The 230686-nt window shown below is 46.1% G+C and carries 209 protein-coding genes, 2 pseudogenes and 1 riboswitch (2 of these 212 running past the window's edge); of the genes and pseudogenes, 34 read left to right on the top strand and 177 right to left on the bottom strand.

Going from position 1 to position 230686, the window contains the following annotated elements:
* From CRO25_RS01720 to CRO25_RS33160, 13 genes are all read right to left on the bottom strand, one after another.
* A protein-coding gene (locus tag CRO25_RS01720; protein ID WP_079694072.1) for a hypothetical protein crosses the window boundary here: on the bottom strand, positions 1-908 show its 5' portion. 1048 nt of this gene lie to the left of the window's left edge; 908 of the gene's 1956 nt are visible here — the first part of the coding sequence; its start codon is at positions 906-908; its stop codon lies beyond the left edge, outside the window.
* Between the two features lie 11 nt (positions 909-919).
* Complete coding sequence (locus tag CRO25_RS01715) at positions 920-1330, bottom strand: hypothetical protein (RefSeq protein WP_079694073.1); 411 nt, start codon at positions 1328-1330, stop codon at positions 920-922.
* Positions 1331-1348: 18 nt separating this feature from the next.
* A complete protein-coding gene (locus tag CRO25_RS01710; RefSeq protein ID WP_079694074.1) occupies positions 1349-1765 on the bottom strand; it encodes a hypothetical protein in 417 nt (138 codons plus the stop codon).
* On the bottom strand, positions 1765-4890 hold the full coding sequence (locus CRO25_RS01705) for a M23 family metallopeptidase (protein WP_079694075.1): 3126 nt from the start codon (positions 4888-4890) through the stop codon (positions 1765-1767). The genes CRO25_RS01710 and CRO25_RS01705 overlap by 1 nt, the downstream gene beginning before the upstream one ends.
* A 13-nt stretch (positions 4891-4903) precedes the next feature.
* Positions 4904-6268 carry a hypothetical protein gene (locus tag CRO25_RS01700; protein WP_072735267.1) on the bottom strand — a complete coding sequence of 455 codons (1365 nt, stop codon included), beginning with the start codon at positions 6266-6268 and terminating at the stop codon, positions 4904-4906.
* Positions 6269-6368: 100 nt separating this feature from the next.
* On the bottom strand, positions 6369-7019 hold the full coding sequence (locus CRO25_RS01695; RefSeq protein WP_072735268.1) for an S-layer homology domain-containing protein: 651 nt from the start codon (positions 7017-7019) through the stop codon (positions 6369-6371).
* Between the two features lie 14 nt (positions 7020-7033).
* Complete coding sequence (locus CRO25_RS01690; RefSeq protein ID WP_079694077.1) at positions 7034-10876, bottom strand: hypothetical protein; 3843 nt, start codon at positions 10874-10876, stop codon at positions 7034-7036.
* Positions 10877-10943: 67 nt separating this feature from the next.
* Positions 10944-11099, bottom strand: a complete 156-nt coding sequence (locus CRO25_RS33750) for a hypothetical protein (RefSeq protein WP_256863568.1) — start codon at positions 11097-11099, stop codon at positions 10944-10946.
* A gap of 200 nt (positions 11100-11299) precedes the next feature.
* The gene (locus tag CRO25_RS01680) at positions 11300-11782 is read right to left on the bottom strand and encodes a hypothetical protein (RefSeq protein ID WP_072735271.1); all 483 of its coding nucleotides are present in this window, start codon (positions 11780-11782) and stop codon (positions 11300-11302) included.
* 129 nt (positions 11783-11911) lie between these two features.
* Entirely contained in the window at positions 11912-12733 is an 822-nt protein-coding gene (locus tag CRO25_RS01675; protein WP_079694079.1) for a hypothetical protein, read from the bottom strand.
* Between the two features lie 254 nt (positions 12734-12987).
* Positions 12988-13626, bottom strand: a complete 639-nt coding sequence (locus CRO25_RS01670) for a hypothetical protein (RefSeq protein WP_079694080.1) — start codon at positions 13624-13626, stop codon at positions 12988-12990.
* Positions 13595-14641, bottom strand: a complete 1047-nt coding sequence (locus CRO25_RS01665; protein ID WP_179132081.1) for a glycosyltransferase — start codon at positions 14639-14641, stop codon at positions 13595-13597. Before CRO25_RS01665 ends, CRO25_RS01670 begins: the two co-directional genes overlap by 32 nt.
* Before the next feature lie 37 nt (positions 14642-14678).
* Entirely contained in the window at positions 14679-15338 is a 660-nt protein-coding gene (locus CRO25_RS33160) for a glycosyltransferase family 2 protein (protein WP_179132082.1), read from the bottom strand.
* A 188-nt stretch (positions 15339-15526) separates the two neighbouring features.
* Between CRO25_RS33160 and CRO25_RS01660 the strand changes: the two genes are divergently transcribed.
* The 3 genes from CRO25_RS01660 to CRO25_RS01650 all read left to right on the top strand — a co-directional run bounded on the left by CRO25_RS01660 (position 15527) and on the right by CRO25_RS01650 (position 17155).
* Positions 15527-16267, top strand: a complete 741-nt coding sequence (locus CRO25_RS01660) for a GT-D fold domain-containing glycosyltransferase (protein WP_079694082.1) — start codon at positions 15527-15529, stop codon at positions 16265-16267.
* 183 nt (positions 16268-16450) lie between these two features.
* Positions 16451-16720 carry a hypothetical protein gene (locus CRO25_RS01655; protein WP_072735277.1) on the top strand — a complete coding sequence of 90 codons (270 nt, stop codon included), beginning with the start codon at positions 16451-16453 and terminating at the stop codon, positions 16718-16720.
* Positions 16721-16918: 198 nt separating this feature from the next.
* Positions 16919-17155, top strand: a complete 237-nt coding sequence (locus CRO25_RS01650; RefSeq protein WP_143806507.1) for a hypothetical protein — start codon at positions 16919-16921, stop codon at positions 17153-17155.
* A 440-nt stretch (positions 17156-17595) separates the two neighbouring features.
* On the opposite strand, the gene CRO25_RS01645 is transcribed toward CRO25_RS01650, so the two are convergent.
* The 17 genes from CRO25_RS01645 to CRO25_RS01565 form a co-directional block, all read right to left on the bottom strand.
* Positions 17596-18354, bottom strand: a complete 759-nt coding sequence (locus CRO25_RS01645; protein ID WP_079694084.1) for an N-acetylmuramoyl-L-alanine amidase family protein — start codon at positions 18352-18354, stop codon at positions 17596-17598.
* Positions 18354-18809 carry a holin family protein gene (locus CRO25_RS01640; protein ID WP_257018513.1) on the bottom strand — a complete coding sequence of 152 codons (456 nt, stop codon included), beginning with the start codon at positions 18807-18809 and terminating at the stop codon, positions 18354-18356. The genes CRO25_RS01645 and CRO25_RS01640 overlap by 1 nt, the downstream gene beginning before the upstream one ends.
* 138 nt (positions 18810-18947) lie before the next feature.
* The gene (ytfJ, locus tag CRO25_RS01635; protein ID WP_063565747.1) at positions 18948-19442 is read right to left on the bottom strand and encodes a GerW family sporulation protein; all 495 of its coding nucleotides are present in this window, start codon (positions 19440-19442) and stop codon (positions 18948-18950) included.
* 283 nt (positions 19443-19725) lie between these two features.
* On the bottom strand, positions 19726-20457 hold the full coding sequence (locus CRO25_RS01630) for a DUF2953 domain-containing protein (RefSeq protein ID WP_079694085.1): 732 nt from the start codon (positions 20455-20457) through the stop codon (positions 19726-19728).
* Between the two features lie 188 nt (positions 20458-20645).
* Entirely contained in the window at positions 20646-21308 is a 663-nt protein-coding gene (scpB, locus tag CRO25_RS01625) for an SMC-Scp complex subunit ScpB (RefSeq protein WP_079694086.1), read from the bottom strand.
* Positions 21277-22077: a ScpA family protein gene (locus tag CRO25_RS01620; protein ID WP_079694087.1), complete on the bottom strand. Its 801-nt coding sequence runs from the start codon at positions 22075-22077 to the stop codon at positions 21277-21279. Before CRO25_RS01620 ends, scpB begins: the two co-directional genes overlap by 32 nt.
* 99 nt (positions 22078-22176) lie before the next feature.
* A complete protein-coding gene (gene ribE, locus CRO25_RS01615; protein WP_063565743.1) occupies positions 22177-22644 on the bottom strand; it encodes a 6,7-dimethyl-8-ribityllumazine synthase in 468 nt (155 codons plus the stop codon).
* An 86-nt stretch (positions 22645-22730) separates the two neighbouring features.
* Entirely contained in the window at positions 22731-23969 is a 1239-nt protein-coding gene (locus CRO25_RS01610) for a bifunctional 3,4-dihydroxy-2-butanone-4-phosphate synthase/GTP cyclohydrolase II (protein WP_079694088.1), read from the bottom strand.
* A 57-nt stretch (positions 23970-24026) separates the two neighbouring features.
* The gene (ribE, locus tag CRO25_RS01605) at positions 24027-24695 is read right to left on the bottom strand and encodes a riboflavin synthase (RefSeq protein ID WP_064636805.1); all 669 of its coding nucleotides are present in this window, start codon (positions 24693-24695) and stop codon (positions 24027-24029) included.
* Between the two features lie 40 nt (positions 24696-24735).
* Positions 24736-25839: a bifunctional diaminohydroxyphosphoribosylaminopyrimidine deaminase/5-amino-6-(5-phosphoribosylamino)uracil reductase RibD gene (gene ribD / locus CRO25_RS01600; RefSeq protein ID WP_179132083.1), complete on the bottom strand. Its 1104-nt coding sequence runs from the start codon at positions 25837-25839 to the stop codon at positions 24736-24738.
* A gap of 469 nt (positions 25840-26308) precedes the next feature.
* A riboswitch (FMN riboswitch) is annotated at positions 26309-26472 on the bottom strand.
* Between the two features lie 146 nt (positions 26473-26618).
* Positions 26619-27050, bottom strand: coding sequence for a peptidylprolyl isomerase (locus CRO25_RS01595; RefSeq protein WP_024630947.1), 432 nt, complete (start codon positions 27048-27050; stop codon positions 26619-26621).
* 222 nt (positions 27051-27272) lie between these two features.
* Positions 27273-28604 carry a diaminopimelate decarboxylase gene (gene lysA, locus CRO25_RS01590; RefSeq protein WP_079694089.1) on the bottom strand — a complete coding sequence of 444 codons (1332 nt, stop codon included), beginning with the start codon at positions 28602-28604 and terminating at the stop codon, positions 27273-27275.
* 104 nt (positions 28605-28708) lie between these two features.
* Complete coding sequence (locus CRO25_RS01585; RefSeq protein WP_091000378.1) at positions 28709-30319, bottom strand: spore germination protein; 1611 nt, start codon at positions 30317-30319, stop codon at positions 28709-28711.
* An 83-nt stretch (positions 30320-30402) separates the two neighbouring features.
* Complete coding sequence (locus tag CRO25_RS01580; protein ID WP_179132084.1) at positions 30403-30831, bottom strand: stage V sporulation protein AB; 429 nt, start codon at positions 30829-30831, stop codon at positions 30403-30405.
* Positions 30812-31468 carry a stage V sporulation protein AA gene (locus CRO25_RS01575; RefSeq protein WP_079694092.1) on the bottom strand — a complete coding sequence of 219 codons (657 nt, stop codon included), beginning with the start codon at positions 31466-31468 and terminating at the stop codon, positions 30812-30814. The genes CRO25_RS01580 and CRO25_RS01575 overlap by 20 nt, the downstream gene beginning before the upstream one ends.
* 634 nt (positions 31469-32102) lie before the next feature.
* Positions 32103-32324 (bottom strand): hypothetical protein, encoded by a 222-nt coding sequence (locus CRO25_RS01570; protein ID WP_079694093.1) that lies wholly within the window; start codon positions 32322-32324, stop codon positions 32103-32105.
* Positions 32321-32638 carry an AraC family transcriptional regulator gene (locus CRO25_RS01565; RefSeq protein WP_256863570.1) on the bottom strand — a complete coding sequence of 106 codons (318 nt, stop codon included), beginning with the start codon at positions 32636-32638 and terminating at the stop codon, positions 32321-32323. Before CRO25_RS01565 ends, CRO25_RS01570 begins: the two co-directional genes overlap by 4 nt.
* Positions 32639-33027: 389 nt before the next feature.
* Between CRO25_RS01565 and CRO25_RS01560 the strand changes: the two genes are divergently transcribed.
* Positions 33028-33960 carry a DMT family transporter gene (locus tag CRO25_RS01560; protein WP_079694094.1) on the top strand — a complete coding sequence of 311 codons (933 nt, stop codon included), beginning with the start codon at positions 33028-33030 and terminating at the stop codon, positions 33958-33960.
* Between the two features lie 88 nt (positions 33961-34048).
* Here the strand turns inward: CRO25_RS01560 and sigF are convergent, their stop codons facing one another.
* The 11 genes from sigF to CRO25_RS01505 all read right to left on the bottom strand — a co-directional run bounded on the left by sigF (position 34049) and on the right by CRO25_RS01505 (position 42746).
* Positions 34049-34804: an RNA polymerase sporulation sigma factor SigF gene (sigF, locus tag CRO25_RS01555; protein WP_024630954.1), complete on the bottom strand. Its 756-nt coding sequence runs from the start codon at positions 34802-34804 to the stop codon at positions 34049-34051.
* Positions 34805-34818: 14 nt separating this feature from the next.
* A complete protein-coding gene (gene spoIIAB, locus CRO25_RS01550) occupies positions 34819-35274 on the bottom strand; it encodes an anti-sigma F factor (RefSeq protein WP_053784445.1) in 456 nt (151 codons plus the stop codon).
* A complete protein-coding gene (gene spoIIAA / locus CRO25_RS01545; protein ID WP_036663380.1) occupies positions 35271-35624 on the bottom strand; it encodes an anti-sigma F factor antagonist in 354 nt (117 codons plus the stop codon). Before spoIIAA ends, spoIIAB begins: the two co-directional genes overlap by 4 nt.
* A 143-nt stretch (positions 35625-35767) precedes the next feature.
* Positions 35768-36889, bottom strand: a complete 1122-nt coding sequence (locus CRO25_RS01540; protein ID WP_256863585.1) for a D-alanyl-D-alanine carboxypeptidase family protein — start codon at positions 36887-36889, stop codon at positions 35768-35770.
* Between the two features lie 301 nt (positions 36890-37190).
* A complete protein-coding gene (locus CRO25_RS01535; protein WP_063565732.1) occupies positions 37191-38015 on the bottom strand; it encodes a purine-nucleoside phosphorylase in 825 nt (274 codons plus the stop codon).
* A gap of 179 nt (positions 38016-38194) precedes the next feature.
* Positions 38195-39085 carry a tyrosine recombinase gene (locus CRO25_RS01530; RefSeq protein WP_079694096.1) on the bottom strand — a complete coding sequence of 297 codons (891 nt, stop codon included), beginning with the start codon at positions 39083-39085 and terminating at the stop codon, positions 38195-38197.
* Between the two features lie 73 nt (positions 39086-39158).
* Positions 39159-39401, bottom strand: coding sequence for a DUF4227 family protein (locus CRO25_RS01525; RefSeq protein ID WP_024630960.1), 243 nt, complete (start codon positions 39399-39401; stop codon positions 39159-39161).
* A 157-nt stretch (positions 39402-39558) separates the two neighbouring features.
* Positions 39559-40026, bottom strand: coding sequence for a Fur family transcriptional regulator (locus CRO25_RS01520; protein ID WP_063565729.1), 468 nt, complete (start codon positions 40024-40026; stop codon positions 39559-39561).
* Positions 40027-40134: 108 nt separating this feature from the next.
* Entirely contained in the window at positions 40135-40764 is a 630-nt protein-coding gene (gene spoIIM, locus CRO25_RS01515; protein ID WP_079694097.1) for a stage II sporulation protein M, read from the bottom strand.
* A gap of 186 nt (positions 40765-40950) precedes the next feature.
* Complete coding sequence (locus CRO25_RS01510) at positions 40951-42171, bottom strand: endonuclease Q family protein (protein ID WP_079694098.1); 1221 nt, start codon at positions 42169-42171, stop codon at positions 40951-40953.
* The gene (locus CRO25_RS01505; protein WP_063565726.1) at positions 42171-42746 is read right to left on the bottom strand and encodes an NUDIX domain-containing protein; all 576 of its coding nucleotides are present in this window, start codon (positions 42744-42746) and stop codon (positions 42171-42173) included. The genes CRO25_RS01510 and CRO25_RS01505 overlap by 1 nt, the downstream gene beginning before the upstream one ends.
* Before the next feature lie 121 nt (positions 42747-42867).
* On the opposite strand from CRO25_RS01505, the gene CRO25_RS01500 reads away from it, so the two are divergent.
* Positions 42868-43002 carry a Z-ring formation inhibitor MciZ gene (locus CRO25_RS01500; RefSeq protein ID WP_090810664.1) on the top strand — a complete coding sequence of 45 codons (135 nt, stop codon included), beginning with the start codon at positions 42868-42870 and terminating at the stop codon, positions 43000-43002.
* A 126-nt stretch (positions 43003-43128) separates the two neighbouring features.
* Here the strand turns inward: CRO25_RS01500 and CRO25_RS01495 are convergent, their stop codons facing one another.
* Positions 43129-44262 carry a M20/M25/M40 family metallo-hydrolase gene (locus CRO25_RS01495; protein ID WP_079694099.1) on the bottom strand — a complete coding sequence of 378 codons (1134 nt, stop codon included), beginning with the start codon at positions 44260-44262 and terminating at the stop codon, positions 43129-43131.
* Positions 44263-44345: 83 nt separating this feature from the next.
* Here CRO25_RS01495 and prli42 point away from each other — a divergent pair, with 83 nt between their 5' ends.
* A complete protein-coding gene (prli42, locus tag CRO25_RS01490) occupies positions 44346-44447 on the top strand; it encodes a stressosome-associated protein Prli42 (RefSeq protein WP_090810668.1) in 102 nt (33 codons plus the stop codon).
* A gap of 27 nt (positions 44448-44474) precedes the next feature.
* On the opposite strand, the gene lipB is transcribed toward prli42, so the two are convergent.
* The 5 genes from lipB to lpdA all read right to left on the bottom strand — a co-directional run bounded on the left by lipB (position 44475) and on the right by lpdA (position 50433).
* On the bottom strand, positions 44475-45182 hold the full coding sequence (gene lipB, locus CRO25_RS01485; protein WP_079694100.1) for a lipoyl(octanoyl) transferase LipB: 708 nt from the start codon (positions 45180-45182) through the stop codon (positions 44475-44477).
* A gap of 166 nt (positions 45183-45348) precedes the next feature.
* Entirely contained in the window at positions 45349-46803 is a 1455-nt protein-coding gene (locus CRO25_RS01480) for a dihydrolipoamide acetyltransferase family protein (RefSeq protein ID WP_079694101.1), read from the bottom strand.
* Between the two features lie 48 nt (positions 46804-46851).
* The gene (locus CRO25_RS01475) at positions 46852-47838 is read right to left on the bottom strand and encodes an alpha-ketoacid dehydrogenase subunit beta (protein WP_024630968.1); all 987 of its coding nucleotides are present in this window, start codon (positions 47836-47838) and stop codon (positions 46852-46854) included.
* Positions 47839-47840: 2 nt separating this feature from the next.
* Positions 47841-48869: a thiamine pyrophosphate-dependent dehydrogenase E1 component subunit alpha gene (locus tag CRO25_RS01470; protein WP_063565722.1), complete on the bottom strand. Its 1029-nt coding sequence runs from the start codon at positions 48867-48869 to the stop codon at positions 47841-47843.
* Between the two features lie 139 nt (positions 48870-49008).
* Complete coding sequence (gene lpdA, locus CRO25_RS01465) at positions 49009-50433, bottom strand: dihydrolipoyl dehydrogenase (RefSeq protein ID WP_079694102.1); 1425 nt, start codon at positions 50431-50433, stop codon at positions 49009-49011.
* Between the two features lie 244 nt (positions 50434-50677).
* Between lpdA and CRO25_RS01460 the strand changes: the two genes are divergently transcribed.
* Positions 50678-51001, top strand: a complete 324-nt coding sequence (locus CRO25_RS01460; RefSeq protein ID WP_063565720.1) for a DUF2627 domain-containing protein — start codon at positions 50678-50680, stop codon at positions 50999-51001.
* A gap of 186 nt (positions 51002-51187) precedes the next feature.
* Entirely contained in the window at positions 51188-51535 is a 348-nt protein-coding gene (locus CRO25_RS01455) for a potassium channel family protein (protein ID WP_024630972.1), read from the top strand.
* Between the two features lie 8 nt (positions 51536-51543).
* On the opposite strand, the gene CRO25_RS01450 is transcribed toward CRO25_RS01455, so the two are convergent.
* A complete protein-coding gene (locus CRO25_RS01450; RefSeq protein WP_064636776.1) occupies positions 51544-51756 on the bottom strand; it encodes a hypothetical protein in 213 nt (70 codons plus the stop codon).
* A 184-nt stretch (positions 51757-51940) separates the two neighbouring features.
* On the opposite strand from CRO25_RS01450, the gene CRO25_RS01445 reads away from it, so the two are divergent.
* Entirely contained in the window at positions 51941-52534 is a 594-nt protein-coding gene (locus CRO25_RS01445; RefSeq protein WP_079694103.1) for a thymidine kinase, read from the top strand.
* 223 nt (positions 52535-52757) lie between these two features.
* Here the strand turns inward: CRO25_RS01445 and CRO25_RS01440 are convergent, their stop codons facing one another.
* The 5 genes from CRO25_RS01440 to CRO25_RS01420 all read right to left on the bottom strand — a co-directional run bounded on the left by CRO25_RS01440 (position 52758) and on the right by CRO25_RS01420 (position 59962).
* Entirely contained in the window at positions 52758-53234 is a 477-nt protein-coding gene (locus tag CRO25_RS01440) for a hypothetical protein (RefSeq protein WP_024630975.1), read from the bottom strand.
* A 538-nt stretch (positions 53235-53772) separates the two neighbouring features.
* A complete protein-coding gene (locus CRO25_RS01435) occupies positions 53773-54417 on the bottom strand; it encodes a hypothetical protein (RefSeq protein WP_079694104.1) in 645 nt (214 codons plus the stop codon).
* A 227-nt stretch (positions 54418-54644) separates the two neighbouring features.
* Positions 54645-55682, bottom strand: coding sequence for an NAD(P)/FAD-dependent oxidoreductase (locus tag CRO25_RS01430; protein WP_079694105.1), 1038 nt, complete (start codon positions 55680-55682; stop codon positions 54645-54647).
* A 155-nt stretch (positions 55683-55837) separates the two neighbouring features.
* Positions 55838-57817: an AraC family transcriptional regulator gene (locus CRO25_RS01425; RefSeq protein WP_079694106.1), complete on the bottom strand. Its 1980-nt coding sequence runs from the start codon at positions 57815-57817 to the stop codon at positions 55838-55840.
* A gap of 186 nt (positions 57818-58003) precedes the next feature.
* Positions 58004-59962, bottom strand: coding sequence for an AraC family transcriptional regulator (locus CRO25_RS01420; protein WP_079694107.1), 1959 nt, complete (start codon positions 59960-59962; stop codon positions 58004-58006).
* Positions 59963-60156: 194 nt separating this feature from the next.
* Between CRO25_RS01420 and CRO25_RS01415 the strand changes: the two genes are divergently transcribed.
* On the top strand, positions 60157-60957 hold the full coding sequence (locus CRO25_RS01415; RefSeq protein ID WP_079694108.1) for a FlxA-like family protein: 801 nt from the start codon (positions 60157-60159) through the stop codon (positions 60955-60957).
* A 33-nt stretch (positions 60958-60990) separates the two neighbouring features.
* Here the strand turns inward: CRO25_RS01415 and CRO25_RS01410 are convergent, their stop codons facing one another.
* The 26 genes from CRO25_RS01410 to spoIIIAA form a co-directional block, all read right to left on the bottom strand.
* A complete protein-coding gene (locus CRO25_RS01410) occupies positions 60991-61491 on the bottom strand; it encodes a hypothetical protein (RefSeq protein ID WP_079694109.1) in 501 nt (166 codons plus the stop codon).
* Positions 61492-61705: 214 nt separating this feature from the next.
* On the bottom strand, positions 61706-62521 hold the full coding sequence (spo0A, locus tag CRO25_RS01405) for a sporulation transcription factor Spo0A (protein ID WP_063565711.1): 816 nt from the start codon (positions 62519-62521) through the stop codon (positions 61706-61708).
* A 192-nt stretch (positions 62522-62713) separates the two neighbouring features.
* Positions 62714-64045, bottom strand: coding sequence for a SpoIVB peptidase (gene spoIVB, locus CRO25_RS01400; RefSeq protein ID WP_063565710.1), 1332 nt, complete (start codon positions 64043-64045; stop codon positions 62714-62716).
* Between the two features lie 120 nt (positions 64046-64165).
* Positions 64166-65884 carry a DNA repair protein RecN gene (gene recN, locus CRO25_RS01395; RefSeq protein ID WP_079694110.1) on the bottom strand — a complete coding sequence of 573 codons (1719 nt, stop codon included), beginning with the start codon at positions 65882-65884 and terminating at the stop codon, positions 64166-64168.
* Between the two features lie 57 nt (positions 65885-65941).
* Entirely contained in the window at positions 65942-66391 is a 450-nt protein-coding gene (ahrC, locus tag CRO25_RS01390; RefSeq protein WP_063565708.1) for a transcriptional regulator AhrC/ArgR, read from the bottom strand.
* 130 nt (positions 66392-66521) lie between these two features.
* A complete protein-coding gene (locus tag CRO25_RS01385) occupies positions 66522-67007 on the bottom strand; it encodes a hypothetical protein (RefSeq protein WP_079694111.1) in 486 nt (161 codons plus the stop codon).
* An 84-nt stretch (positions 67008-67091) separates the two neighbouring features.
* Positions 67092-67937 (bottom strand): TlyA family RNA methyltransferase, encoded by an 846-nt coding sequence (locus tag CRO25_RS01380; protein WP_079694112.1) that lies wholly within the window; start codon positions 67935-67937, stop codon positions 67092-67094.
* Between the two features lie 67 nt (positions 67938-68004).
* Positions 68005-69912: a 1-deoxy-D-xylulose-5-phosphate synthase gene (gene dxs, locus CRO25_RS01375; RefSeq protein ID WP_064636751.1), complete on the bottom strand. Its 1908-nt coding sequence runs from the start codon at positions 69910-69912 to the stop codon at positions 68005-68007.
* Positions 69913-70194: 282 nt separating this feature from the next.
* A complete protein-coding gene (locus CRO25_RS01370) occupies positions 70195-71100 on the bottom strand; it encodes a polyprenyl synthetase family protein (protein ID WP_079694113.1) in 906 nt (301 codons plus the stop codon).
* A complete protein-coding gene (gene xseB / locus CRO25_RS01365; protein WP_063565703.1) occupies positions 71093-71350 on the bottom strand; it encodes an exodeoxyribonuclease VII small subunit in 258 nt (85 codons plus the stop codon). The genes CRO25_RS01370 and xseB overlap by 8 nt, the downstream gene beginning before the upstream one ends.
* Positions 71340-72704, bottom strand: a complete 1365-nt coding sequence (xseA, locus tag CRO25_RS01360) for an exodeoxyribonuclease VII large subunit (RefSeq protein ID WP_079694114.1) — start codon at positions 72702-72704, stop codon at positions 71340-71342. The genes xseB and xseA overlap by 11 nt, the downstream gene beginning before the upstream one ends.
* Positions 72705-72713: 9 nt before the next feature.
* Positions 72714-73571 (bottom strand): bifunctional methylenetetrahydrofolate dehydrogenase/methenyltetrahydrofolate cyclohydrolase FolD, encoded by an 858-nt coding sequence (folD, locus tag CRO25_RS01355; RefSeq protein WP_053784414.1) that lies wholly within the window; start codon positions 73569-73571, stop codon positions 72714-72716.
* A 50-nt stretch (positions 73572-73621) separates the two neighbouring features.
* On the bottom strand, positions 73622-74074 hold the full coding sequence (nusB, locus tag CRO25_RS01350) for a transcription antitermination factor NusB (protein WP_063565701.1): 453 nt from the start codon (positions 74072-74074) through the stop codon (positions 73622-73624).
* 195 nt (positions 74075-74269) lie between these two features.
* A complete protein-coding gene (locus CRO25_RS01345) occupies positions 74270-74503 on the bottom strand; it encodes a DUF2273 domain-containing protein (protein ID WP_053784412.1) in 234 nt (77 codons plus the stop codon).
* A gap of 14 nt (positions 74504-74517) precedes the next feature.
* Positions 74518-75057 (bottom strand): alkaline shock response membrane anchor protein AmaP, encoded by a 540-nt coding sequence (amaP, locus tag CRO25_RS01340; protein ID WP_064636741.1) that lies wholly within the window; start codon positions 75055-75057, stop codon positions 74518-74520.
* A gap of 148 nt (positions 75058-75205) precedes the next feature.
* Positions 75206-75616, bottom strand: a complete 411-nt coding sequence (locus CRO25_RS01335) for an Asp23/Gls24 family envelope stress response protein (RefSeq protein ID WP_024630996.1) — start codon at positions 75614-75616, stop codon at positions 75206-75208.
* Positions 75617-75843: 227 nt separating this feature from the next.
* A complete protein-coding gene (gene accC / locus CRO25_RS01330) occupies positions 75844-77187 on the bottom strand; it encodes an acetyl-CoA carboxylase biotin carboxylase subunit (protein ID WP_063565699.1) in 1344 nt (447 codons plus the stop codon).
* Between the two features lie 56 nt (positions 77188-77243).
* Positions 77244-77708, bottom strand: coding sequence for an acetyl-CoA carboxylase biotin carboxyl carrier protein (accB, locus tag CRO25_RS01325; protein ID WP_063565765.1), 465 nt, complete (start codon positions 77706-77708; stop codon positions 77244-77246).
* A gap of 139 nt (positions 77709-77847) precedes the next feature.
* Complete coding sequence (locus CRO25_RS01320; protein ID WP_063565698.1) at positions 77848-78687, bottom strand: SpoIIIAH-like family protein; 840 nt, start codon at positions 78685-78687, stop codon at positions 77848-77850.
* Positions 78688-78752: 65 nt separating this feature from the next.
* The gene (gene spoIIIAG / locus CRO25_RS01315; RefSeq protein WP_063565697.1) at positions 78753-79391 is read right to left on the bottom strand and encodes a stage III sporulation protein AG; all 639 of its coding nucleotides are present in this window, start codon (positions 79389-79391) and stop codon (positions 78753-78755) included.
* A gap of 15 nt (positions 79392-79406) precedes the next feature.
* Entirely contained in the window at positions 79407-80285 is an 879-nt protein-coding gene (gene spoIIIAF, locus CRO25_RS01310) for a stage III sporulation protein AF (RefSeq protein ID WP_079694115.1), read from the bottom strand.
* A 30-nt stretch (positions 80286-80315) separates the two neighbouring features.
* Complete coding sequence (spoIIIAE, locus tag CRO25_RS01305; RefSeq protein ID WP_079694116.1) at positions 80316-81506, bottom strand: stage III sporulation protein AE; 1191 nt, start codon at positions 81504-81506, stop codon at positions 80316-80318.
* A 21-nt stretch (positions 81507-81527) separates the two neighbouring features.
* Positions 81528-81917: a stage III sporulation protein AD gene (gene spoIIIAD / locus CRO25_RS01300; RefSeq protein WP_017687586.1), complete on the bottom strand. Its 390-nt coding sequence runs from the start codon at positions 81915-81917 to the stop codon at positions 81528-81530.
* Between the two features lie 32 nt (positions 81918-81949).
* Positions 81950-82153: a stage III sporulation protein AC gene (gene spoIIIAC / locus CRO25_RS01295; protein WP_017687585.1), complete on the bottom strand. Its 204-nt coding sequence runs from the start codon at positions 82151-82153 to the stop codon at positions 81950-81952.
* Between the two features lie 29 nt (positions 82154-82182).
* The gene (gene spoIIIAB / locus CRO25_RS01290) at positions 82183-82701 is read right to left on the bottom strand and encodes a stage III sporulation protein SpoIIIAB (RefSeq protein WP_063565694.1); all 519 of its coding nucleotides are present in this window, start codon (positions 82699-82701) and stop codon (positions 82183-82185) included.
* Positions 82694-83698, bottom strand: coding sequence for a stage III sporulation protein AA (gene spoIIIAA / locus CRO25_RS01285; RefSeq protein ID WP_079694117.1), 1005 nt, complete (start codon positions 83696-83698; stop codon positions 82694-82696). The genes spoIIIAB and spoIIIAA overlap by 8 nt, the downstream gene beginning before the upstream one ends.
* A 276-nt stretch (positions 83699-83974) precedes the next feature.
* On the opposite strand from spoIIIAA, the gene CRO25_RS01280 reads away from it, so the two are divergent.
* The gene (locus CRO25_RS01280) at positions 83975-84724 is read left to right on the top strand and encodes a 2-phosphosulfolactate phosphatase (RefSeq protein ID WP_079694118.1); all 750 of its coding nucleotides are present in this window, start codon (positions 83975-83977) and stop codon (positions 84722-84724) included.
* Between the two features lie 78 nt (positions 84725-84802).
* Here the strand turns inward: CRO25_RS01280 and CRO25_RS01275 are convergent, their stop codons facing one another.
* The 5 genes from CRO25_RS01275 to CRO25_RS01255 all read right to left on the bottom strand — a co-directional run bounded on the left by CRO25_RS01275 (position 84803) and on the right by CRO25_RS01255 (position 89314).
* On the bottom strand, positions 84803-86056 hold the full coding sequence (locus CRO25_RS01275) for an aspartate kinase (protein WP_063565691.1): 1254 nt from the start codon (positions 86054-86056) through the stop codon (positions 84803-84805).
* Between the two features lie 191 nt (positions 86057-86247).
* On the bottom strand, positions 86248-86805 hold the full coding sequence (gene efp / locus CRO25_RS01270; RefSeq protein ID WP_053784402.1) for an elongation factor P: 558 nt from the start codon (positions 86803-86805) through the stop codon (positions 86248-86250).
* Positions 86806-87101: 296 nt separating this feature from the next.
* Positions 87102-88175, bottom strand: a complete 1074-nt coding sequence (locus CRO25_RS01265) for a Xaa-Pro peptidase family protein (protein WP_063565690.1) — start codon at positions 88173-88175, stop codon at positions 87102-87104.
* A 39-nt stretch (positions 88176-88214) separates the two neighbouring features.
* Positions 88215-88658 carry a type II 3-dehydroquinate dehydratase gene (gene aroQ, locus CRO25_RS01260; protein ID WP_063565689.1) on the bottom strand — a complete coding sequence of 148 codons (444 nt, stop codon included), beginning with the start codon at positions 88656-88658 and terminating at the stop codon, positions 88215-88217.
* 77 nt (positions 88659-88735) lie between these two features.
* A complete protein-coding gene (locus CRO25_RS01255) occupies positions 88736-89314 on the bottom strand; it encodes a YqhR family membrane protein (protein WP_063565688.1) in 579 nt (192 codons plus the stop codon).
* 215 nt (positions 89315-89529) lie between these two features.
* Between CRO25_RS01255 and CRO25_RS01250 the strand changes: the two genes are divergently transcribed.
* Entirely contained in the window at positions 89530-90522 is a 993-nt protein-coding gene (locus CRO25_RS01250) for a DUF1385 domain-containing protein (protein WP_063565687.1), read from the top strand.
* Between the two features lie 5 nt (positions 90523-90527).
* Positions 90528-90860: a hypothetical protein gene (locus tag CRO25_RS01245; RefSeq protein ID WP_079694119.1), complete on the top strand. Its 333-nt coding sequence runs from the start codon at positions 90528-90530 to the stop codon at positions 90858-90860.
* A gap of 68 nt (positions 90861-90928) precedes the next feature.
* Here CRO25_RS01245 and CRO25_RS01240 read toward each other — a convergent pair whose 3' ends face one another.
* From CRO25_RS01240 to mntR, 3 genes are all read right to left on the bottom strand, one after another.
* The gene (locus CRO25_RS01240) at positions 90929-91930 is read right to left on the bottom strand and encodes a patatin-like phospholipase family protein (protein WP_079694120.1); all 1002 of its coding nucleotides are present in this window, start codon (positions 91928-91930) and stop codon (positions 90929-90931) included.
* An 84-nt stretch (positions 91931-92014) separates the two neighbouring features.
* Positions 92015-93613 carry a family 10 glycosylhydrolase gene (locus CRO25_RS01235; RefSeq protein ID WP_079694121.1) on the bottom strand — a complete coding sequence of 533 codons (1599 nt, stop codon included), beginning with the start codon at positions 93611-93613 and terminating at the stop codon, positions 92015-92017.
* A gap of 208 nt (positions 93614-93821) precedes the next feature.
* Entirely contained in the window at positions 93822-94250 is a 429-nt protein-coding gene (mntR, locus tag CRO25_RS01230; RefSeq protein ID WP_063565683.1) for a transcriptional regulator MntR, read from the bottom strand.
* 232 nt (positions 94251-94482) lie between these two features.
* Here mntR and splB point away from each other — a divergent pair, with 232 nt between their 5' ends.
* Complete coding sequence (splB, locus tag CRO25_RS01225; protein WP_079694122.1) at positions 94483-95553, top strand: spore photoproduct lyase; 1071 nt, start codon at positions 94483-94485, stop codon at positions 95551-95553.
* 142 nt (positions 95554-95695) lie between these two features.
* Here splB and CRO25_RS01220 read toward each other — a convergent pair whose 3' ends face one another.
* The 17 genes from CRO25_RS01220 to adhE form a co-directional block, all read right to left on the bottom strand.
* Entirely contained in the window at positions 95696-96409 is a 714-nt protein-coding gene (locus tag CRO25_RS01220) for a cytochrome c biogenesis CcdA family protein (RefSeq protein WP_024631017.1), read from the bottom strand.
* A 48-nt stretch (positions 96410-96457) separates the two neighbouring features.
* Positions 96458-97261 carry a metal ABC transporter permease gene (locus CRO25_RS01215; RefSeq protein ID WP_063565681.1) on the bottom strand — a complete coding sequence of 268 codons (804 nt, stop codon included), beginning with the start codon at positions 97259-97261 and terminating at the stop codon, positions 96458-96460.
* 48 nt (positions 97262-97309) lie between these two features.
* Complete coding sequence (locus CRO25_RS01210; RefSeq protein ID WP_063565680.1) at positions 97310-98068, bottom strand: metal ABC transporter ATP-binding protein; 759 nt, start codon at positions 98066-98068, stop codon at positions 97310-97312.
* A gap of 55 nt (positions 98069-98123) precedes the next feature.
* Positions 98124-99113 (bottom strand): metal ABC transporter solute-binding protein, Zn/Mn family, encoded by a 990-nt coding sequence (locus CRO25_RS01205; protein ID WP_079694123.1) that lies wholly within the window; start codon positions 99111-99113, stop codon positions 98124-98126.
* A 312-nt stretch (positions 99114-99425) separates the two neighbouring features.
* Positions 99426-101495 (bottom strand): methionine--tRNA ligase, encoded by a 2070-nt coding sequence (gene metG, locus CRO25_RS01200; protein ID WP_256863571.1) that lies wholly within the window; start codon positions 101493-101495, stop codon positions 99426-99428.
* Positions 101496-101887: 392 nt separating this feature from the next.
* Positions 101888-102139, bottom strand: a complete 252-nt coding sequence (gene yidD, locus CRO25_RS01195; RefSeq protein ID WP_024631022.1) for a membrane protein insertion efficiency factor YidD — start codon at positions 102137-102139, stop codon at positions 101888-101890.
* A gap of 2 nt (positions 102140-102141) precedes the next feature.
* Positions 102142-102606: a Fur family transcriptional regulator gene (locus CRO25_RS01190; RefSeq protein ID WP_063565677.1), complete on the bottom strand. Its 465-nt coding sequence runs from the start codon at positions 102604-102606 to the stop codon at positions 102142-102144.
* A gap of 389 nt (positions 102607-102995) precedes the next feature.
* Positions 102996-105254: a stalk domain-containing protein gene (locus CRO25_RS01185; protein ID WP_079694124.1), complete on the bottom strand. Its 2259-nt coding sequence runs from the start codon at positions 105252-105254 to the stop codon at positions 102996-102998.
* Positions 105255-105530: 276 nt separating this feature from the next.
* Positions 105531-107192, bottom strand: a complete 1662-nt coding sequence (gene nagZ / locus CRO25_RS01180; RefSeq protein WP_079694125.1) for a beta-N-acetylhexosaminidase — start codon at positions 107190-107192, stop codon at positions 105531-105533.
* Between the two features lie 13 nt (positions 107193-107205).
* On the bottom strand, positions 107206-108840 hold the full coding sequence (locus tag CRO25_RS01175; protein WP_079694126.1) for a response regulator: 1635 nt from the start codon (positions 108838-108840) through the stop codon (positions 107206-107208).
* On the bottom strand, positions 108837-110678 hold the full coding sequence (locus CRO25_RS01170; protein ID WP_079694127.1) for a sensor histidine kinase: 1842 nt from the start codon (positions 110676-110678) through the stop codon (positions 108837-108839). The genes CRO25_RS01175 and CRO25_RS01170 overlap by 4 nt, the downstream gene beginning before the upstream one ends.
* Positions 110679-110709: 31 nt before the next feature.
* Positions 110710-111540 (bottom strand): carbohydrate ABC transporter permease, encoded by an 831-nt coding sequence (locus CRO25_RS01165; protein WP_063565672.1) that lies wholly within the window; start codon positions 111538-111540, stop codon positions 110710-110712.
* Entirely contained in the window at positions 111540-112424 is an 885-nt protein-coding gene (locus CRO25_RS01160; RefSeq protein ID WP_063565671.1) for a carbohydrate ABC transporter permease, read from the bottom strand. Before CRO25_RS01160 ends, CRO25_RS01165 begins: the two co-directional genes overlap by 1 nt.
* Positions 112425-112588: 164 nt before the next feature.
* Positions 112589-113953 (bottom strand): extracellular solute-binding protein, encoded by a 1365-nt coding sequence (locus CRO25_RS01155; RefSeq protein WP_063565670.1) that lies wholly within the window; start codon positions 113951-113953, stop codon positions 112589-112591.
* 215 nt (positions 113954-114168) lie between these two features.
* Entirely contained in the window at positions 114169-114921 is a 753-nt protein-coding gene (gene pflA, locus CRO25_RS01150; RefSeq protein WP_079694128.1) for a pyruvate formate-lyase-activating protein, read from the bottom strand.
* An 83-nt stretch (positions 114922-115004) separates the two neighbouring features.
* The gene (pflB, locus tag CRO25_RS01145; protein ID WP_079694129.1) at positions 115005-117263 is read right to left on the bottom strand and encodes a formate C-acetyltransferase; all 2259 of its coding nucleotides are present in this window, start codon (positions 117261-117263) and stop codon (positions 115005-115007) included.
* Positions 117264-118033: 770 nt separating this feature from the next.
* The gene (adhE, locus tag CRO25_RS01140) at positions 118034-120646 is read right to left on the bottom strand and encodes a bifunctional acetaldehyde-CoA/alcohol dehydrogenase (RefSeq protein WP_063565667.1); all 2613 of its coding nucleotides are present in this window, start codon (positions 120644-120646) and stop codon (positions 118034-118036) included.
* A gap of 430 nt (positions 120647-121076) precedes the next feature.
* Here adhE and CRO25_RS01135 point away from each other — a divergent pair, with 430 nt between their 5' ends.
* Positions 121077-121793, top strand: coding sequence for a Crp/Fnr family transcriptional regulator (locus CRO25_RS01135; RefSeq protein WP_063565666.1), 717 nt, complete (start codon positions 121077-121079; stop codon positions 121791-121793).
* 82 nt (positions 121794-121875) lie between these two features.
* Here CRO25_RS01135 and CRO25_RS01130 read toward each other — a convergent pair whose 3' ends face one another.
* The 8 genes from CRO25_RS01130 to CRO25_RS01095 all read right to left on the bottom strand — a co-directional run bounded on the left by CRO25_RS01130 (position 121876) and on the right by CRO25_RS01095 (position 129186).
* Complete coding sequence (locus CRO25_RS01130) at positions 121876-122589, bottom strand: hypothetical protein (RefSeq protein WP_063565665.1); 714 nt, start codon at positions 122587-122589, stop codon at positions 121876-121878.
* 197 nt (positions 122590-122786) lie between these two features.
* Positions 122787-123518: a hypothetical protein gene (locus CRO25_RS01125; protein ID WP_063565664.1), complete on the bottom strand. Its 732-nt coding sequence runs from the start codon at positions 123516-123518 to the stop codon at positions 122787-122789.
* Positions 123519-123685: 167 nt separating this feature from the next.
* Positions 123686-123982: a helix-turn-helix domain-containing protein gene (locus CRO25_RS01120; RefSeq protein WP_148661829.1), complete on the bottom strand. Its 297-nt coding sequence runs from the start codon at positions 123980-123982 to the stop codon at positions 123686-123688.
* 322 nt (positions 123983-124304) lie between these two features.
* Entirely contained in the window at positions 124305-125033 is a 729-nt protein-coding gene (locus CRO25_RS01115; protein WP_063565663.1) for a ThuA domain-containing protein, read from the bottom strand.
* A gap of 24 nt (positions 125034-125057) precedes the next feature.
* Complete coding sequence (locus CRO25_RS01110; RefSeq protein ID WP_024631039.1) at positions 125058-126026, bottom strand: sugar phosphate isomerase/epimerase; 969 nt, start codon at positions 126024-126026, stop codon at positions 125058-125060.
* A 180-nt stretch (positions 126027-126206) separates the two neighbouring features.
* Positions 126207-127289, bottom strand: a complete 1083-nt coding sequence (locus CRO25_RS01105; RefSeq protein ID WP_079694130.1) for a Gfo/Idh/MocA family protein — start codon at positions 127287-127289, stop codon at positions 126207-126209.
* A complete protein-coding gene (locus CRO25_RS01100; RefSeq protein ID WP_063565661.1) occupies positions 127282-128046 on the bottom strand; it encodes a sugar phosphate isomerase/epimerase in 765 nt (254 codons plus the stop codon). The genes CRO25_RS01105 and CRO25_RS01100 overlap by 8 nt, the downstream gene beginning before the upstream one ends.
* A gap of 27 nt (positions 128047-128073) precedes the next feature.
* Positions 128074-129186 carry a Gfo/Idh/MocA family protein gene (locus tag CRO25_RS01095; protein WP_079694131.1) on the bottom strand — a complete coding sequence of 371 codons (1113 nt, stop codon included), beginning with the start codon at positions 129184-129186 and terminating at the stop codon, positions 128074-128076.
* 189 nt (positions 129187-129375) lie between these two features.
* Here CRO25_RS01095 and CRO25_RS01090 point away from each other — a divergent pair, with 189 nt between their 5' ends.
* Positions 129376-130194 carry an AraC family transcriptional regulator gene (locus CRO25_RS01090; RefSeq protein ID WP_063565659.1) on the top strand — a complete coding sequence of 273 codons (819 nt, stop codon included), beginning with the start codon at positions 129376-129378 and terminating at the stop codon, positions 130192-130194.
* A 41-nt stretch (positions 130195-130235) separates the two neighbouring features.
* Here the strand turns inward: CRO25_RS01090 and CRO25_RS01085 are convergent, their stop codons facing one another.
* Both CRO25_RS01085 and CRO25_RS01080 read right to left on the bottom strand, forming a co-directional pair.
* Positions 130236-130550 (bottom strand): hypothetical protein, encoded by a 315-nt coding sequence (locus CRO25_RS01085; RefSeq protein WP_079694132.1) that lies wholly within the window; start codon positions 130548-130550, stop codon positions 130236-130238.
* 83 nt (positions 130551-130633) lie between these two features.
* Complete coding sequence (locus CRO25_RS01080) at positions 130634-131572, bottom strand: Gfo/Idh/MocA family protein (RefSeq protein ID WP_079694133.1); 939 nt, start codon at positions 131570-131572, stop codon at positions 130634-130636.
* Positions 131573-131772: 200 nt separating this feature from the next.
* Between CRO25_RS01080 and CRO25_RS01075 the strand changes: the two genes are divergently transcribed.
* The gene (locus tag CRO25_RS01075) at positions 131773-132384 is read left to right on the top strand and encodes a TVP38/TMEM64 family protein (RefSeq protein ID WP_063565657.1); all 612 of its coding nucleotides are present in this window, start codon (positions 131773-131775) and stop codon (positions 132382-132384) included.
* 128 nt (positions 132385-132512) lie between these two features.
* The gene (gene msrA, locus CRO25_RS01070) at positions 132513-133475 is read left to right on the top strand and encodes a peptide-methionine (S)-S-oxide reductase MsrA (protein ID WP_079694134.1); all 963 of its coding nucleotides are present in this window, start codon (positions 132513-132515) and stop codon (positions 133473-133475) included.
* A gap of 193 nt (positions 133476-133668) precedes the next feature.
* On the opposite strand, the gene CRO25_RS01065 is transcribed toward msrA, so the two are convergent.
* Positions 133669-134469: a lipid II flippase Amj family protein gene (locus tag CRO25_RS01065; protein WP_079694135.1), complete on the bottom strand. Its 801-nt coding sequence runs from the start codon at positions 134467-134469 to the stop codon at positions 133669-133671.
* 223 nt (positions 134470-134692) lie between these two features.
* On the opposite strand from CRO25_RS01065, the gene CRO25_RS01060 reads away from it, so the two are divergent.
* Positions 134693-135166 (top strand): DUF2188 domain-containing protein, encoded by a 474-nt coding sequence (locus tag CRO25_RS01060; RefSeq protein WP_063565654.1) that lies wholly within the window; start codon positions 134693-134695, stop codon positions 135164-135166.
* Positions 135167-135356: 190 nt separating this feature from the next.
* On the opposite strand, the gene CRO25_RS01055 is transcribed toward CRO25_RS01060, so the two are convergent.
* A complete protein-coding gene (locus tag CRO25_RS01055; protein WP_063565653.1) occupies positions 135357-136079 on the bottom strand; it encodes a YitT family protein in 723 nt (240 codons plus the stop codon).
* A gap of 916 nt (positions 136080-136995) precedes the next feature.
* Between CRO25_RS01055 and CRO25_RS01045 the strand changes: the two genes are divergently transcribed.
* The 4 genes from CRO25_RS01045 (at position 136996) to cysK (ending at position 140284) form a co-directional block, all read left to right on the top strand.
* Positions 136996-138033 (top strand): nucleotide-binding protein, encoded by a 1038-nt coding sequence (locus CRO25_RS01045; RefSeq protein ID WP_079694137.1) that lies wholly within the window; start codon positions 136996-136998, stop codon positions 138031-138033.
* The gene (locus CRO25_RS01040; RefSeq protein WP_063565650.1) at positions 138030-138263 is read left to right on the top strand and encodes a hypothetical protein; all 234 of its coding nucleotides are present in this window, start codon (positions 138030-138032) and stop codon (positions 138261-138263) included. The genes CRO25_RS01045 and CRO25_RS01040 overlap by 4 nt, the downstream gene beginning before the upstream one ends.
* A 393-nt stretch (positions 138264-138656) precedes the next feature.
* Complete coding sequence (locus CRO25_RS01035) at positions 138657-139043, top strand: hypothetical protein (RefSeq protein WP_064636668.1); 387 nt, start codon at positions 138657-138659, stop codon at positions 139041-139043.
* A gap of 281 nt (positions 139044-139324) precedes the next feature.
* Positions 139325-140284: a cysteine synthase A gene (cysK, locus tag CRO25_RS01030; RefSeq protein ID WP_218670771.1), complete on the top strand. Its 960-nt coding sequence runs from the start codon at positions 139325-139327 to the stop codon at positions 140282-140284.
* Positions 140285-140424: 140 nt separating this feature from the next.
* On the opposite strand, the gene CRO25_RS01025 is transcribed toward cysK, so the two are convergent.
* Complete coding sequence (locus tag CRO25_RS01025) at positions 140425-142407, bottom strand: ATP-dependent DNA helicase (RefSeq protein WP_079694138.1); 1983 nt, start codon at positions 142405-142407, stop codon at positions 140425-140427.
* Positions 142408-142579: 172 nt separating this feature from the next.
* Between CRO25_RS01025 and CRO25_RS01020 the strand changes: the two are divergent.
* Both CRO25_RS01020 and CRO25_RS01015 read left to right on the top strand, forming a co-directional pair.
* Positions 142580-144079: pseudogene (locus CRO25_RS01020) on the top strand (catalase); the annotation flags it as partial.
* A 561-nt stretch (positions 144080-144640) separates the two neighbouring features.
* A complete protein-coding gene (locus CRO25_RS01015) occupies positions 144641-145996 on the top strand; it encodes a right-handed parallel beta-helix repeat-containing protein (RefSeq protein WP_240321470.1) in 1356 nt (451 codons plus the stop codon).
* Between the two features lie 167 nt (positions 145997-146163).
* Here the strand turns inward: CRO25_RS01015 and CRO25_RS01010 are convergent, their stop codons facing one another.
* The 16 genes and pseudogenes from CRO25_RS01010 to CRO25_RS00930 all read right to left on the bottom strand — a co-directional run bounded on the left by CRO25_RS01010 (position 146164) and on the right by CRO25_RS00930 (position 170012).
* Positions 146164-146448 (bottom strand): DUF6809 family protein, encoded by a 285-nt coding sequence (locus tag CRO25_RS01010; RefSeq protein ID WP_256863572.1) that lies wholly within the window; start codon positions 146446-146448, stop codon positions 146164-146166.
* Positions 146449-146890: 442 nt separating this feature from the next.
* Positions 146891-149134, bottom strand: a complete 2244-nt coding sequence (locus CRO25_RS01005) for a protein kinase (protein WP_079694299.1) — start codon at positions 149132-149134, stop codon at positions 146891-146893.
* 184 nt (positions 149135-149318) lie between these two features.
* Positions 149319-149594: a hypothetical protein gene (locus CRO25_RS01000; protein ID WP_079694140.1), complete on the bottom strand. Its 276-nt coding sequence runs from the start codon at positions 149592-149594 to the stop codon at positions 149319-149321.
* A 307-nt stretch (positions 149595-149901) separates the two neighbouring features.
* A pseudogene (locus CRO25_RS34230) lies at positions 149902-150056 on the bottom strand (DUF255 domain-containing protein); the annotation flags it as partial.
* Between the two features lie 90 nt (positions 150057-150146).
* A complete protein-coding gene (locus CRO25_RS00990; protein WP_079694141.1) occupies positions 150147-152273 on the bottom strand; it encodes a protein kinase in 2127 nt (708 codons plus the stop codon).
* Between the two features lie 196 nt (positions 152274-152469).
* Positions 152470-156657 (bottom strand): TIGR02680 family protein, encoded by a 4188-nt coding sequence (locus tag CRO25_RS00985; protein WP_179132086.1) that lies wholly within the window; start codon positions 156655-156657, stop codon positions 152470-152472.
* 2 nt (positions 156658-156659) lie between these two features.
* Positions 156660-157853, bottom strand: coding sequence for a TIGR02678 family protein (locus tag CRO25_RS00980; RefSeq protein ID WP_079694143.1), 1194 nt, complete (start codon positions 157851-157853; stop codon positions 156660-156662).
* Entirely contained in the window at positions 157825-159369 is a 1545-nt protein-coding gene (locus CRO25_RS00975; protein WP_179132087.1) for a TIGR02677 family protein, read from the bottom strand. The genes CRO25_RS00980 and CRO25_RS00975 overlap by 29 nt, the downstream gene beginning before the upstream one ends.
* Positions 159370-160516: 1147 nt before the next feature.
* Complete coding sequence (gene yaaA, locus CRO25_RS00970) at positions 160517-161269, bottom strand: peroxide stress protein YaaA (RefSeq protein ID WP_079694300.1); 753 nt, start codon at positions 161267-161269, stop codon at positions 160517-160519.
* 216 nt (positions 161270-161485) lie between these two features.
* Positions 161486-162364 carry a prohibitin family protein gene (locus CRO25_RS00965; RefSeq protein ID WP_079694145.1) on the bottom strand — a complete coding sequence of 293 codons (879 nt, stop codon included), beginning with the start codon at positions 162362-162364 and terminating at the stop codon, positions 161486-161488.
* Between the two features lie 433 nt (positions 162365-162797).
* Entirely contained in the window at positions 162798-163859 is a 1062-nt protein-coding gene (locus CRO25_RS00955; RefSeq protein ID WP_256863574.1) for a cell wall hydrolase, read from the bottom strand.
* Between the two features lie 278 nt (positions 163860-164137).
* Complete coding sequence (locus CRO25_RS00950; RefSeq protein WP_063565627.1) at positions 164138-165355, bottom strand: MFS transporter; 1218 nt, start codon at positions 165353-165355, stop codon at positions 164138-164140.
* Between the two features lie 114 nt (positions 165356-165469).
* Positions 165470-166285 carry a carbohydrate ABC transporter permease gene (locus CRO25_RS00945; RefSeq protein ID WP_063565626.1) on the bottom strand — a complete coding sequence of 272 codons (816 nt, stop codon included), beginning with the start codon at positions 166283-166285 and terminating at the stop codon, positions 165470-165472.
* A 181-nt stretch (positions 166286-166466) separates the two neighbouring features.
* Positions 166467-167339, bottom strand: coding sequence for a carbohydrate ABC transporter permease (locus CRO25_RS00940; protein ID WP_175480658.1), 873 nt, complete (start codon positions 167337-167339; stop codon positions 166467-166469).
* 3 nt (positions 167340-167342) lie between these two features.
* Positions 167343-168617, bottom strand: coding sequence for an ABC transporter substrate-binding protein (locus CRO25_RS00935; protein WP_072735338.1), 1275 nt, complete (start codon positions 168615-168617; stop codon positions 167343-167345).
* A gap of 213 nt (positions 168618-168830) precedes the next feature.
* A complete protein-coding gene (locus CRO25_RS00930; protein WP_079694303.1) occupies positions 168831-170012 on the bottom strand; it encodes an LLM class flavin-dependent oxidoreductase in 1182 nt (393 codons plus the stop codon).
* A gap of 465 nt (positions 170013-170477) precedes the next feature.
* Between CRO25_RS00930 and CRO25_RS00925 the strand changes: the two genes are divergently transcribed.
* Complete coding sequence (locus tag CRO25_RS00925) at positions 170478-171350, top strand: AraC family transcriptional regulator (RefSeq protein ID WP_063565624.1); 873 nt, start codon at positions 170478-170480, stop codon at positions 171348-171350.
* A gap of 126 nt (positions 171351-171476) precedes the next feature.
* Here CRO25_RS00925 and CRO25_RS00920 read toward each other — a convergent pair whose 3' ends face one another.
* From CRO25_RS00920 to CRO25_RS00895, 6 genes are all read right to left on the bottom strand, one after another.
* Positions 171477-172376, bottom strand: a complete 900-nt coding sequence (locus CRO25_RS00920) for a hypothetical protein (protein ID WP_240321456.1) — start codon at positions 172374-172376, stop codon at positions 171477-171479.
* A gap of 32 nt (positions 172377-172408) precedes the next feature.
* Positions 172409-173776 (bottom strand): nucleotide sugar dehydrogenase, encoded by a 1368-nt coding sequence (locus CRO25_RS00915; protein ID WP_063565622.1) that lies wholly within the window; start codon positions 173774-173776, stop codon positions 172409-172411.
* Positions 173777-173913: 137 nt separating this feature from the next.
* On the bottom strand, positions 173914-174717 hold the full coding sequence (locus CRO25_RS00910; RefSeq protein ID WP_063565621.1) for a PleD family two-component system response regulator: 804 nt from the start codon (positions 174715-174717) through the stop codon (positions 173914-173916).
* Positions 174718-174785: 68 nt separating this feature from the next.
* The gene (locus tag CRO25_RS00905) at positions 174786-176183 is read right to left on the bottom strand and encodes a glycosyltransferase (RefSeq protein WP_170867934.1); all 1398 of its coding nucleotides are present in this window, start codon (positions 176181-176183) and stop codon (positions 174786-174788) included.
* A gap of 22 nt (positions 176184-176205) precedes the next feature.
* On the bottom strand, positions 176206-177417 hold the full coding sequence (locus tag CRO25_RS00900; protein WP_079694147.1) for a HEAT repeat domain-containing protein: 1212 nt from the start codon (positions 177415-177417) through the stop codon (positions 176206-176208).
* Positions 177418-177443: 26 nt separating this feature from the next.
* Complete coding sequence (locus CRO25_RS00895; RefSeq protein ID WP_079694148.1) at positions 177444-179669, bottom strand: hypothetical protein; 2226 nt, start codon at positions 179667-179669, stop codon at positions 177444-177446.
* A gap of 861 nt (positions 179670-180530) precedes the next feature.
* Here CRO25_RS00895 and CRO25_RS00890 point away from each other — a divergent pair.
* Both CRO25_RS00890 and CRO25_RS00885 read left to right on the top strand, forming a co-directional pair.
* A complete protein-coding gene (locus CRO25_RS00890) occupies positions 180531-181775 on the top strand; it encodes a DNA polymerase IV (RefSeq protein WP_063565618.1) in 1245 nt (414 codons plus the stop codon).
* On the top strand, positions 181772-182113 hold the full coding sequence (locus tag CRO25_RS00885; RefSeq protein ID WP_064636634.1) for a YolD-like family protein: 342 nt from the start codon (positions 181772-181774) through the stop codon (positions 182111-182113). The genes CRO25_RS00890 and CRO25_RS00885 overlap by 4 nt, the downstream gene beginning before the upstream one ends.
* Before the next feature lie 343 nt (positions 182114-182456).
* On the opposite strand, the gene glsA is transcribed toward CRO25_RS00885, so the two are convergent.
* The 5 genes from glsA to CRO25_RS00860 all read right to left on the bottom strand — a co-directional run bounded on the left by glsA (position 182457) and on the right by CRO25_RS00860 (position 188084).
* Positions 182457-183398, bottom strand: a complete 942-nt coding sequence (gene glsA, locus CRO25_RS00880; RefSeq protein ID WP_063565616.1) for a glutaminase A — start codon at positions 183396-183398, stop codon at positions 182457-182459.
* Positions 183399-183512: 114 nt separating this feature from the next.
* Positions 183513-183995, bottom strand: coding sequence for a GNAT family N-acetyltransferase (locus CRO25_RS00875; protein WP_063565615.1), 483 nt, complete (start codon positions 183993-183995; stop codon positions 183513-183515).
* A 203-nt stretch (positions 183996-184198) separates the two neighbouring features.
* Positions 184199-185488 carry an OFA family MFS transporter gene (locus CRO25_RS00870; protein WP_179132088.1) on the bottom strand — a complete coding sequence of 430 codons (1290 nt, stop codon included), beginning with the start codon at positions 185486-185488 and terminating at the stop codon, positions 184199-184201.
* A 120-nt stretch (positions 185489-185608) separates the two neighbouring features.
* Entirely contained in the window at positions 185609-186421 is an 813-nt protein-coding gene (locus tag CRO25_RS00865; RefSeq protein WP_079694149.1) for a LytTR family DNA-binding domain-containing protein, read from the bottom strand.
* Between the two features lie 10 nt (positions 186422-186431).
* On the bottom strand, positions 186432-188084 hold the full coding sequence (locus tag CRO25_RS00860; protein WP_079694304.1) for a sensor histidine kinase: 1653 nt from the start codon (positions 188082-188084) through the stop codon (positions 186432-186434).
* A 688-nt stretch (positions 188085-188772) separates the two neighbouring features.
* On the opposite strand from CRO25_RS00860, the gene CRO25_RS00850 reads away from it, so the two are divergent.
* Entirely contained in the window at positions 188773-189255 is a 483-nt protein-coding gene (locus CRO25_RS00850) for a hypothetical protein (RefSeq protein WP_079694151.1), read from the top strand.
* A 140-nt stretch (positions 189256-189395) separates the two neighbouring features.
* Here the strand turns inward: CRO25_RS00850 and CRO25_RS00845 are convergent, their stop codons facing one another.
* The 5 genes from CRO25_RS00845 to CRO25_RS00825 all read right to left on the bottom strand — a co-directional run bounded on the left by CRO25_RS00845 (position 189396) and on the right by CRO25_RS00825 (position 195663).
* Complete coding sequence (locus CRO25_RS00845) at positions 189396-189932, bottom strand: nucleotidyltransferase domain-containing protein (protein ID WP_079694152.1); 537 nt, start codon at positions 189930-189932, stop codon at positions 189396-189398.
* Between the two features lie 573 nt (positions 189933-190505).
* Positions 190506-190793 (bottom strand): stage VI sporulation protein F, encoded by a 288-nt coding sequence (locus tag CRO25_RS00840; RefSeq protein ID WP_063565612.1) that lies wholly within the window; start codon positions 190791-190793, stop codon positions 190506-190508.
* Positions 190794-190906: 113 nt separating this feature from the next.
* On the bottom strand, positions 190907-192952 hold the full coding sequence (gene recG, locus CRO25_RS00835; protein ID WP_079694153.1) for an ATP-dependent DNA helicase RecG: 2046 nt from the start codon (positions 192950-192952) through the stop codon (positions 190907-190909).
* A gap of 10 nt (positions 192953-192962) precedes the next feature.
* Complete coding sequence (locus CRO25_RS00830) at positions 192963-193826, bottom strand: DegV family protein (RefSeq protein ID WP_064636623.1); 864 nt, start codon at positions 193824-193826, stop codon at positions 192963-192965.
* Between the two features lie 28 nt (positions 193827-193854).
* A complete protein-coding gene (locus CRO25_RS00825; RefSeq protein WP_063565609.1) occupies positions 193855-195663 on the bottom strand; it encodes a DAK2 domain-containing protein in 1809 nt (602 codons plus the stop codon).
* 644 nt (positions 195664-196307) lie between these two features.
* On the opposite strand from CRO25_RS00825, the gene rpmB reads away from it, so the two are divergent.
* Positions 196308-196496: a 50S ribosomal protein L28 gene (rpmB, locus tag CRO25_RS00820; RefSeq protein ID WP_024631107.1), complete on the top strand. Its 189-nt coding sequence runs from the start codon at positions 196308-196310 to the stop codon at positions 196494-196496.
* On the opposite strand, the gene CRO25_RS00815 is transcribed toward rpmB, so the two are convergent.
* The 20 genes from CRO25_RS00815 to CRO25_RS00720 all read right to left on the bottom strand — a co-directional run bounded on the left by CRO25_RS00815 (position 196497) and on the right by CRO25_RS00720 (position 218299).
* Positions 196497-196697, bottom strand: a complete 201-nt coding sequence (locus CRO25_RS00815; RefSeq protein WP_079694154.1) for a hypothetical protein — start codon at positions 196695-196697, stop codon at positions 196497-196499.
* 1 nt (position 196698) lies between these two features.
* A complete protein-coding gene (gene spoVM, locus CRO25_RS00810; RefSeq protein ID WP_019424875.1) occupies positions 196699-196779 on the bottom strand; it encodes a stage V sporulation protein SpoVM in 81 nt (26 codons plus the stop codon).
* Positions 196780-196946: 167 nt separating this feature from the next.
* Complete coding sequence (locus tag CRO25_RS00805; protein WP_063565607.1) at positions 196947-197198, bottom strand: hypothetical protein; 252 nt, start codon at positions 197196-197198, stop codon at positions 196947-196949.
* A 2-nt stretch (positions 197199-197200) separates the two neighbouring features.
* The gene (gene rpe / locus CRO25_RS00800) at positions 197201-197860 is read right to left on the bottom strand and encodes a ribulose-phosphate 3-epimerase (protein ID WP_053784310.1); all 660 of its coding nucleotides are present in this window, start codon (positions 197858-197860) and stop codon (positions 197201-197203) included.
* 1 nt (position 197861) lies between these two features.
* Positions 197862-198779: a ribosome small subunit-dependent GTPase A gene (rsgA, locus tag CRO25_RS00795; RefSeq protein ID WP_079694155.1), complete on the bottom strand. Its 918-nt coding sequence runs from the start codon at positions 198777-198779 to the stop codon at positions 197862-197864.
* A 62-nt stretch (positions 198780-198841) separates the two neighbouring features.
* Complete coding sequence (pknB, locus tag CRO25_RS00790) at positions 198842-201052, bottom strand: Stk1 family PASTA domain-containing Ser/Thr kinase (RefSeq protein WP_079694156.1); 2211 nt, start codon at positions 201050-201052, stop codon at positions 198842-198844.
* Positions 201049-201825, bottom strand: a complete 777-nt coding sequence (locus CRO25_RS00785; protein ID WP_064636613.1) for a Stp1/IreP family PP2C-type Ser/Thr phosphatase — start codon at positions 201823-201825, stop codon at positions 201049-201051. Before CRO25_RS00785 ends, pknB begins: the two co-directional genes overlap by 4 nt.
* A gap of 7 nt (positions 201826-201832) precedes the next feature.
* Positions 201833-202873 (bottom strand): 23S rRNA (adenine(2503)-C(2))-methyltransferase RlmN, encoded by a 1041-nt coding sequence (gene rlmN, locus CRO25_RS00780; protein ID WP_063565754.1) that lies wholly within the window; start codon positions 202871-202873, stop codon positions 201833-201835.
* Between the two features lie 230 nt (positions 202874-203103).
* A complete protein-coding gene (gene rsmB / locus CRO25_RS00775; RefSeq protein ID WP_079694157.1) occupies positions 203104-204624 on the bottom strand; it encodes a 16S rRNA (cytosine(967)-C(5))-methyltransferase RsmB in 1521 nt (506 codons plus the stop codon).
* A complete protein-coding gene (fmt, locus tag CRO25_RS00770; protein WP_063565603.1) occupies positions 204621-205574 on the bottom strand; it encodes a methionyl-tRNA formyltransferase in 954 nt (317 codons plus the stop codon). Before fmt ends, rsmB begins: the two co-directional genes overlap by 4 nt.
* A 12-nt stretch (positions 205575-205586) precedes the next feature.
* Positions 205587-206075 carry a peptide deformylase gene (gene def, locus CRO25_RS00765; RefSeq protein ID WP_024631117.1) on the bottom strand — a complete coding sequence of 163 codons (489 nt, stop codon included), beginning with the start codon at positions 206073-206075 and terminating at the stop codon, positions 205587-205589.
* A gap of 181 nt (positions 206076-206256) precedes the next feature.
* Complete coding sequence (gene priA / locus CRO25_RS00760) at positions 206257-208806, bottom strand: primosomal protein N' (RefSeq protein ID WP_079694158.1); 2550 nt, start codon at positions 208804-208806, stop codon at positions 206257-206259.
* A 1-nt stretch (position 208807) separates the two neighbouring features.
* On the bottom strand, positions 208808-210043 hold the full coding sequence (coaBC, locus tag CRO25_RS00755) for a bifunctional phosphopantothenoylcysteine decarboxylase/phosphopantothenate--cysteine ligase CoaBC (RefSeq protein ID WP_079694159.1): 1236 nt from the start codon (positions 210041-210043) through the stop codon (positions 208808-208810).
* Between the two features lie 120 nt (positions 210044-210163).
* Entirely contained in the window at positions 210164-210379 is a 216-nt protein-coding gene (rpoZ, locus tag CRO25_RS00750) for a DNA-directed RNA polymerase subunit omega (RefSeq protein WP_024631120.1), read from the bottom strand.
* 154 nt (positions 210380-210533) lie between these two features.
* Complete coding sequence (gmk, locus tag CRO25_RS00745; RefSeq protein WP_024631121.1) at positions 210534-211106, bottom strand: guanylate kinase; 573 nt, start codon at positions 211104-211106, stop codon at positions 210534-210536.
* A gap of 13 nt (positions 211107-211119) precedes the next feature.
* Complete coding sequence (gene remA, locus CRO25_RS00740) at positions 211120-211380, bottom strand: extracellular matrix/biofilm regulator RemA (protein WP_006209218.1); 261 nt, start codon at positions 211378-211380, stop codon at positions 211120-211122.
* Positions 211381-211431: 51 nt separating this feature from the next.
* Positions 211432-212331 carry a YicC/YloC family endoribonuclease gene (locus CRO25_RS00735; protein WP_064636609.1) on the bottom strand — a complete coding sequence of 300 codons (900 nt, stop codon included), beginning with the start codon at positions 212329-212331 and terminating at the stop codon, positions 211432-211434.
* A 19-nt stretch (positions 212332-212350) separates the two neighbouring features.
* Positions 212351-214240: a bifunctional homocysteine S-methyltransferase/methylenetetrahydrofolate reductase gene (locus CRO25_RS00730; protein WP_079694160.1), complete on the bottom strand. Its 1890-nt coding sequence runs from the start codon at positions 214238-214240 to the stop codon at positions 212351-212353.
* A gap of 176 nt (positions 214241-214416) precedes the next feature.
* On the bottom strand, positions 214417-215250 hold the full coding sequence (dapF, locus tag CRO25_RS00725; RefSeq protein ID WP_079694161.1) for a diaminopimelate epimerase: 834 nt from the start codon (positions 215248-215250) through the stop codon (positions 214417-214419).
* A gap of 184 nt (positions 215251-215434) precedes the next feature.
* Positions 215435-218299 (bottom strand): cation-translocating P-type ATPase, encoded by a 2865-nt coding sequence (locus CRO25_RS00720; RefSeq protein ID WP_079694162.1) that lies wholly within the window; start codon positions 218297-218299, stop codon positions 215435-215437.
* Between the two features lie 314 nt (positions 218300-218613).
* Here CRO25_RS00720 and CRO25_RS00715 point away from each other — a divergent pair, with 314 nt between their 5' ends.
* Both CRO25_RS00715 and CRO25_RS00710 read left to right on the top strand, forming a co-directional pair.
* The gene (locus tag CRO25_RS00715) at positions 218614-220380 is read left to right on the top strand and encodes an NFACT family protein (RefSeq protein WP_079694163.1); all 1767 of its coding nucleotides are present in this window, start codon (positions 218614-218616) and stop codon (positions 220378-220380) included.
* 197 nt (positions 220381-220577) lie between these two features.
* On the top strand, positions 220578-221024 hold the full coding sequence (locus CRO25_RS00710) for a GNAT family N-acetyltransferase (RefSeq protein ID WP_063565595.1): 447 nt from the start codon (positions 220578-220580) through the stop codon (positions 221022-221024).
* A 158-nt stretch (positions 221025-221182) separates the two neighbouring features.
* On the opposite strand, the gene CRO25_RS00705 is transcribed toward CRO25_RS00710, so the two are convergent.
* The 8 genes from CRO25_RS00705 to CRO25_RS00670 all read right to left on the bottom strand — a co-directional run bounded on the left by CRO25_RS00705 (position 221183) and on the right by CRO25_RS00670 (position 229742).
* Positions 221183-222043 (bottom strand): PHP domain-containing protein, encoded by an 861-nt coding sequence (locus tag CRO25_RS00705; RefSeq protein ID WP_072735356.1) that lies wholly within the window; start codon positions 222041-222043, stop codon positions 221183-221185.
* A 63-nt stretch (positions 222044-222106) separates the two neighbouring features.
* Positions 222107-223024 carry a selenium metabolism-associated LysR family transcriptional regulator gene (locus CRO25_RS00700; RefSeq protein WP_063565593.1) on the bottom strand — a complete coding sequence of 306 codons (918 nt, stop codon included), beginning with the start codon at positions 223022-223024 and terminating at the stop codon, positions 222107-222109.
* Between the two features lie 131 nt (positions 223025-223155).
* Positions 223156-223593: a hypothetical protein gene (locus CRO25_RS00695; protein ID WP_063565592.1), complete on the bottom strand. Its 438-nt coding sequence runs from the start codon at positions 223591-223593 to the stop codon at positions 223156-223158.
* 218 nt (positions 223594-223811) lie between these two features.
* The gene (locus CRO25_RS00690) at positions 223812-224075 is read right to left on the bottom strand and encodes a YlbG family protein (protein WP_063565591.1); all 264 of its coding nucleotides are present in this window, start codon (positions 224073-224075) and stop codon (positions 223812-223814) included.
* Between the two features lie 80 nt (positions 224076-224155).
* Positions 224156-224593, bottom strand: coding sequence for a YlbF family regulator (locus tag CRO25_RS00685; RefSeq protein WP_063565590.1), 438 nt, complete (start codon positions 224591-224593; stop codon positions 224156-224158).
* 141 nt (positions 224594-224734) lie between these two features.
* Positions 224735-226534 carry a helicase-associated domain-containing protein gene (locus CRO25_RS00680; protein WP_179800927.1) on the bottom strand — a complete coding sequence of 600 codons (1800 nt, stop codon included), beginning with the start codon at positions 226532-226534 and terminating at the stop codon, positions 224735-224737.
* Between the two features lie 161 nt (positions 226535-226695).
* Complete coding sequence (locus CRO25_RS00675) at positions 226696-228372, bottom strand: DNA repair helicase XPB (protein WP_079694165.1); 1677 nt, start codon at positions 228370-228372, stop codon at positions 226696-226698.
* 200 nt (positions 228373-228572) lie between these two features.
* Entirely contained in the window at positions 228573-229742 is a 1170-nt protein-coding gene (locus CRO25_RS00670) for a M20 family metallopeptidase (RefSeq protein ID WP_063565587.1), read from the bottom strand.
* Positions 229743-229954: 212 nt separating this feature from the next.
* Between CRO25_RS00670 and CRO25_RS00665 the strand changes: the two genes are divergently transcribed.
* Both CRO25_RS00665 and ftsW read left to right on the top strand, forming a co-directional pair.
* Complete coding sequence (locus CRO25_RS00665; RefSeq protein WP_079694166.1) at positions 229955-230302, top strand: YugN family protein; 348 nt, start codon at positions 229955-229957, stop codon at positions 230300-230302.
* Positions 230303-230315: 13 nt separating this feature from the next.
* Positions 230316-230686, top strand: partial view of a putative lipid II flippase FtsW gene (gene ftsW, locus CRO25_RS00660; RefSeq protein ID WP_063565585.1) — the start only. It continues 916 nt past the right edge of the window; only the first 371 of its 1287 coding nucleotides appear in the window; it begins with the start codon at positions 230316-230318; its stop codon lies beyond the right edge, outside the window.

The raw sequence follows: 230686 nt of genomic DNA, 5'->3' as shown, positions 1-230686 counted from the left end.
TCAAACATGACGTAATAATCTCGAACCTGAATTCCAGCGGGTACAGTAGGGGTCCCTTTAATAACTACCTTCGCAGGTACATAGTTCAGTACATCTGCCACATAGAATAGTTCATCAAACTTGTAAAGTTGCTTCACAGGTTCATAGAAACTGTCAACAATGCTTGCCCAGTTCCAGTAGGGGGACGAAGACTGTGAATTTACTTTTCTAGAAAAGTTATACTGAAACTTCCCTTTTGGTGATAATTTGATTGCGTATGCCCAATCCGTAGGCATCTCGGTAACAATCTCAAACTGATTCCATTCTTTCGATGGTTTTGTTGTTCCATCAAGGTTTCCAATCACCTGTCGTACCAAATATGCTCTGTACCCATCTGGAACTGAATTATCAACAACTACGGTAACCAAACATCCAGGAACATCAACATATTTTGTTTCATTGGTTTGAGCATCCTGATAACTGAACTGCACGACCTGAATTTTACGCTCTGTCTTGTAGTTACCGTAAGTGGTCCCAATATTAGATGAATTTGGTCCTGTCTTTCCTTCCACGACTTCATCAAAGTAAGTTTGCCTTACTTCCCAAAGGCAGCCATTAGCATCCAAGGCAGAATCACCCGAATGGCTTTTCGCTTCGGTCCAATCCGGAATTTTGTAAACTTCGTACTGATTCCCGTCAGAATGCGCGTACATTCCGATAATGCTCTTGTTATAACTTTTGCTGTAGGTTACCCATTCAGCTCCATCAGATTCATAGACTTTTTCCCAACGATTTGCATCAATTCCGCCTTCTACTCTGGGAATGTCAGCACTCACAATCTCATCGGCCAACGTGTTGATCAGATTTTGTGCTTCCGACTCTCCGTCAATAAAGGCGGCAAAGTTCGTCTGCGGTTTTTGCAGTGCCATCGTCACCCTCCTTATCTCAAAAATTTGATGTTGTACCAGACCGACTTGGCTTCAGCCACCGCGTTGAAGAAGTCAAACTTAATGGTCGTTCCCGCCGGAATCGGGTAGACAATTCCGAAACTATTACCCATGGATACCGACTCGGGAAGCTCCTTCGCATAAATGGTGCGGCACACCTTTTCAGTCCCGATCGTCAGTTCCCAGTAATCGCCGACACAGTAGTGACTCGCAGCAAACGCAATGCTCAGGAACTCCGTGTCATACGCCAGGGTGAACGTATCGGACTTGATGGTCTTGGCCGCCGGAATGTCCAACATCTGTCCCCGTATGAATGGGATCGTCTTTTTACTGAAGTGTGGGTACGGCAGCTCGCGCACTTTGTCGATGACGCCACCCGCGATGTAAGAAACATTAAATGCCATGGAACCACCTCCTAAATGCTATATACGATTTACGCTCGTTCCAGTTAAGCGTCCTTCGTCATCATAATTTAGACCAATATTGTAGGTGAACATCGACTCTCCACTTGGATCAAATGTGCGGGCGGTCACCTGTGTTAACCTGAAATACTTGTAGTATTCATAATCCGGGTGGGAATAGCCCACCCCGGAAGGAAAGTCTTCTTCTTCCTCTGTGCCGAACTTCATCCAGATCGAAACCTTCCATTCGGATTCATAGAAGAGGTCTGCTCCCGTCACTCTATCCGGGTCCTGCATATGTTCCCGATATAATGTTACGGAAGGTTCACCCTCAAGAGGAGAACTGTTCGAATTTGAAGTACTGCTATACTTGCGTAATTCCCGGTGGATCAAATCCAGCACAGGAAAAACAATATTTTCATTCACAATACCGGCCATTACACCATCACTCCCTTTCTTGCCCACATCATATCAATGACCTGAAGCATACCCCGATCCACAGAATAGCTTGTTTTGATACTTTTAATCGTGTATACGGCGCGGGTGGTAGTCGTTTTATCCGTCACGATAACGTTGTCAAGCAGATCAAGAGCAGGATTCGCAGGAATGGATACCTGCAGCGTACGGCACATACGTTTCATATCAAAAAAAGCTCGCTCTGCAACCTGTCTCTTGGCTTCAACCGTCTTGGCCCAAGGAACCGCAAGCACCATGGTTCGGATCTCTCCTTTGAGTTCCAGCAAGATCTCCTTGTCCACAAAACTGCTTTGTTTTTGATTCGAGTCTATAACAACGATGTGACTTCTTCCTCTGGACCAATCCGTGGATTTGGTAATGGAGATCAGATTGTCGTTCTCGGAAAACTCCGCAACGACCGATTTGTCATAATTCAAGCGCTCCAATCGGTATGTACCATAACGGTCACAGTAGCTTCGATACGGAATCTCCGAGATAATTTCCTGAACGGCTTCTGTAACTTTGGCGGACCATTGCTCAAACGTTTTTCCATACTCCTCGATGAATGGATTAAGCCATCCATTGGGCGTAAGCACCGTACTTGCATCCTTGACTTCAAACTCACCCTCCTGCCCCGGTACCGGAACAATGACTCTGCCCGTCTTCTGATTCACCTCAATCAGATAGGTCTCGTCGATCACATAGTCAGGATAAGAGCGATCCTCACTGGTTGCCCTCCAACCCACCATACCTGCATGTTTAACCAGATCTAGGACAACCGTGGATTTGACCCAGGCCGGCTTTTCAAGTTCCACTGGCTGAGCTGGTGTAGGTGTAACTGCCGGAGTGGAGGTTGCTGTAATGGTCCAGCTTGCCGGGTCTGCGAGCATCTCCTGATAAAAGGTCCATACCTTGTTCACCCAATTATCCCGATCTTCACTCCAGGTCATTGGAGCAATGTCTCCTCCATTATGAAAATAAAGTACATCGGCCTTTGAAGTCACTTTCTTTCCCCTGGAAGCCAGTGCTTTGGACATCCGTTCCGCTCCGCGCTTCATCTGCTCCTGAATGCCTTCGTATTCCTTTTTAGGGATTCCGTATCCAAGAATAAAGCTGCCGTTCTCCTCCCTGCCCATACCTTGTGTGCCAAGTACGGTCTCATGCTTGCATATCGCAAGCAAAAATTTGTGATCCGGTACGCCATAGGCTGCAGCTTGAGCTTGGGCAGCCTGAATAATGGATGATGTCCGGTCCGTCCCTACTGCTGCAGGGGGCACCGGATCTGGCACATTATCAATCTCATCTACCTCCGGATAAGCTTTTTTCTCCGAAATGACTTTCTCGATAATGCGCTTATACATATCTCGAGCTGTGATCTCCAGCGTGGAACCCTCACCATTGATGTCCACCTTGTCAATCAGTCCTGTAAATACCCGCATCATATGCTGACCATAGCCCATGTAGATACGTATCGGTGTGTTTTCACTCAGAACCCCAACATGGAATCCGTTGGCAAAATAAGACCATGGAGATGGCACGCCCCCAAGCTCGGGAAAATGGGCAGGATTATAATCCGGGGAGAAGAATCCTCTGGGATTAGAGATGGTCAGCCGTGCTTCCCTGGCTTCAGAGTCAAACTGATCATCGATTTCGGCACTAATGATATTGGGAAGAACCTGCGTATCCATATAGACAAAAGATCCAACCTGAATAACATCCGACTCTGGCCTATTGTTCATGACAAAACCTTCATAGCTGTTCGTTTGATAATAGCCTTTGGACGGATCAAGTCCTTCTTCACTCTTTTGATTCTTCAATGGAGCAGGCAACAACTCTTGTATACGAATATAATCAATGGCGAATTTTTTATATTTCACCTTCGAAGCAGGAACCGATCCGGGTGGAACAGTGGTATTTTGTTTACCCCCATAAGTCACCTTAATTTTGATGCTTTTGGCTTTTGCGGGGATTACAATATTGTTCAATTCCGTTAGTTTGGTCAGGTCATATGCCCCGTTGAACTTATTGACATAGGCATACGTTTTACCATCAATCACCACAGCGAAAGAATCCCCTTCCGCTTCACTAAAATTAGTTCCCATTCCAATACTAAGAAGTCCTTGAGTAGGCATGCTCAGTTTAGTCACGTTAATCTCAAATTCGACTACGGCGGCTTTGCCATCAAACGTATACAGCAACTTGCCTCCCGAATCAAACAAAGTCCAACCCGATTCAATCTTGGCATACTCCGAAAACTTCAAACCGGTTGTATAAACGCTTTTTTCATGCCAGTTGCGTTTGTCGAACTTCTCATTCAGTTTAATTTCTCCTGGATATCCTTCGACCTGAACCGGCTCTACATCAGTAAACTTTGTTTTCGCATTTCCGTGCAGTTTGCGCTGCCCACTCAGATATAATCTGGGATTAACTGCCTCACCACCTTCTCCAGTTTTCGATGTCGGATTAACCCCTTCCCAAATTTCAAAGTGTAGATGTCGCCCTTTACCCACTGCACGTTCAGCAGCAGAAACCTTATGGCCATTGGTATATACGCCACCCGTATTGCCTAGTGTTCCAATGACAGCTCCTTGAGCTACTTCATCATCCACCGAACAGAGAATTTCTTTCAGATGAAAATATTTGGTAATCACACCATTATCATGTCTTATATTTACGGCATTACCGGCACCTTCTGTTTTATTCTGGGATATGCGGACTACTTTACCCGCCCATGCAGCCAGAATTGGCGTTCCGATCTGCTCCCATAAATCGATGCCTCGGTGAATTTTTGACGCGCTTTTACGAGGAGCACCAAATTCATCTGTAACCTCAGTGGTAATCAACGTTTTACCCTTGATCGGAAAACAAATGTCTTGGGCGGTAGCTTCGGTCGAACCATTATATATTCCGTTACTCGACTCATCCACCCAAACGGATTGTGTACTGATGATGGGTACTTGCTCGGAAACCATATGCCTGAACTCTTCTGTCCGTCCCGGGATAAATGCCAGCCTGTCAACTTCGACCCGAATATTGGGAAGTGCTCCTTCCCCCAGCTTCAGACGCTGAGAGAGCACATTCATAACCTCATCCGAAATTGGAATCATATTGTATCTCCCCCTACTTAAATCGCTCGATGGTCCACTTCATGAATCGGTCCAAGAAAGCTACGGCTTCAGCCCGTGTCATAGCAGAGTTACCCAAAAACCATGTCTCATCCGGTTCTGTACCCCCTACAGGTCTGCCCATATTAGTTACCACAGCTGCACCATCCAGCTTTTTCTTGATATTGATGCCTGCAATCAGCGGGTCATTATTGGCAAATGTTTCATCTTCCATCTCCGAAACAGCTATTTTCCAGAAAGCATCCTTGGACTGTTCTACCCGCTCACCCTTGGTTTGATAATAAATGGCCGAATCTTTTCCGACGTCTGCGAACCTCTCGCTCACATCTTTGAGATAATAGAAAGTCACTTCGTCGCCTTCTGAGAAAGGTTGATTGAAGACAACCGTATGGTTGTCAATTTCTGAATAAGGCGGAGTTTCTTGGACTTTATCTTTTTTCTCTTCTTTGAATTTCACTGTAACTTTAAGTTTATTTTTACCTGCTGGATAATTGCCGTTAAGTCTAAACACCCGTTGTCCCTGAAATGCCTTAATAGGCTCATTAATCCCCGTCGTTGGCGCTTCCTTGTCCGTAAATCTGGCATAGAACACCTTGCGTAGCTTGTTAATCAGATGAAAGGCTTCTCCCCGCTGTATAATCGCATTAGGAAAAAAACAGTTGTTGTATGCCGGTTTGAGTGTTGTTGCTTTGATGTCTTCACTCTTGAATTTGAATGCTCCACCGTTATTCTTCGTCCAATAGTTGAACTTGCAAGTGACACCGTTCAGATTAAAGGGAAGAAACACTGATCCCCCAGGACTGACACAATATACATCTGTCCGGTAACCAATTGCCTTTGTTGCAATTTTGGTTACCGCTGCCGCATCTCCCATGGTGTCTGCCCATACCTCGGAAGGAATACTGAGTCTGCGAAGCGGTTGGCCTGCTGCATACAAATATTCTTGATGATTACGACTGAATGGATCGTAGAAATAGGTCGTCGCTGCACTAAGTGCAGCTCTGGGCAGATCTCCAGTCCAGGACACGGGTGGCCTTTTCCAATCACTATCCAGCAACGGTTCTCCATAACTACAGAAGGACACCACCTGACCTGCTTTCACACCGGTATACAACTCTACATCGGTTAACCCCTTGCTATTGGTTTCAGCCGTTTCGTAGATCGTTTGAACCCCATCAATAAACACATACAGTGGATTGTTATCTGTCGGCTTAATCAGAAGAGGCAGACTAAATGAGGTTTGCCCCGCTTGCCCCTTGATTTCCTCATATACAAAAGGCTTGCCTTCCTCAAACTTGTTATAGTTGATCCCGGCAACAAAGACTTCACCATCTTCCAGAACCATATTTGTGGCTTCCATAACATCGTTATAGAACCAGTCCCCTTCGTTTACATCAACCCATTTTCGTATGATAAACACCCCCTATATTTAGAATAGACAGAAAAGAGAGTAGGTCACCCTACTCTCGAATTGTTCGTTCCAGCAGACGTTTGGTGCGCATCAGGAAAGTAACAAACTCTGCTCTAGTTATAAAATCTTCCGGCCTGAAGTATAGAATTGGTGTACCATCCAATTCTGTTACAACAGTAAGTCCCAAATCAGCCATGCGTTCAATGGAATCTCTTGCCCAGTGATTCTTACCTTCCGTCGTCTGTAAATCCTGGAACTGTACTGCACTCTTGCGGTCATATCCATCTTTCTTGATTAGGGTCATAGTCAATTCGACCTTGTAGCCCTTCTGATCTTTATCCATAGTATCCTGATGATAGAAAATAGGGTCTACTTTGATGGACTCTACAACACCAACATAAATATTGCCCTTCTCATCATAAAATTTGTGCGTCCAGCCTACGTACATGGCGTAGTCATGATAGGATTGCTTGTCTTTAAACAGGATGTTAATGATGGACTTGTACGAAGACACGCCCATCTGATGAAAATGCGAGGGAGCATTAATCATTTTGATCTCCCTCACTTGCGGATTGGGGGAAGGTGAAGAGTAGGGATCAATAATCCGACCCATCACAGGCTCAAACTTCATGCCTGTATCCACATACAACTTTCTTTTATACCGGTCATTAACTGAGCCAAACGGGTCTTGCTGAGACATATCAGAAGCCCTCCTTACCTAATAAAAGATACGGGGTAATTACTCCCCATTCTTGCACCGACATTGCTCGCCATCCTGTTTACAAGACCCGGATTGTTCTGCCGTAGTGTCTTATCCAGTGACGACGTCAGTTTCTCCACATCTTTTGTGCTGCCTGTCATATTGTCGATATTCACATGCACCGTGACATCGCCCGCCCCAACCATCACACTTTTATGTGTATTGTTTGTCGTCATATAATCAAAGTAATCCATGACTTTAAGTCCTGCTGGAATGTTGAATGTAGATATGGGTTTATCCATTTTTTTGCTGATTTCGGCCAAATTTTTGGACTGTTCCACACCCAATGATTGGATTTGTTTAAAAATATCCATATATTCATCCGAGCCCGGTTTAAATAATCCACTATTCAGCAAATTCTTCCAATCTTGCTTGATCGAACTCATTTTTGAGTTCAGCTCAGATGCACGGGATTTGTTCAATGCAATCAATTCTGGTGCATCTTCCTTACCCCCATTGGCCGCCAAGAGATCGTACATTCGTTTGTCATAGTCCAACTGTGTCAGCTCAAGTTGATCGTTCATCTTGCGTCTGAGTTCGTCAATTTTACTGTTTTTAACACCGTTCAGTTCAAGCTCTGATTGTGCCTTTTGCTGCTTCTTCTCGTTAATCTCCAGACCGAGTTCATCTTTTTCCTTGCCCTCAGCCATCTTGTCGTACGTTTTCTGCAAACTAGCAATCGCCTTATCAAAGAACTTGATATTTTCTTGCAAATATTTCTCCATCAAAGCGCGCATCTGGCCAGAATCCTCGCGGACACCGCTAATCAACAGACGGGATCGAGCGACTTGGTAATTCGTTTCGTTGTCACTTGTCGATTTGTTAAGCTGCCGATTAATCTTGGCGATCATTTCATCAATACCATTGCTTTGTGGCTGAGGTGTATATCCGTTTGCAACGGTACCCATTCCGGCAGCACCAGGGACGTACTGAATCTGAGGCTGCACATATTGTACTTGTGGCTGAGTGTTCTCCTCGGGCGTCTTGCCGGACTCCTTGTCCATTCGAAGCTGGGACTCTTTTTTCTCTTGCTCATAGTTATACTCTTTGGCCAGCTTTTTCTCGACCGCATCTCCGCCATCTTCGGACCACACCGCTTTAAAACCCTTCCAATAATCGCCAAACTTATTATTGGTGGCATTGTTACCGAACAGGGAACTTATACCACCTTTTACCACAGCATCCATTCCCAGATTGACGCCTTTCCAAACTTTACCCACAAATGAGGATTGCTCCATATCTTTGAAATCCTTAGCCAGCTCCTCTTTGTTTGCAGCACGAATACTCTGTTTTTCTGCTTCCGACTTGCCCATGTTGCTCAGTGGATCAACTACACCGGATACTATATCCATAGCAGTCATAGCCATGCCCAGATAAGGGACGGCTTTTAGCGGTTTCAGTATCGACTTACCGAATTTGCCGAGCTTTGCTAGCTTGCCTGGAATATCTCCTTTTTTCTTACGCTCGCTAGTAACATCTCGCTGGGTAATGATATCTCCAAGGGTACCATCAGGTTTATCCGGAGCTCTGAGTACCTTGCCGTCCTTGTCACGAATAGGCGCATGACCATTAAAAAATGCTTTTTTATTACCAGTTTCTTTTATATCTTCGAATCTCTGTTTTATCCCTCGTCGCTTGGGTTTATCCTTTTTCTTACCTGAACCAAAATCCATAACTTCTTCAATCTTTGATTGCGCCATATCCTTGATTGCGTCATTGATAAACTCTTGATGTCTCTCGAGAAACGGCTTGTTTGCCGAGTCATCCTTTTCTTTATCATCTTTTGCAGCTGATCCGGCACCGGCACTACCTGTCCCTGGAACCACCAAGAATCCTCCAGAAGAGTTCATCATTGTAGCCAATTGTGCCTGTTCAAGCTCCTTCAATTTGGAGATGTATGCTGCGGCATCGATTGAACCCTGTCTGAATGAGGAATTCAGAGCATTCACTTCACTCCTTAATTTGGCTAGCACATCATTTAACAGAATCGATTGTTTGCGCAATTTCTGAATCTCGGATTCGTAACGCTGAACATCGGTTGAGCCATAAAGGAACTCGGCATTCAGAAAATACAACTTATTTCGAAGCTCCACTGCATCCAGATCCATATCATCCATCGCCAACATCAATATTCTCGCTTGATGCTCAAGCTGCATGATCGCTTTTCCGTTCTCATCCAACTCACGGTTTAGAAATTCAAGACTCCGTTTAGTCTTCGCCATCTGTTCATCGAGTGAATCCAATTCCTCACGCAACAGACGAAGTTCCCTGCTTTTGGCCTTGGCTTCCTTCTCCGCTTGGTCACGTTCTCCTGCGTGAAAGGAGGAAGCTGCTGAATTACCATCCTGGATTGCCTGCTCATAGAGTGATTGTTGTTCACCTCGTCTAGTATGTAGCTTGAGCACTTCTTCTTGCTTGGCAGTTGCCCTTGTCTGTGTCTCTGCTTTACGGGTACCTTGAGCACGAAGACGGTTTTGCTGTCTTGCCCTTTCCTGGGTTACACCTGCACGGTGCACATCAGCAAATCCGATTGAGTTAGAAGTGTTTCCACCTGAGCTTTCGCCCTTGCCTGTACCTGTATCACCCTTACCATAACGTGTCTGTTCTCCGTCGTTCATCACATCGGCGAACTTGTCCCAGGCTACTTGAACTCCTGCTTCTTCCATAATCCGATTAATCAGTTCCATATGATCTGCAATTCCGCTGGATTGGTCTCCAATTAATCGCAAGAATGAAATAAGATAGGTCTGGAGTCCAGAAAACTCCTCTTTTAACCCTTTCATGGCTTCATATGTAGAGATTTGGAACGCAGTACGGAACTGGCTTTGACGAAATTGCAAGTTGTCTCTTGAGTCTGTCCGCGGAACCACGGAAGCTGTATTCTCGCCAACTGTCTTAAGTTGATCCACAAGAGTGCCAACTGACGCCTGATCCTGGGTTAAACCACCACTCAGGCCTGAATGTCCTTTCTCCTGAAGAAACAATGAAGACGTAGCCATGAGACGGGCAAGTGCATCTTCTTTTGTTGCTTCATCCTCACGCTCAGTCGATGCAGGCACGGTTCGTTGCATGGACTTGATCAGATCGTGAATGCTTACCTGTGAGATAGTTGCAGCCTTAAGCATCATGTCCGTCACTTTGGATAGATCATAACCACTCACTCCCCAAGCAGAAGAAACACCTTCCAAGCCCGTAGCAGTCTGCTCTACATCCACATTGTCAAACGAACGCAACTTGGCGACTTCTTTAGCAAAAGCTGTGGCTTCCTGAGGATTATCATAGGAGCGGGAACCAATGCGATATGCGAGACCCACATCCTCCTGGTCCATACCATGTTGCAATGCAATCCGTTGTAGTTCCTTGACGTTCCCGTCTGTTTGACCTGTTTGACCTGATGATCTGATCTCGAAATTGTGATTTGCCCTGGTCATCTGGTCATCCATTTGACGTGACGACTCAAGTGATTCCTTCAGCATAGTAGGTGAGTACCCTCTGGCTTCGCCTGAGGAGATATATTTCATCATGTTGCTCATAGAGTCCACTAACTCCTGTGAACCGGCTTCCGGCAGATCTTGCATTGCGTTGAAGGCCCCACGATAAAATGTCTCCAAATCCTTGGTTAACGTTGCAATCATTTGGGACTGCATTTCGTCCCTCATCTCTTCAAGACGGTTAACGAGCGATTGAAAGCCTGATTGGTTCCCCCCTTTCAAGTCGGGGGTTGGGATACCAGACTGCTCTACCTCCGTTAATATCTCTTTCGTTAAAGAGTGTTTTTGTTCTTCTGTGTCAGCCAAATTCATCACCACCTTTATACATAAATCCCGTTCTACCTTAGTGTAGGCAAAACGGGACGTCTCTCACTTATCCTCCAAGCGCTTGTGCAAGCAAACCGATGTCTTCCTCGGATATTTCTGTATAGTCCGCGTCATCAAAAGTCCGTTTACGTCTAATACTTCCATCTTCCCCGACTTCTTCTTCCCCTCTGCCGCCACCGAACATGCGAAGAGGTGCTGTCATTAATTCAACCTCAAACTGAATATATTTCTCGGCTGACTTGCACAGCTCCGCGACCTGAGGGAGCGTGTACTCCCAGATCTCCCACTTGTTCAGCCCACAGTGCTTGTGAAGGGTAAAGAAGATTTCTCCCCAGTGAATTGGCTCTTGCGTTTCCTCATCACGGATTTCGGTTCCCTCCAGAGGCTCACCCTCGGCGCGTTCTACTTTTTTAGACCATTTAGACCAATGAGCATATCAATGACTTTACGAGCTGTATTTAAATCAAGGTACTCATCCAGATATTCTCGATTGATGATATACTCACCCTGTTCATCTTTGGTCACAATGTGCGGATAGTTTTTAAACGCCATAGCCAACACATCAAATAAATCCTGTTGTCGTTTTGCATCCAGTTCATCATTCTCTGTTGGAATAAAGTTAAGAATAATGGCGTCGATATTCACCGTTTTTAGCAGTTTCATTAATCGACGTGCATCCTTCAGGTTACATGGTGGGATGCGGTATTTCCGCCGATCACGAAGTGTTATAATCTCATCATCTTCGAAGAATGCCCGTTCAGCAGCTTCGGCTTCCTCCGGGGTTACCCGTTTATTAGCCGGATCATTTTTGATTCGTTCGGCAGCTTCCTCGTTCAATTTTTCCGCCAGCTCACGCTCAGCCTTTTCCTGTTCTGTTTCCACCATCAGTAGAGCCTCCCCTGAACATTCTCTCCCCTGTAAAATAAAGAACCTGGCAAGGCAAGGGTCTGTGCAGGGGAGGACACAGACGCCGTAAAATACCTTGCCAGGAGCAATGGAACATCGTATGAGATCTTAGATTTTGCTTGGTGCACTAAAGCGTTTGATGCTTCCCAATTTGCCGTCTGCACGTTCAGGATCAAGAATCTGCAAGGAAATCGCAGATGCCGATGCTGCAGCACGCTGAGCATTGATACTGAAAGTGCCTTTGGCACGGCACATGTACAGTTCGGTTTCAACTCCTGCGAAAGAGCCATCTTTTTGCTGGAATGTACCATGATGAATTACAGAGATTGGGAAAGGCACTTCGTCAACTAGCAAATCAACCATATCTACCAATTCTTCGCGTTTGTAGTTGAGCACAATTTCCTTGCTGATATGTGCAGCGTTCAGTACAACAACATCATTGGCTTCATCATAGAAGAATTCATCTGGTGCCACAGCTGCAGCCTTCGAACTGAGTTGTTTCAGCAACTTGTTGGAATCTTTGAGACGAACCGTAATATCTCCGTTATTTCCATAGATCTTACTTGCGAATTTTGGTTTCACTTCAGCAAATCCGGAATTAGCTGCACCAGTAGCGGCAGTATCCTGCTCATTCAAAACCCATACGTAGGACTTCACTTGTTCCTGTACGGTTGAACCCATCATCAGCTGAATCGCATCCAGATCGAATTTGGCATCTGTAGCAGATACCTCAATGGACTTCGACTTCACCAGTACATCGATGGCAAACAGGCCATCACCACCAAAGATGTCCTCCAGCTCTACATTGAGGTCAATTTTCAGATCTTGCAGGGTACCCAGTGTAATTACTTCAATTGCACCCAGCGGGTCTGTAGGATAACGCTTCGCCATGAATGTACCTACACCTTTGATAATCATTTTTTTAGCCATTGAACAGTCCACTCCTTAGATTTGTAATATCATTATTTAGCTACCGAGACTTACATGAGCCTGCTGCAGGTCGAAGGATTGAAAAGATCAGAATTTCATTCCTCCAAGCTGCTTGGCTGGTGGCTGTCTCTGCTTTTCATAGTGTAGAACGCTAATCTTATTCCCTAACACATATCACTGAATACGTTGAACGAAAGTTTAAACGGGATTTCTCTGCAAGCTGAACAGCTTCTAATAAGGGTAAAAAAAGACCCCTACATAAGAGGGGCCGGTCTATTGGGCAATTCATCTATAATTTGGGCGACCTGTTCTGCTCGTTCCTTTATTTCATATTCATCGGCAGTTATCAGATGAACATGAGAGCAGTATTTTCCATGCTCATAAATTCGCTCTGGTGTAATAAACACAACGTCAGCAACAGCTTCCATCCTGTGTTTGTCTTTTTCAAATAGGTCGGGATCTGTAAGTGAATCGAATACAACCAAGTTAGGATATGCTGTCTCGACCGAATTTGCCAATCGGCTGTCATTCACCCAATAGATGACTCTTTCCCCCTGAAACAACGGACGAACGTTCTGACCAACACGAGCCACGACAAAATTCGGAAGCTCAGGGTGAGGATACTCCAACGCATCCACCTGATAAAACTCATCACTGGAATTTATATAAATCACATGATAACCAATCTCCGCAAGTTCTCTTAACAATCGTTGTGGTCGACGCCCAAATCGTTCACTATGAAAATCTATAGCAGGCAGATATACAATGGTTGTGTTGGTTTTGGGCACATATTTTTCAAAATTGAACTCACTCATTTGGACCTCTATTTTTTCAACTTCCATTGGCGGCTTGGCCACCTGGCTACCGAAAATTCGTTTGAATATCTGTTTCATCCACGTTGCCTCCCATCACCTGATTTATCATTTTGACAGCATCCATGGCCCTACTGTCCCAGCTATTAGCTCTAGCAACCATTGCACGGGCTGCGATTTTGGCCTCGTTGTTCTCACTGATTGCTTTCTGAAGCACCTGCCCACAATTATGACGATCCATAAAGTAGGTCACGTTACTGTATTTATTGACGATTTCCTCCATACGAGTCGTTATAACAGGCTTACCCGCAGACAAATATTCGTAATATTTAATCGGATCACATCCACGGATCATTTCTGTCAGTTTGAATGGCACGATGCAAACATCGAATTGGGCAATATAGGCTGGAAGAACTCTATAATCCTTATGTGGAAGACAAGTTATATTGGGATGCACAATGTTTTTTTGATACAGGGCATTGTTTCCAATCAGAACTACACGATACCCTTTATCTGCAATGTCGGTAATAAGTGAATAGTCCACCCAGGAAGCCATAGCCCCATGGAATCCCACAACCTTTTGTCCCTCCTTAACATCGGGGAAGTCAGCCGGTACTGGGAGAGATACACGTGCTTTCTTAAAGTGATCATAGTCCGCCCCATTCGGGCACATAAAGATCGGTTTGCCGTCATTTTTATGAGCTTCGTACATCACCTTAGCCGTTGTAGCAATAAGATCTGCTCGTTCAAAACATTTCGGAATGTAATCCTTCCAAACCGCAAATTCATCGGCCGAATTGTCCAAGTAGTCAAATACGGTAAAATCAAAATTACGACCATCCCCATAGTTATACTGACCCGGACTGGAGAACCAGAGAACCTTTTTTCCTTTGACCAGATGGTCATAGTTAATCCCCTTTTGCACAAGGAAGAGGTCGTCATTCAACTTCTCGATCGGACGGCTCTGTTTCTTATACGTTTCTTCGTTAATAAAAATAGCACGGACCCCTGGAATCTTGGAGAATGCGGTCATTAATTGCTGTGGACGTTGAAACAACAAATTCCAATCGAGTGCAGGTGGATATATGATCGTCATTTCAATGCTTTCAAAACATCCTTTTTTCCGCCTACTTCTATCTACCAGCCAATTTAGCAACCAACTCCACTCCTTCCTCATAGGCATGAACCGGACGAAGCCGTGTATCCACATACAGTTCATAACCAAGTTGCTGAGCCTGCTCACAGAAGGGGGCATCTTCACCAATCGGATGTGAACTATATCGAACTCCAGCTTCAATGACTTCACGTTTAATGAGATACACTGCACCTGTCAAATCCACAGGGATTACACCCTCGCTGAATTCTGGAACGTGCTTTCCACCAATCATTGCATTATGAGCCTTAATTCTTGGGTGATTTCGAATCAGCATGGCACAGATGTCCTTATCATTTTCAATAAGCTGTTCCAGGCTATGTTCAGGAATAATGATATCTGTATCAATGGAGAACAGATAATCACAATCGGATTTTAGAAACTCATCTACAAGTATATTTCTTAGTAGCGCCAGATTGTGATAGGCGTATTGACCACGCAAATGACCGAATGTCTTGCCCAAGTTATGAGTCAAGTACGAAATCTGATGATCATTCAAAATTTGTTCTGTCTGATCTTCGCTATCGTTCAAAATGTAAAAAAAATGCTTGTTTACTGTCTGTTGTTTGAGCGACTGCAAGTGCCGCTCCATAATCCATGCCCGGTTTCTCACAGGAGCACCTATGAATACGTTAGCCACCGTTCATCCCTCCCCTTTCACATAGTGTAGACCGATCTTCGCCAATCTTCAGCGTGTCCAACAAAAAAGATCTTTTCACTGGAAAGAGGAGAGAGAATGAATCGTTTCTTCTATTCTATAAAAGAAGGAGATGATGCAGATGTACAACAAGGACTTAAATTATTTCAATCCGAAAGAGGGTGGAGAGCGTGCTTGGCAGTGTTGAATTAATTCATAACTGGTTCCAAAAGGCTACGGATGGAGAAGCACATGCTTCCGTTCGATTCGGGGATGCTTCCAATACAATTCTGGCCCATGGAACCGTCCTAACAATGGACTTCATCAAATCCCATTACGGGTGGGTGAATGATCCCACATACTGTGGCATTACATTACCCAATGCAGGTGCGAGAGAAATCATTGTACACTGCCTGAGAAAAGCCGATTATGTTGGTCACTTGACCCAGACGGATCACTGGTATTTCAGACCCTTGTTTGATATGTGTCTCTCGTATTACAAGATTAAGCCCAAGAAGACATTCTACGCGTTTGAAAATAATTACATTGCCCGGTTCAAACTGTTCTATGAAACGTTCAAGACCATGCCCATACTGATCTGTGGAGCCAAAGCCGAACAATATAAAGAAGTGCTGGAACGCCGTTACGGTTGGACAGGCATCGTGGCAACAGTGGACTGCCCCTCTTGGTCTCATGTGAGCGCAGCCTCTAAAGAAATAGAAAATATCTACAAAAAAACACCATGGAAACTGGCTCTCGTATGTGCAGGGGCACCTGGCAAGGTATTAGCCATTAAAGCAAAAGAACTTGGCTCTGTAGGTGTTGATTTTGGCTCAGGAGCAGATGTTGCCATTCAGGCGGACAACGAAAACCTATATGCTTGGGATTACGAGGGATTTCCGGATTATTGGGAAGGAAGACCAAAAAAATGACCCGTCCAGGGTCTTTTTTGTTGAGTAAAGACGGGATTCAAGTGAAATTTCATTGCTGTAGTAGTTATTGATAATTTGAACTAACTGACTTATTATTGTTAAGATAACTCCTAATCTAACCTGGTTTAGACTTGCATAAAAGAGGAGCACTACTTAGATTATTCAATCGTTGGAGGGAATGTAATGGCGTACTCGCAGTCAAAGACCGAAGCAGTCGCAACTCACTTAAGAAATAGATTCATGGAAGGCAATGTAGAAGGCCACGAGATCGTTGTTGCTCTGATTAGTATGGTTAAAGCCCAGAAAATTAATATAGACGACGTCGCTCCCGTCCTGTTTAACGTTTTTTTTGATAATCCAGAAGGCATTTTATCCGCTCTTGAAAAAGCGAGTACATTAGTTGATGATGAGTTAATTGATTCAATTATCAATGAAGTGAACGAGAACGCTTAATCTTACATACTAGGGGAGTTTCATTGAAGATCTTATACTGTTTTTTCACGTCTTTGTTCTCCCCTCATTTCAGATTTATTTAGTTTATATGGGGTCACTTATGTGCTTCGCGTTATTTTCCATCTCACCCTGCTTATTCTAAGAATGTACCTTGGCAGAATGACAGGAGAAAAGGAAATAACGAAGGGAGCAACACGTATGGATCAAGTAAATAAAGCAATTCTATTTTTAGCAGTCATTGAAACCATGCTTGAAGCACTGCACCATATCGAAGTGGACCAGACAGAACTTGTGGATTCACTAGTTATGCTAGGTTTCGATCCCATCAACATTTTATACGAGACCAATACCATTAGATCCTTCCAGAAAGTGTGCAGGGCCTTCGCAGAACTCGACCTTGCAGATGATGCCCTCTCCACTTTTTCACAAGAGTAGCTACACCGTTTTAGTAATTACGAATTAGATTGACCGGATACATGTTTCTTTGGCAAAGGAAGTGCAAAAAAAGTAGAGCCTCAAGTCCTTGGACTTGGGGCTCTACTTTTTTCAATTTTAATATCTGACTCCTTAACACCTTTTATCTGAAATCGTATAGAACATGTAGGAGACATCAAGAATTTCTCCTTCTTCAACATGACCCATTTAACGAAAGGACAGTTATATGAGCCAAGAAATTTCAGAACATGTTATAGTCGACTTACATCACCCTGTAATTGGAACCGTGGATTCATCCTTGTTTCACTCACAATATGAGCATGAACATCCTAACAAAATTGTGATCATACAAAATTATTATTTTTTGAAAGACGCAGCTCATTTTAATGATTGGTTAAAAAGACGTACCGAATAGCCCCTTTTTCAGTTCGTGGCTTATCTCATCCTTTTTTGCGTCTTCGTTCATCAATCAGAACCTTCAACATGAGCAATTCCCCGTAGGTCAGCTTCTTCTTGCGTACTTTCTCCACCCATGCCCATTCGTCAATGATTTTGTCGTTATAGGCATCTCCTATGTATTTATCAAGTTCATTCCATGTCCATTGAGCATAATCCAGCACTTTATTCATATCATCTTCATCCTCCGTGACCACTTCTTCCTTCAGTGGATTCAATTTAGAATTGACTGCTTGCTTAAACCTTTCATATTCCCCAGGGGTTTTGATCCAAGGTAGTGGGCATTCCTTCCACCCGACAACTTCTTTATGCGTAAAAAACACATTGGGAAAGCCACGTTCTCTAATCAGATATACTGCCAGGTCTACAACGTTATTAAATGTATCCTCATGAATGCTACCATCCTTCTCAATGCACATTTCAATACCCACCGTACTATTGTTGGGATACGTTCCAAGACGGGCCACAGCTTCCTTTGTGTAAGTCTCGCTACCGCAATGGTATGCAAGTTCATCATCTGGCAGACTGTTATAAATGGAGGTTCGATCTACAGAGTAATGTGCACTTGCATAACGACCTTTTCCACCTTGCTGTGCTAAACTTGCGAAATATGTACTGATGTTTTTGGCTGAGGCTCCTGGGGAAGCGGTATAATGCATAACAATTCCTCGTTTAGCTTTCAGTTTCATTCCCGCTCGACTGTACTTATTAACAGGTATGTAGTCCGTTGTGATTGGAAGCATTATATCTTCTCCTTGCTTTCAGCTTGATTATCTTCCTCACCCCGAAGCTTGAAAAGAGCAGAAGTGATAAATTTCGGGACGGGAAGTCCCAATTTCCCCATATTCTCAAGAATGCTTATTCCTTCAGTACCGATGATAAACATCAGCATGGCATCTCTCATAAAGTCATTCGAATTGCCAGCAACAATATCCAGTTGATGAGCAATAATAACGAATACAAATGTTAATGACTTACGGGCAAGTCCCCACCATCCGACCCTGCTGGAAAGTTCTTTTTTGTACCATGCAGATAACACACCTGTGATGTAATCGAGCCCGACAAAAATCGTTACTGCAATAAACAGGTGATCCATCCCTCCAACCAAGTACACCATGGCAGACAATAGCCATCCACATAAAACGGTAAAAATCGTATCTCTTTGCAATTTACCTTCCCCCTTCAACATCTTTTTCATGTTTAGGTTAGGCGGAACAAGGAGATAAGTCTCATTAGATATTGATCCCTTTGGATATACTCCCCCTGCATTCCACAAAGCAAACAGCAAAAATCCCTCTCGCACATGCTGCGGAAGGGATCTTAACCGAATCATTATTTAGCTGTACGTAGAAGGATCAGGTGTGACAGGAATGCCGGACTCTGCCGGTTGTGCTGTATTACGATTGCGGAACATGTCCTGGATTCTATCCATCACATATGGTGTGGAATCGATCAATTTCTCGAACAGATGCGTTGAGTTGTCAAGCGGCACGATGTGTACGCCCTGTTTGCCAACTACTAGGAACGCGATAGGACGAATGGATACGCCACCCCCGCTTCCGCCTCCAAAAGGTGAGGCAACCGATGCGGAGCTGGCATGTTCAGTGGTACTACTTCCGCTGCTCCCGCCGCTTCCACCTTTGCTGTTTCCATCATTTACATGAAAATCACTGCCACCCGCAGCGAATCCAAATCCTACTTTACTGATCGGCAAAATTACGGTACCATCAGGTGTTTCGACCGCATCGCCCACGATTGTATTGACATCCACCATGGCCTTGATATTTTCCATTGCGGTTTCCATTAAGCCTTGAATTGGATGATCTGACATTTCAATTCCCTCCAGTTTCAATTTAAGCTAGGTTTGATCTAACCATATCATCCCCAAACTTGAAGGGACTTATGTAAGCCAGCCATTTAACTAAACCTCAATACTACAAACCGCTGACTGGGCAAAATAAAACCCGGCAGTTGCAAGCAAACTATAGGAAATTTTCTCATACTCGGTTTCTTCTTAACTACCGAATAGACCCAGCCAAGACGCATAGTTCCACCCCCGCCACCCCGCAATCATTTTAAATGAAAGCTGTATAACACAGGAACAGTACATACACTTAAATTTGCGATTTACTGTGTTGTTTCTTCAGCTTCAGCTTGCGTCTGCGCCGTTGTTCTTGTAAGAGTTTGAACCACATCCGCCATCCTCCCTCTACTTGAAGCACTCGGGTTAAGAGCGTAAGTCCTGCGATCATGACTGCTGAAATCCGGATCTTTAGTTTCCAATCCAGCTCGGTTTGGAACTCCATCTCGTCTTCCCACACCGGCACAACTTGTAACTTTGGCGTTTTTTCAAAACGGATTTGATAAGAGAGGTATCCAATGATGATCGACTTGATACTCCACACCCAACCGATGAGAACAGCCGTATATGCTGCATCGCCGACGCCAATGCGAGTGGACCAGGACAAATGAGTCATATGTACACGAGTGAGCGTTTGCTTGATCCAGAGCTTTAATGCTTCCGTTGCCCTGAGCATGATTTTTACATCCTTAGCCCATTTTTTGACTTTACGTTTGTTAACACGCTCGCTGCTCTGGGCTTCCCCCCTCGAATGATTCATTCGCTGCTCCGTCTTCACCAGAAAACCTTCCTTCATATTACGAAAGACAATACTAGGAATTTCATAGTTAATACGCACAATGCCATATAACAGACGAACCGTAATCTTGGCATAATCATCATGATTGTGTTTCCTGAATGTAAAATGCACATGAACATACGAGATGAGGACTGCGACAAGAAGCAGTGCGATCAACAAGCCGATTCCTCCAAGCCAAATCCACACAGGCCTTACCTCCAAGCCCTCAATTCTTTTCTCGTCTAGTATGACACTCTATATAGGAAAAAATTCACGTCTGACCTGAAAATTCCATTTAATCTTTGGACGCTACCTTACAATTCATTCCACATACCACGCCAAAAAAACCGGCACCCCGAAAGGGCACCGGTTTTGGATCGATCCAGACTGCAAAGTTATGAGTTCGAAGGATCATCTTCGTTATTAATATCGTTTGCATTTGGATCATCTTCGAAATTTGCACTATCCAGGTCCAGGTCCACATGCTGCACATCCAATTTTTCAAAAAGCAGCTGTGTTTCTTCCTCCAGGTTCTCGGAATCTTCAAACAACCCTGGCTCCGGTAGATCTTTGAGCGAAGCCAAACCAAAGTAGTCCAGGAAAGACTTGGTAGTACCATATAGAATTGGGCGTCCAATTGCCTCAGCCCGTCCCACTTCCTGAATGAGATCCTTGTTCACAAGTGTATGGATAGCACGTTCGGATTTCACCCCACGGATCTCCTCAATCTCTACCCGTGTGATAGGCTGACGGTACGCCACAATAGCGAGCGTCTCCAACGCCGCCTGGGATAAAGAGGTACGTGCAGGTGAATAAGCCAATTTCTCAAAATAAGCCGCATGTTCCGGCAAGGTACCCAGTTGGACTACCCCTGCAATTTTAAGAATTTGTACGCCTCGTCCCTGCTTGGAAAATTCAGCGATCATTTCCTCAATCGCATCCGACACCAGTTCGGTTCGCTGATCTACGATTTCGGCGATTTGTTTGATGCTCAGACCTTCTTCTCCGGACAAAAACAGCAGGCCTTCAATAATCGATTTCAATTTCGGAAAATCCATGATTCTTTGTTTCCCCTCTCCACTCCATAACGATATCCTCAAACATCCGCTCCTGATAACAGACGATCTGCTTCATCTTCATCAGTTCCAGCACCGCCAGAAAAGTTACGACAATCTCGTGCCGATAAATTTGGTTATCCAGCAACTTGGAGAATAACAGCCTGCCTCCCGGTCCCATACTTTCCAACGCACCGATGACATCGCGAATACGATCCTTAACCGAGATTTCATCCCGATGGATCCGAGTTACGGTTGTCCGCTTCTCCGCCTTGCGCAGCGCCTTCTGGAAGGCCGCAATCAGATCCGAGGGATGCAAACCCTCGACCGGATTCGATTGTGCTTCTACAGGCATATACGGTCGCAAATCCTCAGGCTCTTTGGAGAAAATAAGGCTGCGTTCCCACTCCCGTTCGTGCAAGTGACGCGCAATTCCCTTGTATTTGCGATATTCAATCAGACGCGCAATCAGTTCTGCACGTGGATCATAATCTTCATCTTCCATATATGCATAATCCTCAAAGTCCTCGATTACCGGTGGTTTGGGCAATAATAGTTTGCTCTTGATCGACAGCAGTGTTGCCGCCATTACCAGAAATTCACTCGTAATATCCAGCTCCAGCTCCTGCATCGAATGCAGATACGCCATATATTGATCGGTAATATCGCTGATGGGAATATCCTGGATATGAATCTCTGCCTTATCGATCAGATGAAGCAGCAGATCCAAAGGCCCTTCAAAAGTCTCCAGTTTGTATGTAACTACCGTCACTAGACGAATCCTCCCGCCAGAAAATAAAAACCCCGCTAGCCGCCGAATCCGGTCTCCCGTTTTCGTCTGCGCAGAGCAGGGCACTATATTAAATAAGCACTATTTTAGCTGTTTCGTCAAGTTCGCCATTTCAATAGCGGCAGTAGCTGAATCCCAGCCTTTGTTTCCTGCCTTTGTTCCAGCACGCTCAATGGCCTGTTCAATATTCTCTGTTGTAACCAAGCCGAAGATTGTAGGTACGCCTGTTTTCAGGTTAATTGCGGCTACACCCTTAGCCATCTCATTGCACACATAATCATAATGTGTTGTTGAACCACGGATAACCGTCCCCAACGTAATGACAGCATCATATTTGCCACTTTCGGCCATTTTTTGGGCAATCAACGGGATTTCAAAGGCTCCTGGAACCCAAGCTACATCCACTTCATCATCTTGTACACCGTGACGTTTGAACGCATCCAGTGCTCCACTAAGCAATTTGCTTGTAATGAACTCGTTAAAACGTCCTACGACCACTCCATATTTTAATCCTTCTGATACCAAATGTCCTTCAAAAAAGTGTGGCATTCAAGTCATCTCCCTAATTGTATTATATGATGTACGCAGCTGATCTTTGGAAACTAGTTCACCCTGTTTAACCTCAGAAAAGCTACTCAGTTTTTTTCTTCATTCTGCTCGATATCGTCGAACTTTAGCATATGGCCGAGCTTCGCCTGCTTCGTGTGCAAGTAGACCGTATTGTCCTCGTTCTCTTCCATCTGAATGGCAACACGTTCCAGCACTTCAAGTCCGTACCCTTCAAGCCCTTTAATTTTGCGTGGATTGTTAGTTAACAACCGAATTTGACGAACCCCTAGATCTTTGAGAATTTGGGCACCAATGCCGTAATCTCGAAGATCGGCAGCAAACCCAAGCTTCAGATTGGCATCCACGGTGTCCAAACCTTCCTCTTGCAGTTTGTAGGCTTTGAGCTTGTTGATCAGTCCAATGCCTCGTCCTTCCTGTCTCATATAGAGCAGGACGCCATTGCCTTCGTCATGGATCTGTTTCAATGCTGCATCGAATTGTGGACCACAGTCGCATCGATGAGAATGGAATACATCCCCTGTGAGACATTCGGAGTGTACGCGGACCAATACAGGCTTCGATCCGTCAATTTCGCCTTTAACCAAAGCGACATGCTCCTTATTGTCCACCGCATTGGTGTACGCCACCGCCTGGAATTCACCAAAGTCTGTTGGCATGCGTACAGCTACTTCGCGTTTAACCAACTGTTCCTTCTCATTCCGGTACCGAATCATGTCCTGAATGCTGATTAGCTTCAGATCATGCTTGCGGGCAATCTCCTGCAGATCCGGAAGTCTGGCCATCGTGCCATCTTCCTTAATCACTTCACAGATTACACCTGCCGGATAAGAACCGCACATAATGGCGAGATCTACAGCCGCTTCCGTGTGTCCAGCGCGTCGTAGCACACCGCCATCTTTGGCGATAAGTGGGAACATGTGGCCCGGCTTGCGGAAATCTCCGCTTTTCGCTTCGGGATCGATTAGACCCTTAACTGTAATGGAGCGTTCATGAGCCGAGATGCCCGTTGTGGTATCTTTATGATCTACAGAGACGGTGAAAGCCGTCCCATGAAAGTCTGTATTTTGCTGAACCATAGGCTTTAGGTTGAGTTCATCGGCACGTTGCTGCGTAATGGGAACACACACCAAACCTCTGCCTTCGGTAATCATGAAATTGATCACTTCAGGTGTAGCCTTTTCCGCCAAAGCGATAAAGTCGCCTTCATTCTCCCGATCCTCATCATCCACCACAATAACCGGTTTACCCTGCATGAGATCGTAGATGGCTTCCTCAATAGAATTCAGAATGGATTTCTCTGACATAGGTCCCCCTCCAGTTTCTATTTCAATTTATATTTGTAGTTAATCAATTACGATTTGTTAAGCAAAGCCGTGATTAGCCAGGAAATCCTCACTGATACTTCGCGGCTTGCCAGCACCGGTCTCCTGATGTCCCTTACCATAGTGCAGCAGATGATCCACATATTTGCCCAAAATATCACACTCAATATTGATGGTATCTCCCGTCTTTTTCACATTCAATACAGTCTCACCAATGGTATGTGGAATAATGGATACAGTGAATGCGGTCTGTGAAGTATGCACAACGGTCAGACTAATTCCGTCCAGGGTTACAGACCCTTTGGGTATCAGATATTTGAACAGCTGCGTATCATCAGGTTTGATCTCGAAAACAATTGCATTCTGGTCACGTGTAATGCTGCCAATGACCCCAGTGCCATCGACATGGCCCTGAACGATATGCCCGCCAAAACGTCCACCTGACAGCATGGCTCGCTCCAGATTAACTTTGCTGCCTGATTGCAATTGACTAAGATTGGTATGTCGATATGTCTCGGGCATCACATCGGCAGTAAATCCGCCACCCTCCAGGGTTGTCGCAGTTAAGCATACCCCGTTTACAGCTACACTATCGCCAATCTTCAAGTCATTCATGATGGCGGAAGCTCCGATATTCAGGACCATCGCTTCGCCTTTCCGACCTATCCGCCGGATCTGACCGACTTCTTCCACCAAACCGGTAAACATGCTACCGCCTCCTTTATTTATTTCGTTATCGTTAATTCATTTATTCAGGCCAAACCGGAATTCCGCCAATGCTGATATTATCTCCAACTTGCTCAACTTCCAGCTGATGTAATTGAATCGCCTGACTCATGCGCTCTACACCCTCAAAGCGGAAACTGCCTGGTGTTTCGTATCCTCCGACAATTTTCGGAGCAATGAACATGAGCAGTCGATCTACCAACCGTGCTTCCAGCATGGACCCATTCAGTGTGCCCCCGCCTTCAAGCAGAATCGAACCAATCTCACGCTCACCGAGCTTGCTGAGTGCACTCAGCAGATCAACACGTGGTCCTGGACCACAACGTATAATCTCCACCCCATAGGCTTCCAGCCGCTCAGCCGATTCAGGGCTCGCCTCATCTGTTGTAAGCACCCAGGTTGGTGCAAGGCCATCCTTGACCATTTTGGAGCCTACAGGCAGACGTAACTTGGAATCGACCACGATTCGTACCGGGCTGATCCCTTCCACTTGCAAGCGAGTCGTTAGTTCGGGATTGTCTGCAATGACCGTTTCCACACCAACCATAATTCCTTGATGGCGATGGCGAAGCGCGTGTACAATCTCGCGAGCTGACTCGTTAGAGATCCATTTGCTGTCACCGCTACGCGTAGCAATTTTGCCATCCAGTGTAGAGGCCGTCTTCAAAGTTACAAAGGGGAGACCTGTTGTAATGTATTTGATAAATTTCTCGTTCATACGTCTTCCGCGCTCACGCAGCACTCCAACTTCAACTTCGATCCCTTGTTGACGCAGCATGCTGATCCCTCTGCCGGAGACTTGCGGATTCGGATCTTCGCAGCATACAACGACACGTTTCACTTTCTCATGAATGAGACGTTCGCTGCATGGTGGAGTCTTGCCATAATGGCTACAGGGTTCGAGCGTAACGTACACTGTACTGCCTTCAGCATCACTGCCCGCCATGTTCAGCGCATGAACCTCTGCATGACCCGTTCCCCGTTTGAGATGACTTCCGAGGCCCACGATACGTCCTTCTTTTACCACGACACAACCTACTACCGGATTGATTCCGGTCTGTCCTTGTGCCCGCTCTGCCATATCCAGCGCCAGCGCCATATAAAATTCATCATTAATCATTTCCAAGTCCGTTCACCCCACGGTTAAAATCTTAAGTTTAGACCTCCCTTCCAACAGAGAGGCATGTTCCATATCCAATAAGAAAAACGTCTATCGAAGTACTTCAAGGAAGCCAGACCGCGTTTAGCGGAAATTTTTCTTGCAATATCAGGAACATCATGCTTCGAAGTTTTTACTTTACTGATATTATAAAAAATCCCCGTCGAACAAACCGTTCGATGGGGATGATGAGAGACATGTGTCACCAGCAGTACTATTGATACATTGCCAACTACACATCGCCCAAAACTTCATTTTAGGCAAGTGAAAGCAGACACATACCTTAATGAACTTCAATTACAGGTAAAGAGCTTCTATGATGTGGCATATGTATGAAGATTGCCGGAAATAACCGGATTTCTCCCTGCACAGGAAATGAATTCGTCAAAAACTGTACAGCAACACTCCTGCGGAATGCGGCCCCTAAGGACTGCACCCTCTCCTTCTCCCATCCAGACTATACTGTCGGTTCTGGAATTACACCAGATCAGCCATCTGCCACAGGCAGACGGGTCACGGACTTTGCATCAATGCTGGATAGATATCCTCACATACTGCATCACCGCCGGTAGGGAATTACACCCTGCCCTGAAGGATTCGTTGCGTTATTAATTGGATGTTAGCACTTTAACGCCAAAAAATCAATTGTTTTTTGTTCCTTTTTGTCACATACTAACTTTTAATAAGCTTAAGTGTAAACAAAAACCGCTTCGCTCATTGCGAAACGGTTTACATACGTTTATTGATTAAGCTTCTACTACTTCAACTGTTTCCATTTTGTCGCGACCTTCGAAAGCGTCCACGAATTCCATACCTTTGGTTACTTTACCAAATACAGTATGTTGTCCATCCAAATGTGGTTGCGGTTGGTAGCAGATGTAGAACTGGCTTCCCCCTGTGTTACGGCCTGCATGAGCCATAGCCAAAGTTCCACGCTCATGTTTGTTCGGGTTGATTTCACAGTTAATTGTGTAACCTGGGCCGCCTGCACCGGAACCGTTAGGGCATCCGCCTTGAGCTACAAAGCCCGGAATAACACGGTGGAATACAAGACCGTTGTAGAAACCGGAGTTAGCCAGTTTCTCAAAGTTTGCTACTGTGTTTGGAGCTTCTTGATCGAACAAATCGATTACAACTTCTCCGCCGTTTGCCATTTTGATTTTCGCTTGTTTCGCCATATGTAAATGACTCCTTTCGTATTGACCATCGTTAATGGTGCCAGAACGCATGACCCTGGGCCAAGCTTTATAGCACTTTTCTTAGTGTACACCGAAAATGGATTGATCGCAAAATAATAAGCAAGATTTTTTCGGAATTTAGCCCTAAAGATGCAAAAGAAGACAAAAAAGGAGTGTCCTTTTTTGCCTTCTTCATATAGCGCTCCGCTATTTCTTCTTTAATTAACGGGTAACGGGCTGTTTTGCAATACGCTCAGGTACCAGATCATTCTGGATGATGTCTTGATACGTCTCACGGCGTACGACAACATCCCCTTGACCGTCTTTGACAAACACAACTGCCGGACGACGAATCCGGTTATAGTTGCTTGCCATAGAGTAGTTGTACGCGCCTGTGCAAGCTACTGCCAGCAGATCGCCGCTTTGCACTTTAGGCAGGTCCAGATCCCAGATCAGCATATCGCCGCTCTCACAGCATTTACCAGCAACAGATACCGTTTCCTGAGAAGCCTCATTTGCACGGTTTGCCAATACAGCTTCATATTTGGACTCATACAGCGCTGGACGTGGGTTGTCTGTCATTCCACCATCCACAGCTACGTATTTACGGACTCCTGGAATATCTTTGCTTGTTCCAACGGTGTAGAGTGTTGTTCCCGCTTCACCTACAATGCTGCGGCCTGGTTCAACCCAGATCTCAGGCACGGCATAGCCGATTTGAGCAAAATAATTTTTCACCGCATCCGTGATAGCTTTCACGTATTGTGAAACTTCAAGCGGTGTGTCTCCATCAATATAGCGGATACCGAAGCCACCGCCCAGATTAACCACTTTGAATGCCACGTTAAGACGCTCATACACATCTGCTGCAAACTCAGCAACGCGTTGAACGGCCATTTGGAAGCCTTCAACTTCGAAAATTTGGGATCCGATGTGTGAATGCACACCGAGCAATACCAGATTTGACTGCTTGGAAGCCAATTCAATGGCTTCAAATGCCGTTCCGTTCCCGATATCGAATCCAAATTTGGAATCCGTTTGTCCTGTCGAGATATATTCATGCGTATGCGCTTCAACACCAGGCGTCACACGCAGCAAAATGTTAACTTTGCGATTTTTGTCTGCGGCTACAGCTTGCAGCAAGTGCAGTTCATTGAAGTTATCCACAACGAAGCAGCCAATCTCTGCATCAAGCGCCATTTCGATCTCTTCCAACGTTTTGTTGTTACCGTGGAAATGAATGCGCTCTGCCGGGAAACCGGCTTGCAGTGCCGTGAACAATTCACCATCGGATACTACATCCAAGGAAAGTCCTTCTTCCGCAGCAAGGGCACACATGGCCATTACGCAGAATGCTTTACTTGCATAAGCAACTTGGAAACCCAGGCCTGAAGCACGGAACGCTTCCATGTACTCTCTGCAACGCTCACGAACTAATTGCTCGTCCACAACATACAGGGGAGTTCCAAATTGTTCTTTCAAGTCGGTTGTATCGACTCCACCAATTTCCAGATGTCCCTGTGCATTTATTTTACTTGTACCATGTAAATACATAATCTGCATTCCTCACTTTTTTATATACTGGAACAGCTGTTATTCCAATGATTTTACATCAGTATATCAAATTAGAAAATGAGAAGAATGGATTTTTCGGCAGATCATTTGTGTTTTTTACTTTTTTGCAGTTCCCCGTCTGGATCACTGTCCATTTTGGTATTGTCACGCGTTTTGTTGATCGAAGGACGTTTTTTATTTTCCAACAGCGGCAAACGGAACAAAAAGTTACCCAAAGCCTTTGCATTAAACGGTATGAACGGCCAGAGATAAGAAGAGTTGTAGGAGCGATGCAAAGTGAGCGCCACGATAATGAACGTCGTCCCGACAACGAATCCGGGAACCTTGAATATCGCCACAGCAACGAGCAAAAACAATCTGACCAACCGGTTTGCCAAACCAAGCTCATAACTGGGTGTTGCAAACATACCAATCGCGGCAATCGCCATGTAAAGTACCACTTCATTGACAAAATATCCTGTTTTTACGGCGATATCCCCGACTAAAATGGCCGCAATCAAACCCATGGCCGAAGCGAGTGGCGTCGGGGTATGGACTGCTGCCATCCGTAATAAATCCACCCCGAATTCAATAAGCAGGAACTGCAGAATCAGCGGGAGCTGGGCATTTTCATGAGGACCGATGAACTCCATTCCTGCTGGCTTAATGGCAGGGTCAATAACCATCAACAGCCATAGCGGCAACAGGAAAAGCGAAATCAGAATACCCCCAAATCGTACCCAGCGCAGATAGGTTCCCATAAAGGCGGTCTGTCTGTTCTCTTCCGCATGCTCACACAGGTCAAAAAAGGTCGTGGGCAGAATCATCACACTGGGTGAAGTATCTACAAAAACAACAACTCTTCCGTCCATCAAATGAGAAGCTGTCACATCCGGTCGTTCCGAATACCGAACTAACGGATACGGGTGCCAACCCTTGTTAATAATCGCTTCTTCAAGCTGTTTATCGGCAGCAGGGATGCCGTCGATATTCACTCGTTTGATTTTTTCACGAACGGAATCCACCTGAACCTTGTCCACGATATCGTCAATATATACAACACAGACATCCGTTTGCGATCTTCGTCCGACCTGCATAATTTCAAATTTTAATCCTGGGTCCCGTATTCTTCGGCGCACTAACGCCACGTTGGTCAGAAGTGTCTCCGTGAATCCGTCTCTTGAACCCCGCACCACTCTCTCCAGCGAAGGTTCCTCTGGTGAACGTACCGGATAGCTACGGGTATCCATAATAATAACGGAACGGTCCCCTTCGACAAACATGGCACTCATGCCTGTGAGGACCTTGTTGATAACGGCACTCATTTTCTCCACTCGCTCAACTTGAATATGAGGAATGTAACATTCGAAATACGACTTCAGCGCATGTCCGGACACTTGCTCCGGTGTAAGATAGGTTAGCCTTTTTAACACTTCAAGCAGAATCTCATCCTTCGCAAATCCAGTCAGCAGCAACAATCCAACGTGTTTGCCGCCTAAGACCATTTCCCTCATATTCACATCAAAGGACTCCCCAAGTCCCAACACTTGCTGAAGCGTGTATTTGTTATCACTCATGCGAGGGGATATATCGTCGTTTTCCTGCCAATATTCTACCGATTCCTCGATACTGTCAGACATTTCATTTTGCTTCTTCTTTTCGTAAGCCTTCTTTTCTTCTTCCTCCTGAATCTCATAAGGAGATTTATGCATCATCTCTTCGGATGTTGCTTCGCTGGATTCATGCCCGTCGTTGTCCGATCTTACGTCCATTTCCCATCCTCCTTAGGCCTAACGTTTTAACGCTGGTATACAAAAAAGTCAAACAGGGAGCCCGTCATCTTCCCCAAAATCATAGCAAGCAACAATCCAAACAAATACGATTTCATGCCCAGTCGTTTTGCCAGCACTGGCAGTACATTCAGCACTTCAGTCAGTGCCGCAGCAAGCAGACCGATGAACACACCGCAAAACAGTCCGATGATCGGGCTCAGCAACAGCGCTCCGTGTACCTTCCAGTGCCAAAAATCCGCAACAGTACCGAGCAGCGAACCTCCGATCAAGGCCCCTTCATACCAATGGGTTTTGTCATAGGATCGCGTAAGCTGAGCTAGTCTGGGGATCATATCAAGCACGAGAATAAGCGCAATCACACCGCTTCCTACCGCGATTCCCCCCGCAATGCCCAGTACAATGCTGATTGCTCCGTTAAGAACGCTCATCCGCATTCATCTCCCTGCGTTCCTCTTCATGCATACGTTCGGTTTCTTCAATCACAACATACTTGTCTACATTTTGCTGATATAGGAACATTTCCACTTCCAAAGGGGTAGGTTCTTCATTCCACTTTTTCTTGAATAAATGATTGAAGAACACAGCCATACCAAACCCGATCCCGAGGGAATACGCCACCTGAAACAGATATGGATGCTCATCCCGGCGGCCCGTAATCATCTCTACAATTCGAATTTGGACTTCCTGCATGTTTACGTCCGCATGAAAATTCATAATGGTCAATGCTGATCCAAAGAAAAGCAGCAGCCACACCAGGATGAACAGAGATTTGGAAGGTTTGCCACTTCCCACAACCACCTCAACAAGGGTATGACCCGATCCGATTAATTCAACGGTGACATCTGGCAAGGCACGACGGATCTCGGGGATGATCTGCAATATATCAATGAGGATCAGATTGCCGTCCTCCGGTCCGGGGCGCAGCAATTCAAGCTCAAGCAGCCTTCCTTCCTGTTCTTCGGGAGAGGTGAGCAAGTGAGCTACATCTCCAAGCTTGACACTTCGGCCCCTTTGGATGCGAATACGGCTGCGCAAACGAACATAGACCGTTGGAGTGGGTGTCAGGGACATCCGGAACACTCCTTTACTGCGTAATTTAGGTTAGTATTTGAAGAATGTGCAAATTTATTACATTCTGGTTGGAAAAAGGTTGGTTGGACCCTGCGGGCGCTTCGGGATGGATCGGCCATCGGTCGCTGTTATCCCCGGATTTCTTGAATCTCCTTTATCAAGGAGGAAATCCGGTGCTAAAGGCGAACGCTTCGCTCCTTTGTCCGATTCCATCCCTCCGCTGCTTGGGTCCCTTTTTTCCAAAGGCTGCAATAAACTCTCAGGGGTGAGGTATGAGGAGAAGCATCCAGACACTCCCACGTCAGACTAACCTTCCGATCTCTGTTGTCTCCAAATTTTCTTGATTGATTTCTACTAGTGTAGAAATTCAGAGACAAAGGCGAACGCTTCGCTTCTTCAGGTTTATTCTGCCGCTTCCGTTGCTAGTGTATTAAAATATACCTTCGAGGCTTCGCTCCTTTTGTCCGATTCCATCCCTCCGCTGCACGGGTCCCTTTTTTCCAAAGGCCTGCAATAAATGTGCAGTGAGGCGGTAATAGGAGATTTAATAGCTGGCTTAATTACAGCTTTTTCTCTATTACATTTCTTTTGTGGCTAATGCCACAAAAACAAAAAAAGCCGCTAATATAGCGACTTATTTAGAAGAGAAAATCTTATGGATTGTCTGATCAGGTATCTTTGGGAAAGCCTTACGCATCGTTGTTAGGACTTCCTGTGAAGATGTTATATTTGAAGAAGGAGTGATTTGGATTACTTCAATATCTTTGGGGAACGGATGGAAATAGCGCATGTACACAAAAACAAGAGCTGTGATCATCAGCAGGACGGATAACAATACTTTCATTTTTTTGTTCAATGTTCAATACCCTCCTTAATTCTCAACTCCACTTCTCTTCTGAACTTTAACGGGGTGATTTGCATGGTTTTGCGAAACTGATTGATAAAATAGCTCGTGCTATTAAAACCCACTTCATAAGCAATCTCGGTATGCTGTGTTCCTGGAGTTGCAACAACTCCACACTCTTTTGGTTGCGATAATCGATAACATACTGCACGGGTGTTGTCTTCAACATTTGTTTGAAATAACGACATGTTTCCGAGCGGCTTAACTGACCGGCCCTCGCAATGTCCTCCAATTGGATTGGTTCGGCGAAGTGCAGGTGAATCCATTCGACCATATCCTTCATTCGCCTGCTTCTGATGATTTCGGATGGATCATATTCCAGCGCGTATCCACTTGTAATCAGATGTTTCCATATCGTCAAAAGGCTTGAAGCCACATTCATTTCGTAAAATGGAGGCTGCTCATCCAAATCCTTTTTAACATGCCGGATGGCGTCGAGGACTTGAGCTCCCCAGGAAATTTCCCTTTTGATATGAAGATAAGGTAAATTGGTTGCTGAGATATAAGGATGAACATACTTCAAATATAACTCGGATGGCACAACAAAATGCGGAGATACATTATAATGATATTTATCTGTGCGATATTGATATTATTATAGGCTATTTCATTTGAATATAGCACTATTCTTATATTTAAGGTGAAGGTGCTTTCCATGAAAATATCTATTCAAAGATCTAGAAAATCAGGCCTATTCTTCGTTCTTACAGGTGCGATATGCTGGGGCATTGGCGGAACAGTTTCACAAAAACTGTTTCAACAATACGGAATTGAAGTCAACTGGTTTGTAACGGTTCGACTGCTGATTGCGGGTATACTGCTTCTGACGGTTCAATCCTTTACAACAAGGCGCTCGCAAATTTTCGATATGTGGAAGCAGAAAAAAACAGCCTTGCAGCTAATCATTTTCGGATTATTCGGGATGCTCGCTGTTCAATATACGTACATGGCGTCTATTCAACATGGCAACTCCGCAGTGGCGACACTACTTCAATATCTATCACCAGTCATGATCATAGTCTATATGATCTGGCGAAAACAGGCTGCTCTAAGCAGAAAGGATGTTGCATCAGCGATTCTGGCTCTGAGCGGGTGTTTTCTCCTGCTCACCAATGGTTCTCTCTCCCAATTGTCTGTGCCTTTACCCGCAGTATTGTGGGGGTTGTTATCCGGAGTTGCCGCTGCCTTCTATACCCTCTACGCCGTGAAACTGATTGAAAAGTTTGATTCACTCGTTGTGGTAGGCTGGGCAATGATTATCGGAGGCGCTGCACTAAGTCTCATCCACCCACCATGGAAAATGGACTTTGCCAGCTTGCGTTTGGAAACCTACGGATATTTGGCCTTTACCATTATTTTAGGGACGATGATTGCATTCTGGTTCTATATCGAAAGTTTAAAAAGCCTGACAGCCAAAGAAACAAGTCTTATAGGAAGCGCGGAGCCGCTTGCTGCCGTTGGCACCACTGTTATCTGGTTGCATGTACCCTTTGGGTTATTTCAATGGCTGGGAACCGTATGTATCATTGGATTAATATTATTGTTGCAGTCGAATCGCCCCAAACCCATTCAGGTCAACGACAAATAACCTTCTTCGCATATTAACGCGCGATAGAAGGTTGTTAGTTGTCGCATATTGGTAGTTTAACACCCATATTGTTGTCAGCAATCCAAAATCACTGTGCGATCTGGTCGCGGATGGATTGAAGTATTTTTTTCTCCAGTCGTGACACTTGCACCTGGGATATACCCAGCCTGCTAGCGACCTCGGACTGGGTCTGATCCCGGTAATACCGGAGGTATACAATCAGCCGTTCCCTTTCGCTGAGACCGCCAATCGCTTCGTTTAGCGCAAGTTTGTCAAACCACCGTTCCTGAGACTCATCGGCAATCTGGTCCATTAGTGTAATCGGATCGCCGTCATTCTCAAACACCGTCTCATGTATGGAGGTCGGCGGTTTGTTGGCTTCCTGAGCAAATACAACTTCCTCTGGGGTTACCCCCAACTCCGCGGCTACTTCCTTAATCGTTGGAAGACGGTCGAGGTGTTTGGAGAGTTCATCCCTTTTTTTGCGGACTTTATTCGCCATTTCCTTGAGCGAACGACTGACCTTAAGCGTGCCGTCATCCCGCAGGAAGCGCTGAATTTCTCCGATAATCATCGGGACAGCATAGGTGGAGAATTTCACATCATAACTGAGATCGAATTTATCCACCGATTTGAGCAGCCCGATACAACCAATCTGGAACAGATCTTCCGGCTCATATCCCCTGTTCATAAAACGTTGTACGACGGACCAGACGAGTCTGATGTTGCAGTTCACCAGCGTATCCCGTGCGACATGGTCACCCGACTGACTGAGCGCAATCAGCCGTTTGACCTCGGCATCGTCCAAATAGGTCTGTGAAGACTGTTTCACTTCAGCATCCATAAGACTACCAACCCCTAATTATACAATGCTTTCTTGGATTCAATCCTTTTCTTCATCTTGATGGAGGTGCCTCTGCCGGGCTCACTGCTGACTTCGAATTCATCCATGAAGTTTTCCATAATGGTGAAGCCCATGCCCGAGCGCTCAAGTTCGGGTTTGGACGTATACAGCGGCTGTTTGGCCAGTTCAAGATCTTCGATGCCTTCACCACGGTCTTCCACAATGATGGTAATCATGTCATCCCGAATCTCGGCTTGAATGGACACGACACCTTCCGCATTGTTGTTGTATCCGTGGATGATGCTATTCGTTACGGCTTCCGAAATGACCGTCTTCAGATCGCTAAGCTCGTCCATCGTAGGATCAAGCTGGGAGATGAAGGCAGCAACCGTCACCCGTGCGAACGATTCGTTCTCCGACTTGGCCGCGAATTGCAGATTCATGAAATTTGTCCCCGTTCCTTCATTCATGAGACGACCTCCAGACCCGAGAGAGCAGTTCCCTCATTTTCGTAAATCGGCATAATCTTGAACAAACCTGACATTTCCAGCAAACGATACACTGGCGGATTGACATCACAGACAACCATCTTGCCGCCTTTATTCTTAATGAGCTTGTATCTTCCCAAAATGACACCCAGACCCGAACTATCCATGAATTGCAGATCTTTCAGGCTAAGTACCAGATGCTCGCATTGTCTGCGCTGGATAGCTTCATCCATCTGCATCCGTACCATGTCAGCTGTATGGTGATCCAGCTCCCCGGATAATCGCACAATCAGAATCCCGCGGTGATGTTCCATTTCCACATGCAAGTTCACGTTTGCTCACTCTCCTCCCTGTCTTGAACAAGGATTTCTACGTTCCCGAAGGCTTTTCCTGCCCCCCGACAAAACTAGAAGAAAACCCCTAATTAACTACAAAATACGTTCAAAGGATGCACGCATCCTGCATAAATCGCCGTTTAATCGAACAGTTTGGAGGTTGTGCGTTTGAACAGCTTCCACCAGCCAGCCTTGTCCACATCCTGCGGAGCCTGAATGTCGAACTCCTTGATGACTTCATTGCCCTGGTAGACAACTAGCTTACCTACACTCTGACCCGCTTTGACCGGAGCTTTCACTTCTTTTGCCATCAGCAATTCATGACGGATCTCATCCGATTTCGCACCTTTGCGCATCAGCACACTATAATTTTGTGTTGCATTCAGCGGCAATTCGGCAACTTCACCTTTTTCAATTTTCAGACTACCCAGCAGGTCCCCTGACTTGTACAGGGCTTTCATCGTGTATTGCCCAAAAGCATAGTCAAACATCGAGGAAACTTCACTGTTCCGTGTTTTGGTATTGGGTTCTCCGAGCACTACCGCGACCGTACGCAGCCCATCCTTCATCGCTGTAGCCGAGAGACAAAACTTGGCTTCGGAAGTGTATCCTGTTTTCAACCCATCGGCACCGGAGTAGAAACGAACCAACTTGTTCGTATTCACCAGCCAGAATGGCTTCTCGCTATCTTTACGAAGGTAGTCCTGGTATGCACCGGTATATTTCGTAATCCCCGGATGCTTCAGCAGTTCACGGCTCATGACCGCAATGTCATGGGCCGAAGAATAATGGTTATCCACCGGCAGGCCGTTACAGTTGGAAAAATGAGTATCCTTCATTCCGAGTTCCTTCGCCCGCTCATTCATCAGTTGTACAAAGGCTTCCTCCGAACCGGCAATTTTCTCAGCCATCGCTACAGAGGCATCATTACCGGAAGCCATAGCAATACCTTTTAACATATCGTCGACCGTCATCTCTTCCCCAGGTTCCAGAAAAATCTGTGATCCACCCATGGATGCGGCATATTCACTCGTTCTAACTTTATCCGTCAGCTTCAGCTTGCCAGAGTCGACCGCTTCAATGGTGAGTAGCATGGTCATAATCTTCGTAATGCTCGCCGGAGGCAGCTGATCATGACTGTTTTTTTCAAAAATGACAGTGCCCGTATCAGCATCCATCAAAATGGCGGAGCGTGCCGACGGGGCCAAATCTGTTCCCCCCGCTGCTTTGGGAGTTTCTTCAGCCAGCGCGGTTGATGCCATCAGGGGCAGCAGGATACAAAGGGTCATGAACGATGCCATTATTCGTTTCTTCACTAGGGTTACCTCCTCAAATGACTTGCTTACTGCATGTTCCATGCATGTACTGCTAATCATTGTCGGCCCGATTGAAGTAAATTATTCCATGTAAAGAATGATTTCCCGAACTTTTTATGTAATCCGTGTGAAACACAAAAAACGAGCCTGACACTCAATGGATGAGAAAGCTGCCCGTTAAGGAAATAAAAAAAGACAATCTGCCCCAATGAATCACATTAGGGTAGATCGTCTTCTTATTGATCAGTTACATTTGTGGAATAACAGCCAGCACAAGGGCCAGGAACGATTCACGAACACGTTCTGTCGTCTCCATAACCTCATCATGCGACAACGGCTGGTCCAGAATGCCGGCAGCCATGTTGCTGATACAGGAGATGCCGAGTACTTCTATGCCGGCGTGGCGTGCCACGATGACTTCAGAAACGGTAGACATGCCGACAGCATCCGCACCCAGCGTACGCAGCATCACGATCTCAGCTGGTGTCTCATAGTTTGGACCAAGCATACCTGCGTATACACCTTCACGTACATCAAAACCTTGTGACGCGGCTGTATCCTTCGCCAGCGCACGCAGACGGCGGCTGTACGCTTCGGACAGATCCGGGAAGCGCACACCCAGTGCGGAGTCATTCGGTCCGATTAATGGATTCTTGCCTGTGAGATTCAGATGATCCGAGATCAGCATCAGGTCACCCGCCTCATAAGAGGTATTCACGCCACCTGCAGCGTTCGTTACGAGCAGCGAAGTTACGCCCAGTTCTTTCATAACACGTACCGGGAAGGCAGTCAGTTCCGGACCATATCCTTCGTACATGTGGAAACGACCTTTCATCATAACGACCGGACGGCCTTTGATGGTTCCCACCAGCAATTCGCCCTCGTGTCCCTCTACTGTGGACACCGGAAAATGCGGAATATCCTGATAGGCGATGCTTACGCCATCTTCAATCAATTCTGCCAAAATGCCAAGTCCTGAACCTAAAATCAAACCGACTTCCGGTTTAATGGAACTTTTGCTTTGGATGTAAGATGCCGCTTCCAAAATCATCTGTTGGTTTAATGCTGTCATAAGATGTTCCCCCTTGAGTTGAAACGATCCGTCTGTATCCGCAAATGACATCAATGGAAACTACACGCTGAAATGATGCATTCGCTTATGTATAACGGCGTTTAAATGTGTTCAATTTATTTTATCCTAGTTCGGACTATTGTTCCGCATTTTTTTGCAAATTTGTATCCAAGTACAAACTATTTTGCCCGCGGATGATGAGATTCATATATCTCTTTCATCGTTTTGCGACCATGATGCCCATACTGTTGCCCAGGCTGCTCCACATGACCGAGCATGTCCTGTACCGCACGGGTATCTGCCCCACTGGCAATCAGGTGAGCAGCAAAGGAATGACGCAGCGTATGTGGTGTGATTTCACCCGAGATTCCTGCATCCATCGCTGCTTTTTTGAGCAGCTTCCAGAAGCCTTGCCGGGTTAATCGTCTACCGGATACGTTGACAAAGAGAGCCTGCTCGTCCGTCTCATTTTTGATTAGCAGGTTACGGTACTCGTTCACATAAACACTTGCCCACTCTGCTGCAGGCGCACCGATTGGCAAAATTCGTTCTTTACCGGCACCTCCACAGCGGATAAAGCGCATGCCTGGCTGTACGTCCCGCACATCCAGTGCAATCAGTTCGGATACACGAATGCCTGTCGCATATAATAACTCCAGCATGGCCCGGTCACGCACCCCTTGCGGTGACCGGGTATCGGGGGACGCGAGCAGCAATTCGATCTCTTGGATGGTTAACACCTGCGGTGGTGTCTTGTCTGCTTTTGGAGCCTCCACATCAAACGTGGGGTCCTGTAATATCTCACCACGCCGCATCAAAAAATGAAAATAGGAGCGCAGGGATACAACGCTGCGGGCAATGGTTGCATTCGCACGTCCTGCCTGTTTCTGCTGACCTACAAACAGGATAACATGCGTCCGGCGCACCTGCTCCGCTTCCCGGATACCGTATTCTTTATCCGCAAATTCGATGAACTTGTCCACGTCCCGAAGATACGATTCCAGCGTGCTGCTCGACATCCCTTTATCCTCTTCCAAGTATAAGGCATAGGCGTGTATCGTCTGCTTCATGCACAACGCTCCTCATCTGACAGGACTGCCACACGGGCAACCTGCTTCCGTATTTGCATCCCTGGCTGTCCAGCTACTCTCCGTACCAATAGAATAAACGGAGACGCTCTGCCATTGTAGGACGTCCTTCCCCGTTACTTGGCCAAACCGTTTCCTGAAATACTTTAACCGCATTTCCTGTTGGCATCTGATATTGGTCCACAGGTGAGATCCATCCGTTGAACAAATCCAGGACATGATAGAACAGATAAACTAATGCAGCAAAAAATACGATAAATCGAATAAAACGGAGCCCTCTCCGCAGCGATATAATCATGGGTTGTACCCCTTTCTGGTTCGAATCCGACTCGTCTAGAATCAGGGTATGTTAACGAACACAGGAATATGACATTCAGGGTAAACCTCACATCACACGCTGGACCAAAAAAGCTCTCCCGTCAAAACCGCCGGTGAGAGCTTGAAGATATGCTATGTTATTCTTCATCTTTGGGCTTCTGGTCATTTTTAGCTTTGCAACGGTAACAAATCCCATGGAAATCCAGTCGGTGATCTACTACCGAAAAGTTAAATTCCCGCTCCAGTCGCTCTTCAAGCGGTCCAAGCCAGTCTTCACGTATTTCATCCATACTTCCGCATTGAACACAGATTAAGTGATGATGGTGATGCTTGGATGTATCTCCGCGTAGATCATAACGCGCTACACCGTCGCCGAAGTTGATTTTCTCTACAACATGCAGCTCACTCAGCAGTTCGAGGGTACGGTACACGGTTGCGAGACCGATTTCGGGAGCCTTTTCTTTCACGAGCATGAATACGTCTTCTGCGCTCAGATGATCTTCTTCATTCTCAAGAAGTACTCTTAAGGTGGCTTCCCGCTGGGGCGTTAATTTATATCCTTGGGACTGTAGTTGCTGCTTAATTTTATCGATCCGTGCTTCCATTTTCTCCCTCCCCCTAGGAAATCACTGCACACTGCAACTTAACCCACTTCTTTCATTATAGGGGGAGTACATAATTAAAGTCAACATTTTACACTATCACGCGCAAAGCTAAGCGGGTAGTAGCATCGGTGTGACCCAGCGCATCATCGCAGGTGTAACCCATGTTTCAAATGACGCAACCCCTAACAGCAGCGCTGCCATAACGAGAGTTAACACCATATATGAAGCAAAAGGCTTCTGACGGCCTGGCGTCCGCTGCATCAGAACACGGTTCCGAATAATATATAAGGAAAAGGTCATGGCTGACACACTGCAAATGAGCAGTACCGGAATCACGAATAAATTATGAGGCGCAACGGAAACCAGGGCAAATAACAGCCCTTTCCATGAATACTGTCCGACAAGGTAACCCACTGTAAAACCAATGAGCACCCCTTTCAGAAAATCTAGAACCAATATGCCCGGCAGGCCGATGACCGATAAACCCAGAATGAAGATCAGGCCAACCCACTTTAGATGAAGCATAGCAATGTCCCAATAGGTTCCGGTCTCAGTCACCTGTCCGCTGTGCTGTACCGTCATGAAGAAGTTACCGAGGTAGCCCTCCAGATCCTGGCGTTGTTCAAGGGATAGGGCATTAACCATCAGGGCGCCAAAAATGACACCCACCAGAAACAAGACAGCCACGAATACATATAAAGAGGTTTGGCCTTTGAATGTGAAGTAGGCAGAACGCATACAGGTACAAGTCCCCTTTCCGGTTATCATGCTGCAAGGATGTCAAGTGAAATCCTCATAGTCATTCTTATGAACCGGAATGCACACGTATGACTTCTTGTCCAGATTCAGATCTCTTCTCCATGACAAAATGTCATTCCCGTACCAATGATGCTAACTCACTTTATTCGCATACCGCAAACTGATCTACTCTGATCTTTCCTTGCTGGACACCTTTCCGTAAGTGCCCCCACCACCAGATGACAATTCGAGTTGACCATCCCGCGCTGCAACGATAAGACCTGCTAGAACCGGTCCAACAACCTCTGAAAGTTCATCCTCGCTTGTACGATGTAATACGTTCATTTCCGTACCAAAGCGGTCCAGCAGCTGGCGCAGTTTGGCTTTCCCCAAACCCGGGATGAATTCCAACGGTACCTGATAGTGATAAGCAGGTCGGTTTGCTGGAACATGCGGACTCTCTCGGTCAGCGATTGCCAGTATACGATCCAGTACACCCTGTACAAGCTTCACACTGCCACAGTGTGGACAGCGTTCTGCCGACATCGCATGCTCGTCCATAATGCTCCCACAGGAGGCACAGTAGGTACGGTGGTATTTGCCAAGTTTTGGATCCAAACCGTAGTTGGCTGAAATGCTTCTGCCTGCCTGTCCTTTAAGTGCCAAGCTGAATTCGTCAAAAGAAGGCTTCGCGAGTTGCAACTCGTTGTACTCTCGTCCAATCTTGCCCAGAGAATGAGCATCCGAATTGGTCAGAAAGGGAACCTGATCCAGTTCCCGAATATAACTGGCCATGGATGAATCAGAGCTTAGTCCAAGCTCAACCGCATCGATCAGGCTAGTATCCAGCACATCAGCCATACGAGGGGCTGTGCTGCCATATATGCCTTTATGCGGGGTAAACGCATGCGCTGGCACAATAAGCCCGCCACGTGCCTTTATCTCGGCCTGCATCTCAAACGCGGGTACATATACCCGCTGTGAACTCAAGTTCACATTTTTCATATAACGTTTCATCCAGTCCGTGAAAGACTTCATGGTTTTCAGATCACGGAAGTAGGCCAGCATATGGAACTCCCGCATCCCTGGCTCGCGCAGCTCCAATTCCGTACCCAGCAGGATGGTTGTGTCCTGATACGCAATGCCCCCTCCCTCAAGCTCGGACATCGTGCCGTTCTCAAGCAGCTGTTCGATGTCCATCTGTACAACCGGAGAGTGACAATCAATGACACCGAGTAGATGGATTCCTTTGCGATCCGAGGCTTCTCTAGCAATGTTCTCGAATGTCAGATCACGGCTGCCACTGATTTTAACAGCTTCACCGCGCGAAGTTCGTCCAATGTGAATATGGAGGTCTGCATAACAAGGCTCCCACCCTGCAGACGCTGCCTGTTGCTCATTCATCATTAAAACCGTCCTGTCGTTCTGTAAAGATCCCATGCATATACAGCCATCATCGTTTTGGCATCACTGATGCGATTCTGATCCATCAACTGATAAGCCTCTTCAATTGTAATCTCGGACACTTCAAGAAATTCATCTTCGTCCAAAGCCATGTCACCTGCTTCGAGCTCCTCGGCGATGTACAGATGGATGATCTCATCCGCAAATCCTGGCGAAGTATAAAACGAACGCAGATGCCGCAATGATTTAGCTACATAACCAGTCTCTTCGCGCAATTCACGCGCTGCTGCCACTTCAGGTTCTTCTCCCGGGTCCAGTTTGCCTGCTGGAATCTCGACTTCCGTACGTCCCATGGCCTGACGATACTGATCAACGACCAGCATACGATCGCCATTCAGAGCGAGGACAGCTACTGCTCCAGGGTGACGGATGATCTCACGTGTAGCAGTCTGACCGTTAGGCAGCTTGACCGTGTCGACCTGAAGAGAAATGACTTTGCCCTCGAAGATGGGCTTTGTCGATATCGTCTCTTCGTCAAGTTTTGGATTGGCAGAATGCTTATGATTGGTTGGGTTCATCTGTTCTTCAACTCCACTTCTTCGAATTTTGGTTCTCTTTATACGTATAAACCTCTGTTTTTTGGCATATGGTGAGCTTATAGCGATTTCAAACAAATATAGCAAATCAGGGGGACAACCAATGAACAGTTATTTAACACCGCAATCCGTACACGTGGTCGGACAAGCCAGACAAGTCCAGCTCATACTCAAACAATGGGTGCGTGAGTGGGGTCCAGATGCCAAATTAATCGATATGCTCGCTGGACGTAAATGATACTGTTCTTGGTCTGCAATACCCATGAAATATAACATGGTTTTGCCAAAAAGTCCGAACTCGGTTTGTACCGGATTCGGACTTTTCAGTTGAAGCACGGGGGGTTTCACCCTCAGTCTCTTTGGATTACTTTTTATTTGCAGCCGTTTCCTGAATAATAGCCACAACCACTTCAGATAGTTTCACAATATCCTCGGCGCGGATGCGTTCTTTCGTCGTATGGATGTCCTCATAGCCTACAGCCAGGTTGACCGTGGGTATGTTTAACCCATTGAAGATGTTGGCATCACTGCCACCCCCGGATGCAAACGTGCTAGTCTCCAGCCCCAGGCTCCGAATGGCACGCTGTGCAAGCTGAACAACCTCGTGTTCATCATGGAAGCCAAAAGCAGGATACAGGATCTCACTGCGGAACTCAGCGGTTGCACCATATTTGCGGCATGTCGTTTCCAGTGCTTCACGCATCTGGGCCACTTGAAGTTCTACCTTCTCCTGCACAATACTGCGGGCCTCAGCCTCAATCTGCACAAAATCGCAAACGACATTCAGTGCTGATCCGCCCTGGAATTTGCCGATGTTCGCCGTAGTCTCATCATCAATTCGTCCCAGCTTCATCGCTGCAATTGCTTTGGCCGCCACTTGGATGGCACTGATGCCGTCTTCCGGATTCACGCCCGCATGTGCGGATTTCCCATAGATCTTCATCTGAATTTCCGCTCTGGCCGGAGCAGCCACACAGATTGTGCCCACAGCTCCGTTGGAATCCAGGGCATAACCGAACTCGGCTTCAATATCCTTCGGATTCATTGCACGTGCACCAACCAGACCCGACTCTTCACCTACGGTAATCACGAATTGAATTTTCCCATGAGGTATATTGTTCTCTTGAATAGCTCGAATCGCTTCAAACAAAGCGGCAATCCCCGCCTTGTCATCTGCACCCAGAATTGTCGTGCCATCACTTCGAATCCAACCGTCTTCACCCAGCTCAGGTTTAATTCCTTGTCCAGGCGTTACGGTATCCATATGACATGTGAAAAAGATTGGGGCTGCTTCTTCCGCACCCTCCGCTTCCCAGGTAATCACGAGATTACCAGCGCCATGTCCGGTTTTCTCCATGGTGTCGTCCTCATACACGCTGAGGCCCAGCTGAGTAAACTGTTCTTTTAACACTTTTGATATATTCTGTTCATGAGTTGTTTCACTATCAATCTGCACTAGTTCCATAAAATGATCAATAACACGCTGCTGTTTTATCATAGGACTTTCCTACCTTTCTTCGATACGGTACAATACAATTACTATGGTCTGTTTATTCTTTTGTTGAAAGGAGTTCTCTCATCATGCAAAAAAAGAAATGGTTCCGCATCATTATCTATCTCATGCTGCTCGCCATGATTGGGTCCACCCTTTTCATTGCGCTCGAACCTTTATTGTTCGGATAGAAACCTGAAGCCTTTTGACTGTCTGATTTACAGACGGGGAAGGGCTTCTTTTTCTGTAATCCAGGTAATCTCATACGGGAAAATCCGATTAAAGTATGGAACGATCTCCTGCGCAACCTGTTCCACAGTATAGGTCTTGCCTGTAATATCCTCCAACGAGGTCACACCATACTGCTCAATCCCGCAAGGAACAATACCCTGAAAGCCTGCGTGCTGAATGCCGGAGGTGATATTAAAAGCAAATCCGTGACTCGTCACGAAGCCACGCCGATGTTTACAGCGATTGAACTTTACGCCGATGGCGGCAATTTTCAAATCTCCGATCCATACACCTGTGTAAGCCTCTTTACGCCCTGCTTCAATACCCTGATCAGCCAGGTAATCAATAATCATCTGCTCTAGGCGACGTAAATAGCCATGTAAATCCAAGGCTTCATCCCGTCCAAGAACAAGTAACGGGTAACCTACCAACTGCCCAGGGCCATGATAAGTAATATCACCGCCGCGGTCAATTTGAAACAAGGAGATACCTTGCTCCCGCAGTTCGTCTTCACTGAGAAGCAGGTGCTCCGGGTGATTCTGTGAACCGATCGTATACGTCGGCGGATGCTGGAGCAACAGCATCTGCTCCGCGCCTTCTCCCTCATCCAGTTGCTGCACAATCGCTTTCTGGCGGTTCCAAGCCTCTTCATAATCAAGCATCGGTATGTACATAACATCCAGCGGCTTGCTCATGATTCCCCCACACCCTTCTGTTTCAATGTTCATTGTATAATGATGAGCATTCTATTGAAGAAAACGGGAAAAGTGCACGGCCATTGGCACATACACTTTCCCATTATCCATCTATTCAGCGCTTGGCATCATTAGTAACTCATTGAAATGATGCACTTGCTCTCTCTTAATACACTTTCGATTCCATCGTGTATCCTTCAAGATTCTCTTTTACACGTTGCAGGAAACGTCCGCTGATGACTCCATCCAGAATACGATGATCCAGGGAAAGACAGAGGTTCGCCATGGAACGGACAGCAATCATGTCATTGATGACCACGGGTTTCTTAACGATCGACTCAAATGTAAGAATTGCCGCCTGCGGGTAGTTAATAATAGGTTGCGACAGAATCGAACCAAATGATCCGGTATTGTTAACCGTGAACGTACCGCCCTGCATATGGTCCAGCTTCAGAGTGCCTTCACGTGTTTTACGTGCCAGCTCATCAATTTCACGAGCTAGGCCAGCGATGTTGCGCTGATCCGCATGTTTAATTACCGGTGTCAGTACAGAGTCTTCTGTACCCACTGCCATCGACAGGTTGATATCCCGTTTGACAATAATTTTGTCAACAGCCCAGACGGAGTTCATGATCGGGTAGTCTTTAATGGCATTGACGACACCCTTCATCATGAAGGAAAGGTACGTCAGGTTGATGCCTTCTTTGCGCTTGAACTCATCCTTGAGTTTGTTACGCAGCATCACCAGATTCGTCACGTCCACTTCAATCATCGTCCACGCGTGCGGGATTTCTGATACGCTTTGACGCATATTACGAGCAATGGCATTACGAACTGGAGTAACGTCGATGAAGTATTCGGATCTTCCCTGTCCGCCACCCTCTACTTCGATTTGCGGGATTTTCGGACTTTCGGTCAGATGTATGCCAGAATGTCTTACAGGAACGCCTGCGTCGGCTGCTGGAACTGTTTCTCCCGTAGATGCGACCAAGTCTACATTCCCCCGATTCAATCCGCTGAAAGGAGAACCTGAAGGTACTCCCGAAGAGGCCTGCTGTCCAGCTACAGTAGAAGACTGTGCAGACGTTACACCCGCGTTTCCCCCCTGTGCAATGACTGCCAGTACATCCTTACGTGTAATCCGTCCACCTGCTCCAGTGCCCTGAATGCTCTGCAAGTTCAGACCATGTTCGGCTGCAAGGGATTGAACTGCAGGAGAATAGCGGTTACGCATCGGCTGATTGGGATCATGGCCTGTTGTACTCGCTGCACCAGCGGTAGGTACGTAATTCCCACTTTGTTGTACATGAACATGATCACCATTCTGTTGCTGCGAAGCATGCGTTACTTGCTCTGCTGCTTCTTCATCAGAAGCAGCTACCTGCATGCGGCAGATGGCTTCGCCAACCGCAATGGTCGTACCTTCTTCGACAAACAGATCACCCATAATTCCATCAACGGTTGATGGAATCTCTGCGTTGACTTTATCCGTAATTACTTCACAGATCGGTTCGTATTGTTCAACCCGGTCACCCGGTTTTTTCAACCATTTGGCAATGGTAGCCGAGACCAGCGATTCCGCCAGCTGCGGCATAATGACCTCGATCCATTTCATACTCATTGGTTATATCACTCCAAACTTTGCTTTTAAACTATCTCACTACACGAATTAATACTCGGCGAGCGTACGCATCGCTTCCTTGGCTTTATCCTTGCTCAGCATATAGAATTTCTCCAATGTTGGGCTAATTGGCATTGCCGGTACATCCGGTCCACAGAGACGCTGAATCGGCGCATCCAGTTCGAACAGACACTCTTCACTGATGATAGCCGCCACTTCGGCTCCTACACCACCGGTTTTATTGTCTTCATGCACGATCAGCACTTTGCCTGTCAGACGAGCGGATGCAATGATGGCTTCGCGATCAAGTGGCTGCAATGTGCGCAGATCCAATACGTGGGCAGTAATGCCTTCCTCACGCTCCAGCTCTTCGGCAGCCTGCATGACAAAATGAAGTGGTTGGCTATAGCCGATAACGGTAATATCTGCTCCTTCACGAAGCACGTTAGCTTTACCGATTGGAACGATGTAATCATCCTCTGGCACATCTTCCTTGATCAGCTTGTAGCATTTTTTGTTTTCAAAAAAGAGAACCGGGTCCGGGTCGCGAATAGCTGCTTTGAGCAGTCCCTTTGCATCGTATGCCGAGTACGGAGCTATAATTTTCAGACCTGGTGTACCAAAAAAGATCGATTCCGGACATTGGGAGTGATACAGCCCACCAAAAATACCGCCGCCAATCGGCGCACGAATAACAATCGGGCAACTCCAGTCATTGTTGGAGCGATAGCGAATTTTGGCCGCTTCACTAATAATCTGATTTGTTGCAGGCAACATAAAATCCGAATATTGCATCTCGGCAATAGGTTTCATGCCATACATCGCTGCACCAATGGCTACACCTGCAATGGCTGATTCGGACAATGGTGTGTCCATGACACGCATTTCGCCGAACTGATCCTGCAATCCTTTGGTTGTAGTAAACACGCCGCCTTTGACCCCGACATCTTCACCAAGGATAAAGACATTTTCATCCCGCTCCATCTCTTCTTTCATCGCGAGACGGATTGCATCAATATATTCCATAACCGCCATACTTACCGTCCCCCTTCTTCGCTGTCCGCATAAACGTGCGTCAGAGTGTCCTCAGGTTTCGGATATGGCGCGTTGTCTGCGTATTCAGTCGCTTCTTTCATTTCCAGCGCAAGCTGGGAAGCCAGATCCGCATCCCGGGCTTCATCCCAGATGCCGCAATCGATCAGATAGTTCTTCATGCGAAGCACGCCGTCCTTCTTCCAGTTCTCTTCAACCTCTTCCTTGGTCCGGTATGCCAGATCATTGTCAGAAGTGGAGTGTGGAGATAAACGATACATCATTGCTTCAATAAGTGTTGGTCCTTCACCAGCAATTGCGCGGCGACGAGCTTCTTTGACTGCACCGTATACTTCCAGCGCATCGTTTCCATCTACACGTAGTCCAGGGAATCCATACCCAAGTGCACGATCCGATATTTTACCACTCAGCTGCTTATGAATTGGCACCGAGATGGCATACTGATTGTTCTCACACATAATGATCACAGGAAGTTTATGAACACCTGCGAAATTGGCACCTTCGTGGAAATCTCCCTGGTTGCTTGACCCTTCACCAAAAGTTACAAAAGAAACGAATTCTTGCTTCTTCATTTTGGCAGCCAGCGCAAACCCTACAGCGTGCGGAACCTGTGTGGTAACCGGACTGGAGCCCGTTACAATCCGCAGCTTTTTGTGACCGAAGTGACCCGGCATTTGCCGTCCGCCACTATTCGGATCTTCCGCCTTCGCAAAAGCAGACAGCATCAGCTCACGTGGAGTCATGCCAACTGCCAGTACAAAGCCATAATCGCGGTAATACGGTAAATAATAATCGTGATCCCGGTCCAGACCGAATGCAGCGCCTACTTGCGCAGCTTCCTGTCCTACACCAGATACGTGAAAGTTAATTTTGCCGGCCCGCTGTAAGAGCAAGCAACGCTCGTCAAACTTACGTGCGAGCAGCATGTATTTGTACATATCCAATACTTCACCATCGCTAAGTCCCAGCTGTTCATGCCGATGGACCGCGTCTGCAGTACCTTTTGAACTCATATGAGGTACCTCCTTTTAATCAGAGCCTTTGCCTGTCTTACTACCCGATCTTATAACCTGGTACTAAGACTTGGCTTAACCTTATTATAATCCCATTTGCCCAAAAAAGGAAAGGACCTTTCTCATAAGCCTGTCTGGCTTACATTCCAATCGATTTTCCGTCTACTGCCAACATGGCTTCACCCATGATTTCCGATAATGTTGGGTGAGGATGGATCGTCTGTCCCACTTCCCAAGGTGTGGCATCCAGCATCTGAGCCAAAGAGGCCTCTGCGATCAGTTCCGTCACATGGGTACCGATCATATGTACACCCAATATATCATTCGTCTTGGCATCCGCGATTACCTTCACGAATCCATCCCGACTTCCATGAACCAAAGATTTTCCAATCGCCTGGAACGGGAACTTGCCTGTCTTCACTTCATAACCACGCTCTTTGGCCTCACGCTCCGTGAATCCGATACTCGCTGCTTCCGGACGAGTATAGACACAGCGCGGGATTCGATGTGATTCAACGGCATGTACCGTTTCACCCGCCAGATGATTCACTGCCAAAATGCCTTCATGACTCGCTGCATGCGCCAGCTGCAATCCGCCGATGACATCGCCGATTGCATAAATATGTCCCTCACCCGTTTGCAGATGTTGATTCACAGCAATAAATCCGCGTTCGAGTTTGATATCCGTATTTTCGAGTCCGATATTTTCGACATTGGCCTGACGACCAACCGACACCAGCATCTTGTCCGCTTTCAGAGTCTCTTGCTTCTCATCCCCCAGCTTGACATCAATCTGAATACCGTCTTCCTGTATGCTATATGTCTCTGTCAGAACGCTAGCGCCTGTTAGGAAGCGAACACCACGTTTCCCAAGCAATCTCTGCATTTCCTTGGCTACATCTTCGTCCTCTGCTGGCAATACATGAGTAGCGGCTTCAACAACTGTAATTTCAACGCCAAAATCATTCAGCATCGAGGCCCATTCGAGGCCAATCACCCCACCACCAACAATGATCAGGGATGCAGGTAATTCGTCCATTCGCAAAGCCTCATCACTGCTCATGATGTACCGGCCGTCTGGCTCAAGACCTGGCAGCACCCGTGGACGAGACCCGGTAGCAACAATGAGGTTGGTTGGCACAACCGTATCCATCTCGCCATCTTCAAACTCGACAGCCACTGCACCGCTCTGAGGGGAGAAAATGGAAGGTCCGATCACGCGCCCTTTGGCGTGTACGACCTGAATTTTATTTTTTTTCATTAAATACTGCACACCTTGATGAAGCTGCTCCACAATTGCATCCTTGCGCGCCTGAACCTTCGGAAATACAAGTGTTGCTCCAGCTGTTTCAATCCCATACATTTCGCTCTCTTGTATCTCAGCGTACACTTCCGCACTTCGCAGCAATGCCTTGCTCGGAATACAGCCACGATGCAGACAAGTGCCCCCCAACTTATCCTTCTCGATAATAACAACCTGTTTTCCTAACTGTGCGGCACGGATGGCAGCAACGTACCCTCCCGTTCCTCCTCCAAGAATGGCAACATCACATGTAATTGGCATCTTTTCTGTTCTCCTCTATCCATATAATTTCAATACAATTTCAATATATTTGTAAGATGTTGATTCGAATGATTCTCTTTTTCATAGACGTTATCTATATTCCATTGTACTCCCCTTGAGCAGTCAACTCAAAATTTGACCCTGAAACGCATGGACAGCTTCTGAAAACCAAGCTATGATGGAATCAGGTATGACCTGTAAGCGCAACCTTTATTTTACGTCAACCTCAGGCAGAAGGAGTTTAATGGTGATGAATACTAGACTGGTCTTTGCACGATTCGTGGCGATTATTGTTCTGGTCATTCCCGGGTTAATGGCAATGAAGGGTTTTCTAATGATGAAGGACGCCCTTTTCCTGTATTATGCCGAGCATGGTAACGAGCAGATCTCACCAGGTTTTCAATGGCTCTCCTTTGGTGGAGGACTTGTCCTGTTCGCCGCAGGCATGAGTTTTCTGGGAGGCTGGATTCTGTTCCGTGACCGCAAGCGTAATTATGTAGGACCCCGTTTTCGTTCAAAAAGCGCACCCTCAGCCGACAAAGCAGAGACGCCCGGTACGACTTCCTGAGTCCGGGCTTTTTGTCATTTTTTCTGGCTCCGCAACATTTCAACATCCCAACCTTACATATGCCTTTATATGCGTTACTTGATCAGGTATAATGCTTATTTATTCAAACAGGTGTTTTGCATAAATTCAGTGTTAGCATCTTGAATATGCACAATGCCCACTCTTCTATAGACAGGATGGTTCAAGATGGTCTCGTTTATCATTACGCTAAAAAGATTGCTTAAAGGCATTTTCCATGCCTTCAAGGACCAGAAGTTCCTGGCTCTGTTTGTATTAACTGCGGCGACACTTCTCTCGGGCACGTTATTCTATACTCGCGTTGAAGGTCTGCACTGGATTGATGCCCTCTATTTCTGCGCAGTAACTCTAACGACGGTGGGACATCCGGATTTTGTACCATCGACCGGATTCGGCAAGGCTTTTACCGTCATCTATATGTTCGCAGGTATCGGCCTCACCTTCGCCATGATTGCCAGAATTACAGCAGGTATTCTATTTCCCCGCAAATTGCAGACAGAAGAGAACCCGGAGTAGTCTCCGGGTTATTCGTATAATGCATCCCGCAGCTTGGTAGACATGCGCGACTCTTTGGAAGAGGACTTCAGAATCGTTCTGCGCAACGTCAGATTACTGGCTTGCAGCCGCTCCGCTTCAGCGAACAAGTCTGCAAACAACGCCTGCGCAGCTTCGTCAAGGACTGACTGTCCTTTCAAACGTTCATATCGCTCTTGTAATTCGGATAATGCTTCACTCATCGTTAACACCTCTTTTAAATCGATCCTGGCTTACGCGTTACACTACCGTAACCAACAGCTTAACAATCCATATAGTAACACAAAGCTGCTCAGATTAGTTCTGGCTCTTACTAAAGATTTTGTGGTACTCTGTAATGGTCGCTTTTTTTTGTTGAATCCCGTATGTGAGAGGAGTAGCAGAACTGTGCAAACAGGACGAATTACCGTAATTACAGGACCTATGTTTAGTGAAAAATCCGGTGAACTCATTCGCCGTTGTCAGAAATTAATTCAATTTGGCCGTAAAAAGGTCGTTGCTTACAAACCTGCCGAAGATGATCGGTTTGCTCAAGACGAGATCGTTAGCCGTATCGGCTATCGTCTGCCTGCCCATTCCATTCCCCGGCAATTGACCCCGGAATCCGTAGAGATGATCCTGACTCAGACCAAAGATGCTGATGTTGTTGCATTTGATGAAGTACAATTCTTCAGCAGTTCCATCATGGAACTGGTCTCCGAGCTTGCCTACTGTGGCAAACACGTCATTGTGGATGGACTAAATATGGATTATCGTGGCAAGGAATTTGGATATGTAGGCGGTCTGCTCGCTATGGCGGATGATATTGAGAAACTGTCAGCATTCTGTGCCGTATGCGGAAGCCCGGATGCGGCTTTCACCCAGCGTATCGTTAATGGAGAGCCTGTAACGCTTGGACCTGTCGTCATGATTGGCGATTCTGAAGCTTATGAGCCGCGCTGTCGCTGCTGCTTCATTCCTCCTCACAAAGTTGAATGCTGAGCTGACTCAGCTTTTCCATGATCAATCTATAGGTTCTGATCGGCGGTATCTGCTGCTACAGGTTTCCTGAGATTTCAAAAAAAGCCCCCGAGGGCTTTTTTTATTATAACTCCTTTTTACCAGCATACCCTTAATATACCTCTGCTTAACTCGGTCATTTGCTCTTTCTTTGCACACAAAAAAGCACCGCCTCACAGCGATGCTTCCCATTCGTCATCTCCCGCTAGTCCCGGGAAACAAAATATTTGTTGGTCATGTAGTAAGCGTCGCCACGCGACGTTTCTACCATTCCTTTTTTGGCATCCAAAAATACAATCTCTTTGCACTTGGTGCAGTACCATTTGGTGCGCTTATATGGAGACTCCGTAACATATGCCGTGCCACATTTACAATCAATCTTCATTAATAACTCGGTTGATTTATATGCGCTGGACAAACGTTCCATGTTATCCTGCTGCTGTGTAGGCATAATTGTCTGCTGATAATCCGATAAATGATTCTGAACTTTAAAATCTGCTACCAATCCTGCATTCAATCCAAAAAACTCCTTGCCGATTTCGGTCACGAAGCGCTTCTCATTTCTGTAGCAATCCAGCCACTCAATAATCTGCTTATTTGACAGTGGAACCGTACCCTTGATACCGCTGTTTAAGGTGTAGGTCATGATGTATAAAGTATCGTCTTGTCTACCTGAGTACATTAGAATCCTCCTTCGAATACATTTGCTAATGTACTACAAAAACGCTCATAAATCAAAGCAATGTTATTTCCTGAGCGTATCTCTTCCTTATTAAATGGGTAACATTCCTCGATGTTCCGCCACTGATTTACAAGAACTGCATACACCTGCAACATTTCCCTGGGAAGTCGCATAATACACGATGGACTTCACTTTTTTACTACAGATGGAACAATATTGCCTCCTTTCCTTCCTGGGAGTGTAATCGGATAGGTTTACTACGTTTGAGTTTGATTTGAACCTGCGCACAAAGTTCAGCCATTTCATCTCTTTCTCTCTCTTCCTTGTTTGCCTTCTAAGGGGTGAATTGCTTATGCTTGGGCAAAAATTGATCCTGCATTGGTTATGTATACGATTCCAAGTTGTGCATGCCTATCTCATAATCTATTCGACGTTTTGAGCCTTTTTCCTGTTTTTGATCTCTACGCATACAAAAAAAACCGACAGAACCTGCCCCACCCTCTTGTATGAGAAAGGAACTTCCATCGGTTAACTTGCCTTATTTATAAAACGTTCCAAGAACCTCAAGCGCGGGTGAGCGCTCAATTCGAAACGGATAGATGTATCCCTGATTCAGCTTCACAAACTTGCGACTCCACAGATCAAGTCCAGTTGTAAATTGGTACGCCTGATATATAAATTTGGAACAATAGTTCCGTTCAATGCTGCGCAGATTCGTCTGCAATCGATAGAATTTTACCTGCTTGTAATGATCCTGTACCCACTGCGCTGCCTTCACACCAGCCTGATTCAGACGGGAACGAAATACAATGAAACGATCCCCCTCATAAAAGCGAGTAATGTACCAATCCAAGGAATCGGCAAACACAGGTCCATAAGGGTGTACGTGGTACACTTTACCGTCGAGTCCAATAATCCCCATATGCCCGGCGTAATAAGTCGATTCCGAACTTGGCGTATATAAAATATCTCCTGGCTCCAGGTTCATTTGGCCCAAAGCGGTAATAGGCAAATCCTGATGCAGCCTTCTGGACGCTGAACGTGCGCGCCGGCCTTCCACCAGTAGTCGATGCATTTTTCCAGCAACAGCGAGATAGACTTCCGACCATTTGATGCGTTTTTTCTCACGGCCTTTGAACCACCGATGAATGAATGTGGATATACGTTGAAATTTTTTTTCCATATTGTGCACTCCACTCTAATCTGTTTGACGTTTCTTGCTGTTATTCCTAACTTCTAAGGCTCATTATAGACAGTTGGTGATGTATGTTCAATTCCGGTGCCTGTTCTATGTTGTGCAGTTCGTGGAGGTTCATACCGAAAATGGAAACAAAAAAAAGCAGTTCTGGCATTAGCCAGAACTACTTCGTTTGATTTGATCTATTGGAGTTGAAGTTATATAAAGAGATTCTATTCTTCCACAACACCAAGTTCTTTATTTTTCTCCTTAAAACGGCTGTTATGGGAAGACACATAGGCAACTTTCTCCGCCTCAGGGTCCATATACAGTTTTGCACTGTTTACTGCGAGAGCCGCATCCGTAAATGTACCGGCAATCAGATACAGTTTACTTCCATAATCTACAAAGTCTCCTGCAGCGAAGACGCCTGGAATATTCGTTTGCAGCTTCTCTGTTGTTTTGACATGCCATTCACCAAGATCAAGTCCCCAATCCCGGAGCGGGCCAAAATCACTCTTCATGCCGTGGTTGACGATAATCGCATCCACATCAAGGACTTCACTCTCACCAGTTTCAACATGGGATATCGTCACTTGTTCGATGATCTCCCCACTTTGACTATGTAGGGTATCAACGGCGTATGGTGTACGAATATCCACTGAGGATTCTCTCATCCGCAGTACATTGCGCTCCAAACCGCCAAAGCGGTCACGACGATGGACAACCGTCACTTGCTCTGCCAGTGCTTCAAGCTCATTGGCCCAATCCACCGCGGAGTCACCTCCACCAGAGATCAGTACCCGTTTACCACGGAAAGGCTCCAGCTCCTGTACTGTATAGTGAAGATTGGTAACCTCATAACGGTCAGCACCTTCAAGCTCCAGCTTGGCCATTTTATATATACCATACCCGATCGCCAATATGACGGTACGTGTCCAGTGTTGTTCTCCTGTATTCGATGTCAGCAGAATCGTGCCATCAGGCTGACGCTCAAATCCTTCAATTTGCTGTTCAAACACAATCGTTGGCTCAAATGTTCTAGCCTGTTCTTCCAGCTGTTTAATCAAATTTTCACATAGAATCGGGGTGACGCCGCCCACGTCCCAGATCATTTTTTCTGGATAAAAGAGCATGCGACCACCCAATTTATCCCGCGCCTCAATCAACTTGGTCTTCATATCACGCATCCCGCTGTAAAATGCAGAATACATGCCGGCAGGTCCCCCGCCGATAATTGTTACATCATATAATTCCAAATGCTGATCCATGTAGTTACCTCCATCAGTTCGATCCAAAGCGCTCGACTATTTGATATCGATTCTCATTATCACTCTTTCCCTAGTCTAATGGGAAACTTATCAAATTACAATGGCTAAAATTCAAACATTTCTTATACAAAACTACATCGTTATTTATTTGTTGATTACTTAACTTTGGGAGCTGCCAGTAGATGCTCGACAACGAAATCGATTTGCTTGTTGATGGAATAGATATCCGAGTAATAGAAGAAATCAAAATCAATCTCGATTAGACGGCCTTCTTTGATAGCAGGTATGCTATTCCAAATTGGATTATCGTTAAGGTTATCTGCCCCTTCATATACCGAACGAAACACGTAGTCTCCCATATACTCAGGAAGAACTTCCATGGACAAGGTCGAACCTGCCGCGTCGGAAACTACGTCAATTTTTTTCTGGACCGCTTCAGGTGCTTTCATTTCCAAGTACTCGTATATAGCCTGAGATCCACGGCCGTATTGCTTACTTTCTACAATGACCATCTCTTTCAGCCCACCCTCGACGATGGAGGCCGTTTTGTCCAGTATGCCTGCATCAGCAAGTTTTTTCTTGCTCTCTTCGACTTTGCTGTTAAGATTGTCGATTAAAACGTCTGCTTCCTGTTCTTTGCCGAAAATGCTAGCTATGCTATGAAGTCTTTCTTCCGTTGTCAATTTCTCATATGGGACATAAACAGTTGGTGCAATATCTTTCAATAACGTGTAAGTCTCTTCTGAAGGAACAATGATCAAATCCGGGTCAAGATCAATAACAGCCTCAGGATTTGGTTCAAACCAGGTGCCCAGTGAATTTACACCTTCAAGCTCATTCTTATATGCAGCCCCATCAAATACGTCAGACGTCGCAATAGGCTTAATTCCAAGCGCTACAACATCTCCTTGAAGATAAAGTACAACAACCCGTTTAGGATTTGCCGGGACAACAACATCACCTTTAACCGTGGAAACCGTGCGTGTTCCATTTTCGTTGTTCGTTTGACTACCTGCATCTGATGATGAAGATCCGGCTGTGCTCGTAGATGAGTTCGTATTCGTGCCTTCCCCCGTAACTGTTGTTGTTGCAGAGCCAGCGGAGCATGCCGATAAAAGCATTGTGATGCTTAAAAGTGCAACCAAAATCATGCTGGAACTTGTTTTTCTTCTTTTCATTGATGTAGACCCTCCGTCTATATATTGATAATGATTCTCATAATCAATATATCCTCGCTTCCATCTCCAGCCAATGGACGATTCGGAGAATTGTAATGGACGATCCTCTGCCAGGGTCTGGTTCCTTATTTTCTGCTGATAGAGTGTGGGGGACAGGCCCACATGTTTTTTAAAAATACGGCTGAAATAATACACATCCGTGTATCCCACTTCTGCCGCGATTTCGCGCAGGGTGGCATCGGATCGCACAAGCAGATTCCGGGCCTTGGTCAGTCTCGTTTGAATGAGATAATCAATCGGACTGTGTCCTGTCTTTCTTTTAAATTGCATAGATAAATGACGGGAGCTGTAGTTGAATTGTTCAGCCAGAAAATCCAGAGTCACCTGTTCCCTATAATGCTCCTGTATGTAGCGAAGTGTTTGCTCAATAGGGTCTGGAAGCACTGTTCTGACTTCCTGCTCTGCCAATTGAAATAACAGCTCATGAATAAATTGGTAGAACAAACTTTTTACTTGTAGCAAGTCCAGTCTGCTCGCCTGATCCCACGCTTTCTCCAGTTCATCAAAATAGCGCAATATAGCAAGAGGATTGCTCGGCGTAAATCCATATTGCAAAGAGAACGGAGCAACCTGAGGAGGTTGTGACAACCGCCATGTTTTACGACGAGTTGGGAACGCGAGAAATGCCCTGTAGAACAGCAAGTAATATTCAAACTTTTCGCTCACCCGAATATCCAGTGATGATCCTTTACCACCATGCAGAATACAGAATCGCTGTGCTTCGTGTGTTTTCCCATCCAATTTAAGTTGAGCTGCACCCCGAATGCTGTATATAAAAGCGTTTGCCGGAAGCAAATAGGATTCCTGTATCTCCCCTACCTCCATAACGATCCGGCGTATATCCAGAATTTTAACAGCCGCGTGATTCCAGCATTGCATTTGTTCGTTTAATTGCATCGATTACTCTCCAATCCCAGTCTCACCAGGAACAAGACCTTGTGCAGGTCATTATTCTTCAAACCATCCTCTAACCGAAGCGTTATAGTGGTTCACTATTATTCCTTCATTATAGATGATAATAATTTTCATTATCAACTGAATTTTGACCAGGATTCAATTTCATCAACCAATGATCCGAAAGATTTACTTTTGATCCGCTGTCTTCGTGAACCAAGCTGCCAATTCCTCGGTCTGATCTAACGTTGCAATAGGGTCAAAGTACCATGAACGATCCGGACTCCAGATAAACACACGATCATTCTTGACGGCATCAAGCGAACTCCATACTGGCTTGGATTTCAATTCCTCCAAAGTTAGGTTGTCTGCCGTTAGAATAATGTAATCACCGGCAAATTCGGGTATGGATTCGGACGAGACTTCAACAAGCTGATCTTTCATTAATATCTCTTTTTTGTCTGCCGGAGGATTCAATCCGAGAGCACTGTACACAGCTTGACCTCCACGCCCAAAATTATCACCAAAGGCTAACGGTCCTTTATCGTAAAATTGCATAACGGATACTTCTGCATCTGCATCGATTGCTTCACTTACACGCTTCTTGGCATCCGCAATTCGTCCGTCGTAATCGGCCAACCATGACTCAGCCTCTTTTTCTTTGTTCAACGCTTTACCGAAATAAGTGATCTCTTCATGGGTATTTTTCAACTCTCCATAAGGAACAACAAGCGTAGGCGCAATTTTGCTAAAAGAATCAAACAAATCAGGATCACCTGTGACAATCAGATCTGGTTGAAGTTCCAACACCTTTTCAAGAGAAATGGTTTCGTATTCACCAATATTCTCTACTCCCTCAAGTGATTTGATAAAATAGGGGTTCTTCAAGTTCATTTCCGGTGTACCGACTGGCTTGATTCCCAAAGCAATCAGGCTTCCTAAATATAAATCCACCACAATTCGCTTGGGTTCAGCCGGGACCGTGATATCTCCCTTAACCGTCGAGATGATCCGAGGCTCGGAATTGTTCGATTGGCTATCAGCCGTTACTGTGCTGGTAACACTCGAAGTCCCTTTGCTTCCGGCTGTTTCTCCCCCAGAATTACTAGTTGCCCCTGGCGAGCAGGCACTCAGCAGTAAAGTGAGACTTAATAAAATACTAAGCAGCATTCCCGTTCTTGTCTGTCTATTCATGTACAATGACCCTCCGTGTTTATATTGATAATGATTATCATCATCGTTATAAACATACCTTCCAGCTCTTCCACTGGAAATGTCATTTCGCGCCAGGGCCGATGTCAGATCAGGCCATTTTAGGGGTACAGATGTTTTCTCCTTGAACTGAAGCGGAGAAACACCTGTATGTTTTTTGAACATACGTCCCAGATAATATCCGTCCGGATAACCGATGCCTGCTGCAATCTCATCCAATGTAGCGTCGGTATGCAGCAGCATCTCCTTGGCCTTGAACAAACGGAACTGAATCAAATAGTCGATTGGACTATAACCCGTGGCCTGTTTGAACTTGCGGGACAGACTTCTGGGACTGCTGCCGACCTTCTCCGCCAAAACATGCAAAGTTAGGGGCTCAGCATAAGAGGATTCCACTATTTTGATGACTTTGCTGACCTGATCCGTAATGGAATAAGGAGCTGCAGCATGAGGAATTTGTGCTGATACTTGCTCTACAAAAGGATAAAAAAGACTTTTTGCCTGAAAATGATGTATGGGGTTCTTTTGATTCCATAAAGCGTGTATCTGTTTTACTTGCTCATACAGCACAACAGGTGACTCAGGGGCAAAACCATAGGTTAGCTGAAATGGATTCATGTGCTCCATCATGTTGCCCAAATCGGTTCTTCCTCCACTTGGCAAGCTTGATTTGTACATAAGGTAAAACAGGTTTAATCCAGATTGTCCAGCTTCAATATGCAGCACGCTCCCTTTTCCACCATGAAGAACATAAAAACGACTCACTTCATGCTTCTGGTCGTTTATGGTCACATAGGCTTTACCCTGGATGGTGAACACAAACGTGCTCGCAGGAAATTTATATGTTAGCTCCTCGGTTGGCCCTAACTCCATATAACGTATATCCGCAATACTCACAGCAGCATAGTTCCAGAGTATGTAATAATTATTCCACATTTCATTAACCCAACTCCGTTTAAATAGATTGACTAAACAGTCCTTCACTCATTGATAACCATTATCAATCATTATTAGCAAGTAAGCAACACACAAGTGAAAGTGAACTTATTACCAGCGTATCTTCATTTGCTTCTCGTAACATCCGATATATGTAAGTAGATCCACGATATAACGAAGAAGGGGAAAAGACCATGAATTCAATTTCACCTGCCTCCAAAAGCAGCTTCACCCCCGGGAGCCAAGTCTCCAGTAGAGATAAGGAAATTCAGGGACTTATGCAGCAGAAGGTTAGGCTTAATGAAGAAGTACAAGCTGTAAAATCCAATGATGAACTGGACACTAAAACCAAAGCAGCACGAATCAAATCATTAACGAGCTCCATTACGCAAATCGACACGCAGATCGCCCAGATCAAAGCAGAGGAAATGGAGGAAAAGAACAAATTAAAACAGCCTGAGAAGACCAAAGAACAACAGCCTCAGCGCAATGACGAAGCTCAACCCCCATCCATGGACCATCTAATTATGCACAGTCAGACTTACGATCAGTTAGGTAAACTGGTCGGTTTGCGAGATCGCATGAACAGCTCCATTCAGACCATTGAAGGGGAAACCAAGTTTGACCGACTGGTTCTGGAGATTAATGCTGGAGCTGGCAAATCGATGATGCTTGAGAATGCTGAACGTACGGTATTCCAGAAAAAAAGAGAAATCGTGCAGAACATCAGCTCCCAAATGAGTAAAGTAGGTCAGAAAATTGGAGAGTTGATGAAAGAGATACATCAGCCTGAACCAAAAGAATCCGTTTCGTCTCCTACACCTTCATCCTCTGTGGAAAAGGAAAATCAGGAAGTTGTTGAGGGAAATAAGGCTGAAAATAAATCGAAGATTTCCAATGCTACGCAGAATGATAAAGACCCAGGAAAAGTTCAAGATACGCAATCAAATGCATCCCCTGCCCCATCCTATACATCGCTCGACATTCGGGTTTGAACAGGTGACAGAGGTGATATGTTTCAGACCATATTAAAAAATGGATGTTGATTCACCATATATTTTTTTATAGTAGGCATATGTCTGAGCATAATCTAAAAAAGCTCCCGACAGCTTTCGAAGCACATAACGATCATTCTGCAACAAATAATGAGCACTGGCTGCGTTCTTGAACAAAAATACGAGCTCATTGTCGGAAACAAACTGGTTCACATTTATTCCACTGCTAAGAATGAAGCGCTGCAGATCTTCATAAAGTCCAATAGTATACTTATTAGCATCATTTGTAGAAAAGAAGAAATCTAAGCTGTCACTATGATAAGAACCGTTTTTAGTAAAAGTGACATTGGCTGACCAGCCATCAAAATCAAAAGTTAGTACTTCTTCACTCTTACTTAACCATTGCTCATCTGAATATTTTTTTAAATTATCAATATGAACTATTTCTTGACCAAAATAACTCATCAAATTACCTGCTTCGAGATACTTAGAAAAGATTAGTTGTGAAATTTCAGTTTTATTCAGTAGATTCATCTCCTTTGCACTTCTTTTAAAGCATTAAAATTTATTTCATTATAACAAGAGTAGAGGGATAAACGCCTCCTACATGTATAAAAAACCGTTACAAAAAGGCTATTTAAGCCCGATTGTAACGGTTTTTTAGGTTTCATTATTTATGTTAAATCATAAATTTCAATCTGCTCATACATAAGTAATCAAGAATTATTATATATCATTCCTGATCCTTTCAGGACACCTTATTCTCAATTCTAAGCTTGTCAGCGACCATCGCGATGAACTCGGAGTTCGTCGGTTTCGACTTGCTGATATTGATGGTATAACCAAACAGGTGGCTGATGCTGTCGATGTTACCACGTGTCCAAGCCACTTCGATAGCATGACGAATGGCTCGTTCGACGCGAGACGGCGTTGTTTTGAACTTTTCGGCAATCGCTGGGTACAAGGTTTTCGTGATAGCACCCAAAATTTCGATATTGTTATACACCATAGTGATGGCTTCGCGTAAATACTGATATCCTTTAATATGCGCAGGAACGCCGATTTCATGTATGATGGACGTAATGCTTGCATCCAAATTTTTGTGCTTACCCATCGGCACCACGTTGGACTTGTTCATAAACATCGATGAACCGCCACCACCGCCTGTGGAGATCGTGGTTTGCGTGCCAACCAGTTGACGTACACGATTCGCGAGTACTTCCATGTCAAACGGTTTCAGGATGTAATAAGAAGCTCCGAGTTGCACGGCACGCTGCGTGATATTCTCTTGTCCGAAAGCCGTAAGCATAATGACTTTGGGCTGTGGAGACAGATTCAGGTTGCGCAGGCGCTCCAGTACACCCAGTCCATCCAGGTGAGGCATAATAATATCCAGAATGAGTACATCCGGTACATCGCGAGTCTGCTCCAGCAACTGCAGCACTTCTTCTCCATTGTAAGCAATACCGGTTACTTCCATATCTTCCTGTTCGGATATATATTCGGCAAGCAAATTCGTAAATTCACGATTATCATCGGCCAGCAATACCTCAATTTTTTGCAAAACGGTATCCTCCTTTAATTTAAACATCGTTTCGTACATTTCCTTACAGGTTAAATTTTCGACACAGGGGAGGAAATTCCTTCTGTCGAAAATTATTTTTCTTTATTTTTTTTTCTCATTGCTATATAATAAATAATTTATTTCATTATCCGATATTATATGTTTCCATTCGACAAAAAAACCTTAAGGAGGTTAACCCGCCTTAAGGTTTTTTGCATTATCCTTTTTCATCATGACTCCTGCATCTTGTAACATCCACTCAATGAAGCACCCATAACCTGATTTCGGATCATTAACAAACACATGTGTCACGGCACCAATCAGTTTTCCGTTTTGCACAATGGGGCTGCCACTCATGCCTTGTACAATGCCTCCGGTCTTATCCAGCAGCTTCGGATCTGTGATTCGAAGCACCAGACCTTTGGTCGCCGGTTCGGATTGGTCTGCTACGTGAACAATATCAATCGAGAAACGCTCCACCTGCTGACCCTCAACAACTGTGAGAATTTCTGCAGGACCTTCTTTTACTTCATGGGAGAAAGCAACAGGAATTCCTTTTGAATACAAACTATGTTCAGGATTTCCGGACATTTTACCAAAGATACCAAAAGCCGTATTACGTTCAATATTGCCCAAAATTTTGCTTTCTTTCAGGAAATGAGCTCGTTTTTCACCCGGATCACCGGATTCACTCTTAGAGATTGACGTTACATTGGACTGAACAATCTGACCACTACCGACAACGATGGAGGTCTGCGTGTTCATATCCGTGATGACATGTCCTAGAGCGCCATAAACGCCTTGATCCGGAGCGTAAAAGGTTAATGTTCCTACACCTGCGGCGGAGTCACGAATGTACAAGCCAAGCCTCCAGGCTTTGTCTTCCGCGTCATAAGCCGGTGTCAAACGGGTTTTAACCGTTTCTTTACCGCGTTTTAAAACGACATCAATTCCTTTTTTGCTCTTGCCTGCAAGCTCAACAGCTTCAGCTACACCCGATACACCATCAAGGCGTTTACCGTCCATATGGGTAATCAGATCTCCAAGCTTGATGCCTGCTGATTCTCCAGGGGATACACGTTCATCTTGTCCAGAACGGACCAGATGGTGCCCTACAACCAGAATACCTGCAGATTTTACTTTGACGCCAATGGTTTGTCCCCCGGGTACTACACGCAAATCCGGAATCACATTTACGTTAACTGTTTTTACCGGAATTTTTCCCCACAACTTCAACGTTAATTTGGCATGTCCCGTTTGTTGGGGATGAAGATGCAAAGGTTGTTGCTTCGTTACGTGAACTGCAGTTTCCTTTCCATCAAAACCGACGATGTCAGGACGATCCACAACAGCGCTTGAAGCAGCCGGTACAGCGAGATGAACGTCAGCCTGCCTGCCTGCAAATACCTGAAGTTCATCAGGCAATGAAGCATAACTTTGCACAGGCTGAATGGCCTGGCTGATCACACATAGAAAGAAGGCAAATAAAAGACCTAGCAATTTCTTCCTGAGGGGGGAATTCAATGGCTGTCACACTCCCTTTGCTTCTTTCGCTTGACGAAAGGTGGTCGCCAATTGCGTACCTATAAGATAACCTCGCCCCCAGGCTTTTATTACTGTCAATCATTACGCCAGCCGCTCGTTTCACCCTTTTTTGGCTTCCGCCAAATTCAGCATTTCCTGTGCATGATGCAGAGTTTTTTCTGTAATTTCCACACCGCCGAGCATACGTGCCAATTCCTTCACTCTGCCTTCGTCTGACAGCGATTCCACTTGTGTCATCGTGCGTCCGTCATACACATGCTTTTCGATGAGATACTGATGATCGGCCATACAAGCGACCTGTGGCAAGTGAGTAATAGAGAAAACTTGGCAAGTGGAGGACAGACGGTATAATTTCTCCGCTATGGATTGTGCTGCTCTTCCGCTCACACCTGTATCCACCTCGTCAAAGATCAACACCGGAATCCGGTCATGACGTGCGAAAATACTCTTCATCGCCAGCATCATTCGGGACAACTCACCACCGGAAGCAATCTTGCCGAGCGGACGTAAAGGCTCACCTGGATTCGGAGAGATCAGGAATTCCGCATTATCTGCACCCTGACGCGTAAGGCGAATGCGACGCCCATTCCATTCAATCCCTTTTGCGTCTTCAAAAGGAGTAATTTGAACTCGTAACGTCGTTCTCTCCATCTGCAAATCCTTCAGTTCACTTTCCACCTGCGCTGCAAGTTCCTCTGCACATTGTTTACGAACCCGGCTGAGTTCCTCCGCAGACTCCATGACTAATTTGAGCAATTTGTCACGTTCATTACGCAGCTTCTCCAAACGTTCATCCTTGTTCTCCAACTGGTCGGTTTCATGGCTAATTTGTTCATAATAATTCAAAATAAGTTCCACACTGTCACCGTATTTCCGTCTGAGGCCAGAAATCAGATTCAGTCGCTGTTCCACTTCTTCCAATCTACCCGGGTTAAATTCGATCTTCTCCCGATAATCACGCAACTGAAACGTCGCGTCTTCCAGCTGATAAAATGCAGACTGGAGCTGTTCAACAACAGGCTGCAAGCCTTTGCTGTCATATCCTGATATATCTTCAATTCGTGACAATGCGATACTTACAGCTTCTAACCCACGTTGACCGCTAAGCAGATCATATGCACCAGCAACACTGTCCATCATTTTCTCACTATGGGATAGTTTGACCCGTTCTTCTCCGAGTAATTCATCCTCACCCTGCGTTAGAGAAGCAGCTGCAATCTCTTCAAGTTGAAAACGGTACATGTCCAGCAATTGATACGCACGTTGACTGGATTCCTGAAGTGCACGCAGTTCTTTTTCCGCCGTAATAAATTTACTGTAGCGTTCTTGATATTCCGTTTTGACTGGACCGATGATTGCTGCCCCGTATGTATCCAGAAGCCCCAGATGACTTTCTGCGCGCAACAAACTTTGATGTTCATGCTGTCCATGAATATTAATTAATTTTTCTCCGACTTCACGGAGCATCGTTAAATTGACCAATTGGCCGTTAATACGAGATGTACTTTTGCCTTGGGTATTCAGTTCCCGGCGAATCACCAGATGCTCCTCCGGTTCACAATGGATGCCAAGCTTCTCTAACGTTACCCATACCGGATGGCTTGGCTCCATTTCAAACAGAGCCTCCATCTCGGCCTTCTCACATCCATAACGGATCAGATCGGCAGAGCTTCGTCCACCAGCAATCAGACCCAAGGCATCAATAATGATCGATTTACCCGCTCCTGTTTCACCAGACAAGACATGGAATCCCGGGTGGAAAACAACATCAACTTCTTCTACTACAGCCAAATTACGAATCGATAATGTAACTAACATCTGCAAAAACACCTCCGGATGACTCACTCAGAAATTATGTTTTTGAACCATTATATTCTAGGAAATATAACCCATAATCCGCTCGATTACGGTCACGCTGTTACTTTCCGTCCGGCAAATGATGAGTATGGTATCATCTCCACAGATGGTCCCCATCACTTCAGTCCACTCAATATTATCGAGCAAGGCAGCAATGGAGTTAGCTGTGCCAGGCAAACACTTCATTACAACCAGATTGTTTGTATGATCAATGTGTAAGAAGTTGTCCACAAGGGCACGTTTCAGTTTCTGAATCGGATTATATCGTTGGTCTGTAGGTAGCGAATACTTATATCGTCCATCGTCCATGGGAATCTTGATTAAAAGAAGCTCCTTAATATCCCGTGATACAGTGGCTTGAGTCACCTGGAATCCGGATTTACGCAAAGCTTCAACCAGATCATCCTGGGTTTCAATTTCGTTTTGACTAATGATTTCACGTATCTTAATGTGTCGTTGTCCTTTCATACATGCCTCCAGTTAAAAGTTCAATGTATTGCAATAAAACGGCTAATTCTAATTTCCATAACGTTTGCCATCCTGCAATTCGTTCATTCGTTATATAAAAAACAAAAACCTTCAGGTTCCATAACTACCCTTAGTCCAGATCATCTCCATCGTACACGTCTTCCTGATAGTCCATGAGCCTGATTACCTTGATATCCGATTCCTCCAAGTCCACATACAACAACCCTTCACAGCCGGGATATAACAATAAATAATACAGGAAGCGGTCTCGCAGGGATGGCCCAGTAAGTTCAAGAGGTTGCCTGCGACGGGACGTCTTCACCAGATATCTCTCATCATCACGCTCTGCTACATAATCAATGAAGAGCCTGCTGTAATAAATGGATTCATCCGCTTTAAAGGCTAAAGGAATCTTCATTTTACCTCCGATGACTTCATATCCTTCCGCTTCAAGCAGATCCACTGCGGGTGAATCCTGAATTTCTAAATTCAGTTGCATACCCGACAAGCTTACTGGAATCGGACGATTAACCCAATTCCGAAAGCCAGAGAACAGCCATAAAATTAAGCAGACAGCAAGTACACCAATAACAATTGTGTCATATTGCCCATCCATCATCGCTCACCTCGAAGACATATTCGAGATTCGACAACCGATTTCCTTTTAGAATGTCACCTTTCCAGCGAAAAGAAACCCATCCTATGATGAGTTTCCTGTAAAAGTATGGGCAGCTTCCCTTGCAACTTGATCTGCAAGTGCATCAAGTGAAGCCTGAACGTTCTCTTGTTGTGTTGCCTCTGGTTCTTCCAGACGCCAGTGAGCGAGAAATTCAATATTTCCTTCTCCGCCTGTAATCGGCGAGAATGTTAAACCTTTTAGCTTTAATCCAAGCTCATTTGCGAAACGAAGCATCGTCTGCAAAACGTCCTTGTGAACTTTAGTATCACGAACGACGCCGGACTTGCCGACTTTCTCACGGCCTGCTTCGAACTGAGGTTTAATTAACGCCACAATGTCTGCCGGTTGCTTTAGAAGTGCCAGCAACGGCGGCAAAATAATTCTCAGCGAAATAAAGGATACATCAATACTAGCAAAATTCGGCACAGGTCCATTTAGATCTGCGGGAGTCACATAACGGAAATTGGTTCTTTCCATTACAGTAACCCGTTCATCATTACGGAGTGACCAATCCAGCTGGTTATAACCTACATCGATGGCATATACATGAGATGCACCATGTTGCAGGGCACAATCGGTAAATCCACCAGTGGATGAACCGATATCGAGCATTACAAGTCCATTCATATCGAGATCGAAGTGACGGATCGCTTTTTCAAGCTTTAATCCGCCTCTACCGACATAGGGATGTACTGAACCCTTTACTTTAAGTTCGGCTTCCCGTGGAATCTTCATGCCCGCTTTTTCAATCCGCTCATTGTTGGCATATACCAGTCCAGCCATGATTGCAGCTTTTGCCTTCTCACGACTTTCGTAGTATCCCTGCTCAACCAGCAGAACATCAATTCGTTCTTTCGGGAGTGACATGTCTTTCTCCTATCATGTAGTAATCCTAATTAATTAATAATGTGTTTAGTTTCTCTGATTGTTCCAGTTATGAAGGGAACCGAGTTCTGGACATACCATATGAAGATTGGGCTGCCATACTGCGCAGCTCCGAACTCACATTCTCGACCGTGAGTCCCACTTCAGCTCTTTGATCCTCAATACTGCCATGTTCAATGAATCGATCCGGAATGCCCATCAGCTGTACATGAACATCATGCAGCCCTTGTTCTGCGTAAAACTCCAGAACTGCACTGCCCATACTGCCTGCTTGTGATGCTTCTTCAAGCACAATTAACTTCGTGCCTCGAACTGCTAGATCACGCAGCATCTGCTCATCAAGCGGCTTAAGGAAGCGGGCGTTTATTACGCCAACCGTAATACCTTCTCTTTTAACCGTCTCTGCAGCTTCTTCAGCAAGCTGTACCATTGACCCCGAAGCGATGATAGCATAACCTTCAGATGGACGAAGCTGTTCCCATGTACCGATTGGAATCGGAATGAGTTCATCATCAAGAGGCACGCCTACAACATTGTTTCGTGGATAACGATAAGCAATCGGGCCTTCATTATATTCAAGCGCCGTCTTCATCATATGGCGCAGTTCATTCTCATCCTTAGGCATCATCAGGACGATATTCGGAATATGACGCATAAACGCCACATCGTACACACCTTGATGCGTTTCACCATCTGGACCGACAAATCCAGCACGGTCAATGGCGAACATGACATTGGCATTATGACGACAAATATCATGTACAATCTGATCATACGCACGCTGCATAAACGTCGAATAGACGGCAAATACCGGCTTCAACCCTTCCATTGCCAGTGCTGCACACATGGTTGCTGCATGCTGTTCGGCAATACCCACGTCAATCATGCGATCAGGGAATTCCTTACTGAAAGGAATGAGACCTGAACCTGTTGGCATGGCTGGTGTTACCGCAACAATTCGTTTATCCTGCTTGGCAAGATCAATCAACGTTTTACCGAACACTTCCGTATACATCGGTTTGCCTACAGCCTTAAGCACTTGACCTGATTCAATTTTGTACGGAGAAATTCCATGCCATTTGTGTGAATCGGCCTCAGCTGGCTGATAGCCTTTACCTTTGGTTGTCAGTACATGAACCATTACAGGACCATCAACGTTATCCGCCTGTTTGAACGTTTCAATCAATTTCGGAATGTCGTGTCCATCAATGGGTCCCAAATAGGTGAAGCCCAGCTCTTCGAACAGAACTCCTGGAACCATCATGTATTTGACACTATCTTTAATCCAGCTCGCCGATTTGGCCAAACGATCCCCTATGGCAGGAATTTTTTTGAGCATTCCTTCCACGTCATCCTTGGCTTTCAAATAATGGCGATCCGAACGAATTTTGCTCAAATATTTATGCATAGCCCCGACATTCGGAGCAATGGACATTTCATTATCATTGAGGATAACCATCAGCTTTTTCTGCTCATGACCAATGTGATTGAGAGCTTCAAAGGCCATACCACCTGTAAGCGCTCCATCCCCGATCATCGCGATAACCTGATTGTCTTCACCCTTAAGATCACGGGCAAGCGCCATGCCCATCGCAGCAGATAACGATGTGCTGCTGTGGCCCGCTTCCCATACATCATGTTCACTCTCGTTACGTTTAACAAATCCACACAAGCCATTATGCTGACGAAGTGTATCGAAGCGATCCATCCGTCCCGTTAGAACTTTGTGCACATAAGCCTGATGCCCTACATCGAAAATCATTTTGTCCACTGGACTGTTATAGCAGTAATGCAGGGCTACCGTGAGCTCAACCACTCCTAAGTTGGGTGCGAGATGGCCCCCTGTAACGGACAGCTTCTCAATCAGAAACTGCCGGATCTCTGCCGACAAAAGAACGAGATCATCCTGAGACATCGACTTTAGATCACTGGGTTGTTTAATTTGTGGAAGCAGCACGAGAATCTCCCCGCTTTCCTAGATTGTTTGATTTGGTGTAATCCATATATACACAGTTTATTAAATGACATTAAAACATTATAACATAAAAGAACAAGAATCATAATTTACGGCACTATACTCCTGATAACGAGCATTTTCGCCAGCAAGGTTTCGTATGATCTTCCTCAATATGTATTCCCAAACCCACTTGGAACAGACTCTCTTCATGAAGCCCAGAAAAAGCACATTAAATTGATTACACGATTCTGGGTGATTTGAAACAGTGACGCTCAACCAAAACTAATGATCTCGACTCATCAGATAATCTGCAATCTCCATCAGTCTCGAAGGGTCAGGTAACTCCGCTCTGCCAAGTGCATCTTTCGCAGATTGCGTGAGGGACTTCACCTCTTGAAGAGAGGCATCCATACCAATAAAATAAGGGTATGTAACCTTTTGCTGATTCACATCACTTTGCGTCTTCTTGCCCATTTTCTGCTCGTCACCCGTCAGATCTAGAATATCGTCCTGAATCTGGAAAGCCAGCCCCAGGTCTCTGCCAAATACGCGCAGCGCCTCCAACTGTCCGTCTGTCGCACCACCAATACGTGCGCCCGCAATGAGAGAAAACACAATTAAATCTCCGGTCTTGTGCAGATGAATATATTGCAATTGGGCAAGATCTGTCATGCCCTGTTCGCCTTCCATATCAGCCACTTGTCCGCCAACCATGCCTCTTGCGCCAGCCAATTCCGACAATTCCTCCACAATGGATAACAATGCGTCTGCTGACACACCACTGCGACGACCTGCCTGAACAATACTATAAAAAGCGTGCGTTAAAAGTGCATCGCCAGCCAATATAGCTGTCGCTTCACCAAATACTTTGTGATTCGTTAATTTTCCCCTGCGATAGTCGTCATTATCCATGGCAGGCAGGTCATCGTGGATCAACGAATACGTATGAACCATCTCCACGGCGCAGGCTACCGGCAATGCAGCTGTACGCTGTGCACCGAAGGCTTCCGCCGCAGCAACGACCAGAAGTGGACGAAGGCGTTTGCCCCCGGCCATAAGTGAATACTGCATCGCGTCAGCCAGTGACTGAGGCACATCCCAGTGAACAGGAAGAGTCTGCTTCAACTCTCCCGTCACCTCAGCTGTGACTTCCTCAAGATACGTTTCAAACGAAGGACGATTACTCATTGACTTCACCACTTTCGTCGACGGCAGCGCCGAACGGTTTCTTGCGAAGTTCCCCATCCTCTTCTACGATCATCTCGATCTTACGTTCCACTTGTTCCAACTTCAAACCACAAAGTTGGGAAAGTTTCATTCCGCGCTGAAACAAATCGATGGCCTGTTCCAGTGGAACATCACCATGCTCAAGCTGACCTACGATGTCTTCCAATGCCGCCATTGCCTCTTCAAAATTCAATTCCGGTTCATTCGCCATGGGTATTGTCGTCCTCCTTCATTCCCCAAACCTGACAGTCCAACTGTCCGTCTGTTAATTTAATCTTTATCGAATCTCCAGGCTGTACATCCTTCATCGATTTGATCAATCGTTGCTCCTGTTCGTCATAGACAAGGCTGTATCCGCGTGACATAACTTTGAGCGGGCTAAGCGCATCCAAATGACGTACAGATGATTTCCACTGCTGCTGCTTCGCTCTCGCAATGGATCGGATTGCAACCTCCAGTTGACGCCGGGCTGATGCATTCTCCCGTCTTGCTGCATTCACCTGTTCACGAGGATTGAATCGCTGCAGCGCTGCACGCAAACGCTCCTGTTTCTCGGTTGTCCATTTCATACGTGTATCTACAGTTCGCAGAAGACGTTGTTGCAGCATATCCAGTCGCTCCGTATGCTGCATTAAGGTACGTCTGGGATGCACAAGCACAGGTGAGCGTTGCAATCTGGCCAGTCGCTCGCGATTATGAACAGCACGCTGACGTAAACTGTGCTGCAGCTGACGCTGGCGCTGAGCGATCTGATCAAGCAGCTCAGCTCGATTGGGTACTGCCAGTTCGGCAGCAGCCGTAGGTGTTGCCGCACGTAGATCAGCAGCAAAATCGGCAATCGTAAAATCCGTTTCATGCCCAACGGCTGATATCACTGGAATGGCCGAACCCACAATCGCTCTTGCCACGATCTCCTCATTGAAAGCCCACAGCTCTTCCAGTGATCCGCCGCCTCGTCCGACAATCAGCACATCGGCTTCACCCATTCGGTTCAGGTTATTGATGGCCTTCACAATGGAAGGAGCTGCACCTTTACCTTGAACGAGTACAGGATACAGAATCACTTGGGCAGAAGGATATCTGCGTTGCAATGTAATCATGATATCCCTTACCGCTGCACCTGTAGGTGAGGTTACCACACCAATCGTCTGTGGAAAACGGGGAATCGGCCTTTTCCGTGATGTAGAGAACAGTCCCTCGTCCTCCAGCTTTTTTTTCAGCTGCTCATAGGCCAAGTACAGACTTCCAATACCGTCCGGTTGCATGTGTGTAGCGTAGAATTGATATTGTCCATCCCGCTCATACACCGAGACATTACCACGAGCAATAACCCTTGCACCCTCCTTCGGTACAAAGGGCAATCGTTGATTATGGGAAGCAAACATAATGGACTTAATTCGGCTGTCCTTGTCCTTCAATGTAAAATACATATGACCGCTGGAGTGATGTGTAAAATTGGAGATCTCTCCGCGTAGCCATACATCCGACAGTACCTGATCCGATTCTAGCTTCATCCGGATGTATCGGTTCAGGTCTTTGATGGAATAGATCTTTTGATCTGCCACAGATTCGACCTAGGCCAATCCGTGAGCGCGTTTGGCCGCGATCAGTGTATTTTGCATTAACATAGTGATTGTCATTGGGCCAACGCCTCCAGGAACCGGAGTAATTGGGCCAGATACCGTCTTCACGCTCTCGAAATCTACATCTCCTGCCAGTTTTCCGTTATCCAGACGGTTCATCCCCACATCGATCACAACGGCACCCGGTTTGACGAAATCGGCATCCACAAAGTTTGCACGTCCGATAGCAACCACAAGAATATCTGCCTGACGCGTAATCTCTTTCATGTTCGCTGTACGGGAATGACACATCGTTACCGTTGCGTTCTCACGTTGAAGCAGCAAGGATACCGGTTTGCCGACAATGTTGCTGCGTCCGATGACTACGGCATGTTTGCCTGACATTTCAAGACCGGTACGCTTGATCAGCTCGATCACGCCCGCAGGGGTGCATGGCAACAGACTATCGTCACCAATGACGAGGTTCCCCACATTAACCGGATGGAATCCATCCACATCTTTGTCCACGGCGATCGCATCGATAACCGCTTTCTCTTCGATATGCTTCGGCAATGGGAGTTGAACCAAAATTCCGTTAATGGATTCCTGTTTGTTCAGCTTGTCCACCAGCGCGAGCAGATCCTCTTGGGAGGTGCTTGCATCCAGACGATGAACTTCGGAATAGAAACCGAGGTCGTGACATGCTTTTTCTTTATTACGCACATATACTTGGGATGCCGGATCTTCCCCGACGAGCACAACAGCCAGACCAGGTACTACTCCCTGTTCGCTAAGCTGTTTTACTTCTGTCGTCATGCTTGCGCGGATCTCTTGGGATACTTCTTTACCGTTAATAATAGATGCTGTCATTGTACTCTCTCTCTCCCTTATGTGAACATATAATTAAGTGACTCACAAAATTAAGACAGTTTTGCTTTAATCGTGCTGACTTCCTGAATCATACGCCCAAGTACGCCGTTAACGAACTTACCGGATTCATCTGTACCAAAATACTTGGACAATTCAATCGCTTCATTGACGGATACTTTTGCCGGAATATCATCACGGAACACCATTTCATACGTTGAAAGCCGTAGGATCTGGCGGTCTACACGTGACAGACGGCTAATCTGCCAGCCTTTCAAATAATCGACCAGTAATCCGTCAATCGCTTCTTTATTGTTCCATGCGCCCTGTACCATTTCGGTCACGTAGGTACGCATTACATCTGCATCATGAATAACCACTTCGGTTTCATTGTCTTCAGCGGCTTCATTAATCAACATATTCACGGCTTCAGCTGCGCCCACTTCATTCATTTCCATCTGATACAGACTTTGTACTGCAATTTCCCTTGCCAAACGTCTTTTCATGTCCTGCCTCCTGCAGCGCTCCCTGTGGAGCGTCATCATGCTTATTTTAAAATATAAAATCTTTGATGGAATCAGAGATCTTATTATATTGTTATCCCTTTTCACAAAAAAACCTGCAATCGTTTCCTCCAAAAAACGGGCAACCTAAACTACAGCTCTATTTTCGGAAGAAACATATTGCAGGGTTCAGGTGGCTCACTTAAAGGGACGCCAGCGATCGCCGAGCCATTGCCCCCATTCCCTCCAGGGAATGAACGAGCCCAGCTTCGAGTCGCTTCGTCTGCCTAACGTATAACCTATGAACACCAAGAGTGCAAAGAACAACATATCCCAAAAACCGATCCATACATAAAGAAATCCAAAAAAGATGCCGCCGACAATTCCGGTAATTCGGCCTCTGTGACTATCCCAAATCTCTCTCCACAGCATCAGTGAAACTCACCTCATTCCACTCGACTCTTGTAGTTAGGCGACTGGGTAACGTTGGCAATATACACGGTGACAAAAGAAACCGGGATACCCGTAATCTCATGTACATGATCATGTATTGCCTTCTGCAAATCGGCTGTCAGCGTCGGGATTGGCGTCTCGCCATCCACTACAGCGCGAATCATAATTTCCAATCCAGATTCAACCACACGAATACGAGCTTTGACATCACGTACTCCCCGGAAACGGGAAGTCGCTTTGAGACAGAGATTTTCTATCGTTTCCATCGAAATCTGCACATCACCATACTCGGTACGTTGATCTACAGACGGCAATGAAGCACGATCACGCCGAACCGAGATGTAGAAAAATCGCAAACTCAGGATAAACAAAATCGCTGCGGCAACAACCGCCGCAATAATGACGTTTTGTTCCTGCTGGTAATTCAATTCGTAAGGCAGCACACCACTGATAAGAAGTATGACTGCTGCCGATATTGCTCCAACGCTTATGCTGTATATAAACAACAGAAGCCGATCCAGTATTTTAGCCACGAACTGCACAGCCTCCCTTGCTCACTAACATGGCTTAACCTGCCCTTTGGCAAAAGGATGATCCTCCGGTGCAAGCTTCCGCTTTTTATGAAGACCTGTCCAAGACGGGATAACCCCCGGCAGTGATGCCGGGGGAATCTGTCTTCTTTTATTTTACGCGCTGACTGTTCAGGTCAATTTCTTCAACTTTCTCGGTGCTCTTGAACTGAACGTCATGAATGTGCACATTAACTTCATTCACATTCAATCCTGTCATGTTCTCGATGGAGCGCTTCACGTTCTGTTGAATTTCAGTAGCCACCTGTGGCAGACGGTAACCATATTCAATAATAACGGAAACATCCACAGCAGCTTCACGCTGACCTACTTCAACCTTAACGCCTTTGGAAAGGTTTTTGCGACCAAGCAATTCAGCAAATCCACCAGCGAATCCGCCGCTCATGCCTGCAACACCTTTGACTTCAACTGTAGCCAGTCCAGCAATCACTTCAATAACTTCAGGTGCGATCTGGATTTCACCGATATCCGTTCGTTCAAATTCTGTCGGCAGTGTACTCATAACTGTTCAACACACCTTTCGCGAAATAAGTTTGCGGCCATCCGTCAGGGCGCTGGTACTCAGGCCAATCTGGCCTTCAGAACCCTTCCGGTCCGGCTTTACCGGAACTCCTGCAACCCTTCATCCGCGTATGTGCGGCGGCTTATCCTCTGCAGGAGACATGCGCTCTTATTATTACATACTATATCATTTGGGCTACATTATGACAAACAAGCCCAATATACCTTTTAAATCTCATTTTCCTCAAGAAATTTGATATCAAAGTCACCCCGAACGAACGTTGGATGCTCCAGCAATTTCTGATGAAAAGGAATCGTTGTGGAGATGCCTTCAATCGCAAACTCAGCCAATGCACGCTTCATCTTCGCGATGGCCTCTTCCCGGTTTGCTCCCCATACGATCAATTTAGCGATCATGGAGTCGTAATAAGGAGAGATCGTGTAGCCCGGATAAGCTGCACTATCTACACGTACACCCGGTCCTCCTGGTGCAAGGTAGAAACCAATTTTGCCTGGTGACGGCATAAAGTTACGGTCTGGATCTTCTGCGTTGATACGGCACTCAATGGACCAGCCATTGATCACAACATCTTCCTGACGGAAAGAAAGCGGATTGCCTTCAGCTACCGAGATCATTTCGCGGATCAGATCCACTCCTGTAACCATTTCCGTTACAGGGTGTTCTACCTGAATACGTGTATTCATTTCCATGAAATAGAATTCACCGTTAGGGCTGAGCAAGAACTCAAGTGTACCTGCTCCCGAGTAATTCACGGCAAGCGCTGCCCGTACTGCGGCATCTCCCATCAATGTACGCACTTCTTCAGAGATGATAGGACAAGGTGCTTCTTCCACGAGCTTTTGACGTCGACGCTGAACGGAACAATCACGCTCGCCCAGATGCACTGCATTTCCATGTTTGTCTGCAATGATCTGAATCTCCACGTGCTTCATGCCTGTCAGGAATTTCTCCAGATATACTCCGGCATTGCCGAAAGCTTTCTGTGCTTCCTGCTGGGCAGCTGTAATTTGTTTGATCAACGTCTCTTCATCTTCAGCAATACGAATCCCTTTACCTCCACCACCAGCAGTAGCTTTGATAATGACAGGATATCCAATATCTCTAGCAATCATAATGGCTTCATTCATATTTTCAACCAAACCGTCGGATCCCGGAATTACAGGTACACCTGCATCCTTCATCGTTTGCTTGGCAACAGCCTTGTCACCCATTTTGGTAATGGCTTCCGGAGATGGGCCGATGAACGTAATATTGCAGGAACCACAGATTTCTGCAAAATCAGCGTTCTCTGCCAGGAATCCGTAGCCTGGGTGGATCGCATCACATTCCGTCAGTGTGGCTACACTCATCAGGTTTGTGAAGTTTAGATAACTGTCTTTCGAAAGTGTAGGCCCGATACAATACGCTTCATCTGCAAGACGTACATGCAGCGAGTCTTTATCCGCTTCCGAATAGACTGCTACCGTCGAAATGCCGATTTCACGACAGGCACGAATAATACGTACCGCAATTTCGCCACGGTTCGCAATCAGTATTTTTTGAAATTTCATTTCGTTATTGTCCTCCTTCGAAGCTCATGCAGTTGCCGTTAATGCGGCTATAACCGTTATTCCGGTTTCACCAGGAACAGGGGTTGTCCATACTCAACCAGCTGTCCGTTCTCAACCAGCACTTCAACGATTTCTCCCTTGATGTCAGCATCAAGCTCGTTCATCAGCTTCATCGCCTCAATGATACATACCGTTGTTTTCTCAACAACTTTATCACCAGCGCTTACAAAAGGACCTGCTTCCGGCGAGGAAGCTCTGTAAAAAGTACCCACCATCGGAGATACAATTTTATGTAAATGACTTGTAGTATCGACTTGCGGAGCAGCCTCAGCTACAACTGCAGCCGGTTGCACCTGTGGTGCAGCAATCATTTGCGGTTGAATAGCAGCTGCCTGAACATATTCGGTTTTACCCGGTTTGCGAATCGACAACCGTGATCCTTCGTTTTCAATTTCCAACTCTTGAACGGAACTTTCATCTACCAGTTTGATCAGCTCTTTGATCTCACTCAATTTAAACATTTCCATTATTCACTCCTTCGGCATCATGCCAGTCTCACTAGGACGGTCATATGGCTTTATGTATTATATCATAATCATTAAAAATGGAAAGAGCCCGAGATCTAATCCAGCTCTCGGGGCTACTTTTCCATATTTTAGATTACTGTTCTGTCACATATTGCACGCTGATTTTATTTTGGGATACAGCCAGTTCTTTCATAACCAGATCCACAATGGAAACCGCCTGTTTTACATCCAATTTGTCACTGAGAACAACGACTTTATACTTGTCGGATTCCTCTTGAACGATGGCATTGGCAAACTGCTGCGACAGGGTTTCTTCAATACCATTGATTTTGGCTTCTTTTTCTTCCAGCGTACGAAGCTGCTCTGTTGCTTTGGCATTTTCTTCTGGAGTTTTGCTCAGATCGCCTGCAACGGTCATGAGTTCTTCATACTTGCGATTGTTACTTTCCTCACGCTGCCACTGGTAGTTCTGGAACTGGCTGCTCGCGGACGCCGCCGTATTCTGCTCCTCCATCTCCTTGAGGACGTCCTCATCTGTTTTCGTCGCACTGCCTTCTGTTCCGGTATTTGTCTCAGGAGTGGTTGCTGCGCCTTTGTCTGTCCCTTTCTCGCTGCCTTTACCCGCTTCACCTTGTTTCTCTCCCGATTCCGCAGCTGGTGATTTCTCGGTGTCTCCAGCTTCTTTACCGTCTACAACCGCAGGATTATCAACAGATTCAGTTGCCGCTTGCTCTCCTTCAGTTCCTGTAACTTCGCCGCCATTCACCACTTCATTCACAACCAAACCTTCTGTTGGATCAAGGATTCCAGCCGTTTCCTTCGCTTCTCCCTGCTTCATACCATCCACCTGCGTGCTGTCAGCTACAGGCGTATTAACCGGACCGGAATCTTCAGTGAACAGGTAGTAGGCGGACAAAATGACCATCAGACTCAGCATGGATACGAGCCATACCGTTTGACGTTTGTTATTCATTAGAACTTCCTCCTCGAATTGGCTTCATTCTTATGACAATCAAATCTTGTGATTCATGGTTCGGACTAATCCTGCTTGCGCGGAACAACCGAAATTCGGTAGGCCGCAACATTCAGTCCTTTTTCCACAGCATCTGTAATCAGGTCCTTCACAACCTTGTTCTCTGCACCTCTGGCAACGACAAGCACGCCCCGGATCTGCGGTTTGAGCTTTTTCGTGACAATCGGTGTCTGATCCCCTGATATTTCATACGTAATAATCTCACCATCCCGGGTATATTGCGTCATATGTCGCTTGCCCCCGCTTGCATCCGTTTCTTCCGTGAGCTGCTGCGAATCCTTCACATTACGCTGTACAACAAGCTCCTCTGTAGAATCCACCGTAACCATCACATCAACAGTCCCCACTCCAACGATATTTTCCAGCACACCCTTGATCTTGTCCTCAAATGCGATCTCTATCGCCTGAAATGGATTCTGATCCGTCGGATCCGTCTGTATGGATGCCATGGATGTAGCCGGATCAGGAGGCTCGCGACCGATATTTTCGGAATCAATCTTTTTGACATTGACGAAAGAGTTGAACAGCATAATTCCGACTCCGATCAAACCAAGAATAATCAGCCAGCGAAAGGTTTGACTACGCCGTTGCCCACCTTCTCCTCCGCCGAACCAGCTTTCCATCTTTTTGAGCCATTGCCTCATCGGATACCCTCCTTCTTACAGCGCCGAAGCACTTTTCTTTTCTTTCACCTGTACTTTGTTTGCATCAATATCCCACTTCTCTGTCAACAGCGTAATAATTTGTACCGCTCGTTCAGATCGGGAGGACGTCTGTCCTTGCTGAGAGTTTGTCTCTCCCAACTCACCCGACACAGGTGTGGAGTCAGCTTCCTGTCCATTTTGCGGCTCGTCAGAGTTACCATTGCCCACGCTACTTTCACGATTGCTGCCACTTTCCACTTCGATCTGTACTTCCGGGACCTCAATCTGACCAATCTCGATTGGCTCCTTTACTGGAGGTGATTCAGTGGCTTCGGATTCCGGGTCAGAGCCGAATATCGGTTTTGTAGCTGCCCCCGCTTCCTGTTGAAATGTATTGGAGTTGACTTTCCCGGCTGCTGTCTCACCCGACATCTCCACCAAAACATACTGGATCACTGGAAGTTCCACCGAAGAGGCCAAATCCGTCTCCGGCTTGCTTGTATCCATGGCGAGCTTTACCTCGACAGACTGCACTCTCTCCCCGGTTGTTTCTTCAATTTGCCCTTTCATTACGTTAGCCAGTTCTTTGGCTGTCCATTGCAGCGATTGTTCCTGTTCATTGGATTGCAGCCGCTTGCCCTGAGCCAAAATCTGTTCAAGTGTTACATTTCCATCCGATGGCGAATCCATGGCGGTCATCGCTCGCTTAAGCTCGCCAACCGGATCACTTTTCAAGAGCTTCGTTATGGGCGATAACAGGGTCAGCAGGATAAGAAGGCTCAGCACAAGCTTGACATAGCGTTCCATGGATCGATTGGGCAACAGCATATCCACGAAAGTCGCCAGCAGAACGATCATGATCAATTCCCGGAGCCAGCTGCTCAGCCACCCCATCCTTCCAGCCCCTTTCTCTCGAGCATCCCCTCATCTCATCATGACGGTCAGATTGCCTGCGGTTAGCAAGATTGTGATTGCCAGAAAAAACATCAGTCCGACGGCTGCTAGTGCCGCAAATACGTAAATCATGCTTTTACCTATCGCCTGCAGACATCCTACAATCGGCGTATCCCCTAGCGGTTGCATGATCGCGCCAGTTATGTTGTAGATCAGGGCTAGCGTCAGAATTTTAATTGCAGGAAACGCGCATAAAAACAAGATGATGATGACACCCGTTAGTCCGATTGCATTTTTCACCAGCAGTGACGCTGTGATAACTGTGTCCGTTGCATCCGCAAACGTTCTGCCGACAATGGGGACAAAGTTGCCTGCGATGTACTTCGCTGCTTTCAGACTGACACCATCTGCCACGGAGCCCGATGCCCCCTGCACCGAAATTACGCCCAGGAACATCGTGAGCAGTATTCCGAGTAGAGCCACACTAATGTTCCGTAACAGGTCTGCCAGCTGTGTAAGCTTGTACTTGTCGGACAAGGAACTGACGAGATGTAATACGGCTGAGAAAAAGAGTAATGGAAACACCAGCATATGAATCAATGTACCAACCAGATGAATCATGAAAATGATAAGCGGATGGGTCACAGAAACGGTAATGACATTTCCCATTGAAGCCAGCAGTGTAAACAACAGGGGCACCATGGCCATCATAAAGTTGATCATGCTCGCTATGGCATCCTTGGCGTATCCAATCGCAACACTGAAGCTGTTTATGGCGATGATAATAATGACCATGTAACAGATGGAGTAAGCGATTTTGCTAATATTGTTTTTCTCAAAAGCGGTCTGTAACGTCTCCAAAATCATACTCAGCACACTCAGCATCACAATCGTGACCAGAAGTTTGCCGTTATATAAAATCTCATGCAGCATGAAGGTCCCAATCGCTATAAACACCGATTTCAGGCTGAACCCTTCATTGCCAGGCATTAACATATCCATAAAGGAAGGCGTTTTTCCTTCCGGGAAAAAACCACCGTATTGTTGCATGAGTTGGTCCCAATATTTTTCCACCTGATCTTTGGGAAGCTGATCAGCCTGCTGCTGCATCCACTCTCCCGAGGGAGAACCAGCGAATACCTGTCCCATGATTCCAAACAGAAAACACAGCGTCAGCACGAAGGTAAGGCGCCACTGCGGCTTGTGATGCATCATTTTCATATGAAGTCCGCACGCCTCCCTCTACACCGGCATCAGCTTCATGACGGTTTCGATAATAATGCTGATGATCGGTATCGCGAGTACAAGGATCAGCACCTTGCCAGCAAGTTCAATTTTGGAAGCAATGCTCTCCTGGCCTGCATCCCTGACAATCTGTGCTCCGAATTCAGCAATGTACGCTATGCCTATAATTTTCAGTACAGTTTTCAGATAAATGCTCTCCATGCCTGAATTCTCGGCAAGCCGTTTCAACACTTCGATCACCGCGCCAATCTTGCCAATCAGTAGCATGAAGATCACGATGCCTGTGGCAGCAGCAATCAGAAAAGCGAACATGGGCTTCTGTTCTTTGATAACTAGAATGAGAACCGTTGCGATGAGCGCCAGACCTACAACTTGGATAATTTCCACAGGTCACCACCATCCCGGCTTCATGACCGTTTTCATTGAAAAAGAAATATCGATTTGATCTCTTGCAGCAGGCTGTCCAGCATTCGGACCACCATGAACAATACAACGACAAATCCGATCACGGTCACCCAGTGAGCCATATCTTCCTTTCCCATTTGTTTCAGCACCGTATGAATCATTGCAATGATGATTCCGATGCCCGCAATTTGAAAGATTGCGTTCACTTCTAAATTCATGACCTTGGCACCTCACTATCCCGGCTATTTCAGAAGATCAGAATGACGATTAACGCTCCGACAAGCATCCCGAGACTGCGGCACATTCGTTCATATTTCATTTGATCGGCTTGGGCACGGGATTCCTCATGCATAAGTTGCTGAATGGCTAACGAGATGTGCTTGGTCTGATCCTGACGATCGCTGGTGCCAAGGCTGAAGCTCAATTGCAGCATGACTTCCCGCTCGTCCGCCTTCATGGCTGATCTTCCCCACGCTTCTTCTATACCAGACTGAAGACTCTCACGAGCAGTATGTCCATGAGGTGGTTCCATTTGCCTGGCTGCGTGGAGAAACAGCGTCCGAACAGGCTCTTTTGTCTGGGCTCCCATTTTTCCCATGGCATCAGGTAACGGGGTCAGCCCGTAGTTAATCTCTGTCATCAACCGCTGGAGAGCCGCGATTAACTCTCGCAGTTGTCTTGGCCTCAAGGCATACTGCCTTGCCTTGTAGAATCCGGCGAGGGTACTGGCCAGCAGAATGATGACTGCACCGAGCATGTTAACCAAAGGCCTCACCTCCCACTTCTGTCTGCTGGAGACCACGCATTTTGCCATCGGCCAATCGAAAGGTCATGCCCCGGCTCGTCCGTTGCAGCTGTACATAGCGTTGGAACATCTGCTCGACAATCAGGGTTCTCAGCGCAGGTCTGGAAGAAAGCTCAGCCAGATCACGACCATGCGCAGTAGCGATGACAGATACGCCTGCGTGAAGTGCTTCCATCACCGCCTCCGCATCTTCCGGTCGGCCTATCTCGTCCACGATCAGGACATCGGGAGACATGGAGCGAAGCATCATCATCATTCCCTCAGCCTTTGGACAACCGTCCATGACATCGGTGCGAGGTCCCACATCAAATCCAGGTACGCCCTTGTAACTTCCAGCGATTTCGGACCGCTCATCAACGATGCCAACCTTTAGACGTGGACGTATGCCCTGAACAAGTTCATTGACACCCGAAAGTTTGGTTCCACTACTAATCTGTCTTGCCAGATCCCTCAGTAATGTGGTCTTGCCTTGCTGCGGAGGTGAAAGAATTAAGGTGTGCATGACCTGTCCACTTTTCATGTCCAGCAGATAAGGCAGGATGCGATCAGCGACTCCGTGAATCTCTCTGGCTACCCTGACATTAAATCCATTAATGTCGCGCAAGTATTCGACGCGGCCTCCACTTAACACCGTCCGGCCAGCCAGTCCGATTCGATGCCCGCCAGGAATGGTGATGAACCCTTTACGCAGTTCCTCTTCCAATGTATAAAGCGAATGATTGCTGATCAGATCCAGCAGCCTGTGTGTTACCTCTTTTAAGGGAATATAGGCTTCATCAGGCTTCGAAGTCGGACTGCCCTGGGGTGTGAGGAAGTGATAGGTGTCTCCTGCATTGATTTCCAGCGGTCTTCCTTCACGGATACGTACTTCCTCCACTTTATCTAATAAAGCGGGCGGCATTCTTCCCAGAATGGTTCGAATCGGTTCCGGAAAGATATCCTTCCAGTTCACCATCATGAATAGGCCCCTCCAACCTTGAATTCGGTTTTGTTGCGTTCCTGGTGCTTGTTCATATCTCAAGTTTATGTGTGTACATTGATTTTATGACGCTGAAATCTATCATTTTCTTCAAAATAGGGATGAGAGTTAAAAATCATAGATCAGCCAACTGTTCCAGTTCTAGGCACCCGTCTATATCCAAGTGCATATAGTGCTTGCAGACAGGTGATATTCATTTCGGGATAAAAAAGGACAGAAACAACTATCCTCAAATATAGAAAGGAGTTGTAGGGAGTGCGAGTCGATGTGGTAGGCAATGTGAATGAAGTTCGAAGAATGGATATTGCAGGACGATGTGTGGTTGTAATCGATGTGTTGCGAACAACCAGTACGATTGTTACGGCACTGGCATACGATGCAGCAGACGTCATTGCTGTAGAAACTGTTCCTCAAGCGAAACAATTGAACATGAAGGATGCCATTCGTGGCGGGGAGCGTTTTGATAAAAAAATCACAGGATTCGAGGTGGGCAATTCCCCCTATGAATATATGACTCCGAATATTGCGGGTAAAACCATTATTCTGACAACAACAGATGGAACACGCGCCCTGATTAAGGCATCCAAGGCTAGACATGTGTTTGCAGGCTCATTCCTTAATGTGAAAGCTGTGGCGGCTGTTCTGTGCGAGCTGCGCCGGGATATCTTATTGTTATGCGCCGGGGATCAGGATGAGTTCGCGCTGGAAGATGGTTTATGTGCAGGCAGCATTATCGAGGAGCTATACCGACAATCCCCTTTCCCAATTATGCTGAACGATCTGGGCCTGGCGCTCCATCAGGCTGCCACTCATGCCGAGGACAAATTACCCGATCTGGTTAGAGTATCCGCTGGTGGCCGAAGGCTGGAGAGGTTAGGGAGGATGCATGACGTAACGTATTGTACCCAATTGAACTTGCTGGACTGCGTTCCGGAGATGGGTGAAGGGAACCGGATGCAACCATTCAGAGGAACGCGTAAGGAACCGCTGTTTAAATTGCTGTGAACAATCTAAAAAGGTGTACTGCGATCCCGAATGGGAATACACAGTACACCTTTGGTGTGTCTTAACAATTTCCGCTTTTTATCTGCGAACTTGCGGTCCGCCAATTACGGCCTGCTCAGCCGTATCCAAATCATATGCTGTATGCAGCGCCTTGATTACGTCATGAAGCTTCTCTCCATCAATTACACAAGATACCTTGATTTCGGAAGTGCTGACCATCTTAATGCTAACGCCTTCGCCCGAGATGACTTTGAACATCTTCGCAGCAACACCCGGATGGCTAACCATGCCTGCACCAACGATCGAGACTTTAACAAGGTTTTCTTCGGAAGTAACTTCACGGTAAGGCAGGCGGCTATGAAGTGCTTCAATGACACGCAGTGCGTTCTCCCGATCAGTCAGCGCAACAGAGAACGAGAAGTCTGCTTTACCGTCCATCACACCGCTCTGAACGATAATGTCAACATCCAGCTGTTCTGATGCAAGGGCACCAAATACTTCAGCGAGAACCCCCGGTACGTCTGGTACACCCAGAATACTGATGCGAGCCACATTTTTGTCATAGGCAATTCCACTAACTACCACGCCTTGTTCCATTGTTGCTTCCTCCTTCACAACCGTTCCTTCATTATGGTTAAAGCTGGATCTTACAATCAAAGGCACACCGGAATGCTTCGCGTATTCAACTGCACGCGGATGCAATACCGCTGCTCCCAGATTGGCTAGTTCCAGCATCTCGTCGTACGAAATTTCCTTAAGCTTGCGTGCAACCTTCACGATACGCGGATCGGTGGAATAGATCCCGTCTACATCCGTGTAAATCTCGCAAGCGTCAGCCTTGATGGCTGCTGCCAAGGCTACTGCCGTTGTATCAGATCCGCCGCGGCCAAGCGTCGTAATCTCGCCTTCTTCCGTCATTCCCTGGAAGCCAGCAACGATTACAATGTTGCCTTCTGCCAACGCCTGATTCACCCGTTCCGGATGAATATCGTTAATCCGCGCTTTGCCGTGTACCGCCTCTGTCCGGAATCCCGCTTGCCAGCCTGTAAATGAGATGGCTTTGCGTCCCAGCGCCTGAATCGCCATGGATAACAATGAAATCGAGATCTGTTCTCCCGTAGTCAAAAGCATATCCATCTCACGTGCAGGCAGTTCACTGTTCAGCTGTTTCGCCTGATCAATCAGATCATCCGTGGTATCCCCCATGGCCGAAACCACGACTACACACTGATGTCCTTCATCCGCTTTTTCTACAACACGTCCGGCTACACGCTTCATGCGCTCTGTGTCTCCGACCGAGCTGCCCCCAAATTTCATGACGTACAATGACAACGCAAATCCACTCCCTACCTTGTGCAGTATGCATAATTGATGTCCACCGTCATTATTCTCTCCGAAAAATGACTTTAACCCAGTATATTACGAAAGCGTCTGATAGGCTAATCTTTTTTCGAAAAAACCCTTTGCCATAGAAATGGCAAAGGGTTGAATTAACGCATTATTTAGCTTACACCATGTGAACGTTACGCACGGGAAGAGTATTTACCTTCACGAGTATCGATCAGCAGAACATCGCCTTCGTTGATGAACAATGGCACTTGTACATTCAAGCCTGTTTCAACTTTTGCGTTTTTAGTAGCACCTTGTGCTGTGTTACCTTTTACGCTTGGCTCTGTCTCGATAACTTTCAACTCAACGCTTGTAGGCAAGTCAATTCCGAGGATTTCACCTTGGTAGCTAACGATTTTTACGTTCATGTTTTCTTTGAGGAAGTTCAATTCCCATTCCAACTGATCGCTTGTCAGTGTGAACTGATCATATGTTTCGTTGTCCATGAAGGTGTGCTCTGTACCACTTGCATACAGGTAGGAAACGCCACGGTTTTCGATGATGGCACGGCCAATGGTTTCACCTGCACGGAATGTTTTCTCAACGGTGTTACCGTTGCGCAGGTTTTTCAGTTTGGAACGTACGAAGGCAGCGCCTTTACCTGGTTTAACATGTTGGAAATCAATTACAGTGAAAATGTCGTTGTCCACTTGTACGGTTAAGCCTGTTTTAAAATCGTTTACTGAAATCACAAAAAATCCCTCCTGATATGGTTGAAAAGTAGGTGATATAAGACGATGGGTTAATTTAAGTTTGAACAAGTCAAACTGTCATATTACACAGACCACTACGATGGCAGAACAACCTTCCGATCGCTGTTATCCCCAGATTTCTTTTAATCCCTATCCTAATAGGGAGAAATCCGGGATAAAGGCGAGCGCTTCGCTTCTTCAGGTTTTTTCTGCCCTCTTCGTTATTGTATAATTCCATGTTTACTTCATTCAAAAGCATAAATTAAAAATCGTCTTATATCACCGTTGGCTGTAATTTAGCCAATTACGGTGAACTTCTTGTCCGAATTCGTCAAAATGTGAATACCTGTCTCGGTAATCACCACGTCATCCTCGATACGCACGCCGCCAAGGCCGTCAATGTAGATACCCGGTTCAACGGTTACCACCATGCCCGGTTTCAATACATCGTCGCTAAGCTTGGACAAACGAGGAGCCTCATGGACTTCCATACCCAGACCGTGACCCGTGCTGTGTCCGAATTGCTCTCCGTATCCGTGCCCTGCAATGATATCACGTGCCAATGCATCTGCTTCCCGTCCGGTCATGCCCGGTTTCAGGTTCGCCAGCGTATGTAACTGGGCTTCCAGTACGATATCGTAAATTTTACGCAGTTCAGGTACAGGTGTGCCCGTTGCGATGGTACGTGTCAGATCTGAACAGTATCCATCCAAAAGCGCACCAAAGTCAAATGTAATTAACTCATTTTGTCCGATGACTTTGCCACTTGCTACACCGTGAGGCATAGCAGAACGTTCACCCGATGCCACAATGGTATCGAACGAAGAGGAAGTTGCTCCATGTTTGCGCATGAAAAACTCCATCTCCAAATCCACTTCACGTTCAGTCATACCCGGTTTTGCAAATTGCAAAACGTGACTGAATGTTGCATCTGCCAGATCCGCAGCTCTTTGCATTACAGCGATCTCATCTTCGTCCTTGAACATGCGAAGTTGCTCCACTATACCGGATACAGCTTTCAATTCAATAGACTGAAGTGCTTCAGCATAAGCAGTATGTGTGCCATAAGTGACATGATCCTGCTCAAAGCCAACCTGTTTGATATTCGCCGATGCAAGCAATTCACGTACGGATTCCAACGGTTTGGGTCCATGTTCCACAACGGTGAATCCTTTGGCTTGTTGCGGCGCCTGTGTCATGTAACGGAAATCGGTAAGCAAATAAGCTTCCTGTTCCGTAATCAGCACATATCCTGCTGAACCTGTAAAGCCCGTCATGTAACGACGGTTAATCGGATTTGTAATCAGCATAGCCGTGAGTTCATGTTCATGCATGGCCTCACGCAACTTATTTACTCGTTTGTTTTCCATCGGTAACCCTTCTTTCTCTCACATTCCCGGGTCCCCGGCTCAGGTTTGTTTGTTCAGATGACGCACAAGAGCCAGCAGCCCCAGTTCGTAGCTTACTTCGCCAAATCCGGCAATCTGTCCGATTGTTTCGGCAGCAATTACTGAATGATGTCTGAACGCTTCGCGTGCATGAATGTTGGATAGATGTACTTCTACTGTAGGAACTTTTACGGCATTGATGGCATCACGCACAGCATAGCTGTAATGGGTCAGCGCTCCGGCATTCAGCATGATTCCGTCTGCATCGCCCATCGCTGCATGAATTCGATCAATGATGTCCCCTTCGTGATTGGATTGATAAAAAGCGATGGAGACGCCCAGCTCCTCCGCCTGTCTGCGAATTTTATCCTCAATATCCTTCAGACTAAGCGTTCCATAGATGCCGGGTTCACGTACTCCGAGCATGTTCAGGTTCGGGCCATTGATTACAACAATCCGTTTCATAGCTGCTCCACCCTTTCTGCAAATAACCATCTGCTATTTTAACACAGCCATTGCCGGATTGAGAAGCTTTTTTGCGGCTATGCTCCCGCTTGCTCTGGCTCACGTTTCCGTTCATCGGTGAACTCCATGGCTACTGTGTAGCCAATAAACAGTCCCCACAGCAAAAAGAAACAAATTTCTGTAATGATTGAATCCCATGTTAAACGGTTTAAGGGCTTCACCATATCCAGTTTTGGACCTACTAGGACAAAGATAATGAGCCACCAAAAAATCCCGTAACCCATGCCTGGAAGCGGGCCTTCCCATTTTTTCAAAGTGAACGTGTAAATCAGGGAAGCGAGAACCGAAAAAACAATAAAAAACAGCCAGCCGGTCAAATGCCCTGCTGCAGTATAGATAAAATTATGTTTAAAAAACGGTTCAGCCAAAAATCCCAATGGCACAATCGTAAAATGAAGCAGATAGAACAGCCAATGCAAACCTCCCCAGATAAAACCTGCGAAAAAACCTAGCTCCACTGCAAAAGGGAACGGCTTGGTAAAATAATGTGCCTGGTCTTGTCGCTGGGTAGGACGTCTACCCCGGTCCTTCTGCTCTCCTTTGTCAGCACGCTGATTTTCCTTATGGGATGTGCGTTCACTCGTATGCTCTGTCATCGATATTCTCCTTCACGTTCAGTTTGCAAAACTGCGAATAAATCTCCATTTTCGTCCTAACTCTACCGGGTAGTATGTACAAATCAGGACAAAGTTAACAACATCGCCCTTAGATCGACTCGTAAACTAGAAATTGCTCTCAAAATTCGATACAATAGGGTTATTAAACTGCCTTCGACCATGAAGGTATAGAACAGAATAGGAAGGTGAATAATTTGCCTCAACAATCCAAGCCTGTCAGCTACGGGGGGCAAGCTGTCATTGAGGGCGTAATGTTCGGCGGTAAACATGTCAACGTTACAGCTGTGCGAAGAAAAGACGGCGAAATTACGTATCTGGAAGTTCCCAAGCAAGACAAGTCCTGGGTCATGAAATTGCGGCGGATTCCACTACTGCGCGGGATTGTCAGCATTATAGATTCGAGCGTCAAAGGAAGCAAACATCTCAATTATTCTGCTGACGCATACGCTGATGATGAACTGGAACCTGAAGAAAAAGCAAAGCAAAAAGAAAAAGAAGGCTCAGGTTGGAGCCTTAGCATGATTATCGGCGTCACCGCAGTAGCTATCCTTTCTTTCCTTTTTGGTAAAATTGTGCTTACATTGTTGCCGGTTGTTATTGAGAATTTTCTGTTCAAAAATGCATTCGACAATCAGTTTTTGCATAATTTACTGGAAGGCGGAATTAAGCTGATTCTGTTGCTTGCCTATCTGTGGCTGATCTCCCAGACACCGATGATTAAACGTCTGTTCCAATACCATGGTGCAGAACATAAAGTCATTAGTGCTCATGAAGCCGGAGAAGAGCTTACACCAGAGAATGTGCAGAAGTATAGCCGTCTGCATTATCGTTGCGGAAGCAGTTTTATTATGTTGACTGTCATTATCGGCATATTTTTGTACTCGCTCTTCACATACGATAACCTTTGGGAACGTATGGGTCAGCGGTTGCTGTTGTTGCCAGTAGTACTCGGTATTTCATTCGAATTGTTGAAGATGACCAACTCCGTACGTGACATCCCTGTACTTCGTTATCTCGGATATCCGGGGCTGTGGCTGCAATTGCTGACAACTAAAGAGCCAACGAATGAACAGGTAGAAGTATCCATCGCTTCGTTTAACCGTATGCGTGAATTGGATGCCAAACTCGCAAACGTATCGGCTACGTCGGAAGTTCCTGTTGCAACACTTGATCCTGTGAAAGGGTGAATGATATGAAGAAGCAGGCAATCATATTTTGGACGTTCATCGCACTCGCTGCTATTGGAATCTTGACTAGGCTGGGAAGTGGAGGTTTATCCCAAATTGTCATCCCCCTCGTCGTGTTCGGAGTTGTGTTCCTGCTCTATAAATATCCGCCCCGCCGTTGGGCACGCAAGACATCATCACCGAAGATTAAACCATCGGCTAAAACCATGGCTAAAGTTAATGCACGGTCTGGTGCCCGAAAAAGTAGCGGTTCTTCCAAAAAACGCAAGGATTATCCTTTCCAAGTGATTCAGGGTCAAAAGGGTAAAAGTGATGAAGACGTACCTAAGTATCACTAAAGCGCTGATATCGGCGAAACACACAGAAAAGCAATTCTCCAAACATGCGGAGAATTGCTTTTTCATTTTTATACAGGAGTCAGCGGTGGTGTTTCCGCTTGTTTTTTTCTCAGTTCTCGTCTTTGTTTATCCAGCTGCTCACCATATATCTTGGTATTCCATCCACTGAAAAATTCAGTCCCGGCGGTGACCCCAGATTGATATAATGCTGTACTGTCCTGTACAGAAAGGTGAAATTCTGTCGGTTTAATCCCAAGGGTAGGAATTTTCACAGTACGGAATCGATTAACCTGTTCGATATATCGCTCATCATGAGCAGTTAGCATTGTTTCAACCAATGCCTGAAGCATACTTAGAGGTCCTCTGATTCTAGCTGGCTCTCCTTCGGTTTTGCCAACCATTTTAAAACCGACTACAGGGATGAGATCTCCTCCACGTTCTGTACGCTCTCCATCAAACAGCCAGAGCGGAAAATTGCTCAGCAATGCTCCATCGACGATGTAAACAAACTGGTCCGCAAAACGTAATCCTTTGGACAGGATCGGGGATCTGCGAATGGCAACCGGGTCGAAGAAATAGGGGATACTGCAGCTCATACGTACAGCCTTGGCTACTTCCAGTTTCGAAGGTTCAATTCCGAATCGTTTGATATCGTCTGGAAGCACCAAAATAGTGCCGTTGGAAATGTCGGATGCAATGATTAGCAACTTACCTGGAGGCAGATCAGCAAACGTCCGAACTCCCTTTTTTTTCAGCATATCCCGAATCCAGCATTCCAGCGCTTCCCCAGAATATAGACCTTTCTTCAAAAACAGCCTTGCTGCGGGTCCGATCCACTTGGTATCAAATATGGGGGAACGTCGCAGTAACGAAGCAAACGGCGTATTCTCGATAATGCCTTTCATCTCTTCCGCCGAATAGCCAGCCGCCAGCAAAGCAGCTACGATGGAACCCGAGGACGTGCCCGCTACGCGATTGAATTCAACACCGTGATCTTCTGCACCCTTTACGGCGCCGGCAAGCGAAATTCCCTTTACGCCGCCACCTTCAAATACTCCATTAATCAACACAATAAAACCCCCGTTCTCCAGGCAGTCCATGCTACTACTGCCACTGTATGAGAACAGGGGTTGGTCATATTACGTTAAAATGTTTTACAGTCCATAATAGGCTTTTAATTTGGCGATCAAGCCGAGCGGATTTTTCGTCAGGTACTGTGAACTGAAGAAAATATCTCCTTTCACCGTATCATATTTCTCATTATATATAAGCTGATCAATGATCTCCTGGGATGTCTGCCACCCGATTTCCGGTGTGCCCAGCTTATAAGGAGAGTGACCAATATACAATTTCACATCGGTATTTGCCACTTCATTGGCCCACCAGTCAACCACCTTGTCATATCGTGCTGCACTTAGTGTCATGCTCCAGTACACTTGGGGTGCAACATAGTCAATCCACTCCTGCTTGATCCAAGTCCGCACATCCGCATTCATGCTGTCATAAGCGGTTACTCCGGCTTTTGTATCAGAACCTGTCATATCAACTGATTTGTTACGCCATACACCAAATGGGCTAATGCCATATTCAACGCCAGCTTTCACCTTGTGGATGCTCTCTCCGAGCTGCTTGACGAATTGATTGATATTTTCCCGGCGCCATTCTGCACGGTCACTCGTATTCAATGTGTTGTATGCTTTGAAAGTCGCATCATCATTAAACGTTACATTGGAAGGATAGAAATAATCGTCCAAATGTACGCCATCAACATCATACTGATTAACCACTTCCATGATGGAATCAATAATGTGCTGTCTCGCTTCCGGAATGCCTGGATTAATATACAGTTTGCCTGATGCATTAACAATCCAGTCCGGATGAAGCTTGGATACATGATTGGCTGCAAGCCCAGTTGTCGTTGCCGAATTGGTAGCCCGGAACGGGTTGAACCAGGCATGGAACTCAAGGCCACGTTTGTGGGCTTCCTCGATCATAAATGCAAGTGGATCATACCCAGGATCTTTCCCCTGTGTACCTGTCAGCACGCTATTCCACGGTACAAGACCTGATGGATAGATCGCATCCCCATTGGCTCGCACTTGAACAAATACGGCATTGATACCCATATCCTTCAACGTATCAAGCTGCTGAATGAACTCCAACTTTTGTTTTTCTACATTTCCTTTGGCACTAGATGAAGGCCAGTCTCCATTTACAGTCGAAATCCAGGCTCCTCGCATCTCATCCGTATTTGGCGTAGTTCCCGTCCCTCCAGGCTCTGCTGGTGTTACTGGAGTAGGATTGGGAGCATTGCCTGTAGCCAGATTAATCGTCTGCTCAGACTGGTTCCAGGTGACCTGAATTCCCAAGTTCTCACTGACAAATCGAATCGGTACCATGACGCGGCCTTGTTTCAGTTCTACTGATGCATCAAGATCAACCACGGCACTATCCACCGTTGCTTGCTGGCGTCCACTTGTCATCGTAATGACTGAATCGGACTTCTTGATTGTTACTGTGCGGGTAGCCTGTGACCAAAGTACAGATGCACCCAGTCCTTCGCTAATAACACGCAGAGGGACCATCGTTACATTTACTTTGGGCAAAATGTAAGGTGATACATCCGACTCCAAACGCTGACCATCCAAATAAATAACAATTTCCTTTTGACTAGCTGCCTGCGCCGTCAGTCCTGATGTTTGTAAACCCAGAACAAAAATGAGCAGCAGGATCAATCCTTTACGAAGCTTCATCAGTGCAATCCTCCAAAATAATTATAAATTCGCGGCAAATTCTGCTAGTTTAATAGACGCTCCTAATGATTGTTAAGTTGCGAATAAACGCCAAATTTTGGTCAAAAAAAAGCAAAAGGACGCTTCCAACCGTTTTAGCGGCAGGTGCATCCTCTGATTTTGAATAGATATTCATTGTAATTTTTCAGGTGATTCTGGCTTTAAAACCTTAAGATTCTGTATTGCTCATGACATCCTGAATACTTTTAAGATCACGCAGTCGATTCTCATCCTGGCGGAAATATTCAACCAAAGATTCGATGCAGGTAATGGAATCCCAGCTCAGATGGTGTTCAATCCCTTCAACATCCTGGTAAATATTTTCTTCCTGAACACCAATCGTCGTCAAAAATTGTTCAAGCAGATGATGGCGTTCCATCAACCGTTTGCCCATCTTTTTGCCTTTTGGCGTAAGCACCAGCCCGCGGTACTTCTCATAGATCAGATACTCGTCTTTGTCCAGCTTTTGGATCATCTTCGTCACCGATGAAGGATGTACTTCCAAACCTTCAGCTATATCAGACACACGAGCATAGCCCTTTTCATCAATTAATTTGTATATACGCTCCAAATAATCTTCCATACTGGGCGTTGGCATCTGCTTCCCTCTCTTCTCTCTGACCGGCAATATTCTTGCCTGGTCACTATCTTATAATGATACATGTTATCAATACGCATTGGCAAGTCCTGCACAATTCATTCACTATTTACAGTCCATAAAACACTCCTCAGGGCTCGATTTCCTTCACCATTACGCAAGTATTGGCAAGGGTGACTTATCCCGAAACGAGGCAAACTAAGCAAGGTTCCGTATTGAAAGGAGTGATTTCGTGAGTACAAGTGTAGCGCATCCACCCGTTCGCAAAGCAAAAGGCACTAAACCCTTTATTCCCGATTTGGTGTATTTTGAACCCGGTGCGCTGGAATATGAGAAAGGTAAACGAATTATGGAATGGGTTACCTCTAGGGATATCCCATATCAGATGACGACATCCCATAATCGAATTACCAATCTCCCTGGTGAAACGGAACAGGAAAAGTACCGAATGGCGAAGCGTACCCTTGTCGTCGGCGTGCGTAAAACACTCAAGTTTGACCAATCGAAGCCTTCGGCGGAATATGCCATTCCCATCTCCACAGGTTGTATGGGCCACTGCCATTATTGTTATCTTCAAACGACACTTGGGGCCAAGCCCTATGTGCGTGTCTATGTAAACACCGAAGAAATCATTCAGGCCGCCAAGGGATACATTGAGGAGCGCGCACCTGAACTTACCCGTTTTGAAGCAGCATGTACATCTGATCCCGTAGGTCTGGAGCATATTACAGGAAATCTCGGTGACCTAATTCGTTTTATGGCGGATGAGGAACACGGGCGACTTCGCTTTGTAACCAAATACCATCATGTTGATCCTTTATTAAACATCAAGCATAATGGACACACTCGAATCCGTTTCAGCGTGAATTCGGATTATGTGATCAAAAATTTTGAGCCAGCCACCTCACGGTTTGAAGAGCGAATTGAAGCCGCAGGCAAAATAGCTCATGCGGGATATCCGCTTGGATTCATTATTGCCCCAATTATGTGGTACGACGGATGGGAAGAAGGATATAGCGAGCTTTTACAAAAACTTGCCGATACACTTCCCGAAGAAGCAACCAAGGATCTAACGTTTGAGATGATCCAGCACCGTTTTACCAAAACGGCAAAAGCCACCATTGAGAAGCGATACCCCAAAACCAAGCTGGAGATGGATATCGAAAAGCGGAAAATGAAATGGGGCCGCTGGGGCCAGTACAAATATTTGTATAAGGATGATCAGCAGGATGCCCTGCGCGAGTTTATTACCGAGCGCATTTTTGAGCATTTCCCACTGGCCAACATTGATTATTTCACCTAAGCGTTGACCAGACACTTTTATTAAAGAGCTATTGATTAAAAAAGCAGGTTACATGAGTCCAGAATCGTTCTGGTTTCCATGTAGCCTGCTTTGTTCTTATTTAAAATAACCTTCGAGTAAAACAAACACCCTCGTTGCTGCGCTAGATAATCATCCAGTCTGGTGTAATTTGCTGTAGCCAGATCGTAATTTTCGTCATCTGATCCGTAAATAACAGCACCCCGAGGAACAACATTAATGCGCCCCCGGCTTTCATCATGATATTGGAATAACGCAAGATCCATCGTGTAGAACCGATGAAGAAGGCCAGAATGAAAAACGGTAACGCAAATCCGGCCGTATAACCCGTAATCAAAGCCAACCAGGTTGTTGGTTCGCTCGCAGCCATCGCGATGATGGCAGTCAAAATTGGTCCAATACAAGGCGACCAACCTGCCGAAAAACCAATGCCAAAAATAAAGGAGCCCAAGTAACCCGCTGGTTTCCATTTCATGTCCATCTTACGCTCTTTCATCAGAAACTGAGGTTTGAACAAACCAAGCAAAAATAAACCCATTAACATAATCAAGATCGCGGATAATTGACGAATGAGATCACGGTTATCATTGAAAAATTGGCCAAACAATCCAGCTCCCAGCCCGAGCGAATAAAACACAGCCGAGAAGCCCAAAATAAACGCCAGCGTATGAGTCAATGTCTTGAAGCGAACTTCACGCTGATTGCGCTCATCCTTCAACCGTTGTACCGTCATCCCCGTAATATAGGAAAGATACGATGGATACAGCGGAAGACAGCATGGCGATATAAACGAAGCTAATCCTGCTACAAAAGCCAGCCACACATTAACATCAGGCATGAAGCGGATATCTCCCTTCCCTGGGGGCTCACTTGCTCACGTTCAGACTCAGGCTCGGAACCCTTTTTTTCCAATCATCGTAAGAATCAGCATCATGATAAGCAAAAGTACAATTGTTGCTCCTGGTGCAAGGTTCCAGATCCCGGCCACAACCAGTCCAATGACCACGGCAATTTCGCCAATGACCACGGATAATATAATCGCCGATTTGAAACTTCGTGCCATCAGCAAGCTTACAGCTACCGGAATGGTAAGCAATGCCGATACCAGCAATGCGCCCACGATTTTGATCGCCGTACTAATGACAAGGGCTGTCATCACCGTAATCAGCATGTTAAGCAATTTCACAGGCAATCCGGTAACCGCTGCGGCATCCTCTTCAAAGCTGAGTAGGAAAAACTCCTTATGTAACAGTGCTACAACGACGACCACGATCAACGTTACCACACCAACCAGCTTCAAATCCGTGGAGTCCAGTGTATAAATACTGCCGAACAGGTAACTCATAACATCTGTATTATAACCTTTGCCCAGCGTGAAGAACAACGAAGCCAGCGCTACTCCACCGGACATGATGATCGCGATCGATAACTCGGCGTAACTCTTGTACGCCTTACGCAGTTTCTCTATTGCAAATGATGCGAGCACGGCGAAAATAAGCCCCACCGCAATCGGATACACTTCAATCAGGAATCCGAGTGCAACCCCGGCAATAGTAACATGAGACAGGGTATCCCCGATCATGGATAAACGGCGCAGCACCAAAAACAATCCGATCAACGGAGCGGTGATGCCGATCAGCAATCCCCCCGCCAGCGCCCGCTGAAAAAAATCACTCATTAAAATTTCCAAAACACACACGACTCCTTCGGCCTTGCTCTAATCTGGTTGCACTCGCTTCTAACGTACCTGGGTGGTGGTATGCTGCAAATTAGTCTCGGCACAATCTTCCACCTCATGGGAATGACGGACATGGAAATGAATTTTTCCGTTCGTCACCGCAGCTTTGGAACCGAGATAACTCTCCATCCGGTCCATATCATGTGAAACCATCAGGAATGTCATCCGGTGATGTTCATGCATATGGGTAATGAGTTCAAAAAAGCTGGCCTGGGATTCGGCATCGATACCTACCGTCGGTTCATCCAGAATCAGCAGATCAGGATGATTAATAAGCGCACGTGCCAAAAACACACGCTGTTGCTGTCCACCGGACAGTTGTCCGATCCGTTTGTTCGCCAAATCCTCAATCCGCATCACTTGCATAGCATCTGTGCACTGCTGCTGACATTTACGGGACATTCGGCGGAACATATTCTTGTTGTTGTACAATCCAGACATCACGACTTCCCGTACCGTTGCAGGGAACAATGGGTTAAATGCATTCTTCTGCGGAACATAACCAATCCGTTCCCAATCCTTGAATCGGCGGATCGACTGTCCGAATAGCTTGATATCTCCCTCAGCTGGAGGCAAGAGTCCAACCAGCATTCGCAGCAATGTCGTTTTGCCCGCCCCGTTTGAACCGATAATACCGACAAAATCCCTTTCCTGGACCATAAAATCGAGATTTTCGATCACTCGCTGGTCGCCGTAGGAAAATGATAATTTATCGATCTCTATAATTGGATCATGACACAATGGCATGATTTGCTGCATGGCAAAGCCGCCCTTCATTATATATAAGGATTGCAAACGAATCCTTCAGTCTATCTTATTTTAATGCGATCAGCAGATTTTGCAAATTTTTCTCCATCAGGGTGAAATAATCATCCCCGTTGGTAGCCTGTTCTTTGGTTAAACCTTCTACCGGATTCAGGACCATTGTCTCTACACCCGCTTCATTGGCGAGGGTTTTCGCCAGTTTATCAGATACCAGCTCTTCGAAGAAAATGTATTTAATCCCTTCATCCTTCACCAACTTGGCCAACTTCACAATATCTTGACCTGTGGGTTCCGCATCTGGAGAAAGTCCCATAATAGCATGCTGGGTCAACCCATAATCACGTGCAAGATACCCAAAGGCTTGGTGTGATACGACAATTTCCTTATTGGGTACGTTGGACAATTCATCCGTAAAGTGCTGATCCAACGTTTCCAGCTTGGTCCGCAGCTCTTCGTAGCGTTGTTCATATCCTTCTTTATGTGCAGGGTCTACTTCAACCAGGCTGTTTTTAATATTCTCAGCCATTACCATTGCCGATTTTGGACTTACCCACGTATGAGGGTCCACATGATGGTTCGTAATGTCCTCTGCGTTAGCTTCATCTGCATGTTCGTCGCTATGTTCATCCACCTGTTCTTCACCATGACCGTGTCCATCATCACCTTCAGCAGTCAATAGAGTAACCCCTTCACTTACTGCAACTGACTTCACCTTGGTATCGCTATTCAATGACTTCAGGAAGTTGGGTACCCATCCTTCCAGACCTGCACCATTGTATAGAAACAACTGTGCTTTGGATGTATTCACAATATCTTGACTCTTCGGCGTCCAGTCATGTGGTTCAACACCTGTTGGCAGCAAATTAATGACATTTGCATCTTCCCCACCAATTGTCGAAGTAAACGCATAGACAGGATAGAAGCTTGTAATCACATTCACTTTGCCTTCCACCAGCTTGGCACTCTCCGAATTATTCTGACCGCATGCCGACAATATGAGCAAACTAAGAACAAGCAGACCGCTTAGCAACAATTTCATATGCCTTCTTCTACCTGTCGCTAGAGTCCGGTTTACCTGGTCTAGATTTCTTCCATTATAAAGTTTCACTAGTATTCACTCCGCATCTCTTAATCGTAAACATTACTGAAAGAATTATAGGTAACCTGCTCGAACTTGTCAAGCCGCTCTGTCCTATTCATTCTTTCCTTGAGCACGGAGTTCATAACAGTATATGCTTGTTTTCTTTCATCAGATCCGATTTCATCCCAAAATAAAAAGTGACCCGATTCTCATCGAGCCACCTTCTATTACAACTATATAAATCAAATCCTTGGTTACACGGTCAAAGTCCTATTTCACTTGTGCGCCATTAGGCATATTATCCGGTACCGTTGCCAGTGTAAGCTGGTCGCCATGGGATGCTGCCAGGATCATGCCCTGGGACAGTTCACCGCGCAATTTCACAGGCTTGAGGTTCGTAACACAGATGACTTTGCGTCCAACCATATCTTCAGGTGAATAAAACTTCGCGATTCCCGATACAACCTGACGTTGCTCATAGCCCAGATCCAGCTGCAACTTCAGCAATTTATCGGCTTTCTTGACCGGTTCACAGGCAATAACTTGAGCGACACGCAATTCCACTTTGGCGAAATCATCAATACCGATCTCTTCTTTGCCTTCTGGTGCTGAGACGGGTTGAGCGGCTTCAGAAGAGCCTCCAGCATCAGCTTGAGCTGCCTCAGGCTGCGCTTCAGCTTTTTTGCCTCCAGTCATCGCTTCAGCAATATAAGCAATCTCCTGTTCAGAGTCCAGACGTGGGAAGATCGGATCACCCTTCTGCAAAGCGTTGCCAGCCGGAATAACGCCCCATTGCTTCGCTGAATCCCAAGTCGTCAGTTCACCTTCCTGAATGCCGAGTTGTTCCCAGATTTTGCGCGGAGCACGTGTTAGGAACGGTTGCAAGAGGATGGAAGCAATCCGCAAGCTTTCAATCAGATGCGACATTACCGATGTCAGTTCATTGCGTTTCGCTTCATCACGAGCCAGAGCCCAAGGCTGAGTCTCGTCAATGTATTTGTTACTGCGGCTAACAAACTGACTGATCGCTGTCAACGCTACGGAAAATTGCAGATTTTCCATTGCCTGCTCCACTTTCTCCACAGCAGCAAGACCCGCTTCTTCAAGAGATGCATCAAATTCGGTCACACCAGAAGTAAACTCAGGGGCTTTGCCTTCGAAATATTTGTCCACCATGGCTACCGTACGGTTCAACAGGTTTCCAAGGTCATTTGCCAGGTCGGAGTTCACACGTTCTACAAAGCTTTCTGGAGTAAATGTACCATCTGAACCAAATGGAACTTCACGGAGCAGGTAATAACGCAGTGCATCCAGACCATAACGGTCAATCAAGGTTACCGGGTCAACGACATTACCCTTTGATTTGGACATTTTGCCGTCTTTCATCAACAGCCAACCGTGAGCGAATACTTTCTTCGGTAAAGGTAGGTCCAACGCCATCAGCATAATCGGCCAGTAAATCGTATGGAATCGAACAATTTCTTTTCCTACCAGATGCACGTCCGCAGGCCAGAATTTGTTGTAAAGCGATTCGTCGGATGATCCATAGCCCAGAGCTGTAATATAGTTAGACAACGCATCAATCCATACGTATACAACGTGTTTCGGATCGCCTTTAACTTTGACGCCCCATTCGAAAGTAGTCCGAGATACGGCCAAGTCTTCCAGACCTGGCTTGATGAAGTTGTTGATCATTTCATTTTTGCGGGACTCCGGCTGAATAAAACCCGGATTCTCTTCGTAATATTTCAGCAAACGATCAGCATACTTACTCATCCGGAAGAAATAGGATTCTTCTTTTACCAGCTCCACCGGATGCCCGCTATCCGGACTTTTAGCCGAGATAATCTCGCCTTTGTCATTCTTCTCCACATCAACCAGCTGGGTTTCCGTGTAATAGGTCTCATCCGGGATACTGTACCAGCCTTCGTACTCACCCTTGTAGATATCCCCTTGTTTCAACAAACGGTCAAAGATATCCTGAACCACTGTTTTGTGGCGCTCTTCCGTCGTACGAATGAAGTCGTCATTGGAAATGTCCAGTTTGTTCCACAGATCCTTGATGCCAACAACGATGTCGTCTATAAAAGCCTGCGGTGACTGCCCTTTCTCTTGTGCCTTGCGCTCAATCTTCTGCCCATGTTCATCGGTTCCTGTCAGATAGTGAGCAGCATAACCACGCAGACGTTTGTATCGAACCATGGCATCACCCGCCACAGTCGTGTACGCGTGCCCGATATGCAGTTTGTCACTCGGATAATAAATCGGTGTTGTCAGATAAAATGTTTTTTGATCAGCCATAGATGACTTCTCCTCCTTCATATAGTCGTGCTTTTTCATTGCATTTGTCTAAAAAAGAACACAAAAAACTCCCGTCCCTGTATGGGACGAGAGTTGCTCTCACGTGTTACCACCCAAATTCCCCGTGCTTTTCACAAACCACAGGCTCTGCCGGTCCTTCGACCGCCCATTAACGCTGGATCACGCCTCAGCCTTACGACAGCCGTTCTAATCAACGTCTGCACGCTCGAAAGAGGTTCCTCCGGGACCATATTCCATCCTCCTCCCAGACCGGTTCTCAGCTCATCCGGCTCTCTGCACTGGGGGTGTGTCTGTACTTATCCCTTCACTGGAAATCATTATACCAAAAATATACTGAAATACTGCCTCCTTTGTCAAGTGGACAGCAATCTTAAATCAACTCAAACCGGCAAAAAACGACCATTAGATCGTTAATCGGATACCATGACAGACTTTTCAGCCTTCGGTGGCACCAGATCCACTCCGCCTGGATGAAACGGATGGCATTTCGCAATACGTTTTGCCGCAAGCAGCGATCCTTTGAACGCACCATGCACCTCAATCGCCTCCATCGCGTAAGCCGAGCATGTAGGATAGAAACGACACGTTGGCGGCTTCAATGGAGAGATATAGCTGCGATACACCCGAATGGGAGCCTGAACCAGTCTGCGAGATAACTTCATCGTCAGTGCTTCCCGTGAGTGTGCTGATGTCCGGATGACACTTTGGCTGGCACATGTTCGGCACAGTCCTTACAGTACCCGAAAACTTCAAATTTATGATCGACGACCTGGAATTGCTCAGGCGCATCTGCAAGCTGCATTGGGCAAAAAACGATTGGATATGTTTTCTGGCATTTCAGACAAATCATATGATGGTGATGGTGATCCTCGCTGCAATGTGCTCTGAACTTCACCCCATCTTCAAAGATGACCTGCTCCAGCACACCCAATTCTTGCATGACACGCAAATTCCGGTACACCGTGTCAAAACTCAGTCCGCTGTAAGTCTTACCCATATATTCATAGACGTCCTTGGGTGTCAAATACCCAGGGGATTCAGCAAATAACCGGGCCAGTGTCTTCCGCTGATCCGTAATGCGGAGCCCCTGCGAGGACATGGTAGTAATAATCTGTTCTGTCGACAGCATGATCTAAAGCACCTCCTGTCATTCGAGCATTCTGCATAAATCCAAAGAGCGAATTCATTTCAGCAATGCTTAGTTCGAAATGGTTTGATTCGTCTAGGTATTGTACCCGTTAGCCTGTGGAATCAAATTATGCAAATGCTGATACTTATGCTTGATTTATATACTACTAATAATGCCTTAAATGAAGTTCATAGTCAACGAAAGCGCTTGGATACCGCTAATTACAAGCGAACCTAAAAAAAAGAGCTGTCCCGGTCAATTGCATGACTTGGGGACAACTCCATCTTCTGACGGTTCAGATGATCAATCCTTCGGGCGACTTTGGGGGTGACAGGATAATACCATATAACTTCACCCAAACCGTCCGTCCTAGGTAACAGGTGAAAAAATTACTTCTCTGTCGGAAGCGGTGTGAAAAGCAAGTTGACAGGAAGATTGCTTCCTGGTGCAGCCGAGAACACAATCGTTACAGCTTCGCCGTACGAACCTGTGCGATAGAGTACACTTTGTTCATTTGGTGCACTTAACGATTTGGTGCCATTCGAAATCTGCACAACCTGACCATTAACGAGTACCACACCCGAGTATCTACCCCCACGAGGGTTGAATGAGATCAGCGTGCGCGGAGCCACATTGTTCAGTGTAATTTTGTACAGCACGCCGAAGTTACCCGCGTTAGAAGCTTCCGTATAGGCCATAGGGTCTTTACCGACCAGATTCGGGTCACTTGCATTATCCCCAAGCGGCAGACGAGCGGGCTTCGAACCTACTTCTTGGTCATACGTAATGACACGTGTTGCATTCGGATACGTACCACGGTTGTGTACACCATCACGATCCAGAACAGGCAGTGTGGACCATACAGCCATCGGATCTTTATTTTCTTCGATCATGATAATGTTGTAATCCAGCCTGTAGTCGCTGAAAACATCAGAATACAGTGAAATTACTTGCCCTTGCTTCATAGGAAGAGCATTGAGTTCAGTAAGAATCAATTTGCTCTCTCCTGGCTGCAACACAACATTCAATTTTCCAGTGCCATCTTGCATGGACTGGAACCAACGCTCAATCGATAACCTTCCGGCTACTGTTGCGAATGGCGAAGGACCAGCGAAGCCCATATTTTGCTGCTCTAATGTTGCTGCGTACATATTATTATTCGTAGCAACAACGTACATTTTCACGTTTTTACCGGTGTTATTTACATGGTGAATCATGAAACGGGTCTGACCGATTGAAGACTCTTTGTACACAATCCCTTCCGAATTAACGGTTTCCGGGCTGTTACTACGAATCAGCACACTTTGCTCATCGTAATAAGTGTACGGAACTTTCTCCATGGCAGGAACTTCACTGCCGTTGAAGCTGAACTTATCACCTACCGGCGTGAACAACTGATTAAAATCAGAGATAGTATAGAGTGTTTCATTTGTGATATTGACATTCTTGGTATAGCTGTTACTTGCACCATGTTTGTCCGTAACAGTAATCGTTACTGTTTTCGGTCCCGGAACAAAGAATGCCAGAGCATTGTTTTCCCATTCAGTTTTCACAATGGCATTTTCATCATCGGTGCTTTGATCAATGTACGTGATCTTTTCACCCATTTTGTACTCTTCCTTGTCTGTCGTAAACATCGCTACAGGAGGAAGATTTAGTTTTTGTACCTGAATCGTTACAGCGTACGGGGCACTCCATTGTCCGCTCGAATCCTGGACAGCATACGTTACCGTATATGTACCTGGTTGGTCAAACGAATCCTGACGGCCAGTCCAACGCTCATCCACGATGTCCAGTCCCTTGGGAGAGCTCGATTTAGTGTTGTATGTTACCGTGTCTCCTGCAAAAATCTCTTTTTGTACCGTGAAGCTGGCTACCGGTTTGGAATTCAGATTCAGTATAACAGTCTTGGCAGACTGATTAACTTTATAAGTAATGTTAAGTGCCTGAGTAATCGACGTCAGTGGCACCATGAACGTATTTTTTTGTTGATAGGCAGGGCCTTTCATCGTTCTCGATTCACCGTTAACGGTGTAAACGCTACTATTCGTTTTGAAGCGAAGTTCATCTTCGCCGCTAATAATAATGGTTTCTTTGGTTGTATTGTCATATTTCACTTCATAACCAACCCGATCAACCAGTGCGCGGATCGCTACATAAGATACTCCATTTTTAACAGCCATCGGCTGTCCGGCAAGATATGTTTTGCCGTCTTGCACCATTTTGTTGCTGTTCATATAAAGTGTCAGATCTCCGCCCTTACTTCCGGCTATAGATTGACCGCTTGTAGATGGTTGCTCAACTTCAACTGGAGCCGTTGGAACTGTTGTTTCCTCGCCTGCATCCTCTTCATCAGCAGGGTCTGTATTAGGGTCAACCGGAGTAACATCTGTACCTGTAGGTTCATCTGTTACCGGGTTTGTTCCTTCGACTGCATTATTATCAGACTGTTTTGAATCTGACCCGGACTTTACATCCGATTCCGCGATCGTTTGTTCTTTCTTCACAACCTCCACGGATTTAACATTGGCTGTATTTGTTGTTGTTGTATCACTTTGATCGGCTGCTAGTGCATTCGCTGGAATCGCTGCAAACGCTTGGAATACAGCTAAAGCGGTAAGTATGGATAATTTCTTCTTCAAATTCATTCTTTGTCTTTGGCTCCTTCTGCTCCCATTTTATAAATATCCCCCTCAAAAAGTCATACTATTAGACGCTTACTACCGGGAAAAGTTGCTAAAAATATTTGATAAGAATTGTAAACATTTAATAGAGCGAAAATACTATGAAAATAGTTATCTATTACACGTTCGACTTGGAGTGCAATCTGTATTAAAATCTGCCGCAAATCACAATAAAAAATCCCTCCAAGACATGGTTGAATAAGCACCATGCCACAGAGAGATTTAGAGATTTAGAATTTGCTAACGCAAACTGACAGGCAAGCGTCCTGTTGGCTGCAATTCACCTGTTAAGACGAGAGACAAAGCACGAACCACTGCAGGAGTGTTCTCGTACGTACATATATAACTTCCCGGCGTCGGAATCTCCAATAGATCATATGGATTACGCAGAGCAACTACAATCAGGGAGTACTTTTCACTAAGTTTTTGAACCAAATGATGTTGCCCTTTCGGAAGATGGCCTGCGGAAGTGTAAGTACATACGATGATTTGATCTTCCTCCGTCACATTCTTCAGTATCTCGTCCGCTTCATCATAAGACGGCTGTGTCGTTATTTTGTGCTCCCGAACTCCGGCTCTAAGCTGCGATAACGCCACGCCAAGTGAATCTGTGTGAGACCATGGTTCATCCACTTCTGTCCGTTGCACAACTTCAGGCCAGACGACATAGACATTCTTCTCAGGGTCTAAGGGAAGCAACCCATCATTCTGAACCACAGTAATGCTATTGGAGGCAATCTCATCCAACGTGGATTCGATGGAGGCCAACGATCTTGATGATTCATCTTTCTCTTTTGTTGAGAACATGATCCCATCCTCATCAGATCCATCCGATACAGCATCATCCTTTTCCATGGAGACAAACGTATGCTCCCACTGACCACAACGCGCTGCCTTCCATGAAATAATACGTTCCAATGCCTGGTTAATGGTGGCTTCATCCACTCGTCCAGTACGAACGGCTTCCACAACAGCTTCCACAGCAGAGATTTGATCTTGCAGTGTGTGACTGACCAGAATTAGATCAGCACCTGCCTCCACAGCACGAATGGCTGCTTCGGCCACACCATATGGCTTGGATATCGCATGCATTTCCAGACAGTCTGTAATAATAATGCCGTCAAAGCCCATTTCCTCGCGTAACAGCCCCGTCAACACTTTACGGGACAATGTAGCTGGAATCGGCTCCGGTTCAATCGCCGGGAAGATGACGTGAGCAGTCATGATGGCATCCACTCCGGCCTCAATAGCGCGATGAAACGGCAGAAGTTCCACCTGATCCAGCCTGTTACGTTCATGAGGTACAGTGACCATACCGAGATGTGAATCCACCGCTGTATCTCCATGTCCGGGAAAATGTTTGGCTGTTGCAGCAACGCCTCGGGATTGATATCCTTTGATGGCTGCTGCACCGTGAGAAGCTACGCTCTCCGCATTCTCGCCATAGGAGCGCACACCGATGACCGGGTTAAGAACGTTATTATTCACATCCAATACTGGGGCGAGGTTCATATCGATACCGATGCTTTTTAACTCTTGACCTAGAATCTGTGCGCATTCAAGGGTATAGTCCGGATTACCCGTTGCTCCAAGCGCCATGTTTCCAGGTACCTGGGTCACTCCCTCTTTATCAATCCGGGCCACCATCCCGCCCTCCTGATCCACGGAGATCATCAGAGGTAAATCCCCGGCTTCAGCGGCAATTGCTTGCAAGTCGGCAGACAGTCGATTGATTTGGTCTACACTTTCAACATTCCGTCTGAAATAAATGACGCCTCCGACATGATAATCACGGATCAGTCGATTGACCTGTTCATCCGCATGCTGTCCATGGAATCCACACATAAACATCTGTCCTACCCGCTGTTCCAACGAAAGCTGATCGATCGAATTCATACGCATGCTTTCCTCCCCATTATGAACCTGCTCTTTGGTTTGACCTGAATTCTGATGGTTTCATGTGAAAATGTTTATGGAACACTTTGGAGAAATATCGCCGCTCCTTATACCCCGTTGCTTCTCCAATGGCTGTAATACTCCATTCCGTTGTACTTAATAATAAGGCTGCGCTCTCCATCCGCTTATGGGTCATATATTCAACAAAGGTTACGCCCATCTGGTTTTTGAAAAGCTGACAAAAGTAACCCGGACTGATGCCCAGCCAATCAGCTACCTCATCAATACCCAGATCACATTCCAGTCTGGCGTTCATATACTCGCACGCAGAACTGATCAGCTCAGAAACAGAAGGGCGAGGTACGCTTTTCTTATCATGACAAACATAAGCAAGTGCCTCAGCCAATTCGATTAATTCCTTGATGGAGGTTGCTGAATGCAATGCACTCCAGAAATGCATTTCGTCTTGTTCAGCCATGACATGTACTTCGCGCAATTCACGAAGCATATGTACAAGCAGAAAACGCAGGCTGTTTTCGGCTACGCCATCCAGCGCACTCTTATGCTCGCTCATCCGATGTTTCAGCATAACGAGCAGGTCAATCAATCCCTGTTTATTTCCCTGTCTGATCCAGCGAGTGATCAAGTCCAAATCCTCTTTTGTAATCCACATCGTTGCTCTTCTGGAAGGTTCTTTAGATGACTCTATTAAGTAATCAGCAGAATCTTTTCCCAACTCATCGCTGCGCTGATTAGAATCATTCATGATCAGCAAACGCTGACAGTGCCGGTATCGCTCAGCCATCTGATCATCCAGTTTCACAGGCATAACATCCTGAATGACCCTTGTCTTCATACCTGAACCGGGCTCAAATATCGCATCTAATTCCATCTGAACCTGTTGAGCCAATGCATCTACCCGCATTCTCCATTCATCTGATGCCTCCACCAACATACACCATTCTCCCTTACGGGCAGAAATCAGCAGAGTTCCTTCACAGATCCGGTCTGTAATTTCCCTAAGCCTAGAACGGATCATTCCATGCCAGCTTTGGTGCCGGGTCCCAGACCATCCGATCGAATGCTTAAAATACCCCGAAACATCGATAAGTAGCAGGATATACCGTAACGAGGATGCATGTTGTTCAGGGGAAGAAGGAGGAAAAGAAAATAACGAATCTTCCTCTTTTCGCATCAGGTCAATGATATGTTTGTGCTTTACCCATACTTCCATCTCAGATTTGCGGTGACGTTCAGCCTCCACTTCCAACCGTTTCTTCTGAATCTGACTAGCAAGCTCACGCAATTTATGTTCCAGATCCAGGTAATCGATTGGCTTGCATATGTATTCATGGACATTGTAACGGATGGCCGTACGGGCATACTCGAACTGCTGATATCCTGTCAGCAAAATAATCTCACAAGTTTCACCTTGTTCCCTCAATATTCGAATCAGTTCCAGACCATCCATGGAGGGCATACGAATATCACATAACATGATGTCAGGGTGGCATTCTGCAACTTTGTCCAGTGCTTCTGACCCGCTTCTAGCCGTACCCACAATTTCAATGCCCATGTCTTCCCATGGCAAAATAAAACTCAAATTCTCCAAAATCGGCAGCTCATCGTCAACCAGCAACGCGGTTAGATTCATTCATCTTCCCCCTGCTCATATTGTGGAATAATACATTGAATGATGGTACCATGTCCCGGAGATGAACATATAAACACCCCGTATCCGGCCCCATATTGAATCCTTATCCGATCTGCAACACTTCTTAAACCCAGCCCTCGACGCTCTGCCATTGAAGACAGTGGCTTCGTTCCCTCAGCCATGATGTATTCAGGTGGGTCTTCTGCCATGTATTCGAATCGGGCCAACATTTCCTGGGGAATACCGATCCCATTATCCTCAACTCGCAGCACCAGGTTATTTCGTTCCACAAATGCACTGATCCGAAGTACACCCTGATATTCAATTCCCTCGAACCCGTGCTGAATACTATTTTCCACAAGAGGTTGGAGGGTAAGTTTGAGCACAGATGAGGTGTATAGATGAGATGGAATATCGATTTCATACCGGAACAAATCACTGAACCTGTAATGCTGGATCTCAAGATAACTCTGCAAGTGCCTTAACTCCTCACTGAGCGAAATCTCCTCCTGATCCTGAATACTGATGCGCAGCATATTGCCAAGACGTGTCACCATTTCACTTACTTTACGCCCTTCTCCCCTCATGGCTAGTCCGTTAATGGATTCCAGCGTATTAAATAGAAAATGAGGTTTGATCTGGGCTTGAAGCACACGCAGTTCTGCCTTGGCCTTCTGTTCCTGCTCAGCACGCACACGTCGGAACAGACCTCCGATCCGATCCAGCAATTCATTGAACCCTTGGGCGAGTAATTGCATCTCGTCAAAGCCACTTCCTTCGACTCGGGCATTAAAATCCCCGTCATCTACACGCCTCATGAATCGCACGAGTACCGCAATATTGCCGGTAATCCGGTTCATGAAGAACACATTGAAAACCATCGCAGCAAGCAGACACAGCAGAATGATAATAATCGACCAGCCTGCGAACACATTCGTCTCTGCCGATAATGCTTCCCATGAAGCGACACTGACCAGGCTCCAGTTATAGTTTTTCAGATGATATTGTGAAATGATGCTTTCACTGCCATCGAACACTGCTCTGGTGCTGCTGAACCCCGGTCCGTAAATTCCAGATCGCACACCCAAATTTTCCATCTTCTCTCCGCTGTAACGTCCGGAAGGATCGTATACGATCAGACCCTCTTCGTTGATCAGTAGGAACGAAGTTTCCTGTGCAGGATCACTTACTTGCAAATGGCGGAAGATGCGGTCCATCTCCCCTTTTTTAATCTGAACGACAAGGACCCCAATATTCTGAAAATAACTGAGTTCCTTGACTAACCGAATCTGAGTAAAGACAGGCTCTACGCCCGTCAGTTCAGGATATTCCAGAGGGGCCAGCCATTTGGGCACGCCGTTGAGTTCCTGGATTTCTTTGAATATTGGATGAACTTTAAATTGTTGAAAAGGAAGAGCTTGAAAATTTTCTTTCGTAAATATAGAAACTATCTGGTTATCCTGAGACGAACGCGGACGCAAATCATACAAGAAGGCATAACTAATGAACGGGTAGTTGTATAAAAGGGAACGGAAATTACGCTGGCTGGCATTCAGCGACAATTGATTACCGATTCCAAGATCCTGTTTGCTCGGATCTTTGGCGTTCAAAGCCATCTGGAATACCGAAGTGGCAATGCCATTGTCCGTGACATTGTTGATCTGCTGAAAAACATTCTCGATATTATAGCTAATCGCCTGGAGTGCATATTCAGACTGCTGATTGTATTTTTTCTCAATCGTATGTGATGTGACCAAGAACATGCCGATTCCAAGCGTGCACATCGGTACAATGATGAGCAACAGAAATGCCATGGCCAGCTTCATCCGCAAGTTCATTTCCCGTTCTCCCTATATAACGCATCGTTAATTAACCTTTAACACTACCTGCTGTTACGCCTTCAATGATTTTCTCCTGCAATATGGCGTAGATTACAACAACCGGTACAACACTGTATACAATGCCTGCTGACATCTGGGCATAGTTCATTTGATACTGATCACGAAACTGGACCATGCCGACAGGCAGTGTACGCAGTTTATCGGTGGATAAGAAATAGTTGGCGAGTAAAAATTCGTTCCAGTTGCCGAGGAAATTCACGATAAACACCGTAACAATGGCTGGAACTGTAAGGGGTATCACTATTCTAGCAAAGATACCCGGAGCCCTCAACCCATCCATAACCGCGGCTTCCTCAATTTCTCCAGGGAGCGACCGCATAAAAGCAGCCAAAATAATAATCGTGAACGGAATTGCATTCGCAACATAAGGAATGATCAGCGCCAAATGAGTATCCAAAATGCCGAGCTTGCGGACAAGCAAATAAATCGGCAGCATGAGCGCATTGTTTGGAATCAGCATGCCCGCCAGAATGAGACTGTACAGTAACATGCTCCATTTGCGGTGTCTCATCCGCGTTATAGCAAAAGCAAACATGGCACCAAGCACAATCGTTCCGACTGAGGACAAGACCGAAATGTACATACTGTTCCAGAAATACGTACCAATCTTGGCATTTACCCAAGCCTCTACGTAGTTATTAAACACCCAAGTGGAGGGCAGACCGAACGGATTCAGTGCAATTTCGTTGTTATCCTGCTTGAATGAAGAAAAGATTACGAATAAAAAGGGAAACAGAATCGCAAGTAGATACAACATCAACAAAACATGAGGTATACTGCCTTTTATGTTCTTTACCATCAATATTCCACCCTTTCGTTGCGTCTCGCCACCAGCAACTGATATACCGCGGTGAGCACAAGCGTCAGAGCAAAGATCAGAACCGCAATCGTATTGCCATAACCGTATTTAAAATTGGTAATCGCGTATTTGATCATATACGTGGCAAGCACTTCGGTAGAGCCTGCGGGTCCACCTTTGGTCATAACCAGAACAATATCTGCTGCCTTCATCGCCCCGGCAATGGACAACATAATGACGACGGAAATGATAGGTCTGATAAGTGGCAATGTAATTTTGAATGCTCTTTGTACGGCTGTTGCTCCATCGATGGCTGCCGCTTCATCCAGATCCTTGGGAATAGCCAGAATGGCCGCCAAAACCATGACAATATAGAATCCCGTCCACTGCCAAGCATTGGTTACGAGAATGGATATCATTGCGAACCGATTATCGGAAAGCCAATAGACCGGGGAAATACCTACGGTTTCAAGTAACTGATTCAACAGGCCGATGTTAGGCTCATAGATGAATCCCCACAGAATACCGATGACTGCCGTTGACATAATGGACGGCAAAAAGACGGCTGTTTTGTACAATCCCTTCAATTTCTTTACATTCGCAATGAGCAGGGAAAACAGCACAATGAGAGGCACCTGGATCAAAACAGAAAATGCGATAAAGAAACCGTTATTGCGAGTTGAAATCCAAAAACGTTCATCTGTCAATGCTTTTGCATAGTTGGACAGTCCCACAAAACGCGGCTCTGCGGATACACCGTTCCAACTGGTCAGACTGTAATAGAGTGAACTGCCGATAGGATACAGGAAAAACATGATAAACAAGATCAGTGCCGGCAACACAAACAACGTATAGATCAGCGGGCTGCGGAGTGAAGTATTCATGATCTACCTCCTTCAGTGACTTCAACTTCTTATGCTCATATATAGAGCAGATTCCTCAGCAGTGTAATTCTTTAGATAGGACCAAGGGTTTTACCCCGGCAGTGTTCCAACCGGGGTAAACCAGCATGGTGTTAGCAGGTACGTTTCTTTGCTTGATAGATCGCTTATTCTACTGAAGCATTAGCCTCTTCCTGAACCTTTTGCAATTCTTCGGCCATTTTCTCTGGCGTAGTCTGTCCACCAACCAGCTTCTGAATTTGCAGGTTGCCGATCTCTGTCGTAACATCAGCTTGAACGAGTGCATCAAACGCCGGGAAAGAAGTCTGCGATGCATTCAGAACAGCTACGATTTCTTTCATTAAATCGTCGGTGATGCTGTCAGTCAGCACTTTTTCATCCAGTTTCATCGCTGGTAACACACCGTCTTCTACGAGCCCACGTACTTGCATATCTTCGTTGTAGAAGTTTTTGATAAAGGCTTTAACAGCCGCCAACTTCTGCGGGTCATCCGCAGCCGCTGCAGAGAAACCGTATCCATTATTGACGTCACGCATCAGGGCTGTCTGATCTCCTACACCGTTCTCTACCGGAGGCATATTGAAGAAACCAACTTTGCCAATGAGCGACTCCCCGCTCTGTCCTTCCTTGAATACAGACGATTTCCACGTTCCGTCATACATCAGAATCGCTTCACCGCTCGTAAATTGAGTTGTATATTCAGCATATTCATAACCAAGCTCGCCTTTTTTGAAGTAACCTTTATCCACCCATTCCTTATGCTTCGCGAATCCTGCGACAACGCCTGGATCAGTCCACTTGGCTTCGCCTGTAGCAAACTTCGCCGTAATATCAGGTCCAGCGTAACGGGACCACAGATGGTTCGTTAACATGAGTGGAACCCAGCCTGCTTTGGAAGCAGAAGCAAGTGGCACCTTGCCATCAGCCTTGATCTCAGCGAGCATATTATCCAGCTCAGCCATTGTTGAAGGCGCTTTCCAACCTTTTTGCGTAAAATACTCTTTATTGTAGAAGAATCCTTCACCCGATCCCCCAATAGGCAGTCCGTACACTTTGCCTTCATAGGTGAATGGTTCAAGCGATGAAAATTGGTCCTGAATGCCCAGCTCTTGCAAGATCGGCGTGAGATCCAACAACATGCCTTCTTTAGCATATACTTTGGAGTCTGGACTACCGAACAATTCGAAGATATCCGGCGGATTGCCTGCTGCCATCTCACCACGAAGTTTCTCCTTGCGGTTTACATCGGATTCAACTCCGTCCAGTGTAAAGGTCAGGTTGGGTACTTCGCTCTCCACTTTGGCCACAACGTCCTGCAGAATGGCCAGCCTTTTTTGTTTGTCGGCACCCACCTGAGTGTGACGGAGAAGCATCTCAACCGGTTCCTTGCTTGGCTCCGCAGGCGTATTGCCTGCTCCCTGTTGTGGTTCGTTAGTTGAGCTCGAACAACCTGCCAATGTCCATGATGTGATAAGCAATAATGAAAGCAGTAATGTCATTCCTTTTTTCATTCGTATGACCCCCCTCAAAATATTGAGCATTTGGCTTTACACTCTGATTATAAAAAGTTGTAGCTTACATCGTAAGGATGACAATTCATCAATGGAGGGATAAAATCCTTCACTGGACAAATAATCTTGCATTTACAATTGATAACAGCAAAAAAACAGCCCCTGCGAAACATGTTCGCAAAGACTGCTTGGTTGGAAGATCTGTATATAAATGTTTACTTAATGGAGCAAGTCATGCCCGCTGTTTCCGTACGACCTTGTTCAATCAAACGATACGCCCGCTCTACTTCCTCATCACTTGGAGAAGGAACTCCATCGAGCGGATAGACTTTCCCCAGTGCCTGCCATTTGTAAATACCCATCTGATGATAAGGCAGAATTTCGAACTTCTCGACTCCATTTAGCGTTCCAATAAACCGCCCCAGATTGAGCAAGTCTTCTTCCTCATTGTGAATCCCTGGCACATACACGTGGCGAATCCACATTTTTCGTCCATTGTCCGATAACCATTGTGCGGTGCGCAATGTTCTCTCGTTGGATTTGCCTGTCAGCTTGATATGTTTCTCATCATTGATGTGCTTCAGATCCAACAAAACCAGGTCCGTGTTATCTAACAAATCATGAATTCGATCCGGTTCATTGAAACCGTTGCTGTCCAGCGTAGTATGCAATCCCCAGCGGCGTTTTGCTTCTTTGAAAACTTCGGCTACAAAATGAGCCTGTAATGTTGGCTCTCCGCCGGATACCGTAAGTCCTCCGCCGGAACTGCGATAGTAGGACAGGTATGGCTCGATTTCAGCCAATACCTCCTCCACGCTCATTTCCCTGCCACCATCCAGTGCCCATGTATCCGGATTGTGACAATACTGGCATTTGAGCAGACATCCCTGCATAAAAAGCACGAAGCGGATGCCTGGGCCGTCAACCGTCCCGAAAGTTTCGAGTGAATGAATATGTCCATTAACCATGCTGCCTCTTCCTTTCTTTATCGCATCCGCTGTGCGTTTAATATAGAGGTTCTATTCCTTTGAACCGTTGAGTTAAGCCCAAGTTACATCGAACCGTGGAAGGTCCGGTTAATGACATCGAGTTGTTGCTCACGTGTCAGTTTGATGAAGTTAACCGCGTAACCGGATACCCGTACTGTCAGCTGCGGATAGTTTTCCGGGTGATCCATCGCGTCAATCAACTGCTGGCGATCAAATACGTTCACGTTCAGATGGTGTGCCCCTTGACCAAAATAACCGTCCATCATGGCAACCAGATTGGATTTACGTGTGTCTGACTCTTTTCCGAGTGCTTTAGGCACGATGGAGAATGTGTTAGAGATCCCGTCAAGGCTGTGTTCGTACGGCAATTTGGCTACTGAGCCAAGGGATGCCAGTGCACCTTTTTTGTCCCGACCATGCATTGGATTCGCTCCTGGTGCAAACGGTTCGCCTGCTTTACGGCCATCCGGTGTTGTACCTGTTTTCTTGCCGTACACTACGTTCGATGTGATCGTCAGTACAGACTGTGTTGGGATCGCATTACGATACGCTTTGTGTTTACGAATCATGCCCATGAAGCTTTCCACCAGTTCAACTGCGATGCTATCGACACTGTCTTCATTATTACCGTAACAAGGGAAGTCGCCTTCAATTTCAAAATCAATTGCGATGCCTTGTTCGTTGCGGATCGGTTTGACTTTCGCATACTTGATTGCGCTCAGAGAGTCTGCTGCAACCGAGAGTCCAGCAATACCACAAGCCATCGTACGTACGATGTCGCGGTCATGCAGGGCCATTTCAATACGCTCATAGCTGTATTTGTCATGCATGTAGTGAATGACGTTGAGTGAGTTCATATACAGTTTGGCAAGCCATTCCATCATCGGTTTGAAACGTTTCATAACTTCATTGTACTCCAGCACTTCGCTTGTGATCGCCGGATATTCAGGTCCAACTTGTGCACCCGATTTCTCGTCACGACCGCCGTTGATTGCATACAGCAATGCTTTTGCCAGGTTGGCACGAGCACCGAAGAACTGCATTTGTTTCCCGATCTTCATCGCAGATACACAGCAAGCAATACCATAATCGTCTCCATAGATCGGACGCATCAGATCATCATTTTCATACTGGATGGAGCTCGTTTCGATGGATACTTTCGTACAGTATTGTTTGAACGCTTCCGGAAGCTTGGTGGACCAAAGTACAGTAAGGTTCGGCTCAGGTGCAGGACCAAGGTTGTTCAGGGTGTGCAGGAAACGGAAGCTGCTTTTCGTAACACGGGTTTCTCCATTTACGGACATGCCACCGATGGATTCAGTTACCCATGTTGGGTCACCACTGAACAATTCATTATAATCCGGCGTACGCAGAAACTTGACGATCCGCAGTTTCATAACAAAATGGTCAACCAGTTCTTGAGCCTGTTCTTCAGTTAGCAAGCCTTCTTGCAAGTCACGTTCAATGTAAATATCAAGAAAAGAAGAAACACGTCCGAGGGACATCGCAGCACCATTTTGCTCTTTAATCGCAGCCAGGTAACCGAAGTAGAGCCATTGGAACGCTTCTTTTGCGGTTGTGGCTGGCAAAGAAATATCGAAACCATGCATTTCACCCAGTTGTTTCAACTCTTGCAATGCACGAATCTGTTCGGACAGTTCTTCACGGAGGCGAATGACATCTTCATCAATCACATCGACTTCAAGTGCATTCAGTTCGCCTTTTTTATTTCGAATCAGGAAGTCCACGCCATACAGAGCTACCCGGCGATAGTCACCGATGATCCGGCCACGGCCGTAAGCATCAGGCAGACCGGTAATAATCCCTGCTTTACGTGCTGCACGCATTTCAGATGTGTAAGCATCAAATACGCCCTGGTTATGTGTTTTACGGATGTTCGTAAATATATCAATGACGCCTTGAGGCATTTCAAAACCATAAGCTTCACAAGCATCAATCATCATGCGAATTCCACCGAATGGCTGAATGGAACGTTTGAATGGAGCATCCGTTTGAACACCAACAATCTGTTCTTTGGATTTATCCAGATAACCTGGTTGGTGAGAAACAATCGTTGCTGGCGTGTTTACGTCAACATCAAGTACCCCGCCGTTATCGCGCTCTTTTTTGGTAAGATCAGATACGATATCCCATAACTCTTTCGTATTCTGAGTTGCGCCTGCAAGAAATGCTTCGTCGCCATAGTAAGGTGATAAGTTGCGTGCCAGAAAATCATTCACATCTACGGATTTCGTCCATGTTCCTTTGGTAAAGTTTCTCCAGCCTGTTTGTTGTTTGACATCTTTTTCGATCACCGACATAGTAATCCCTCCACAAATTTGGATTTCCGGACACATGACAGGATGCTTCACTCGTCTCATCTGTGCCCAGAGCCGCGATTAATGTGACAAATTTCACATGTAAGCCGGAACATGTTCTCTCTACTTGGGAACCGGAACCGCGGATGAATGTTTTTCTTACATTTTCAGTATACGTCTTCGTTCTTTCATCATCTGTGATTTTTATCACAAAGTTTGTGACCATCCTCACTCCACCTGTGCTGTGCCATGGTGAACCCCTGCAAATTCACACTTAGCCACTGCGCGGGCAGAACAACTTCCGATCAATGTTCAAACCCGATTTCCCCGATTGAACAATATAATTTGAACGAAAGGATATGTACACTGGCCACTCCGAGGATAGAACAACCTTCCGATCGCTGTTACCCCCAGATTTTTTTGATTCCCTTTTAAAAAGGTGAAATCCGAGGATAAAGGCGAGCGCTATCGCTTCTTCAGGTTTTTTCTCTCCTCTCCGTTATCGTGTACATTTATGATTCAAACTATATAGCATAGAAGGTTGAAATCGTGCTTGAAAGAGAACGCTTCGCTTCTTCAGTTTTTTTCTTCCCTCTTCGTTATGGTGTGAATACCTGGTTCAAAAAGTAACATCACGGATTCCGTGTAACCTCTTTTAAAAAAGACAACTGCAAAGATTACGTTTTACCTTTTTTTACTGGAAAGACGGCAATCGGGGCTCCCCTTTCGGGGAACCCTGACTATCTGCCTGAATCCTGCTGTTGCTTTAGTTATTACTCAAACTTGCCGTAGAATGCGTTGCGATATACATCAGCCAGTTCAGTCACTAACGGCAGTTTTGGATTAGCTGTGGTACATTGGTCCTCGAATGCGCGGTCTGCCAGATAATCCACATGTGCTTCAAAGTCTTTGGCGTCGAATCCAATTTCCTGGAACGATTCTTCAATACCCAATGTTTTGTTGAGTTTGCGAATCGCATTGATGAGGCTGGTAACCCCTTCTTCTGTTGTACGTGCAGGCAATCCCAGAATGCGAGCAATTTCGGCATAACGCTCATCTGCCACAAAGTGCGAATATTTCGGGAACGATGCAAACTTCGTCGGTTTTTTCGCATTGTAGCGAATGACGTGCGGCATCAGAATCGCATTGGTACGTCCATGTGCGGTGTGGTACTGACCGCCCCATTTGTGTGCCAAGCTGTGGTTAATGCCCAGGAATGCGTTGGCAAAAGCCATACCGGCAATCGTCGAAGCGTTATGCATTTTCTCACGAGCCAATTTGTCACCTTGCAGCGCAGATTGCTCAAGATATTGGAATACCAGTTGAATCGCTTTGATCGCGAGTCCATCCGTGTAATCATTCGCCATGACGGATACATATGCTTCAATGGCGTGAGTCAATACGTCCATACCTGTATCCGCAACAGCGGTTTTAGGTAGAGAGTAGACGAATTCCGGGTCTACAATGGCTACATCTGGTGTTAATTCGTAGTCTGCCAGTGGATATTTCGTATTGCCTTGATTTTTATCTGTAATAACTGCGAACGATGTTACTTCCGAACCTGTGCCCGAAGTTGTCGGGATCGCTACGAATTTCGCTTTCACGCCAAGACGTGGATATTTGTAGATCCGTTTGCGGATATCCATGAATTTTTGCTTCAAATCATTGAAATCCGTGTCAGGATATTCATAGAACAGCCACATCGCTTTGGCAGCATCCATCGGTGATCCCCCGCCGAGAGCGATAATGCAGTCTGGCTGGAAGCGGCGCATCATTTCCGTACCGCGGTCTACCGTTGTTGTGGATGGATCGGGTTCAACATCAGAGAACACTTCAATAGCTACCGGCATTTGACGTTGACGCAGATAGTGCTCTACTTTTTCCACATAACCAAGTTTGACCATCATGGCATCCGTAATAATGGCTACGCGTGTGATGTCCGGCATTTTGGCAAGATACTGTGTTGCACCCTTTTCGAAGTAAACTTTATTCGGCACTTTGAACCACTGCATATTCACGGTACGGCGAGCCACCCTTTTCACGTTGATTAAGTTTACAGCGGTTACGTTGGAAGAAGTCGAGTTACGTCCATACGATCCGCAGCCCAATGTCAGTGACGGCATGTTGGTGTTATAGATGTCACCGATGGCGCCGTGTGTGGATGGCGAATTCACGATAATCCGTCCGGTTTGCAGGCGATCTGCGAATTTGCTAATGACTTCTTCGTTTGTCGAATGAATAACAGAGGAGTGACCCATGCCGCCAAAAGCAACCACTTCTGCTGCACGCTCAATCCCTTCAGCTGCCGTTTTCACTTTGTAACAAGCCAGTACCGGGCTTAGTTTTTCAGCAGACAACGGGAATTTTGTACCTACGCCTTCAATCTCGGCTACAAGAATTTTGGTGTTAGCAGGGACCTCGATGCCGCACATTTGCGCAATGCTGACTGCAGATTGACCAACAATCGCCGGGTTCACCGCACATTTCTCAGCATTAATCGCACCTGCGGTCAGTTTCGCTGCCTCATCCTTGTTGACGAAGTAACAGCCGTTCGCGATCATTTTCTTTTTCACCTGATCGAAGATCGGTTCTTCGATGATGACTGCTTGCTCGGAAGCACAAATCATACCGTTATCGAACGATTTGGACAAAATCAGATCCGTTACTGCTTGATTGATATCTGCGCTTTTCTCAATAAAGCAAGGTACGTTCCCTGGCCCTACGCCCAGTGCTGGTTTACCACAGCTGTATGCCGCCCGTACCATACCTGATCCACCTGTTGCCAGAATGAGCGCCACATCATTATGATTCATCAGTGCGTTTGTGCGATCCATGGAAGGATCATCAATCCACTGGATACAATCCGCTGGAGCACCATGCTTCACTGCAGCATCTAGCAGGATTTTGGCGGCTTCCCGGCTACAGTTCTGTGCAGATGGGTGGAAACCGAAGATGATCGGGTTACGCGTTTTGATGGAAATCAGTGCTTTGAACATCGTGGTGGATGTCGGATTCGTTACCGGGGTAATCCCCATGATGATGCCGACAGGCTCCGCAATTTTCTGGAAGCTTTCGTACTCGTTATCTTCGATAACCCCTACTGTTTTGTCATATTTTATGCTATGATACACATATTCTGTTGCAAATATATTTTTGGTGATTTTATCCTCATACACACCCCGACCTGTTTCTTCCACGGCCATTTTGGCGAGCATCATATGTTTGTCCAGACCTGCCAGCGCCATCGCTTGCACGATGCGGTCAATCTGTTTCTGATCCATGGACATGAATGCTGCATGTGCTTTATTCGCTTTGTCAATTAACGTTTGAATATACTGACCTGCTGTCGGTTCTTTTACTGGGGCGACTTCGTTCTTTACAGCCATCTCCCTCATCCTCCTAAAGGTTCGTATTGGTTTGTCTCTCTTCTTTACATTCACATCGTACCATGGGGAAAGAGTTAATTATGTGATTTTTTTCACAAAGTATAACAAATTTAATTTAAGTTTTTTAGTGTCTCTCACTTAGCCATTTACACTTCCTATTTAAACTATAGGGCTGTCAGATTCATCCTCTCCTTTCGAAAGTGAATTTAATCACAATGTTTGAAATTTCGCCATTTTTGCCCCCTTTCCACGCCCCTCAAACGGCAAGATAAGGTATATACTGAACTTAAAAATTGAACCACCGCAATTTGTACCGTCCTTCCCGGCCGAGAGATGACCCTGATCAGGACGGCAACGGTTTGCGGCGAACCACGGGGGCCAATCCAAGCTGCAGAAGGCCGTCCGATGGACACAAAGGGGAGATAGACTTATGAGAGAACAACTGAGTGTACTGGAAAAACGCGGAAATACCAACTGTTTCTCGGAAGCGAATTTCAACCATCTGCTCGTAACGATGAAGGACAGAACCTATCCGGAAGGAACCCATCTGTATTGGGAGGGAGATGTCTCTGACAAACTTTATTATATGAAACGAGGCCGTGCTCAGATCACCAAATCCACGGATGAAGGCAAGGAATTGATTATGTACATGTATCAAGCCGGTGATATGATTGGGCAGGCTGATCCGTTCTTCGGATCGAAACACAGCTTTTCGGCGGAAGTGCTGGAGGATAGTGAGATCGGCGTACTGGAGCATAAAGACCTGGAAATGCTGATCTGCCAACACTGTGACTTTGCGATCGACTTTATGAAATGGATGGGTATCCATCACCGGTTAACCCAAACCAAATTCCGTGATCTGATGTTATATGGCAAACCGGGCGCACTCTGCTCCACGCTGATTCGATTGTCCAATTCCTACGGCGAGCCCCATGGAGAGCATGTCATGATTCATAAAAAAATAACACACACGGATCTGTCCAATATGATTGGAGCGACCCGTGAAAGTGTCAACCGCATGTTAAGCGATTTGCGTAAAAAAGACGCCATTGAATACGATAACGGCATGATTGTCATCAAGGATCTGCACATGCTCCAGGGCATCTGTCACTGTGAATTATGTCCTAACGAGATTTGCCGAATCTGAAGCTTTTCCCATCTTGTAAAACATTTGATACGCAAATGAAAAAAGCCCATCTTCTATAACGAAGATTGGGCTTTTGTTATGCTTAAGATACAGTAGTCAACTCGAGCTTTACTGCATCACGTGGATTCAATTTCATGTCCAAACCGTTTTCCATCAGTTCCTTATCATTCACCATGATCATCCAGCGTTGGTTCATCCGGGGAATTACATTTTCAACGGAAACAACGAATTTGTTGTTCTCCGACATTCTTACAATCCCACTGGACTTCAATACATCACGCACAGTACATTCCTGAACATACACCCCGGCATATTGACGATTGAGATTTGGCATAATATTTCCACCGCTCACCTTGAGTAATGTTGTTTGGTAAACAACATCGTCTCCCCCACTGTCAGCGGCTTTTACATATATGATCACTTCATCTTTGACATGAAGCTCCATGTCCCAATTTTCCGGGTCAATATCCTTGCCATTCAGTTTGACCGCCCAGCTAAGTGAGGAGTCCAGAGAAACTTCCCCCACGGATTGGATCCGCTTGCCATCTGCTGTAAAATCGACAAGTCCACTGTTCAATAGTGCTTTCTTGAGCGTCAGACCTTCACTAAAATCTCTCTTAATGGACTTCGTTGCGTCAGGCAAAAAAGTACTGCCATCCACTGCCACAGTAATAGTATTCTGCGATTCGGTCTCTTTGACGATTGGCTGTTCGGAAGGCTGTGTCTCGCTACACCCGGCTAATATAACCAGAATAAGCAGACATATACCTATGTAACCGGGGATTCTCTTCTTCATGTAGGTAACACCACCCTGCGTAAAATCATTCACCCTGTTGTCCATAACCTCTATTATGGCACAAAATTCATGCAAAAAAAGTGTCAATGCCGTTACTTTTCATCCAGCAGCGTCCATAACTGGTTTGTACAACACAAAGAGCCTGCAAGCAGGCCCTTTGGCTCCTAATTATTATTAAGGTCTATTAAGTAGCATGTTTACTGAACACAAGCCTGCATGTAGGTACGGCCTCCGTCTCCATCCTTCAGATACGGGTTGAGCCCAAAGAACTGTTCCTCCGACACATAGACGCCTGTCAGCAAACGCCCTTCAAGTAATCCACCATCCACCTGTACACAGAACGAAGGTGCATCCACATATTCCTGATAGAGCGGAATCTGACCCGATGATTGGTGTACCTTGGATACCTTGCCTTGCTCGTGCAGCGGCCGTTCAGAGAAATAGGTAGGTACAATATAACGGGCAATCACATCCAGCTCTTGTACAGTGTAGAAGGTGTCATCACCCAGCCAAGGCGCAAGCATGCGGATCTTCTCATATTGTGACCATACAATCGCCTGAATCAGCATCTCCGCTTTAACAAAACGCCCTTCGCCCACATCCAGATACACACGTTCTTCATGAACGTTGGCTTCGGCCTGAACCCCGATGGAATCGGGTTGTCTCAGTTCACATCCAATACATTTCCAGCCTCTTGCTGTCTGAATCCATTTTTGCAGTACCGCCGGAGCCATTACCTGACCATTGCTATTCGTGGAATGAGTCTTCTCTCCTGCAACATCATCCTTAACCGACGGGGAATATGAGGTTCGTTTAAATAGCTCCGCAGCTTTTTTGTAGATTAAATGTACCTGGATGGATGCGCTCTCAAGTTCTGCAATATCTTGCTTGCCGTAGCGTACTTCACGGGATAAGCTTTCTTCTCTCATGACAAGTGGCCTCCTCGCTCCGGCCGCCTGCGGCCATTTTATTTACAATTATACTACAACTCGCGACAACATGTGCAGGACCCTTAAGACAAAAACTCCTGATTTCCACTGGAAATCAAGAGCCTTTATCCCATCAGTTCACTTAGTTTGAGCCGGGGAAGCTGTTACTACTCAACCCACTGCTCTGCCCAGTCTTGAATTTGATTCATAACGGGCTGTAGAGCCTTGCCTTTCTCTGTCAGTTCATATTCAATACGAACTGGCGTCTCCGGATAGACATGACGGATCAGAATTCCTTCGCTTTCCAGATCTTTCATCCGTTCTGACAACATCTTATCACTCATCGATGGAATCAGGTTGGAGATATCCTTAAACCGCTTCGAACCACTCATCAACGTTTGAATAATCAAACCGTTCCAGCGCTTACCCAAGAAAGAAAACGCCGTCTCAAAGCGCGGACACATCCGCAGATCTTGGCCTTCCACATTAATCACCTCTTTAGAGATCACTCAACTTACGTTTAGTTAGTATATTTCATAATAACATATTTAAGTCTCAAAGAAAACGTCTGCCGCTAAAAAGTTAAAATTTTAGGGGCATAACTCAACTTCGATGATACAACTCAGTATACATCACATGGGACAACGGAACCATGGGAAAATATCGTCTAACTCCCATGTAGCTATCTTACCCAAAAAGAACCCAGCTGCCACAGTCATACTTGACTTGGAGAAGGGTTCTTTGGTATATCGTTTATTTTATCCGTTCATACAGCCAATTTGCAGCTTAAACCAGCACGTTACCAAGTGATCTTACAGGCTCGCTGAAGCCAAATTCCGGCTTAACGTTGCGCGTAGGATATGCCCACTTCACTCCATTGCTGATCACTTTTAAAATTTCCGGATTGTAGAAGGTCGGGTATGTTTCATGACCTGGACGGAAATAGAAGATTTTTCCTGAACCGCGGAGGAACGTGCATCCGCTTCGGAATACCTCTCCGCCTTGGAAATTACTTACAAACACCAGTTCATCCGGTACTGGAATATCGAAGAATTCTCCGTACATTTCTTCTTTTTCCAGAATGATCTTGCTATTGATTCCCTCGGCAATCGGATGGGACGGATTCACACACCAGATAATCTCCTGCTCATTAGCTTCACGCCATTTCAGATCACAACTTGTGCCCATCAGCGCTTTGAATGGCTTGGAGAAGTGACCAGAGTGCAGCACAATCAACCCCATACCATCCAGGACTCGCTGTGCAACCTTCTGTGTAATCTCGTCGCTCACACGCTCATGCGCCATATGTCCCCACCATATAAGCACATCTGTCGAATTCAGCACCTCATCACTTAATCCATGCTCAGGCTGATCCAGTGTTGCAGTGCGAATGGCAAAGCCTTCGCCTCCCAGCCCGTTTGCCAACGCCATGTGCAAACCGTCAGGGTAGACTTCTTTTACTTCATCATGAATTTTCTCATGGACAAATTCATTCCAAATGGTGACGTTAATCATATTCAATTTCCCCCTAGTGTAACTCTAAACCCACCACATATCTCCCAGCGGCTCTTCAATCAATACTTGTTGGAGATTTTGCACAGCTTTAGAGAATCCTTCTTCTACCGACATCAGACCATCTTCGTGTTCAATACTTACGACATAATCATATCCAACCAGACGCAGAGCACTAATAATATCAGCCCAAGTCTTGTTATCGTGACCATAACCGACCGAGCGGAATTGCCAAGCACGATCAAGCATGTTTGTATAATCCTGCATATCCGTTACACCATATTTGTTCACGTTAATTGGATCAATAGTTGTATCTTTCGCATGGAAGTGATGAATCGCGCCTTCACGTCCCAGAATGTGGATCGCTTGCACCGGATCAATACCTTGCCACCACATGTGGCTCGGGTCCAAGTTAGCGCCAATCACTTCGCCTGCTGCTTCACGCAATCTCAGCAAGGTAGCTGGTGTATGCACCGAGAATCCACCGTGCAGTTCCAGTCCCACTTTCACATTGTGATCTGCAGCGAATTTGCCCCACTCTGTCCAGTAAGGGATAACTTTGTTGTCCCATTGCCATTTAAGAACTTCCTGGAAGTCATTCGGCCATGGTGCAACAGGCCAGTTCGGATATTTGGCATCCTCATGGTCTCCCGGACAACCGGAGAATGTGTTTACAACAGGCACTTCCAGTTTCTCAGCCAGTTCTACCGTCTTAACGAAATCATCGTGGAATCCTTTCGCAATATCCTTTTGTGGATGAAGCGGGTTACCGTGACAGCTCAGTGCGCTGATGGTCAGACCGCGAGATTCTACTGCATTTTTGAAGTTTTTCAATGCTGTCGGGTTGCTCAGAAGCTCATCCGGTTTACAATGAGCATTCCCTGGATGTCCACCAGTTCCGATTTCTACTGCTTTCAAGCCTTTGGATGCAACATAGTCGAGTGCATCCTCCAATTTACGTCCTCCGAATAGTACCAAAAATACGCCGAGTTTCAAGTGCGATTCCTCCCTAGATTAAATATCATATTAATTGCTGGTTTTATGAACCATGAACTGCATAAATATACCGTTCAGATCACATGATTGTATCGTTATTGTGGAAAATCAAGAGCTTTTCTATCCTGAAAATAAACGTAAGAATACTGGTTATTTCATTGGAAATGACATCCGGTCGGTTTAGTCGAAATAAACCGCTTTGCCTGTCTGAGCAGACTCGTAGATCGCTTCAAGAATCTGAGTAACCACGATGGCTTGTTCAGGTTTTACAACTGGATCTTTGTCTTCTATGATCGCTTCAAGCCACATTCTAGCTTCACGATCCGCTTCATTTTCTGCACTACCGGAATAAAAAGCAACCCCGCCTGCATCCAGATCTACCTTAGTTTCAAACAGACGGCTGCGTTTCTCGCCATTGATACGCAGACCATCTTTCATATCCGCGCCACCTTCTGTTCCGCAAAGCAGTGATTTCGCTTCGCCGAACTCAGCTACGTTCAGCGCCCAGCTGGACTCGACGATAATTGTAGCCCCATTCTCCATCGTCACAAAGCCGAATGCAGAATCCTCTACCTTAAATTGTTCCGGGTCCCACGGACCAAAAGCATTGGCCGCATTCTCACGTTGACCCAGCTTGTGGAAAGTTGAGCCCATAACACTCTTCGGCTTGTAATTATCCATCAGCCAAAGAGTCAGGTCCAATGCATGCGTACCGATATCAATTAGCGGTCCTCCACCCTGCTTTTCCTCATCAAGGAACACACCCCAGGTAGGTACAGCACGGCGGCGAAGTGCAATCGCCTTACCGAAATAAATATCGCCCAGCTCGCCTTCTTCACACATTTGTTTCAGATATTGGCTGTCATTGCGGAATCGGTTCTGATACGCAATGGACAACTTTTTGCCTGTACGTTGTGCGGCTTCCAGCATAGCCTGCGCTTGTGCAGACGTTTTCGCCATTGGCTTTTCACACATTACATGTTTGCCCGCCTCAAGGGAAGCGACCGTGATAACGGAGTGGGAGTCGTTTGGTGTACACACATGTACCACATCAATACTCTCATCCTTCAGCATCTCGTGATAATCCGTATATACTTTAGCTCCCTCAGCACCGAATTCGGCTGCTGCCTCCTCCGCACGTTCTTTCACAATGTCACAGAAAGCGACCATACGGCCCTGAGATTGCTTGGACAGGCTGGGCATATGTTTACCTTTGGCGATTCCGCCACAACCTACGATGGCGATATTAAGTACTTTAGACATGAACAAGTCCTCCATTAGCGGCATATTTTCTAATCCAGTTCATACTGCTCTCGATGCTTTGCAGTGGAGGATTCTGACATACATCCTGTTCCACAACAAGCCACTCGGCTCCCGCCTGATCTGACGCTGTAGCTACAGCTCCCAGATCTACCTCACCTTGGCCGAATTCCACTGTCAGGACTTGGCCTTCTGAACGGCGCATGTCTTTCCAGTGGACAAGTGGCAGACGTCCCGCATACTTCGCGATGACTTCCGTTGGCGGGTATCCTGCGGCGTGAGCCCAACACGAATCCAGCTCCACTTGCAGGTGGGAAGCGGTTACGGTATCATACATCGCGTATAACGCCGGCTGACCCTCAACCTGCTCTGTAAATTCAAAATCATGATTGTGATACATTAACACCATGTCCTGCGCTGCACATTTCTCACCAATCTCATTCAGGGAAGCAAATACGTTATCCCATTGCCGTTGTTCTTCCGACAGATAAGGGACAATCAGGTTTTTGTTTCCGATGGCTTTGTGATAAGCGATCACGCCATCAAGATCCTCAATCAGACTATTGTACTGAACATGGGTACCCACGATCTCCAGACCGAATTCATCCAAAATGGCCTTTACTTCTTCCGGGCTATGCCCGTAAAAGTTGTGAAACTCTACGCCTTGATATCCAAGCTCTGCAACCTTGGCGAGTGTACCTTTGAAATCTTGCTCCAGTTCATCCCGTACCGTATATAGCTGTAATCCAACCTTCAACATTTACCGGTTCACCTCATCCGAGATCAATTAGTGTGACTGTACAGCCTCTGACTGATTTTCATCTGTATTGTTTTCTGCTCCTGCTTGATAAGTGCTTTCCAGCTGGATGTGTTTGCCCTCAAGCGAGGAGCGTTGGAACGCATGCATAGCTTCAAGAACATGATAGGCAAGCTTACCACTGGCCTTGTGTTCGCGTCCGGCTCGAATGGATTCAACCATTTCGGTAACGCCGATTCCACGCTCGTTCTGTCTGCTCTCAAAAGCAGGCGTCACAGTCTCCCATGTGTCCTGACCAAATCTGCGGAGCTTCACTTCCCCGTTAAAAAAGTTAGGATCCGGTATGCTCATCGTACCTTCGGTACCGTAGATTTCAATCCGTGGCAAATCCGAAGCACCCCGGATATCGAAGCTGGTGATCATTGTTGCAATGGCACCTTCCTCAAAATCAATCGTTCCTGCCAAGTGTGTTGGCGTCTGTACCTCAAGAGATGTACCTTCCTTCGGACCGGAACCAATAACGCGGTCCGTGATCTGTACACCTGCCGATGAACTGATTCTGCGAATCGGTCCAAGGAGAGTAATCAGAGCGGTCAAATAGTAAGGCCCCATATCGAACATCGGTCCGCCACCAGCGACATAAAAGAACTCCGGATTCGGATGCCAAGCCTCCGGCCCTCCACCCATGAAGAATGATGTTGCCGCAATCGGTTTACCGATCAGTCCTTCTTCAATAGCCTTGCGGGCAGTCTGAATACCTGAGCCAAGGAACGTATCCGGTGCTGAACCAACATACAATCCTTTTTCCTCAGCCAGTTCGATTACCTTGCGACCATCCTCAAGAGAGATTGCCAGTGGTTTCTCGGCATACACATGTTTGCCTGCTTCAAGCACAGCCAGATCAGTCATGGCATGACTTCCAGGAACCGTGAGGTTTAGCACAAGCTCAATTTCATTATCTTGCAGCAACTCATCTACATTGTAAACGCTTGCGATATTGAATTCATCAGCTCGTTCTTGTGCCCGTTCACGGATCAAATCCGCAACAGCCACCACTTCAATGAGAGGATTATCTTTAAAATTTTCAAGATAAATGGCGCTAATGTTACCGCAACCAATAATACCCGCTTTCATTTTCTCCACAGTGATGTTCATCTCCTTATGAATGGTGAGAACCTGTAAATTTGCATATTTGGAATTGAAGGTTTTACGCTTAAGTGTTGTACTTGAATTTAATACTATGGTATTCCGTTTCGGCTTCAATTAAAATGAATAATATGATCGAAACATGAACTATCTGGTCATAATTTTCAAATTGCAAGGAGTATGCCAATGCCGACTGATTATTCCTGCCAGGTTCTTACAGCAGGCTTCTCGTTTCATCGCAAACCTTATATAGGCTTGCATCCTGAGGGAGTAAAGAATTACTTGTTGAGACTCCAGACGGACGGACGTTGCCGAGCACGTGTAGACGGCACCATGTCGCTTGTTGATGCGGGTGATCTGCTTCTGTTTAGTCCAGATGAGCCGTATGAACTGAGAATAGACAAAGAACAAAATCCGATGGGTGAACGACTTGTGGAGAGTGGTGATTACCATATTTTCTTCAATGGGGACTGGGTGGATGAGTGGTGGAAACATCACAAGCGGCCGAACCGGATCAAGGTGCAGCTGACCGAAAGCCTGCTTACCCTTTTTCGACAGCTCGTACTGGAGCAGCGCCGTATTTCCAATCCGTACCCTGAAATCGCCAGTTATTATATGCGAATTCTTTGTCTTGAAGTGGATCGTATGCTCTCGGAGCATCCGACGATTACCAACACCAATTATGTGGCATATGAGATTAAAAGTTACATCGAGGAGAACGCTTCTTCTCTATTCAAGCTTGAAGATATAGCTACCCATATTGGAATCAGTGTTTCAAGGGGAGTTCATCTCTTCAAAGAAGCGTTTGGTAAAAGTATTATGCAATATACACTGGATGTACGGCTGAACATGGCCAGGGAACGGATCATTTTCAGTCCAATGACACTCGAACATGTAGCCGAATCTTCCGGCTTTAACAATTATACGTATTTCCACCGGGTATTCCGCTCCCGGTTCGGCATGTCGCCCAAAGAATTCCGCGTCATTCACCGGGAACAGATGTAATCGCTTCATTAATACGTATACGTATTATCCGTAACCGAAACTTATTTGCGCGCGGCAATCGCCTCGGATACAACCATAGCCAGATCTTCATTGCCAAACATGGATAGCACGCCCAATACGGTGTCGTCCGGAATGTCACCGGCTTCCTCCTTGGATACAACTAGCTTCAGCACCTGCTGCAAACGCTCGTTGCTCCGTTGTTCCGGGTAGGCTTGCCGGTACATCTCTTCCGGATCCAGTCCCTGATTGACACACCACTGGGCAAATACCAGAATCATCATTTCCTCTTCCTGTTTATACGTCTCAATTACAGCTTCCTCAATCTGTTTGTTGCGTTCTTTTTCATATTCATCCATGGTGTTATTCTTCCTCCATTATCGTTTAATGAATCATTGGTGCGGAAGGCTTCATTTATACTCCCGCACAACCTTCTGCAAGATTAACCGCGGATAAGCTGTTCAGCCAGGTCATGACTGTCCATGACGTGACTGGCACTGATGGCACAGTCATCCGGGGTTTCAAGATTTGCCAAAAATTGGTCAATGGCTCCCGTAAATCCTCTTCGGGTCAAAATACTTTCCCAGCTGCCAAAGGTTTCCTTGCGTTCCTGTGCACCGCGTTCCTCATACTTCGCTATTTCCATGTTCAGCACTTCTACCGATCTTCCCCCGCCATATAGCTCAAGCTTCTCCAGATCCGCTCCTGCTTGGCGTACCATATCGAATCTGCCATATGCCGTTCTACCCAACTTGGCTGATCCTGCGGCGTGCAGCAGTCGGTCCAAGTCATTTTTACGTATCCACTGATGGAGCATCTGCACATTGTGATCCGAATACCATAACATCAGGTCAAGAATATGAATCAGATCATCATAGATAGTTTCCGCAGCAGGACGATCCTGAATGCCTGTCCGATGTTTAGTAACTGTCAACGATTCAAAGCCTTGTCCAGCCTGCATCCATTCCTTCGCGTTTTGATACAAAGGTGCAAATCTCCGGTTAAAACCTACCGCCAAAAGAAGACCCTGTGCTTCCGCAAATGCGGTCATTTCTTCCGACTCCCGTAACGTATAGGACAGCGGTTTGTCCACATATACTGCCAGCCCCCGCTCCAAACATTGCATAACGATGTCAAAATGAGCTTCTGTCGCTGTATGTACAAACACCGCATCCAGATCCCAGGACAACAATTCTTTCATATCCGTTGTTCCATTGTTCAATCTATAGGTATGCTGTATTTCCTTCACCGGCTCGAGAGAACGGTTCATAATCCCCGCAATTTCCACGTCCGAGTGGGCAGTCAACAGCGGCAAATATACTTTACGTGCAATGTCCCCGAGTCCGATGATCGCAGCACGGGTTCGCTTGGTTGTTTCCATTATGATCATTCCACCTTCAGATGAGTTCTATATTTCTACGTCCTATAGTGTAACCCTTCAGGCAGCAACATGCCAGTGATTGCAGCTAGAACCGCCATGAATTGTCCATCCTTTGGTTGAACGTGGTAAACTTTAGAGAGAAAGCAATACGGATTGGGATACAGTAATACCTTCCTGGTCTGAAAGGAGCGTTTGGGATTTTGCGAAAATGGTTATGGCTCCTCTTATATGTTTTACTTGCCGGAGTCACGTTTATTTACAGATATGAACTGCTGGCCTGGACCGATCTGCATCAGTCCATTCCACTTTTACTAGCCATGGCGACATTGTTTGCTCTTGTACCCGTAATTCCGTACAAAATCGTCATTATTGCCTTTGGCTATAGTTACGGTACTGCAACAGCAGCCTGGATATGCTGGCTTGGGACCACATTTGCTGCACTGCTGGTATACACCGGAGCGAGGACGATATTCCGAAATCAGGCCAGATCCTATCTCGAACGCATTCGGGGTTTGAATCGATTTACAACATGGATGGAGGCTCATCCCTTCATGGGTATCGTGTCTATGCGACTGCTGCCCATCGTGCCCCAAATGGCGGTTAATATCTACGCGGGCATTACCTATACCCCATTCTGGGTCTTCATGGTTGCGACGGCAATTGGCAAACTGCCTGCGATTTTTGTTTTTGCCTATGCAGGTGCACAAGCAGAAACATCAATCTGGGTGAGCCTGCTAATCCTTGCCGGTTATCTGGTGTTCATGACGATAATATTGCTCTTGTTTCGCTTACGCTCTCGTAAAAAAGCCTAAGTGGGAACAGTCAGAAACATTTCAGATTCATCCTCTTTACGATCCTGCTTGGTTGGCTTGCCAATTCGGGATATAATAGAAGAGTAAGCCAAAATATCATTCTTCATCAGAAATGGAGTGACTATAGCATGGAACAACATACTAGTGAAAAAGCAACTTTTGCAGGCGGGTGCTTCTGGTGTATGGTATCCCCCTTCGAGGAACTACCCGGCATTCATAAGATTGTATCGGGTTATACAGGAGGACATACGGAGAACCCCACATATGAGGAGGTCTGCTCGGAAACGACTGGTCACGTAGAGGCCGTTCAAATTACATTCGACCCGGCCATCTTCCCATATGAGAAGCTCGTTGAATTGTTCTGGCAACAGATCGACCCAACGGATACGGGTGGACAATTCCATGACCGTGGATCATCTTACCAGACGGCCATCTTCTATCACAGTGAAGAACAACGCCAGATCGCAGAAGCTTCCAAAGCAGCTTTGGCACAAAGCGGACGTTTTGACAAACCAATTTTCACACCGATTTTGCCAGCGAAAACGTTCTATGAAGCAGAGGAGCATCACCAAGGGTACCATCACAAAAATCCTGCGCACTACAAACGGTACCGTAAAGGTTCTGGACGTGAAGACTTTATCGAAAGCAACTGGTCCGGCAAAGTGGATAAAGACGGCCTGAAAGAGCGTCTGACGCCGCTGCAGTTCGAAGTTACCCAGAACAACGCAACCGAACCAGCATTTCAGAACGAGTTCTGGGACCACCATGGTGACGGAATTTACGTGGACATCGTATCCGGTGAGCCACTGTTCAGTTCCACCGACAAATACGATTCCGGCTGCGGCTGGCCAAGTTTCACCCGTCCACTGCGGGACTACAATGTGAAGGAAAAAACGGATCTCAGCCATTTCATGATTCGTACCGAAGTGAGAAGTCGTGAAGGGGATTCCCATTTGGGTCACCTATTCAATGACGGCCCTGCCGAAGCTGGTGGAATGCGTTATTGCATCAATTCCGCAGCCCTTCGTTTTGTACCCAAAGAAGACCTTGAAAAAGAAGGATATGCCGAGTACGCCGTACTGTTTAATTAAGTAATGGTTCGTAGATGCACGGAAATAATGCCTCTACGATTCGTTAATCCACAGACTTGAGGGAATTGGAGTATTAACTTGTGCTCAGTTCGTTAGACATTAATTAAGACTAAAAGGGGCTTCCCGTCATCTTTATGACATATGGGAAGCCCCTTTTTAGTTTGCTTTTTTTTGTATATAGATTGAAATTGGCTTACATCATACTCACAATCCAGCCGATCCAGTAAGCAAATGGAATCAATAACAACTGCGCCAACAATGTACCAAATAAACGGGATACAAGCATACAGCCATAGATCTGATTCATTCGATCCAGCCGAATTTCACCACGCAGAGATTTGTCGCTGAGTAACGAAATACGAGGATCAATCAGGATGGTTAACAAAATGGTCGCTACTCCATTAATGAGTCCGGTGGATTGCGAAGCAGCTACAGCCTGACCCGGATAAAGATACGCAGCGTACAGACTGGACAGGACCCCAGTCGTATAGATTGCTGTCACCGCTATGTTCAACGTCATTAGACGTCTGGGCATTCCGTTTTGTACCAATAGTTTTGCCATTTTCCATGATGGCGGGGTAATATAATACATCGCGTTTTTGAGCTTGCTGCGTTTCATCAGTCCTCGAACCATGGAAGGAATCGATCCTGCCGCCTCAAAATGAACGACCATTCGGGAAGCGAGCTTGACCATCGTTGGAAAACTTAGAATAGCCAAGGCCGTTCCTATCGTAGCCGCACCCATCAGCCAGTGCAGTTGCGCTGCAAAGTGTGGGTTCCCTCCATGCGCCGCAGTATCCACCAGATTGCCTACCATCGGCCCTTGGGCCATATTGGAGGTGCGCGACACCAGCAACAAAATTCCGGACAGGGACAAGGCCAGCGCTATTCGGCGAGTGCGTAATCCCCCAAGGCGCAGTGCATAGGACAGGCTGTCAGCCGCATGAATAAGCATGGTAAATAACATAGGAATGGCTAGGCTCAAACTAAACATATGTAAATCTCCTTATCTTTTTCCTAATGTGCTTCTATTGTAATTTCAAGTATGGAAGCATTATACTCCTCATCCACATAAAAGTATAGAAAAGCACTAAGAAGTTGAACAGTAGAATGCACAAAAATACAGCACACGCTTCGAAGTTCTCCACAATAATCGTTTATTCATCCGGGTGCAGGGTAATATACAAATAACTTATATTGTACAGGAGGGAATCAATATGCCGTGGAACAAACAGGATTATCCCGTTTCCATGAAAAATCTGGAGCCTCGTGTCAGACATAAGGCCATTGAGATTGCCAATGCATTGCTGGATGACGGTTATGAGGAAGGACGCTCCATTGCAATCGCGACTGCCAAAGCGGAAGAATGGGATGAGAATCATCCCACATCGAAGCATTCGAAGCAGGCTACAAAACATACTTCATCAGACAGCAAATCGGAGCATGGAAAATCTTCATCTCCACGCCGTCATTCCGAACCTGTCTCTTCTTCCAAAAGCCATGATAATATTCATGTCGTTCCTACCGACTCTGGCTGGGCCATCAAGGAAGAAGGTCAATCCAAATCTCTGGCTACGTTCCGAACCAAAGCCGAAGCTGTGGATGCTGCCAAAGAAAAGAGTGAAAAACAAAACATTCGGGCTATTATCCATAATGAAGATGGGCAAATTGCCTCTTCCATCAAGCCTTGAGTGAATCTGTTCTAAAATAGAAATATCGTGAATGTATTACGTCTATTTGTTTTAATAAAGGTAAGCAAAAAAGCCCTTTCGCCGCTAATGGAATGATTCCCATCAAGCATGCAAAAGGGCTTTGTGTTTGGTATGAGGCAAGCCCACCTTACTTGAACAACATTCATTTCGAATAGGGTGGCCGTTACGTTTAATGCGAAACCCCTCTAGCCACAGGAGCTCGTTGTGAAGCACCGCTGACTACTTTGGCAGCAGTCGACACGGGCAGCTTCACAGCTGAGGTCGTAACCGTCCGGCGAGCCGGGAAACTGACCATATACGTAATCACTTTACTGGCAATCCATACGGCCAGAATGGTATATAAAGTTTCTTTTACCGGTAGAAAGAAAAGCGACAATCCGAGTACAAACGCATCGCTGACAAAGAAAACCGTTCCCAGCTTCCAGCCCTTCCAACGGCTAATGAGCACCGCCAGAATGTCGTCTCCACCTGTTGCTCCTCCGAATCGAAGCACCATACCAGCACCCACGCCGGTGATAACACCGGACAAGACTGCCGGAATCCACAAATTACCGTGAAACGGAATAACCAGGGTGGAGTACCGCTCAAACCCGTCATAGAACAATGAGAATGCGGCAACACCCAGCAGCGCCTGAATCATGAACTTCCAGCCCTTGAGGAACCAGGCCAGAATCATGACTGGAATATCCAGCAGCAGCATGCCAATAGCAGGTGATAAGCCTGTCGCGTACTTTCCAAGCAGGGCCAGACCGACAAATCCGCCCTCCGATAAATGATTCTGAAAATTAATGTGATAGTAGGCAAATGCCAAAATAAATGTTCCGAGCAGCATAATGGCGAACTTTACCGCCTCTGTCTTAACTTGTTGTAAGGTTAACGATGTTCTCTTCATTCAGGTTCCCTCGCAGTTTGTAAAGGTTGGTTTGCACCGACCGTACCCTGCAAAAGGCAAGCCTGGAAGAAATCATCGTATTTGTCCTTCGAATATTATTCATTCCAATCCCCTCTTTCGCAGAGTCAGCCGTTTTTTTCTTTACGGTGGTGTACTCTACAAGGGGCGCTAAGTGTAAGAGAGATCGTAACGTTTCCAGATCGTCCTTGGGGAAATTATCCTTCGGGAACTCATGGTATCCTGATCCTTTCTGTCTGTTGGTGGTTAGCTGTGCCAATTAAACTGATGAATATTACACCATGCATAAGACCATATAAACTTTACACTTAACCACTTCGATTGCAGTACCCTCTTTCGATCGCTGTTATCCCCGGATTTTTTGATTCCCTTTTCCTAAGGGAAAAATCCTGTGATAAAGGCGAGCGCTTCGCTTCTCCAGACGGGTTCTGCACTCTACGTTCTCGTGTAAAAAATTTAGTGAACCTTATATAGACATGTGTAATATTTAATTCAGTTTAAAAATCTAAGCTAACTTGCTTGTTCTTCTATTATATAACACCGATGTGATTGGGTCGAAACAGCAGACCCTTCAAATATGCGCAAAAAGCACACTCTGACCTGCTTGAGCCGTCAAACAGCCACACCAGGACAAGCTTCTCTAGCTAATGGTGCTACCTGCTCCTTCATTCTATGACTGAAGCTTCCAAATATAACTGTCCAGTCACCCAACTGTGACAATTTGGGTCCATTTTTTATTTTTCCGCGGATTTTAAAGGAATCATTTCCCTCTTGCACATACACTATAGCAAATGTAATCGGCTTATCTTGGGTCCAGTTAAACGTTTCCAGACTTACTCTGCTGTTTATGGTATAATATAACAATTGAATCCCCACTACCGTTTAAGCGAGGCGGATTATGAAAACGTTAAAGCCAAGAGTCTTTATTGGCTGCTCGCTGGAAGCGAAGCCGATTGCAGCCGCAGTACACGAAAACTTGCGTTTCTCGGCCGAAGTTACCCCTTGGTACTCCGGAGTTTTTAATCCAAGCAGCTATACCATGGACGATTTGGAAGCAGAAGTGCGTACAACAGACTTTGCCATTTTTATTTTTCATCCGGATGATATATCGAAAATTCGTGGGAAGTACTATGCCTCTGTCCGTGATAATACAATGCTGGAAATGGGTTTGTTTATGGGTCGGTTAGGACGAAAGCGTATTTTTTTCATTCTTCCAGAGGATATTACTGACATCAAAGACGCCAGCAAGATCGAAGGTTTACGTATGCCCACAGATCTGCTGGGGTTAAATCCACTGGTTTATGAAATTCGTTCAGACGGGAAATGGGCGCCAGCCGTCTCGGTGGCCTGTTCCAAAATCGCAGACAGCATCGAAGAGCAGGGACGTTGGAGCGATCCTGAAGTAGAGAAAATCATTGAGAAGCATAAACTGTCTGAGGGGGAAGCACGGTTGCAGCTGCTTAAGCTGCTGCGATTCTTCAGGGAATTACTGCGTACCCGTAAACCAGATGCGGCAATGCTGAACCGAATGAGCGATGCACTTCGCAGTGCCTTTGTCTCCCATCCTCCATTCGCTGTACGCGGGACTGCCATATACCGTACAGATGACAGTGGTCATATTGAGCAATTATGTGGTAACGTTGGGGAACCGGGAAGAAAATATAACTTGTCCGCCAATGACGACAAGCAGCCCGATGATCCGAAGCGCATTCTGGTCATTGATTCTTACCTGGAGAACAAAATCAAGATCAACCTCTATGACGATTATCTTGAGAAAGAGTATCTGCTATGCTATCCTGTAGCCAAGAGATATGTAATTACAGTTCACATTATTGGACATATTGAAGCGGATGAGGCGATATTTCAGCAGATGGATTTAGAGAATCGTCATCTGTTCAACGCCATCAACGATTTGTTAGGAGGCGAACCGGAATGAAACCGGAAACGAAAAAAATAAGCAAGCGCTGGGGCAGCGACAAAAAGGTACGCCTCAGTTCTGCGCCCGAATCATCACGACCGGTTCCGGAACCCAAGGAAGAAGATCGTTTCCACAAACCGGCCGTACCGCTGACTACGATTGGCCCTTCCCTGAAGGGTAAAGAAAGACCTTACAAAGTGATTCTGGAAAAAGAGGCTCTTTACGAGAAGCCTCAGTATCTGGCTTAACCGCTTTATGCTCATATACAACTCTGCCGTCTGGTTCGGCAGATCATCTGGCCCCGCCGCCCAAGGCAGGGGCTTTTTTGTTGCAATCACTTTCGCAATTCTTCATAACCTTCGCCGATCAACGAACCAAAAGCTCTTCATCTCTTACTCTGATGCATTAAGTCGTTTTCTTTATGTCCTTAGGTTTCCTGCAAAACCCAAAAATTATACCTTATTTTGGAGAAGGCTTGTCCCTATTTCACCGCCTACAACCTCAGCATAAATCGCATATGTACTACTTCCAATATTTCTCGGTTGTATTGTGTATCATCATTGCATATATTGATTATAATATAAGAACATACGTTCTGTAAATAAGAACATGTCCGAATTCAAGGTTAAGGAAGTGAAAGTATGTCATCATCCCCTTCCGCCCCATCCCCTGCGGATGAAGACCACCGATTGATTAAAAGCATGGTAGTACGCACCCTGCTGCTGGATGTGCTTGAACGGGATATTCGCACTTTGGATACGTTGCAGCTGAAAATGCCAGAGGTCTACATTCTGTCTCTAACCCGCATTCAGAATGATGTACTTAAGGAAATGCTGACGCTTCGCAAACAGATGAGAACTCGTGGCGTCAAGGTTCTGGAGGAAAAACGGCAAGTTGATGGAATCGAAACCCAGTATCTGTGCAGAGGATATTTGCAGCGGTTCTATATGCTGTGGACGTTCGCGCGGAATGAAGTCAAAAAAGAGCTTAGTCGGCATCTGGATATGGACTTGACCCAGCCGTTATAGCTGATTCATCTGCTAAATGTACCCGTCATAGTTTGAAATTCACATTTCTTCGTCCACTTAGTTCACTTACTCCTTAGACTCCTCACCCTTCTGCCTAATCGAAACAGGTTGACCCCGGGAGGCTGCGTTCATTAAGATGGAATAGACAAGTCTGTACATTCTGTTCAGACTTGTAGTGAAAATGAATTCCTATAAGCAAACAAGCCTGCCAGCCATTAACGGCAGACAGACTTGTTCATTGGAATTGCTTTCAACGTCTATCAATCAAGGAGCTGTACTTCATGGACTTGAATTCGCATTTAATTAAAAATCAAACACCCGCACATACAGGCATTGCCGCAGATGTTACTGAGCTGATCGGCCAGACACCTGCCGTTAAACTGAACAGACTTACAGGTAGCGATTCCGCTGACATATACGTCAAGCTGGAATATTTCAATCCGAGCGGCAGCGTCAAAGACCGCGCCGCCTATAACCTGATCGTTCAGGCTGAACGGGCAGGACTACTGCTTCCCGGCGCAACCATTATCGAACCGACCAGCGGCAATACCGGCATCGGTCTTGCGATGAATGCTGCTGCCAAAGGATATAAGGCCATTCTGATCATGCCGGACAACATGTCCAAGGAACGCATCAACATTCTGAAAGCCTATGGCGCAGATGTCGTACTTACCCCTGCTGCGGAACGGATGCCTGGTGCGATTCGCAAGGCCAAAGAACTTCAGGCCGACATTCCAGGTAGTTTCATTCCCCAGCAATTTGAAAATCAGGCGAACCCGGACATCCACCGGATCACCACGGCTCCCGAAATTATGCAGCAGATGGAAGGCAAGCTGGACGCCTTTATCGCCACGGCGGGAACAGGCGGTACGATCACCGGAACGGGAGAAGAACTGCGCAAACAGCTGCCGGACATTAGTATCTATGCGGTAGAGCCGAAAGGTTCACCTGTGCTGTCCGGCGGCGAGCCCGGACCCCACAAGCTCGTCGGTACAAGTCCGGGGTTCATTCCGGACATTCTGAATACCGACGTGTGGGATGCCATTATCCAGGTGTCCGATGAGGATGCACTGGATACGATGCGGCAGCTTGCTGCCCGGGAAGGGCTGCTACTCGGCCCTTCCTCTGGCGCTTCGGTGTGGGCCTCCCTGCGCATCGCGCGGGAACTGGGGCCGGGTCACCGAGTGCTCTGCATTGCGCCCGATACCGGGGAACGGTATTTGAGCATGGGTATTTTTTAACAAAGAAAAACTCTTACACAAGTTAAAGACTCCCCTCCAAAATGAGCGCTTGATCACAGCTGGACGTTGAATCCGTAGCGTACAAGTACTTATTCTGGAAAGGAGCCAGTTAAGATAAATATTCTAAATATAAATGTGAACTAGTGAGTCAGGGTTGTCCATTCTACACCTTCGGGAAGCAGAGCCGCAATGCGGTCTTTGGCTTCCTTTTTGCTGTATAACGATTCATCGAGAATCGCGGCGGTACCCGAATCACTGCTGGTCCGAATCAAACGTCCCAGACCTTGCTTCACGCGCAGCAACATGTATGGAAGATCGATCTCTTCATAAGGTGCCGCTGACGCTGTACGTTTTGCATTAAATACAGGGTCCTGTGGTGGATACGGGAGCGACCAGATCATGACATTGGATAATGACGGTCCTGGAACATCCAGACCTTCCCACAGATTGACGGAGCACAGCACGCTCTCCTCATCCTCCTGGAAAGCGGCAATCAGGTCACTAATCTCCCGATCTCCCTCATACATAAAGCGTAACCCTTGAGCCTCAGGTACATGAACGATGTCCTGCTTGAATGCACGCAGCTCTTCCATCGTACGGAACAGAATCAGCGCACGGCCCCCACTCTCCTGAAGCAGCGTCACGGCGTCACGCAACCGATTTTCGTTTTCCGGGCGACCAGGTACGGTTTCATCTGTAATCTTCATCTGCATTTTGTCTGCATAGTCATATGGAGAAGCCACTGAGAACGATACAAAATCATCTATCCCCAGACTGTCTGCCACATAACGGAATGAATTATCCACAGATAACGTTGCGGACGAGAAGACAATCGGAATGCCTGTATTAAATACACGCTCGTTCAGAATTTCCTTCACGGTACGCGGCATGATCGATAAGGTTGTCTCGTCTTCGCTCTCTTCAGCCCAGCAGATGTACCCATCTTCCTTACGGAACAACGCAAGTGCAGACTGAATCATGTCCAAATGTTCTTCCACTACACGCATCTGATAGCCATCCAGTGAGAACAATCCGCTCTCAAATACCAATTCTTCGCCGATCGCATCCAATACGCTGGTCAGTCGTTCAATCTCACGAAGCAACGGCGGTTCTACCCGCACTTCTTTCCGTTCCGATCCCGGAATCGCCACCGTATACGTATCCAGCAGCGCAAACAATCGCTCACTGCTCTCAATCGCTTCATCCACACGCTCCGCGAGGGATTCACGAATCTCCCCTTCAAGCAGACGGGTAACCAGTTCCTCGAAGATGCGGTGTTTCAATTTGTAGCTCAGTGCGTTCAGGGCCGCTTCTTCCAGCAAATGTCCTTCATCAAATACAACCGAGCTGTGATCAGGCAGCAATGGCAATTGTCCCTCGCGTTTGCGCGCTTCATAGGTCCACACATGCTCCATATAGTAATCATGGGAACAGATGATGATGTCCTTGGAACGGCGGTAGTGGTCACGTGATAACGTCAGACCACAGCGTTGACGTTTGGGACAAACGAAGCAATCCTGGAACGGGTCCCAGTTGATTTTATTCCACTGGCGATCATTCAGATGTGGATACTGTTTGCGGTCACCATACGGATGGAATGCCTGAAGCGTACCCGGCGTATTCACAAAATCCGGAAGGCTCTCATGCACCTCTTCGATCACCTGCGCGTCCTCGTCCGCAAATCGCACCGCACTTAATTTGTTCAGACAGACGTATTGGTCCGGTGACTTGCCCAGACGTGCGTCTACTTCCAAGTCCAGATGTGCAGCCAGCTTCGCAATATCTCCGCCCGGCTTCACGAGCTGTTCAATCAAGGACTCATCCGCACAGGCAATCACCGCCGGTTTCCCCGTATAACGTGCATAACAGACCGCATAGAGCAGATAGACTAATGTCTTTCCTGTTCCCACACCAGCCTCAGCCATAATGGTCTTTTTATCTCCATAGGCCCGTTCGAGCTGGTACGCCATAAAAATCTGTTCATCCCGTACCTCGAAGCCGGATTCAGGCAAAATATCGTAAAAAACATCGGCAACCCATTCCCCTAAACGGGATACAAAGGGCTCTGCCGGATCATATGCAAAAGGATAACGTTGTGTAGACAATCCTAGGTCAGCCTCCATTCTTAGACAAGCGGTCCAAATTTCATTTCCGTTCAAAAAAGGCCGCTGGGCAAAAGTTAATTATCCCACGCCATGAGGCGGGTGACAAGCTTTTTTTAATGAAAACGATGTATAGAACCGACTTGCAGGGAAAATATATATTCGAATCCATCAAAAGGAAAGGCGGTGCTCCATGAATCATCAGTCTTCACAACCTGAGCATTCCTCAGACAAGGCACCTGAGACATTAACGGATCGGCAAGGCCATCCCATCACGGACAATCAGAATGTTCGAACCGTTGGCAGCCGGGGACCGACTACACTGGAGAATTATCACTTTCTCGAAAAGATCACCCATTTTGACCGCGAACGCATTCCGGAACGGGTGGTCCATGCCCGCGGCGCTGGCGCTCATGGCGTATTTCAGGCGTATGGAACGGCCGGGGATGAACCGGTATCGAAGTATACACGCGCACGTCTATTTCAGGAAAAAGGCAAAGAAACGCCCGTATTTGTTCGGTTCTCTACGGTTATTCACGGTGGACATTCACCGGAGACGCTTCGGGACCCGCGCGGATTTGCTGTGAAATTCTATACCGAGGACGGCAACTGGGATCTGGTGGGCAACAATCTGAAAATCTTTTTCATTCGTGACCCGCTCAAGTTCCCGGATATGGTGCATGCCTTCAAGCCAGACCCGTTGACCAATGCACAAGATATGGAACGGTTTTTCGATTTTGTCTCGCTCAGTCCTGAAGCCACCCATATGATTACGTTTCTCTTCTCCCCTTGGGGAATTCCGGCCAACTATCGACAAATGCAGGGGTCGGGCGTCAATACATACAAATGGGTGAACCAGGAAGGCACAGGCGTGCTCATTAAATATCACTGGGAACCGCTCAATCAAGGCATACGCAACCTGCTCCAAAAAGACGCTAGCGATATTCAGGGGCAGAACTTTAACCACGCTACACTCGACCTGTATCACGCCATTGAACAAGGAGATTACCCGGAATGGGAATTGTGCGTTCAGGTTATGGAGGACGGCGAGCATCCAGAACTGGATTTTGATCCGCTGGACCCGACCAAACTGTGGCCGCCAGAGCAGTTTCCGTTTTTGCCGGTTGGGAAAATGACGCTAAACCGCAATCCCGAAGACTACTTTAATGAAGTGGAACAAGCAGCGTTTGGCACAGGTGTACTGGTGGATGGACTGGATTTCTCGGATGATAAACTGCTGCAAGGCCGCACCTTCTCCTACTCGGATACCCAGCGTCACCGGGTCGGTGCCAACTATCTGCAACTGCCAGTTAATGCACCCAAAAATCGGGTTGCCACCAATCAGAGCGGCGGGCAGATGCAATATCAGGTCGACCGTGCACCAGGTCAGAATCCACACGTCAACTATGAACCTTCCTCGTTGGGCGGCTTAAAAGAAGCAACCCCACGTGGCAAGGAGCATGAACCTCTTATTGAGGGTCATCTTGTTCGCGAGAAAATTGAGCGTACCAATGACTTCGGACAAGCCGGGGATACCTACCGTTCGTTTGAAGATTGGGAGCGAGACGAGCTGATCAGCAATCTGGTAGATGCTTTAGCCACATGCAAACCGGATATCCGCGAGCGCATGATCTCCCATTTCACACAAGCGGATGCCGATTATGGACGCCGGGTAGCGGAAGGATTATCCGCCGTCTCAACGGATGACAGTGCCACGGTCCAGCCCAAGCATGAGCCCACAGTGGAACAGGCCGCCAAGCGCAGCCATGAAGCAGATCCATATTAAGCACTGGCTGGTTTAGTTAAGGCGTATTTTAAGGTAAAGGACATGTTATATAGAAACGTATAGGTTCGTTAATTAACCCTCGGTAGCAAAGACTGCTTAAGCAGCTGCTATCGGGGGTATTTGGCGTTTCAACCTGAGCAACCTGTGAGCTGATCATGTGGGGCCCTTCTATTTTAAATATTTATAAGGTTGATTTCGGTTGATTGGAGGTATGGATCATGCCGTTTGCTGCGAAAAGGGGCTCTTTCTACGTTAATTTCAGATGATCCCCTGTTAAATGAGGGACATGAACTGAGCGCAGGATTATACGCTACTCATATGAATTTCCATTTCCGACCAGTTATACGAGGCTTATCAGTAGGTTGTGTCCATCTGATCAAATGATTATTGATGATAACGTTCACAACATTTACCATGAATCTGTGTCCTCTAGGACTTCATTTCCCAATTACTAAGGAGGTTTGCTTAATGAAATTATTCCCTATTACTTCTGCTCATGCATCATCTCAACGTTCGCTGAAATCGAAAATGACTCACATCTGCCTAAGTGCCGCGTTCCCTCTATTATTGCTCGGCGGTGGATCGGCTGGTGCGGCGGAACTGATCGATAGCGGACTGCAAAATTCTTCTGATTCTGTGGCTACCTCCAGTATCGCACTCGCTGCAGGTGATCTATATGTCGCTCCTGGCGGCTCGGCTAGCAATCCCGGAACCCTCGCGAGTCCTACGTCACTGGCTAACGCGTTGACCCAGATCGCACCGGGCAAAACGATATATCTGCGCGGCGGTACCTACAGCTTCTCGGAAACGGTTACGATTGAGCGAGGCAACAGTGGTTCATCAGGACAGCGCAAAAATCTGGTGGCGTACGGATCGGAAAAGCCTATCTTTGATTTCTCGGCCCAAACCTTCGCCTCCACCAATCGCGGGCTGCAAATGTTCGGAGACTACTGGCTCGTCAAAGGACTTGAAGTGAAGGGCGCGGGCGACAACGGTATCTTTATCGGGGGCAGTTACAACCGTCTGGAACAGATCGAAGCTCATCATAACCGGGATACTGGCATCCAACTCGGACGTTATGCTTCGACTGCGGCAAACAGCGAATGGCCTGCCTATAACGAGATTATTCGCTCCTATTCCCATGATAACTATGATCCGGATGACGGAGAAGATGCGGACGGCTTTGCCGCCAAATTGACGGTTGGCCCGGGCAACCTGTTCGACGGTTGTATCGCTGCCTATAATGTGGACGATGGCTGGGATCTGTACAGCAAAACAGATACGGGCGCCATTGGCGTCGTAACGATCCGCAACAGCATCTCCCATCACAATGGGCAGACTTCGGATGGTACATCCACCTCCAATAGTGACGGTAACGGCTTCAAGCTGGGCGGCGAGAAAATCGCGGTGAATCACATCGTGGAGAACAGCATTGCTTTTCAAAATAAAAAGCACGGCTTCACCTATAACAGCAATCCCGGTTCAATCCAGATGAAAAACAATACGTCCTGGCAAAATGGCCAAAGCAACTTTGCCTTTGATGTAGGCACACATATCTTCACCAACAACCTGTCCTTCGAAGGCGGCGCCAGCGACAAAACCAGCGGAACCGACGTCAGCAGCACCAACGTCTGGTGGAAAAACAAGAAGAGCGTGAACGACAAAGGCCTGCTCGCCAGCGCAGCCGACTTTGTCTCCCTCGTACCTTCGGTGACACGCAGCGCGGATGGAACGCCTGTCCTGGGCGACTTCCTGAAGCTTGCCACTGGCAGTGATCTGATTGGATCGGGTACGCCATCGGGTACGAATATTGGGGCGCGGTAAGTTGGTTGGTTAGTTTAGAGTAAACATGTGTGTTGAGTGCACATGTGGAGTAAAAGATGCTACAGAATAAACATAAAATCCCCTTCTCCATGCCAGCCGAATTGCTGGTATTGGTGAAGGGGATTTTTGAGTTGCTGTGTATACCCTGCTGACTTATGGATTGATAGTTACTCACGGTTTGCATAAAACCTCAATGATGAGTTTACCGCCTGTGCGAAAACCTTGCTCAAACGCTGCTTCAACAACATAGATGTGGACTGTCCGATCAGGTCTACTAATTGCTCCAAAGCATCATATTCGTTCTCGGTAAACTTTGTTTTGTAGCCTTGCATGAGGTCCAATATTTGGCGATTGATCTCTTGATATTCGACATGCTCAGGATGAATCGACTCGTCCAACCGCAGGTTCCCGTGAAATAAATCCTCGATCAGATTTGACATGTTATCCTTCATGGTAAGGTCACCTCAGGTAGATTGTAACTCAAAGAATGAGGTAGGATGGGGATTTAGCGGGAAATACGCTAGAATTGTATTTTTTTTGTGAGATTAAGTCGAAGTAAAAGTTAACTCATCTCCCTAACACCAGATGGCCAATTATCTTGGCTTATGTCAATGTGATTTTAGTAACTATGAGCGTGACGAGTTGGACACCCCAACCGCTATTTTGCTTAAAACAGTATGATTACCATCTGAACAGAATGAATTATCTTTTTATATCGGAAAGGATGAAAGAAAACCTTATCCTTCAGTTAAATAAGAATTGTTTTTTCAAATATAAACTGAGGCTAAGCAAACTACTGAATACTTAGCCTCAACTTATATTTGAAGAATAATTATGCAAATTGATTGAAATATCTCATCAATGATAGGTAAGTGTGGGTCAATAAGTAGCCATTTAATAATACTTTTTAATTTCTTGTATTAGACTATCTATATCTTTATTCTCATGCACATAGTCCATATACATTTTTTTTCCCGAATCCAAGTACATTAACCACCCTTGTAAAGATGATATGTAAACATCATCTAATGTCGAAAGTTTAGAATATTTTCCAACATATATATTTCCAGCATTCCATGATTCATGTCTTACTGGATATAATATCCCCTTGCTTATATCTTGGATAACTTTAGCATATCCATTCTCATCAATTACTAGCATGTTATTGTTACGGTCATCAGATATTCGCATAGCTTCTTCTATTTCAAATTTTGTAAATAAATGAGTTGGTTTTCCAAACTTTTTTAGAGTTATTGAAAAATATTGTTCATACTCAAGTAAATCAAACCCATTTTTAAAAAGAATATTATTAATATAATCAGTACATTGTTCAAGTAAGTGCAATGCCTCTTCTCTCTTATAAATACAGTATGCCTCTGTTAAATTTTCCTCGTTTAAACTTTTTATATAGCCATCTTTACAAAGGTACAACTTTTCCCTTGAATACAAAGGCAAATACGAGTCACTATTTGCTCTAAATGTAATATTAAAAACGATATTCTCTTCATTAGTCTTTTCACTTACCATATAATCCACAAAACACCATTTTTGGTGATTATTATTTATGAATTCCCTTGTATTTTTACCATTTTCTTTTTTAGTAGTCCTTTCAATCTTTTTCGTTATTTTGAATGGATTTTCAGTAAAAATTGAGCTATTCAAAATGTGATCTTCATCAAATCCTCTACACTTCAGGGTATTAACTGTTTGGATAATTTTGCTAATATACTCTCTAAACCTATCGTTATTACAGTCACCATGTCTACCATCATATGTAGCAGAGATCGCATTATACGGACCATTTTTTAAGACTATTAAAAATTTCCCTCTTATATATCTGCTCACAAGTTTATAGTTATCTGGAAGTGGCTTGCCGCTATCATAATCATAAACACCATACTGTGAATAATCTGCAGAAACATAACTTCCTGGATAGTCTTCCACAAGATACTCATAGGATGAGGCATAATCAAAAATAATTGGTACCAATTCGTCTAATTCAAGCAAAAAATAATTCCAAGTATTATCCTCATTAAACCCCTCATATCGTAAACAACTTGGCTTTACAACAAAACAAAATCCAATTGAATCATATAAATATATACACCCAATTTCATTAGCTTGCTCTGCCCTACTAAAATCAAGTCCGCCACCGTCAGAGAATAGGATGTGATTATATGCCGGCAGTGTACCAATTACATTTAAGACATTCACTATTTTCTCCACATTTCTCCATACAGTAGATTCTGGAGGGTTATTTCCAAATAGGTATTTATTCAAAAAATTCCAATCACTAGCTTGTGATTTCTCATAATCATTAAACACATCTGACCAAAATTCCAATTTCTTCATGAATAAATCAATACTAGGTCTATTTTCGGGACTGTTATCAGTAGATTTTTCCATCAATTCTTCTAATTCCACAAGATGGTCATTTTTAAATCGATCCATAAAACGCAGACTATGGCTTTTATCAAGGAAATCATACACTCCATCAAATCCTCGGTCATCTTCTGTAAGTAACATCCACATTGTTTTAGCTAGTGAAAAGACATCTGCTTTTTTCCCATCGGCATTTTTAGGATCACGTTTCATTTCTGGGGCAATTGTAAAGATAGCTCCTAGACCTTTATCCGACTTTGTGAAATCATTTGGATTATCTGGAAATTCAACTAATCCAAAATCTCCAAAGCAGTATCTTCCACTATAAAAATATATATTAGATGGCTTTATATCTCTGTGAGAAATTCCTTTGGAATGTAATTTATGTAGCGTTGCAGAAAGCTGAATGACTCCATCTATAATATCTTCTAAAGTTTCCTTTGAGGCTTTTATATATTCTAATATAGGTACAGCAATTGGCATAGTATACCAAAACTCTTCTTCAGAATGTTCTTCAATTGGAATGATTCCATCTATACTTTTCCAATTATTTATTATTACTCGAATTTCATCAATAAATCTACATTTCTTCTCTTCATTTTTATTATATAGATGCTTTAATGCGAATTCAGATTTGTCCAATTTTCTTATAACATGGTATACTTTGGCATTTCCACCCATCCCCAATTCCCTAATAACATCGAAACGATCTTCCCAATCTTTCTTTTGATCTCTGCGTTTTTTATTTTTAGACATAATAAACACCTCTCGTATCATCTCAAACCACTTAATGAAATATTTAATTAAGGTTATGTAGCTTATCAATTCTGTATAATCTCATATTTATACTTTCTGCAAAATAAGACTATTTCCTCTTTTCTAACCCCTCTAGTTTTAGGAACTTTGAACTATTAGTAATATAAGTTTCTTAATAGATCGACTATCTATAACAAACCGTCAACTCCACCCGATTCCCTTCCCGATCATAAACAATCTGCTTCACCAGCTTCTTCAACGCCCGATTCTTCTCTTCACTTGTCACCGCGACGCTCCACAACTCCCTAAACTCCCCTATCCGCTCATATATCTGCTCCACAGTCGGATAATTCCCTTCATCTACTACAACCTTCCGCCAATCCTTCAACTCTTCCTCCAGCTTCTGTATCTGCCTTGAACGAACAGTCTTGCGCTCTAAAAACACTTGTTTCGTTATCATGTCCTCTTCATACGATTCATTCAGCTTGTCTAGCGCCCGCTTCTGCTTCTTTCAATTCCTGCGCTTTGACCTATATTCACGAAGTTTCGTCAATCTACAGAATACAATCAAATAAACGAATAAATCGAAACTTGAAACCTATAGTCTATCTTCTTATTATACTATAATTTGGAATAATATTACAAATATTATTCTGATACGTCAAACAAAAAACTTCCGCCAAAACACCAGCAGAAGCTTCTTTAAATAATTGATTCACGCGAACATCCCATCAATTACAGGTACGTGTGTGTTACTAAAATCATCTATACCCAATATTTAAGAAGATAGGCTTGTTGTTGCGCCTAGCGACTTCAAAGTCCTCTTCCGACCATGGAAACCAGTTCACCGGGTTATGCGCGTGTTGCAGCAAATACGCGACTTATTCGTGACTAATCTATTGGGTACTTTATGAGTTGTCATGGAGTATCGCATCGTTGGGTTTGGATAAAATATTGCTTAAGCTCAGTTTAGCTAAAAAGGTGAGGTAGGACTTGAGTTGGAAGTTTTCAACTAGTAATCATTCAATATTCCATGTATCTCATGAGGGTATTCAATTTCCTGTAACAAACATTTCAGCAAATCACGATAATCCGAATAATTTGTTTCAATTATAAATGCTACTTGTTGAGATATTAAAGTAAAACTGTTCATTGACACTAGGACACCAACAAGTAATGATTGCGCCATAAGATTATGAAATTTCAATGCAATATTCATTAATATCCTTGTAACATTTATTTGTAATGCTATATTTTGTGTCTCATAGTAAATACAATCTATAAGTAAAGATACTTGGTCCCAGTCCGCTTCATTATTATTTGATATATTGGATATATTTTCTTCAGTCATCTGTACAAAAGGAATCATTAGTGCGTCATATTTGGCACACTCCACAAATACATTTATCGGAATTGATTTGAATGGTACTATAAACTTTTCAATAACCCTATCAGAATCCTCAACTTGAACTGATGCAATACACTTTAAAACAAAATTAACATCGGTGGAGAAATCTTTAAATTCATAATTTTCCAAACTGTAAAAAGGAAAATTTTCTTTTCTCATACTTTTTCTATCCATAAGATTAATGTCGTCAATAAGTTCTTTAGTTGTCTGATACCGTTTAGTACGCTCCTCCTCCATAGCCTTCATAACAATTAGCTGATATTTTACTGTCTTCCTGTATCGTTCTTCTGGTGATCTCCCACTGAATAAATAATAGAGCATTGCACCTAATGAATAAATATCAGATAAATGATCGGCACTCTTCAAACTGTTTAATTGTTCTGGAGCGGTATAACCTGCTCTTCCATAACCATAAACAAAGAGTCCTGTTGATTTCGATTGTGATCGCTTATCTTTTGCTAGCCCAAAATCAGCAACTTTTACTACTATAGTCCCGTCACTCTCTTTAAATAACAAAATATTATGAGGAGCTAAATCTCGATGACTAATTTTGCGGTCATGAAGATAAGCTATACCACTTAAAATATCTTTAAAAATACTTATTCTTATATCTTCCGATATATTGGAATTCAGTCCCAACCATTCATCTAATGAAGCATCTGCCAGAGGCATTGTGAAAAGGAATGGCTCATTCACTAGTTGTATTTTGCTAATTTCAATTATATTTCTATGAGAAGCTTTCTCTTTTAGAAACTTCACTTCTCTTTTGAATCGGAGATAATGATCGTCTCCTTCTACTTCATTATTATTAAACATACGGGATCTTTCAAAAAGAACTTTACATGCTAATTCTTTTTTTAATATAGGATCAAACACTCTATATACTTCTGCAAAGGATCCTTCACCAATCTTTTTTAAGGGAATTAATTGATAATCTCTTTCCTCTTCATTATCTAAAATCCATAATCGATTTGTTTTTTTAGTAGCATCTGGACAGAACAAAATATTATTCCCTTTTAAAATATCTTCAATCTGTTCTTCATTTGGGTTTGGAATGACTTCAGTTCCTAATGTCAAATGATTTAATACTTGTAATGCAAACAACAACATTTTACCGCCATCAGATTTAGGACTGAAGTAGTCATAATCACCAGTAAACTCATAAGCAAGCATTGGTAAATAGAAGTTACTCCTTAAAGGGAGGTAATTAAATATTTTATTAATTAATTCGAGCAAATGTTTTAAGGAGTCCGGCCTCTTTTTGTGCATAATATGAATAAATGGTGCATTTTTATAAGTCTTGATAAATAAAATGAATTGGTAGAATGAACTTTCCATCGGATAATCACTCAAAAGTGTTTGGAAAAATTTCTTCTTTTCCGTATCATAAAGCTGCTTGTCTTCACTTTTTGAAGTTAGTTCCCCCCCGTAGTACATTTTTAATAAATCATTTAGATCATATCCATTGAATAATTCTCGATATTTACTATTCCGAATTTCCTTTTCAATTTTGTCAGCGGCAATTGGGATTACCTTCTCATTTCTATAAACCGAACCAAAAAAACCGTTTAATACCCGCAATTCATCAGATGTTGGATCTTCAAGATTAACTATCGTACTTCTGGTAATTCTTCCATAACTTCTATATTTTTGACGAAAAAGCAAGAACACTCTGTTAAAGCCATCGATGTTCCGGAAAATCTCGACTAATTGCTGTAATGATGATTTCATCTATCCAGTTTCCTCCGTTATTTTTCTATAAGCTTTTAGCAAGCATATTATGCTAAGTTCTTTCATCTTTTTAAGAGAACATAAGGGTAATAGAAAACCCATCATCTTGTCACATTATTCCTCATAATTAGTCCTATTTGTCACCTTCATGAAGAATTTCATTCACCTCCGCTGCACGTGGTGAACACTAAATAACTCAAAACAATGTAACCTGAGCAACTGAAGATTGAATGTCCTCGTTTGCTTCATAAGGCTCTTCTACACGTGTCTTCTTAATGCCATTCCAAGAGTAAGAAATTGAATTAACAAGATTTGAATTCCCCATTCGATTGAGAACATAAATCGAAAGATCAGGCACTACATCGAAACATCCCCATAAGGATTGAGAGTTTAACGTGTAATCAAAGTCGTACATCTCAATAACTTTGAACGCTTCTTTGATATTGTTATCATCTACGCCTGCAAACGCTTCGTCTAATGCAAATATACGAGGAGCTTCACAATGAGCATTTTGCAAACGTGCATCAACAGCAGCTAGAAGTGGAGTATACATCGCCATTGCTCGCTCACCACCAGAGAATGTGTTGTAATTGCTTTTCTTCATTTCTTTGCGCTTTTCACCTGTTTTTTCGTAGTAAATAATGAACTCATACCATTCACGGTAATCCAAGACTGACTTAATATCTTCCATGAAGGTCGACGTACCGCTCAACTCTGCTTTGCGTTTCGCCTCATATACCTTGGAACGAAAATGATGAGCTATCCTTTTCCTATCGGGATCCGCAAGCCACATAGGATCCTTCTCTAGAAATCGAACCAATTCTAGCGTATCGAGTTCTTGTTCACTGTCAGTCTTTTTGGGTGACCACTCGACATCAAACTTTAGTCCACTGGAGTTCTGCGTCTTTTCCATTATTGTATTGATACGTGCTACCCAATCTTTTGAATTTTGAATTTTGTTTTTTATGGTTTCTCCCACATGATTAATCAGGATATCTTCGTAAATCTCACGATCCTTTTCATCCATTACCTCTGCAAGCGTTTTATCTTGCTCGGCCAGTTTGATTTTGGCAAACGAGGGCGAAACTCGACGCGACTGATACTCTAATGTAATTTTTTCACGTCTGGCTATCATTTTAAGCATTTCCACACGACTTTCATCTTCAATAGACATATGAGAAAAATCGACTCTAAATTCTAACGGTTCCATCGTCAAATTGTATTCTGGTAAGCCCTTATCCGCATATGAGAAAACATTGCCTAACTCGCTTTTATTTTTTACTCTATCCTTTTTCGAGAGGAGCTGCCCGAACTTGGACATGATACTCTCAGCAAGCGATACCGTTTCTGATTCGATTTCAAGCTCAAATTTTCCGCTGAATTCTTTTACATCTTGAAACAAAGCAATTTCCCATGCCAAAACAAGCTCTTGCATAAAAAGTTCTTTCTGAGCACCAGTCGAAAGACGTTCACGAAGATTTTCCAATTCGTTTTTCAAATCACTAAGTTCCCTGTCCAGAGCCCTTTGGTCTATCGGAAATTGTTCCAGCTTATCGTTAATACTTTGGGCAAGCTTTCGAATATTATCCGCGCCAATATCTTGTAACTGCTTTTCATAGCTTTCTATTCGTGTATCTATGCTTTTGATTCTCCCATCAAGTGATAGAACATCGGCCCTTGCCACATCCATAACATCTTTAAAAGTACTTATCTTGTCATCCTGATTCTTTAGAAGACTTTGTTTATCCCCTCGGGAACGGTAAGAACTCTTCAGATTTGATAATGCTCGCTCAAAATTTCGTAAGCCATCACACGCATCATTTACGGCTTGCTCATTCTTCTCAATAGTGATATCTACGAACTCTACATTTAGGTTCCTAATTTGTATCTCCACGCTGGTGTTTTGTTCCTTGAATTTTTCATTTAACGACGAGATCTCAGGCTCTAACAATTCTGCAATGCGTTTTGCAACGACTTCAAATTTTTCTTTGGCATCCTTTAGAGCCGGAAATTTTGGGAATGACCGGTACTCAACTTCAATTTTTCTTTGTCGCGTTTTACTTTCATTAGAAAGTACTTCTAGCTCATCAATTTCAAGCTTAAGAGCAGCAACCTTTTCTTTTAACATTGCAATTATACGAAGTCTCTCTTGTTCCCGCGCATGCTTTCCAATATATTTGGCTACACCATACTGTGAAGCAGTTCCGGCTATAAAAGAACCTTTAAATGTTCCATCAGCTGTTACAAAATGAACGTCCTCATTAGAAACCGAAATCCCCTTCAGAACTGCTAGCACATCATCATGACTCACATCACCAGTATCCGAAACCGAAACATCTAAGTACTTTGTTAGATTGTTTGGTACCTGAGCCTGATGAGTACTTAGAACCGTTCCAGACAATGCTTCGTTATAACGGTTAGCGGGTACAATCAGCGAGGTTAGTATACCAGTTTCAGTAAGTACCGATTCCAAACGTGACTTCTGCTCCTCAGTAAGATTCTTTTTAAAATCAACCACAGCGTAAAAAGGTACATATGGTATTCCTTTTTCTTTGAACTTCCGTATCTGGTTCTCCTTGGCTATCAGAAGTTCAGGTTCAATTTCATCAGTTCTCTCAAGAACAACAACTTCTTCTTTAGTAATATCTCTTTCTTCAACCTTTAATCGAATTTGTGCTTCTAGCCATGCTTGCTTTTTAATGCATTGGGACACTTGTTCTTCCCACTCACCCGAGATTGGCAACATCAATTGCTCCTCAGTCACATTTTCCAGATATCCATTAAACATCCGTTTCACACTCGTACTACTATTAACGCTAAGCACAAGAACTGTTAATTCATTCATCCAATTTTCAAGCTCTATATAAGCGTTGTTTCGTTCCAAATCATAGATATTCGCAAGAGAAGTGCGCCTTTTTCTTTCGTTTTCAAGAACTTCTTGTCTCACTTCAATTTGGTGTCTCATACCATCTAGATCGCGCTTCTTTTGGTCCAGCTCTTTAATTTGTTTGAGAAGTCCTCCAAGTCTTTGAAGCCTGATTCTTATTTCAGAATCCCAATTCAAAAAAAGATAATCCCCATTTTTTTCATTCCGTTTGAAATGGTCAGAGAATGCCAGATAGATGTCTTCAAATGCCGAATCTATCCCCAGTTCCTCCAGACTCTCCAACGCGACTTTAAGTTCTTTATCAATTGCCCACAATTCATTCTCAATATTACGCCGTTCGTTATTAGCATCCATTAATGATTTCTCATTTAACTCATATCGATTCTTTTTGGCGGATATCTCATTCAATATCCGCGCTAGCTCTTTTCTGGCAGTTTGAAGAGCGTCATCCAAATCCACTATTTTTTCATGCCCCAATTCCTGTCTTGCTTGCTTCAATCCTTCAATTTCACTTTCAAGGTTTCGGAGTTTTTGCTCGGTCACATCATAGTCAACACTTTTGGTTTCGATATCTTTTTGTACTCTCTGATGTTCCAAAACAATGGTATCCCACGCATTTTTGCTTTCCAAATAATACTTAGCCTTCTCCGCAAATACGTATGAAACATAATCGTCAAAACCTTTATCCAGTTTCGTTGCAAAACCAAGGTCGTTTTGCGTCTTTAGAATTTCCCGCTGTGTTTGGTCTTGTGCTTCCACGGTAGTAGTTAAAGCGGACAATTCATAATCGGATAATGGCGGTAATGATTCGTTCAAGGTTTCTTTTAAATCGTCCGGCCCTCCTCCTTTAGTTAATTTAGGACTCTTAAGCCGTACGAGTACATCAGTAAAAAGCTTAAGTCCTGTTACATCCGGAAACTTGAACAGTTGCTTATTAATCAGTTCCGCGTAATCTTTACTATCAACGACCGTACCACTCTCGCCGATTTCTGTTGTTATTTGTTTTCTATCTAAGGGAATTTGCTCTGGTGAATCATCTAGTACTTCTACCTTATAGAGTGGGATCGGATTTGGTCCACGCCCAATACGCCGATGACGGTCATGAATCACAAACCCCCAGGCATCTTCCAACCTTCTGTTTTTCCGTTTTGAATGTAGTCCAAATCCCGTCGTGATATACTGCTCCGTGTTCGTCAACTTATATTCAATCACAACATAACCAATGCGTTCGATAATGTCCTTGTTTAACGACTCTTCTCCAAGCAAGATGTCATAAAACTTGCGGTCACTTGACTCAAATGGATCCAACCGCTTAGGGTCTTTATTTCCATCTAGCATGAATGTAAAAAGCGTATTCATGGCAATCGATTTTCCCGCACCATTATGACCACGTAGTAACAGTCTTCCGTTCTTGAAGTAATATTCTTCATAATTAAAATACCAATAATTAAATAGGATGAAGCGATGAGGCTTCCAACGCTGTGTATGATTAGTCATCATCATACTCCTTTATTATTTTCTTCTTTAGGTTTTTCAAAAAATCTTCCGATTACATCATATAGTTTTAAATCACCTTCATGCGTTGTCTCCGCTAATTTCCATTCAAATAGCATATTCTTAATTTTATTCTTTATTTCAGTGATACTCATGCTTTTTAGACCTGTCGTCCATCCGTGGCTATTCTCATCTATAAGCTGTCGACACATAATATCCAAATCAATATTTGTTAAAATTACTGTCCCATCTTTTTGTTCAACGAGACTGTCATTATCGTCGATGATTTTAAGTCGCAACAACGTTGCAAACTGAACAAGTAGGTTCGATTCAGCATTACTTGCTGGAAAGAACCTACGAAACGTGCTTACGTTTTCTTTTACTAAAAAAGCACTGCTTCCGTAGACATCCAGATTCATATCGTAATATTTTTCGGCATGTTCATTTAAGTGGCGACTATACTGTTTTAAGTAATCAAAATCTGACGCCGATACTTCATGTCGATACAAGGCTGGCTCTAAAAATAGTTTCCGGTACAGTAAGTGCTTTCTTTCTAGACCTAATTCCTGTTCCTGAGTTTCTTGAATCAACATAATATCATTTAGCGTCAATTCTCCTTCAATATTAAAACCGATATTACGCATAAAATATTTCACAAGCCCAGTTGAACGCAGCAGTGCATCATTCGTTTCTCTGTCTTGGAAGTCTTCTATGTTTTTATCAATCACTTCTATCAGACACCGTTGAACAGCTTCTTTCAATACACGAACAAGTGATAGTCGGTTTCTATAGCCTTCGTTACCCTTCCATGTTAATGGTAGGGGGGATCCATTGACCGATCTCTTGGAACTTCTTGGGTAGTACGAAACGACCGCTTGGCAGACATCTGACAGAGTAAATTGCTTTGATGCCTTTCCATCCAAAAAAGCAAGTACACAGTAAAAAATGATGTAATCTTTCAATTCTTTGAAATCTAATATGCCTGTTGACGGTTGAGGCGTTACTTGAAACTTCTCAACTTTTGCAAAATTTGTCCCAACTACCAATTTAAAACGGAAGTAGTCCTTAAAATAATCCCGCAGAAACCCTTCATTTTGTTTAATTTCATAAAAAAGCTCTGGATTCTCCTTGCGCACAACCCAAAAATTATCGAGTAGTTGATGAATGCAATTAAGAGACTCCTGAGACAACTTTTTCACGCGTTTTCACCTCGGTAAAAGTCATTTGGAAATCAGGTAAGAAGAGGATTCCATCTAAACAATGCAATTCAATAATATCGTTACTAACCTTATGAAGTTTAAAGTTCACGCCCAGTTCTGTGGTACCTTCATAAATACCGTAGCCAACTGGATTCAACAGCGCCGCACTTATCCAATCCAATAATGCCTTTCGAACAAACGGCTCAATCCTCGTTTCCAAATCTTTCAAGATTAAGCAAGGCTGCTCCACGATCGCTTTTAATACAGTTTCTTCGTATGTCAGCCGCTCCGCGAGCAACCGTTGCTGCTCGAGTGCCTCCTGACTCACTTTCGAAACCTTCAAATTTTGTTTTATGGTTCTCTCGGATGGTGGTCGAATACGATACGTCACCTCTAGCTCATCCGGGTCAAAATCCCATACCGTACCATCATTCTTTTCCGACGGTTTCCGTGCGATTTTGAAATGCTGAATACCTTCGAACCCAAATAGGTAAGAAAAAACTTGATGGGCTTCTTCCAAGTTGCCGGACTTATGCATCATGTCTGCAAGTCGTAAAAATTCTGTTACTCGACTTTTTTTCACAAATTGTCGCTCTGCATAAAAATGCGCAAGCTTAGACATTTTACTGATGGCATCCCGAGTACGAACTTCAAGTTGAAACGCTTTGCTCGATTTAGTATCGCTTGCCAAAAACCAGTTGCGGATGCCTGTCCATACATCAAAAAAGGTATCGGAATACTCTTTATCCGACACAACCGAAGTGGTCGGCATATTTTTTTTATGACGGACGAGTTGCATTACGATGTTCTGAATTTTCTTCTCCGAAATGTGTGTAATAATATTAATTATCGCAGGCGAATTGCGGTTAAGTTCAACCATAAAATCCGTTAAATAAGAACAAAACTGATTTTTAAATACGATGAAGGCATCCGTTTCCATTTTGCTATCCAATTTATCACCGCTGATATGATTCAAATAATCCGAAGCATCATTATCAAGCTTTGTAAACCGTTCGAACAGTTCCTCCCACGCTTCATATAGTTGAACAAGCGAAGACGAATCCAACTCGGTTTGCATGGAAAATCCGTTTAATTTTACAAGCGCGTTATGTAGGTGCTCAGTGAGTTTTTTATCCAAAGAACCACCACGTATACGATGAAGTTTTTTCTCCATAAAAATAAGCATTTTTTCAAATTCAATCGTATATTCCGTTAGTGAATATGTTTTTCGATTCCTAATAAGTTCTTCCAATGTAACAGCATCTGTATTATCTTGGTTCAACACTAAGTTATTGTTTCCAACTAAGACCGATAAATCAGCATCTTGCTCTTCGAGTGTATAATCCCCAAATTCCGGAAATTGTTTAAGATGCGTGAAAATTTCTATTGGTAAAACTTCATTATTAAATATACGATGTTGCTCATACATGTATCTTAATATTGGACGATACCGGTGCGTTTTTTGTGTTGACAAATAACTTGCTTCTTCTATAGCACGCGTCAATGACAAATCCAAGCGAAACACTCCTTTTCTAAGTTATGTTTTACATAATTAGGTAAACAGAGTCTCATTTTTATATGAAAATACCGATATTGGAGATTGGTCGAATCCTCTCCGCTCCCATTACCTTTGCCGGACTGAGGGGTGAATGCCCCAATGCTTGAACCAGAAGTTAACTGAAGTTCAGACTTCCTGATAAACTTTCAACAATATTTCTTCAAGTTAAATTCAAAGTATTGGACTCTATTGTTTTTTTATAACTGCTTCTTCGAGCTCAAAAAATCAAAGTTGCTCTAGATATGCCACCTACTTTACTGCATTCATATATTGCGTAATTATTTTCAATTAGAAAATTATGATAACGGTCTAGTAAGCAAATATCCTTTCTTAATTATTCTTTAAAAAGTAATGTTAAAACTAGGATAATCAACAGTGCTGAATTCTAGTGATTTATCCTCGTAGTCATCAAAGAAAAATATCATAAACGTGCTCGCATCAATATACCAATAATGGGAGCTTTAGCAAGAGTCCGATTCTCAAAAAAAATCTCCCCCTGACAGCTAATATTGACGCAAGGCGGAGCCGTTGCGTATCTAGTGATATGTGATGCATCTGACTTCTTTGAATAGCATTCATACTGCTATATGTTGTCTTTAAATATTCCGCAATTTGGATGAGTTGTGTGGGTAATATGCTTATTTCTTTTTTACTTCTTCCATGATGTAGTTCATAGTTGGATCTCTTACTGATGCAACTCATGAGGTGAGTAGATAATGATTAGTATCATTCACACTTTTGATCCTCTGTTTAATCATATATCGTCTAGTAATTTTGCACATATGCGTATACTTGTATGGTTACCTTCTTCTCTTTTTAAACCAGTCCACATATTTCACATATCGTAATAACGAAGTTTTTAAGTATAAGAAAAACAATAAATTAAACGAACACATCGTATTTGAAATATTCCTTTTAAATCATGTTTATATTGTATCATCAAATGGAAGACTGTTAAGATTGCTAACTATACTTTAAAACAAAAAACTCCCATCAATGACAGGGCTGTGTAGATCAATATTTCCTAATTACCTGTTGGTTCAGTGTAGACGTGACAACAAACTCCCTTGCAAGATGTACATCAAATCCATCGCTGTAAAACTGGCTATTGCCCCTCTGAATATATAAATACATAATTACTCTCATCCGACTTCTCTTCTGAGAAAACAAATCCTAACCGATCAAAGTTTCTAATATCCTCCACATCTGCAATTTTCCGCTCTGCCATATACCGTACCATCTCGCCTCTCGCCATTTTGGCGCGGGTTGCCTTTTCAACCAGCTTCCCATCGACCATTTGTCCAAATACACAAGTGATCAACCGGGTTTCGTCCTTCAGGAAAGGTGTGATGTTTTTGCTGTACTCTTTGGAAGCCAGATTCAAAATACAGTCGCTTTCCGCTTGAAGTTGATCTGCCAATTTGCTGCCCCAGAACTGATAAAGGGATTTGAACCCCGGACCTTGCAGTTTGCCCTGCATCTCCAACCGATAAGGGGTAACCCCATCCAAAGGCCGTAACATGCCATAAAAACCGGATAATATGCGTAAATGCTGCTGAAGATACGCCAGTTCCTCATTTTGAAAAACACCCGGAGCCATATACTGATACTGAATACCCTCATAGGCGTAGATGGCTGGCGTAAGATTAGCTTTTAAATTCATATTCCGAATGCGCTCCACGTTCTGTTCGGCGATTGCATCGTTACACTTCCACATTGTTTTGAGCTCGTCATAGGATAACTGTTGAAGCAGACTTAATAGCTGTTCTGACTCATTTATAAATTGCGGCATCTGTGCGATAGCCATAAGCTCGGTGTCGATCTTCATCTTTTTCGCTGGTGATATGATAATTCTCATCATGCTGATCCATCCTTAATCTACCGTTGTTATTGTCGTTATTCATTGTACAGGATTGGCTAGGTGAATCCAATATCTAGGCTTAACTAAATCCATTCATGGTGCCTTTGAAATGACTCAAAAATGAACAAGTCAGCCCACGATTGGACCGGCTTGTTCATTAGAATTCAACACATTAACTTGTTGAAAAAGTACGGCGTGCATTTCAAACTGCTATTAGGGAGATACGCTCCCCGCGCCGCTATTTTGCTCTGTTTTTGTAGTCGGCAATTGAATCATTGGCGTATTTGACCCACTTACATATGGAAGGGCTCCATCCCATTTCTTGATGGTTTCATATTCAACGAGTTGACTCGATAATGATTGTTGAAGCTCTTTATTTGCTTTAGCTTGACCTTCTGCTTCGATCAATAGTTTGTCTGCATTACCTTGTGCTTCCACGCGCTTACGATCTGCTTCTTTTTTGGCGATCTCAAGTTCAGTCGTTTTACGTTCCAGTTCTTGAGAAGCTTCGACACGCTTATCGATTGCTTCCTGAGTCTTAGCATCAGGTTGAGGAACACCTACAGTAACGTTTGATACAATAAAGCCTAACTCTTTAACGTCATCAGAAAAACGTTGTTGAACATCCACTCCTGCTTCGGATGACTTTTCACCATAAACATCAATTACTGTAAACTTGGAAATACCTTTACGAGCTGCGTCACGGAAACGTGTTTTGAGATATGTATCCTCAATTTCTTGAATGCTAATTGGCCCAAATGTATTGAATATAGAAGATACTTTACTTGGTTCTACTTGGTAGTTGTAAGCAAAATCGATTGTGATGTTTTTCCCGTCAGAAGTAGCAATCTGAATATCTCTGTATTCAACCGTTTGAATTCGGATCGGATATTTGGTTACTTTATCAAACGCTCCAACGAGTTTCCACCCTTGACTCAGTGTACTATCTTTTACGCCTCCATTTGGTGAATAAACAACCCCAACATATCCATTAGGAATTCGTGTTAAAAAGAAGGTCAACAGTAACACTCCCACAATAATAACCAAGGCAACCGTGATCGCCCCTACCCTAAACGTCTTTGAATTTTTCATCATCATTCTCCTCTTGTTTGAATTTATTATATTTCTTCAGAATTCTACTACCTATTTTATTGAATAGCGGGATCATTAATGCCCACAGAATAAATGCTAGGATCAAGATTAAAATGATTCCCCCAATAAATGGCATATTCGTCCTCCCCTCTATGGATGTAACCGAGTACAAATTTATAAATAGCAACTAATTATATCCTCCTTTATATATACTTTGTAAAATCGTATTCGGTTTCAAGGATATTCAGACACCATTCCAATATCCTTCTTTGCTGTCAATTGAAAAGAGGGACATAATAATACGGAAGATTTCCCCAATCCCCTCGCCTGCACAATCAAAATATAAAAGAAACCCCGGTAGCACGTCTGCATTCAGCAGCGCACAACCGGGGTTCACTATTATTTTAATTATTACTTATATCCTTAACCTAACTCATCTTGTAAAATCATGCTGCCCAATCGTCAGTAATGTTGGTCTGCTCTTACTCCACAACGAAGTCGCAATTTTCGGATTGTAATAATAGAGCGCTCCGTGTGTTGGATCAGTGCCATTCAAAGCTTTACGAGCTGCCTGATAGGAAGTCTGGGTTGGCTTCGTATTAAACTGTCCATCGTCTATGGCTGTGAACTGCCCTTTTTGGAAAATTACTTTCGGAATTGATGATGGGAATGCATTCGAATGCACTCGATTCAGGACGACCGCGCCTACAGCAACCTGTCCTTCAAAGGACTCTCCGCGTGCTTCCCCATGAATCAGCTTCGCAAGCTGGCGCAGCGTGTTACCTTGGGCTGCTGCCTTCTTGTTCAGTCTGTTCAGTGTTGCCGGGCCTGCAATCCCATCCGCACTCAGCCCCTGAGCCTGCTGGAACTTACGGACAGCGCCTTTGGTAATAGAACCGTAATATCCGGTCAATCCAGCTTTGAAATACCCCAGTTCGTTTAATTGCTCCTGCAATTGCAGTACATGTTCACCGCGAACGCCCTGTTCCAGCTTCTGTGCTCCGGCAGGCGGAGCTGCCATCGTGAGACCGAGAGCCATTGCGAAGGCACCGAGAAGCACACTGACTCGTCCTGCTCTTTTGCCAGCCTTTCTCCCTCTGCGATGGGTGATTTTCCGGCTGATGGTAATAGGTTCCATGTGGCCAGTGCTTGTGTGCAAATCATGCAGATCAAGCCTCTCATCCCCGTTATCTAATCTAAACTCTTCATCTAGGCTGTAGATATAGCTCGTCATCTTCATCTGTTTCATTTCTTTCATCTCTTTAACAGGAGTAAGATCAATCACATCATATCTCCCGTTTATCTCACTTATCTTATCGTTGCCATTATAGCTGTACATTACATTCATACCGACATTATCAGTCACACGTACTACTTCACACACGCCATTCTGTCCACTCATCATATGCTTTTCATTCATTTTATTCTTCTCATTCATCATATTCTTTTCAATCATTTCACACGTTTGATCCATTTCAATTTTGTTCTTCATCATTCCATTAACCTCCACTTTTCTGAATCCAGATCCCACTTCTTCCCCCTGAATCCTCACGGCCCTACATCCCGAGTGTCATTATAGGATATAGAAAAAGTGACGTCTATCGGACCGATGGCGCAGGCGAAAATCCACTCTAAACACAGCAAAAAGAGACATGAGCCCATGGTCACGCCATAGTCATGCCTCTTCTTGTATCAACCTTCTGCCGCTTATCCAGCCCGTTATAGGCGTAGGCAGGCAGACCCGCACAAAAGTTGCGTTGTATTTATTGACATTTATTCAGCCAGTTCCAGACCCTTGGTTTCCCGGCCCAGGAACAGCACAGCCGCTGCCCCAATAAGGATGGTCACGAAGAAAATCGTGAAAATCAGGCTGATTGCAACCTCACGCTGAACCAACATACCAACCATTAATGGAGCAAGCACGCCCCCAATCCGGCCTACCGATGTGGCAAGACCCACACCTGTTGAACGAACGGAAGTGGGGTATAATTCCGGACTATACGCGTACAGACCGCCCCAAGCTCCCAGATTGAAGAAGGAAAGACAGATACCTGCGGTCAGAATCGTCGCTTCCGTTGTTGCCAGTCCAAAAGCAATCGCACTTACTGCTGTCAATGTAAGATAAACGACAAGTACAAATTTGCGTCCAAACCGCTCAATGAAATACGCCGCCGTAAAGTAACCTGGCAGCTGCGCGATCGTCATAATCAGCACGTACTGGAAGCTTTTGACCAGCGTAAAACCTTTTGCCATAACAACCGACGGCAGCCACAGGAACATTCCATAATAGGAGAAAATGACGGTAAACCACAAGATCCAGAGCATCAACGTTGTACGGCGATGAGGTGCTGACCATACCGTCGCAACCTTCTCGCGGAACGTGATTTTCTTAATCTTGGTATTGTTCTTGTAACGAGGCGGGTCCTGAATGGCACGGCGCAGATACAGCGCGTAGAACGCCGGAACGGCGCCAATGGCAAAAGCAATTCTCCAGCCATATTCCGGGATAACAAAGTTGGCAATGAGTGCCGATACAATCCAGCCACCTGCCCAGAAACTCTCCAGCAATACAACTGCACGTCCACGTTCTGCCGTAGGCATCGACTCCGATACCAACGTAGATGCAACGGGCAGTTCCCCGCCGAGGCCGATACCTGCAATCAGACGCAGTACACACAATACGGCGAATCCGGTCGCCAATGCTGACAGGCCACTAGCAATCGTAAAGATCAGTAGGGTCCACATCAAAATGGCTTTACGCCCGAAACGATCCGCAAGTGCCCCCGCAAGCAATGCACCTAGCGCCATACCGATGGAGTTGATACTCGTAAGCACCCCGACTTGTCCGGGACTGAGACTCCATTCCTTGGCAAGTGCAGCCACGATGAAGGAAATCATACCCACTTCCATGGCATCAAACAGCCAGCTCATGCCGGCACTGAACAGCAGCTTGCGCTGCTTGGGATTCCGCAATACTTCCAGTTTGCTCATGTCTTATAGCTCCCTTGATCTCTATGTAGTCATTCTGACACTAAACCATTATTATGCAGAATGATCCAGAAATCAATGTAAAATACGCATATCCGTTGATCTTCTTCCTATACCTTACCCCTTGAGTGAACCCGCTGTCAGACCTGCTACAAAATAACGCTGGAGCAGAATGAACAGCACGATCATCGGAATGGCTGTTACCAGTACACCGGTGAGCATCATCGGATAGTTGGTCACGTATTCCCCGCGGAACTGCATGAGTGCGAGTGGTAACGTCAGCTTGGACTTACTGCTGAGCATCAGCATCGGAATGAGCAGATCATTCCACACCATAACGAGCAGGAACGTGGCTGTAGCTGCCAGAGAAGGTGCGGCGAGTGGTAGGGCAATACGTGTATAGAGCCTCCACTCGCTTGCTCCATCCATACTGCCCGCTTCCAGTATTTCCGCATTCAGCATACGCATGAAGCCCGTCAGCATAAATACGGAGACCGGCATCAGCATCGCGGCTGAAACTACAATGAGTCCTGTCAGACTGTCCGACCATCCGAGCGTACGTGTCAGGGAATAGATCGGCAGCATGCTCACTTGGGAAGGAACGATCAGACCTGCAACGAACAAAGCAAACACAATTTTGCCCACGCTGCCACCCCAGCGAACAATGGCATAAGCAATCATGCTGCTGAGCAACAACTCAATCGCAACGGTACCCAGCGTTACGACCAGACTGTTCCCGAAATACTGCCACATCGGCTGGTTGCGGAACATGCCAGTGAGATTGTCCCATGTAAACGGGTCCGGCCAGCTAAATGGACTGATGAAGAAATTGCTGCTCGTTTTGAACGATGACACAAATACAAAGTACAGCGGCACAAGAATTAACAGGGCGTACACCAATAGGATCAGTCGATTGAACCATTTTAAAACCATAGGAACCCCCTCCCTTCTTCTTTAAGTCTTTTAGGTCTGCTCAGGCATCGTCGTTCTCATTCAAGTTTTCTGCCCTAAAGTCATTTCAACGTAATGAAATCCAGAACTCGTTCAATAATTCGTTTAACAATTAGAATACTCACGACTCACCTATTCACGAACATATCAATCCGTCCAATCGTTAATAGCTTACCCGGTCGGCACGCAGCGCTTTGAACTGCAATAACGTCAGCAAAGCGAGCAGAACCAGGAAAATCATCGAACCCGCAGAAGCGAGGCCAAATGAATAGCTACCAAAGGCGGTATGATAGATGTATGTCGTCAAAATTTCAGTAGCGTAGTTCGGTCCTCCGTCTGTCATCGTGAAAATGAGATCAAAAGCCTTGAAGGATTGAATCGTGGTATAGGCCACGACAATTGTTGCCGAAGGTGCAAGCAGTGGCCAGGTCACAGTACGGAATACCTGCCATTTGCTGCCGCCATCCATACGTGCTGCTTCATACAACTCCGCCGGAATGCCTTGCAGACCTGCGATAAACACAATCATCATCTGCCCGGCATGTGCCCAGACCTGTACCGCAGCAATTGAGTAAATTGCGATCTTCGGATCACCAATCCAGTTGTGGGCAATGCTCCCCATACCTGCCTCGTTCAATCCATAGTTAATCAACCCGATCGAAGGATCGTACATAAAGGCCCAGATCAGACCCACCGATACGGAGGACAGAATCGCAGGCAGAAAATAGAGCGCCCGGAGCGCGATGCGTGTCTTTGTGTTACGTACCAAAAGCAGCGCCAGAACAAGTGAAATAAAGGTTTGCGCAATGACAACCGTTAACATGAACTCGACGTTGTTGCCAAAGGCTTTGCGAAATACGATGCTGCTGAGACTGTCCTTGTAATTATCCAGCCCTACAAATGCATACGACGGGGATACCCCGTCCCAATCCGTAAAGGAGTAGAACAGCCCCGTCAATGTAGGAAATACGAACAGTGCAACGTACAGCAGCAACCCGGGTAACAAAAACAGGGATAGCTGAATACGGTTCTTCATCGTTTATTTCCCGATATGCTGATCAATGATCGCCTGTGCCTGCTGCGCTGCTTCTTCAGGAGAAGTTCCGCTCAGTACAGCCTGAATGGAGTTGGTTACTGCTTTCTGATTATCTCCGTTCAGGATAGTGAACCGTGGCTGGAACACGGTTTTTTTGCTCGCCCAATCTCCGGCAACCTGGAGCTCAGGTGTATCGTACTTCACATCATTCACCGTTACATTCTGTCCCGTCTGGTTGGCATATTCGCCAGCCACTTCCGGATTGCTCAGGAATTCGATGAACTTCTTCGCTTCTTCGGGGTGTTTGGACTTGCTGTTCACCGCAAGCATAAATGTCGTCGTATGAACGCCTTCATACTTCGCCTGATCGGCACTCACCGTAATCGGTGCAAGCAGCTTCTGCTCCAGATTCGGATTTTGAAGCTTGTTCTGTGCCAACTGATACGATCCGCTCGCCAGCATGGCTGCTTTCTCCTGGATAAAGAGTGCTCCCGCTGCCGGGTCTTTCGTTCCCAGTGCGTCCTGCTGGAAGTATCCTTTGTCGTTCAGTTCTTTGATCTGAGTTAAGGTTTTCACCCAAAACTCATCCGTCAGTTTGGCCTCTCCGGCTTCCACTTTGGTAAAAATGTCGTCACTCGGTGCATTGTTCATCACCATCGTATTCATGAATTGGCCTGGACCAATATCCGCTCCAGCAAATGCAATCGGAATGATGCCGTTGTCTTTCAGCGTCTGGCATAGTGCCAGGAAGCCTTCCCAATCCGTTGGCGGGGTCAATCCATATTTTTCGAACAACTTCACATTGTAGATTGGATCGTTATATACGAGTTGATAAGGAATTGCATATTGCTTGCCATCGTGCTGGCCTGCTTCAATTAGCTTAGGATTGTATGCAGACAGAAACGACGATCCAGTCAGATCAGTGAACAATCCGGCTTTAGTGAAGGCTTCGAACTGTGCACCAGGGAAGGAAGCAAATACATCCCCAACTGAACCATCACTGATTTTGGATTGTACAGTGGATTGATATTGGTCCGAAGGAAGAGTCTGCATTTCCACATGGATGTTCGGATTTTCCTTTTCAAACGCATCAATCGTTTTGTTCAGCGCTTCCACATCCTCTCCACGCCAGTGCATGAAGCTGATCGTTACTTTGCCCGAACCGGAGGAATCGTTCCCTCCTGATGCCGCGTTATCCCCGCCGCCGCAGGCAGACAGCAGGATGGACATCACCAGCATACTGACAAGGGTCAGGATATATTTTTGTTTTTTTCTCATGAAAGAAGACCTCCTGAAGGATGATTAATGTGAGTTGCATGAATGTTTTTACACTGGGCACTCCGAGTGCAGTACCATCTTCCGATCGCTGTTATCCCCGGATTTTTTGAATTATTCCTTTCAATGGGAAAATCCGGTGATAAAGGCGAGCGCTTCGCTTCTTCAGATCGGCTCTGCTCTCTCCGTTAAAGTGTAAAAAAAGGGTTAACTCACTTAGTTGGTAGTAACTGATTGCTGTATTTGTCTTGTTTTCCACTTCTCACGAATAATGGGCATAACCGTGCGGCCGAAGATTTCGGCTTCTTCCAGATGCGGATAACCGGACAGAATGAAAGTCGTCACGCCCAGATCTCCATATTCCATCAATCGTTCTGCGACCTGTTCTGCTGTACCCAAAATGAGGATTGCTCCGCCGGAACGTACAACTGACAAACCTGTCCACAGGTTGGGACCTACGACAAACTGCTGCTTCTCGGACAGCTCCCGCAACTCATTCTGTCTGCGTTGGTTAGTCGCATCCGTCTCCGCAAAGATAGCCTTGGCTTTCTCGATGGCCTCTGGTGGGACTTTGCTAATAATCTCCCAAGCCGCCGCCCATGCTTCTTCTTCCGTATCCCGGATGAGTACTTGTGCCCGCATGCCGTAACGCAACTGGCGATCTTGTCCTGTTTCCTCTTTGATCTGTCCACGAATGACTTCAATTTCTTCGATCTGCTCCTGAATCCAGTCATGCGGCTCGCCCCACATGAGGAATGTATCTGCGTGTTCAACAGCGACCCGTTTCGCAATCGGTGAACTTCCACCCAAGTAGAACGGCGGATACGGATTTTGCACCGTTTCAGGCATGCCTACCGGACCTTTGAAATTATAATACTTACCGTTAAACTCCGAATTGTCTTCGGATGCTTCCTGATTCGATATGGCACCACTTCCAGCAAACTCGGTCAGATTGAGCCCGGCCGATTGTGTCCATGAACGCTTCATCACTTCCATGTACTCGCTCGCCCGTTCATAACGTTCATCATGGGCATGAGCCAGTGGATCTCCCAGTTCCTCCAAATCCCGAACCGAACTGCCTGTCACCACATTGATCATGGCACGACCGCCAGACAGTTGATCCAGTGCCGCTCCCATACGCGCCGCCAATACAGGGGTGACCAGACCCGGTCGAATGGCCACAAGTGGACGCAGTGTTTTCGTGTGACTCATGACAGCCGAACCCACAACCCACGCATCCAGACAGGCTCCCCCTGTCGGAATCAATACAAATTCAAAACCTGCCGTCTCCGCTGTCTGCGCTACTTGAACCAAATAATCCAGACTCGGTTCCCGCTCCGGGGCAACTCCTACATATTTTCCGTCTCCTGCTGTAGGCAAAAACCAACCAAATTTCATCTCTTCCTGTTCGCTCACGCAAGTCAATCCCTTCTGGTCATAAATTGATCTAATGAATAGTTTCACTCAGCACTTCGGTTACAGAAAACCTTTCGATCACTCTTGTCCCCAGATTTCTTTTAATTCCCTTTTCAAGGGAAAATCCGGTGACAAAGGCGCACGCTTCGCTTCTTCAGGTCTTTTCTGTCCCCTACGTTGCCGTGTAATTCTTAAAGTTGAATTTATAGAGTAGTTACACTTTCAAATGCCGATTAATTAACTTGGTTTAATAGGTATGGACATCATAACAATTGATTTGTCTGTGAGCAATGTCATTTCGCGGCCATTTCATTTTGTCATTTTGTGGTGAATTCACAGGAATAGGTCTTCTCGATCTTGAATATTTACAAAACCCACCTGTATAATGGGTTATAAGAGAAAATTTCAGAGATTACAAACTATACTTATATTAAAGAGGTGTTCCTGATGATCGAGAGCATGAAGGAGGACCACCACGAGTTTTTGGATATTATTTTTTTTACTCCGTCTGAATTCGAGAAAGCCGGTGGAGCATGGCCGATTCGAATCGGTCGTAATATAGCCAAGAGCAATTATCATATTGGCCCTCGAACGACGCCTTTTCATTATTTAATTTTTGTTCTGGAGGGCGAGGGAACTTTCATACAGAACGGACATCGTTATTCCCTGCGTGCCCGCGATGCATTCTGCCTGTATCCACAGGTTACCCATGAGTACTGGTCCGACCCAAAGGAGTCTTTGCACAAAATTTTCATTGCCTTTGATGGAAAACATGCAGCTGAACTTTTGGCACGAATCGGGCTTACTCCAGACGCGCCGCATCGTTCAGGTGTACTCACGCCGGAGACGGCAAGTGGCATGCGTGCTTTTATGGAAGAGGTTCGCAAACCTCAGGGAGGCGCAAGCGACCTGGGACGACTTACCCGTTTTCTCGGATTGTTTGACCGGATTGCCAAATCCCCTGCTACCCGAGTGCTTCAACCAGACTCTGCCACACCCTGGCTGCAAAAGGGCAAGGAGTACATGGATATTCACTTTGCCGGCGGCATTACCGTGGAAGGTGTATCTTCTCACGCTGGCGTGGATCGGACCCATTTTGCCAAACAATTCCGTAAAGCCTACGGCCTGTCTCCTGTCCAGTATATTCAACGTCTCAAAATGAATCAGGCCAAACGGCTGCTTGTTCAGACCCCGTTAACGTTAACTGAAGTAGCGCATTCGGTGGGTTACCCTGATCTGTTTTCTTTCTCCAAAGCGTTCAAAAAGCAGGTGGGTCTGCCACCCAACAGATATCGAACGGCCGAGAACAATAAAAGCTGATTTGTCGCCATCCGCATGCTAACGAATAGCAAAAAAGGCAAGCCTCCTTGATCGGAGACTTGCCTTTTCCTCATTACATATTACAGTGCTCTTTCTTAAACTGCATATACCTAATATATACACCCGCTACTTCTTCTCCTCGCTCTTTCGAGCCAGCGGAATTCCGTTTTCCTTTGCATACCATGCTTCATAATGATGCACCGCAACACCTGCAAAAGATGAATGAGAAGCGCCGAGATCAAACACTTTCTTCATTTCTTCATCCATATTGGTGATAGATTTGCTGAAAAAGGTTAGATGATCGCCCTCATGCGTATCAGCCAGTTCGGCTCCAACCCATACCTTCTTGCCAAGCTCATCCGCTTCATCCAGCTCTTCCTTGGACAGATCATACATCTGCTGACCACGATCCCGATAGGCCATGATGGCTACCGCATCAAAGTGATCAATCACCCAGCGGCTGAATGTACCTCCGCCTTCTGCCGACTCGCGAGCATCCAGCCAGAAAGGGATTGCGGCACTCATGTAGAGTCCGGCATCATTACCAGCTTTGGTCCAGGCCTTCATGTTGTCGCTCCACTCCGCAATAACGCTATTCTGCTCGTTCTCCCAGCGTTTTAGCTGATAAGGCTCAACATCCAGCTGAATTCCCTCAAAGCGTTCATTTTTGGCCGAAGCTGCATTATATGCTCGTACTTTTTCAATAAACGCAAGTCCCTCTTCCCGCTTCTCCGTATAGGCCCAGTCTGCATGACCGTTAAGGGCATGTACTTCGATCTCAGCCTGCCTCGCAGCCGCGATGAATTTGCGGTATGTCGCATCGGGTACCTCATCCTGAATTTGCAGGAAAATGGTATTCACGCCCTGCGCCTTGGAGAAGGAGATAATTTCAGGCGTCTGCTCTGCAATAATGGAAGCGTCCCACAGCCAGGTCGCTTTGTGTTCCTCATGTGAAAACCATTTGAGTAGCCAGGGCAGAAGAAGCAGGCAGAACAGCAGGGCCAAGATGGCCCATTTTGCCTTCACCGACAGTTTGCCCCACTTGTTCGTTATATTCCTCAGACGAGCAACGCTTCACTTGGCTCAAGCACAGGGTGCTGTACCGAATGACCAATCTTGTAAATGTGCGGATGTGGATACGTTTTGAACGCATTACGTGTATCCAGAATCGGCACGCCCATCTCGGCAATATCAAAGTAAGGCAAATCGCTGTGGTTGGTGATCAGCACGATGCAGTCGTACTTCTTGAACTGTTCCAAGTTGAACACTTCGCTATATACCGTCTCGCCATGCTTGTCCAGGAACGATTCAGCATGTGGATCATAATAGCTGACATTGGCTCCACCTTCCTTGAACTGTTCATAGATTTCCAGTCCTGGAGATTCACGCAAATCGGCAATATTCGGTTTGTACGACATACCAAGCAACAGAATGTTGGATTTACGTACCGATTTCGCGTACTCATTCAGAATGGTTGATGTTTTGTTCAGTACATAATATGGCATATTGTCATTGGTGGATTGCGCCAGCTCAATGAACTTGCTGTAGAAACGGAATCCTTTAGCCTTCCAGGACAGGTACATCGGATCAAGCGGGATGCAGTGACCGCCGATGCCAGGGCCCGGATAGAAAGGCATGAATCCAAACGGCTTCGTCGCAGCTGCGTCGATAACTTCCCAGATATCGATTCCCATACGGTCACACATCATTGCCATTTCATTAACAAAGGCAATGTTTACGCTGCGGAATGTATTTTCCAACAGTTTGGACATTTCAGCCACTTTTGGTGAAGATACAGGTACAACCGTTTCAACGTATTTGCTATACAACGCTGTTCCCAGTTTGAGGCAAGCTTCAGTTGTGCCCCCGATTACTTTCGGTGTATTAAAAGTAGTGAATCGTCCGTTGGACGGGTCCACACGTTCAGGCGAGAAGCACAGGAAGTAGTCTTTGCCTGCTTCATGTCCGATTTTGTCCAGCTCATCCTGGATCAGTTCTTCGGTAGTACCCGGATAAGTCGTGCTTTCCAGCGTAATCAGCATGCCTGGTTTCATATGCAGTTTAATCTGATCCACAACCGTCTCGATATAAGACGTATCCGGGTCCTGATTTTCACTGAGCGGTGTAGGTACGCAGATGCTCAACGCATCGATCACGCGCAGCATGCTGTAATCCGTTGTAGGCTGGAAGCGGCCGCTTTGCATCACTTTTTTCAATTCCTCGGACGAAATATCGTGAATATAGGAATCTCCCTGATAGATGCTCTCCACTTTGGATGCATCCAGATCAATCCCGATTACCGTGAAACCCTGATTGACCATTTCCACCGCAAGTGGTAATCCTACGTAACCGAGCCCGACCACGCCGAGCACCGCTTCTTTATTTTCGATCGCATTCAGTAATGTGTGGAATTGTTGATTCTCCATGATATTCCCTCCGGGCAGTGTATTTGTTTGGTTGATTGACGAATCCATTTGATAGATGTTTGTCTGTAGATGTACTTATTTGTCTGATAAAAATTAATGAAGGCTATTTGTTTCTCTTGGCTTTACTTGTGGTGCTTTTAATGCAGGCAACGCCTGATTCGGGCATCCAGCTCCACAGGTGAGAACGGTTTGGTCATATAATCATCGACTCCGCTGCGGAAGCATTGACTGATCGTTTGTTCCACACGCTGTTCCGTTAATACGACGATTTTGGGCGGCTGAGCCACATCCAGGTTCTGGATATGTTGAATGAACGGCAGGCCATCAATGCCATACAGGTTCAATTCGGTCAGCACCAGATCAGGTGTGATTTTCTCAATCAGTTCCAGTGCAGCCAGTCCATCCACCGCTTCATAGGTTTCATACCCCTGCATCTTCAGACGCAATTGCAGAAACTCGCGTACCGTCGGATCGTTATCCACAATCAAAATTCGTTCCGGCTCGTCTGCCGTCTTGTCCAGCGTGTAGATATGAATCTCCGACGGATCTACCAGCTTGGCGGACTCAGCCATATGTTGAATGGTTGCCTTTGAAGGACGCTCACCTGCCGGGAAACTTGCCAGCGTGATTTGCGGATCGGCACCAGGTACCGTCTCCTGCAATTCATGCTTGATGCGAAGCCCCTCATAATGAACCTCATCCAGTGTCAACCCTGGCAGCAGGACAGCAAGTGCCTGTGTGGCTCCATCCTGCCAGACCTGGTAGGCAGACTCACTGGTCTGCTCCAGATGTGTCCTGACCTGCTGCTCCGGCTGAGACTGCCCTGCACAATGGATGAACATTAAGCCGCATGTTTCGGCACCCGTTTCTTTCAATCCCTGTTCTACACTGCGGTACACATTAACGGCAGCCTCACGCTGCAATGTCGCCGTATTTGGCATGTTCTTTTCCACCCTTCTCCCTCGGTTATCTATATTGTTTCTGCTGTATTACTTTGATTACGCTGTGCTTAAGCCGCCTCGCTTGTCTTCTCTTCCTCGGACCAGCTCTGGCGTGTCATGGTACCCCATGAGTTGTTGTTTTGCATGAACTGGATATGCCCCTGCAATCTCCACAGCACGCCGAGCTGATGATAGCCGACGAATTTCAGAGCGGAGTAGAACAGCATTTTGACCAGATCGGACAGCTTGTTATACCGTTTGAATGCAATTTCCTCAAGCACAAGGGCTCCCACACTGAGCAGATAACCACTCACAATGTTGAGCGATCCAAAGAGCACAAGTATCGGCCACTGGGTCATATCCATCAGTACATATCCCGTGAGAGCGAGAAGTCCGGTAATTCGGAAATACGGATTCAACGCTTCAAAGAGGATGTTGTACGGCATGGTCAGCATGCCCATGACTTTATATTTCGGGTTGAACAACATGCCGCGATTCTCGATCATGTTCTTCAGATTTCCACGTCCCCAGCGTTTGCGCTGACTGGACAAGATCCGGTAGGAATCCGGCGCCTGTGTCCAGCACACGGCTTCAGGGCAGAAGGCTACGCGGTATTTCAATTTATTCTCCAACATATAACGGTGAAGTTTGATGATAATGTTCATGTCTTCACCCGGATAACCGTCCCGGTATCCCCCAACCGCAATAACCGCATCCTTGCGGAACATGCCAAAGGCACCTGAGACGATGATCAGACCATTCATGTGACTCCAACCGATCCGTCCGCCGAGAAAGGCTTTGAGATACTCGATGGACTGGAACATCGGCCAAATCTTGCGAGGCAGTGAAACGTCCTGCACTGCCCCATTCTCGATTTTGCAGCCGTTGGCTATCCGTACATCCCCGCCAATAGCCACCGTCTCTTCCGGATTCTCCATATACATGCGAGCCATACGAATCAGGGCATCCTTCTCCAGCAAAGAGTCAGCATCGATGGAAGAAATCAATGGATAATGAGACAGGTTGATTCCGGCATTGAGGGAATCGGCCTTCCCGCCGTTTTCCTTGTCAATGACATACAGGTCGGGGAATTCCGGATTGTGGTAGATCCCGCGAATTTTCTGACAGGAAATCTTGCCCCTAATCATCGTGTTGGGTACCGGCTTCAGACGATATTCTTCCAGCAACACCTTCAGGGTGGTATCGCTTGAACCATCATTCACCACGATGACTTCATACGTTGGATAATTCAGCGTCATCAGACAGTTCACATTTTCAATAATCGTCAGTTCCTCGTTATATGCGGGCACCAGCAAGGAAACCGAGGGTACCAGCTCCGAGCCTGACAACGTATTGTATTTGGAATAATGCGATCGCCTGAAGATCGTCCAAATATTACGGAATGATAAGGCCAGAATGGAAAAGTAAAGCGTATTTACGGCAACGACATAATAGATTGCGACCATGCCGTAGATTAATAGTAGATCTCTAAGCAGTGTAATCCCCTCCTACCGCAGCCACACCTGTACGTTTCTTGCTTGTTATCCGGTTCCCACGTACGGGACCGAAGTACCGATCATACAGCAGCCTTTTTTTGTTATGTGCAATCATCTGGTCAACGGCTTTGTGGTCTGTTCCTGAGTGCTGCATCGTACTCTCAATCTGCTGCATTGCAATTTCCCGTTCAGCACCTGTGCCCTCCACAGCGGCCTGACACAAGGCTTCAAATCCCGGTTCACCCAGCTTGCCAAGGCTCTCCGCACTGTTATAGCGTACTCCCCAATCTTCATCACGCAGCGCTTTGCGCAGCAGTGGAATGCTGCCTGCCGCATGTTTCGAACCGAGCGCCTGCACCACTTCGGCACGCACCTCCGGGTCCGAATCCTGCATGAGCTTCAGAATGGTCTCGTCCTGAAGTGCCGGACTTGCGCTAAGATACAGCTTCACGGCTTCTGCCCGTACATCCTGATGTTCTGCGCCAACGAGTCTGTCGAGTGCAGGCATCACTTCTGGTACAGCTTGTCCCCACATCGCAACCAATCCCACTTTGACAAAGTCAGGATTGCGATCTTCCAGCAACTCAATCAGAATTCTGCTTGTATCCAGACTGGTTTCTAGCAAAATATCTGCTGCCAGATGATGAATCGATTTTCCTTTGGTTAACAGCAACGCGAGCATATCTTTCAGTTCACCCTGACGGATGGTACATCTTGCGATCGAACGACCAATCATAATTGCCATCGGACCAGGTTTTTCATCCTTAAGCAATTCCATCAAGCCTGGAACGGCCTCTGGACAACGCATGCCGCCCAATCGATAAGCTGCATCAATCTGGCGTCCGTAACGAATACGACTCAGTTCCTTCAGATCATGCTCTACAAATCCGGCTTCACGGCAGAGTACAATTAATTTGTTGCGATACTCGCCCTTGAACTGATCAATCCATTCAATAAGTTTGCTCTGGATGACCCGACGCTCGAGTGGGGCCAACTTCCCAGGTGGCAATCTCAGGGGACTGTCCTCTGTCAGCGCCGTCTGCAGATACGTAAAGTAGTCACGCTGCTTTAATTTATAAAACTCAATCTTGCGCCGTTTGCCGTTGTGGGACATTTTCATGGCAAACAGCAGGATTACACCCACAGCGACGAGCGCCGTACAGATGTATAGAAATAGATAAGCCAAAGCCAAATTCGGAAACATGTGAAAAGGTCCTCCTTTATACTCATTTATTCGGTCTGAAAACTTGGAATTTGTTCATACCGTTTCTTCATTTCCTCGTAGCTCAGTTTCAGTCGTTCACTGTACTGTACCTGCTCCCAGGGCTGCCAGCTGTATATAGGCAATGTCTTCACATCCAGTGTCTTCTGGTCACCACCAGGCCAAGAGATATTTCCAGTAGAACGATCCATTAGCCACGGAATCAGGGTCACACCTTTGACTGCGACGGTTTCGAATTCCCGCCCACCTTTCAGCGCTCCATACTTGATCGCTTGCAGTGAACTTGGGTCACCGAATCCAAGCAGCATCCATGGAATACGCATCTCGACCTGATTACCGTTATATTGCCAGGCGGTTAACGAATCGGTATCGGATTGATCTGGAGCTGTCGTTCCCCGTTTCAATGTACCCACCTTCTCATTCATGAACGGTTGGGCGGAACGGGTATCCGGTGGGGTCATCCGCAGGCTGACCGCCAGGTTCCATGGATGGAATGGATCTGCCGCATTCTCTTGCTCCTCGGGCAGCATCCCGTAACCGTCCTTGCCATAGAGGCGCTGGTTAAAGTCATAGCCCTTGGCGATCTCCACTTGTGATTCATCATCCTGCCCCAATGTAATCACTGTTTCGAGTCCATCACTCAGCGTTCGATCCGGAAGTCTCGTACCCGGCTGATTGCCGCCATCCAGCGTATCCGTTCCGATGCGCAGCAAGGTCTGGTCCGGGTCAAAAGGTTGATCCAGCGTCATGCCAATGTATAGATAGGCTTCATCATGGGTCATTTTCATTTCCTTGATGCCATCTACCTTGCCTTGCCAGACGGTGACCTCTTCCTTCTTCAGCGTATTCCAGTCATCCAGTTTCCCGTCGATGGTCAGCTGTTCCTGCTTACCGGGGTCCATGGCGAGCAGACCGAACATCTTCTCATTTGTCAGCACGTTCAGCCAGTAGGCACGCCGATCAGCTGGAATTTCAAGCGGCATCGTGTTCCAGGTTTTTTTGAACCACTCATCCTGCCACATGAACAAAATCGCTCCCGCATACCCTTCATCATAAATATCCTGAGTCAGCGATGCGTCGATCTCGCCCTGCTCGACCTCGTTATGTCCGCCCTGATCCCGACCTCCCATACCGAGATGGGAGATTCCAAGCGAAGACGGTACACCGTACTCTGTAATCATTACAGGCATATCGGAAAACTCGGCTTTGAGCTTGCGCAGATAACTTTTGTACGTGTTGTACTCGCCGTTCTCATCCTTGATCGTCTGGAGTGTCTGGTCCGTATGGAACAAGTCCGGGTAATAAGGGTACACATGGTATGCTGCAAAATATCCGCCCTGCCACTCTTCCGGTTGAATATGTCGCGCATCCACACTCACCAAATCCTCTTCGAACAGCGGCTCGCCCGGATGATCCAACACGTCGGTTGTTACCCAGTTCGTGAAGGTCATTGGATGCTCCCACCCGTATTTCTTCTCCAATACGGCGGTATAGTCCAGCAGCTCAGCCAGCCAATTTTCGAACGGTGATGCATCCTGCGTCCCGGAAAAATGAACGCCTTTGTACTGCGGCACGTCAAGATGGCTCTCATTCGTGTTGTTCACCATCGAAGGGTCCCACTCGGTCCCCACATGCCAAGCCATCAGATATTTCCCGGCATTCGTCTTGTATTTGCCGCTTGACTCTCCCGGTTTATCGGGAATGTCTGCATCCCCATATACAGCCGATACCGCCTTTTCAATCTCCTGCTTGAACGTCTGCTCAATATGGTCAGCATAGGCATCCTGCTTTTCGATCAACTCTTCTTCCGGCGACCATATGCCCTGTATAAAATATAACGGTTGCTCCCGGCCACGGTTATACTCAACCAATGCGGTATAAAAAATCGGCTCATGTACCGTGTACACCCGGATTACATTGGCCCCCAGATCCTCAATCTGCTGGAACCACTTCAAGTAATCCTCTTTGGTCAACGGAAATTCGCCCGGGTAATGTCCTGGTGATGTAGCACCCAGGTTCACACCTTTCACGAACATCTCCCGCCATGCGCCATCGGGTCCATATTCCATGAACCGGTCTCCATCGGTCTTGAATTTCATCTCCGTGCCATTATCAGCTGTGTACGTAACGAGCTGGGGTTGCATATAGTGCCAGCCGGCAAATATTCCGCCTGTCACTACGGCCGCTCCTGTCAGCATCGTTAGCAACCAGCGTCTTCGTCTTCGTCTGCTCATGGCTCTTGATTGCTCACCTCTCTAGTATGCATCCTGCTTCATCTGCGGATCTTAAATGACATGAAGGTCTGCGGGAAATCCCGCATCGGATGTCCGCTTTGGGTAGAGATGTCAGCGGTGTAGTTCTCACTATAGCTCTAAGACTCTGCATTTGTAACTAGGCTGTTGGAAGCAAACGTGAACTGCAACATTCTGCCCATAATTCGTAAAATGCGCCATCAACTAGCATCCATGAGCCCTTCTTGCTCTTATGTCCCATGGACACGAATATATGCCACTTTAACCGTCCGTTTGAGGTTCTTCCAGGCTTGCACATCTCTACCCGTTATTGTTATATGCAACGCGGATTGCGAGATCTGTTTCCGCTTGAACGCTTACCCCATTAAACGCTAATGATATTTTAAAGTTGCGGACATTTTTACAGTATTAACCATAAAGATTACAAAATTGATACTATAGTCCGATAACGTATCCTTGAAAACCCGCGTCCTATCAAGGTTTTCTGAAAAGTGCAGAAAATGAAAAAAGGACATCAGTCCCCCCCTATAGGACTGTGCCCATTTATATTACTTTTACATAAAGCCCAATGAACACCCGGTCATCACCCGGAAGTCACGGATCTCTTACACGAAATGTAAAAAAATACATCTTTTTTCCTAAATTTTGACTCTAATAGGTCCATCCAATAATTGTGTCCAATTTGCAAAATAATTCCGGTTGCCGCATCTGGCATTGTCGGATAAGCTTATAAAACAGGAACACTTGTTCCATACTGTAAATAAACTGTAAAATAACGTTGGCTGAATGAATCCCATCACTGCACAGAAGCAGCCGAATCATGAATAAAAGGAGAGAAGTACTATGCCCCGCAAAGACGGACGTGTCATTATGCTGGCCGATTGCCAGTCATTTTATGCCAGTGTGGAGAAGTCTGCACATCCTGAATACAGAGACCGTCCGCTTGTTGTTGCGGGAGATCCTGCACGCCGTTCAGGCATTATTCTGGCAGCCTGTCCACTCGCTAAGTCCTATGGGATTACTACAGCAGAACGGCTGGGTGAGGCTCTTGCCAAATGCCCCGATGTTGTCGTCATTCGTCCCCGGATGGCCGAATATATTCGTGTTTCCCTACACATTACCCGTATCCTTCAGTCCTATACCGATCTGGTTGAACCGTACAGCATTGACGAACAGTTTCTCGATGTCACCGGAAGTTTAGATCTGTTCGGCAGTCCCGAAACGATTGCCCGCAGCATTCAGGACAGGGTTATGGAAGAGACTGGCGTCTATATCCGCGTCGGCATCAGCGACACTAAGGTTGTCAGCAAGATGGCCTGTGACCTGTATGCCAAAAAAGTCCCCGGAGGCATCTATACATTGCCCCGCAAGGACGTGCAGACAACATTGTGGAAAAAGCCTGTTCGAGACATGTTTATGGTCGGTTCCCGGATGGGACAGCATCTCTATAAGATGGGGATTCATACGATTGGGGATCTAGCGCAGACTCCATTGTCCCGGCTGAGAGAGCGTTGGGGTGTAAATGGTGAGGTACTGTGGCGTATTGCCCGCGGGATCGATGATTCTCCGGTAAAACCCGGGACATATGCTCACCAGCAGCAGGGCATTGGACATCAGATGACATTGCCTCGGGACTATGAATCGTGGGAAGACATCAAAGTGGTGCTGCTCGAACTGGCGGAGCTGGTCAGCCGGCGTTCCCGGGACAAATCGCTCATGGGCAATGTCGTCTCTGTAGGATGTCGGGGGCAGGATTACGATCGTCCAACCGGCTTCTCCCGCCAGATGAAGGTGAATGAACCTACCAACATCACCGATGAAGTATACGATGCGGCGGCAGCTCTGTTTCTGCGCCATTGGGACGGATTACCCATTCGCCGCATCAGCGTGTCATTGACTGGACTTGTGCCCGATTCCGAGGTACAGCTATCCTGGTTCGATGACCGCGAACGCAAAAGAGAACTAGAACGTGCCACGGATGACATCAAGCGCAAGTTCGGAGAAACCGCGATTATGCGTGCCTCCTCGCTCTGCTCGTCTGCGCAGGCACAAGACCGTTCTCATAAAATTGGAGGTCACTATAAATGAGTAAAAAATTACAGCAAAACGGGATTTTTGAGTCGTCGCGCATGATGCTTCCCGAACACCGGGAAGCCTACATCATTCATCAGGAACAACTTGCTCCCCGTACCCGTCCATCTCTGGATGCCCAGGCAGCGGAAGAAATGTCACGTTTGCTTAGTAACTCCATGCTGCTCGGGGATACAGTCACCATCACCCTGTTCCATGAACATGATGATATCCGCTTTACCGGACAGGTGCTCCGATTGGACTCCCCTGCCCGTACCCTTAAGCTGCTGATGGAGAGTGGGACTCGGGACATTCAGATGAATCTTATTACGGATGTGGTACTCGCGAATGAATGATGCGCGCCAAAGACCCAGACGTCAGACAGCCTTACTTTTCTGGGTGTTTGACTCGTCAATATGAACCATATCTTGAGAAAAGCTTTTTTTGGGTTCACCATATTTCGCTCCCGAGGCGAATGAACTTGATATAAACGGAGCATCCCGAATTCACCTCAGCGTTGCCGGTGTACCGGAATAGATGAAGCATGGCCATTGCTATGCAGGACCCTTTTCCTACGGGATCTGAACCAGACTGAAGCAGCCAACAAGCCACATTCCTATCGGACCATTTCGTTCCAAAGAAGCAAAAGGACGAATTGGTGATTCATCGGCTACTCAGGAGGGTAAGGGGATGACTTCGTTAGAACAAACTCCAGTCAAATTCTCTGGAAAGACGCTCAAGCAGATGCACGCCTGCAATGCTGTTTCCTTTCCGATTCAGAGCCGGACCTACAAGACCGATGCCAAACTGGCCTGGAACCAGAGTCAGAATTCCACCCGACACTCCACTCTTGGCAGGCAACCCGACCTGAATCGCGAATTCGCCTGATGCATTATACATACCGCAGGTAGTCATGAACGTTTTGGCGATCTGCACATAACGACGAGGAATAAGCTCAATCCCGGTGATCGGATCTGTCCCGTCATAAGCAAGCACCAGTGACATACGGGCCAGGTCTGCACAAGTCACTTCGATGGAGCAATGGCGGAAATAGACGGCAAGCACATCTTCGACGTCATCCTTGAGCACACCATTGTGCTTCAGAAAATAACCAAGCGAGCGGTTCAGATGGCCTGTCTCCGATTCGGACCGATATACCGCCTCGTTATAGTCCAGCCGATCATTATTTGCCAGCTTGCGGAAAAATTCCAAAATGCGCCGTGACTTCTCCTCTTTGCAATCTCCGGCAATCAATGACGATACCGTGATAGCGCCCGCATTGATTAATGGATTAAACGGAATGCCCGGTTCGACCAGTTCAAGCTTGATCATGGAGTCATAATCATCCCCGGTAGGTTCTTTTCCTACATTAAAAAAGACCGCTTCCTCCCCATGATCCATCAGGGCCAGAATGAGCGTAAATACCTTGGAGATACTTTGCATCGTAAACGGGACACCACAATCTCCGGCTGACACATGATTCCCTTCGGCGTTCATGATATGTATACCCAGTTCGTCCTGTGAGGCCTTGAATAACTCGGGAATATAAGAGGCTACTTTCCCCTGGCCGGTGTGCAGACGGCTGGTCTCCAGCCATTCCGGCAACAACTGGTTCAGACGTTCCATTGCAGCATTGCTCATCTCCATCTCCTCCAAATCTCTGTATGAGCATTTCACACGCATCCGAATGACAGATTCCCATCGAAGTGATGCAAAATGCCCGATATAGTATGTATTACCCGCAAGCCTGATCCCTTACCGCTTCACCTGAAGATTCAGCTCCAGAATCTCGCCGGGTAACCCATGATAATCTCCAACCCATGTGGATACAAAGTTCTGTCTGAGCAATATTCGACGTGATGCCGCATTGGACGGATCGATAACCGCATAAAGTACACCAATTCCCGCCGCCTGTGCCTGAATAATCAGCCGAGCTGCGATGGAAGTCCCGTGTCCTCTCCCCCAATGCTCCGGCAGAATCATGTAACCCATTTCTGCCCGGGACGGATCGGATTCATCCGGGATCAGTTTGGCGTAGGCCATTCCTACCCCGTCTTCACCAGATATTCGATAATAGCCACAATTGTTGCCGAGATTATAATTCAGCATGGATTCAAATTCCGCAGTAGCTTCATGCTCAGGCAGAGCACGTTCGGTAATCTGTTGCATGACTTCAATATTGGACACAAGAGCATAATAATCAGCAAAATCAGATGGTGCATATTTCAAGAAATTCATGACGAACATACCTCCTCCAAATGGCTAACAAGGACTTGCTCTTTTTATTTCACCTAGAGTATACCAGAAGCCAAGTATGCATTGCACACAACCACTTCATGTACAGAATTCTCATTCCTATCAGGTCCAGCAGGTACCAAAAAAGCGGCCTCCGTAGGAGACCGCCCAGCTTGCTTTTTATAAGAACTTCGTCCCCACTACGATCAGCTTGCCCGGGATGAAGGGTTAAGATTCATCTGCTGTTCACGTTGACGTGTACGACGTCCTTGACCCGGAGGCGTAATCATCAACGCCAGCAAGAGCGAGACGGCACACAGTACAGCGATCACAATAAAGGTAAGATGGAATCCGCCCAGCATGGCGCTGATAAACGATCCAGCCAAGGCACCAAATCCAAATCCCTGATAGATGACGCCGTAGTTTTTGCTCTGATTTTTCAGTCCAAAGTAATCTGCCACAATCGCCGGGAAGACCGTGATATTGCCACCGAAACAGAATGCGATAGCGGCTACACAGGCGAAGAAGATGCCAAAGCTCAGCGGTACCAGGCTCAGCGTCATTACGGCAACAGCCGTAACCAACAGTGCTCCGGCAATAACTTTCATCCGTCCTACTTTATCCGACAGCGCCCCCAGAATGATACGTCCAGCGGTGTTAAAGATCGCAACCATCGCCACCGCATTGGCCGCCGTAGCCACATTAAGACCTGCCAACTGCACACCGATGTCTTTCACAATACCGATCAGATACAGTCCACTCATACAGGCCGTGAAGAAAATAACGAACAGCATATACGCTTCTTTCGTGCGCAGCATTTCTTTGACCGTATAATCATGACGTGTTTCTGGTTGCTTCGCACCGTCCGTGCTACTTGCTGGAGCTTGTTCACGAACAACCGCTTCACGGATCAGGAACGAGCCGCCCACGATCAATACCAACACAATAATGCCCCAGTACATAAAAGCTTGAGCAGGACCAACAGCACCAATTAATGCCGAGTTCACGTATTTGAACAACAGACTGCCTGTACCAAAGGCCCCGACCGAAATACCTGAGATCAGACCTTTTCGCTCAGGAAACCACTTGATCAGGTTGGACAGGGAAGTAATGTACGCCGTACCATCCGCGAATCCAACCACAAATCCGGCCAGGATGTAGAGCAGTGTCAACGAACTCACTTGAGAACTGAGCACGAGTCCCAGACCAAGCACAACTCCGGCTACCCGAATCAGGCGACGAAGCCCCCATCGTTCTTGCAGTCGGCCGGCAAATAGTGTGGCAAATGCCAAAGCAAAGCTGGTAATCGAAAATGTTATCGCGACCGAGCTGACGTCCCATCCGAAACGATCAGACAACGGTTGATTAAATAAACTCCAGGTGTAGATGGTTCCGAGACCCATTTGTACAATGATGGTTCCCAGTACAATAAGCCAGCGGTTCATTTTCATAGTTGTAGATGCTGAATTAGGTGCGGATGAAATAGCTGCTTTCATCGTGATCTCCCCTTTGCCGATGTCATATATATGAATGCGTTCACAAGCTAATCATACATGAAAGGGGATTCATTACACCGATTTGAGCATGAGTTGCATCAGATGTGGAATGAAATGCCTCTAGATGCGCATGAGCTGCCTGAATTCTTTGACTTTGCCCCGGCTAACCGGTACTTCAGCCTCCAGATCACGCAAACGAAGCAGGTACGTATTGTTAAACCAAGGCACAATTTCACGGATTTGAGACAAATTCACGACGTAAGAACGATGGCAGCGGAAAAAGGTTTCCTGCGGCAATCGCCCGTGAAAATCCGAAATACTGACCGGCATCGTAAACTCACCGTTTTTGGTATACACCTTCGTTACTTTCTCTTGAGCTTCCGCATAATAAATATCGGCGGTGTCTGTCACAATAATATTGTCATTGCGCAGCAGGTTAATGCGTCGTTCCGTCTGGATATTGGATTCCCGTGCCTGCATATTTGATGCAGACCATTCATCGTTGGCTTGAGCCGCATTGTGAGCCTGCCCATCGTCACTGCTGTGTTCACGTTTCTCCTGCTCATGATCCCGTTTGAACGCCGTTTCGAGTTTATTCAGCATCGCGGCAATTCGTTTCTCATCATAGGGCTTCAGAATATAGTCAAACGCCTCCAGCTCAAACGCTTCAGCCGCATGCTCCTTATAAGCCGTTGTGAATACGATATATGGCTTGCTCGCAAACTTTCCAATATGATGTGCCAGCATCATGCCGTCCAGCGAAGGGATATTTATATCAAGAAAAATAACGTCGACTTCCTGCTCCTGCAGAAACTTCAGCACATCCAGTCCATCTTCCAGACAATCTACCACTTCGATTTGGCTATGTTCCTGTATCAAGTAATTCAGTTCTTCACTTGCCGGAATTTCATCTTCAACAATAAGAGCTCTCATCGACAGTTCATCACCTTGTTACTACATCTCCTTTGGGTACATCAAATAAAATATCGGTTCCTTGCTCCAGCCGTGTAATCGTTAACCCTTGTCCATAAATGAGCTTCACCCGACGATGCACGTTGTACAACCCGATCTGATTGGCAGGCATCCGGTCATGGTATACACGCTCAATAATGTCGGCTCCAATGCCTGCTCCTGTATCACTGACCCCAATTCGCACAAAGTCAGGATAGTCCTGTACCCGAATCCGTACGGTCCCGGGTCCTTTTACCTTGAGAATACCGTGGATAATGGCATTTTCCACAAGTGGCTGGATGACCAGACTTGGAATATGCACAGCCACCTCATCAATATCATAGATGACGTTAAGCCTGCTGCCGAAGCGCGCCTTCTCGATTTCCACATAATTGCGGACCTGCTCCAGCTCTTTGTGAATATCAATAAGCTCATCCGATAGCTCCAGGTTATAACGCATATATCCGGACAGATTCACAATCAGTTCGCGCGCCCGATCCGGCTTGGTGCGAATGGATGAGGCAATGGCGTTCAGCGCATTAAATAGAAAATGAGGATGAATTGTGGTCTGCAATGCACGCAGCTCCGCTTTATTGGCCGCAGCCTTGATCTCCTCCACACGTGATACTTCCATCTGGGTGGAAATAATCTGGGACAGGCCCACAGCCATCGTTTGCAACGGATACGTAATCTTGTACGCTTTGCGGTAATAGATTTTCAAGGCACCCGTTACTTCGCCCCGCTCTTTGAGTGGAATGATGAGGAGGGAGTGGATATCCGGCGTTTTTTCGTCAATGACATCATTGCTGATCGTAATCTCTCCGCTGGAGATCGTCTTCTTCGTCATCTCACTAATAATTTCATTACCGATGTGATATCGTTCCTCACCAAATCCCACATAAGCCAGTACATTTCGGGTATCCGTAATCGCAACCGCATCAGCCTGAATATCCTCCTGAATAATCCGGCAGATCGTACGCAGGGAGTCTTCATCAATGGAACGGAAGTACGGCAAGGTTTTGTTGGCAATCTCCAGCGCCAGCTTGGCCTGACGAGCTGCAATCATTTCCTTTTCCCCTTCCACACTCTGCACCAGCAGTACGATTAGCCCAATATTCACCTCACCTAATATCATCGGCAGCGCAATCTTCGAGACAATGTCGGCCCCCAGTGGATCGGGATAGGAATACAGCAGGATGAGCAGCATCGTAAGCGCCTCACAGATCATTCCGGCCGCAATACCGATCATCCAGCGCTTCGACTTAGGCGTATACTTATGTATATACCCGGAGACCAGACCTGCAAGGATACTCGTGATCAGGCACGGGATCGCCGTAACTCCATCCATATCGATTAAATATCGATGCACCCCGGACACAATCCCGGTAATGATGCCCACAGGCCCCCCGAACAGAATACCGCCAGACATAACAGCAATAATGCGCACATTCACCAGCGAGCCTTCCACATTAATACCGGTATAGGTACCGAAGATAGCAAATGCACAAAATAACAACGTAACCGCAATGTACTCCTGCCATCTCAATTTTCCCTTTTGCAATATCTGTCTAAACCGCGGTATCCTCGACAGAAAGAATAAAAATATAATCAGCAGTGCCGCACGTTCAAACAAACCCAGCAGCATCGTAAACATCTCCGTCAATCTGACTTCCTCCACATCCGTCAAAAATAAACGCCCATTATCGCAGCAGCGTTTTCCTCACCTTGAAATCCATGTATGCTCGTATGCAACAGTTTACCGCTCCCCCAGAAGGAAAGCAAAGTCGATCCTGTGAAAATGGAAGTAGCCGAAAGTCGCTAACCTAATGAACAGACGATACGGAATTCATTTTGCTCCAAACCATTCTCTTCCCTACCAACAAAGCTTCACTTACCTACACATATAACTCCACTTCCAGAAATCCACTGTGTTATAATTAATTGGAACATTATGCTAATTAATTAAACTGAAATTTATTTAAGAAAGGTGTATTTAAATGTTTGTAATGCTACTGATAGGCTCACTCCTGCTTTTTAGTGGTTTGTGGTACATCATTTACTTTATCTCGAAACGTACCAAAAACCCTAATCGCTCGTCTGCTCATGTGCTGAGAGTGATTTTAAGTATTTCGATCCTCGTACTAATAGTTGAAAACTACATATACGAAACAGTACCTTCTAATGCCATTTTAATTTTAGTATTTATTGCATCTTTAATAGCCACTAGCCCTTTTTTTGTTAAGAATAAAGAGTGATGGGATGATACTAAAGGACCTACAAAGAATTTTGTTAAGGATTATTTATAACTAGTTCAGTAATCAACGGAGGATAAAATGATAACACCAATCCAGCAGGTTTTGAAAGTTTTCTCTGACCGGGTTTCAGTTTATACAGATCTGAATTGGAGTATAGCTGGTTCAACAGCTTCTTTGATTCAAGGTTGTAACAATATCGGGCCGAATGATATTGATATCTTGGTCAAACAAAACGGTGATGTTGATAAAATCGTCAACTTATGGGCTTTTGCCCGACTGAACATTCATGGAATCATTATTGAAATGGCCAACACCGTGTCGGACGAATACCTTGAATTAAGCCCTGTAGTGTGGGAGTTGAAAAGATATGAGGAGCTTTTTGGAATGCTGATTCCCGTGGTCCCCTTAGGATTGCAGCTGTATTCCAGCTATGAACAACAGAAACCGGATCGTGATAAAGCAATCTGTGAGGTCATAAAGTTAAAAAATTTGGATCTTCAATTCATGGAGAACTATTTATCGAGCAGCTCCTATCGACAGCTCATAGAACAATTTAGATGATAATTCAAATAAAATCCGTTTAGAATCTGCAAATAGGTGTTTCATAAGCAACTTTTCCCCGGCAAATATAAAGAAGAAACCACTCCTCACAAAATGGAGTGGTTTTCTGAAAGTTAGAACTAAACCTTTGGTTCGAACAGTCAATTTAACTCTGCTATGATACGATGTAAAACCTTTTTGCTTTCTACGTCTTTTGGCCGTGGTATCCTGCCAATCTGTTCGTAAACCTCTTTCTCTTCCAAGAGCTGCCTAGGGTTCAAGACATAAGCTGATAATTCGTTCAACATAAAACGTTGTGGTAACAAGGAATCAAACCGCCAGACCCACTCAGGTAAGCCGTTCATAATAATACTTCTATCCTCCGCTCTGGTTATATAGCAAAAAGTGATGTCTACGCTATCCTTCTGAAAATCAGATTGCCTACCTCGAAATTCTTCTTTGACGGGAACCTGTTCATATCCAGCTTCGATAAGAGCAGATTCTAATTGATCTCGGTATTGTATCCAAGTTATCAAGTCTATATCGTCGTGTAGACGGGTAACCTTTCCAAGTATAAAATCAATTGCCCATCCGCCACGTAACCAAAAATCAATTTCCATTGTTGCAGATATTGCACTGATTTCACTTAATAAATTTAATTGTGACTCCGTTTGAGTTTGGAAAAGCGGATCTATCATATTAAACCTCCTGTAAAGCAGTTCATCACTTCTCTATGTAATCACCTGTTTAATACTTTCCATTTTTAAAGGAGCAAAGCTCATGCTACCATATGTTGGCATATATTTCTATATCGTCAATTATCCTCTAAGTACTTCGACACGCCTCAGTACTCCATATTCATATACGATTGACGGACGAGTTCAAGCACTCCATTTCTGCATAAATCCAGCTCGATTCATTTACATATATATTCTTCTTTATTCATAGGACTGGCACTCGCTTAAAAATCAAAAGGGCGGTTCATAAGTCATCTTGCTGACTTATGAACCGCCCCATCCATTAAAATTACTTCATACACATTCGATGTAATTTGGTTTTTATAAAATGAACTTCCAGTTACACTGTAACGGAGAGTGCAGAACCAATCTGGAGAAGCGAAGCGCTCGCCTTTATCACCGGATTTTACCCTTTCAAAGGGTAATTCAAAAAAATCCGGGGATAACAGCGATCGGAAGATGGTACTGCACTCGGAGTGGCCCCGTGTAAATGAAACTGTTTCATTTTATACCACCCAACATTCTATCGAATCCCTACCTAAACATGCCCCACAACTTAATCAAATGAAACGTATTGTTCGGATCGATCTTCTGCGCAAGAACAAAAGCAACAAATTGTTCCTCCTGAGTCGCAGAAAAATTCTCGTTCAAAATGACCGCTGACGACTTGACCAACCTTCTCACCTTCGCCTTATCCTGCAAATCGGACTTGGTAACCCCATCTATCAACTTTTTGATACGCTCTTTGACAGCGGGATTTTTCATCTTTGTTTTGATCCGCTCCACCAGCTGCGGACTGATTCCATATTGTTGGTAACCCAAAACGAACAGCACCTCCTGAATAATGAACTCACTTCTTATTCATATGACAGGAGGGCCTGTACACTTGACATTTTCCCACGGAAAATGTGGAAAACCACACATTCATAGCCCGATCAATCGATCAGATCACCCTGGAATACTTGCTGCTGTTGTAAAAAGTCACGTAAAGGAGCGTAGTCAACAGACGTCCAGAAGCTCGCATCCGCAATCAGGCTGGAGACGTCATCTCGCGCCTGCTCCAATACCTCAAAATCTGCAACCATGTCGGCAAGACGGAACTCCGGTAATCCACTTTGCTTGGTGCCAAAGAAATCGCCCGGTCCCCGCAGATCCAGATCTCGACGGGATACCTCGAATCCATCTTCGGTTTCCGTCATGACCTTCATGCGCTCCTGCCCCACCTCTGTCTTGGGGTCTGCAATGAGTACACAATAGGATGCATGAGCGCCCCGACCGACCCGACCACGAAGCTGATGCAGCTGCGACAGACCGAAGCGGTCCGCATCCATAATGACCATCAGCGTTGCGTTAGGCACATCGACCCCGACCTCCACAACTGTTGTGGAGACCAGAAGCTGAATTTCGTTGCTGTAAAAGTCACGCATCATCTCTTCCTTCTCGCCAGCCGTCATCCGTCCATGCAGCAGACCTACACGGTACTTCGGAAAGTTCTGTTGCATCTGGATATGCAGGTCAATGGCATTCTGTACATCCAGCTTCTCCGACTCTTCAATGAGCGGGCAGATCAGATAAGCCTGACGTCCCTGGTCCACTTCTCGCGAAATAAAACCAAGAACCCGGTCCATCATGTCATGCTTGACCCAGTACGTCGAGATAGGAATCCGCCCCTTTGGACGTTCCGAGATGGTCGATACTTCAATATCACCAAAAGCTGTAATGGCAAGCGTTCGCGGTATCGGCGTCGCCGTCATCGTTAACACATCCGGGTTATAGCCTTTACGCCGCAAAATGCTGCGCTGGTTCACACCGAAGCGATGCTGTTCATCTGTAACAACAAGACCCAAGTCACGGAAAAATACATCCTCCTGAATCAAAGCGTGTGTACCCACAACGATATCGATCATACCCATCTGCAAGGATGCAATCAGATCTTTGCGCTTCCGTCCATTCACACTGCCCGTTAACAGCCACACCGTTACGCCAAAAGGTTCAAACAGCTTTTGCAGTGAGCGCATATGCTGTTCTGCCAGAATCTCCGTAGGGACCATCAGAGCCCCCTGAAAACCGGAACGAACGGTCGTATACAGCGCAATCGCCGCAATAACCGTTTTACCTGAGCCTACATCTCCTTGCAGCAATCGATTCATCGAATACGGTGAACGCATATCATGCAGAATTTCAAGCTCTACCTTCTTCTGCGCATCCGTCAGTTCAAATGGCAAACTGCGAACAAACTCCCGAATCGTCGTATTATCCGTTGTGTGCACTACACCATCCATACGATCCCGGTTCAATGCACGATACGCCTGCATCTTGAGTTGAAACAAAAATAGCTCCTCATACACCATCCGCTGTCTGGCCTGCTGGCCTTCCCGGTTATCCTGCGGACGGTGAATCCCGGCAATCGCCTGTTTGCGAGGCATGAATCCATATTTGTTCATGAGTGATTGAGGCAGAATTTCGGGGATCATTTCCCCGAATTGGACTAACCCCTGATTAATCGTTTTGCGCATCCATGACTGCGTTAGCTTGCCGGTTACCGAATACACTGGCTGCAGCGTGCCCGATCGTCCTTCCCCTTTATCCGGGAATTCCGAGTCCGTTACGGTCATCTGCATACGCTTCTGTTCCCATTTCCCCGTAATAACAATCTCCCGATTGGGCGTAAGCTGTTCTTTCAGAAAATGCCGATTGAACCAGGTGGCTGAAATCATCCATTCTTCCGTCATCACCTTACAGGTAAGGCGTGACTTTTTGCCATAACGCTGCAACACTGGGATGCCCATCACTTTACCCTGTACCGTAATTTTGTCCCCGTCCTTCACTTCACTGAGCGAACGCAGCCGATAATCCTCATAACGGAACGGATAATATTCAAGCAAGTCTTTTACAGTAGAGATGCCAAAGGCGTGAAGCTCTCCCTCTTTGAGAGCACTCACGCCGCTAATTTGTTTAACCGATATTTCTTCCCATTTCATGTCTAATCCCTCATTCCGGAACAGGCCACATAAAGATGGCAATTACGCCAGGCCCAACATGGCTGCCAACGACAGCTCCAATATTGGTATACACCACTTCATTCAGTGTAAAATGTCCACGTAATTGCTCTGCACAAGCGATTGCTGATCCGGGGTCTGCGGTATGACCTACCGCCAGATTAACACGTTGACCCGCCAGATCCTGCTGAAACAGCTCAATAATGCGTGCCATGGCTTTTTTGTGACCTCTGACTTTCTCCACTGCGTAAATAACGCCTTCCTCATCAATGGACAAGATCGGTTTAATATTCAGCAATGTTCCCAAGATGGCCGCAGCTTTGCCAATCCGACCGCCTTTCTGCAAATACTCCAATGTATCTACGAGAAAGAACAGCTTGCGGCTCTGCTGCATGGCGGCTACAGCCGCAGCGATCTCCGCAGCGGATTTGCCTTGTTCGGCAAGCTCGGCAGCCTGTACGACCAATAAACCATATCCATAGGATGCAGACTTCGAATCCAGTACCGTTATATCGCCCTCACGTTCCAGCAACGATTTGCCAAGCAGTGCCGATTGATAGGTACCACTCATGCCGGAAGACAAATGAATCGATACAATGGGCCGTTCCGGGTCATCATCCAACAGTGTATTATAGATATTCATAAAATCGGTGGGAGAAGGCTGTGAGGTTGTAGGCAGCACAGATACCTTCTCCAATTTTGCATAGAACTGTTCCGAAGTCAGATCAACGCCGTCTGCATAAGCTTCTTCCCCGAACAAAACACGCAGCGGAACAACTTGAATCCCATATTTACGGATCAGTTCTTCCGGTATATCTGCCGTGCTATCGGTTACGATCGCAACTTTGTGGCTCATGAGATCCCCTCCTCTTTGCTTAAGTTCTTCAGGACTCTACAGAGAACAAATAATAATAAACCGGCTGTCCTCCAAGATGCACCTCTACCTCAGCATCAGGATATTGTTCTTCAAGCCATGTGACAAGCGCAGCGGTAATCTCAGGGGTAGCCTCGTCCCCTTCAAGGATGGTCACCACTTCATCTCCGCTCTCCATCATCTGTTGCAGCAGACCTTCACATGCGTGCAGCATGCTTTCGTCCGTTGCCACGATCTTGGAATTATGGATACCGATGTAGTGTCCAGCTTTGATATCAAGCTCATCATATTGTGTATCTCTGACCGCATGAGTCACTTGACCGGACTGTACCCGGCTAATCGCCTCAAGCATATGGTCACGGTTGGTTTCTGCAGACTCATCCTCCTGGAAAGCAAAAGCCGCTGCCATACCCTGAGGGATCGTCTTGCTCGGAATCACAATAATTCGACGCTCATCTTCAAGCAACTCCCTAGCCTGCTCGGCAGCAAGTACAATATTGGAGTTGTTCGGCAAAATAAATACCTGTTCTGCCGCGATCGAACGCACCGCTTTCACAAAATCTTCAGTGCTCGGATTCATCGTCTGTCCACCAGACAGAACAACATCCACGCCAAGACTCTGGAAAATCTCTGCAATGCCGTCACCGGAAGATACCGCGATGAAACCATATGGTGCCATCTCATCTGCTGGGAGCACAGCTTTTTCCACGCTACGCGCCGCTTCAGGCGGAATCTCTGCGAACAGCTCAGGCGAAGGCGCAATGTCCATGCCTGCTGTCAGCAGATCACGATGCTGCTCACGCATATTGAGAATATGAATTTGTGTGATTTCTCCATAACGGAGAGCCAGGTTTAATACATCCCCAGGTGTCTTGGAATGCACGTGAACCTTAATCACTTCATCGTCAGCAATAATAATGATGGAATCCCCGTTAACTGACAACGCTTTCCGGAATGCTTCGTCATCAAATGCAACACCTGCGTTCTCTCCAAGCTCGCGGTTTATAAAGAACTCCATGTCATACAGGAACTCAATATCTTCCGTTTCCAGTCGCGCCTGGGCAGACATTGGCATCTCTGGCACGATTACCTGCTGTGCAGGCTTCGCAGAAACCACTTCTGACGGTGCAGCCGGTTTCAATGCAGATGCCGCTACGGTTGGTTGTACGTCTCTCTGGAAGGATGTACGACTTGCCCCGTCCGTTTGCAACAGAACGTCCATAAAGCCTTCGTAAATATATACAAGCCCCTGGCCGCCTGAATCCACAACACCAACCTGTTTCAATACAGGCAGCAATTCCGGAGTCATTGCCAGTGCTTCTTTTGCTTTTAACAATACTTCATTCATTAATTCAGTTATATCATTCGTCCGTCTTGCGTAGTAGCTGGCATGTTTCGCCGCTTCCTTGGCTACGGTAAGAATGGTCCCTTCAACGGGTTTCACTACGGCTTTATAAGCTGCGTCCACACCGTTCTGCAGGGCTGCGGCGAACTGGAGTGTATTCAGTTCCTCATAAGGAGCAGCTGAACGACTGAATCCGCGGAACAATTGCGATAATATTACTCCGGAATTCCCCCGTGCGCCCATAAGCAGGCCTTTTGATAAAATACCGGCAGCTTCTCCGATGGAGGCAGAACTCTTGCGTTTAATCTCTGCGACTCCTGCACTCATTGTCAAATTCATGTTCGTTCCCGTGTCACCATCCGGCACAGGGAAAACATTCAGGGAATTGACGTGCTCTGCATGCTGTCCAAGTTGTTCCGCTCCGGCAAGTACCATTGCGGTGAAATCTGTTCCATTTAAAGAACGTATACTCAAGTGAGAATTCCCCTTCCTAGCTTGATACACGAACATCTTGCACCAAGATGTTATCTGGTCTGTTCATGCGCAAACGCTTATCGCGTTATTCTTCGTCCATACCTTGTCCGGCACAGGCATAATAATACATAATGTCAGCCGGATTAACGGTCTGGGCGGCCGGGCAACCGATATCCTGCAATTGCTCTGTTACCCCTAATTCGGGGCATACGGATATGCACCGGTATCAAGAGCCGGCATGAATGCCGCATGGAGACTGGTGCCAATGATGGAATGCCGCAGCTCACAGCGTTGCCAAAAAAGCAGACCACCGACCCTTTAAGGCCGGTTTTTTCTCCGGCTTCCCCGCGGCAACAGCCTGTTCAACGCTGTATTATGGACTATTCAACATTGTACTATATTAGACAGGAGAAATAAATAAAGTTTTTGGATCAGTTGACGAAGCTTTTTTCAATATGATATTATATTCAAGTATTGTTTTATGCAGGTTTAGTAATGGAAATGATCCGGCTATGCCGGCTTGAACAACGCCATTAGCTACTGGAACCTGACCATTGTGGTCAGGAAGAACAATTTAGCCCGTCTGGAATGGCATTCGTGTCTCCTTAGGGCAACTGGTTATTTTAGGATAGGAGGTGTAATCTATGTCTCGCAAATGTTATGTGACAGGTAAGAAACCGGGCACCGGTAACCACGTATCCCACGCTAACAACCGTAACCGTCGTTCTTGGGGCGTAAACGTTCAGAAGGTCCGCATTCTCGTGAACGGTAAACCAAAACGTGTATACGTAAGCACCCGTGCACTGAAAGCCGGTAAAGTGACTCGCGTATAATCACGCAAAGCTACTATAAATCGGGTAAGCAAAAAGCACCTTGTTCCTTGCAGGTGCTTTTTTGGTATTCAGAAATAGAAATAAAATCATGAATACACACATCAGCATGTGAATGTCCGCCGCATGGCGCTTCGCAGGTCCGAATTCCAGATGATCCTGAAGCCAAAGCGGCGGTATTCGCCAATGGAACCTTTTAATCATGTCAGTTCTTTTGAAACGTATTAAGAATCGCCTTTACAAACCCTCCCAAAAACTTCGGCAGTTTGAATGTGTAAAATTTCATACTTCACCCTCCCCATCATGCTCATGCATCCGCCGTATCCTATGCTCCAGGCCTTCTTTGCCTTAAACACGACAAAAAAGGCTACATGAGAAACCTGCTCATGTAACCATATTTATGCGGAACCCTTTGTCCCTATTCCACAATGACGAGCCTGGTTATCAGGTCATTTAGGTTTGAGTAGGGATATATTGATAAGCAGCGATCATGAATACACTCAATAAGTAATACAGTATGCTGAAAATCACAAAAGTAACCCGAAGTCCTGTACGGTCAAATTTGCGGAAGTACATAATGACAACACCAACCCCGATCAATGACGTAATCGCATTGTATGGGGATTGAATAACCGCAAACATAGCAAGCACCAGTCCCGTAACGAGACTCGCAGCCATGGTCCACAGCGTCTCCTTGAGGTTCATGCTCAGCCTCCGTAACTACTGCGAATTTCGGCAATCGCGGCAGCGCGATCTTCACGTCCAAATACAGCACTTCCCGCAACGAGCACATCCGCTCCAGCTTCAACTACAAGCGGAGCCGTGTCGGCAGCAATACCGCCATCCACTTCAATATGCACGTCATGACGTCCTTTTTCGTTCAACCAGCTACGAATTTGCTTGATTTTGTTCATGGTGCCAGAGATGAAAGCCTGTCCACCAAAACCTGGATTTACGGTCATGACAAGCACCATATCCACATCGTCCAGCACTTCCTGAATAGCACTCGCCGGAGTTCCCGGATTAAGAGCAACCCCTGCTTTAACTCCCTGTTCCTTAATCAGATGAATAACCCGGTGCAGATGCACACAAGCCTCAGCATGAACCGTAATGACAGCCGCGCCAGCTTTTGCAAATTCCTCAACATAACGCTCTGGGTTCTCAATCATCAAATGCACATCAAGCGGCAAGCTTGTATGTGGAGCGATCGCTTTTACAATCGCAGGTCCAAGCGTAATATTAGGGACGAAATGACCGTCCATGACATCAACATGAATCCAGTCTCCGCCAGCAGCTTGGGCTTCCGCCACTTCCGCGCCGAGACGGGCAAAATCCGCAGATAAAATAGATGGGGCAATTTTAATCATATTAATACCTCCGCTTTTTGTCTTTCATTTCTGTAAGGAATTGTTCGTAATGCTTATAACGGCTTTCGGAAATCATTCCCTCCGCCTTGGCTGCAAGCACCCGGCAACCTGGTTCGTGCGTATGGGTACAGCCTCGGAACTTACACTGATCGGCATATTGAGCGAACTCCCGGAAGCAAGTGGATAGCTCCTCCACACCAATCTCCAGGAAGTCCAGTTGGCTGAATCCCGGCGTATCCGCGACAAAGCCACCATTATCCAGAGGTATGAGCTCCACGTGCCTGGTGGTGTGTTTCCCTCGGCCAAGGCGCATGCTGATTGCACTGGTCTCCAGGCTTAGACCTGGCATCAAGGCATTCAGCATCGAAGATTTACCTACACCGGATTGCCCGGAGAATACGCTAATCTTGCCGGCAAGACGCTCCTTGAGCAGTTCATTGCCTTCACCGGTTCGTGAACTGGTAGAGATAACTTCATATCCAATTCGCTCATACATAGCTTTTACTTCAGCCACTGTATCACGGGCATCGTTTTCTGGATCAGCTAGGTCCTGCTTCGTGAGCACAATCAGTGCATCCAGTCCAGCTTGTTCGATATGTACCAGGAATTTATCCAACAGATTGAGATTCATGTCCGGTTCCTTAACGGAAAATAACAGAACAGCCAGACTTACATTGGCAACAGGTGGACGAATTAACTCCGTCTCACGTTTGCGAATCTCATCTACTGTTCCTTCCCCGTTCTCTGTCAGCATATAGCTAACTCGGTCACCCACAAGTGGTGAAGTACCCCGTTTTCTGAAGATACCTCTGGCCCGGCATTGAACGGCGGAGCCTTCAACCGAAGGCACCCCGCTGTCTTCCAGTGGCATGACATAATAGTAACCGCTTAGCGCTTTAACGATGATACCTTCTGGCATAGCTCCGTCGCCCTCCTTTAATTTACAGTACATTTACCCTGAACGTCGGCAATAAGCCGCCCTTATGGACGGCTTGATGCGTTAACGACTTCCTTTTTCTTATCTTTTCCCTTGGCGAGACCATTTCCGTTCTTCATCGCAGAAGTATCTGCCTCGCCATTTTCCCCTTCACCCTCAACAGGTGTATCCGGTTCACCTTCCTGATTCGTATCCACGGTGCCTTCATCATCACCACCACCGCCTTGTTCAGGCTCCTCCGTTGTTGGAGGGGGGTCTGCACCCTTCTCAGGCTCAATGGTAGGCATAACTACCGTTCCGTTTTTGGCATCACTATAGGACACCAGATACGTATCCAAGAATTGGCCATCCCGGTAGACAGAGACAACACCGTCGACGTTTGGAGCCAGAATAAGCGGAATTGTCAGCGTTTGAGCAGACTTGATTGTCCGGGTCCCCCATTCTTGACTTTTGCCACGAGCATCTTCGAAAGTAATTCGAATTTTGCTGCTCTTTCCTATTTCTTTTGGCGAAACGTTAATGTTATAGGCGTAGTTCAATGCCTCTGGCGGATATCCAGTACTAATGAAAATGGTAATTTTGTCACCAGGATTCACGTCTGCACCGGCTTCCACAGGCCATTGCTGTGTCACGTTGCCTTTATCTACAGTGTAGCTCGACTCTTCCTGAACTTGAGCAAGGATTAACCCAGCGGATTTGAGCATACTCTCCGCCTCACTTCGAGTATGGTTTTTCAAATCCGGCATTTTTATCGTTTCGGAGCCTTTGCTAACGGTTAGAACAATTTCTGTCGCTTCAGGATCAAATTCTTCATTGACTCCAGGGGTCTGGGAGATCACATTCCCGGATGCAATGTCATTCGAGAAATCATCCTTGCGTTTGATCTGATCCCCGTTGATGCCAAGAGCGATCAACTTCTTGACAGCCTCATCATAGGTATTGCCTTCGACGTTGATCATTTTGGTCAGTTCTTTTTCCGCCCCAACACTCAACTGGACCTCGGAGCCTTCCTTGACCACATCGCCTTCATTTCGGGTCTGTTCAAATACAATACCGGGCTCCACATCCTCCTTGTATTGACGGATGACATTATCACTGACAACAAGCCCGTTATCCTGCAACATTTGACGAGCCTTTTCCTCGGTTTGGCCAATCACATTGGGTACAGTCACGTCAGGCACAACAAGCATGCCTTTTACGTACCATACAACCCCAACCATCGCGATAAGAATAAGCACGGTCAACGAGATCAGCAGCGCTGGCTTCTTCCAGTTCTTTGTTTTGGATTTGCCCTTGTTGTTATCTTGGTCAGACTCCATCACGGGTATAGCACCTGTGGATGTAACTCCACGCGGCTCCGGCTTGATCGCCGGCATAACACGGGTCTGATCGATATCATCCTCATCCGGAAAATCAATCTTCGTTTCATTACGTCTTTCCGGCATCAGGCAGGTTTCCAGATCCGTCTGCATTTCTTTAGCGGATTGGTAACGCTCCTGCGGATTTTTGCGCATGGATTTCAGAATAACGTTCTCCACGCTTTGCGGGATAAGCGGATTGAATTTGCGCGGTTCATCAAACTCTTCCTGCAAATGCTTCAAAGCAACGCTAATTGGACTCTCTCCCAGGAACGGAAGCTGCCCAGTCAGCATTTGATAGAGTACTATACCAAGAGAATATAAGTCCGACTTCTCGCCAGTCACGATGCCTTTGGCATGCTCAGGTGAGAAGTAATGTACGGAACCGACCACTGAGCCGGTCTGAGTAATCGTTGTGGACGTAACCGCACGGGCAATCCCGAAATCCGTTACTTTCACACGGCCATTACGACCAATCAATATATTATGGGGTTTGATATCCCGATGAATGATCTGATTATGATGTGCATGATCGAGAGCATCTGCAATCTGGGAGGCGATTCGAACGGCCTCGTCCACCTGCAGAGGCGCCCGTTCTTTAATAATTTCATTCAGGTTTTTGCCTTCAACATATTCCATGACAATATAATGAACGTCATCTTCCTGCCCTACATCATAAACACTAACTACGTTAGGATGTGACAGCGAAGCTGCTGATTGTGCTTCTCTGCGGAAACGGCGGATAAACTCTTCGTCATGAACAAATTGCTGCCGTAACACTTTGATGGCAACGTTCCGGTTGAGCAACAGGTCCTGGGCCTTATACACAAGAGCCATGCCGCCACCGCCGACACGCTCGATCACTTCATAGCGTCCGCCTAGCTGGTGCCCAATCATGACTCACACCCCGTTTCCGATATCACGGAACCTTCCTTTTGCAGTTCGAATAATGCCACCGTGATATTGTCATCTCCTCCAGCAAGCAAAGCCAGCTGAAGCAAGCGATCCGCACGATCTTCCAATGCCAGTTCCAGATTACCTGCGACCTGAATGATCTGCTCATTGCTGACCAGATTACTAAGCCCGTCACTGCACAGGAGAAGAACTTCGCCTTCTTCCAATTTGACGGTATCCAGATCCACCTTCACTTCCGCGTCTGTCCCAAGTGCACGTGTCAGCACATTGCGACGCGGATGATGAGAGACATCTTCTTTGCTGATCTGACCATTTTTGAACAATTCATTGACCAGTGTATGGTCCTCGGTCAACTGGATGACATTCTTGTTTGCAATTTTGTATGCTCTGCTGTCACCGATGTGACCAATAACACCTTCCGTATCATTCAATAATGCCGCAACCACGGTAGTCCCCATGTTGTGGTAATTATCATCCGAGGAGGCAGTACGGAAGATCACTTCGTTGGCATGCAAAATAGCATCGCTCAATGCGGCTGACAAAGACGCATGTGAAAGACCCGGCTCAAGCGTTCCCAGATCCTGCACCAACGTCTCTACCGCCAGGCGGCTCGCAGTATCTCCTGCAAGATGTCCGCCCATACCATCGGCAACAATACCCAGAATATAACCTGTATCGAGATTTCGAATCCAGGCTGAATCTTCATTCACCGAACGCACCCGTCCGATATGGCTCACATGAACTGTTTTGATCAAAACGTTCTCACCTCAACTCCATATGCTTTGCACGAAGCTGACCGCAAGCGGCAGCAATATCATGTCCCTGTTCACGACGAATGGTTACATTAACACCCTGCTCCGAGAGAATCTTCTGAAAATTGAAAATGTCGCTTCTGGATGTTCTTACGTACTTGCGCTCAGGTACATGGTTGACTGGAATCAGGTTCACGTGGCACAGCATGTTCTTAAGCACGCTTGCCAGTTCTGCCGCATGTTCCGGCTGATCATTCACACCACCGATAAGTGCGTACTCAAACGTAATTCTGCGACCCGTTTTCGCCAAGTAATAACGCAACGACTCCATTACATCCTCAAAAGGAAAACGGCGGTTTACTGGCATCAATTTGGAACGCAATGCATCATTTGGCGCATGGATGGAGATCGCCAGGTTAATCTGTGTATCTTCATCTGCAAACTTGTAAATGTTTGGTACGATTCCACTTGTGGACACCGTAATATGGCGCTGACCGATATTCAGCCCTTTTTCGTGAATCATGATACGCAGGAACGTCATTGTTGCTTCATAGTTCTCAAAAGGTTCACCTGAACCCATGATTACGATGCTGCTGACCCGCTCACCGCGTTCGTCCAAAATTTTCTGGGCTTGCACAACCTGAGCGACAATTTCCCCAGCCGTAAGGTTACGTTTCAGTCCGCCCAGCGTGGATGCACAGAACGTGCAACCAATCCGGCAGCCAACCTGTGTTGTTACACAGATGCTGTTACCATAGTTGTGCTTCATGATAACTGTTTCGATCGCATGATCATCATGCAGACCGAACAGGAATTTCACCGTTCCATCCTTGGATTCAAATTTCGTAATTTCAGTAAGTGTAACGAATTCAAATTGTTCAGTCAGCTTTTCACGCAGCGCTTTGGACAGGTTCGTCATTTCACTGAAATCATTCACACGTTTCACATAAATCCAGTCGAAGATCTGACCACCGCGAAAAGCCGGCTCCCCGTTCTCAACAGCCCACTGTTGCAGCTCCTCCAGGGAATAATCATATATAAAAGGTTTCATTTTGTTGTCAACACCTATTCCTTCTTTTCTTTTCATTCTTCCTATTCTATCACAAAGACCACTTTACATCCATGTATACCCTTGATGCCTGTACTTCATGCATTATAACACCTCAGTGCCTGCATCGCACCCTATCATCACTTTTTACTGATGTTAAACCTTGAGGCTAATCACAAAGAAATCCGCCGAAGTTCCCCTCGGCGGCTATCCTTCAGTGCTCTATTAAACTGTTAATCCGCTATCCTTGTCAACCTGGCAATGAAAAATCCGTCACTGTGAGCGTACTGTGGCAGGATCTGCACGCCACCGTTCACAACCTTCCACTCGGCTGTTTCCAGACCAGACCAGGCAGACTCTTCAGCCGCCTTGTATTCCGGATGCCGGTCCAAAAAGTCAGCAACTCTATGCTCGTTCTCCGCAGGCTCGATTGTACACGTACTATACACCAGAATACCACCTGGCTTTAATAGCGGTGCAACCCGATCCAACAGTTCACGTTGCAGATTGGAGATATCGTGGATATCTTCCACAGTTTTGGTCCATTTGACATCCGGCTTGCGGCGAATAACACCTAGACCGGAACATGGCGCATCCAGCAGAATGCGGTCAAACGATGCCTCCGGATAACGCGCATCCAGATCAAGCGCATCACCTGTCACAGCATCAATGCAGCTGAGTCCCAGACGATCTGCCTGATCCATGATCAACTGACGTTTGTGAGCATGTACATCATTGGCCACAATCCGTCCACGGTCCTGCATTTTCTCAGCCATATGGGCTGTCTTTCCGCCGGGAGCTGCACAGCAGTCCAATACAGTCTGACCTTCTTCAGGCCCAACTGCCTCGGCTACAAGCATGGAACTTTCATCTTGAACGGACAGCAAGCCATCCCGATACCAGGACGTAAGAGCCATGTTGCCACCACTACGAACGAGAATACCGTCTGGACTAAGTCGGGAAGGTTCCACGATCGCACCCGTGCTCACCATCTCTTGCATCAGTTTCTCACGTGTAGTCATTGTCGTGTTCACACGAACACTAACCGCAGGCGGTTCATTATTTGCACGACAGATCGCTTCCGCTGTCTCTTCGCCATATTGACTGATCCAGCGTTCGACCATCCACAGCGGGTGAGAATGTTCCAGTGAGATACGTTCAGCAGCGGGCAGATGTTCAGGGATGCGCAGCTCATCACGATTGCGAATCATGTTCCGCAGAACGCCATTCACCATACCGGAGATGCCCTGATGACCCAATTTCTTAGCCAAATTGACGGCTTCACTCACTACCGCGTGTTCTGGAATACGGTCCAGATATAACATCTGGTACACGCTGATGCGCAGCAGGCTGCGAACCCAAGGTTGCAGCTTGGATACACCTTTGGCTACATAGCGTTCCAGATAATAATCAAGGGTATTCCGTCTCGCGATCGTACCATAGACTAATTCTGTAGCCAGTCCAGCATCTGCCGGACTTAGCTCGGCCTCTTTCAGACGCCGGTTCAGCTCAAGGTTGCTGTAAGCTCCTTCTTGCTCAACGGCGCTCAGTACCTTTACGGCGAGTGTACGAGCAGATATTTTGGGCCGTTCGGAACGTGAGGAACCATTTGCCGAAGATGGGGATGCAGATGAATTTCCTGCACGACCCGGTTTTCCTGTGTTCGGACGACGTTGGTTTCCTCCGCGCCCGGATGCATCTCCTGCGACTTTATGACCATTTCCTGATGGACGGCCCGGTGTATTTCCGCTCATTGCAGCACCGTTCCTGGTTTCAGGGTACCACCACGGGCAAAGTCAGCAGCTTGCATTACTTTTTTGCCCGCGGGCTGAACCTCAGTAAGCCAGAGAGAACCGTCACCTGTGCGAACTTCAATCCCGTTTTTGCCCAATTGTAACACCGTTCCCGGCTCAGCTTGTCCAGCATCCGACGACGAGAGTACATCCGCCTGCTTCGGATTTGCTGCTGCCCAGACCTTGAAGACCTGATCATCCCACATCGTAAATGCACCCGAGAACGGCACAAGACCGCGAATCTGATTGAACAATTCACGCGACGTGCGATTCCAGTCCATCTTCTCGTCATCCCGAGTCAGATTACGTGCATACGAAGCCTCGGCTTCATCCTGTGGGACAGCCGTTGTTTCGCCAGCAACCAGCCGCGGCATTTCTTCCTGAAGCAATTTGGAACCCGCTTCGCTGAGCTTTACAAACATGGATCCTGATGTATCTTCATCCGTAATCGCCACTTCCACACGTGAGATCATATCTCCCGTATCCAAGCCTTCCGCCATAAACATCAGCGTAACTCCCGTCACTGGCTCTCCATTAATAATGGAGCGTTGAATCGGGGCACCACCGCGATATTTTGGCAAAAGAGAGCCATGCACGTTCACACAACCACGAACAGGCATATCCAGCACAGCCTTGGGCAGAATCTGCCCAAAAGCCGCCGTCACAATCAGATCCGGTTTCCATTCAGCCAATCGGGCTACAGCTTCTGGAGCACGCAGTTTCACTGGTTGAAATACAGGCAGGCCGTGGCGTTCTGCCGCAGCCTTGACTGGTGTTGGTGTAAGCACCTTTTTACGTCCCTGTGGTTTATCCGGCTGTGTCACTACCCCAACCACGTTATATCCCTCGGCAATAAGCATATCGAGAGATGGAACTGCAAATTCAGGCGTTCCCATAAAAACAATATTCAAATCGATCACTCCTTAGTTACGACGCGGCCCAGTTTGATCGGCTGCAATTTCGTACACTTTTTCAGCAATATCCGTAAAGAGCACGCCATCCAAATGGTCAATCTCATGTTGGAATGCGCGTGACAACAGCCCGCTGCCCGTAATAATCAGTTCCTTGCCTTCGCGGTCCAGCCCTTTGACTGTAACCGTCTCAAAACGACGCACATCACCGTTAATGCCAGGGATACTCAAGCAGCCTTCGGGTCCAAATTGCTCTCCCTCACTCGAAATAATCTCCGGATTGATCATCTTGATCAGCCCCTGCTCATCTCCGCAATCGATCACAATAAGCCGTTTCAAAATACCAACCTGTGGTGCAGCCAGACCTACGCCTTCAGCGTCATACATTGTATCTGCCATATCATCCAGCAGTTTCTGTACATTAGGTGTAACTTTAGTTACTTCTTTAGCTCTTTTGTGTAGTACCTCATCCGGTTCTTTCACGATAATACGAATCGACATGTTGTAAGCACCTTCCTAATCCTCATCATAATTTCAGGACATCAGGCTCATTTCAAAAATAGTACTGATTTTCTGCTATGTAGCAGGTATCAAAAACTGATTTTAAGATCGAGCCATCATTCATGTTGTTTTTAATCTATGTTTATACCGCTTGTTTACATCCGCATTTTAATACAAATGCTCACATTAACATTTGCGGGTCTACATCCAGACTAATTTGCAGTTTTTGCGCCTGAACATCGTCGTCCATGCGCTGGGCCGTCGCGAGCGCCAGTCCAATGGCGTCGACATCCCCCCGCCATTTTATCATACATTGGAATCTGTATCTATTCTTGATCCGAGGAATTGGTGAGGCTACCGGGCCAAGCACGTCAAAGGCATCATTGCTGAAACGATCCAAACTGCCTAACCAGCCAGCAGCATTTGCCTTTTCTTTCAGTATTCGTGTGTAGTTCTCAGCCAGCCGGATCAGTACCGGAAGCTGCTCATGTGAGAAGGTCACCAAAATCAGGCGACAGTAAGGCGGGTACTGCAAATTGCGCCGATGCAATAATTCCTCCCGGACAAACGAAACATAGTCATGCTGGCTCGCATGCCCAATCGAATAGTGCTCTGGTGTATAGGACTGTACGAACACCTCGCCCGGCAGTTGATGTCGACCTGCACGGCCCGCCACCTGGGTGAGCAGCTGAAATGTTTTTTCGGCAGCCCGAAAATCTGGCAAATTAAGTGCCGAGTCTGCTGTGATGACTCCAACCAAGGTGACATCAGGAAAATCAAGCCCTTTGGCAACCATCTGGGTACCCAACAATACGTCTGCCTTTTTCTCACGAAACTGCTTCAACAACTTCTCATGCGAACCTTTTTCGCTCGTTGTATCCACGTCCATCCGAATGACGCGAATACCCGGGAACAGCTTCGCCAATTCTTCCTCTACCCGCTGCGTACCTGTACCGAAATATCGAATATGCTCACTGCCGCAATCCGGGCACACTTCTGGTGCTGCTTCCGCATATCCACAATAGTGACAACGAAGATTATTGGAGCGCTGATGATAGGTTAATGAGATATCACACTCGGGACAGCCTGCAACGTATCCACAACTGCGACACATCACAAAGGTGGAATAGCCACGTCGATTCAGCAGAAGCACGGTCTGTTCCCCGCGTTCCATCCGCTCTTCCAATCCTTTGTGCAAGGCGCGGCTGAACATCGAGCGATTTCCGTCCTTCAACTCTTCGCGCATATCAACAATCCGTACCTCCGGCAGCTTATTACCAAGTGCGCGGGTAGGCATCTCCAACAAAAGTGGTGCAAAATCATCATTGCTCTGTGAACGAGCAGCATAATAACTTTCCAACGAAGGTGTCGCTGAACCCAGGACAACGACCGCCTGATGCTGCTGTGCTCTTTTTACCGCTACATCACGGGCATGATATTTCGGGGTTTCTTCCTGTTTATATGAAGTCTCGTGCTCCTCGTCCATAATGATCAGACCAAGACGACTAAACGGAGCAAAGACTGCTGAACGGGCGCCAATGGCAACTTTCACCTGACCTTCCCGAATTTTGCGCCACTCATCATAACGCTCTCCACCAGACAGACGACTATGCATCACAGCAACCTGATCACCAAAACGTCCTTTAAAACGCTCAACCATCTGCGGTGTCAATGCAATCTCAGGTACAAGCACAATTGCCTGTCGATCCTGTTCAATACAGCGCTGAATGGTCTGGAGGTATACTTCCGTCTTACCACTGCCTGTTACACCATGAAGCAAAAAGACGCCATGGCGCCTTTCCTGCAATCGACCATTAATATTGTTATAGACATGCTGCTGCTCTTCGGTCAGATTCAATGGCTCGGTCGCACGGAACTTACGGCCTTGATAGGGGTCACGAAAGACTTCGACGTCCTCCGTTACAACCAGCCCTTTCTCCTCCAGACCTTTGACTGTAGCCGCTGATACCTGAAGTGTGGACAGTAATTCTTTCATCGCCATCGGCAACAGTTCTTTCATTTCCAGCAAGAAAGCCAAAACTTCCTTCTGCCGTTGTGCCTTTGCCGGGAATGAATTCAATGCCTCTTCCGCAGCCGCTACATCAACAGCAAGGTCAATGGATTTCATCGTTTTTTTATTCAGCTTGTCCTTAATTGCCTGGCTTTCCAGCAGGACACCACTGAGTAATAACTTCTTGATCAGCACAGCATGATTGGGGTATTTACGACTCAGTTGTTGTAAGGGAACCTGCCCACGACTCTTCACAAAACGAATAATGTCTTGCTGCACCTTTTCTGAAGTCGACTCTTCTCCCCACACAAAAAGAACTTCTTCGCCTGACGCCGAACCTGCCATTTGTCCATCCAGCGCATCTCCAAGGGAGATATACCGTTCTGCTTTCCCTTTCAGCGCAGTCGGTACCATCACCTGCAAAGACAAAATGCGGTTGCTGGCATAACGTTCACTCATCCATTCGGCCAATTCAACCAAATCTTCTGACAACGGCGGAACGATATCCAGCAATTCCTGAATCGGTTTGAGTTTGAATTTCTCCGTACCCGTGCGAGGCACCAGATCAATCACGAAACCCTGCACCGTCCGATGACCAAAAGGTACACCTACCCTGCTGCCAATCTCAATCCATTCACGCATGGATTCCGGCACCAAATAATCAAACGGCCGGTCCGTTTCCTTCACAGGAACATCGACAATAACCTTGGCGATCTCCATATTAATTCCTCCCGGCAATGCGCTCCGCCGCAATCGAAAGCAACCGGCGAGCCACCTCTTCCTTGGCCACCACCTGAAGCTCTTCCACCAAACCTTCACGGTCATAGATGTGCACCGCGTTGGTATCTGTTCCAAATCCGGCACCCGCCTGGGTGACATCATTGGCTACGATCAGATCACAGTTTTTCCGTTCCAGTTTCTCACGTGCATACATTTCTAATGAATTTGTTTCCGCAGCAAAACCAATCAAAAATTGATGGCTCTTCTGCTTACCCAGCGTTTCAAGAATATCTATATTTTTAATAAGTTCAAGCGATAATGTATCGCCTTTCTTCTTGATTTTCTCTGTGTACACTTCCTTGGGGCGATAATCCGCAACAGCTGCGGCCTTAACCACGATATCTGCATTATCCCATTGGCTTACTACCGCATCATACATATCCTGCGCTGACTGCACCGGGATCACCTGTACATTCGCCGGTGGCTGAACCTGGGTATTCCCCATAACCAAAGTCACATCTGCCCCCAGATCACGCGCTGCCGCTGCAATGGCAAAACCCATTTTTCCTGAGGAATCATTGGTAATGTACCTTACCGGATCAATGCGTTCTATGGTACCTCCTGCAGTGACCACAACCTTCTTCCCGCTCAACAAAGAAAGCTGTTCATTACGTTCCCGTTTAACAGATTCCTGCTGTTCAAAAAAACGTTCCACCACATCGACAATCGTCTCTGGTTCTTCCAACCGTCCTTTACCCACATACCCACATGCCAGTTGACCTTCACCCGGTTCAATCATCATGGTTCCGCGCTCGGTTAACAGGCACATATTATGCTGTACCGCCGGATGATCATACATATGTACATTCATCGCTGGCGCAATCATCACCGGAGCAGTGGTTGCAAGCAAGGTTGTTGAGAGCATATCATCTGCCATCCCATGTGCCATTTTGGCAATCACATTGGCTGTTGCCGGAGCAACCAACACAAGATCGGCCATATCAGCCAGATGAATATGCGAGACGACCGAAGGCTCCCGCTCATCAAATGTATCACTATATACTACATTTCGGGTCAAGGTTTGCAGCGTTAATTCGGTAATAAACTGTTTCGCGGAATTCGTCATAATGACATGAACGTCCGCTCCTTTTTGCACCAGCCTGCTGCATAATGTAGCCGCCTTGTATGCGGCTATGCCGCCAGTCACACCAAGCACGATTTTTTTACCGTTCAACATGGTTATCCCCCCGATATATACGACCTTTATAAGGATGAATAGAGAAAAAAATAACAACCTCGCGGTTGTCAAATAAATCCGGCTTGCGCCGTATGCAGTTGAAGAGCAGCCGCAGGCGGCTTACTCTTCTTCCTCTTCGTCCTGTCCTTTGATGACAACGAGCAGATCACCATAAATTTCTTCAAGTGCAACGCCAACCTGTTTATGGGATCTGGCATTTCTCAAATCCGTTTTCTCACCTTCACGAAGCTGTCTTGCCCGGCGGGAAGCGGCAACAACAAGGGAATACTTGCTGTCGACTTTGTTCATCATTTCATCAATAGAAGGATACAGCATATTTACAAAACACCTCTTTGCATTAGTATAATCACAATTCGCCGCCTGACGGAATCATGGTGCACCGCTGGATACGTTAACCAGACTGGGGCTACTCTCATATATCCTATGACAGCAGCTCCACTGATTATCGCATTTTGCGGCGGCAAATGGATTATTTATTGATCTTACAATGTTCGGCGATAATGATGCTTTCTATTCGTTTACACGCCAAATCAATTTCATCATTAACGACAGCGTAATCGTACTGCTCCAGCAGACTGATCTCATCTACCGCGACGGACATCCGGTGATCAATCGTCGCCTGACTTTCCGTACCACGGCCCTGAATGCGATCTTTAAGCTCGTCCAATGAAGGAGGCAACAGAAATACAAAGATCCCTTCCGGGAACTTTTCTTTCACTTTCAACGCGCCTTGAACTTCAATCTCAAGAATGATGTCCCGGCCTTCGTTAATCGTTTTCTCCACAAAATCACGCGGTGTTCCGTAATAGTTCCCTACATATTCTGCGTGTTCCAACAATTGATCTTCAGCAATCATGTTCAGGAATTCTTCATGGCTTCTGAAGAAATAATTGACGCCATGTTCCTCACCCAGACGTGGCTGACGAGTCGTTGCCGATACAGAATAAATCAATTCCGGCACCCGTTTGCGCAAAGCGCTGCATACTGTACCCTTCCCGACCCCTGATGGGCCGGACAACACTACCAGTAATCCCTTAGACATATTACACTCCATTTTATTCGTCGTTGTCATCATCTTTCGAAGAAAGACGATGGGCGACCGTTTCTGGCTGAACCGCAGACAGAATGACATGATCGCTATCCGTAATAATAACGGCACGAGTACGTCTTCCGTATGTTGCGTCTATCAGCATATGACGGTCTCTTGCCTCTTGTATAATTCTCTTGATCGGCGCCGATTCCGGACTCACGATGGATATAATCCGGTTCGCCGATACGATGTTACCGAATCCAATGTTAATGAGTTTGATTGCCATAATCAGGTTCTTCCCCCTATACATGCGACTCTTTTGCCGAAATATGACCGTTCATTCGATATTCGCCGCTTGCTCACGAATTTTCTCCAGTTCCGCCTTCATCTCGACAACACGGTTCACCAGAGCCAAATGGTTGGCTTTTGATCCAATCGTATTGACTTCCCTATTCATCTCCTGAATAAGAAAGTCCAACTTGCGGCCTACTGGCTCATCACTTTTCAGCAGTTCCCTGCTCTGTCCAAAGTGACTCTGTAGACGCGTAAGCTCTTCCTCTATGTTAGAACGATCGGCAAACATAGCAATTTCCATACCTAATTTATGCTCGTCAAAAGGGAAAGAGCCTTCTTCCTGCATTTCCGTAAGCCTTTGTCTTAACTTGTTGCGATGATCACTCACCACAGTCGGCGCAAGAGCAAGCATCTCGGTATGCAGTGATTCCAGACGACTGACACGTCGTTCCAGATCACTGGCCAGATGAAGACCCTCGCGGGCGCGCATCTGCTCCAGACCGGATAAAGCCTCTTCCAACCCCTGCTGCAGGACACGCTCCCATTCGTCCTTCTGCTCTTCCGGAAGCGAACTCGTCCCATCCGAATGAACCATGACATCTGGAAGTGCCAGCATATCCATAATACTCGGTTTGCCCTGCATACCATAGCGGCTCTCCAATTGCTCTGCGGCCTGAAGATAGGCCCTGACCGCCTGCTCATTCAGAACAGCGGGAAGAGCCTGGTCTTCATCTTTTTCTTTCATTACATAAACATCAATCCGCCCACGTTTTAAGCGGCTCTGTACCTTTTTCCTCAATCCGTCTTCATAACACGTCCACTCTCTCGGGAGACGCATCATCACTTCGCAATAACGATGGTTGACAGACTTGATTTCCAATTGTACCTTATAGCCTCCAAAATGAAAGGCGGATTGACCGTATCCGGTCATACTGAATGACATCGGCATCACATCCGTTACACTATTGTAATTGATTATTAGGGTTGAAACAAGTAGGACATTGATGCTCCGACTTCTCCCACACATATTGGGTCAGTTCGGCCGTCATACTATAGAACATAAATGGAGTCATTAAATAGATTCCTTTGAAATGTTTTGTTGCTACATCCAGAAGCTCCTTGGCGATCTTCACACCCATTGCTCGACCTTCTTCACCTTCGAGACCAGCCATCCGGGAACGCACTTCATCCGACAGCTGAATACCCGGAACCTCATTATGCAGATATTCTGCATTTCGGCCGCTGGCTAACGGCATTACCCCTACAAAGATCGGCACATCCAGATGCTTGGTCGCTTCATGCATGGCTACGATTAGTTCAGGATCGTATATCGGCTGCGTCATAATATAATCGGCTCCGGAAGCAATCTTTTTCTCAAGCCGCTGTACAGCCTTATCCAGATGTTTCACATTCGGGTTGAATGCGGCACCGATAACAAAGCCTGCCTTCTGCTTGAGCGGTTTACCGGAGAAGGATACTCCATCGTTCAACTGCTTGATCATACGTATAATTTCAAAAGAAGTCAGATCGTATACCGAGCTTGATCCGGGCAAGTCTCCAAATCGTGCAGGGTCACCTGTTACAGCGAGTACATGATTAATGCCTAGAGCATCAAATCCCATCATGTGCGATTGTGTCCCGATCAGATTCCGGTCACGACATGCAATATGCACCAGTGGGCGCAATCCTGTACGGTCCTGAACAAGATGGCCGAGAGCCATATTACTCATCCGGGTAACCGCTAGGGAATTATCAGCCAATGTTAACGCATCTGCACCTGCTGCTTTCAATGTCTCCGCACCTTTCATAAACTTCGCAATGTCGAGATCACGCGGTGGGTCAAGTTCGACGATGACCGTATGACGTTGTTTGACCAGATCCACAATCGTAGGCTGCCCACCCCGTCCAGACCGTTCATCTACATTCTCATGCAGGTTAATACGCGGTTTCGACTCGGATGGATCAGGTTCCAGTATTGGAACAGGTGTGTATTCAACAAGAGCCTGGGCGATTGCGGCGATATGATCAGGTGTTGTACCACAGCAACCTCCGATGATACGTGCGCCCAGATCAGCGAATTGCACTGCCGTCTGTCCGAAGTATTCCGGGGACGCTCCATAACGGAACTGACCATCGACGTAATCCGCTGCACCCGCATTCGGGTAAACAGACATTGGGACACCGATACGGCCTGACACCGTCTCCATCGCCCGCATAATTCCGTTTGGACCGGAACGGCAGTTGAAACCAATGACGTCAGCCCCTTGCTCACGCATGATTCGGAAAGCTTCTGGCATCGTATATCCATCCAGTGTGTGCCCTACATCCTCAACAGCGAACTGTCCAATTACCGGGAGATCACTCAGCTTGCGAGCCTGCAGGAGGGCGATATCCATTTCCTCGATATCATAGAAGGTTTCGAGCAGAATGCCGTCCACTCCTTCTTCGAGCAGTGCAAAAATCTGTTGCTGATAGAAACGCTTCAATTCACTTGTTGATACGTTCGTCCGCTTTCCTCCACGAATGGAGCCAACCGCACCCAGAACATAACCGTTTGCGCCAGCTACTTCTTTGGCGATACGTACACCGGCACGGTTGACATCCTCGACCTTGGACTCCAGACCAAACTTGGACAACTTATCGTAATTGGCAGAGTACGTATTGGTTTCATGAATTTCCGTACCTGCATCGCGGTAACGACGATGCACATCTGCCACCACTTCAGGTGATATCAAGTTCAACTCTTCATAAGAAATCCCTACCGGGAATCCCATCTGATACAGGAAAGTTCCCATCGCCCCATCCCCTATGAGGACCCGTTCCTGCATTACACTGCGTAAATCCGCCTTCATCCCTTTTCCCCCCGCCTGACTGATCATTTCATACTAATGTAACACAAAAAACATCTGAAAACGAAGAAAAACACAGGTTTTTCGTGAAATTCAGTTTCTATAACCCTCTGGACTAGTAGGAATTCATATAACTGCAAAAAAAGAGGCCCTAAGGCCTCCTCATTTAAACGTATTCTTTACGAAGTGACTCCCTTGAAAACAACTTCAGCAGGTCCAGTCATGTACACGTGGTTGTCGGCTTCGTTCCACTCAATATGAAGATCGCCACCCTTGAGACTGATCACCGCTGTGCGATCCGTATGTCCGTTCAGAACGGATGATACCAGTGTTGCGCAAGCTCCGGTTCCACAGGCAAGTGTTGGTCCAGCACCGCGTTCCCACACACGCATGTCCACATAGCCGCGATCGCGAACCGTTGCGAACTCTACATTGATTTTTTTCGGGAACATGGGATGAACCTCAAGTAGTGGCCCCCATGTCGATAGATCAAAATTCACAGTATCATCCACATAGATGACAGCATGAGGATTACCCATGGAGACGGCCGTAAATTTGAACTCCTGTCCATTGGCTTCAATGGAATGATCCACCACCGGATTGGCATCCACGGTCGTTGGAACCTGAAGTCCATTCAGGATAGGCTCTCCCATATCCACACGAACGGTTTGCACTTTACCATCACGAATGTTCAAGCTTACTGGTTGTACACCCGCGCCAATGGTTTCAATCGTAATCTGTTCTTGGGTCACATGACCATGATCATATACATATTTGGATACACATCGTATGGCATTGCCACATTGCTCTGCTTCCGAACCGTCCGAGTTCATGATGCGCATCTGAAAATCCGCCTTCTCTGAAGGCAGTATATAAACCAGGCCATCCGCACCGATACCGAAGAAACGGTTGCACCATTTTACAGCCAATTCTGCTGCATCAGCCGGAAGCTGTTGTTCTCCAAACACAACAATAAAATCGTTGCCGAGTCCATGCATTTTTGTAAATTCCATAACCTTGCCCACTCCTTTTGGCAGTCTGCTGCCAAAGCGTTATTCTTGCTTCTCTACAGGATACCCTGGATATTCATATCCAACATTTCCCAATAAAAAAAGCTATCCTGCAAATGCCGAGGAATCTCGCCTCGAATCATTTTGAGGATAGCATAACGAAAACGATAAGCAATTGCTATTGATTTTATGCCGAAAACTTTGTACTTTTCGGTACGAAGCGGCCTGGGCCCATGCGGCGACGGTTGCGACGACCTCCCCACACGCTGCCCACTCCCATCAGGAAGGTTGGAATACCTGCGGCAACGATGGAAATGGCCCATTCACGCATACCCAGTGGTACTGTTTTGAAGATAGGCTGCAACGGCTCTACATACATGACCGCCAGCATCAGCACGATGGATGAAATAACTGCAAATACCAGGTACTTGTTCTGCAATGGATTGCGGTGGAAAATGGAGCGTGAACTACGGCAGTCAAATACATGAATGAGCTGTGCCAAAACGAGAGTAGCAAAGGCAACAGATTGAGCTTTAATGAGCTGACCCGGTTCATCTGGCGCGGCCTGTAGGGTAAGCCAGAACGCCCCGAGTGTACAAAGCCCGATCAATACACCCCGACTGACAATTTTCCAACCCAATCGTCTGGCAAAAATATTTTCCTTGGCGCCACGCGGCTTGTGTTCCATCAGATCTTTTTCCGGCTGATCCACACCAAGTGCCATCGCTGGCAATCCATCCGTCACCAGGTTGACCCACAGAATCTGGATCGGCACGAGTGGCAAAGGCAGTCCCATCATCATCGCGAAAAACATCGTTAAAATCTCGCCAACATTGGATGCTAGCAAATACCGGATAAACTTGCGGATGTTCTCATAAATATTACGCCCTTCTTCAATTGCAGCTACTATAGTAGAGAAATTATCATCACTCAGGATTAACGCCGATGCTTCCTTCGTCACATCCGTGCCGGTAATTCCCATCGCAATACCGATGTCTGCTGCTTTAATGGCTGGTGCGTCGTTCACGCCATCTCCAGTCATCGCTACGACATGCCCTTTACGCTGCAATGATTTTACAATCCGCAGTTTGTGCTCAGGTGATACTCGTGAAAATACGTAAATGCCCTCTACCTGTTTATCCAGCTGCTCGTCCGTCATACCCGCCAATTGTTGTCCGCTAAGTGAAGCCCCACCCCGTGGAAGAATACCTAACTGTTGGGCGATAGCCTCTGCCGTCGTCCCATGATCGCCCGTAATCATAACGGTACGTATGCCTGCTCTGCGACAAGTCGCAATTGCATCCCGTGCCTCACGCCGCGGTGGGTCAATCATGCCTGCAAGCCCGACAAAGACGAGCTGGCTCTCGGCAGCATGTTCATTCTCTACTTTTTCATTCGGCCGTACATCGCGGTAAGCCATCCCCAGAACCCGCAGTGCAGAACCCGCCATATTCTCGTTCGCCGCCATGACTTTCTGCCGCAGCGTTCCTGTGAAAGGTACAACATTGCCTTCCCACAAAATGTAGCTGCATTGCCCAATCAGCACATCTGGTGCACCCTTGGTGTAGACCATCCGCCCACCCTGATGGTGAACCAAGACAGACATCCGCTTCCGGTCAGAGTCAAACGGGAACTCCTGCTCACGTGCATATAACTCTTTGAGGCCAGCGGGGGTAAGTCCCATTTTGGAGGCCAGTGTTACAAGCGCCCCTTCCGTAGGGTCGCCTTTCAGCTCCCATACCACGCTGTTTTCCTTGACCGTTTCATTAACATGATCTTTCTTTGTACCTTTCTTCGCTTCTTTCTTACTATCCTTATTTGTCTCTTTACCTTTCTTTTTATTCCGCATCTCATCTCCAACACTCTCGATAATACTGGCATTATTACATAGTGCGCTGATCTGAAGCATTCTCCGCAATGTCTGGTCACTCTTCAGTTCCAAGGTACGACCATTCTCTAGCAACTGTCCTTCTGGTGCATAACCATCCCCGGTGACCTTGATGCTGCGTCCCTCCAGCCACACGTCCGTAACCGTCATCTTGTTCTGTGTCAACGTACCCGTTTTATCCGAACAGATGACCGAGGCACAACCAAGGGTTTCGACGGAGGGAAGCTTGCGCACAATCGCTTTTCGCTTGATCATACGCTGTACGCCCAGAGCTAGCGCAATCGTTACAATCGCTGGCAAGCCTTCTGGTATGGCGGCTACTGCAAGGCTGACGCCTGCCAGAAACATGCCTACTGCCGGTTGTCCATGCAAAATACCTGCAACAACAACCATAACGGTTAATCCGAGCGCCACAAAAATCAAAATTTTACCCAGCTGTTCCAGCCTGTGTTGCAGCGGTGTTTCCTGTTCCTCCGTATTCTGGATCAGGTCGGCGATTTTGCCCATCTCGGTATCCATGCCCGTCCGGACCACAACGCCCTTGGCGGTACCACGAGTGACCATTGTTCCCATGAATCCAATATTCTTCTGATCTCCTAGCGGCACATCCTCCGCAGCTATGGGATGGCAATGTTTGCTTACAGGAACCGATTCCCCAGTAAGTGCAGATTCCTCCACATCGAGGCTGTTCGTGGACAGCCAGCGTACATCGGCAGGTATGCGATCACCGCTCTCCACAAGCACGATATCCCCTGGCACCAGAAGTTTGGCCTCAAGATGTAATTCCTGACCTGACCTTAGCACTTTGGCCAGTGGGGCAGACAATTGTTTCAATGCACGAAGGGAACGCTCCGCCCGGAATTCCTGTACAAAACCAAGAATGGCATTAAGCACAATGATGGCAACAATCGTTACAGCATCCAAGTATTCTCCAAGCAATCCGGACACCAGTGTGGCCCCCATCAACACCAGAACCATGAAATCCTTAAATTGATTAAGCAATAATGTAATTGGAGATATGCGCTTTCCTTCGCTCAGCTCATTCGAACCGGCGGTCTTCCTCTTTTCGGTTGCAGTCTCTTCGGTTAATCCTTCCTCAAGACTGACGCCAAGAGTGTTACGAAGCTCTTCAACGCTAAGTTGGTGCCACTTGGTATGTTCCATGCTTCAAAATTCCCTCCCAGTCTGTATTTCCTCTGTAAAACGTCACACATACTACACCGGCTATGCTAATCAACAGGTTGTACGCGATGCCGGACAAACTACCTGCTCTATATGTATTCGGACAGGACCCTAATTAGCACCCGATGGCGAATCCTTTCCCTGATGGGCAGAATAAGCTAAAATAAAGGTCTGTGGTTATATACACAGTGGCAATCCGATTTATTGCTATACAAACGAATACGAATCTGCAACGGGTTCTTTTTTACATATCCCGGTGTTCATTTCAGTTATAGATAGAGAGGACGTTGAAAAAAATGGCATTGGACGGCATCGTAACACGAGCTATCGTACATGAACTGCAAGGCTGCAAGGGCGGACGCATCAGTAAAATACATCAACCTAACGGCCATGATGTTGTACTGACCCTCCGTGCTCAGCGTGGAAATAGCAAATTGCTTATTTCGGCAAGCCCGACATATCCGCGTGTGCATTTTACCGAAAAAACGTTTGTTAACCCTACTGAAGCTCCCATGTTCTGCATGCTGCTGCGTAAGCACTGCGAGGGTGCGATCATTGAGGAAATTCGTCAGATTGGTATGGAGCGGATTATTCATATCGACGTGCGTCAGCGCGATGAACTGGGTGATGTTTCGGTCAAACGGATCATCATTGAACTGATGGGGCGTCACAGTAATATTGTTTTGGTAGATCCGATCACGGGAACGATTCTGGATGGGATTCATCACGTAACCCCGTCCATCAGTAGTTACCGGGTCATTATGCCTGGATTTTCGTACACCGAGCCACCAGAGCAGCATAAAAGCAATCCGCTGGAAGTGAGTAGCACTGAATTTCAAAATAGCTATACTGCTGCTGAAGAAGAGGCCTCTCGCTGGCTGGTGAATTCATTCAGCGGTCTTAGTCCGCTGATCGCAGGAGAGATTAGCTCTCGGGTATCTGCTAATCAAGGTGACGATCAAGCTGCAAGTGAAGGTGAGGCTCGAATCGAAGCCGATGCGCTGTGGAATGCTTTTGAGTCCATCATGGGGCCAGTAAGAGATAATAGTTATACGCCTGTGACCGGGCTGAACGCCAAAGGCAAAATGATTTTCTCAGCCGTTCAGCTTCAGAGCATTCAGGACGCAGAGAAAACCTATGATACGATGAGCAAGTGTATGGAAGATTATTACGGAGACAAGGCCGAGCGGGATACGGTCAAGCAAAGAGTGAGCGATCTGCTACGTTTTCTGCAAAATGAGCGCAGCAAAAACATCAAAAAGCTGGACAACCTGAACAAGGATCTACTGGAAGCCGACGACGCGGATAAATTCAGATTATGGGGTGAGCTGCTGTTTGCCTCCCTGCATCAGGTTAGTAAAGGGGACAAAAGTGTGGAGCTTGTGAACTTCTATGATGAAGATCAAGCGAACATTACCATTCAGCTTGACCCATTACTTACACCGTCTGACAACGCACAACGTTATTTCAAACGATATAACAAATATAAGAACAGTCTGGCTGTTATTCATGAGCAGCTTGGAAAAACGAAAGACGAGATCGACTATCTCGACAATCTGCTCCAGCAACTGTCTATCGCATCCATGAACGACATCGAGGAAATTCGCGATGAGCTTGTGCAACAGGGTTATCTTCGCGACCGCAACAAAAAAGGCAAAAAGAAAAAGAAAAACGACCGCCCTACAGTGCATCAGTTTACTTCTTCGGAGGGAATTGAACTTCTCGTAGGCAAAAATAACCTGCAAAATGAGTACGTCACCAACCGTTTGGCTTCTTCCAATGACACTTGGTTGCACACCAAAGACATCCCGGGTTCACATGTCGTCATTCGCAGCACCGACTTTGGCGAAGCAACCCTGGAGGAAGCTGCACAACTCGCGGCTTACTTCAGTCAGGCCAAAGAATCCAGCAGTGTGCCCGTGGATTACACCTTTATCCGACATGTACGCAAGCCGAGTGGCTCCAAACCAGGTTTTGTCATTTATGACCACCAGAAGACCTTATTTGTGACGCCAAACGAAGAGCTGGTTAAAAGTTTGCCATCCACGATCAAAAATGGATAAGAGGCTTGCTTTTCAACCCTGTTAGGCAACGTAAAATCCCCCGGAACAAAAGACTGTTCGGGGGATTTTTTGTTTCTCAAATTACCATGGACTTAAGTTGGTGATTCAGTGTATTGTTTTATTTTGAATATAAATTCATTTTAATGTATAATAATTCAAATATTAAATCTATAAATAAATTTCTAAGGATGTGTCCCATGACGCTAAATATCAGACCAACTCACCCTAATGATGTACTACCGCTGAGTGCATTAATGCACGAGTATGTCGTCGGCTTTTATAACAACCCCTGGCCTGGTGATCAGGCAATCGAGCTTTTAATCAAAAACCTGCTTGATCAGCAGATAGGTGTTCAATTCGTTGCAGAGCAGGACGGTGAACTCATCGGATTCGCTACACTCTATTTTACCTACAGCACGATGAAGGCAAACCGCGTTGCCATTATGAATGACTTGTTTGTGACGGAAGCTTGCAGAGAAGGCGAAGCCGAGGCCAAACTGTTTGAACATTGTCAGCAGTATACACGTGAACACGGATGTGCTTACATGTCCTGGATCACAGCAGCAACCAACGAGCGGGCACAGCAGTTATTTGAACGCCTTGGAGCTGCTCGCGGCACATGGGTGAATTATTCCATCACCTAGCTTAATTATAGGCAATCAAAAAGGACATAGAGACATGGCTAGCGACTAACGCTCACCCCATCTCTATGTCCTTTCTTTTTTTCATAATCAATTTTAGCACGATGACAACCGTTCCCTTATATCCCAGTCTCATACAACATATGAAGAAAGTTTCCCAATCAAGACTTTCCGGCTGCAGCCCGGAGTTTATCGAGCACATCAATGGTTACGGTTTTGCTACCCAGATCCCCATGAAATACTACCCCTTGTCTTACACCATGGTAATCCGAACCACCTGTTTGAATGAGCCCAAATTCCCGTGCCAACTCCGCATATCTGCGCTCCTCTTCTGGTCCATGATCCGAATGAACCACTTCAATACCGTCAGGATGGGCGTCCACCAGAATGCGACGAACCAATTCGTCGTCTCTGTATAAACCAGGATGGGCAATAACAGCAGCACCACCCGCATCTTTAATCCACTGGCATGCATCTTCCGGTGCAACTCGGGGAACCGATACATAGCCCGGTTGGCCTTCAGCCAGATAACGATTGAATGCATCCCTCATATCAGCGGCATATCCTTTTCGTACCAACACATCGGCCATATGAGGTCTACCGATGCTTTCATCCGGCTCCAGCGGTCGGCCAAGGCCATCAATGACCTCCTGCCAGCTAATTTCGAGTCCAAGCTCCTGCAGTTTGGCAATGATCAGATGATTGCGTTCTTCTCTCGCCTCCCGAAGCCCGCGCAGTCGCTCCAGAAATTTCTCATCTTCTGTATTCACATAATACCCCAGCACATGAATATCCTTGCCGCCCGCGCGGGTACTGATCTCTACCCCTGCCACAACGTCAATTCCATACTCACGGCCAGCCCGCTGTGCCTCGGCTACACCAGCTACTGTATCGTGATCTGTCAGCGCCACCGCAGACAGTCCTCTTTGTTTGGCGAGCTTCACATTCTCGGCAGGTGGCTGCATTCCGTCCGACGCTTGGCTATGAGTATGAAGATCACAACGTCCATTAAATTGATTCATGAACAACAGCTCCTTCTTATATCTAGTGAGTAACAGAATGGATTTTAAATTAATATGACCCTCTTATTCCGCTCGCCCTTCTGATGTTGTCTGCTCATGCTGACGCAAATAATTCAGGAAAGCTACTGCTGACAAGGGAAGCAATGAAGATTTCAGATGTATGGCGTAGAATTGTCGTTTGAACTCAAGCCCACGAATATCCACGATATGAACCAGTCCAAGGGCCAGCTCATGCTGAACGGACGACGGGGATAACATGGTGATACCCACACCCGCTTCTACGGCGGATTTCACAGCACCTGTACTGCCAAGTTCCATCACCACATTCATGTCCTGTGGATCTATATTTCTCTTCTGCAACTGATCTTCCATCACCTGACGGGTACCCGAGCCTTTTTCCCGCAACACAAACGCGTAGTTCAGCACATCTTCAAGCTCTACTTCCCCACGATCTGCCAGAGCATGCCCTGCCGGAACAATCAGCTTCAATTCATCCTGCATGACCGGCTCTACAATCATATCCGGGTGGTTTACTGGCGCTTCAATCAGTCCAAAGTTAAGCTGATGTTTCAAGATATCGTCCATAATTTGCGTCGTATTCATCACTTTCATAACGATCGAGATATCCGGGTATTGGCGAGCAAAAGGGCCCAGCATTCGTGGCAACACATACTCACCAATCGTCAAACTTGCACCGAGCTGCAATCTGCCTTGCAGCATCTGTGTAAACGCGGACATCGCCTCATCTGTCTGTCTGACCAACTCTACACTGCGTTTGGCGTGAGGCAGTAATGTCCGACCCGCCTCGGATAATTCTATTTTCTTAGTAGAACGATGCAGCAGCTTGGTCCCAAAATAATCCTCAAGCGATTGAATCTGCATCGTCACCGCAGGTTGTGTCATATGTAGTGCTTGCGCAGCCGCTGAAAAACTTCCCTTCTCTGCTACGGTATAAAAAATATGCAATTGATGAAAATTCATATCTTCGCCCCTCTTCTGTACGCTTTCCTCATTGTAGCCGATTTCCTGAATTCCAACAAAAAAAGCATGCAGCTTGTCTGCATGCGATGTAACCTGAATCTATCAATTCGAAAATATGGATTATTCCAAACTTACTTATGCTTGCGACTGTTCTTGACAAGAGTCATTCGTCTTGAATGTCTTAGCCAAGAATAATACGATTTTAAATCCCGCAGTTCAATCGTCTCGGACATTTTCCCCAGAAACGTAACAACAATCATCTTATGAAGCGGATTGCCAGCAATATCATATTCCCCTTCAAGTTCGGAAAATTCAGCAACCACGACCAGATCTTCGTCGATCAGGTAAACATCCTGCTCATTACGGTAGTATGGTGTAATACGGTCCTGCTTCAGACACTCCCATAACCATGCCGCAATATGGTCATCATCATTACGTGCCGGCTCAATACGGTCTGCATACCGCATCTTGGCATGATTGGTAATGACGATGTCGGCCACTTTTTTGTCTCCAAGAGCCACGAAAAAAGGCTCGTACGTGCTCCAACGTTGCATCACCTTATCACGCATGGGAATCACTCTCCACCAGATAGGACTTTCTATCTATTTATTTACCCAATATATTACAACATAAGTCCCGCAACCTCAAGGCGTAACTTCAGATTTTTTCACAAAATCCAGTTTATGCCTAATTCAATAAAAGAGCGGCCCCGCAGGGCCCCTCTGGTTAATCGTTTCGAAATGTTCAATGGCAACAAGTTCACTGTACATTCCCAAACCATTTTTTGTTATATCCCGTAAAAACTCGTTTTGTCCATCGTTTTACTAGCATACTCTGTTTTAATCTCATTCCGGTAGGAACGTTCAACCTTGCGCACATAGGAAAGTCTGTTCACATTTTTCATCGTATCTTCAGCCCGCTCTGCATTAACATACATGACGACATAATGCATACGGCGGGAGATGTAATGAACGGTACCATACTTTTCGAGATTACGAGCCGCTTTCAAATCACTGACCCATATAATGAATCCTGTCCTTTCCGCAAACATCATTTTCCCCGCCTTTCTATAATGGAGACCGGATCCTCGGAAAGGTCCGGTCTGTCATAAATTTATGTTCTTATCAAACTTTAGCTACAACCACACTTGCCTCCGCTACCGCAGCCGCCCTTCGGATTCGGATCATTGCTCGGTACCTTAATGGTCGTTGACACGGCGAATGCAATCGTCTCCGACATCTGGAACAACATATCGTCCAATGCTTTCTCCGCCTGTTTAAAGCGGGCTACCGCCTCGAAATGTTCCAATTCAAGCTCTAAAGCCTGAACCTGATCTTTTGCGGCGTGATAGTCCGGGTGAAAATGCCCAAAACGCTGGGTTTCTTCGAATAGTTCCTTTTTGGCTTCCAGCTTGCGTATCCCCGCCTGAATTTCAGGGCTCGTCTCCACTTGCTGCTTCCAATATAAATAATCCGATACTTCGGCTGATTGGTTAATCATGTCGCCCAGTTCATATGCGCCCGTTAACACTTGGGCCATATCGACCGTGTTCATTTCCGCTACGCTCATGAAATTCATCCTATCTATATATAAAGTTCTACTTAACGTAGACTACTTCATCATATCATATCCCCGAAAAGTTAAGAAGAGTTTTTCCTGCAAATAGAAATAAAGGGAACAGGCGATCTGCTTTGGCAAAGTCGATCAAGTTTATGCATGGTCCGGAATAATCAGGCGTATCTGGTTCCATTCGTTAGGCGAAAAAGTACGACGTTCTGCTGGATCTGTTCCTCCATCCGATACGGACCAGCCCGTTAGTGTCCAGTCTTCATGACCTTGAATCTGATCGGGGATAACATAAACGATATGGCTGTCCAGCTTCAGACCCAGTTTTGTCTGCCATTCAATGGCTTTCGCAGCAATCTGACGAGCTGTGGATACATGATATCCTCGCCACTCGTTATGCCACATCTCAGGGATCTCTCCGTATCCGGGAAACAGACCTGACTGCTCCGTGATGGAATGATCGTGTTCATACGTGTGCAGATTGGAGTCACACTGAATGAGCCCCACTCTTCCACGAATATAAAAGAGTTCCTTTTGCACCTCAAGTCCGACTTTGAACTCTTCTGCTCCGACAATGGACTCATCTTCAATGGCTTTCGCCTCTGGCCTGTTCAACTTTTCAAGTAATTCACTTCTCGATTCATATATCCATGTATCCTTATTCTTAACTTTATCCACCGATTCATCCTGATTAACGTTCTGCCTAGCATCCATGTGAAGTCCGTCTGCATCCTGTCCCCACTGCTGGATCGCTAGCTCCACATGCTCAGGCACTCCCGAGACAGCATACAGTCTAAGGAAGTTTATCATTACATCCGCCGTAAGACCGATCTCTGATGCAGCGATGATCCGTTCCTTTGTTATCCGATATATGGACATTCGATCTCGACTCACAAGCTCTGCACCAAGGTCCAGATTCCAGCGGACCTGTGGGGCTACATCTGGAGGAACCATAATTTCAAAGTCAGGCTGAACAAAAATCGTATTCTTTTCCGGTTTTTCTGCCTCGTCATTCGCAAAGTTCAATAAAATTCTCGGATCAATCTGCCAACGATATAAAAGCTCTCCCGCTGCTGACTCACCTACCTCCCCATATCCCAGACCTGCCAGAACATCAAGCCAACCCCGGATATGTGTTAAGAAGGTTAATCCTGAAGAATTTCCACTCTCTCTAATTTCAATTGCTTCTTTCAGCTCAACGTTGTCTAAAGTCCCTGCTGAAATACTCAACCATTCATTTTCCCGTGAAGCAAACATCATCAATTGATAACGAAAATGCTGAAGTTTAGGCTCAGCTACACCATATCGGTCCATACATACGCTATAGATTTCTCGGTGCATTGAAGACCACGACAACGTTAACCAGTGATAAAGACGGTCAGGTGACACATGCATTCGGTTATGCGCTTTTTCAATCAAACCCAGACTGAGCAGCAAATCAATAATAAGGGCAACATGGACTGGATACACATCCGCATGATCATAGTGAATACCTAGTTCGGCAAAATCTTCAGGGCCCAGAACCGTCATCCGACTTAATCGCTGCACCATTTTCTTGTGGATCGTTCCCTTACTTGTTAATAGGAGTCCTCCTTGGGCTTGACCTTCTCTTACCATCCAAGCCAGTACATGAAGAAGCTCTGCGGCAATATCCGGTTTTCCCTCTCGAACAATCTTCACCTTCTGGACTTCATTACTGGATATGGACTTATCTTGTGTCATTTGATCCTGTATTACATTCGTCTTCAGCTGAGCGAACTGTCCAACTCGTGCCGCATAGGCGATAGTTAACAAAGAAAGTAGTGATTCTGGTATGTAATACAGGCGTTCGCCCCAAGACTTGCGCACAGCTTTGATCCAGCCTTTATGCCGAAGCGCTATAAACTCCGTCACTGCTTCAGCTCTGCTAAGACCATCCACAGCCCACTCTGCTGATGTCAGCATGTTGGAAAAGGGTTGTCCGGCATATTTGCAAAAAATCACACCAAGTACCGTTCTTTCAACGCATGAAAGCTCTTTTAATGAATTCACATCCAGATTACCTTGTGTACACATTGCTAATCATGCCTTTCTCTTATTTTTAAGTAGAGATGTAAACAGCATTTTCATTGCAATTCATGAACGATTTTGTACTCATATCCTTGTTCGACCAGAAACATCTGGCGGCGTAATGCAAACTCCTGTTCCTTACTGTCCTCCGATACAAGGGCATAGAAATAAGCTTTATTTTCTCCGGACTTAGGCCTTAGAATCCGACCCAATCGCTGGGCTTCTTCCTGCCTTGAACCGAAACTGCCGGATATTTCAAGGGCAACGGCAGCATCCGGAAGATCCACGGCAAAATTGGCAACCTTGGATACGACAATCGTTTTGATCTCACCACGCCGGAACGCTGCAAACCATTTCACTCGCTCTTGCTGGGACATCGTACCCGATATGAGCGGTGCTTCAATTTCCCGGGCAATGCTCTCAAGCTGATCCAGATACTGTCCGATAACAAGCGCTGGCATCCCCTCATGATGGTCCAATATCCGTCTGATCACAGCTAATTTGGCCGGATTTTCGGCTGCAAGGCGAAATTGGTGCTTCACCTCTGCTTCCAAATAGTTTGATCGTAGTTCAGGAGTAAACGGAATGCGTATTTCCTGGCACTGTACATTCGCAATCCACCCTTGCTGCTCTAATTCTTTCCACGGCATGTCATATAGTTTCGGACCAATTAGCGAAAATACATCCTGTTCACAGCCATCCTCACGCACCAATGTTGCTGTCAATCCCAGTCTTCTTGTAGCCTGAATATCTGCTGTAGCACGAAATACAGGTGCTGGAAGCAGATGGACCTCATCATAAATGATGAGCCCCCACTGACGTTCACTGAGCAATTTGATATGAGTAAAATCAGCATCTTTGGATTTTCGATGTGTAAGAATCTGATAAGTAGCCACAGTCACAGGTTTCACCTGTTTTTTCTGACCGGAATACTCCCCAATCTGTTCACTCGTTATCGTTGTTTTATCCTGTAATTCCTGAATCCATTGCCGCACGGATGTGGTGTTCGATGTTAAGATAAGGCACTCACATTGCAAACGTTCCAACACGGCCATCCCAATAACCGTTTTGCCTGCACCGCAGGGAAGAACAAGCAGACCACTTCCTCCCATGCCTTCGCTACCTTCAAATGCATCCACTGCATCTCGCTGGTAAGGGCGTAACCTGAATCCTTCTGAACTGTCACTTTGAGTATTCGCTTGCCATTCAAACGGCAGACTTGTTCCTTCTCGATATCCCGCATAATCCAGCACCGGATAACCCAAACGAGTTAGTTCACGCTTCAGCAATCCGCGTTGCTCACCGCCAAGTATGAGCTCATGGGGATCGACACGTTCCATCCGAAAAGCCGAAATAGTCTTCATACTGCTTAATTCATCCAGCAATCGTTCATCTTCACTCACAAGACGCATTCTCCCGTGATCTGCCTGTGGCTTCAATTGCAACTTCCCATATTGATGGATAATTCTTTGGATATCTTGAATCAGGGCGGCAGGAACATTCCAACGAGACACTGATTCCAGACTTTCTATCACTTGATCAGCGCTCCAGCCGAGTGCAGCGGCATTCCACAGTGATAATGCAGTGATGCGATATGTATGAAAAGCCGCAGGTGTCTTCACCAGTTCGGCATACATCCCTAGTTGAGCTCTGGCCTGATCAAATCCAGGATGACCCACTTCAAGCAATACTGTAAAATCACGCTGGACAATGCAGGCGTCCGTTTTCTCCATTCCGCTTCCTCCCCAATTTGAAAATGAGTTATATGTTTTTTCGAATAACAGGCATCACAAAAAGTCCAGTTCCGGTTTCTTCCGAAATTGAACCTGTATCGTACAACAGTTCGACCTTAACTTAAGCTTGATAAAGACCTAACAAAAAAAAGCACCCTGCTCATACCTTGGTATGAATAGGATGCCCAACTATACTCAAATCATTCGGCTGTATATCCTTTAGCCATTGCTATAAATAGTTTCACAGCATTTTGCATGGCATCCTCATCAAAGTCAAACTTGGGATGATGATGCGGATAGATGGCATTCTTCTCCGGGTTACCTGCTCCAACAAACATAAAGCAGCCAGGAATCTGCTGTAAGTAATAAGCGAAATCTTCAGCTGGCATCAACATCGGTGACTTCTGTACATGTTCTGCACCAAATACATCTACCGCTTCCTTGAAGAAACGTGCCGTTTCCTGCTCATCATTCACGACAGGAGGATATCCCATAATATAGTTCAACTTCGTCTCGGCACCGTAGATCTCTCCGGTCTGAGCCACGATCGTATGCACACGTTCCTTCATGATACTGCGCGTCTCTTCATCAAAGGTTCTCACCGTACCCGTCATTTTGCATAACTCGGCGATGATATTCTGTGCTGAGCCCGCCTGCATTGTACCAATCGTCAATACTGCGGGACGCAAGGGATCCACCGAGCGACTGACAACCGTCTGCAATTGCATCACAAGGGCTGAACCAGCCACGAGGCTGTCCACCGTGGATTGCGGCATGCCGCCATGTCCACCTTTTCCTTTGATCTCAATATAAAAGTCATCTGCCGCTGCCATCATCGGCCCCGGAGTACTTGCTGCCACGCCTACAGGAAGCGGAGTCCACAGATGAATTCCATAGATGACATCTACCCCTTCCAGTCCGCCGTCTGCTATGACCTTGAGCGCACCACCTGGAAGCAACTCTTCTGCAGGTTGGAACAAAAAGCGAATCTCACCCTTGATCTCATGTTTATGGCGACTGAAATACAGTGCCGTGCCTAGCAAAATGGATATGTGACCATCATGACCACAGGCATGCATAGCTCCTGCTTGTTGTGATGCATATTCAACGTCCTTCTCGTCCTGAATCGGAAGTGCATCCATATCTGCACGAAGCATTACGACAGGCCCTGGCTTGTCCCCACGAAGGGTACCTATAACCCCGTGTCCACCAACGTGTCGTCTCACTTCAACACCAAAGCTCTCCAGCATACCCGCTACAAAAGAGGATGTCTTCTCCTCATGAAAGGAAACCTCAGGATTCCGATGAAGATGACGACGCCATTCTACCATGTGGATTTGCAGGTCATTCCACCATATATTATTTGTCATGTCTCTCCATCCTTTCGCTCTCTATACGGGACTTTCATCAAGCCCGAACCTTCCTCTTGAAACCTATTGCTGTATATTGTAGCAGAATTGGAAGAAAACCGATACGAATGACCGCTTGAAAGCTTGCACGGAAAGGGGAAACATACTATCATAAACTAGAGAAAAGAACGAGATTTATACTCTCGGAAGCTTATGAGGAGGATCAGACGCTTATGATTTTTGAGAATACAGGCTTGGATGGCTTGAAGAGCGACTTGGCATACCTGGATGAGAGCGCCGAGAAAGTCGGATTTGTCCGGTGGCAATGGGAATATTATCGTGCTACATATGACTACAAAATTGAAGATGAACAAACCAAATCGGAATACTTTGTACGTATCAATACCCGTGCGGTAGATGGCAAACTCGAGAAACCGGATACGGTTCTCGCTGTTGAAGCGGTTTATCTTGGAAAAGCAACCTTCCCGCATGGTCTGGATTATGACTCTACCATACCGCAGCCAGTCGTGAAGCTGGCGGCCCAAAAACTACAGCAGCTTAAAGAACTGCTGGAAGCATAGGCTGGGCCGAACCATGAAACAACAAACGGCCCAAACGAAAACGAAGAGAGGCACGCCGGATTTTCAACTGCTAATCCTCACTTTATTGTTGGTGGGCTTCGGACTGGTGATGGTGTTCAGCTCCAGTTCCAGCATTGCAATTGCAAACAAAAATTTTAACAATGATGCCCTGTTCTTCACGAAAAAACAACTTATGTGGGCGGTTATCGGTTTAGTGGGCATGTTTTTCGCCATGAATATCCGATTTAACAAATACAAAAAACTTTATGCACCATTTTTCTTACTCACCACGGTATTGCTACTAATTGTATTGGTTGCAGGCAAGAAGGTAAACGGTGCCCGAAGCTGGATTGAAATTATCGGCTTCAGTATTCAACCTGCGGA

Source organism: Paenibacillus sp. RU5M (genome assembly GCF_900221055.1).
Taxonomy (GTDB): domain Bacteria; phylum Bacillota; class Bacilli; order Paenibacillales; family Paenibacillaceae; genus Paenibacillus; species Paenibacillus marchantiae.
This window is presented reverse-complemented; position numbering and strand designations above follow the sequence as displayed.

What these genes read in the sequence shown, in the direction of transcription:
- CRO25_RS01715 (WP_079694073.1), bottom strand. Translation starts at nt 1,330, where the DNA reads ATGGCATTTAATGTTTCTTACATCGCGGGTGGCGTCATCGACAAAGTG.
- CRO25_RS01710 (WP_079694074.1), bottom strand. Translation starts at nt 1,765, where the DNA reads ATGGCCGGTATTGTGAATGAAAATATTGTTTTTCCTGTGCTGGATTTG.
- CRO25_RS01705 (WP_079694075.1), bottom strand. Translation starts at nt 4,890, where the DNA reads ATGATTCCAATTTCGGATGAGGTTATGAATGTGCTCTCTCAGCGTCTG.
- CRO25_RS01700 (WP_072735267.1), bottom strand. Translation starts at nt 6,268, where the DNA reads ATGGAAGCCACAAATATGGTTCTGGAAGATGGTGAAGTCTTTGTTGCC.
- CRO25_RS01695 (WP_072735268.1), bottom strand. Translation starts at nt 7,019, where the DNA reads ATGTCTCAGCAAGACCCGTTTGGCTCAGTTAATGACCGGTATAAAAGA.
- CRO25_RS33750 (WP_256863568.1), bottom strand. Translation starts at nt 11,099, where the DNA reads ATGACAGCACCTCTTCGCATGTTCGGTGGCGGCAGAGGGGAAGAAGAA.
- CRO25_RS01680 (WP_072735271.1), bottom strand. Translation starts at nt 11,782, where the DNA reads ATGGTGGAAACAGAACAGGAAAAGGCTGAGCGTGAGCTGGCGGAAAAA.
- CRO25_RS01675 (WP_079694079.1), bottom strand. Translation starts at nt 12,733, where the DNA reads ATGGCTAAAAAAATGATTATCAAAGGTGTAGGTACATTCATGGCGAAG.
- CRO25_RS01670 (WP_079694080.1), bottom strand. Translation starts at nt 13,626, where the DNA reads ATGAAACAGATATTCAAACGAATTTTCGGTAGCCAGGTGGCCAAGCCG.
- CRO25_RS01665 (WP_179132081.1), bottom strand. Translation starts at nt 14,641, where the DNA reads ATGACGATCATATATCCACCTGCACTCGATTGGAATTTGTTGTTTCAA.
- CRO25_RS01655 (WP_072735277.1), top strand. Translation starts at nt 16,451, where the DNA reads ATGGCGTACTCGCAGTCAAAGACCGAAGCAGTCGCAACTCACTTAAGA.
- CRO25_RS01650 (WP_143806507.1), top strand. Translation starts at nt 16,919, where the DNA reads ATGGATCAAGTAAATAAAGCAATTCTATTTTTAGCAGTCATTGAAACC.
- CRO25_RS01645 (WP_079694084.1), bottom strand. Translation starts at nt 18,354, where the DNA reads ATGCTTCCAATCACAACGGACTACATACCTGTTAATAAGTACAGTCGA.
- CRO25_RS01640 (WP_257018513.1), bottom strand. Translation starts at nt 18,809, where the DNA reads ATGAAAAAGATGTTGAAGGGGGAAGGTAAATTGCAAAGAGATACGATT.
- ytfJ (WP_063565747.1), bottom strand. Translation starts at nt 19,442, where the DNA reads ATGTCAGATCATCCAATTCAAGGCTTAATGGAAACCGCAATGGAAAAT.
- scpB (WP_079694086.1), bottom strand. Translation starts at nt 21,308, where the DNA reads ATGGATTTTCCGAAATTGAAATCGATTATTGAAGGCCTGCTGTTTTTG.
- ribE (WP_063565743.1), bottom strand. Translation starts at nt 22,644, where the DNA reads ATGCCACACTTTTTTGAAGGACATTTGGTATCAGAAGGATTAAAATAT.
- CRO25_RS01610 (WP_079694088.1), bottom strand. Translation starts at nt 23,969, where the DNA reads ATGTCAGAGAAATCCATTCTGAATTCTATTGAGGAAGCCATCTACGAT.
- ribE (WP_064636805.1), bottom strand. Translation starts at nt 24,695, where the DNA reads ATGTTTACCGGTTTGGTGGAAGAAGTCGGTCAGATCCGGCGGATAGGT.
- CRO25_RS01595 (WP_024630947.1), bottom strand. Translation starts at nt 27,050, where the DNA reads ATGGCGAAACAAGCGAAAATCAAAATGGCAAACGGCGGAGAAGTTGTA.
- lysA (WP_079694089.1), bottom strand. Translation starts at nt 28,604, where the DNA reads ATGTATTTACATGGTACAAGTAAAATAAATGCACAGGGACATCTGGAA.
- CRO25_RS01585 (WP_091000378.1), bottom strand. Translation starts at nt 30,319, where the DNA reads ATGATGCATAAATCTCCTTATGAGATTCAGGAGGAAGAAGAAAAGAAG.
- CRO25_RS01580 (WP_179132084.1), bottom strand. Translation starts at nt 30,831, where the DNA reads ATGCGGATGAGCGTTCTTAACGGAGCAATCAGCATTGTACTGGGCATT.
- CRO25_RS01575 (WP_079694092.1), bottom strand. Translation starts at nt 31,468, where the DNA reads ATGTCCCTGACACCCACTCCAACGGTCTATGTTCGTTTGCGCAGCCGT.
- CRO25_RS01565 (WP_256863570.1), bottom strand. Translation starts at nt 32,638, where the DNA reads ATGGATTCACCTGCACTTCGCCGAACCAATCCAATTGGAGGACATTGC.
- CRO25_RS01560 (WP_079694094.1), top strand. Translation starts at nt 33,028, where the DNA reads ATGAAAATATCTATTCAAAGATCTAGAAAATCAGGCCTATTCTTCGTT.
- sigF (WP_024630954.1), bottom strand. Translation starts at nt 34,804, where the DNA reads ATGGATGCTGAAGTGAAACAGTCTTCACAGACCTATTTGGACGATGCC.
- spoIIAB (WP_053784445.1), bottom strand. Translation starts at nt 35,274, where the DNA reads ATGAATGAAGGAACGGGGACAAATTTCATGAATCTGCAATTCGCGGCC.
- CRO25_RS01540 (WP_256863585.1), bottom strand. Translation starts at nt 36,889, where the DNA reads ATGGCATCAACCGCGCTGGCTGAAGAAACTCCCAAAGCAGCGGGGGGA.
- CRO25_RS01535 (WP_063565732.1), bottom strand. Translation starts at nt 38,015, where the DNA reads ATGACAGCATTAAACCAACAGATGATTTTGGAAGCGGCATCTTACATC.
- CRO25_RS01530 (WP_079694096.1), bottom strand. Translation starts at nt 39,085, where the DNA reads ATGAAGCAGACGATACACGCCTATGCCTTATACTTGGAAGAGGATAAA.
- CRO25_RS01525 (WP_024630960.1), bottom strand. Translation starts at nt 39,401, where the DNA reads ATGATTATATCGCTGCGGAGAGGGCTCCGTTTTATTCGATTTATCGTA.
- CRO25_RS01520 (WP_063565729.1), bottom strand. Translation starts at nt 40,026, where the DNA reads ATGGAAGCACGGATCGATAAAATTAAGCAGCAACTACAGTCCCAAGGA.
- spoIIM (WP_079694097.1), bottom strand. Translation starts at nt 40,764, where the DNA reads ATGCGTTCTGCCTACTTCACATTCAAAGGCCAAACCTCTTTATATGTA.
- CRO25_RS01510 (WP_079694098.1), bottom strand. Translation starts at nt 42,171, where the DNA reads ATGATGAATGAGCAACAGGCAGCGTCTGCAGGGTGGGAGCCTTGTTAT.
- CRO25_RS01505 (WP_063565726.1), bottom strand. Translation starts at nt 42,746, where the DNA reads ATGAACCCAACCAATCATAAGCATTCTGCCAATCCAAAACTTGACGAA.
- CRO25_RS01500 (WP_090810664.1), top strand. Translation starts at nt 42,868, where the DNA reads ATGAACAGTTATTTAACACCGCAATCCGTACACGTGGTCGGACAAGCC.
- CRO25_RS01495 (WP_079694099.1), bottom strand. Translation starts at nt 44,262, where the DNA reads ATGATAAAACAGCAGCGTGTTATTGATCATTTTATGGAACTAGTGCAG.
- prli42 (WP_090810668.1), top strand. Translation starts at nt 44,346, where the DNA reads ATGCAAAAAAAGAAATGGTTCCGCATCATTATCTATCTCATGCTGCTC.
- lipB (WP_079694100.1), bottom strand. Translation starts at nt 45,182, where the DNA reads ATGAGCAAGCCGCTGGATGTTATGTACATACCGATGCTTGATTATGAA.
- CRO25_RS01480 (WP_079694101.1), bottom strand. Translation starts at nt 46,803, where the DNA reads ATGAGTATGAAATGGATCGAGGTCATTATGCCGCAGCTGGCGGAATCG.
- CRO25_RS01475 (WP_024630968.1), bottom strand. Translation starts at nt 47,838, where the DNA reads ATGGCGGTTATGGAATATATTGATGCAATCCGTCTCGCGATGAAAGAA.
- CRO25_RS01470 (WP_063565722.1), bottom strand. Translation starts at nt 48,869, where the DNA reads ATGAGTTCAAAAGGTACTGCAGACGCGGTCCATCGGCATGAACAGCTG.
- lpdA (WP_079694102.1), bottom strand. Translation starts at nt 50,433, where the DNA reads ATGCCAATTACATGTGATGTTGCCATTCTTGGAGGAGGAACGGGAGGG.
- CRO25_RS01460 (WP_063565720.1), top strand. Translation starts at nt 50,678, where the DNA reads ATGGTGATGAATACTAGACTGGTCTTTGCACGATTCGTGGCGATTATT.
- CRO25_RS01455 (WP_024630972.1), top strand. Translation starts at nt 51,188, where the DNA reads ATGGTCTCGTTTATCATTACGCTAAAAAGATTGCTTAAAGGCATTTTC.
- CRO25_RS01450 (WP_064636776.1), bottom strand. Translation starts at nt 51,756, where the DNA reads ATGAGTGAAGCATTATCCGAATTACAAGAGCGATATGAACGTTTGAAA.
- CRO25_RS01440 (WP_024630975.1), bottom strand. Translation starts at nt 53,234, where the DNA reads ATGTACTCAGGTAGACAAGACGATACTTTATACATCATGACCTACACC.
- CRO25_RS01435 (WP_079694104.1), bottom strand. Translation starts at nt 54,417, where the DNA reads ATGGAAAAAAAATTTCAACGTATATCCACATTCATTCATCGGTGGTTC.
- CRO25_RS01430 (WP_079694105.1), bottom strand. Translation starts at nt 55,682, where the DNA reads ATGGATCAGCATTTGGAATTATATGATGTAACAATTATCGGCGGGGGA.
- CRO25_RS01425 (WP_079694106.1), bottom strand. Translation starts at nt 57,817, where the DNA reads ATGCAATTAAACGAACAAATGCAATGCTGGAATCACGCGGCTGTTAAA.
- CRO25_RS01420 (WP_079694107.1), bottom strand. Translation starts at nt 59,962, where the DNA reads ATGTGGAATAATTATTACATACTCTGGAACTATGCTGCTGTGAGTATT.
- CRO25_RS01415 (WP_079694108.1), top strand. Translation starts at nt 60,157, where the DNA reads ATGAATTCAATTTCACCTGCCTCCAAAAGCAGCTTCACCCCCGGGAGC.
- CRO25_RS01410 (WP_079694109.1), bottom strand. Translation starts at nt 61,491, where the DNA reads ATGAATCTACTGAATAAAACTGAAATTTCACAACTAATCTTTTCTAAG.
- recN (WP_079694110.1), bottom strand. Translation starts at nt 65,884, where the DNA reads ATGTTAGTTACATTATCGATTCGTAATTTGGCTGTAGTAGAAGAAGTT.
- ahrC (WP_063565708.1), bottom strand. Translation starts at nt 66,391, where the DNA reads ATGAAAGGACAACGACACATTAAGATACGTGAAATCATTAGTCAAAAC.
- CRO25_RS01385 (WP_079694111.1), bottom strand. Translation starts at nt 67,007, where the DNA reads ATGGATGGGCAATATGACACAATTGTTATTGGTGTACTTGCTGTCTGC.
- CRO25_RS01380 (WP_079694112.1), bottom strand. Translation starts at nt 67,937, where the DNA reads ATGTCACTCCCGAAAGAACGAATTGATGTTCTGCTGGTTGAGCAGGGA.
- CRO25_RS01370 (WP_079694113.1), bottom strand. Translation starts at nt 71,100, where the DNA reads ATGAGTAATCGTCCTTCGTTTGAAACGTATCTTGAGGAAGTCACAGCT.
- xseB (WP_063565703.1), bottom strand. Translation starts at nt 71,350, where the DNA reads ATGGCGAATGAACCGGAATTGAATTTTGAAGAGGCAATGGCGGCATTG.
- folD (WP_053784414.1), bottom strand. Translation starts at nt 73,571, where the DNA reads ATGACAGCATCTATTATTAACGGTAAAGAAGTATCCCAAGAGATCCGC.
- nusB (WP_063565701.1), bottom strand. Translation starts at nt 74,074, where the DNA reads ATGAAAAGACGTTTGGCAAGGGAAATTGCAGTACAAAGTCTGTATCAG.
- CRO25_RS01345 (WP_053784412.1), bottom strand. Translation starts at nt 74,503, where the DNA reads ATGCTGTGGAGAGAGATTTGGGATAGTCACAGAGGCCGAATTACCGGA.
- CRO25_RS01335 (WP_024630996.1), bottom strand. Translation starts at nt 75,616, where the DNA reads ATGAGTACACTGCCGACAGAATTTGAACGAACGGATATCGGTGAAATC.
- accC (WP_063565699.1), bottom strand. Translation starts at nt 77,187, where the DNA reads ATGAAATTTCAAAAAATACTGATTGCGAACCGTGGCGAAATTGCGGTA.
- accB (WP_063565765.1), bottom strand. Translation starts at nt 77,708, where the DNA reads ATGTTTAAATTGAGTGAGATCAAAGAGCTGATCAAACTGGTAGATGAA.
- CRO25_RS01320 (WP_063565698.1), bottom strand. Translation starts at nt 78,687, where the DNA reads ATGAATAACAAACGTCAAACGGTATGGCTCGTATCCATGCTGAGTCTG.
- spoIIIAG (WP_063565697.1), bottom strand. Translation starts at nt 79,391, where the DNA reads ATGAGGCAATGGCTCAAAAAGATGGAAAGCTGGTTCGGCGGAGGAGAA.
- spoIIIAF (WP_079694115.1), bottom strand. Translation starts at nt 80,285, where the DNA reads ATGGGGTGGCTGAGCAGCTGGCTCCGGGAATTGATCATGATCGTTCTG.
- spoIIIAE (WP_079694116.1), bottom strand. Translation starts at nt 81,506, where the DNA reads ATGAAAATGATGCATCACAAGCCGCAGTGGCGCCTTACCTTCGTGCTG.
- spoIIIAC (WP_017687585.1), bottom strand. Translation starts at nt 82,153, where the DNA reads ATGAATTTAGAAGTGAACGCAATCTTTCAAATTGCGGGCATCGGAATC.
- spoIIIAA (WP_079694117.1), bottom strand. Translation starts at nt 83,698, where the DNA reads ATGATGGTGAACTGGAAGGATATCTTTCCGGAACCGATTCGAACCATT.
- CRO25_RS01265 (WP_063565690.1), bottom strand. Translation starts at nt 88,175, where the DNA reads ATGGAAAACAAACGAGTAAATAAGTTGCGTGAGGCCATGCATGAACAT.
- aroQ (WP_063565689.1), bottom strand. Translation starts at nt 88,658, where the DNA reads ATGAAACGGATTGTTGTAATCAATGGCCCGAACCTGAACATGCTCGGA.
- CRO25_RS01255 (WP_063565688.1), bottom strand. Translation starts at nt 89,314, where the DNA reads ATGACAGAGCATACGAGTGAACGCACATCCCATAAGGAAAATCAGCGT.
- CRO25_RS01245 (WP_079694119.1), top strand. Translation starts at nt 90,528, where the DNA reads ATGAAGAAGCAGGCAATCATATTTTGGACGTTCATCGCACTCGCTGCT.
- CRO25_RS01235 (WP_079694121.1), bottom strand. Translation starts at nt 93,613, where the DNA reads ATGAAGCTTCGTAAAGGATTGATCCTGCTGCTCATTTTTGTTCTGGGT.
- mntR (WP_063565683.1), bottom strand. Translation starts at nt 94,250, where the DNA reads ATGCCAACGCCCAGTATGGAAGATTATTTGGAGCGTATATACAAATTA.
- CRO25_RS01220 (WP_024631017.1), bottom strand. Translation starts at nt 96,409, where the DNA reads ATGCCTGATGTTAATGTGTGGCTGGCTTTTGTAGCAGGATTAGCTTCG.
- CRO25_RS01210 (WP_063565680.1), bottom strand. Translation starts at nt 98,068, where the DNA reads ATGCAGCAAATCATGCCATTGTGTCATGATCCAATTATAGAGATCGAT.
- CRO25_RS01205 (WP_079694123.1), bottom strand. Translation starts at nt 99,113, where the DNA reads ATGAAATTGTTGCTAAGCGGTCTGCTTGTTCTTAGTTTGCTCATATTG.
- metG (WP_256863571.1), bottom strand. Translation starts at nt 101,495, where the DNA reads ATGAAAAAGCACGACTATATGAAGGAGGAGAAGTCATCTATGGCTGAT.
- yidD (WP_024631022.1), bottom strand. Translation starts at nt 102,139, where the DNA reads ATGAAGTTATCTCGCAGACTGGTTCAGGCTCCCATTCGGGTGTATCGC.
- CRO25_RS01190 (WP_063565677.1), bottom strand. Translation starts at nt 102,606, where the DNA reads ATGCTGTCGACAGAACAGATTATTACTACCATGTCCTCGCAGGGGCTC.
- CRO25_RS01185 (WP_079694124.1), bottom strand. Translation starts at nt 105,254, where the DNA reads ATGAATTTGAAGAAGAAATTATCCATACTTACCGCTTTAGCTGTATTC.
- nagZ (WP_079694125.1), bottom strand. Translation starts at nt 107,192, where the DNA reads ATGCGTATGAATTCGATCGATCAGCTTTCGTTGGAACAGCGGGTAGGA.
- CRO25_RS01175 (WP_079694126.1), bottom strand. Translation starts at nt 108,840, where the DNA reads ATGAATCTAACCGCGTTGCTGGTTGACGATGAGCTGCCGATTTTGGAG.
- CRO25_RS01170 (WP_079694127.1), bottom strand. Translation starts at nt 110,678, where the DNA reads ATGAACTTGCGGATGAAGCTGGCCATGGCATTTCTGTTGCTCATCATT.
- CRO25_RS01165 (WP_063565672.1), bottom strand. Translation starts at nt 111,540, where the DNA reads ATGGTAAAGAACATAAAAGGCAGTATACCTCATGTTTTGTTGATGTTG.
- CRO25_RS01160 (WP_063565671.1), bottom strand. Translation starts at nt 112,424, where the DNA reads ATGAATACTTCACTCCGCAGCCCGCTGATCTATACGTTGTTTGTGTTG.
- CRO25_RS01155 (WP_063565670.1), bottom strand. Translation starts at nt 113,953, where the DNA reads ATGAAAAAAGGAATGACATTACTGCTTTCATTATTGCTTATCACATCA.
- pflA (WP_079694128.1), bottom strand. Translation starts at nt 114,921, where the DNA reads ATGGTTAATGGACATATTCATTCACTCGAAACTTTCGGGACGGTTGAC.
- pflB (WP_079694129.1), bottom strand. Translation starts at nt 117,263, where the DNA reads ATGTCGGTGATCGAAAAAGATGTCAAACAACAAACAGGCTGGAGAAAC.
- adhE (WP_063565667.1), bottom strand. Translation starts at nt 120,646, where the DNA reads ATGGCTGTAAAGAACGAAGTCGCCCCAGTAAAAGAACCGACAGCAGGT.
- CRO25_RS01135 (WP_063565666.1), top strand. Translation starts at nt 121,077, where the DNA reads ATGAGAGAACAACTGAGTGTACTGGAAAAACGCGGAAATACCAACTGT.
- CRO25_RS01130 (WP_063565665.1), bottom strand. Translation starts at nt 122,589, where the DNA reads ATGAAGAAGAGAATCCCCGGTTACATAGGTATATGTCTGCTTATTCTG.
- CRO25_RS01125 (WP_063565664.1), bottom strand. Translation starts at nt 123,518, where the DNA reads ATGAGAGAAGAAAGCTTATCCCGTGAAGTACGCTACGGCAAGCAAGAT.
- CRO25_RS01120 (WP_148661829.1), bottom strand. Translation starts at nt 123,982, where the DNA reads ATGTGTCCGCGCTTTGAGACGGCGTTTTCTTTCTTGGGTAAGCGCTGG.
- CRO25_RS01115 (WP_063565663.1), bottom strand. Translation starts at nt 125,033, where the DNA reads ATGATTAACGTCACCATTTGGAATGAATTTGTCCATGAGAAAATTCAT.
- CRO25_RS01105 (WP_079694130.1), bottom strand. Translation starts at nt 127,289, where the DNA reads ATGTCTAAAGTACTTAATATCGCCATCGTAGGTTGTGGCGGAATCGCC.
- CRO25_RS01100 (WP_063565661.1), bottom strand. Translation starts at nt 128,046, where the DNA reads ATGTTGAAGGTTGGATTACAGCTATATACGGTACGGGATGAACTGGAG.
- CRO25_RS01090 (WP_063565659.1), top strand. Translation starts at nt 129,376, where the DNA reads ATGCCGACTGATTATTCCTGCCAGGTTCTTACAGCAGGCTTCTCGTTT.
- CRO25_RS01085 (WP_079694132.1), bottom strand. Translation starts at nt 130,550, where the DNA reads ATGGATGAATATGAAAAAGAACGCAACAAACAGATTGAGGAAGCTGTA.
- CRO25_RS01080 (WP_079694133.1), bottom strand. Translation starts at nt 131,572, where the DNA reads ATGGAAACAACCAAGCGAACCCGTGCTGCGATCATCGGACTCGGGGAC.
- msrA (WP_079694134.1), top strand. Translation starts at nt 132,513, where the DNA reads ATGGAACAACATACTAGTGAAAAAGCAACTTTTGCAGGCGGGTGCTTC.
- CRO25_RS01065 (WP_079694135.1), bottom strand. Translation starts at nt 134,469, where the DNA reads ATGTTTAGTTTGAGCCTAGCCATTCCTATGTTATTTACCATGCTTATT.
- CRO25_RS01060 (WP_063565654.1), top strand. Translation starts at nt 134,693, where the DNA reads ATGCCGTGGAACAAACAGGATTATCCCGTTTCCATGAAAAATCTGGAG.
- CRO25_RS01055 (WP_063565653.1), bottom strand. Translation starts at nt 136,079, where the DNA reads ATGAAGAGAACATCGTTAACCTTACAACAAGTTAAGACAGAGGCGGTA.
- CRO25_RS01045 (WP_079694137.1), top strand. Translation starts at nt 136,996, where the DNA reads ATGAAAACGTTAAAGCCAAGAGTCTTTATTGGCTGCTCGCTGGAAGCG.
- CRO25_RS01040 (WP_063565650.1), top strand. Translation starts at nt 138,030, where the DNA reads ATGAAACCGGAAACGAAAAAAATAAGCAAGCGCTGGGGCAGCGACAAA.
- CRO25_RS01035 (WP_064636668.1), top strand. Translation starts at nt 138,657, where the DNA reads ATGTCATCATCCCCTTCCGCCCCATCCCCTGCGGATGAAGACCACCGA.
- cysK (WP_218670771.1), top strand. Translation starts at nt 139,325, where the DNA reads ATGGACTTGAATTCGCATTTAATTAAAAATCAAACACCCGCACATACA.
- CRO25_RS01025 (WP_079694138.1), bottom strand. Translation starts at nt 142,407, where the DNA reads ATGGAGGCTGACCTAGGATTGTCTACACAACGTTATCCTTTTGCATAT.
- CRO25_RS01015 (WP_240321470.1), top strand. Translation starts at nt 144,641, where the DNA reads ATGAAATTATTCCCTATTACTTCTGCTCATGCATCATCTCAACGTTCG.
- CRO25_RS01010 (WP_256863572.1), bottom strand. Translation starts at nt 146,448, where the DNA reads ATGAAGGATAACATGTCAAATCTGATCGAGGATTTATTTCACGGGAAC.
- CRO25_RS01005 (WP_079694299.1), bottom strand. Translation starts at nt 149,134, where the DNA reads ATGTCTAAAAATAAAAAACGCAGAGATCAAAAGAAAGATTGGGAAGAT.
- CRO25_RS01000 (WP_079694140.1), bottom strand. Translation starts at nt 149,594, where the DNA reads ATGATAACGAAACAAGTGTTTTTAGAGCGCAAGACTGTTCGTTCAAGG.
- CRO25_RS00990 (WP_079694141.1), bottom strand. Translation starts at nt 152,273, where the DNA reads ATGAAATCATCATTACAGCAATTAGTCGAGATTTTCCGGAACATCGAT.
- CRO25_RS00985 (WP_179132086.1), bottom strand. Translation starts at nt 156,657, where the DNA reads ATGACTAATCATACACAGCGTTGGAAGCCTCATCGCTTCATCCTATTT.
- yaaA (WP_079694300.1), bottom strand. Translation starts at nt 161,269, where the DNA reads ATGAGAATTATCATATCACCAGCGAAAAAGATGAAGATCGACACCGAG.
- CRO25_RS00965 (WP_079694145.1), bottom strand. Translation starts at nt 162,364, where the DNA reads ATGAAAAATTCAAAGACGTTTAGGGTAGGGGCGATCACGGTTGCCTTG.
- CRO25_RS00955 (WP_256863574.1), bottom strand. Translation starts at nt 163,859, where the DNA reads ATGATGAAGAACAAAATTGAAATGGATCAAACGTGTGAAATGATTGAA.
- CRO25_RS00950 (WP_063565627.1), bottom strand. Translation starts at nt 165,355, where the DNA reads ATGAGCAAACTGGAAGTATTGCGGAATCCCAAGCAGCGCAAGCTGCTG.
- CRO25_RS00945 (WP_063565626.1), bottom strand. Translation starts at nt 166,285, where the DNA reads ATGGTTTTAAAATGGTTCAATCGACTGATCCTATTGGTGTACGCCCTG.
- CRO25_RS00940 (WP_175480658.1), bottom strand. Translation starts at nt 167,339, where the DNA reads ATGAAGAACCGTATTCAGCTATCCCTGTTTTTGTTACCCGGGTTGCTG.
- CRO25_RS00935 (WP_072735338.1), bottom strand. Translation starts at nt 168,617, where the DNA reads ATGAGAAAAAAACAAAAATATATCCTGACCCTTGTCAGTATGCTGGTG.
- CRO25_RS00930 (WP_079694303.1), bottom strand. Translation starts at nt 170,012, where the DNA reads ATGAAATTTGGTTGGTTTTTGCCTACAGCAGGAGACGGAAAATATGTA.
- CRO25_RS00925 (WP_063565624.1), top strand. Translation starts at nt 170,478, where the DNA reads ATGATCGAGAGCATGAAGGAGGACCACCACGAGTTTTTGGATATTATT.
- CRO25_RS00915 (WP_063565622.1), bottom strand. Translation starts at nt 173,776, where the DNA reads ATGGAGAATCAACAATTCCACACATTACTGAATGCGATCGAAAATAAA.
- CRO25_RS00910 (WP_063565621.1), bottom strand. Translation starts at nt 174,717, where the DNA reads ATGCCAAATACGGCGACATTGCAGCGTGAGGCTGCCGTTAATGTGTAC.
- CRO25_RS00905 (WP_170867934.1), bottom strand. Translation starts at nt 176,183, where the DNA reads ATGGTCGCAATCTATTATGTCGTTGCCGTAAATACGCTTTACTTTTCC.
- CRO25_RS00900 (WP_079694147.1), bottom strand. Translation starts at nt 177,417, where the DNA reads ATGTTTCCGAATTTGGCTTTGGCTTATCTATTTCTATACATCTGTACG.
- CRO25_RS00895 (WP_079694148.1), bottom strand. Translation starts at nt 179,669, where the DNA reads ATGAGCAGACGAAGACGAAGACGCTGGTTGCTAACGATGCTGACAGGA.
- CRO25_RS00890 (WP_063565618.1), top strand. Translation starts at nt 180,531, where the DNA reads ATGCCCCGCAAAGACGGACGTGTCATTATGCTGGCCGATTGCCAGTCA.
- CRO25_RS00885 (WP_064636634.1), top strand. Translation starts at nt 181,772, where the DNA reads ATGAGTAAAAAATTACAGCAAAACGGGATTTTTGAGTCGTCGCGCATG.
- glsA (WP_063565616.1), bottom strand. Translation starts at nt 183,398, where the DNA reads ATGAGCAATGCTGCAATGGAACGTCTGAACCAGTTGTTGCCGGAATGG.
- CRO25_RS00875 (WP_063565615.1), bottom strand. Translation starts at nt 183,995, where the DNA reads ATGAATTTCTTGAAATATGCACCATCTGATTTTGCTGATTATTATGCT.
- CRO25_RS00870 (WP_179132088.1), bottom strand. Translation starts at nt 185,488, where the DNA reads ATGAAAGCAGCTATTTCATCCGCACCTAATTCAGCATCTACAACTATG.
- CRO25_RS00865 (WP_079694149.1), bottom strand. Translation starts at nt 186,421, where the DNA reads ATGAGAGCTCTTATTGTTGAAGATGAAATTCCGGCAAGTGAAGAACTG.
- CRO25_RS00860 (WP_079694304.1), bottom strand. Translation starts at nt 188,084, where the DNA reads ATGCTGCTGGGTTTGTTTGAACGTGCGGCACTGCTGATTATATTTTTA.
- CRO25_RS00850 (WP_079694151.1), top strand. Translation starts at nt 188,773, where the DNA reads ATGATAACACCAATCCAGCAGGTTTTGAAAGTTTTCTCTGACCGGGTT.
- CRO25_RS00845 (WP_079694152.1), bottom strand. Translation starts at nt 189,932, where the DNA reads ATGATAGATCCGCTTTTCCAAACTCAAACGGAGTCACAATTAAATTTA.
- recG (WP_079694153.1), bottom strand. Translation starts at nt 192,952, where the DNA reads ATGAAATGGGAAGAAATATCGGTTAAACAAATTAGCGGCGTGAGTGCT.
- CRO25_RS00830 (WP_064636623.1), bottom strand. Translation starts at nt 193,826, where the DNA reads ATGAGCCACAAAGTTGCGATCGTAACCGATAGCACGGCAGATATACCG.
- rpmB (WP_024631107.1), top strand. Translation starts at nt 196,308, where the DNA reads ATGTCTCGCAAATGTTATGTGACAGGTAAGAAACCGGGCACCGGTAAC.
- CRO25_RS00815 (WP_079694154.1), bottom strand. Translation starts at nt 196,697, where the DNA reads ATGATTAAAAGGTTCCATTGGCGAATACCGCCGCTTTGGCTTCAGGAT.
- spoVM (WP_019424875.1), bottom strand. Translation starts at nt 196,779, where the DNA reads ATGAAATTTTACACATTCAAACTGCCGAAGTTTTTGGGAGGGTTTGTA.
- CRO25_RS00805 (WP_063565607.1), bottom strand. Translation starts at nt 197,198, where the DNA reads ATGAACCTCAAGGAGACGCTGTGGACCATGGCTGCGAGTCTCGTTACG.
- rpe (WP_053784310.1), bottom strand. Translation starts at nt 197,860, where the DNA reads ATGATTAAAATTGCCCCATCTATTTTATCTGCGGATTTTGCCCGTCTC.
- rsgA (WP_079694155.1), bottom strand. Translation starts at nt 198,779, where the DNA reads ATGCCAGAAGGTATCATCGTTAAAGCGCTAAGCGGTTACTATTATGTC.
- pknB (WP_079694156.1), bottom strand. Translation starts at nt 201,052, where the DNA reads ATGATTGGGCACCAGCTAGGCGGACGCTATGAAGTGATCGAGCGTGTC.
- rlmN (WP_063565754.1), bottom strand. Translation starts at nt 202,873, where the DNA reads ATGAAACCTTTTATATATGATTATTCCCTGGAGGAGCTGCAACAGTGG.
- rsmB (WP_079694157.1), bottom strand. Translation starts at nt 204,624, where the DNA reads ATGAGCGGAAATACACCGGGCCGTCCATCAGGAAATGGTCATAAAGTC.
- def (WP_024631117.1), bottom strand. Translation starts at nt 206,075, where the DNA reads ATGTCGATTCGTATTATCGTGAAAGAACCGGATGAGGTACTACACAAA.
- priA (WP_079694158.1), bottom strand. Translation starts at nt 208,806, where the DNA reads ATGGAGATCGCCAAGGTTATTGTCGATGTTCCTGTGAAGGAAACGGAC.
- coaBC (WP_079694159.1), bottom strand. Translation starts at nt 210,043, where the DNA reads ATGTTGAACGGTAAAAAAATCGTGCTTGGTGTGACTGGCGGCATAGCC.
- rpoZ (WP_024631120.1), bottom strand. Translation starts at nt 210,379, where the DNA reads ATGCTGTATCCTTCTATTGATGAAATGATGAACAAAGTCGACAGCAAG.
- gmk (WP_024631121.1), bottom strand. Translation starts at nt 211,106, where the DNA reads ATGTCTAAGGGATTACTGGTAGTGTTGTCCGGCCCATCAGGGGTCGGG.
- remA (WP_006209218.1), bottom strand. Translation starts at nt 211,380, where the DNA reads ATGGCAATCAAACTCATTAACATTGGATTCGGTAACATCGTATCGGCG.
- CRO25_RS00735 (WP_064636609.1), bottom strand. Translation starts at nt 212,331, where the DNA reads ATGTCATTCAGTATGACCGGATACGGTCAATCCGCCTTTCATTTTGGA.
- CRO25_RS00730 (WP_079694160.1), bottom strand. Translation starts at nt 214,240, where the DNA reads ATGAAGGCGGATTTACGCAGTGTAATGCAGGAACGGGTCCTCATAGGG.
- dapF (WP_079694161.1), bottom strand. Translation starts at nt 215,250, where the DNA reads ATGGAATTTACAAAAATGCATGGACTCGGCAACGATTTTATTGTTGTG.
- CRO25_RS00720 (WP_079694162.1), bottom strand. Translation starts at nt 218,299, where the DNA reads ATGGAACATACCAAGTGGCACCAACTTAGCGTTGAAGAGCTTCGTAAC.
- CRO25_RS00715 (WP_079694163.1), top strand. Translation starts at nt 218,614, where the DNA reads ATGGCATTGGACGGCATCGTAACACGAGCTATCGTACATGAACTGCAA.
- CRO25_RS00710 (WP_063565595.1), top strand. Translation starts at nt 220,578, where the DNA reads ATGACGCTAAATATCAGACCAACTCACCCTAATGATGTACTACCGCTG.
- CRO25_RS00705 (WP_072735356.1), bottom strand. Translation starts at nt 222,043, where the DNA reads ATGAATCAATTTAATGGACGTTGTGATCTTCATACTCATAGCCAAGCG.
- CRO25_RS00700 (WP_063565593.1), bottom strand. Translation starts at nt 223,024, where the DNA reads ATGAATTTTCATCAATTGCATATTTTTTATACCGTAGCAGAGAAGGGA.
- CRO25_RS00695 (WP_063565592.1), bottom strand. Translation starts at nt 223,593, where the DNA reads ATGCGTGATAAGGTGATGCAACGTTGGAGCACGTACGAGCCTTTTTTC.
- CRO25_RS00690 (WP_063565591.1), bottom strand. Translation starts at nt 224,075, where the DNA reads ATGTTTGCGGAAAGGACAGGATTCATTATATGGGTCAGTGATTTGAAA.
- CRO25_RS00685 (WP_063565590.1), bottom strand. Translation starts at nt 224,593, where the DNA reads ATGAGCGTAGCGGAAATGAACACGGTCGATATGGCCCAAGTGTTAACG.
- CRO25_RS00680 (WP_179800927.1), bottom strand. Translation starts at nt 226,534, where the DNA reads ATGCTGACATCAGCAGAGTGGGCTGTGGATGGTCTTAGCAGAGCTGAA.
- CRO25_RS00675 (WP_079694165.1), bottom strand. Translation starts at nt 228,372, where the DNA reads ATGGAGAAAACGGACGCCTGCATTGTCCAGCGTGATTTTACAGTATTG.
- CRO25_RS00670 (WP_063565587.1), bottom strand. Translation starts at nt 229,742, where the DNA reads ATGACAAATAATATATGGTGGAATGACCTGCAAATCCACATGGTAGAA.
- CRO25_RS00665 (WP_079694166.1), top strand. Translation starts at nt 229,955, where the DNA reads ATGATTTTTGAGAATACAGGCTTGGATGGCTTGAAGAGCGACTTGGCA.